Annotated in this window: 264 protein-coding genes, 1 tRNA gene, 2 pseudogenes and 1 riboswitch (1 of these 268 only partly in view); of the genes and pseudogenes, 208 read left to right on the top strand and 59 right to left on the bottom strand. The window is 36.2% G+C overall.

Annotated features, from left to right (window positions below; translation table 11 throughout):
• A protein-coding gene (gene accC, locus NYE67_RS12155) for an acetyl-CoA carboxylase biotin carboxylase subunit (protein WP_191700010.1) crosses the window boundary here: on the top strand, positions 1 to 1255 show its 3' portion. Its footprint begins 110 nt before the window's first position; 1255 of the gene's 1365 nt are visible here — the last part of the coding sequence; the start codon falls outside the window, past its left edge; it ends in the stop codon at positions 1253 to 1255.
• Between the two features lie 292 nt (positions 1256 to 1547).
• Here accC and NYE67_RS12150 read toward each other — a convergent pair whose 3' ends face one another.
• Positions 1548 to 1742: a hypothetical protein gene (locus NYE67_RS12150; protein ID WP_340730197.1), complete on the bottom strand. Its 195-nt coding sequence runs from the start codon at positions 1740 to 1742 to the stop codon at positions 1548 to 1550.
• 460 nt (positions 1743 to 2202) lie between these two features.
• Between NYE67_RS12150 and NYE67_RS12145 the strand changes: the two genes are divergently transcribed.
• The 4 genes from NYE67_RS12145 to NYE67_RS12130 all read left to right on the top strand — a co-directional run bounded on the left by NYE67_RS12145 (position 2203) and on the right by NYE67_RS12130 (position 6577).
• A complete protein-coding gene (locus NYE67_RS12145; protein ID WP_340730196.1) occupies positions 2203 to 3504 on the top strand; it encodes an NCS2 family permease in 1302 nt (433 codons plus the stop codon).
• Between the two features lie 164 nt (positions 3505 to 3668).
• Positions 3669 to 4448 carry a polysaccharide deacetylase family protein gene (locus NYE67_RS12140; protein ID WP_340730195.1) on the top strand — a complete coding sequence of 260 codons (780 nt, stop codon included), beginning with the start codon at positions 3669 to 3671 and terminating at the stop codon, positions 4446 to 4448.
• A 7-nt stretch (positions 4449 to 4455) separates the two neighbouring features.
• Positions 4456 to 5454, top strand: a complete 999-nt coding sequence (locus tag NYE67_RS12135) for a M23 family metallopeptidase (RefSeq protein ID WP_340730194.1) — start codon at positions 4456 to 4458, stop codon at positions 5452 to 5454.
• A 121-nt stretch (positions 5455 to 5575) separates the two neighbouring features.
• Positions 5576 to 6577: a VanW family protein gene (locus NYE67_RS12130; RefSeq protein WP_340730193.1), complete on the top strand. Its 1002-nt coding sequence runs from the start codon at positions 5576 to 5578 to the stop codon at positions 6575 to 6577.
• Positions 6578 to 6609: 32 nt separating this feature from the next.
• Here the strand turns inward: NYE67_RS12130 and NYE67_RS12125 are convergent, their stop codons facing one another.
• Positions 6610 to 6957: a nuclear transport factor 2 family protein gene (locus NYE67_RS12125; protein ID WP_340730192.1), complete on the bottom strand. Its 348-nt coding sequence runs from the start codon at positions 6955 to 6957 to the stop codon at positions 6610 to 6612.
• A 188-nt stretch (positions 6958 to 7145) separates the two neighbouring features.
• Here NYE67_RS12125 and NYE67_RS12120 point away from each other — a divergent pair, with 188 nt between their 5' ends.
• From NYE67_RS12120 to NYE67_RS12000, 25 genes are all read left to right on the top strand, one after another.
• Entirely contained in the window at positions 7146 to 8216 is a 1071-nt protein-coding gene (locus tag NYE67_RS12120; RefSeq protein WP_340730191.1) for a mechanosensitive ion channel family protein, read from the top strand.
• A gap of 133 nt (positions 8217 to 8349) precedes the next feature.
• Entirely contained in the window at positions 8350 to 8754 is a 405-nt protein-coding gene (locus tag NYE67_RS12115) for an Asp23/Gls24 family envelope stress response protein (RefSeq protein WP_191699997.1), read from the top strand.
• A 174-nt stretch (positions 8755 to 8928) separates the two neighbouring features.
• Positions 8929 to 10575, top strand: a complete 1647-nt coding sequence (locus tag NYE67_RS12110; protein WP_340728344.1) for a glycerol-3-phosphate dehydrogenase/oxidase — start codon at positions 8929 to 8931, stop codon at positions 10573 to 10575.
• 11 nt (positions 10576 to 10586) lie between these two features.
• Complete coding sequence (locus NYE67_RS12105) at positions 10587 to 11396, top strand: MIP/aquaporin family protein (protein WP_340728342.1); 810 nt, start codon at positions 10587 to 10589, stop codon at positions 11394 to 11396.
• Positions 11396 to 12886, top strand: coding sequence for a glycerol kinase GlpK (gene glpK, locus NYE67_RS12100; protein WP_340728340.1), 1491 nt, complete (start codon positions 11396 to 11398; stop codon positions 12884 to 12886). The genes NYE67_RS12105 and glpK overlap by 1 nt, the downstream gene beginning before the upstream one ends.
• Positions 12887 to 12958: 72 nt before the next feature.
• A complete protein-coding gene (locus tag NYE67_RS12095) occupies positions 12959 to 13225 on the top strand; it encodes an aminopeptidase (protein ID WP_340728339.1) in 267 nt (88 codons plus the stop codon).
• A 204-nt stretch (positions 13226 to 13429) separates the two neighbouring features.
• Entirely contained in the window at positions 13430 to 13816 is a 387-nt protein-coding gene (gene nusB, locus NYE67_RS12090) for a transcription antitermination factor NusB (protein WP_191699988.1), read from the top strand.
• A gap of 113 nt (positions 13817 to 13929) precedes the next feature.
• The gene (folD, locus tag NYE67_RS12085; protein WP_340728337.1) at positions 13930 to 14793 is read left to right on the top strand and encodes a bifunctional methylenetetrahydrofolate dehydrogenase/methenyltetrahydrofolate cyclohydrolase FolD; all 864 of its coding nucleotides are present in this window, start codon (positions 13930 to 13932) and stop codon (positions 14791 to 14793) included.
• A gap of 188 nt (positions 14794 to 14981) precedes the next feature.
• The gene (gene xseA / locus NYE67_RS12080; protein ID WP_340730190.1) at positions 14982 to 16340 is read left to right on the top strand and encodes an exodeoxyribonuclease VII large subunit; all 1359 of its coding nucleotides are present in this window, start codon (positions 14982 to 14984) and stop codon (positions 16338 to 16340) included.
• Complete coding sequence (gene xseB, locus NYE67_RS12075; RefSeq protein ID WP_008404237.1) at positions 16337 to 16564, top strand: exodeoxyribonuclease VII small subunit; 228 nt, start codon at positions 16337 to 16339, stop codon at positions 16562 to 16564. The genes xseA and xseB overlap by 4 nt, the downstream gene beginning before the upstream one ends.
• A gap of 3 nt (positions 16565 to 16567) precedes the next feature.
• A complete protein-coding gene (locus NYE67_RS12070) occupies positions 16568 to 17452 on the top strand; it encodes a polyprenyl synthetase family protein (RefSeq protein WP_340730189.1) in 885 nt (294 codons plus the stop codon).
• 88 nt (positions 17453 to 17540) lie between these two features.
• Positions 17541 to 19436 carry a 1-deoxy-D-xylulose-5-phosphate synthase gene (dxs, locus tag NYE67_RS12065; RefSeq protein WP_340730188.1) on the top strand — a complete coding sequence of 632 codons (1896 nt, stop codon included), beginning with the start codon at positions 17541 to 17543 and terminating at the stop codon, positions 19434 to 19436.
• A 6-nt stretch (positions 19437 to 19442) separates the two neighbouring features.
• A complete protein-coding gene (locus tag NYE67_RS12060; protein WP_340728333.1) occupies positions 19443 to 20261 on the top strand; it encodes a TlyA family RNA methyltransferase in 819 nt (272 codons plus the stop codon).
• Between the two features lie 248 nt (positions 20262 to 20509).
• Entirely contained in the window at positions 20510 to 21571 is a 1062-nt protein-coding gene (locus tag NYE67_RS12055) for a glycosyl hydrolase family 8 (protein WP_340728332.1), read from the top strand.
• Positions 21561 to 22412, top strand: coding sequence for a diguanylate cyclase domain-containing protein (locus NYE67_RS12050; RefSeq protein WP_340728331.1), 852 nt, complete (start codon positions 21561 to 21563; stop codon positions 22410 to 22412). The genes NYE67_RS12055 and NYE67_RS12050 overlap by 11 nt, the downstream gene beginning before the upstream one ends.
• A complete protein-coding gene (locus NYE67_RS12045) occupies positions 22402 to 23955 on the top strand; it encodes a DUF2334 domain-containing protein (protein WP_340730187.1) in 1554 nt (517 codons plus the stop codon). Before NYE67_RS12050 ends, NYE67_RS12045 begins: the two co-directional genes overlap by 11 nt.
• Positions 23955 to 25226 (top strand): glycosyltransferase family 2 protein, encoded by a 1272-nt coding sequence (locus NYE67_RS12040; protein WP_340728329.1) that lies wholly within the window; start codon positions 23955 to 23957, stop codon positions 25224 to 25226. The genes NYE67_RS12045 and NYE67_RS12040 overlap by 1 nt, the downstream gene beginning before the upstream one ends.
• Before the next feature lies 1 nt (position 25227).
• The gene (locus NYE67_RS12035; protein WP_340728328.1) at positions 25228 to 27249 is read left to right on the top strand and encodes a cellulose biosynthesis cyclic di-GMP-binding regulatory protein BcsB; all 2022 of its coding nucleotides are present in this window, start codon (positions 25228 to 25230) and stop codon (positions 27247 to 27249) included.
• A gap of 198 nt (positions 27250 to 27447) precedes the next feature.
• Positions 27448 to 27897, top strand: coding sequence for a transcriptional regulator AhrC/ArgR (gene ahrC, locus NYE67_RS12030; protein WP_191699975.1), 450 nt, complete (start codon positions 27448 to 27450; stop codon positions 27895 to 27897).
• A 16-nt stretch (positions 27898 to 27913) separates the two neighbouring features.
• Entirely contained in the window at positions 27914 to 29605 is a 1692-nt protein-coding gene (recN, locus tag NYE67_RS12025; RefSeq protein WP_340728327.1) for a DNA repair protein RecN, read from the top strand.
• 188 nt (positions 29606 to 29793) lie between these two features.
• Complete coding sequence (locus tag NYE67_RS12020; protein WP_340728326.1) at positions 29794 to 30717, top strand: SpoIVB peptidase S55 domain-containing protein; 924 nt, start codon at positions 29794 to 29796, stop codon at positions 30715 to 30717.
• A gap of 336 nt (positions 30718 to 31053) precedes the next feature.
• Positions 31054 to 31845 carry a sporulation transcription factor Spo0A gene (spo0A, locus tag NYE67_RS12015; RefSeq protein ID WP_191699969.1) on the top strand — a complete coding sequence of 264 codons (792 nt, stop codon included), beginning with the start codon at positions 31054 to 31056 and terminating at the stop codon, positions 31843 to 31845.
• A 309-nt stretch (positions 31846 to 32154) separates the two neighbouring features.
• A complete protein-coding gene (locus NYE67_RS12010) occupies positions 32155 to 32589 on the top strand; it encodes a hypothetical protein (RefSeq protein ID WP_340728324.1) in 435 nt (144 codons plus the stop codon).
• Positions 32590 to 32733: 144 nt separating this feature from the next.
• Positions 32734 to 34305: a DUF342 domain-containing protein gene (locus NYE67_RS12005; RefSeq protein WP_340728322.1), complete on the top strand. Its 1572-nt coding sequence runs from the start codon at positions 32734 to 32736 to the stop codon at positions 34303 to 34305.
• A complete protein-coding gene (locus NYE67_RS12000) occupies positions 34305 to 35033 on the top strand; it encodes a glycerophosphodiester phosphodiesterase (RefSeq protein ID WP_340730186.1) in 729 nt (242 codons plus the stop codon). The genes NYE67_RS12005 and NYE67_RS12000 overlap by 1 nt, the downstream gene beginning before the upstream one ends.
• Positions 35034 to 35066: 33 nt before the next feature.
• On the opposite strand, the gene NYE67_RS11995 is transcribed toward NYE67_RS12000, so the two are convergent.
• Positions 35067 to 35300, bottom strand: coding sequence for a DUF2627 domain-containing protein (locus tag NYE67_RS11995; RefSeq protein WP_340730185.1), 234 nt, complete (start codon positions 35298 to 35300; stop codon positions 35067 to 35069).
• Positions 35301 to 35711: 411 nt separating this feature from the next.
• Between NYE67_RS11995 and NYE67_RS11990 the strand changes: the two genes are divergently transcribed.
• From NYE67_RS11990 to NYE67_RS11945, 10 genes are all read left to right on the top strand, one after another.
• Positions 35712 to 36806 carry a Leu/Phe/Val dehydrogenase gene (locus tag NYE67_RS11990; protein ID WP_340728319.1) on the top strand — a complete coding sequence of 365 codons (1095 nt, stop codon included), beginning with the start codon at positions 35712 to 35714 and terminating at the stop codon, positions 36804 to 36806.
• 132 nt (positions 36807 to 36938) lie between these two features.
• Positions 36939 to 38348, top strand: coding sequence for a dihydrolipoyl dehydrogenase (lpdA, locus tag NYE67_RS11985; RefSeq protein ID WP_340728317.1), 1410 nt, complete (start codon positions 36939 to 36941; stop codon positions 38346 to 38348).
• A gap of 70 nt (positions 38349 to 38418) precedes the next feature.
• A complete protein-coding gene (locus NYE67_RS11980) occupies positions 38419 to 39429 on the top strand; it encodes a thiamine pyrophosphate-dependent dehydrogenase E1 component subunit alpha (RefSeq protein WP_340728316.1) in 1011 nt (336 codons plus the stop codon).
• Positions 39429 to 40412, top strand: a complete 984-nt coding sequence (locus NYE67_RS11975; protein WP_340728315.1) for an alpha-ketoacid dehydrogenase subunit beta — start codon at positions 39429 to 39431, stop codon at positions 40410 to 40412. The genes NYE67_RS11980 and NYE67_RS11975 overlap by 1 nt, the downstream gene beginning before the upstream one ends.
• 255 nt (positions 40413 to 40667) lie before the next feature.
• Entirely contained in the window at positions 40668 to 42011 is a 1344-nt protein-coding gene (locus NYE67_RS11970) for a dihydrolipoamide acetyltransferase family protein (protein ID WP_340728314.1), read from the top strand.
• Positions 42012 to 42143: 132 nt separating this feature from the next.
• Positions 42144 to 43820 (top strand): methylmalonyl-CoA mutase family protein, encoded by a 1677-nt coding sequence (locus NYE67_RS11965; protein WP_340730184.1) that lies wholly within the window; start codon positions 42144 to 42146, stop codon positions 43818 to 43820.
• Positions 43817 to 45967, top strand: coding sequence for a methylmalonyl-CoA mutase (gene scpA / locus NYE67_RS11960; RefSeq protein ID WP_340728311.1), 2151 nt, complete (start codon positions 43817 to 43819; stop codon positions 45965 to 45967). Before NYE67_RS11965 ends, scpA begins: the two co-directional genes overlap by 4 nt.
• Positions 45967 to 47058 carry a methylmalonyl Co-A mutase-associated GTPase MeaB gene (gene meaB, locus NYE67_RS11955; RefSeq protein WP_340728310.1) on the top strand — a complete coding sequence of 364 codons (1092 nt, stop codon included), beginning with the start codon at positions 45967 to 45969 and terminating at the stop codon, positions 47056 to 47058. The genes scpA and meaB overlap by 1 nt, the downstream gene beginning before the upstream one ends.
• A gap of 72 nt (positions 47059 to 47130) precedes the next feature.
• Complete coding sequence (locus NYE67_RS11950; RefSeq protein ID WP_191699952.1) at positions 47131 to 47571, top strand: BrxA/BrxB family bacilliredoxin; 441 nt, start codon at positions 47131 to 47133, stop codon at positions 47569 to 47571.
• 73 nt (positions 47572 to 47644) lie between these two features.
• On the top strand, positions 47645 to 48601 hold the full coding sequence (locus NYE67_RS11945) for an aromatic acid exporter family protein (protein ID WP_340728309.1): 957 nt from the start codon (positions 47645 to 47647) through the stop codon (positions 48599 to 48601).
• Positions 48602 to 48625: 24 nt separating this feature from the next.
• On the opposite strand, the gene prli42 is transcribed toward NYE67_RS11945, so the two are convergent.
• On the bottom strand, positions 48626 to 48721 hold the full coding sequence (gene prli42, locus NYE67_RS11940) for a stressosome-associated protein Prli42 (protein WP_008404197.1): 96 nt from the start codon (positions 48719 to 48721) through the stop codon (positions 48626 to 48628).
• A gap of 109 nt (positions 48722 to 48830) precedes the next feature.
• On the opposite strand from prli42, the gene mce reads away from it, so the two are divergent.
• The 5 genes from mce (at position 48831) to NYE67_RS11915 (ending at position 52972) form a co-directional block, all read left to right on the top strand.
• Complete coding sequence (mce, locus tag NYE67_RS11935) at positions 48831 to 49244, top strand: methylmalonyl-CoA epimerase (RefSeq protein WP_336046916.1); 414 nt, start codon at positions 48831 to 48833, stop codon at positions 49242 to 49244.
• 14 nt (positions 49245 to 49258) lie between these two features.
• On the top strand, positions 49259 to 50806 hold the full coding sequence (locus NYE67_RS11930; protein WP_340728780.1) for an acyl-CoA carboxylase subunit beta: 1548 nt from the start codon (positions 49259 to 49261) through the stop codon (positions 50804 to 50806).
• A gap of 873 nt (positions 50807 to 51679) precedes the next feature.
• The gene (locus NYE67_RS11925; protein ID WP_340730183.1) at positions 51680 to 52480 is read left to right on the top strand and encodes a GrpB family protein; all 801 of its coding nucleotides are present in this window, start codon (positions 51680 to 51682) and stop codon (positions 52478 to 52480) included.
• A complete protein-coding gene (locus NYE67_RS11920; RefSeq protein WP_340730182.1) occupies positions 52471 to 52617 on the top strand; it encodes a hypothetical protein in 147 nt (48 codons plus the stop codon). Before NYE67_RS11925 ends, NYE67_RS11920 begins: the two co-directional genes overlap by 10 nt.
• 4 nt (positions 52618 to 52621) lie before the next feature.
• Complete coding sequence (locus NYE67_RS11915) at positions 52622 to 52972, top strand: hypothetical protein (RefSeq protein ID WP_340728307.1); 351 nt, start codon at positions 52622 to 52624, stop codon at positions 52970 to 52972.
• A 2-nt stretch (positions 52973 to 52974) separates the two neighbouring features.
• On the opposite strand, the gene NYE67_RS11910 is transcribed toward NYE67_RS11915, so the two are convergent.
• Positions 52975 to 53364: a general stress protein gene (locus tag NYE67_RS11910; protein ID WP_340728306.1), complete on the bottom strand. Its 390-nt coding sequence runs from the start codon at positions 53362 to 53364 to the stop codon at positions 52975 to 52977.
• A 150-nt stretch (positions 53365 to 53514) separates the two neighbouring features.
• Here NYE67_RS11910 and NYE67_RS11905 point away from each other — a divergent pair, with 150 nt between their 5' ends.
• From NYE67_RS11905 to NYE67_RS11885, 5 genes are read left to right on the top strand one after another with little or no spacing between them, the layout of a single operon-like run.
• The gene (locus NYE67_RS11905) at positions 53515 to 54207 is read left to right on the top strand and encodes an AIM24 family protein (protein WP_340728305.1); all 693 of its coding nucleotides are present in this window, start codon (positions 53515 to 53517) and stop codon (positions 54205 to 54207) included.
• A gap of 39 nt (positions 54208 to 54246) precedes the next feature.
• Positions 54247 to 54981, top strand: a complete 735-nt coding sequence (locus NYE67_RS11900) for an AAA family ATPase (protein WP_340728304.1) — start codon at positions 54247 to 54249, stop codon at positions 54979 to 54981.
• A 32-nt stretch (positions 54982 to 55013) separates the two neighbouring features.
• A complete protein-coding gene (locus tag NYE67_RS11895; protein ID WP_340728303.1) occupies positions 55014 to 55994 on the top strand; it encodes a hypothetical protein in 981 nt (326 codons plus the stop codon).
• Positions 55995 to 56043: 49 nt separating this feature from the next.
• The gene (locus NYE67_RS11890; protein ID WP_340730181.1) at positions 56044 to 57153 is read left to right on the top strand and encodes a M20/M25/M40 family metallo-hydrolase; all 1110 of its coding nucleotides are present in this window, start codon (positions 56044 to 56046) and stop codon (positions 57151 to 57153) included.
• A 13-nt stretch (positions 57154 to 57166) separates the two neighbouring features.
• The gene (locus tag NYE67_RS11885) at positions 57167 to 57649 is read left to right on the top strand and encodes a chemotaxis protein CheW (RefSeq protein ID WP_340728301.1); all 483 of its coding nucleotides are present in this window, start codon (positions 57167 to 57169) and stop codon (positions 57647 to 57649) included.
• 64 nt (positions 57650 to 57713) lie between these two features.
• Here NYE67_RS11885 and NYE67_RS11880 read toward each other — a convergent pair whose 3' ends face one another.
• A complete protein-coding gene (locus tag NYE67_RS11880; RefSeq protein ID WP_340730180.1) occupies positions 57714 to 58367 on the bottom strand; it encodes a DedA family protein in 654 nt (217 codons plus the stop codon).
• 104 nt (positions 58368 to 58471) lie between these two features.
• On the opposite strand from NYE67_RS11880, the gene NYE67_RS11875 reads away from it, so the two are divergent.
• Complete coding sequence (locus tag NYE67_RS11875; RefSeq protein WP_340730179.1) at positions 58472 to 58972, top strand: DUF1648 domain-containing protein; 501 nt, start codon at positions 58472 to 58474, stop codon at positions 58970 to 58972.
• A 96-nt stretch (positions 58973 to 59068) separates the two neighbouring features.
• Here NYE67_RS11875 and NYE67_RS11870 read toward each other — a convergent pair whose 3' ends face one another.
• Positions 59069 to 59260 (bottom strand): hypothetical protein, encoded by a 192-nt coding sequence (locus tag NYE67_RS11870; protein WP_340730178.1) that lies wholly within the window; start codon positions 59258 to 59260, stop codon positions 59069 to 59071.
• Between the two features lie 148 nt (positions 59261 to 59408).
• Between NYE67_RS11870 and NYE67_RS11865 the strand changes: the two genes are divergently transcribed.
• From NYE67_RS11865 to NYE67_RS11830, 8 genes are all read left to right on the top strand, one after another.
• A complete protein-coding gene (locus NYE67_RS11865; protein WP_191699940.1) occupies positions 59409 to 59903 on the top strand; it encodes an RNA polymerase sigma factor in 495 nt (164 codons plus the stop codon).
• Positions 59893 to 60768: a dehydrogenase gene (locus tag NYE67_RS11860; RefSeq protein ID WP_340730177.1), complete on the top strand. Its 876-nt coding sequence runs from the start codon at positions 59893 to 59895 to the stop codon at positions 60766 to 60768. The genes NYE67_RS11865 and NYE67_RS11860 overlap by 11 nt, the downstream gene beginning before the upstream one ends.
• Before the next feature lie 283 nt (positions 60769 to 61051).
• Entirely contained in the window at positions 61052 to 61915 is an 864-nt protein-coding gene (locus tag NYE67_RS11855; RefSeq protein WP_340728779.1) for a M23 family metallopeptidase, read from the top strand.
• A 257-nt stretch (positions 61916 to 62172) separates the two neighbouring features.
• The gene (locus NYE67_RS11850; RefSeq protein ID WP_340730176.1) at positions 62173 to 62484 is read left to right on the top strand and encodes a hypothetical protein; all 312 of its coding nucleotides are present in this window, start codon (positions 62173 to 62175) and stop codon (positions 62482 to 62484) included.
• Positions 62485 to 63077: 593 nt separating this feature from the next.
• Positions 63078 to 63410: an aminotransferase yhxA gene (locus tag NYE67_RS11845; protein WP_339212760.1), complete on the top strand. Its 333-nt coding sequence runs from the start codon at positions 63078 to 63080 to the stop codon at positions 63408 to 63410.
• A 15-nt stretch (positions 63411 to 63425) separates the two neighbouring features.
• The gene (locus NYE67_RS11840) at positions 63426 to 63824 is read left to right on the top strand and encodes a DUF350 domain-containing protein (RefSeq protein ID WP_191699936.1); all 399 of its coding nucleotides are present in this window, start codon (positions 63426 to 63428) and stop codon (positions 63822 to 63824) included.
• Between the two features lie 17 nt (positions 63825 to 63841).
• Positions 63842 to 64297 (top strand): RNA helicase, encoded by a 456-nt coding sequence (locus NYE67_RS11835; protein ID WP_340730175.1) that lies wholly within the window; start codon positions 63842 to 63844, stop codon positions 64295 to 64297.
• Between the two features lie 8 nt (positions 64298 to 64305).
• Complete coding sequence (locus NYE67_RS11830) at positions 64306 to 65523, top strand: glutathionylspermidine synthase family protein (protein WP_340730174.1); 1218 nt, start codon at positions 64306 to 64308, stop codon at positions 65521 to 65523.
• A gap of 234 nt (positions 65524 to 65757) precedes the next feature.
• Here the strand turns inward: NYE67_RS11830 and NYE67_RS11825 are convergent, their stop codons facing one another.
• Positions 65758 to 66555, bottom strand: coding sequence for a hypothetical protein (locus NYE67_RS11825; protein ID WP_340728292.1), 798 nt, complete (start codon positions 66553 to 66555; stop codon positions 65758 to 65760).
• Positions 66539 to 67087 carry a sigma-70 family RNA polymerase sigma factor gene (locus NYE67_RS11820; RefSeq protein ID WP_340728291.1) on the bottom strand — a complete coding sequence of 183 codons (549 nt, stop codon included), beginning with the start codon at positions 67085 to 67087 and terminating at the stop codon, positions 66539 to 66541. The genes NYE67_RS11825 and NYE67_RS11820 overlap by 17 nt, the downstream gene beginning before the upstream one ends.
• Positions 67088 to 67501: 414 nt before the next feature.
• Here NYE67_RS11820 and NYE67_RS11815 point away from each other — a divergent pair, with 414 nt between their 5' ends.
• Positions 67502 to 68104: a hypothetical protein gene (locus NYE67_RS11815; protein ID WP_191699930.1), complete on the top strand. Its 603-nt coding sequence runs from the start codon at positions 67502 to 67504 to the stop codon at positions 68102 to 68104.
• 12 nt (positions 68105 to 68116) lie between these two features.
• Complete coding sequence (locus NYE67_RS11810; RefSeq protein WP_225231232.1) at positions 68117 to 68611, top strand: hypothetical protein; 495 nt, start codon at positions 68117 to 68119, stop codon at positions 68609 to 68611.
• Positions 68612 to 68691: 80 nt separating this feature from the next.
• Here NYE67_RS11810 and NYE67_RS11805 read toward each other — a convergent pair whose 3' ends face one another.
• Positions 68692 to 68988 carry a hypothetical protein gene (locus tag NYE67_RS11805; protein WP_191699929.1) on the bottom strand — a complete coding sequence of 99 codons (297 nt, stop codon included), beginning with the start codon at positions 68986 to 68988 and terminating at the stop codon, positions 68692 to 68694.
• Positions 68989 to 69223: 235 nt separating this feature from the next.
• Between NYE67_RS11805 and NYE67_RS11800 the strand changes: the two genes are divergently transcribed.
• From NYE67_RS11800 to NYE67_RS11780, 5 genes are all read left to right on the top strand, one after another.
• Positions 69224 to 69970: a methionine ABC transporter ATP-binding protein gene (locus NYE67_RS11800; protein ID WP_191699928.1), complete on the top strand. Its 747-nt coding sequence runs from the start codon at positions 69224 to 69226 to the stop codon at positions 69968 to 69970.
• Positions 69963 to 70625, top strand: coding sequence for a methionine ABC transporter permease (locus NYE67_RS11795; RefSeq protein WP_191699927.1), 663 nt, complete (start codon positions 69963 to 69965; stop codon positions 70623 to 70625). Before NYE67_RS11800 ends, NYE67_RS11795 begins: the two co-directional genes overlap by 8 nt.
• Positions 70626 to 70635: 10 nt before the next feature.
• On the top strand, positions 70636 to 71457 hold the full coding sequence (locus NYE67_RS11790; RefSeq protein ID WP_318245198.1) for a MetQ/NlpA family ABC transporter substrate-binding protein: 822 nt from the start codon (positions 70636 to 70638) through the stop codon (positions 71455 to 71457).
• A 114-nt stretch (positions 71458 to 71571) separates the two neighbouring features.
• Positions 71572 to 72096 (top strand): GNAT family N-acetyltransferase, encoded by a 525-nt coding sequence (locus NYE67_RS11785; protein WP_340728289.1) that lies wholly within the window; start codon positions 71572 to 71574, stop codon positions 72094 to 72096.
• A gap of 20 nt (positions 72097 to 72116) precedes the next feature.
• Complete coding sequence (locus tag NYE67_RS11780; RefSeq protein ID WP_340730173.1) at positions 72117 to 72551, top strand: NUDIX domain-containing protein; 435 nt, start codon at positions 72117 to 72119, stop codon at positions 72549 to 72551.
• A 92-nt stretch (positions 72552 to 72643) separates the two neighbouring features.
• On the opposite strand, the gene NYE67_RS11775 is transcribed toward NYE67_RS11780, so the two are convergent.
• The 7 genes from NYE67_RS11775 to NYE67_RS11745 form a co-directional block, all read right to left on the bottom strand.
• Positions 72644 to 73612, bottom strand: coding sequence for an HNH endonuclease (locus tag NYE67_RS11775; RefSeq protein WP_340728288.1), 969 nt, complete (start codon positions 73610 to 73612; stop codon positions 72644 to 72646).
• A gap of 110 nt (positions 73613 to 73722) precedes the next feature.
• Positions 73723 to 74292, bottom strand: a complete 570-nt coding sequence (locus tag NYE67_RS11770) for a manganese catalase family protein (RefSeq protein ID WP_191699923.1) — start codon at positions 74290 to 74292, stop codon at positions 73723 to 73725.
• Between the two features lie 27 nt (positions 74293 to 74319).
• Positions 74320 to 74583 (bottom strand): spore coat protein CotJB, encoded by a 264-nt coding sequence (locus NYE67_RS11765; RefSeq protein WP_318245196.1) that lies wholly within the window; start codon positions 74581 to 74583, stop codon positions 74320 to 74322.
• Positions 74580 to 74804 carry a spore coat associated protein CotJA gene (locus NYE67_RS11760; RefSeq protein WP_340728287.1) on the bottom strand — a complete coding sequence of 75 codons (225 nt, stop codon included), beginning with the start codon at positions 74802 to 74804 and terminating at the stop codon, positions 74580 to 74582. Before NYE67_RS11760 ends, NYE67_RS11765 begins: the two co-directional genes overlap by 4 nt.
• A gap of 254 nt (positions 74805 to 75058) precedes the next feature.
• Entirely contained in the window at positions 75059 to 75613 is a 555-nt protein-coding gene (locus tag NYE67_RS11755) for a nucleotidyltransferase family protein (protein ID WP_340730172.1), read from the bottom strand.
• A 5-nt stretch (positions 75614 to 75618) separates the two neighbouring features.
• Positions 75619 to 75885 (bottom strand): hypothetical protein, encoded by a 267-nt coding sequence (locus NYE67_RS11750; protein ID WP_340730171.1) that lies wholly within the window; start codon positions 75883 to 75885, stop codon positions 75619 to 75621.
• Positions 75886 to 75929: 44 nt separating this feature from the next.
• Positions 75930 to 76121 (bottom strand): hypothetical protein, encoded by a 192-nt coding sequence (locus tag NYE67_RS11745; RefSeq protein ID WP_340730170.1) that lies wholly within the window; start codon positions 76119 to 76121, stop codon positions 75930 to 75932.
• 216 nt (positions 76122 to 76337) lie between these two features.
• Between NYE67_RS11745 and NYE67_RS11740 the strand changes: the two genes are divergently transcribed.
• Both NYE67_RS11740 and NYE67_RS11735 read left to right on the top strand, forming a co-directional pair.
• Positions 76338 to 76628: a hypothetical protein gene (locus NYE67_RS11740; RefSeq protein ID WP_340730169.1), complete on the top strand. Its 291-nt coding sequence runs from the start codon at positions 76338 to 76340 to the stop codon at positions 76626 to 76628.
• On the top strand, positions 76616 to 77629 hold the full coding sequence (locus tag NYE67_RS11735) for a S41 family peptidase (protein WP_340730908.1): 1014 nt from the start codon (positions 76616 to 76618) through the stop codon (positions 77627 to 77629). Before NYE67_RS11740 ends, NYE67_RS11735 begins: the two co-directional genes overlap by 13 nt.
• Positions 77630 to 77684: 55 nt before the next feature.
• Here NYE67_RS11735 and NYE67_RS11730 read toward each other — a convergent pair whose 3' ends face one another.
• The gene (locus NYE67_RS11730) at positions 77685 to 78155 is read right to left on the bottom strand and encodes a DinB family protein (protein WP_340730168.1); all 471 of its coding nucleotides are present in this window, start codon (positions 78153 to 78155) and stop codon (positions 77685 to 77687) included.
• A gap of 189 nt (positions 78156 to 78344) precedes the next feature.
• Here NYE67_RS11730 and NYE67_RS11725 point away from each other — a divergent pair, with 189 nt between their 5' ends.
• From NYE67_RS11725 to NYE67_RS11670, 12 genes are all read left to right on the top strand, one after another.
• Complete coding sequence (locus NYE67_RS11725) at positions 78345 to 78605, top strand: metal-sensitive transcriptional regulator (protein ID WP_340728283.1); 261 nt, start codon at positions 78345 to 78347, stop codon at positions 78603 to 78605.
• A gap of 52 nt (positions 78606 to 78657) precedes the next feature.
• Positions 78658 to 79134 (top strand): DsrE/DsrF/DrsH-like family protein, encoded by a 477-nt coding sequence (locus NYE67_RS11720; protein WP_340728282.1) that lies wholly within the window; start codon positions 78658 to 78660, stop codon positions 79132 to 79134.
• A 10-nt stretch (positions 79135 to 79144) separates the two neighbouring features.
• Complete coding sequence (locus NYE67_RS11715) at positions 79145 to 79486, top strand: rhodanese-like domain-containing protein (RefSeq protein ID WP_191699916.1); 342 nt, start codon at positions 79145 to 79147, stop codon at positions 79484 to 79486.
• A gap of 11 nt (positions 79487 to 79497) precedes the next feature.
• Positions 79498 to 79794: a rhodanese-like domain-containing protein gene (locus tag NYE67_RS11710; RefSeq protein WP_340728281.1), complete on the top strand. Its 297-nt coding sequence runs from the start codon at positions 79498 to 79500 to the stop codon at positions 79792 to 79794.
• A gap of 49 nt (positions 79795 to 79843) precedes the next feature.
• The gene (locus NYE67_RS11705) at positions 79844 to 80404 is read left to right on the top strand and encodes a sulfurtransferase TusA family protein (protein WP_340728280.1); all 561 of its coding nucleotides are present in this window, start codon (positions 79844 to 79846) and stop codon (positions 80402 to 80404) included.
• Between the two features lies 1 nt (position 80405).
• Positions 80406 to 80801, top strand: coding sequence for a DsrE/DsrF/DrsH-like family protein (locus NYE67_RS11700; protein ID WP_339212716.1), 396 nt, complete (start codon positions 80406 to 80408; stop codon positions 80799 to 80801).
• A gap of 77 nt (positions 80802 to 80878) precedes the next feature.
• Positions 80879 to 82006 (top strand): MBL fold metallo-hydrolase, encoded by a 1128-nt coding sequence (locus tag NYE67_RS11695; protein ID WP_340728279.1) that lies wholly within the window; start codon positions 80879 to 80881, stop codon positions 82004 to 82006.
• Positions 82007 to 82129: 123 nt separating this feature from the next.
• Positions 82130 to 82357: a sulfurtransferase TusA family protein gene (locus tag NYE67_RS11690; protein WP_191699911.1), complete on the top strand. Its 228-nt coding sequence runs from the start codon at positions 82130 to 82132 to the stop codon at positions 82355 to 82357.
• A 60-nt stretch (positions 82358 to 82417) separates the two neighbouring features.
• The gene (locus NYE67_RS11685; protein WP_445683019.1) at positions 82418 to 83206 is read left to right on the top strand and encodes a sulfite exporter TauE/SafE family protein; all 789 of its coding nucleotides are present in this window, start codon (positions 82418 to 82420) and stop codon (positions 83204 to 83206) included.
• A 100-nt stretch (positions 83207 to 83306) separates the two neighbouring features.
• Positions 83307 to 83828, top strand: coding sequence for a GNAT family N-acetyltransferase (locus tag NYE67_RS11680; protein WP_340728278.1), 522 nt, complete (start codon positions 83307 to 83309; stop codon positions 83826 to 83828).
• A gap of 35 nt (positions 83829 to 83863) precedes the next feature.
• The gene (locus tag NYE67_RS11675) at positions 83864 to 84349 is read left to right on the top strand and encodes a DUF2691 family protein (RefSeq protein ID WP_340730167.1); all 486 of its coding nucleotides are present in this window, start codon (positions 83864 to 83866) and stop codon (positions 84347 to 84349) included.
• A 100-nt stretch (positions 84350 to 84449) separates the two neighbouring features.
• A complete protein-coding gene (locus tag NYE67_RS11670; protein ID WP_340730166.1) occupies positions 84450 to 84860 on the top strand; it encodes a hypothetical protein in 411 nt (136 codons plus the stop codon).
• Positions 84861 to 84948: 88 nt separating this feature from the next.
• Here the strand turns inward: NYE67_RS11670 and NYE67_RS11665 are convergent, their stop codons facing one another.
• Positions 84949 to 85584: a phosphatase PAP2 family protein gene (locus tag NYE67_RS11665; RefSeq protein WP_340730165.1), complete on the bottom strand. Its 636-nt coding sequence runs from the start codon at positions 85582 to 85584 to the stop codon at positions 84949 to 84951.
• Between the two features lie 153 nt (positions 85585 to 85737).
• Between NYE67_RS11665 and NYE67_RS11660 the strand changes: the two genes are divergently transcribed.
• The 14 genes from NYE67_RS11660 (at position 85738) to NYE67_RS11595 (ending at position 97817) form a co-directional block, all read left to right on the top strand.
• On the top strand, positions 85738 to 86172 hold the full coding sequence (locus NYE67_RS11660; RefSeq protein WP_340730164.1) for a DMT family transporter: 435 nt from the start codon (positions 85738 to 85740) through the stop codon (positions 86170 to 86172).
• A gap of 66 nt (positions 86173 to 86238) precedes the next feature.
• Entirely contained in the window at positions 86239 to 87018 is a 780-nt protein-coding gene (locus tag NYE67_RS11655) for a class I SAM-dependent methyltransferase (protein ID WP_340728273.1), read from the top strand.
• Positions 87019 to 87273: 255 nt separating this feature from the next.
• The gene (locus NYE67_RS11650; protein WP_340728272.1) at positions 87274 to 87612 is read left to right on the top strand and encodes a hypothetical protein; all 339 of its coding nucleotides are present in this window, start codon (positions 87274 to 87276) and stop codon (positions 87610 to 87612) included.
• 70 nt (positions 87613 to 87682) lie between these two features.
• A complete protein-coding gene (locus tag NYE67_RS11645) occupies positions 87683 to 88240 on the top strand; it encodes a hypothetical protein (RefSeq protein WP_191699904.1) in 558 nt (185 codons plus the stop codon).
• Positions 88241 to 88290: 50 nt separating this feature from the next.
• Positions 88291 to 88668 carry a cupin gene (locus tag NYE67_RS11640; RefSeq protein WP_340728270.1) on the top strand — a complete coding sequence of 126 codons (378 nt, stop codon included), beginning with the start codon at positions 88291 to 88293 and terminating at the stop codon, positions 88666 to 88668.
• Between the two features lie 18 nt (positions 88669 to 88686).
• Complete coding sequence (locus NYE67_RS11635; protein ID WP_340730163.1) at positions 88687 to 89511, top strand: inositol monophosphatase family protein; 825 nt, start codon at positions 88687 to 88689, stop codon at positions 89509 to 89511.
• Positions 89512 to 89960: 449 nt separating this feature from the next.
• Positions 89961 to 91577, top strand: a complete 1617-nt coding sequence (locus NYE67_RS11630) for a thiamine pyrophosphate-binding protein (protein ID WP_340730162.1) — start codon at positions 89961 to 89963, stop codon at positions 91575 to 91577.
• 198 nt (positions 91578 to 91775) lie between these two features.
• Entirely contained in the window at positions 91776 to 92666 is an 891-nt protein-coding gene (locus tag NYE67_RS11625; protein WP_340730161.1) for an SDR family oxidoreductase, read from the top strand.
• A 192-nt stretch (positions 92667 to 92858) separates the two neighbouring features.
• Complete coding sequence (locus NYE67_RS11620) at positions 92859 to 93521, top strand: aminoglycoside 6-adenylyltransferase (protein ID WP_340730160.1); 663 nt, start codon at positions 92859 to 92861, stop codon at positions 93519 to 93521.
• A gap of 192 nt (positions 93522 to 93713) precedes the next feature.
• On the top strand, positions 93714 to 94424 hold the full coding sequence (locus NYE67_RS11615; protein ID WP_340730159.1) for a GNAT family N-acetyltransferase: 711 nt from the start codon (positions 93714 to 93716) through the stop codon (positions 94422 to 94424).
• Between the two features lie 29 nt (positions 94425 to 94453).
• Positions 94454 to 94903 (top strand): NUDIX hydrolase, encoded by a 450-nt coding sequence (locus NYE67_RS11610; protein WP_340730158.1) that lies wholly within the window; start codon positions 94454 to 94456, stop codon positions 94901 to 94903.
• A 45-nt stretch (positions 94904 to 94948) separates the two neighbouring features.
• A complete protein-coding gene (locus NYE67_RS11605; protein WP_340730157.1) occupies positions 94949 to 95569 on the top strand; it encodes a histidine phosphatase family protein in 621 nt (206 codons plus the stop codon).
• 41 nt (positions 95570 to 95610) lie between these two features.
• A complete protein-coding gene (locus NYE67_RS11600; RefSeq protein ID WP_340728263.1) occupies positions 95611 to 96060 on the top strand; it encodes an NUDIX hydrolase in 450 nt (149 codons plus the stop codon).
• Between the two features lie 215 nt (positions 96061 to 96275).
• A riboswitch (purine riboswitch) is annotated at positions 96276 to 96375 on the top strand.
• A 146-nt stretch (positions 96376 to 96521) separates the two neighbouring features.
• On the top strand, positions 96522 to 97817 hold the full coding sequence (locus tag NYE67_RS11595; protein WP_340728262.1) for an NCS2 family permease: 1296 nt from the start codon (positions 96522 to 96524) through the stop codon (positions 97815 to 97817).
• Positions 97818 to 98049: 232 nt separating this feature from the next.
• On the opposite strand, the gene NYE67_RS11590 is transcribed toward NYE67_RS11595, so the two are convergent.
• Positions 98050 to 98202 (bottom strand): YrzI family small protein, encoded by a 153-nt coding sequence (locus tag NYE67_RS11590; protein WP_340728261.1) that lies wholly within the window; start codon positions 98200 to 98202, stop codon positions 98050 to 98052.
• Positions 98203 to 98652: 450 nt separating this feature from the next.
• On the opposite strand from NYE67_RS11590, the gene NYE67_RS11585 reads away from it, so the two are divergent.
• The 6 genes from NYE67_RS11585 (at position 98653) to NYE67_RS11560 (ending at position 102172) form a co-directional block, all read left to right on the top strand.
• Entirely contained in the window at positions 98653 to 99522 is an 870-nt protein-coding gene (locus tag NYE67_RS11585; protein WP_340728260.1) for a hypothetical protein, read from the top strand.
• 120 nt (positions 99523 to 99642) lie between these two features.
• Positions 99643 to 100122 (top strand): YjdJ family protein, encoded by a 480-nt coding sequence (locus NYE67_RS11580; RefSeq protein WP_340728259.1) that lies wholly within the window; start codon positions 99643 to 99645, stop codon positions 100120 to 100122.
• 48 nt (positions 100123 to 100170) lie between these two features.
• Positions 100171 to 100530 (top strand): nuclear transport factor 2 family protein, encoded by a 360-nt coding sequence (locus NYE67_RS11575; RefSeq protein WP_340730156.1) that lies wholly within the window; start codon positions 100171 to 100173, stop codon positions 100528 to 100530.
• 29 nt (positions 100531 to 100559) lie between these two features.
• On the top strand, positions 100560 to 101120 hold the full coding sequence (locus NYE67_RS11570) for an ATP-binding protein (RefSeq protein ID WP_340730155.1): 561 nt from the start codon (positions 100560 to 100562) through the stop codon (positions 101118 to 101120).
• 5 nt (positions 101121 to 101125) lie between these two features.
• Positions 101126 to 101692, top strand: coding sequence for a signal peptidase I (gene lepB / locus NYE67_RS11565; protein ID WP_340730154.1), 567 nt, complete (start codon positions 101126 to 101128; stop codon positions 101690 to 101692).
• Between the two features lie 171 nt (positions 101693 to 101863).
• A complete protein-coding gene (locus NYE67_RS11560) occupies positions 101864 to 102172 on the top strand; it encodes a hypothetical protein (protein WP_340730153.1) in 309 nt (102 codons plus the stop codon).
• Between the two features lie 87 nt (positions 102173 to 102259).
• Here the strand turns inward: NYE67_RS11560 and NYE67_RS11555 are convergent.
• Positions 102260 to 102630, bottom strand: a pseudogene (locus NYE67_RS11555) (VOC family protein).
• A gap of 140 nt (positions 102631 to 102770) precedes the next feature.
• On the opposite strand from NYE67_RS11555, the gene NYE67_RS11550 reads away from it, so the two are divergent.
• The 7 genes from NYE67_RS11550 (at position 102771) to NYE67_RS11520 (ending at position 107469) form a co-directional block, all read left to right on the top strand.
• The gene (locus NYE67_RS11550; RefSeq protein ID WP_340730152.1) at positions 102771 to 103250 is read left to right on the top strand and encodes a DinB family protein; all 480 of its coding nucleotides are present in this window, start codon (positions 102771 to 102773) and stop codon (positions 103248 to 103250) included.
• Positions 103251 to 103607: 357 nt separating this feature from the next.
• Positions 103608 to 104135 (top strand): sigma-70 family RNA polymerase sigma factor, encoded by a 528-nt coding sequence (locus NYE67_RS11545; RefSeq protein ID WP_340730151.1) that lies wholly within the window; start codon positions 103608 to 103610, stop codon positions 104133 to 104135.
• Entirely contained in the window at positions 104125 to 104811 is a 687-nt protein-coding gene (locus tag NYE67_RS11540; protein ID WP_340730150.1) for a DUF3600 domain-containing protein, read from the top strand. The genes NYE67_RS11545 and NYE67_RS11540 overlap by 11 nt, the downstream gene beginning before the upstream one ends.
• A 141-nt stretch (positions 104812 to 104952) precedes the next feature.
• Positions 104953 to 105363, top strand: coding sequence for a GNAT family N-acetyltransferase (locus NYE67_RS11535; protein ID WP_340730149.1), 411 nt, complete (start codon positions 104953 to 104955; stop codon positions 105361 to 105363).
• A 198-nt stretch (positions 105364 to 105561) separates the two neighbouring features.
• On the top strand, positions 105562 to 106038 hold the full coding sequence (gene tnpA / locus NYE67_RS11530) for an IS200/IS605 family transposase (RefSeq protein WP_191703405.1): 477 nt from the start codon (positions 105562 to 105564) through the stop codon (positions 106036 to 106038).
• A 191-nt stretch (positions 106039 to 106229) separates the two neighbouring features.
• Entirely contained in the window at positions 106230 to 106943 is a 714-nt protein-coding gene (locus NYE67_RS11525; protein WP_340730148.1) for a DUF5694 domain-containing protein, read from the top strand.
• Between the two features lie 85 nt (positions 106944 to 107028).
• Positions 107029 to 107469: a hypothetical protein gene (locus NYE67_RS11520; RefSeq protein WP_340730147.1), complete on the top strand. Its 441-nt coding sequence runs from the start codon at positions 107029 to 107031 to the stop codon at positions 107467 to 107469.
• Positions 107470 to 107574: 105 nt separating this feature from the next.
• Here the strand turns inward: NYE67_RS11520 and NYE67_RS11515 are convergent, their stop codons facing one another.
• Positions 107575 to 108024, bottom strand: a complete 450-nt coding sequence (locus NYE67_RS11515) for a DUF2269 family protein (RefSeq protein ID WP_340730146.1) — start codon at positions 108022 to 108024, stop codon at positions 107575 to 107577.
• 290 nt (positions 108025 to 108314) lie between these two features.
• Here NYE67_RS11515 and NYE67_RS11510 point away from each other — a divergent pair, with 290 nt between their 5' ends.
• The 3 genes from NYE67_RS11510 to NYE67_RS11500 all read left to right on the top strand — a co-directional run bounded on the left by NYE67_RS11510 (position 108315) and on the right by NYE67_RS11500 (position 109795).
• Positions 108315 to 109001, top strand: coding sequence for an HAD family hydrolase (locus NYE67_RS11510; RefSeq protein ID WP_340730145.1), 687 nt, complete (start codon positions 108315 to 108317; stop codon positions 108999 to 109001).
• A 65-nt stretch (positions 109002 to 109066) separates the two neighbouring features.
• A complete protein-coding gene (locus NYE67_RS11505) occupies positions 109067 to 109312 on the top strand; it encodes a hypothetical protein (RefSeq protein ID WP_340728248.1) in 246 nt (81 codons plus the stop codon).
• 252 nt (positions 109313 to 109564) lie between these two features.
• Positions 109565 to 109795: a hypothetical protein gene (locus NYE67_RS11500; protein WP_340730144.1), complete on the top strand. Its 231-nt coding sequence runs from the start codon at positions 109565 to 109567 to the stop codon at positions 109793 to 109795.
• Between the two features lie 68 nt (positions 109796 to 109863).
• Here NYE67_RS11500 and NYE67_RS11495 read toward each other — a convergent pair whose 3' ends face one another.
• The gene (locus NYE67_RS11495) at positions 109864 to 110241 is read right to left on the bottom strand and encodes a nuclear transport factor 2 family protein (RefSeq protein ID WP_340730143.1); all 378 of its coding nucleotides are present in this window, start codon (positions 110239 to 110241) and stop codon (positions 109864 to 109866) included.
• 185 nt (positions 110242 to 110426) lie between these two features.
• Between NYE67_RS11495 and NYE67_RS11490 the strand changes: the two genes are divergently transcribed.
• Both NYE67_RS11490 and NYE67_RS11485 read left to right on the top strand, forming a co-directional pair.
• A complete protein-coding gene (locus NYE67_RS11490) occupies positions 110427 to 111056 on the top strand; it encodes a hypothetical protein (protein ID WP_340730142.1) in 630 nt (209 codons plus the stop codon).
• A 123-nt stretch (positions 111057 to 111179) separates the two neighbouring features.
• The gene (locus NYE67_RS11485; RefSeq protein ID WP_340730141.1) at positions 111180 to 111581 is read left to right on the top strand and encodes an MFS transporter permease; all 402 of its coding nucleotides are present in this window, start codon (positions 111180 to 111182) and stop codon (positions 111579 to 111581) included.
• A 105-nt stretch (positions 111582 to 111686) separates the two neighbouring features.
• On the opposite strand, the gene NYE67_RS11480 is transcribed toward NYE67_RS11485, so the two are convergent.
• A complete protein-coding gene (locus tag NYE67_RS11480; RefSeq protein WP_340728244.1) occupies positions 111687 to 113057 on the bottom strand; it encodes an aminotransferase-like domain-containing protein in 1371 nt (456 codons plus the stop codon).
• Between the two features lie 150 nt (positions 113058 to 113207).
• Between NYE67_RS11480 and NYE67_RS11475 the strand changes: the two genes are divergently transcribed.
• The 6 genes from NYE67_RS11475 to NYE67_RS11450 all read left to right on the top strand — a co-directional run bounded on the left by NYE67_RS11475 (position 113208) and on the right by NYE67_RS11450 (position 117479).
• Positions 113208 to 114098 carry a DMT family transporter gene (locus tag NYE67_RS11475; RefSeq protein WP_340728243.1) on the top strand — a complete coding sequence of 297 codons (891 nt, stop codon included), beginning with the start codon at positions 113208 to 113210 and terminating at the stop codon, positions 114096 to 114098.
• Between the two features lie 208 nt (positions 114099 to 114306).
• Positions 114307 to 114702: a hypothetical protein gene (locus tag NYE67_RS11470; protein WP_340728242.1), complete on the top strand. Its 396-nt coding sequence runs from the start codon at positions 114307 to 114309 to the stop codon at positions 114700 to 114702.
• Positions 114703 to 114905: 203 nt separating this feature from the next.
• The gene (locus NYE67_RS11465; RefSeq protein WP_340728240.1) at positions 114906 to 115388 is read left to right on the top strand and encodes a GNAT family N-acetyltransferase; all 483 of its coding nucleotides are present in this window, start codon (positions 114906 to 114908) and stop codon (positions 115386 to 115388) included.
• A gap of 306 nt (positions 115389 to 115694) precedes the next feature.
• Entirely contained in the window at positions 115695 to 116264 is a 570-nt protein-coding gene (gene thpR / locus NYE67_RS11460) for an RNA 2',3'-cyclic phosphodiesterase (protein WP_340728239.1), read from the top strand.
• A gap of 65 nt (positions 116265 to 116329) precedes the next feature.
• Positions 116330 to 116590 carry an alpha/beta-type small acid-soluble spore protein gene (locus NYE67_RS11455; RefSeq protein WP_340728238.1) on the top strand — a complete coding sequence of 87 codons (261 nt, stop codon included), beginning with the start codon at positions 116330 to 116332 and terminating at the stop codon, positions 116588 to 116590.
• 196 nt (positions 116591 to 116786) lie between these two features.
• Complete coding sequence (locus NYE67_RS11450) at positions 116787 to 117479, top strand: UDP-N-acetylmuramyl pentapeptide phosphotransferase (RefSeq protein WP_340728237.1); 693 nt, start codon at positions 116787 to 116789, stop codon at positions 117477 to 117479.
• An 84-nt stretch (positions 117480 to 117563) separates the two neighbouring features.
• On the opposite strand, the gene NYE67_RS11445 is transcribed toward NYE67_RS11450, so the two are convergent.
• Positions 117564 to 117989 (bottom strand): hypothetical protein, encoded by a 426-nt coding sequence (locus tag NYE67_RS11445; RefSeq protein WP_340728236.1) that lies wholly within the window; start codon positions 117987 to 117989, stop codon positions 117564 to 117566.
• Between the two features lie 248 nt (positions 117990 to 118237).
• Here NYE67_RS11445 and NYE67_RS11440 point away from each other — a divergent pair, with 248 nt between their 5' ends.
• From NYE67_RS11440 to NYE67_RS11405, 8 genes are all read left to right on the top strand, one after another.
• A complete protein-coding gene (locus tag NYE67_RS11440) occupies positions 118238 to 118525 on the top strand; it encodes a hypothetical protein (RefSeq protein ID WP_340730140.1) in 288 nt (95 codons plus the stop codon).
• 115 nt (positions 118526 to 118640) lie between these two features.
• Positions 118641 to 119204, top strand: a complete 564-nt coding sequence (locus NYE67_RS11435; protein ID WP_340730139.1) for a hypothetical protein — start codon at positions 118641 to 118643, stop codon at positions 119202 to 119204.
• 10 nt (positions 119205 to 119214) lie between these two features.
• Positions 119215 to 119808, top strand: a complete 594-nt coding sequence (locus NYE67_RS11430; protein WP_340728232.1) for a DUF2441 domain-containing protein — start codon at positions 119215 to 119217, stop codon at positions 119806 to 119808.
• 132 nt (positions 119809 to 119940) lie between these two features.
• Positions 119941 to 120096 (top strand): hypothetical protein, encoded by a 156-nt coding sequence (locus NYE67_RS11425; RefSeq protein WP_340728231.1) that lies wholly within the window; start codon positions 119941 to 119943, stop codon positions 120094 to 120096.
• Positions 120097 to 120518: 422 nt separating this feature from the next.
• The gene (gene istA, locus NYE67_RS11420) at positions 120519 to 121949 is read left to right on the top strand and encodes an IS21 family transposase (protein WP_340729162.1); all 1431 of its coding nucleotides are present in this window, start codon (positions 120519 to 120521) and stop codon (positions 121947 to 121949) included.
• On the top strand, positions 121942 to 122664 hold the full coding sequence (gene istB / locus NYE67_RS11415) for an IS21-like element helper ATPase IstB (protein WP_340729163.1): 723 nt from the start codon (positions 121942 to 121944) through the stop codon (positions 122662 to 122664). The genes istA and istB overlap by 8 nt, the downstream gene beginning before the upstream one ends.
• A 58-nt stretch (positions 122665 to 122722) precedes the next feature.
• Complete coding sequence (locus NYE67_RS11410; RefSeq protein WP_340730138.1) at positions 122723 to 123901, top strand: S-layer homology domain-containing protein; 1179 nt, start codon at positions 122723 to 122725, stop codon at positions 123899 to 123901.
• A gap of 172 nt (positions 123902 to 124073) precedes the next feature.
• The gene (locus NYE67_RS11405; RefSeq protein WP_445683017.1) at positions 124074 to 124397 is read left to right on the top strand and encodes a hypothetical protein; all 324 of its coding nucleotides are present in this window, start codon (positions 124074 to 124076) and stop codon (positions 124395 to 124397) included.
• Between the two features lie 80 nt (positions 124398 to 124477).
• Here the strand turns inward: NYE67_RS11405 and yidC are convergent, their stop codons facing one another.
• The gene (gene yidC, locus NYE67_RS11400; protein ID WP_340730137.1) at positions 124478 to 125248 is read right to left on the bottom strand and encodes a membrane protein insertase YidC; all 771 of its coding nucleotides are present in this window, start codon (positions 125246 to 125248) and stop codon (positions 124478 to 124480) included.
• A gap of 632 nt (positions 125249 to 125880) precedes the next feature.
• On the opposite strand from yidC, the gene NYE67_RS11395 reads away from it, so the two are divergent.
• The 31 genes from NYE67_RS11395 (at position 125881) to NYE67_RS11245 (ending at position 151658) form a co-directional block, all read left to right on the top strand.
• Positions 125881 to 126207, top strand: coding sequence for a nucleoside triphosphate pyrophosphohydrolase (locus NYE67_RS11395; RefSeq protein WP_340730136.1), 327 nt, complete (start codon positions 125881 to 125883; stop codon positions 126205 to 126207).
• 155 nt (positions 126208 to 126362) lie between these two features.
• Positions 126363 to 126851, top strand: a complete 489-nt coding sequence (locus NYE67_RS11390) for a GNAT family N-acetyltransferase (protein ID WP_340730135.1) — start codon at positions 126363 to 126365, stop codon at positions 126849 to 126851.
• Positions 126852 to 127091: 240 nt separating this feature from the next.
• A complete protein-coding gene (locus NYE67_RS11385; protein WP_340730134.1) occupies positions 127092 to 127940 on the top strand; it encodes an MBL fold metallo-hydrolase in 849 nt (282 codons plus the stop codon).
• An 88-nt stretch (positions 127941 to 128028) separates the two neighbouring features.
• A complete protein-coding gene (locus NYE67_RS11380; protein WP_340730133.1) occupies positions 128029 to 128586 on the top strand; it encodes a cysteine hydrolase family protein in 558 nt (185 codons plus the stop codon).
• Positions 128587 to 128695: 109 nt separating this feature from the next.
• Positions 128696 to 129223 carry a DUF3841 domain-containing protein gene (locus NYE67_RS11375; protein ID WP_340730132.1) on the top strand — a complete coding sequence of 176 codons (528 nt, stop codon included), beginning with the start codon at positions 128696 to 128698 and terminating at the stop codon, positions 129221 to 129223.
• Positions 129224 to 129318: 95 nt separating this feature from the next.
• Entirely contained in the window at positions 129319 to 129600 is a 282-nt protein-coding gene (locus NYE67_RS11370) for a hypothetical protein (protein ID WP_340730131.1), read from the top strand.
• 217 nt (positions 129601 to 129817) lie between these two features.
• Positions 129818 to 130222, top strand: coding sequence for an NUDIX domain-containing protein (locus tag NYE67_RS11365; protein WP_340730130.1), 405 nt, complete (start codon positions 129818 to 129820; stop codon positions 130220 to 130222).
• A gap of 107 nt (positions 130223 to 130329) precedes the next feature.
• Positions 130330 to 131028, top strand: coding sequence for a Type 1 glutamine amidotransferase-like domain-containing protein (locus NYE67_RS11360; RefSeq protein ID WP_340730129.1), 699 nt, complete (start codon positions 130330 to 130332; stop codon positions 131026 to 131028).
• A gap of 74 nt (positions 131029 to 131102) precedes the next feature.
• Positions 131103 to 131651, top strand: coding sequence for an NUDIX hydrolase (locus NYE67_RS11355; RefSeq protein ID WP_340730128.1), 549 nt, complete (start codon positions 131103 to 131105; stop codon positions 131649 to 131651).
• A gap of 56 nt (positions 131652 to 131707) precedes the next feature.
• Positions 131708 to 132538, top strand: coding sequence for a DUF2268 domain-containing putative Zn-dependent protease (locus NYE67_RS11350; RefSeq protein WP_340730127.1), 831 nt, complete (start codon positions 131708 to 131710; stop codon positions 132536 to 132538).
• 93 nt (positions 132539 to 132631) lie between these two features.
• Positions 132632 to 133108: a GNAT family N-acetyltransferase gene (locus NYE67_RS11345; protein ID WP_340730126.1), complete on the top strand. Its 477-nt coding sequence runs from the start codon at positions 132632 to 132634 to the stop codon at positions 133106 to 133108.
• A 21-nt stretch (positions 133109 to 133129) separates the two neighbouring features.
• On the top strand, positions 133130 to 133654 hold the full coding sequence (locus tag NYE67_RS11340) for a GNAT family N-acetyltransferase (protein ID WP_340730125.1): 525 nt from the start codon (positions 133130 to 133132) through the stop codon (positions 133652 to 133654).
• A gap of 368 nt (positions 133655 to 134022) precedes the next feature.
• A complete protein-coding gene (locus NYE67_RS11335) occupies positions 134023 to 134901 on the top strand; it encodes a hypothetical protein (RefSeq protein WP_340730124.1) in 879 nt (292 codons plus the stop codon).
• A gap of 398 nt (positions 134902 to 135299) precedes the next feature.
• Positions 135300 to 136421 (top strand): ABC transporter permease, encoded by a 1122-nt coding sequence (locus tag NYE67_RS11330; protein ID WP_340730123.1) that lies wholly within the window; start codon positions 135300 to 135302, stop codon positions 136419 to 136421.
• Complete coding sequence (locus NYE67_RS11325) at positions 136422 to 137099, top strand: ABC transporter ATP-binding protein (RefSeq protein ID WP_340730122.1); 678 nt, start codon at positions 136422 to 136424, stop codon at positions 137097 to 137099.
• 284 nt (positions 137100 to 137383) lie between these two features.
• On the top strand, positions 137384 to 137950 hold the full coding sequence (locus tag NYE67_RS11320) for a TetR/AcrR family transcriptional regulator (RefSeq protein WP_340728215.1): 567 nt from the start codon (positions 137384 to 137386) through the stop codon (positions 137948 to 137950).
• A 50-nt stretch (positions 137951 to 138000) separates the two neighbouring features.
• A complete protein-coding gene (locus NYE67_RS11315; RefSeq protein WP_340728774.1) occupies positions 138001 to 138975 on the top strand; it encodes a quinone oxidoreductase family protein in 975 nt (324 codons plus the stop codon).
• A gap of 75 nt (positions 138976 to 139050) precedes the next feature.
• Positions 139051 to 139821: an SDR family oxidoreductase gene (locus tag NYE67_RS11310; RefSeq protein ID WP_340730121.1), complete on the top strand. Its 771-nt coding sequence runs from the start codon at positions 139051 to 139053 to the stop codon at positions 139819 to 139821.
• The gene (locus tag NYE67_RS11305; RefSeq protein WP_340730120.1) at positions 139818 to 141437 is read left to right on the top strand and encodes a long-chain-fatty-acid--CoA ligase; all 1620 of its coding nucleotides are present in this window, start codon (positions 139818 to 139820) and stop codon (positions 141435 to 141437) included. The genes NYE67_RS11310 and NYE67_RS11305 overlap by 4 nt, the downstream gene beginning before the upstream one ends.
• 32 nt (positions 141438 to 141469) lie before the next feature.
• Complete coding sequence (locus NYE67_RS11300; RefSeq protein WP_340730119.1) at positions 141470 to 142645, top strand: acyl-CoA dehydrogenase family protein; 1176 nt, start codon at positions 141470 to 141472, stop codon at positions 142643 to 142645.
• A gap of 55 nt (positions 142646 to 142700) precedes the next feature.
• Positions 142701 to 143465, top strand: a complete 765-nt coding sequence (locus NYE67_RS11295; RefSeq protein ID WP_191701518.1) for an SDR family NAD(P)-dependent oxidoreductase — start codon at positions 142701 to 142703, stop codon at positions 143463 to 143465.
• A 16-nt stretch (positions 143466 to 143481) separates the two neighbouring features.
• Complete coding sequence (locus tag NYE67_RS11290) at positions 143482 to 143931, top strand: MaoC family dehydratase N-terminal domain-containing protein (RefSeq protein ID WP_340730118.1); 450 nt, start codon at positions 143482 to 143484, stop codon at positions 143929 to 143931.
• Positions 143928 to 144374, top strand: a complete 447-nt coding sequence (locus NYE67_RS11285; protein ID WP_340728211.1) for a MaoC/PaaZ C-terminal domain-containing protein — start codon at positions 143928 to 143930, stop codon at positions 144372 to 144374. The genes NYE67_RS11290 and NYE67_RS11285 overlap by 4 nt, the downstream gene beginning before the upstream one ends.
• Complete coding sequence (locus NYE67_RS11280; protein ID WP_340730117.1) at positions 144371 to 145540, top strand: thiolase family protein; 1170 nt, start codon at positions 144371 to 144373, stop codon at positions 145538 to 145540. The genes NYE67_RS11285 and NYE67_RS11280 overlap by 4 nt, the downstream gene beginning before the upstream one ends.
• 48 nt (positions 145541 to 145588) lie before the next feature.
• Complete coding sequence (locus NYE67_RS11275) at positions 145589 to 146005, top strand: acyl-CoA thioesterase (protein ID WP_191701522.1); 417 nt, start codon at positions 145589 to 145591, stop codon at positions 146003 to 146005.
• A 41-nt stretch (positions 146006 to 146046) separates the two neighbouring features.
• Positions 146047 to 146910 carry a branched-chain amino acid ABC transporter permease gene (locus NYE67_RS11270; protein WP_340728210.1) on the top strand — a complete coding sequence of 288 codons (864 nt, stop codon included), beginning with the start codon at positions 146047 to 146049 and terminating at the stop codon, positions 146908 to 146910.
• The gene (locus NYE67_RS11265) at positions 146910 to 147929 is read left to right on the top strand and encodes a branched-chain amino acid ABC transporter permease (RefSeq protein ID WP_340728209.1); all 1020 of its coding nucleotides are present in this window, start codon (positions 146910 to 146912) and stop codon (positions 147927 to 147929) included. Before NYE67_RS11270 ends, NYE67_RS11265 begins: the two co-directional genes overlap by 1 nt.
• A 2-nt stretch (positions 147930 to 147931) precedes the next feature.
• The gene (locus NYE67_RS11260; protein ID WP_340728208.1) at positions 147932 to 148708 is read left to right on the top strand and encodes an ABC transporter ATP-binding protein; all 777 of its coding nucleotides are present in this window, start codon (positions 147932 to 147934) and stop codon (positions 148706 to 148708) included.
• Entirely contained in the window at positions 148692 to 149399 is a 708-nt protein-coding gene (locus tag NYE67_RS11255; protein ID WP_340728773.1) for an ABC transporter ATP-binding protein, read from the top strand. Before NYE67_RS11260 ends, NYE67_RS11255 begins: the two co-directional genes overlap by 17 nt.
• A gap of 82 nt (positions 149400 to 149481) precedes the next feature.
• Entirely contained in the window at positions 149482 to 150699 is a 1218-nt protein-coding gene (locus NYE67_RS11250) for an ABC transporter substrate-binding protein (protein ID WP_340730116.1), read from the top strand.
• Between the two features lie 197 nt (positions 150700 to 150896).
• Positions 150897 to 151658 carry a DUF2935 domain-containing protein gene (locus NYE67_RS11245; RefSeq protein WP_340728206.1) on the top strand — a complete coding sequence of 254 codons (762 nt, stop codon included), beginning with the start codon at positions 150897 to 150899 and terminating at the stop codon, positions 151656 to 151658.
• A 309-nt stretch (positions 151659 to 151967) separates the two neighbouring features.
• Here the strand turns inward: NYE67_RS11245 and NYE67_RS11240 are convergent.
• Positions 151968 to 152108: pseudogene (locus NYE67_RS11240) on the bottom strand (TerC family protein); the annotation flags it as partial.
• A gap of 182 nt (positions 152109 to 152290) precedes the next feature.
• Between NYE67_RS11240 and NYE67_RS11235 the strand changes: the two are divergent.
• Both NYE67_RS11235 and NYE67_RS11230 read left to right on the top strand, forming a co-directional pair.
• Positions 152291 to 152878: a YitT family protein gene (locus tag NYE67_RS11235; protein ID WP_340730115.1), complete on the top strand. Its 588-nt coding sequence runs from the start codon at positions 152291 to 152293 to the stop codon at positions 152876 to 152878.
• A gap of 185 nt (positions 152879 to 153063) precedes the next feature.
• Positions 153064 to 153660 (top strand): CAP domain-containing protein, encoded by a 597-nt coding sequence (locus tag NYE67_RS11230; protein ID WP_339212555.1) that lies wholly within the window; start codon positions 153064 to 153066, stop codon positions 153658 to 153660.
• A gap of 76 nt (positions 153661 to 153736) precedes the next feature.
• Here NYE67_RS11230 and NYE67_RS11225 read toward each other — a convergent pair whose 3' ends face one another.
• Entirely contained in the window at positions 153737 to 155581 is a 1845-nt protein-coding gene (locus NYE67_RS11225; RefSeq protein ID WP_340730114.1) for a serine hydrolase domain-containing protein, read from the bottom strand.
• A 754-nt stretch (positions 155582 to 156335) separates the two neighbouring features.
• Here NYE67_RS11225 and NYE67_RS11220 point away from each other — a divergent pair.
• Positions 156336 to 157520, top strand: a complete 1185-nt coding sequence (locus NYE67_RS11220; protein WP_340730113.1) for an MFS transporter — start codon at positions 156336 to 156338, stop codon at positions 157518 to 157520.
• A gap of 46 nt (positions 157521 to 157566) precedes the next feature.
• Here the strand turns inward: NYE67_RS11220 and NYE67_RS11215 are convergent, their stop codons facing one another.
• Positions 157567 to 158541 carry a phosphotransferase enzyme family protein gene (locus NYE67_RS11215; protein ID WP_340730112.1) on the bottom strand — a complete coding sequence of 325 codons (975 nt, stop codon included), beginning with the start codon at positions 158539 to 158541 and terminating at the stop codon, positions 157567 to 157569.
• A 300-nt stretch (positions 158542 to 158841) separates the two neighbouring features.
• On the opposite strand from NYE67_RS11215, the gene NYE67_RS11210 reads away from it, so the two are divergent.
• From NYE67_RS11210 to NYE67_RS11165, 10 genes are all read left to right on the top strand, one after another.
• Positions 158842 to 159087 (top strand): cold-shock protein, encoded by a 246-nt coding sequence (locus NYE67_RS11210; protein WP_340730111.1) that lies wholly within the window; start codon positions 158842 to 158844, stop codon positions 159085 to 159087.
• 225 nt (positions 159088 to 159312) lie between these two features.
• A complete protein-coding gene (locus tag NYE67_RS11205; protein WP_340730110.1) occupies positions 159313 to 159546 on the top strand; it encodes a hypothetical protein in 234 nt (77 codons plus the stop codon).
• Between the two features lie 286 nt (positions 159547 to 159832).
• Positions 159833 to 160606, top strand: a complete 774-nt coding sequence (locus NYE67_RS11200; protein WP_340730109.1) for a Cof-type HAD-IIB family hydrolase — start codon at positions 159833 to 159835, stop codon at positions 160604 to 160606.
• 57 nt (positions 160607 to 160663) lie between these two features.
• Positions 160664 to 161161, top strand: a complete 498-nt coding sequence (locus NYE67_RS11195; RefSeq protein ID WP_340730108.1) for a GNAT family N-acetyltransferase — start codon at positions 160664 to 160666, stop codon at positions 161159 to 161161.
• Between the two features lie 18 nt (positions 161162 to 161179).
• Positions 161180 to 161614 carry an NUDIX hydrolase gene (locus NYE67_RS11190; protein ID WP_340730107.1) on the top strand — a complete coding sequence of 145 codons (435 nt, stop codon included), beginning with the start codon at positions 161180 to 161182 and terminating at the stop codon, positions 161612 to 161614.
• 525 nt (positions 161615 to 162139) lie between these two features.
• A complete protein-coding gene (gene thrS / locus NYE67_RS11185; protein ID WP_340730106.1) occupies positions 162140 to 164059 on the top strand; it encodes a threonine--tRNA ligase in 1920 nt (639 codons plus the stop codon).
• Between the two features lie 354 nt (positions 164060 to 164413).
• Entirely contained in the window at positions 164414 to 165343 is a 930-nt protein-coding gene (locus NYE67_RS11180; RefSeq protein ID WP_340730105.1) for a DNA/RNA non-specific endonuclease, read from the top strand.
• A 760-nt stretch (positions 165344 to 166103) separates the two neighbouring features.
• Positions 166104 to 167363 (top strand): group II intron reverse transcriptase/maturase, encoded by a 1260-nt coding sequence (ltrA, locus tag NYE67_RS11175; RefSeq protein WP_340729179.1) that lies wholly within the window; start codon positions 166104 to 166106, stop codon positions 167361 to 167363.
• Between the two features lie 406 nt (positions 167364 to 167769).
• The gene (locus tag NYE67_RS11170) at positions 167770 to 169296 is read left to right on the top strand and encodes a class I adenylate-forming enzyme family protein (protein WP_340730104.1); all 1527 of its coding nucleotides are present in this window, start codon (positions 167770 to 167772) and stop codon (positions 169294 to 169296) included.
• Between the two features lie 66 nt (positions 169297 to 169362).
• Positions 169363 to 169713, top strand: a complete 351-nt coding sequence (locus tag NYE67_RS11165) for a DUF1428 family protein (RefSeq protein ID WP_340730103.1) — start codon at positions 169363 to 169365, stop codon at positions 169711 to 169713.
• A gap of 143 nt (positions 169714 to 169856) precedes the next feature.
• Here the strand turns inward: NYE67_RS11165 and NYE67_RS11160 are convergent, their stop codons facing one another.
• Complete coding sequence (locus tag NYE67_RS11160; RefSeq protein ID WP_340730102.1) at positions 169857 to 174365, bottom strand: S8 family serine peptidase; 4509 nt, start codon at positions 174363 to 174365, stop codon at positions 169857 to 169859.
• A gap of 1097 nt (positions 174366 to 175462) precedes the next feature.
• Here NYE67_RS11160 and NYE67_RS11155 point away from each other — a divergent pair.
• Positions 175463 to 176176 (top strand): hypothetical protein, encoded by a 714-nt coding sequence (locus NYE67_RS11155; RefSeq protein ID WP_340730101.1) that lies wholly within the window; start codon positions 175463 to 175465, stop codon positions 176174 to 176176.
• A 65-nt stretch (positions 176177 to 176241) separates the two neighbouring features.
• Here the strand turns inward: NYE67_RS11155 and NYE67_RS11150 are convergent, their stop codons facing one another.
• Positions 176242 to 176547 carry a DUF5658 family protein gene (locus NYE67_RS11150; protein ID WP_340728189.1) on the bottom strand — a complete coding sequence of 102 codons (306 nt, stop codon included), beginning with the start codon at positions 176545 to 176547 and terminating at the stop codon, positions 176242 to 176244.
• A 372-nt stretch (positions 176548 to 176919) separates the two neighbouring features.
• Here NYE67_RS11150 and NYE67_RS11145 point away from each other — a divergent pair, with 372 nt between their 5' ends.
• From NYE67_RS11145 to NYE67_RS11125, 5 genes are all read left to right on the top strand, one after another.
• Positions 176920 to 178476 (top strand): class I adenylate-forming enzyme family protein, encoded by a 1557-nt coding sequence (locus NYE67_RS11145; protein ID WP_340728188.1) that lies wholly within the window; start codon positions 176920 to 176922, stop codon positions 178474 to 178476.
• A 76-nt stretch (positions 178477 to 178552) separates the two neighbouring features.
• Positions 178553 to 179335, top strand: a complete 783-nt coding sequence (locus NYE67_RS11140; RefSeq protein WP_340730100.1) for an enoyl-CoA hydratase/isomerase family protein — start codon at positions 178553 to 178555, stop codon at positions 179333 to 179335.
• Between the two features lie 203 nt (positions 179336 to 179538).
• On the top strand, positions 179539 to 180507 hold the full coding sequence (locus tag NYE67_RS11135) for an NAD(P)H-dependent flavin oxidoreductase (RefSeq protein ID WP_340728186.1): 969 nt from the start codon (positions 179539 to 179541) through the stop codon (positions 180505 to 180507).
• Positions 180508 to 180756: 249 nt separating this feature from the next.
• The gene (locus NYE67_RS11130; RefSeq protein ID WP_340730099.1) at positions 180757 to 182694 is read left to right on the top strand and encodes a sigma-70 family RNA polymerase sigma factor; all 1938 of its coding nucleotides are present in this window, start codon (positions 180757 to 180759) and stop codon (positions 182692 to 182694) included.
• A gap of 978 nt (positions 182695 to 183672) precedes the next feature.
• Entirely contained in the window at positions 183673 to 184467 is a 795-nt protein-coding gene (locus tag NYE67_RS11125) for an alpha/beta fold hydrolase (protein WP_340730098.1), read from the top strand.
• A gap of 237 nt (positions 184468 to 184704) precedes the next feature.
• On the opposite strand, the gene NYE67_RS11120 is transcribed toward NYE67_RS11125, so the two are convergent.
• The 4 genes from NYE67_RS11120 to NYE67_RS11105 all read right to left on the bottom strand — a co-directional run bounded on the left by NYE67_RS11120 (position 184705) and on the right by NYE67_RS11105 (position 186887).
• On the bottom strand, positions 184705 to 185841 hold the full coding sequence (locus NYE67_RS11120) for a zinc-dependent alcohol dehydrogenase (protein ID WP_340728183.1): 1137 nt from the start codon (positions 185839 to 185841) through the stop codon (positions 184705 to 184707).
• Between the two features lie 21 nt (positions 185842 to 185862).
• Positions 185863 to 186225 (bottom strand): spore coat protein, encoded by a 363-nt coding sequence (locus NYE67_RS11115; RefSeq protein ID WP_191701548.1) that lies wholly within the window; start codon positions 186223 to 186225, stop codon positions 185863 to 185865.
• A 12-nt stretch (positions 186226 to 186237) separates the two neighbouring features.
• Positions 186238 to 186447: a spore coat protein gene (locus NYE67_RS11110; protein WP_340728182.1), complete on the bottom strand. Its 210-nt coding sequence runs from the start codon at positions 186445 to 186447 to the stop codon at positions 186238 to 186240.
• 257 nt (positions 186448 to 186704) lie between these two features.
• Complete coding sequence (locus NYE67_RS11105; RefSeq protein ID WP_340728181.1) at positions 186705 to 186887, bottom strand: histidinol-phosphatase; 183 nt, start codon at positions 186885 to 186887, stop codon at positions 186705 to 186707.
• 206 nt (positions 186888 to 187093) lie between these two features.
• Between NYE67_RS11105 and NYE67_RS11100 the strand changes: the two genes are divergently transcribed.
• From NYE67_RS11100 to NYE67_RS11045, 12 genes are all read left to right on the top strand, one after another.
• Positions 187094 to 187267, top strand: a complete 174-nt coding sequence (locus NYE67_RS11100; protein ID WP_340728180.1) for a hypothetical protein — start codon at positions 187094 to 187096, stop codon at positions 187265 to 187267.
• A 322-nt stretch (positions 187268 to 187589) separates the two neighbouring features.
• A complete protein-coding gene (locus NYE67_RS11095; protein WP_340728179.1) occupies positions 187590 to 188327 on the top strand; it encodes a YwqG family protein in 738 nt (245 codons plus the stop codon).
• A 63-nt stretch (positions 188328 to 188390) separates the two neighbouring features.
• The gene (locus NYE67_RS11090) at positions 188391 to 189065 is read left to right on the top strand and encodes a hypothetical protein (RefSeq protein WP_340730097.1); all 675 of its coding nucleotides are present in this window, start codon (positions 188391 to 188393) and stop codon (positions 189063 to 189065) included.
• Between the two features lie 18 nt (positions 189066 to 189083).
• A complete protein-coding gene (locus tag NYE67_RS11085) occupies positions 189084 to 190379 on the top strand; it encodes a DUF1963 domain-containing protein (RefSeq protein ID WP_340728177.1) in 1296 nt (431 codons plus the stop codon).
• A gap of 48 nt (positions 190380 to 190427) precedes the next feature.
• A complete protein-coding gene (locus NYE67_RS11080; protein ID WP_340728176.1) occupies positions 190428 to 191135 on the top strand; it encodes a DUF4274 domain-containing protein in 708 nt (235 codons plus the stop codon).
• Positions 191136 to 191462: 327 nt separating this feature from the next.
• Positions 191463 to 191876, top strand: coding sequence for a molecular chaperone (locus NYE67_RS11075; RefSeq protein WP_340728175.1), 414 nt, complete (start codon positions 191463 to 191465; stop codon positions 191874 to 191876).
• A gap of 186 nt (positions 191877 to 192062) precedes the next feature.
• Positions 192063 to 192539, top strand: a complete 477-nt coding sequence (locus NYE67_RS11070; RefSeq protein ID WP_340728174.1) for a GNAT family N-acetyltransferase — start codon at positions 192063 to 192065, stop codon at positions 192537 to 192539.
• A 74-nt stretch (positions 192540 to 192613) separates the two neighbouring features.
• Positions 192614 to 193087, top strand: a complete 474-nt coding sequence (locus NYE67_RS11065; protein WP_340728173.1) for an NUDIX hydrolase — start codon at positions 192614 to 192616, stop codon at positions 193085 to 193087.
• A gap of 464 nt (positions 193088 to 193551) precedes the next feature.
• The gene (locus NYE67_RS11060; protein ID WP_340730096.1) at positions 193552 to 193896 is read left to right on the top strand and encodes a hypothetical protein; all 345 of its coding nucleotides are present in this window, start codon (positions 193552 to 193554) and stop codon (positions 193894 to 193896) included.
• 44 nt (positions 193897 to 193940) lie between these two features.
• A complete protein-coding gene (locus NYE67_RS11055) occupies positions 193941 to 194918 on the top strand; it encodes a ketoacyl-ACP synthase III (RefSeq protein WP_340728171.1) in 978 nt (325 codons plus the stop codon).
• Between the two features lie 156 nt (positions 194919 to 195074).
• Positions 195075 to 195359 carry a DUF3219 family protein gene (locus NYE67_RS11050; RefSeq protein ID WP_340728170.1) on the top strand — a complete coding sequence of 95 codons (285 nt, stop codon included), beginning with the start codon at positions 195075 to 195077 and terminating at the stop codon, positions 195357 to 195359.
• Between the two features lie 6 nt (positions 195360 to 195365).
• Positions 195366 to 196376: an LLM class flavin-dependent oxidoreductase gene (locus tag NYE67_RS11045; RefSeq protein ID WP_340730095.1), complete on the top strand. Its 1011-nt coding sequence runs from the start codon at positions 195366 to 195368 to the stop codon at positions 196374 to 196376.
• A 99-nt stretch (positions 196377 to 196475) separates the two neighbouring features.
• On the opposite strand, the gene NYE67_RS11040 is transcribed toward NYE67_RS11045, so the two are convergent.
• Positions 196476 to 196652, bottom strand: coding sequence for a hypothetical protein (locus NYE67_RS11040; RefSeq protein ID WP_340728168.1), 177 nt, complete (start codon positions 196650 to 196652; stop codon positions 196476 to 196478).
• Positions 196653 to 196800: 148 nt separating this feature from the next.
• Between NYE67_RS11040 and NYE67_RS11035 the strand changes: the two genes are divergently transcribed.
• Positions 196801 to 197136 (top strand): hypothetical protein, encoded by a 336-nt coding sequence (locus tag NYE67_RS11035; protein WP_340730094.1) that lies wholly within the window; start codon positions 196801 to 196803, stop codon positions 197134 to 197136.
• A gap of 79 nt (positions 197137 to 197215) precedes the next feature.
• On the opposite strand, the gene NYE67_RS11030 is transcribed toward NYE67_RS11035, so the two are convergent.
• Complete coding sequence (locus tag NYE67_RS11030) at positions 197216 to 197482, bottom strand: hypothetical protein (protein ID WP_339212484.1); 267 nt, start codon at positions 197480 to 197482, stop codon at positions 197216 to 197218.
• Between the two features lie 448 nt (positions 197483 to 197930).
• On the opposite strand from NYE67_RS11030, the gene NYE67_RS11025 reads away from it, so the two are divergent.
• Entirely contained in the window at positions 197931 to 199580 is a 1650-nt protein-coding gene (locus NYE67_RS11025; RefSeq protein ID WP_340730093.1) for a catalase, read from the top strand.
• Positions 199581 to 199837: 257 nt separating this feature from the next.
• Here the strand turns inward: NYE67_RS11025 and NYE67_RS11020 are convergent, their stop codons facing one another.
• Together NYE67_RS11020 and NYE67_RS11015 are read right to left on the bottom strand one after the other, a co-directional pair.
• Positions 199838 to 200077, bottom strand: coding sequence for a hypothetical protein (locus tag NYE67_RS11020; protein ID WP_340730092.1), 240 nt, complete (start codon positions 200075 to 200077; stop codon positions 199838 to 199840).
• Positions 200078 to 200141: 64 nt separating this feature from the next.
• Positions 200142 to 200564: a hypothetical protein gene (locus tag NYE67_RS11015; RefSeq protein ID WP_340730091.1), complete on the bottom strand. Its 423-nt coding sequence runs from the start codon at positions 200562 to 200564 to the stop codon at positions 200142 to 200144.
• A 407-nt stretch (positions 200565 to 200971) separates the two neighbouring features.
• On the opposite strand from NYE67_RS11015, the gene NYE67_RS11010 reads away from it, so the two are divergent.
• Entirely contained in the window at positions 200972 to 201331 is a 360-nt protein-coding gene (locus NYE67_RS11010) for a hypothetical protein (RefSeq protein ID WP_340730090.1), read from the top strand.
• A gap of 192 nt (positions 201332 to 201523) precedes the next feature.
• On the opposite strand, the gene NYE67_RS11005 is transcribed toward NYE67_RS11010, so the two are convergent.
• Positions 201524 to 202066 (bottom strand): DUF6241 domain-containing protein, encoded by a 543-nt coding sequence (locus tag NYE67_RS11005; protein ID WP_340730089.1) that lies wholly within the window; start codon positions 202064 to 202066, stop codon positions 201524 to 201526.
• Complete coding sequence (locus NYE67_RS11000) at positions 202063 to 202185, bottom strand: hypothetical protein (protein WP_340730088.1); 123 nt, start codon at positions 202183 to 202185, stop codon at positions 202063 to 202065. The genes NYE67_RS11005 and NYE67_RS11000 overlap by 4 nt, the downstream gene beginning before the upstream one ends.
• Before the next feature lie 323 nt (positions 202186 to 202508).
• On the opposite strand from NYE67_RS11000, the gene NYE67_RS10995 reads away from it, so the two are divergent.
• From NYE67_RS10995 to NYE67_RS10970, 6 genes are all read left to right on the top strand, one after another.
• Entirely contained in the window at positions 202509 to 204092 is a 1584-nt protein-coding gene (locus NYE67_RS10995) for an ABC transporter substrate-binding protein (RefSeq protein WP_340730087.1), read from the top strand.
• Positions 204093 to 204172: 80 nt separating this feature from the next.
• Positions 204173 to 205123 carry an ABC transporter permease gene (locus NYE67_RS10990; protein WP_340728162.1) on the top strand — a complete coding sequence of 317 codons (951 nt, stop codon included), beginning with the start codon at positions 204173 to 204175 and terminating at the stop codon, positions 205121 to 205123.
• A 12-nt stretch (positions 205124 to 205135) separates the two neighbouring features.
• The gene (locus NYE67_RS10985; protein ID WP_340730086.1) at positions 205136 to 206074 is read left to right on the top strand and encodes an ABC transporter permease; all 939 of its coding nucleotides are present in this window, start codon (positions 205136 to 205138) and stop codon (positions 206072 to 206074) included.
• Entirely contained in the window at positions 206074 to 207060 is a 987-nt protein-coding gene (locus NYE67_RS10980; RefSeq protein WP_340730085.1) for an ABC transporter ATP-binding protein, read from the top strand. The genes NYE67_RS10985 and NYE67_RS10980 overlap by 1 nt, the downstream gene beginning before the upstream one ends.
• Complete coding sequence (locus NYE67_RS10975; protein ID WP_340730084.1) at positions 207060 to 208058, top strand: ABC transporter ATP-binding protein; 999 nt, start codon at positions 207060 to 207062, stop codon at positions 208056 to 208058. The genes NYE67_RS10980 and NYE67_RS10975 overlap by 1 nt, the downstream gene beginning before the upstream one ends.
• A complete protein-coding gene (locus NYE67_RS10970; RefSeq protein ID WP_340730083.1) occupies positions 208046 to 208435 on the top strand; it encodes an OsmC family protein in 390 nt (129 codons plus the stop codon). The genes NYE67_RS10975 and NYE67_RS10970 overlap by 13 nt, the downstream gene beginning before the upstream one ends.
• Positions 208436 to 208657: 222 nt before the next feature.
• Here NYE67_RS10970 and NYE67_RS10965 read toward each other — a convergent pair whose 3' ends face one another.
• Positions 208658 to 209686, bottom strand: a complete 1029-nt coding sequence (locus tag NYE67_RS10965) for a PTS transporter subunit IIC (RefSeq protein ID WP_340730082.1) — start codon at positions 209684 to 209686, stop codon at positions 208658 to 208660.
• 496 nt (positions 209687 to 210182) lie between these two features.
• On the opposite strand from NYE67_RS10965, the gene NYE67_RS10960 reads away from it, so the two are divergent.
• On the top strand, positions 210183 to 210521 hold the full coding sequence (locus NYE67_RS10960; protein WP_340730081.1) for a hypothetical protein: 339 nt from the start codon (positions 210183 to 210185) through the stop codon (positions 210519 to 210521).
• 132 nt (positions 210522 to 210653) lie between these two features.
• Positions 210654 to 210866 carry a bacteriocin immunity protein gene (locus NYE67_RS10955; protein WP_340730080.1) on the top strand — a complete coding sequence of 71 codons (213 nt, stop codon included), beginning with the start codon at positions 210654 to 210656 and terminating at the stop codon, positions 210864 to 210866.
• Between the two features lie 593 nt (positions 210867 to 211459).
• Here NYE67_RS10955 and NYE67_RS10950 read toward each other — a convergent pair.
• Positions 211460 to 211918 (bottom strand): hypothetical protein, encoded by a 459-nt coding sequence (locus tag NYE67_RS10950; protein WP_340730079.1) that lies wholly within the window; start codon positions 211916 to 211918, stop codon positions 211460 to 211462.
• A gap of 172 nt (positions 211919 to 212090) precedes the next feature.
• Entirely contained in the window at positions 212091 to 212684 is a 594-nt protein-coding gene (locus NYE67_RS10945) for a hypothetical protein (RefSeq protein ID WP_340730078.1), read from the bottom strand.
• 210 nt (positions 212685 to 212894) lie between these two features.
• Between NYE67_RS10945 and NYE67_RS10940 the strand changes: the two genes are divergently transcribed.
• Together NYE67_RS10940 and NYE67_RS10935 are read left to right on the top strand one after the other, a co-directional pair.
• Entirely contained in the window at positions 212895 to 213575 is a 681-nt protein-coding gene (locus NYE67_RS10940; protein ID WP_340730077.1) for a hypothetical protein, read from the top strand.
• 179 nt (positions 213576 to 213754) lie between these two features.
• Positions 213755 to 214345: a sigma-70 family RNA polymerase sigma factor gene (locus NYE67_RS10935; RefSeq protein ID WP_340730076.1), complete on the top strand. Its 591-nt coding sequence runs from the start codon at positions 213755 to 213757 to the stop codon at positions 214343 to 214345.
• Positions 214346 to 214401: 56 nt separating this feature from the next.
• Here the strand turns inward: NYE67_RS10935 and NYE67_RS10930 are convergent, their stop codons facing one another.
• From NYE67_RS10930 to NYE67_RS10880, 11 genes are all read right to left on the bottom strand, one after another.
• A complete protein-coding gene (locus NYE67_RS10930) occupies positions 214402 to 214959 on the bottom strand; it encodes a hypothetical protein (RefSeq protein ID WP_340730075.1) in 558 nt (185 codons plus the stop codon).
• A 121-nt stretch (positions 214960 to 215080) separates the two neighbouring features.
• Complete coding sequence (locus tag NYE67_RS10925) at positions 215081 to 215371, bottom strand: hypothetical protein (RefSeq protein WP_340730074.1); 291 nt, start codon at positions 215369 to 215371, stop codon at positions 215081 to 215083.
• Between the two features lie 20 nt (positions 215372 to 215391).
• Positions 215392 to 215853: a hypothetical protein gene (locus tag NYE67_RS10920; protein WP_340730073.1), complete on the bottom strand. Its 462-nt coding sequence runs from the start codon at positions 215851 to 215853 to the stop codon at positions 215392 to 215394.
• Positions 215854 to 215969: 116 nt separating this feature from the next.
• Positions 215970 to 216383, bottom strand: coding sequence for a hypothetical protein (locus tag NYE67_RS10915; protein ID WP_340730072.1), 414 nt, complete (start codon positions 216381 to 216383; stop codon positions 215970 to 215972).
• A gap of 52 nt (positions 216384 to 216435) precedes the next feature.
• A complete protein-coding gene (locus NYE67_RS10910) occupies positions 216436 to 216717 on the bottom strand; it encodes a hypothetical protein (RefSeq protein WP_340730071.1) in 282 nt (93 codons plus the stop codon).
• 61 nt (positions 216718 to 216778) lie between these two features.
• Positions 216779 to 217099, bottom strand: a complete 321-nt coding sequence (locus tag NYE67_RS10905; protein WP_340730070.1) for a hypothetical protein — start codon at positions 217097 to 217099, stop codon at positions 216779 to 216781.
• 2 nt (positions 217100 to 217101) lie between these two features.
• Complete coding sequence (locus NYE67_RS10900; RefSeq protein WP_340730069.1) at positions 217102 to 217617, bottom strand: hypothetical protein; 516 nt, start codon at positions 217615 to 217617, stop codon at positions 217102 to 217104.
• A gap of 217 nt (positions 217618 to 217834) precedes the next feature.
• Positions 217835 to 218029, bottom strand: a complete 195-nt coding sequence (locus NYE67_RS10895; RefSeq protein ID WP_340730068.1) for a hypothetical protein — start codon at positions 218027 to 218029, stop codon at positions 217835 to 217837.
• Positions 218010 to 218549, bottom strand: a complete 540-nt coding sequence (locus NYE67_RS10890; RefSeq protein WP_340730067.1) for a DUF6241 domain-containing protein — start codon at positions 218547 to 218549, stop codon at positions 218010 to 218012. The genes NYE67_RS10895 and NYE67_RS10890 overlap by 20 nt, the downstream gene beginning before the upstream one ends.
• Positions 218546 to 218812, bottom strand: coding sequence for a hypothetical protein (locus NYE67_RS10885; protein WP_340730066.1), 267 nt, complete (start codon positions 218810 to 218812; stop codon positions 218546 to 218548). Before NYE67_RS10885 ends, NYE67_RS10890 begins: the two co-directional genes overlap by 4 nt.
• Positions 218813 to 218849: 37 nt before the next feature.
• Positions 218850 to 220178: a hypothetical protein gene (locus NYE67_RS10880; protein WP_340730065.1), complete on the bottom strand. Its 1329-nt coding sequence runs from the start codon at positions 220176 to 220178 to the stop codon at positions 218850 to 218852.
• A 538-nt stretch (positions 220179 to 220716) separates the two neighbouring features.
• Between NYE67_RS10880 and NYE67_RS10875 the strand changes: the two genes are divergently transcribed.
• From NYE67_RS10875 to NYE67_RS10850, 6 genes are all read left to right on the top strand, one after another.
• Positions 220717 to 220884: a hypothetical protein gene (locus tag NYE67_RS10875; protein WP_340730064.1), complete on the top strand. Its 168-nt coding sequence runs from the start codon at positions 220717 to 220719 to the stop codon at positions 220882 to 220884.
• Positions 220884 to 221276, top strand: a complete 393-nt coding sequence (locus tag NYE67_RS10870) for a hypothetical protein (RefSeq protein ID WP_340730063.1) — start codon at positions 220884 to 220886, stop codon at positions 221274 to 221276. The genes NYE67_RS10875 and NYE67_RS10870 overlap by 1 nt, the downstream gene beginning before the upstream one ends.
• 35 nt (positions 221277 to 221311) lie before the next feature.
• Positions 221312 to 221722, top strand: coding sequence for an HNH endonuclease (locus NYE67_RS10865; protein ID WP_340730062.1), 411 nt, complete (start codon positions 221312 to 221314; stop codon positions 221720 to 221722).
• A 134-nt stretch (positions 221723 to 221856) separates the two neighbouring features.
• Entirely contained in the window at positions 221857 to 222363 is a 507-nt protein-coding gene (locus NYE67_RS10860) for a hypothetical protein (protein WP_340730061.1), read from the top strand.
• Positions 222364 to 222393: 30 nt separating this feature from the next.
• Positions 222394 to 223305, top strand: coding sequence for a phage major capsid protein (locus NYE67_RS10855; protein ID WP_340730060.1), 912 nt, complete (start codon positions 222394 to 222396; stop codon positions 223303 to 223305).
• Between the two features lie 35 nt (positions 223306 to 223340).
• Positions 223341 to 225449, top strand: a complete 2109-nt coding sequence (locus tag NYE67_RS10850; protein ID WP_340730059.1) for a S8 family serine peptidase — start codon at positions 223341 to 223343, stop codon at positions 225447 to 225449.
• Positions 225450 to 225606: 157 nt separating this feature from the next.
• On the opposite strand, the gene NYE67_RS10845 is transcribed toward NYE67_RS10850, so the two are convergent.
• The 3 genes from NYE67_RS10845 to NYE67_RS10835 form a co-directional block, all read right to left on the bottom strand.
• Positions 225607 to 226710 carry a hypothetical protein gene (locus NYE67_RS10845; protein ID WP_340730058.1) on the bottom strand — a complete coding sequence of 368 codons (1104 nt, stop codon included), beginning with the start codon at positions 226708 to 226710 and terminating at the stop codon, positions 225607 to 225609.
• 135 nt (positions 226711 to 226845) lie between these two features.
• On the bottom strand, positions 226846 to 227928 hold the full coding sequence (locus tag NYE67_RS10840; RefSeq protein ID WP_340730057.1) for a tyrosine-type recombinase/integrase: 1083 nt from the start codon (positions 227926 to 227928) through the stop codon (positions 226846 to 226848).
• 125 nt (positions 227929 to 228053) lie between these two features.
• A tRNA-Val gene (locus NYE67_RS10835) sits at positions 228054 to 228126 on the bottom strand.
• Between the two features lie 439 nt (positions 228127 to 228565).
• Here NYE67_RS10835 and NYE67_RS10830 point away from each other — a divergent pair.
• On the top strand, positions 228566 to 229696 hold the full coding sequence (locus tag NYE67_RS10830) for a serine hydrolase domain-containing protein (RefSeq protein ID WP_340730056.1): 1131 nt from the start codon (positions 228566 to 228568) through the stop codon (positions 229694 to 229696).
• Between the two features lie 630 nt (positions 229697 to 230326).
• Here NYE67_RS10830 and NYE67_RS10825 read toward each other — a convergent pair.
• A complete protein-coding gene (locus tag NYE67_RS10825; protein ID WP_191703611.1) occupies positions 230327 to 230548 on the bottom strand; it encodes a hypothetical protein in 222 nt (73 codons plus the stop codon).
• Positions 230549 to 230686 lie beyond the last annotated feature (138 nt).

The raw sequence follows: 230686 nt of genomic DNA, 5'->3' as shown, positions 1-230686 counted from the left end.
TGCGTTACACGTAAAGTTAGCGGATGAAGCATACTGCATCGGTCCTAAATTATCGAAAGATTCGTATTTAAGTTTCCCGGCTGTTTTAGGGGTAGCACAAAAAACAGGTGCTGACGGAATCCATCCTGGATATGGCTTCCTGGCGGAAAACGCAGCATTTGCAGAGGCTTGTGAAAACGCGGGTATTAAATTTATCGGTCCTTCTTCGGATGCGATTAAAATTATGGGGATTAAAGACGTTGCACGTGACACAATGGAAGCGGCAAACGTTCCTTTAGTTCCTGGTACTGGTATTGTACCGGATATCGAAACAGGTAAACAATGGGCGGCGAAAATCGGTTACCCAGTCATCATTAAAGCAACTGCTGGTGGTGGCGGTAAAGGAATCCGTGTAGCACGCACTGAAGAGGATCTTGTAAAAGGTATTGAGATTACTCAAAAAGAAGCTGCGGCTGCATTCGGCAACCCTGGTGTTTACTTGGAAAAGTTCATTGAGTATTTCCGTCACTGTGAAATTCAAGTGCTTGCAGATAGTTTTGGCAATGTTGTTCACCTTGGTGAGCGTGACTGTACGGTACAACGCCGTATGCAAAAGCTAGTTGAGGAAGCGCCATCACCGGCACTTTCTGAAGAGCGTCGTGCACAAATGGGTGAAGCAGCTGTGAAAGCAGCGCTTGCTTGTAACTATGAAGGTGCAGGTACAATTGAGTTCATTTATGATTATCAGGAAGATAAATTCTACTTCATGGAAATGAACACTCGTATCCAAGTAGAGCATCCTGTAACAGAAATGATCACAGGTGTTGACTTAGTTCAGCAACAATTAAAAATTGCTTCTGGTGAAAAACTGCCATTCAAGCAAGAAGATATTAAAATCAACGGTTGGGCAATTGAGTGTCGTATTAACGCTGAAAATGCATACAAAAACTTCATGCCTTCAGCAGGTACGGTAGAAACTTATGTTGTACCAGGCGGATATGGGGTTCGTATTGATTCTGCTGTATATGCAGGCTATACAATCCCACCATATTACGATTCAATGGTAGCAAAACTGATTGTACATGCTGACACGCGTGAGGAAGCAATCGCCAAAATGGATCGTGCTTTATCAGAGTTCGAAGTAGCTGGACCTGGAATTAACACTACAATTCCATTCCACCAAGCTTTAATGAACAACGACGTATTCAAATCAGCGAAATTCAACACGAAGTTCCTTGAAGAGAATGATATTTTAGGCGTGAATGTGAAGGCTTAATCGTGGATATGACGCTATTCTAATCGTTCATTGAGCGGGAAGGATATTAGGTTGTCTTACGGATTTAGAAATATCGGAATGCCATAAATTTGTACCCTCTAACAAGAAATTGTTAGGGGGTTTTTCTTGTCAAAAAAGAAATCCACGGTTTTTATATAGAAAATTCACCGACAAATGCTCGTTAAGTGAAAGTAGACGATCATGGACAGACAATTATTACCCAGGATACAGCATTACGGAAAACTGACGCATCCCCTATAAAATTTCGCTACAGTTTTTTAAAACTAGCCGATCAATGCTCCTCGATGTCGTCGATTAACATTTGCTTTAACTTTCGTTTGGACTTGATATGCCAAATCAATCCTTTAGTTAAGTGCTTTTTAACGTCAGCATCAACGGTATTAGCGATTAAAATCCGTAATTTTTTGGTGCGTACTTTATGGAGTCGTATATCGTCTAAACATTTCCTTCTTTCAATTTCATCCAAGTTAACACCTCATTTAGTTGGGTTAACATTATCATACCGCGGATACATTTACACTTATTCATGCACAGTGAAATTTGATTAGACAAGGAGACAAGTAGTTATCCGTCTCGAATCATCTTAATTTAACGCAAAAATAATAGTAGAAACTCAATGCGTTATTAAAACGTAGAGGTTTGACAGGAAAAAAGTTGATGATTTTACTTGTAGGTATTGGGGAATAAATTATAATGATGTAATTCATAATTCGCTTTAAAAAGATATGAATGGATAAATAGATAAGCGGAGACAATGCTTATATACAGTTTATTAAAATGGTATGCAAATAACGAGGTGTAATTCTGACAATGCAGAAAATTAAGACTTTATCTAAATTTATGTTAAAAGATTGCAATTAGTTCTATAAACGAATATTATATATGAGTTGTTTAAAAATGTTCGTGTTTGAAAGAAGGTTATGCAAATGTTTCAATTGAAAGAAAATGGGACTACCGTAAGGCGTGAATTGTTTGCTGGACTGACAACGTTCTTAACGATGGCATATGTCATTATCGTCAATCCAATTATTTTATCATTTGCTGGAGTTCCGGTTGATCAAGTATTTATGGCAACAATTATCGCAGCAGTTATCGGGACAGGCTGGATGGCGCTTTGTGCGAACTATCCGATTGCCGTTGCACCGGGTATGGGATTAAACGCATATTTTACTTATACTGTTGTATTAGCCTCAAATGGTGAGATTACGTATACTACTGCCTTTTCAGCAGTATTTATTGCTGGTATTTTATTTATTATTATTAGCTTAACTCCATTCCGTGAGAAGCTGATAAAAGCCATTCCGGAAAACCTTAAATTGGCGATTACAGCAGGGATTGGCTTATTTATTGCTTTCATCGGGCTTCGTATGTCTGAAATTGTCGTGGCGGATACATCCAATTTAGTCAAGTTTGGAGATATTACAGAACCGGCACCATTACTTACGTTTATCGGGCTATTCATAACAGTCTCATTAATGGCACGTAAAGTAAACGGGGCAATTTTTATCGGTATGGTTGTGACCGCAGTTATTGCGATGTTCACAGGACAACTTTCAATCGATAAAGTAGTGGCGCTTCCGCATTTACCGGAAGGCTTGATTGTATTCAATCCAATCACTGCGATATCGGAAGTGATTGAATACGGTTTATACGGCGTTATTTTTTCATTCATTTTAGTTACATTATTTGATACGACAGGTACATTAATCGGCGTATCAAAGCAGGCAGGATTATTGAAGGATGGAAAATTACCTCGTGCACGTAAAGCACTTATTTCCGATTCACTTGCAACCACTGCTGGTGCGATGTTCGGGACAAGTCCATCAACAGCGTACTTAGAATCAGGCTCTGGTGTAGCGGTAGGTGGTCGTACAGGTTTAACTGCTTTAACGGTCGCTGTACTGTTTATCTTCGCTTCATTTTTCGGTCCACTTGTCAGTTCCTTATCTGGTGTAGCAGCAATTACGTCACCGGCGCTGATTATTGTAGGAAGTCTAATGATTAGTGTTGTTAAGCATATAAATTGGGATGAAATAGAAGATGCATTTCCTGCGTTTTTAGTTATTTTATCGATGCCGTTAACTTCAAGTATTTCTACAGGGATTGCTTTAGGATTTATCAGTTATCCACTTATTATGCTAATTAAAGGTCGTGGACGTGCAGTACATCCACTTGTTTATATATTTGCGATTTTATTTGTATTACAGTTAGCTTATTTACCACACTAAATTTATGAAAAGTGTTGTTTCTTTATGAAACAGCGCTTTTTTTGTTTTTGAAATACAATTTTTTACCATTATTTAATTGGATTTAATTCACTTTAAATTGAGTACATTTTTTTTACGTTTCTCTAAATACTAACAAAGAGTAAATTAATAAAGGAAGTGATAATGTGTCAAGAAAAAGAATTAAAAGAATTGTGTTTATTACATTTTTAGTCCTTTTATTTTTATTTGCGGCATTCTATGTTTTCCATAGTCTCGGGGCAACGAATGCAAAATCTTTAGAAAAAGGACGCCAGTATTATGAGGAGACCGGACATATTATTTGGGATATAAAAACAGATGAAAAAGTTGTTGCACTTACATTTGATGATGGGCCGCACCCAAAGTATACAGAGCAGATCTTGGATTTGCTCGAACAATATGAAGCAAAGGGAACTTTTTTCATCGTGGGACAGCACGCTGAAAAAACTCCCGAAGTTGTGCTTCGTATGTCTGAAGAAGGACATGAAATTGCAAATCACACATATACCCATCCGAATTCAAAATCAGTTTCCCGCATTGTAGAAGAAATTAATCAAACATCGGATGTTATTTTTAGTATTACGGGGGAAAAGCCATATTTATTTAGACCAGTTGAAGGCTACTATACGGAGGATATCGTAAATGAAGTCGTAAAAAACGGCTATAAGATTGTGATGTGGTCCTGGCATCAGGATACAGAAGACTGGAAAGAGCCAGGTGTTAATAAAATCGTCAACACCGTGTTAAAAGGACTAAAGAATGGCGATGTCATATTGTTTCATGATGGTGGAGGGAATCGGGAGCAGACGGTAAAATCATTAGAGAAAATCTTGCCTGAACTAAAAAAAAACGGATATAAATTTATTACGATTTCCCAAATGCTTCATTTACAAAATGAAGCAAAGCACCATATTGTAGAGGAGTGAGGGAAATATGTACCGACTTGCAATGATTATCACGACCGCAATCTTATGGACTTTTACACCAATTGCACAAGCGTCTTCCGAGGCTGAAAATCCACCGACAAAAGAGGAATTGGTGCAAAAAAGAATGAGTTATTATATGAAGCACGAAAATGTATTGATGCCATGGTATTATTTAGCGGCAGTTGACCAATTTGAGCGCAATATCCAGGAAGTTCGAACGGATATACCGAAACGCGAATCGGTCATTGCTATTCAATTTTCGGATGAATTTTGGTCAGGAGCCTTAAATCCAGCCGAAAATGATATATCGCCACTATCCATTGCCTATTTTAAAGGGTTGGGAATTGACGGTGATGGTGATGGAATTGCGGATAAACAGAACGATGAGGATGTATTGCTATCGATGGCCAATTATTTAAGACAGTATGGCTACGGTGAGGATAATTTTAAATTAGCTTTATGGGATTACTATAAAAACGAAATATCGGTCAATCAAATCGTTGTGTTGGCGAAATTGTATGAGAAGTTTAGAACAATTGAACTTGATCAGCATACGTTTCCGATTATGCTTGGAGCACAATATAGTTATAGAGGTACATGGGGAGCCAATAGAGGATGGGGTGGAAGGCGAAATCATGAAGGAACGGATATATTCGCGCCTTACAATACACCTGTACTTTCTGCTTCCTATGGTGTAGTGGAAGTGATGGGATGGAATCAATTTGGAGGATGGCGTATTGGAATTCGAGATAATCATAATTCATATCACTACTATGCACACCTAGGCTCTTTTGAAAAAGGCTTACAGGAAGGTGATATTGTAAAAACTGGACAAGTTATAGGATATGTTGGAAGTACTGGGTACGGAAAAGAAGGTACAGCAGGGAAATTTCCTCCGCATCTCCATTATGGAATTTATAAATTCAATGGGCGGACAGAGTGGGCGTTTGATCCTTATCCTGCCCTTACTAAATGGGAAAAAGAAGCGAAGGAAGCGAAAAAATAAAGCGGTGGAAGTTCATAATACTTATTATTTATCCCCTTCCTTACCTATAAAAGTAACGGTACTAAAAGAAAATTTCTGAATAGACTAGACAATCTTTGCTTTTATAGATAGGGGAAATAAAATGAAAAAATGGATTATTTACTTTTTTATAAGTGTAAGCATTTTATCGGGTTGCCAACCGAATTTGCAGACAAAGGATAAGGGAGATAATGAAAAAAATGAACAAGTTTTGGACGTAGTAACTGATTTCCAGTTATCTACTTCTGAAACCGCCGTGGCAGAACAACAATTCATCTATCCCGTCGTGATTACCTTAATTGATCCAAGAACTTTACAAATTGTAAAATCCTTTTCGCCTCAATTGCTTGGTTTCGGGGTGGATGATAAATTGTACCAAACAAAAGTTGAAGAAATAGCAAGGAAGTTGGCTAGAGGTACAAAGGATATCCCTGGATATGATCAAAAAATGGAATTGGATAGAGTGGACGTTAACGGTGATATTGTCAAAGGGAATCCCGGAATCCTTTTAAAGGAAAGTGAATTAGTGGAAAAAATAATTGCTTCTTCATATAAAGGTGAAGATATTTTTTTGCCCTTATATTTGCTAGAGAGTAATTATAACGCTGAGGACATTCCCTCAATGAATGATGTTACTGTTGCTTCATTTACAACATATTTCTCCTCGTCTGAAACAGGGAGAAGCAGAAATATCGAGCTTTCCGCAAATGCGCTCAATAACATAATAGTAGGGGATGGGGACACCTTCTCATTCAATACAATGGTTGGTGAACGATCGGTGTCAAAAGGCTACCAACCGGCTCCGGAAATTATTAATAAGCAGCTTGTAATGGGTATAGGCGGAGGGATTTGCCAAACGTCATCTACTTTATTTAATGCGGTGGATCAACTTGGAGTTAAAATGAAAGAAAGACACCATCATTCTCTAAACATCGGCTATGTTCCAACCGGTAGAGACGCAACGGTTTCATATGACACATTGGATTTTAAATTCCAAAATAATAGCGGGGCGCCGTTTTTAATTAGAACCTTTTATTCGAAAAACACGCTTACTATTGAAATACGGACTACACATCAATATAAGGAAGTATTAAAAAAGTCTTAATAAATGGGCTGCTCTCGACTGGGAGTAGCTTTTTAATTTGCCGCCGGTGTACCTTGGTGAAAAAATATACGCCATGTTCCGTTTTCGTTGCGCCAAAGTGAGCTTCGATTTTGTTGTTTACCATTAGTTAAATTTGTTGTGATGAACCTTGTTTGTACAATATCGTCCGTAAGTAGTAGCGCTTCAAAGTCAGTGACGTCATAATAGATTTCGTTAATTCCTTGTTCGGTTACATTTTCAAGTAGAAATTTTTTATCCATAATGCCGCCAGAGGAACCAAATTCTTTGAAATCTTCGCTTAAAAAAGCTATAAAATCATGTTTACGGTAAAGCATGAGCTGTTGTTCTAACTGTAAAAACTGTTCCTTTATTGATTTCATTACGATACCTCCGTTTTAATGCTGAATAGTTGTGCATATTGTTTGTAAGGAAATAATACGAATTTATGAACCGATAATCAAGATATAAAACGAGAAAAGACTAAAAATTCCGGAAATCTTATTGTATTAGTCAAACCATTTCACTACATGGTATGATTTTGATTTAACGTTGTAAAGAAGGTGAAATTATGTGGGAATCGATTAAATGGTTAATACCATCTGTTACTGTACCTACATTACCAGATGCATTAGCTGCTGCTGCGATTTTAATCGTTGGTATACTTATCATCCGATTAATTATTCGCCCGCTTCTATTTAAAATAGCGGATTTGTTAAATAAAAAAGGTCATCCGGTAATGAGTGATATTGCAAAGAGCGTATATCCATCATTACGTAATGCGCTTATTTTCAGTTTAATTGTAATAGCAATATCGCTTTTAGTGGAAGTATGGCTATTTGACAATGAAAAGCTAAGTATTTATATTGATTCGGTTTATGTATTTTTTGCATTTAATGCACTTTATGATGTGTTGAGTTTTTATTTGAAAAATCCACATCGTTTTGAAACGGGGAAAGACCAGGATATTTTAACACCATTTTTCTTGCGGATTAGTAAAGTTGCTGTTATGACTATTGCAATGTTTACAATTGCTTCATTGTGGAATTTTAATTTAAATGGGTTTTTAACAGCACTTGGATTAACCGGGGTAGCGCTGGCTTTTGGTATTCGTGATACACTGGCTCATATTTTTGGCGGGATGAGTGTTGCACTTGATAAACCATTTCAAGTTGGCGATTGGATAATGTCCAGTGATGAAAAAATTGATGGGACTATTGAAGATATTAATTTACGAAGTACCCTTATCCAAACGTCCGATAAAGGTCTGGTCTATGTACCGAACTCGTATTTGGTGAATCGCCCTATATACAATTTATCAAAGCGTACACAGCGAAAAGTAGAGCATTACTTGTTCCTTTCAAATGACAATAGCGAGGAGACGATTGTTAAGTTTATTGAAAGATTACGTAAGCAGATTTCACTGCATCCGAAGACGTCAAAAAATGTCATCCATGTAGCAATGGATGAGCTTAGGCCAAATAGTTGTCGTATTCTTATCCGTTATTTTGTCGATACGAATGACTCGGAGATTATGTTGAGAGTGAGACAGGATATATTATTTGCTGCAAAGCATTATTGTGAGGAGTACGACGTTAAACTAGTAGATCCAAACCATGGGCAATTTGTTTGGAATGACTGAGAATAAACATTCCTGTTAGAAAAGTGGCGTATCCATTCTACATGAAGTGTATAATTGTAGTATACTGAACATAAGGATTTAAAGTAAAAGCGTTAGAAATCCATTAGTTTACATAAGAGAGGATGTATCGCAAATGGCTGAGAAACAACATGTAGCATTTGTTCAACCTACACCAGTTGGCAAAGAAGAGCTAGGAAAGATTGAAGTAGCGCCAGAAGTAATTGAAGTAATTGCAGGTATAGCTGCAACGGAAGTAGAAGGAATCGCAGCAACACGCGGAAATTTTGCATCAGGTGTTGCCGAGCGTTTCGGTAAAAAAGTACATTCTAAAGGGATTAAATCGGCTATGTCAGAAGAGGGTAATATTGTTATCGATGTCTTCTGCACGGTTAAATATGGCTTTGCGATTCCAAAAGTAGCAAAAGATGTACAAACAACGATTCGTCAAGCTATTCTAAATATGACAGCTATTGAAACGAGTGAAGTGAATATCCATATTACGGGTGTTCAGTTCGAAAATACAAAAGACGCAGAATAATAATATGAACCAAGTGACCGAGCTTATTTTCCAATGAAGCTCGGTTTTTTGTTGTGTAAGTCCAAATATGCATTGTTGAACTCATTTTTTCCTGCTTTTATGAATTTATGTGTAGGGACAGGGTAAAAATAGGGTATAGAATTACAGTTTTGTATAGTTAGGAGGAAACGTTAAATGGGAAACTTTTCAGCAACAGCTAGAGAACGAATGAAGAAAGTATTCCAAGAAGAAACGTTTGATCTTTTTGTGATAGGAGGCGGCATTACAGGAGCAGGTATTGCGCTTGATGCTGCAACACGAGGATTGAAGGTAGGATTGGCAGAAATGCAGGATTTTGCAGAAGGAACGAGTAGCCGTTCAACGAAGCTTGTACATGGGGGATTGCGCTATTTGAAGCAATTTGAAATTAAAGAAGTGGCACAACTAGGACGTGAAAGGGCAATTGTATATGAAAATGGTCCTCATGTGACGACACCTGTATGGATGCTGCTGCCGTTTCACAAAGGTGGGACGTTCGGTACATTCTCAACGGCGCTTGGTTTGAAAGTATACGATATTTTAGCGAGCGTTAAAAAAGATGAAAGAAGATTTATGCTTTCTGCAGATGAGACTATTGCCCGCGAACCACTTATTAAAAAAGATGGTTTACTTGGAGGTGGTGTCTATGTGGAATATCGAACAGACGATTCCCGGCTTACAATTGAAGTGATGAAGGCGGCAGCCGCTAATGGAGCAATGGCAATGAATTATTTGAAAGTGGTTGGATTTGAATCAACTAATTTAGCCTTCTCCACAGTAAAGGTAGAAGACCAATTAACGGGTGAACATTATGCTATTAAAGCAAAGAAGGTAGTAAATGCAGCCGGTCCTTGGGTGGATGACGTACGAAAATTAGATGGAGAGTTCAATAATAAACACCTTATTTTATCAAAAGGTGTCCATCTTGTTTTTGACGAGGAAGATTTCCCATTACAGCAGGCCATTTATTTTGATACGGAAAAAGACGGAAGAATGATTTTTGCGATTCCTCGTGATGGAAAAACTTATGTAGGGACAACGGATACTTTTTATGATGGTGATCCAAAAGATATGGATATTACAAAAGAAGACCGTCAATATATTTTGGATGCGATTCATTATATGTTCCCTCAATTGCAAATAACTGAAGAAAAAATAGAGTCCGCTTGGGCAGGTGTCCGACCACTTATTCATGAAGAAGGGAAAGCTCCTTCCGAAATTTCAAGGAAAGATGAAATATGGCAGTCTGAAAGCGGGCTTATTACAATTGCCGGTGGGAAACTGACAGGTTACCGGAAAATGGCTGAAAAAATTGTGGACTTAGTTGTTTCACAGTTAAATGATGAATATCAGCAGTCATACGGGAAGTCCATTACAAAGAACCTCCCTATTTCAGGCGGAGATATGAGTGGCTCTAAATATTTTGAACGGTTTGTCAGTAAGCGTACTATAACGGGACAGCAATATGGTTTAACGGAAGATCAAAGCCGCTATTTAGCGAAGTTTTACGGAACGAATGTTGACAAGGTATTTCATTATATCTCACAGGCTAAAGGAGATTTACCGCCCATTGTATATGGTCAGCTTTATTATGCAATGAATGAGGAATTTGCATGTACTCCTACAGACTTCTTCATTCGCAGAACAGGTGCGCTTCTATTTAATATCGATTTGGTAAGACGGTATAAAGAAACCGTAATAAATGAAATGGCCGAATATTTGAACTGGACAGAAAATCAAAAGCAATATCAAATACAACAACTCGAAAACGAACTAAAAAACGTAACAATATCCAACAAATAGAGGTGGAGTGAATGTCGACTTTTTTAGCTGAACTCGTAGGTACGATGATATTAATTGTATTAGGTGGTGGAGTTGTTGCCGGCTCTTTGTTAAAATTTTCTAAAGCCGAAAATGGCGGTTGGGTCCTCATTACGATTGCCTGGGGTTTTGCTGTGGCAATTGCAGCATACACTGTTGGAGGGATTAGCGGTGCTCATATAAATCCAGCATTAACTATTGCGTTCGCGACAATTGGCGAATTACCATGGATAGATGTTCCGATGTATATACTTGCCCAATTAATAGGAGCTATCATTGGGGCAGTAATTGTGTACCTTGCATATTTGCCGCATTGGTCAAAAACAGAGGATGCGGATGCCAAGCTATCCGTATTCGCAACAATACCCGCTATTCGTCACCCTTTATCAAATACTGTTACGGAAATGATTGGCGCGTTCATCTTATTGTTAGGGATTTTGGCGCTCGGGGGCAACTCACTAGCAGATGGGATTAATCCACTGCTTGTAGGGATAATAGTTATGGCTATTGGTATGAGTTTAGGTGGACCTACTGGATATGCAATAAATCCGGCACGCGATTTAGGTCCACGTATTGCCCATTTTTTACTGCCTATTCCAAATAAGAGAGACTCAGATTGGTCGTATGCTTTCGTACCAATTATCGGTCCGATTATAGGAGGGGCAACAGGCGCATTATTTTACAAACAATTCTTTTTAAATGAAAGTACAGTGACATTTTGGGTATTTGCTGCATTGTTTATTGTTATTTGTATTGCAGCGTTTCTTACACAACCGAAATCCACTACAAAGGAGATTACATGATGGAAAAATATATTATGTCATTGGATCAGGGTACGACAAGCTCGCGTGCTATTTTATTCAACAAAAAAGGAGATATTGTTCATGTAGCACAACAAGAATTCAGACAGTACTTTCCGAAATCAGGATGGGTTGAACATAATGCAAAAGAAATCTGGAGTTCAATCTTAGCTGTAATTGCGAAAGTGCTTTCCGAAAACAATATAAAATCTACCCAAATTGAAGGGGTCGGCATTACAAACCAACGTGAGACGACTGTTGTATGGGATAAACATACAGGGGAACCCGTCTATAATGCGATCGTGTGGCAATCACGCCAAACTGTTGGGATTTGCGATGAATTAAGAGAAGCCGGACACGATACTCTTTTCCGTGATAAGACCGGACTCCTTTTGGATGCTTATTTTTCCGGAACAAAAGTGAAATGGATTTTGGATAATGTAGAAGGTGCAAGGGAAAAAGCAGAAGCGGGTGACCTATTATTCGGAACGATCGATACATGGATTATATGGCAGCTTACAGAAGGTGCAGTTCATGTAACCGACTACTCGAATGCTTCCCGTACGTTAATGTACAATATTTATGAACTGAAGTGGGATGAACAGCTTCTTGAAATATTAGGTATACCACAATCGATGCTACCTGAAGTCAAACCGTCCTCTGAAGTATACGGAGTAATTTCCGGTAATCACTTCTTCGGTCATCAAGTGCCCATTGCGGGTATAGCGGGTGATCAGCAGGCGGCTTTATTCGGTCAGGCCTGTTACGAAAAGGGAATGGTGAAAAACACATACGGAACTGGATGCTTTATGCTTATGAATACCGGGGAAGAAGCGGTGAAATCTGAGCATGGGCTGCTCACTACGATTGCTTGGGGCTACGACGGGAAAGTAACATATGCACTGGAAGGAAGTATTTTTGTGGCAGGTTCAGCTATCCAGTGGTTACGCGATGGTCTACGTATGTTCAGGAAATCTGCTGAGAGCGAAGCATATGCCAAGCGTGTGGAAGATACGGAAGGTGTCTATGTCGTACCCGCTTTTGTAGGATTGGGAACCCCGTATTGGGATAGCGAAGTGCGCGGAGCTGTATTTGGTTTAACTCGTGGAACATCGAAGGAGCACTTTATTCGTGCAACATTGGAATCTCTAGCGTACCAAACGCGTGATGTACTATCGGCGATGGAATCCGATTCAATGATTAAACTTAAAATGCTACGAGTAGATGGCGGCGCAGTAATGAATGACTTTTTAATGCAATTTCAATCCGATATACTTAACGTGCCGGTTGAGCGACCTTCAATAAATGAGACTACCGCACTTGGTGCAGCCTACTTAGCCGGTTTAGCTGTTGGGTTCTGGGAAAATACTGACGAAGTCCAACAACATAGACAGCTAGATCGTCAATTCGAACCAAAAATGGATGAAGAAAAACGTGAAAAGTTATTTACCGGCTGGCATAAAGCAATAAAAGCTGCCCAAGCATTTAAATAGGAGGCTGTCAGTCTCATACCTTTTCCGAATTATGCTATAATATGTCATAGTCTAGTTGAGGAGTTAATAAACATGAGCAAAGATTATATTCGTACGGCAAATGAAGAGGATTTAACCTTAATTACAGCTTACTTTAAACAAGCATTAGCGCATTATGAAGAAGTAGGGGAGTTAATGGCGATGCAGGACATCCGATATTTCCTGGAAAATATGGCGCATTTTCAGTTCTTTGTACTAAAGGAATCGATGGAGCAAATTACGTACCTATTTGAATTCCCGGGTTCGGAAAACGACAAGCGCGAAACAGGCACACTGATGATTCCGCTTCAGAACAATTAGTAATTTAAAATCTTGTATATAAAGTATAGGAACGGCATGTTGTTTTACTTAAACATGTCGTTTTTTTAGCGCAAATTTCACCATTTTAAGATAGTTTACACAAATCTCTTTTTACCGCCAAAAAATTTCCGTCAAACTGTGCTATGCCTTGCAAAATATGCTATGATAACAAGTAATGCTACTTATGAAGGAGAGCTTTAATTTATGAAACGAACAGAGGCGCGCCAAAAAGCGTTGCAAGCTTTGTTTCAGTTAGACAGCACAGAACTTTCAATAGAAGAGGCGATTGGTCATGTTCTTGAAGAAGAACAAAAATCGAATGCCTTTTTGGAACAATTAGTTCGTGGGACAACTGAAAACTTGGAAGCAATTGACCAAGCGCTAGAAAAAAACCTGGAAAAATGGACGATAAGCCGTCTACCAAAAATTGAGAGAACTGTTTTACGTTTAGCCGTATACGAATTATTGTATGAGGCAGAAACACCAAATAAAGTTGTAATGAATGAAGCAATCGAACTTTGCAAAACATTCAGTGATGAAAAATCAAGCAAGTTCGTCAATGGTGTACTTTCGAAATTTACTGAGCAATAAATCAATAAATGTATTCAAATCTATAAAGATTAATATATGAGATTTAAATTGGTTGGTTATCAATAATTTTGGTGACCTTCCAAATTGTCGTGATCACTGGAAGGAGTAACAACATGTCAAGTATAATTATCAATGGTAAAGAAATCGGTCAGGAAATTCGCACAGGAGTTGCGGCACGTGTCCAAGTGCTTAAAGCAAAAGGGATAACACCTGGATTGGCAGTTATTTTAGTGGGGGATAACCCGGCTTCGAAAACATATGTTGCCAACAAGCAAAAGTCTTGTGAGCAAATTGGTATGTTTTCAGACCTAATCAAACTCCCAGAAGATATTTCCGAACAAGCTTTACTTCAACAAATTCGTGAATTAAACAATCGTAAAGATATTCACGGTATTCTTGTTCAACTCCCATTACCGAAGCATATCGATGAAGATAAAGTTATTCAAACAATTTCCCCGGAAAAAGATGTCGACGGCTTCTCGCCGATTAGCGTAGGGAAAATGATGTTAGGACAAGATACATACTTGCCATGTACACCTTACGGGGTGATGAAATTACTTGAACACTCCGGAATTGATGTTGCCGGAAAGCATGCGGTCATCGTAGGTCGTAGCCATATCGTTGGGAAGCCAATGGGACAACTACTACTACAAAAAGATGCAACCGTTACATATACTCATTCAAAAACACCTGACTTGCCATCTTTCACGAAACAAGCAGATATTTTAATCGCAGCAGTTGGCCGTGCGAACTTTATTACAAGTGAGCACATTAAAGAAGGCGCGGTTATTATTGATGTTGGGATTAACCGTGATGAAGAAAATCATCTATGCGGAGACGTGAACTTTGATGATGTTCAGGGAATCGCTTCTCATATTACACCAGTGCCAGGCGGTGTAGGTCCAATGACAATTACAATGCTATTGGAAAATACGGTGCAGGCAGCTGAAAAAGAGTTAGAACGTCAAGCGGAATAATCTAACTTCAAAAATCACGATTTTGACGTAGATCAAAATCGTGTTTTTTCGCTTAAATAGGCAATAATTATAGATAATAATGAGTTGAATGTTACTTTGTAGACTCATTTCTGCGAAAAACTTTGTCCAAAAAAGGCATAATAAAACAAAATTATTGAAATATCCTATCGTAAAGGAGCAGTACGTATATGACTTCGACTTCTTATTTATCCGTAAAAGCATTAACGAAATATATTAAACGAAAATTTGATGCCGATCCCCATTTACGTGATGTGTATGTAACGGGGGAGCTTTCGAATGTAAAAGTACATAGTTCAGGCCATATATATTTTACGTTAAAAGACGATAGTGCACGTATAACATCCACAATGTTCCGTACACAAGCTTCCAAACTTTCGTTTAAACCTGAAGAGGGTATGAAAGTATTCATACGTGGGGATGTCAACGTATATGAGGCAAGCGGTGTATATCAATTATATGCCCAAACGATGGAGCCAGATGGAATTGGAGGTCTTTTCGTTGCCTTTAACCAATTAAAGGAACGTCTTCAAAAGGAAGGGTTGTTCAATCAAAATTTTAAGCAACCGATCCCACAATACCCAAAAACTATCGGGGTTTTAACAGCTACTACTGGTGCAGCCATTCGGGACATTTGTACGACGATTAAACGACGCTATCCACAGGCGGAAATATTAATTTACCCAACGCTTGTTCAAGGGGCTGGGGCAGCGCCAAAAATTACAGAAAATATCTATTTGGCGAATCGGCATTCTCTTTGTGATGTTCTTATTGTCGGACGTGGTGGTGGATCAATAGAGGACTTGTGGGCATTTAATGAAGAAATTGTGGCGCGGGCCATCTTTGAAAGCCGCATCCCAATCATTAGTGCTGTAGGACATGAAACAGATACGACAATTGCGGATTTTGTAGCGGATTTACGTGCGCCTACACCAACAGCAGCAGCAGAATTGGCTGTTCCTAATCAGCAGCAGTTGTATCAGCAAATTTTGCATCATCAATCAATTCTCTATCAAATGATGACAAGCCGTCTTAATTTTGAACGTAATCGATTAACAAAAATGCAAAATTCCTATCCACTTGCAACACCTGAGCGATTATATCGTCCTTTTATTGAAAGGCTGGCGCAAACGGATGCTGCACTGCAAAATGCAACAAAGCTATATTTGATGAATGAAATATCAAAGCTACAAACGATCGACAGTAAAATGAAGCTACATTCGCCGAGTCATCAGTTATCGGCAGCGAAACAGCAATTGAGCCATCGAACAGAGCTATTGACGCAACGAATGCAGCAACAGTTAGCACAAAGCAAAGTGGCTTTTACTAACCAATTGCGCATGCTGGAGGCATTGAATCCACTTGCGCTTATGAGTAAGGGCTTTAGCGTAGCATATAAAGAGGAAAACGTAGTAAAATCAATTCATGAGTTGGAAAAGGGCGACACTCTTCATGTAACGTTTCAAGACGGATTTGCAGAAGCAAAGGTCGAAAAAAAGCATGTGAATAAGGAAGGGGAAGCAAAGTGACAAAACCAACATTTGCGACAGCAATGACAGAACTAGAAGAAGTAGTACGCAAGCTTGAGCAAGGAGACGTACCTTTAGAAGAAGCAATTGATCTTTATAAAAAAGGTATGGAACTTTCCAAGCTATGCCATGACACACTTCAAAATGCAGAACAGCAATTAATTTCAATCGTTGGAGAAGATGGTGAAAAGAAAGCTTTCCAACAGGGAAATGGAGAAGACTAACTAATGGAAAACGCGTTAAAGCAATTTATTGTTCAAAATATTCCACAAATTGAAGCGACGATGTATGAGCTTGTTGAAAAAATTCAGGCACCTGCCCATTTAAAAGAATCAATGCTTTACTCATTAAAAGCAGGCGGAAAACGAATTCGTCCATTATTTGTTGCAGCGGTTTGTGAAATGTATAATCAACCACTGGAAGCAAGCTATACAGTTGGCTCAGCGGTTGAAATGATTCATACGTACTCTTTAATTCATGATGACTTGCCTTGTATGGATGATGATGATCTACGTCGTGGTAAACCTACTAACCATGTTGTGTATGGAGAAGCATTAGCAACTTTGGCTGGCGATGCATTAAATACGATTGCATTTGGTGTCATTGCTCGACTGAACGATATTCCTGCAGAAAAACGAATTGAACTGATTAATTTATTAAGTGTTGCTGCAGGTGCAGAAGGAATGGTTGGCGGACAGATTTTGGATATGGATGGCGAAAAATGTCTATTAAATTTACAGGAGCTCGAAACAGTTCATGTAAATAAAACAGGGACATTATTACGCTTCAGCATTGAATCGGGTGCAGTTTTAGCAGATGCTAGTGAGTCAGACCGACAAGCTTTAGTCGAATATGCACACCATATTGGTTTAGCGTTCCAAATCCAGGATGACATTTTAGATATTGAGGGAACTTCAGAGCAGCTAGGTAAAACAGCAGGTAAAGATATTGTAAGTGAGAAAAGTACATACCCTGCATTACTAACGTTAGAAGGTGCAAAAAGCAAACTTAATGAACACTATGAACTGGCTATTGAAGCATTAAGAAAGATCGACATTGATACTTCCTTACTTCAACAATTTGCGCAATATATTGTGAGACGTAATAACTAAAATGTGTTAAACTTTTTTCTTGGGTTGTACATTGATATAATAGAAAAATCACAAAGGTAAATAAACTGATGAAAAGGTGCGTGTAGAGATGGATTTAACTAAAATTTCTAGTCCATCCTTTTTAAAAGACTTGAATAAAAAGCAACTAGAAGCGCTGGCAGGCGAAATTCGCGCTTTTCTAATCGAAAAATGTTCAATAACTGGTGGTCATATTGGCCCTAATTTAGGCGTAGTTGAGCTGACGATTGCATTGCATAAAGCTTTTAATAGTCCAAAGGATAAATTTTTATGGGATGTTGGACACCAAGCATATGTCCACAAAATTTTAACAGGTCGGGCGAGCCAATTTGACACTTTACGTCAATTTAAAGGGTTATGCGGTTTTCCGAAGCTTGTCGAAAGTGAACATGATATGTGGGAGACGGGTCATAGCTCCACATCTTTATCTGCAGCGATGGGTATGGCAGCAGCTAGGGATATTAAAGGAGATAAAAACTTTGTTGTTCCGATTATCGGTGATGGTGCTTTAACAGGTGGTATGGCGCTAGAAGCACTGAACCATATTGGGCATGAAAAAACAAATATGATTGTCATTTTAAACGATAATGAAATGTCGATTGCACCAAACGTCGGAGCACTCCATGACGTTTTGGGCAGACTTCGTACTGCAAAGGAATATTCTCGTGCTAAAGAGGATTTGGAATCATTAATCAATAAAATTCCTATGGTCGGAGGCAAATTGGCAGCGACTGCAGAACGTGTAAAAGATAGCTTGAAATATTTGGTTGTTTCAGGTGTTTTCTTTGAAGAATTAGGATTCAAATATTTAGGTCCTATCGATGGTCATGATTTTGAAGCATTAGAAAAAACTTTAGAATATGCAAAGAAAGTTCAAGGTCCTGTTCTTGTGCATGTCATTACGAAAAAAGGTAAAGGCTACAAACCTGCAGAAGATGATACAGTCGGTACTTGGCACGGAACTGGTCCATATAAAATGGAAACAGGTGCATTCGTAAAATCTGCCTCTAAAGGTCCTGCATGGAGTAGTTTAGTAGCGGAATCGGTTCGTAAATGCATGAAAGAGGATAACCGCATTGTGACTATTACACCAGCAATGCCGGTTGGATCAAAGCTTGAAGGGATTCAACGTGACTTCCCGAATCGCTTCTATGATGTCGGAATTGCCGAACAGCATGCAACGACAATGGCTGCGGGTCTTGCCACACAGCATATGAAACCGTTTTTATCGATTTATTCTACGTTCCTTCAGCGTGCGTATGACCAGGTCCTACATGATATAGCCCGTCCAAACCTGAACGTATTTATCGGAATTGACCGTGCAGGCTTAGTTGGAGCAGATGGTGAAACACATCAGGGTGTATTTGATGTTTCATTTTTACGTCATATCCCGAACATCGTATTAATGATGCCAAAGGATGAAAATGAAGGGCAACATATGGTGAAAACAGCACTAGAGTATAATGACGGGCCTATAGCTCTTCGTTATCCTCGCGGTAATGGTTATGGAGTAGAAATGGATGCGGAAATGAAAGCGTTGCCGATTGGATCATGGGAAGTATTGCGTGAAGGATCAGATGCCGCTATTTTAACTTTCGGTACAACAATTCCAATGGCGTTACATGCGGCAGAATTATTGGCTGAGCAAGGCATTTCTGTTCGAGTTGTCAATGCGCGTTTTATCAAGCCTATGGACGAAGCAATGCTGCATGAAATTATGCAGGCAAATCTACCAATTTTAACAATTGAAGAAACGATGTTGCAAGGTGGATTTGGTAGCGCAGTATTAGAATTTGCCTTCGATAAGCAATACCGAAATGTGCAGATTGAACGTATCGGTATTCCGGACGAATTTATCGAACATGGTGAAGTAGATCTATTATTAGAAGAAATTAACGTGACGGCTGAAGAAGCGGTAAAACGCATTACACAGCTCGTACCGAATAAACAGTCGGATAGGGTTTAATATAGAATGACAAAGCAAAAAAAAGAACGGGTAGATGTAATGCTTGTAGAGCGCGGGTTGTGCGAAACACGAGAAAAGGCAAAGCGCTCAATCATGGCTGGACTTGTGTTTTCCAATGAAGTACGTATCGACAAAGCAGGGGAGAAAATTGAGGTTGACGCCCCGCTGCAAGTAAAAGGGTCGCAATTAAAATATGTATCACGCGGTGGATTAAAACTTGAAAAGGCACTTGAAATTTTTGATTTATCCGTAGATGGCAAGCTTATGCTTGATATTGGTTCGTCAACAGGCGGCTTTACAGATTGCGCCTTACAAAACGGTGCCCGTCATTGTTATGCACTTGATGTAGGTTCGAATCAGCTAGCATGGAAAATTCGGTCAGATGAACGTGTAACGGTTATGGAAAAGACGAATTTCCGTTATACAAAACCGGAAGATTTAGTAGAAGGCTTACCGGATTTTGCAACAATTGATGTTTCCTTTATTTCCTTATCGCTTATTTTACCTGTTTTGAAAACGGTATTAATGCAAGGGGGCGATGTAATGGCCCTTGTAAAGCCGCAATTTGAAGCTGGTAGAGAAAACGTAGGAAAAAAAGGAATTGTCCGGGATCCTAAAGTTCACTTAGCTGTATTAGAGGAAACTGCTAAAATGGCGACTGAAAATGGCTTTGTGGTTAAGGATGCATCATTCTCACCGATAACTGGTGGGGAAGGCAATATCGAATTTTTATTCCATTTGTATAACCCTCATGATGGTGAAGAAGTAGAAGCATTTACAAGTTTTGATCAAGTCGTAAATGATGCACATACTAGTTTAAAATAATGAAAAGTACAAAATGGGTCGATTTGACTTATTTTGTGCTTTTTTTATTATTTTTTGAATATGGGTAATTGAATTGCTGTAAAAAATGTTTTTGAATAATTTAGCATTAAGAGAGTTTTTAGGCATAAAATACTAATTAAAATCAAAAGCACATTAATTTATCTTTAGAACGATTTCTATTGAACTATTTATTGGCATTATATAGTATAATCTATAGAAAATATAACAATCTAGAGGATGACTTAAGTGTGGTATCGAATTTTTTTAGATTAATTGCAGTGATCATATTCGTACTTCTTCTCGCATATTGCCAAAAGGAGAAGAAAGAAGAAATTCCCTTTCAGCCAATGGAGGAAAATGCGCAGTTTATTGACAAGTACTTTATTAAGGACGGGTGGCTCCAAACAGATTTAACTGATCAACAAGAAATTTACTTGTCTGAATCAATAGGTCTATGGATGCAATATCTGCTTTTGATAGGGGATGAGCAGCGATTTGACGAGCAGGTAGGAATATTATCGGAATATTTTATGACGAAGGATTCTCTCGTTTCCTGGCGATATGAGGATGGGATGCATTTCGGTACAAATGCATTAATAGATGATTTTCGCATAATGACGGGTTTAAATGAGGCCGGCAACTTGTGGGGGAATAAAAAGTACAAAGAAATGGCAGTTGCAATCGGAAATAGCATTGTGAAACTACAATTAAAAAACGGTACTTTAGTGGATTTCTATGACGGTGTATCTTCTAATGATTCTTTGACATTGTCCTATTTAAAGCCGTCAGCTCTACGTTTTTTACAACAAGAAAACTTACTGAGCAAAAAGCAGATGGACTGGAATATGAGTTTATTACAGCAAATACCTATTCAGAATGGGTGGTTTGCCAAAAGATATTTTCCGAAAGAAAAACGATATGAATTTGATGAAGAGGTAAATTTAATCGATCAATATTATATTGCCTACCATCGGACATTTATCGATGCACCAAATGATGAACTAATAAGCTTTACGAAGCAAATGCTATCTCAACATGGCAAGTTATACGGACGCATAAATGCTAAAACGAAAAAGTTTACGGTCAATTATGAATCACCGGCTGTGTATGCCTTAGCCTTTATGGCGATGGAACGGGCAGGTGAAGAGGAATTAGCTCGACAGTTGTTTGAAAAAATGCTGAAGTTAAGAGTAAAAGATAGTGTAAGCAATTATAAAGGTGGCTATATAGATATTTTTACTAGGCAAACACATTTTTTTGATAATATTCTACCATTATTAGCAGAGGCAGGTACTGGCCATGAAAAATAAAAAAAATTATGATTTATTAATTCAAGTGTTTTGTTTGGTCTGTATTCAATTGCTGTTTTTATATATTATCGACCCAAATGAACTTGAACAATTATTGCTTGTCGTTCTATTAGTAATAGTTATTGCCGTGACACTTTTTACAAGCACACTTGGCGGCCTTATGTTTAGTCTTTTTATAATTTTTGGAGCAGGGACAATATTACTTTTACAGTCAACGACAATGTTAATTGGAAACTGGCAAACAATTAAAGTTAATCAATTCCTTCAGTTCGGTGTCATTTTAATTATAAGTATTTTGCTTGCTGGGTCCATTCAGGAAAAAATTACAATGTTAATGAAGGTAAATGAGAAACTGAAAAAAGACCTTCAACAATTTGTATCCATCGATTTAGATACTTCATTTGATTCAGCTCAGCGAATGGAAGTGGAAGTAAAGAGAGAACTTAGCCGGATAAAACGTCACGGAGGCAGATTTACATTACTACTATTTCAAATTGATTATTTTGAAGAGTTTCAGCAAGTATATGGTGAAAAGGAAGTACAGCATCTATTAAAAACTATTGGTAGAAGAGTAAATGATATCGTACGAACGTCGGATAGTAAATTTAGGGTGTCAGACAATCGTTTCGCACTTTTGCTTATCGAAACGAAAAAGTCCTCAATTGAAATCATTTTAAATAACTTAGCGATTGGCTTGCAGGAACATGAGTTATTAAATGGTAAAAAAGTGACGTTAACTTTTCATATGAGCTTTGAAGAATGTAGTAGTAAGTCAGGGGATATTGAATATAAAACTTTAATGAACAATTTAGAAAGAGAGATTATCTTCTATGCGATGTAAAGTATTAGTCTATATGTCGTCGCTCGTATTGATTTTAAGTATAATGGCCGTTCCTGTCGATGCATTTAATTTTGAATATTCTTCCGTCACTTTTTTATATGAGGCGAATACTGAACAGGAATTCACAATGGTACGATATATAGAGGCAAATTTAACGGGACATTTTGATGAGGTTATCATGTATTCCTTTGACGAGATAGCAAATAAAAAAATACAATCCGATATATTAGTAGGATATAAGGGAAGTACAGATCTAGCCGGAAATAGTTCCATAATAAATAAGTTAGAGGCTTTTGCTGGCCCAGTAATTGCCCTCGGTCAGTTTTATAAAGTTGCCCCACAGTTTCCCAATTGGATAAATAAAGAGAATATCCCTATTCATACGCTCGCAACAATGCCAATGAAAAATTTGAGATTGCTCTCGAATGTACAGATTGATCCGCAATCACAAATACTAAAATATGCAAAAGGTTACAATGAGATAGTTCCTTTGCTTGTGAAGTATAAAGAGCACCAGTCGTTGTTTTTAGAACAGTATAATCATTTAGAAGCACAAATTTTATTGAATGAATTAATAGCTTCGGTTAGTAATCCAAATGCTTATAATGAGCATCCATCGTTTATCATTATTGAGCATATTAATCCGTTGACGAATGTAGATAAACTTGCTGAAGTTGCAAATGTACTGACTGAAAGAAGAGTACCTATCCTTCTAAATGTGTCACCCAATTATTATGATGAAAAAACAAGTACTAGTGCATCCCTAATTGATGCAAAACCGCTAGTTTCACTATTGCGGGAACTTCAACAGCAAGGAGCAGTAATTATCACTAGTAATTCAATTGATTACGAGGAAGATGGAACAGATAGTGAGCGAATATTTTATGATAATTTCGAAACAGCGGTCCAAGTATTAATTAATGAAGAGTTGATTCCCTCAGCAATTTATAATGATCAAAGCAATATCCCACTGGCACACTATATCGAGATGTCACAGAAAACCTCTACTTTTTTTGGTAAGCTTTCGCTATCTGATGATAACTCTATTGATACACAAGCACCTTTAGTAATCAGTAACCCTAGTCTATTAAATCGCCAAAAGTTGTTTCCTATTACTTTAAGTTCTCCGCAATATAATTATGAAGATCCTTTGTTAATTTTGAAAAATGAGGTAGATCATTTAGAACTCGTCAATAATACAGTTTTAAGTACAACTTTTTCTATGTATGATGGTATATCCGTACTATCTGACATAATTACTACATTGGAAAACGTACCGGAGATGTATTGGTATGATTTTAATCGAGAAGCATTCCACATAAAGACCAATAAATTCGAAGTCAATAATGTGGATGGGGATTATCGAGTAGAATCAGAATGGACTATAATAGACGAGCTGAAATGGAGATTTAAGGAACGGCCATTGGAGATGGTGTTGTGGGTACTTGTTTTTTTACCGGTTGCATTTGTTCTATTGTTTACAATTAATATATTCCTTTTAAGGTTACGCTATCGAAAAAATTTATTTGAGGAGAGAACATAGTGGCAAATTTCCTATTTTATATGTCGCTGTTTTTAATTTGGGTTATGTTGCTCTACCATATGTTTCTTGCGCAAGGTGGTTATTTGCACTATAAACGCTATCGACAGCAAATCCCTACTTGGGATAAAAAAATGCGTTCACTTCCAAAAGTTCCTAAAGTTTCGGTTTTTATTCCTGCTCATAACGAAGAAATGGTTATCGCACAAACATTAAAAGCGATGGTCCGTCTCAACTACCCGAAGGATCGTCTTCAAATTATTTTAATATGTGATAATTGCACTGATAAAACAAAAGAGATCGGAGAGTCTTTTGCACAGGATTTTCAATATTTAAAGGTTATTGAAACCGAAGATCCACTAAAAGGGCGCGGGAAAGCTACCGCATTAAACTATGCTTTGCAGAACTCTTCAGATGATATTATTGTAGTTTATGATGCAGACAATACACCTGAAAAGGATGCACTCTGGTATTTGGTAATGGGACTTGTGAATGACGAAAAAGCTGCTGCAATGGTTGGAAAGTTTCGTGTTATAAATGCAAATAATACTTGGTTAACCCATTTTATCAATATCGAAACTATCTGTTTTCAATGGATGGCACAGGCGGGGAGATGGTTTTGGTTTGGGGTAGCTACGATACCAGGTACTAATTTTGCTATCAGAAGAAATGTAATTGAGCAGCTTGGCGGATGGGATGCAAATGCGATGGCTGAAGATACGGAGTTGACTATTCGTGTATATGATCTAGGCTATCACATCAGATTTTTCCCTGCTGCCATTACATGGGAACAAGAGCCTGAAGTGTTGAGGGTTTGGTGGAAGCAGCGAATTCGCTGGGCTCGTGGTAACCAATATGTTGTATTGAAGTTTATTGGGAAAATATTCAGCTTAAAACAAAAGCGGATTATGTTTGATATTTTCTATTTCTTCTTTACGTATTTTTTATTTTTCTTTGGAGTCATCATGTCGAATATCATTTTTATCGTCAATCTTTTCGTTGATTTGAATTTATCTGTCGGTAATATAGCAATCTTCCTTTGGATTATCGCCTTTTTGTTGTTTTTAACAGAAGTCATGATAACATTAAGCATTGAACGGAATCAGCTTACATGGCGGAATATATTATATGTAGTATCAATGTATTTTTCGTATTCGCAAATGTGGATCATGTTAGTTGTTTATTCTATATTTTTGGAATTTAAACGCATTTTAAAAAAGGAAGACCACAAATGGTATAAAACAGAGCGGTTTTCGGTAAAGGGGGATAAGTAAAATGAAGCATCTGTCGATTATATTAATAAGCTTCATAGCTTTTCTTGTTTGGCAAACAGCAGTATTCGCAAACGAATTAAATATGCTGCCAGAAGAAGTTCGTGAAACTACAAGAAGCCCTTTATTCACTGAAGAAGTGACATTAGAAGGTGAATCAAGCGAAATTGAATTTGTTTACGAATTATTGGAAACACAACAAGAGCAGGGGCAAAAAATACAGTTATTTTTTAATCATTCTCGCCTACTGATTGCGCCTTCCTCATTAACAGTTGAGGTTGATGGCATACCAGTCCAAACGATTGGTCTAGACCAAATGCAATCGCAAATGACTATCCCGTTAGTGGGGAATGCACTGGAAAAAGGTGAACATAGAATTACTATTAAATATGTAGGTATTTTAAAAGAAGGAATCTGTCTTAATCAAAATACAAGTGGGAATTGGATAACATTACAAATTTCCTCGTTTATAGATATTCGCGCAAAGTTAGACGCTGAACTTCAAAATCTCAATCAATATCCAGCTTATTTTATCGGAACGGATACGCGAAACACACAAATTGTTGTATCTGATGAGCCTACGTTGAAAACACTTAATGCCGCTTTACAGCTGACAAATTACCTTTCAAATAGTTCAACTCCGAACAAAGTTAAACTTTTAAAGGAATCACAGGTAAAGGCAATTACAGATGCGACGGTTTTCATTGGATTGAAGGATGAGTTTAAAAACCCAACCTTCAATGAGCTAGTAACCAAAAGCTATGCTGAAGATGGTCTTAGTTTATCGGTACAGACATTGGCACTGCAACAATCTGCCGTGAAAAATGTACTTGTCATAACAGGTAAAGATGATGAGGAATTCAATAAAATAGAGGTATTAACCGAGGATTCATTCGTTAAACAGCTGCATGGAGAACAAATTAAGATTGTAAATCAGCCTATCCTACAGCAACCTGTTCAGGAAAATAAGATAGCATTTAAAAAAATGGGGATCCCAAATACGACGTTAGGTTTTGGCAATACAACTTCAAAAATGTATTTTTACTACATGCCTTATTATCCATTTAATGATATGAAGGCAAGTATTCAACTACATTTAAAAGTGTCAGAGTCTATTTTAACCAATAAATCCAACAATGAGCATGAATTAGTTTTGTTCATAAATGATGTTCCACACAGTATTAATTTAAATGAAGTGAAGTCAGATGAAAATGGCGATATTTTTGTAGAAGTACCGATGAGTAGTGCTGTTTTTACACATTCTACCTTGATGCGTATTCAACTGATGGCAAATGGGTTGCATGAAAGTAAAGAATGTATACAGTCAGATCAAGCCAAGTGGGTATATATTGCCGATGTAAGCTCGTTAAACTTTAATGTTAAGGAACAGGAAGTATCACAATATACATTCCGCTTCTTCCCATTCCCTAAAATTGATGAGCCAATCACGATTGTAGTACCCGATCAATTTCGCTGGTCAGATTTATTAGCTGTTTATGAGGCACTTACGATTAATAATAAGTTACCTGAAATTACGCTAATCCGAACAGAGGATATTAAAAAAGACATTTTAGAAAAAAGTCATGTTATTTTTATAGGCGGTAAAAAACAGCATAAACTGTTACAGGATGAAGTATTGACAGTTCATTACAATAATAATATTCCTGATTTAACGGAGCATGGTTTTTTCAATGTATCAGAATTTGCCTTTATTCAAAACAACCCTTGGAATAAGGATTTTGCATTAGTAGTGTTTGATGTCGTTAGTAGCACAGACCAATATGTGCCAAAGGATTTTGCAGCTAGTTTGAAAATGTTGGGTGATAATGCCAATATTGCAGTGAACGGAAGTGGTGGCAGAGTTCATACAAATGAAGCGCAAGTTACCGATAAAAACCTGACAGAAAAACTAACAACTAACATGATTGACAGCAATAGTTTCTATCTGTTTTTCCTGTTCCTGTTTGCAGTAATTGCGTTGATTGTTTATGTATGGCGGAAACGTAAAAGAAATAAAAACATATAAGATAACTCACACGCTTTTCGTTAATTTGTCTGCACAAATTATACGAAGAGCGTTTCCTATTTCAAGTTTATAAAATAGAATGAATGTTGATAAAAAAAGGGGAATTGAACATATGTACGATTTTTTCTTGTATTTCTTTTATGCAAATGTTAGTGTAAATATACATATATTCTTAACTATTTTAATGAGGTGACTTTTGTGAACAAAGGACAGCGCCATATTCGTATACGCGATATTATTACAAATAATGAAATTGAAACACAGGATGATTTAGTCGATCATTTAAAAAACGCGGGCTACAATGTTACACAAGCTACCGTATCCCGTGATATTAAAGAATTGCATCTAGTTAAAGTTCCCCTGCAGGACGGGCGTTATAAATATAGTTTACCAGCCGATCAGAGATTCAATCCGATTCAAAAATTGCATCGATCATTGTCAGATGCATTCGTATCGATTGATGGAGCTTCACATTTTTTAGTAATGAAGACATTGCCGGGAAATGCCAATGCAATCGGATCTTTATTGGATCACTTAGATTGGACGGAAATTTTAGGAACAATCTGTGGTGATGATACAATCTTAATTATGTGCCGCACAGAAAATGATCGTGAAGAAATAAAAAACCGATTATTAGACATGCTGTAAACCGAGGTGGAGTGGTTTGTTAAGAGAATTAAGTATTCGAAATTTTGCTATTATAGATGATTTAACGGTAAGTTTTTCTGGAGGTTTAACTGTATTAACAGGTGAAACTGGTGCCGGGAAATCAATTATTATTGATGCAGTTAATATATTAGCCGGTGGTCGAGGATCAACCGAATTTATTCGCCATGGTGAAAAAAAAGCAGAGTTGGGTGGACTATTCCAAGTGAATAATAGTCAACATCCGATATTTATGAAACTCGAGGAACATGGGGTAGAGGCAGAAGAAGGGACCATCATACTGCGTCGTGATTTACATGATTCGGGAAAAAGTATTTGCAGAGTTAATGGCAAACTTGTTCCATTATCTGTTTTACGTGATATTGGTGGTAGTTTAATCGATATTCATGGACAGCATGAAAATCAAGAGCTGATGGATGAGAAATTCCATATACATTTATTGGACCATTTTGCACATCATGAACTTCATTCTGTAAAAGCACAATACAGTGAAGCGTATGAAGCGTACCGTCAGTTAAAAAAAGAAGTTGCGGAGCTAAGTATGGACGAGCAGCGGATGGCACAGCGTATCGACTTATATCAATTTCAAATTCAGGAGCTGGAGCAGGCTGCATTAAAAGAGGATGAAGAGGATGAGCTGAACGAAGAACGACTTCGTTTAATGAATTTCCATAAAATCTTTGAACGGGCAAACATGGCATATGAAGCAATTTCCGGTGATGCGAATGGTCTTGATTTTATCGGTAATGCTATGAATGCACTTGAAGATATTGTAGATCTTGATTCGAACTTTAAGGAGCCTTCCGAAGCTGTTACAACAAGCTTTTATGCACTTCAGGATGCCGCGTACCAAATTAAAAATGTGCTCGATGATTTGGAATATGATGCCGAGCGTTTAAATGAAGTCGAACAGCGTCTTGCATTATATCAAAATATGAAACGTAAATATGGTACGACTGTAGAAGAAATTTTAAACTACTACGAAAAAATTGAAGAAGAGCTTAGCCAGCTTATGAACCGCGACGAAACATTGCAGCGAAACGAGCAATTATTAGCGAGCATGGAAGAAAACTTAAATAAAATGGCAAAAGAATTAACTGCAATTCGAAAAGAAAATGCCGTAAAGCTAAGTGAAGCAATAATGAATGAATTACGCATGCTGCATATGGAAAAAGCGCAGTTTATCGTTCAGTTTAATCAATTGGCACAATTCGATGCGAATGGTAGAGATTTCGTTGCATTCTATATTTCGACAAATGTCGGAGAACCTCCAAAATCGTTGCCTAAAGTGGCATCAGGTGGAGAGCTTTCACGAATGATGCTTGCTTTAAAGACAATTTTTTCAACATCCAATGGCATTACATCCATCATTTTTGATGAGGTGGATACTGGTGTAAGCGGTCGAGTCGCTCAAGCCATAGCCGAGAAGATTGCTGCGATTTCAGTGAATTCTCAAGTATTGTGTATTTCGCATTTACCACAAGTAGCAGCAATGGCTGATCATCATTATTATATAAAGAAGCAAGTTGAGTATGATCGTACTTTTACAACACTTTCTGAAATGGAAGAAAAAGAACGCATTGAAGAAATTAGCCGCATGATGAGTGGCTCTGAAATTACAGAGCTTACATTACAACATGCTTCAGAACTAATACAAATGGCAAATGAACGTAAAGAATCCATGAAATAATAAATTATAGAGCCGTCTAAAAATAAAAAAATTTTTTAGGCGGCTTTTGCTGTTTTGTTTATTAGAGGAATCGCTTCGTTAAGCTAAATGTAATTGAATACATTCTAATTTTTCCTCATATCAACAAAATTTTTCCGTTCATAACTCCTTCGTTTCTTCACATAGTAAGCGCATAGAGGAGGTGAATGATGATAAAAAAATGGTCGTTACTCGTTGCAATGCTTTTAATATTGTCGCCAATGCAGGTTTTTGGGAAATCTTTAATTCCGATGGGGCATTCAATCGGAGTACAATTGCAAATGCCATATGTTATAGTTGCTCAGGATGTTTTATTAGAAAGTAGTGAATGGCTGAAAAAGGGAGAGCGGGTTTTAAAATTAAATGGTGAAACAATTAGCCAGCTAGAAGATTTATCCGGTCAAGATGAATCGTTTACCCTAACATTGGAAAATGGAAAGCAACAGCGAGAAATAAGTGTATCTGCCCATGAACTGGTACATTTAAAGCCATTTTTAAGAAGCGAAACGGATGGTGTAGGAACACTCACGTATATCGATCCCGAAACGATGGAATACGGAGCACTTGGCCATCAAATTGTAGACTCCACGATGAAACTTCCTCCAAAATTCAGTGAAGGTGCTATTTATGAAGCATCCATTTCACAGGTGAAAAAGAGTACTCCGGGTCAACCAGGTTACAAAATTTCAATTGTAGATAAATCTCAAACGCCACTCGGAACTGTTAACAGTAATGATGTATACGGTATTTTTGGAAATTGGGAACAATCATTACATGACAGTTTGCATCCACCGCTTGAAATTATACATGCCGATCAATTAAAAAAAGGTAAAGCACAAATCTTAACAGCAATCGACGGTGAAGAGGTCAATTTATTTGATATAAAAATTGACAAACAAACGGATAATACTTTTACGTTCCATGTTGTCGATGAGCGTCTAATCGATAAAACAGGCGGTATTGTTCAAGGGATGAGTGGCAGTCCGATTATTCAAGACAATCAATTTGTAGGAGCTGTAACGCACATGTTTATTGAAGAACCTACAAAGGGTGCCGGAATTCTTGTCATAGAAATGTTAAAAAAGAGTCCATAATAAAAAAAAATGACTACACTTTTAATAAAGTGTAGTCATTTTTTCCTTTTTTCATTACAATAGTACTTAGAGATAATTCGACAAAAACAGAACCATATATTTCCTTGTCGATAAAGGTAGAAAACATAATACTTGTTACTCATTTTTGTGTGTGAAGAAGGATTTAAAGAATTTCTGTCGAAACTTCCCTACAGGACAATGCAAAAGGGATTGGTATCAACTGTCGATCATTTTTGTTATATTCTTATGACAAATAATTAGGGGCATTTGTTAATAAACTCGGCAAAGTTTGTTTTTGTAGAGGAGAAATTGGACAAAATAAAAGGGGGATTTTGATTGACAAAGGTAAAAATTGCGATTGCTGATGATAATCGCGAATTAATAAAAATGATGGAGATTTATTTCGCGAACCATCCGCAAATTGAAATTGTGGCAACTGCTTCAAATGGAAAATTGTGCATTAAAATGTTGGAAGAGCATAAAATCGACGTACTGCTGCTGGATATCATTATGCCACATTTAGATGGACTAGCTGTATTGGAAGAAATGTACAATGATGAACGTCATCTAAATACTCAGGTTATTATGCTTACTGCTTTTGGACAAGAGGATGTTATGAAACAGGCTGTGAATTTTGGCGCATCTTACTTTATGCTGAAACCATTCGAATTTGAACAGCTTGTGCACAAAATTCTACATTGCGCTGGCAAAAAGTTTGAACAGGAAAAACGTACACCAATTTTAGCAACAAACACACCTACAAAAATTGATACGCGTTTATTGGATACAACAATTACAGGGATAATTAAAGAAATTGGTGTACCTGCCCATATAAAAGGATATGCTTATTTACGTGAAGCAATTCAAATGGTGTACAATGATATCGAATTATTAAGTTCCGTAACGAAAATTCTGTATCCGGAAATCGCCAAGAAATTCAGCACAACGCCTTCTCGTGTGGAACGGGCTATCCGTCATGCAATTGAAGTAGCATGGAACAGAGGCAGCTATGAGAACATTTCAGAGCTATTTGGCTATACGGTACACCATATGAAGTCAAAACCGACAAATTCGGAGTTCATTGCTATGATCGCAGACAAGATTCGTATTGAAATGGTAGCTTCGTAATATAATAGATTTTAACACGTTCATTTTCAGCTTAAATGCTAATATGGAGGTGTTTTTTTTATCGATTAAGTTTAAGACAGGAAAAGTCGGGGAATATTTAAAGCAAGTAAGGCCTAGAAGTCTCCCTTACCTCCTTTCAAAGAATAATACCATGCTCGGTATTACTCACTTTTTGTGTCCAGAAATTGTACTGGACACTTTTTTTATTTCATCGTGTTTCAATCTGTTATGTGAATTTAACATTAATTTTACATTTCTCACATTAATCTTAGGTAAAATGATAGAAAATGATTATAGGAGAGATGATAGATGAAGCGATTGAAAATGCCCATATTTGTACTTATTATAATCATATTCATTCTTCTTTTAACATTTCCTTTTAATTTTAGGACAGCTTCCGCACCAGCGGATTTTACAACGGATGTTAAAAGAAATTATATAGAAGGATTACAGACTCAACGGGAAGAATGTTATAGTGATATATTATTACTAGGGACATTAAACAATTCAGAACTAAAATTGGCTAATGAGAAGATGCAGGAGTACTTAAATGAACTAAATAGTTTGAAAAATGTCATAATTTTGAAGGGGGTTAAAAATAAAGTCCTTAACGAGTCTATTGAACTAGACATTATGCTTATTAACAATACTATCAAGGCAATAGAGACTAATGATGAACGTTATTTAGATGGAGTATCAGAAATATATCATAGTTTGTTACAATACCATCATACTTTATATTAATAGTAGATAGGTAATAATACCTTTTGATTATAATGCTTTATAATTAACTTTTTAACTAGGCTAAAAAACCATTTTTTGTGAAAATTTTTAACTAAACAAATATCAAATCTTTGTATATACTGAATGTATCGGAGGTTGATATTCGTGGTTATTTTTGAAAATAGTTTTTTTGAGATTACAGTAAATAATGAAATAGTATATATAAAAACAATTCAACCAGGTTTTTTATTAAAAGACTTTGATATGATTGTACGTTTAAATCCTCGCATCAAATTAACCAATTTCGCAGTATTGAAAAAAGTATTAATGGAGATTACATCTACCCCCGTAGAAATAGGTACTTGGCTCCCAGCAATTACGATTGAAGTATCACGAGATAAAATGTCTGCTTCTCTTTTCGTCTATGAAACGGTAGAGTCCATTCGAGTAAATCCACAATTATTTCTGGATGATGTAAAAAATATATTATCTCAAAATAATATTAGGTATGGTGTTATCGATATTCAAATCGAATCAATCGTAAGTGGCAAGGCTATAATGATCGCCCAAGGAACACCTCCTATTAAAGGAGATGATGCAAAAATCACCTATTTACAGCTGCCTAATCGAAAACCCGTTATTCGAGAAGATGGTACAGCGGATTATTACGATATGAATTTTATATTTGAAATTGAACAAGGGACATGGTTAGGCGAAAAGATTCATGCCAAACCCGGTACTCCTGGAATAAATGTGTACGGAGAGTCAATTCCTGCACAATGGGGGCGCGATCTGCCACTAAAATATGATCGTAAATCAGCATATGAAAAGGAAGAAGACGGAAAAACAGTTCTTCTTTCAAAAATTAGCGGTGTGTTTGAAAACCATAAAGGAATGATAAGTGTTAATCATCATTTACCGATTAATGGTGATGTTAGCGTTGAGACTGGCAATATTGATTTTAATGGATCAATTTCTATACGAGGTACGGTTCAGCCAGGATACTCTGTCATTGCAAAAGGGGATATTTCGATTGAAGGTCCAGAAGGTGTATCTGGTGCGAAACTCATTAAATCGACAGATGGAGATGTTTTTATACGAGGTGGCATTTTTGGATTAGGTCAAACCCGTGTTGAAGCAGGAGGCAGTATATTCGTAAAACATGTAAATGAAGCCCATCTGGTAGCAGGGAAAGATGTTAATATTGGGTTTTATGCTTTAGGATCTATCATTACAGCACAGTCGATTTTTGTGGATGAACGAAAAGGTAAAATTATAGGTGGTACAGCTATTGCCAAAAATAAAATCGTTACAGCCATTACTGGAAACCGACTGGAACGAAGAACAGAACTAATTATAAATGGCGTAAATAAAGCAGAGGGGCTTGAGCTCATTCAATCGAAGGCCGCATTGCTGAAGACGATGCAGGAGGATATCTTGCAGTTGGAAAACCAAATAAATCGTCTAATGCCGGTCGTCCAGAAATTGACGAAGCCACAACTTGCAGTGTTTGAGCAAACAAAGCAGAAGCTTGAATATAATAAATCGACGGCAATGGAGCTGGATCGGGAAATTAAGCAGTTAATGAATGATTTGCGTAAAGTCGGAAAGGAAGAAATCGAAGTGAAAAAAGAAGCTTACCCCGGAACGTATATTCAAATTGGTAAAAAGTCTTCGTTTTTATCGACGATGACCAATGGAAGATTTTTAATTGAAAACGGAGAGCTGAATGTATAATGAATGATATACCTGTTTTTGCTCATCGTGGTGCATCGAGTTTTTATTTGGAAAATACTTTCTCTGCATTTAAAAAGGCAAAAGATCTGGGTGCAGATGGAATTGAACTTGATTTACAAATTTCAAAAGACGGCATTTTAGTTGTGTTCCATGATCTCGATTTGAAAAGGCTGGCAGGAAAGAATAGACTTGTTTCACAGTGTGATTACAAGGAGCTCGTAAAATACAATTTAGGTCCCCGCTTTAAACGGTTCTTTCTTCAAGAGAGGATGATGTCCTTTGAGGATGTGCTGAAGTGGGCAAATAAAGAAAATATATCACTCAACATAGAATTAAAAGAATCACTTATTTCCAAAGAGAATGTACTAAAATCATTCCTACATAATATACAATTGCCGGCAAACAGTCATTTTTCGTCATTTCATGATTCATTATTAAAATCAGTGAAAGAAGTCCTGCCGAAAGCTGAAACGGCCATCATTATAACGAAAAAGTTCGATTGGAATTCATTAGGGAAATGCGATTATATTGATGCTATTCATGCACATAGGAAATACTATAAAATGCAGTACTTGGAATTGTGTACAGCATCAAATATGGGTATACGATTTTACGGAATTAGGGGGAACGAACCATTTTTAAAAACTCCCCATCAAGCGGTGATTGGCTGGATAACCGATTTTCCACATAAAGTACTAGAAGCTCAACAACGTAAAAAAGGTGTCTAGAATATTTTCTAGGCACCTTTTTCGTATACTCAATTATTTTTGCCAGCGCTCCGATACTTTACCGCTCTTGCGATCCCGATGTAGTAAAAACCCTGCAAAAAACAAAAACGCTACAGCAAAAAAGATGGCGCCTACAATGAATTGTAACCAAATCCATGGAAATGGTGAAATTAATATACCAAAAAGAGTATCGCGCATAAATTTAATACCAGCAGCCATTAAAATTGCTGGAATAACTAAAACGATAAATGCAGCCATACGTGCCATTAAAAGACCTCCTACCGACTGATTGCACAGCCCACCGTATAATCAGGCTAATGTCATTATTATTGAAGTTTCACTTAATTTTACAATGACACAAAAGAATGTCAATAACATCAATCCAAATTAACGAATTCAATTAAAAGATATGTCGAATTTACATCAACATGTTATGTTAGCATAATAAAAGTCTCATAGAAAATATTGTTTTTTTAGCGCTCATAAATGCTCAAAATTGTCCGAATTTTCTAATTTAATTAAATTTGGAGATTTCTAGTTGCATCATTTTTAAATTATAAGTATTGTAAAAATAACGATAATAAAATTATACAAATTTAAGTATTTATTATCTTAATTAACAAAAAACAATAATATACGAGAAAGTAAGCGCTTTCTTAAATGGAGGAGTAGAGTATTATGGAGATTTTCAAGTACATGCAGAAGTATGATTTTGAGCAAGTTGTCTTTTGCCAAGATGAAGCATCGGGGTTAAAAGCGGTAATTGCAATTCATGATACAACATTAGGTCCAGCTCTAGGAGGTTCACGGATGTGGACTTATGCCTCAGAGGAAGCGGCAATTGAAGATGCACTTCGTCTAGCCCGTGGAATGACATATAAAAATGCCGCGGCAGGTTTAAATTTAGGCGGTGGTAAAACCGTAATTATCGGGGACCCATTCACAGATAAAAATGAAGAAATGTTCCGTGCTTTAGGGCGGTTTATCCAAGGGTTAAACGGCCGTTACATTACAGCAGAAGATGTAGGTACGACAGTGGCCGATATGGATTTAATTCACGAAGAGACAAATTATGTAACAGGTATTTCGCCAGCATTCGGTAGCTCAGGCAATCCGTCGCCAATTACAGCATATGGTGTATTTTTAGGGATGAAAGCAGCAGCGAAGGAAGCGTTTGGCGATGATTCACTGTCGGGTCGTACAGTAGCAGTACAAGGGCTTGGAAATGTTGCATATACTTTATGTGAATATTTACATAAAGAAGGCGCGAAATTGATCGTAACTGATATTAATCAGCAGGCGATTGACCGTGTCGTATCAAATTTTGATGCTGTCGCAGTTGCACCGGATGCAATTTACGAGCAGGAAGTCGATATTTTCTCACCATGTGCACTTGGCGCTATTGTAAATGATGTAACGATTCCACAATTAAAAGCAAAAGTGATTGCAGGATCGGCGAATAATCAGCTGGCAGAATCTAGACACGGTAAAGTATTGCATGAAATGGGTATTGTCTATGCACCGGACTATGTAATTAATGCCGGTGGTGTAATTAACGTAGCTGACGAATTATACGGCTATAACCGTGAGCGTGCGATGAAGCGGGTTGAAACGATTTACACAAGTTTAGAGAAAATTTTTGCGATCTCGAAAAAGGAAGATATTCCAACATACTTAGCAGCGAATCGTTTGGCTGAAGAGCGTATTGCCCGTGTAGCAAAATCTCGCAGTCAGTTCCTGCAAAATGAAAAAAACATATTAAATGGACGTTAATAGATTTCTTTTAGCTTCTCACTGAAAGAAAAAGCCTTTGTTAAATGTGACGGATGTGGTTTTGCAACAAAATGCCACATCCGGATGATGCAGAGGTATATTGGATTTTAAATGCAAAAAGGGGTGTTGGAAATGGCGAAAGATTATGATGTTGTGATTTTAGGCGGTGGCACAGGCGGTTATGTTGCTGCAATACGTGCTTCACAGCTTGGCTTGAAAACGGCAATCGTTGAAAAAAATAAGCTTGGAGGCACATGCCTACATGCGGGCTGTATTCCTACGAAAGCATTGCTCCGCAGTGCAGAAGTATATGTACAATCAAAAAAAGCGCTTGATTTTGGAGTGGAAGTTAATGATGTAAAGGTTAACTTCGAACAAGTTCAAAAGCGAAAGTCAAACGTCGTAGAGCAACTTTATAAAGGTGTCCAACACTTAATGAAAAAAGGAAAAATTGATGTATATGACGGTTTCGGACGTATTATGGGTCCTTCTATATTCTCACCGATGCCAGGAACCATTTCAGTAGAAATGAATGACGGTACAGAAAATGAAATGCTTGTCCCAAAAAACGTAATTGTCGCGACAGGCTCCCGTCCTAGACATCTGGATGGGTTAAAAGTCGATGGGGAAAAAGTTTTCACATCGGATGAATTTTTAACAATTGAAAAGCTGCCTAAGTCCGTTATTATCATCGGTGGTGGTGTGATCGGCGTTGAGTGGGCTTCGATGCTTGTTGATTTTGATGTCGATGTCACGATTTTGGAACTAGGTGACCGTTTATTACCGACAGAGGATGAGGCGATTTCTGCTGAGATGCTGAAATCATTGAAAAAGCGTGGTGTAAACGTCCATTTGAATGTGAAGCTTGATCCTTCGGCAATTAATGTACAGGATAATGTATCACTACAGCTCAATGATAAGGAAATTTCGGCAGAGGCACTTCTATTGTCAGTCGGAAGAATAGCGAATACAAAAAATATTGGACTTGAAAACACGGAAATAGAAGTCGAAAATGGCTTTATTTCAGTAAATGATAATTTCCAAACGAAAGAAAGTCATATATATGCTATTGGAGACGTTATTGGTGGAATGCAGTTGGCACACGTCGCATCACATGAAGGCATTTTGGCGGTGGAACATATTGCTAGCGGAAATTCGAATCCACTTCACTACGCCAACATTGCAAGAGGTGTTTACAGTAATCCGGAAGTAGCAAGCGTTGGTCTTACAGAACAACAAGCAAAAGATAACGGCTATAGTGTCGTATCGACTACTTTCCCGTTCAAGGCAATAGGTAAAGCAATTGTTTATGGGGAAACAGAAGGATTTGTAAAGGTCATTGCGGATGAAAAAACAAATGATTTAGTAGGTGTACACTTAATCGGTCCTCATGCGACAGATTTAATATCTGAAGCAGCACTGGGGCTATTTTTAAATGCTTCTCCTTGGGAACTTGGACAAATGGTGCACTTGCATCCTTCGTTGAGTGAAATTATCGGAGAAGCAGCACTTGCAATTGAAGGAAAAGCAATCCATTTTTAACTTCTAATAACTTTTAGCGTTATGATTCAATTATGCAAAGAAATAATTGATAAATGATAGGGGGTATTTTATGACTGAAACAAATATTACACACGAAGAGTTAGGATTAACGGATGCAGATGCAATTGAAATGTATGAAACGATGCTAATGGCACGGCGTATAGATGAGCGTATGTGGCTATTAAATCGTGCAGGCAAAATCCCATTTGTAATTTCATGTCAAGGGCAGGAGGCAGCTCAAGTAGGGGCTGCATTTGCACTGGACCATACTAAGGATTATATTGCTCCGTACTATCGTGATATGGGGGTTGTCCTTCACTTCGGTATGACAGCAAAGGATTTAATGCTATCTGCCTTTGCAAAAGCTGAAGATCCAAATTCAGGCGGTCGTCAAATGCCGGGACACTTCGGACAAAAGAAAAACCGCATTCTTACGGGCTCATCGCCTGTAACGACACAGTTACCACATGCAGTTGGTGTGGCACTTGCAGGAAAAATGCAGCAAAAGGACTTTATTACATTCGTGACATTAGGTGAAGGTTCGTCAAACCAAGGGGATTTCCATGAAGGAGCCAACTTTGCAGGCGTTCATAAATTACCGGTCATTATCATGGTTGAAAACAATCAATATGCAATCTCTGTTCCAGTAGAACGTCAGTTGGGCTGTGCACAAGTATCTGATCGTGCAATTGGCTATGGCATGCCTGGAGTAACAGTAGACGGCAAAAATCCTTTGGAAGTGTACAAAGTTATTAAAGAAGCAGCAGATCGTGCACGCAGCGGTGGGGGCCCTTCTTTAATTGAAACGGTTACTTTCCGTTTAACAGCACACTCTTCAGATGATGATGATCGTCAATACCGTACAGCCGAGGATATTGCAGAAGGAAAGGCAAAAGACCCGATTCTTCTTTTTGAAGCATACTTAAAAGACCGCGGAATTGCGGATGATAAGTTATTTGAACAAATAAATGATCGCGTAATGCTAACGGTTAACGAGGCGACAGACTATGCAGAAAATGCAGCTTACGCCTCACCGGAACATGCGATGCGTTTCGTGTATGCGGAAGGAGAGGATGCGTAATGCCGGTAATTTCTTATATTGATGCAATTAATTTAGCAATGAAAGAAGAAATGGAACGTGATGAGCGTGTCTTCGTATTAGGAGAAGACGTTGGTTTAAAAGGCGGGGTATTTAAAGCGACAACCGGTTTATATGACCAGTTTGGTGAAGCGCGTGTGCTTGATACACCTTTAGCTGAAAGTGCTATAGCAGGTGTTGCGATTGGAGCAGCGATGTATGGGATGCGTCCAATTGCTGAAATGCAGTTTGCAGACTTTATTATGCCAGCAGTGAATCAAATTGTTTCAGAAGCAGCAAAAATCCGCTACCGATCTAACAATGACTGGAGCTGTCCGTTAGTTGTCCGTGCTCCATTTGGCGGTGGGATTCACGGTGCACTATACCATTCACAATCGGTAGAAGCAATGTTTGCCGGGACACCAGGATTAAAAATCGTTATTCCTTCAACGCCATATGATGCAAAAGGATTATTAAAAGCGGCTATTCGCGATCCGGACCCAGTATTATTTTTTGAACATAAGCGTGCTTACCGACTGATTAAAGGGGAAGTACCTGCAGATGATTATACATTGCCGATTGGCAAAGCGGATGTAAAGCGTGAAGGTGATGATGTCACAGTGATTACGTACGGATTAGCTGTTCATTTTGCCTTACAAGCTGCAGAGCGTTTAGCCAAAGATGGTATTGAAACACATATTCTGGATTTGCGTACAGTGTATCCTCTTGATCAAGAAGCGATTATTGAAGCCGCAAAGAAAACAGGGAAGATCCTGCTTGTAACAGAGGATAATAAAGAAGGTAGCATTATGAGTGAAGTAGCAGCGATTATTGCAGAGCACTGTCTATTTGATTTAGATGCTCCAATCAAACGATTGGCAGGACCTGATGTTCCCGCGATGCCATATGCACCAACAATGGAAAAGTTTTTCATGATTAATCCTGACAAAGTGGAAAAAGCCATTCGCGAACTCGCTGAATTTTAGTTAATAGATTAAGAATTATATAGAATTTCGCAATAAGTAAGCCACAACTTTGTAAAGGAAAGAGTTGATTGGAATGGAGGGGAGGCGACTCCTAGGGGAATAGCACCAGGGAGAGACTACAAGCTTGATCCGTCCTCCTGGAAAGCGTCCGATCCGGAATGGAAATCAACTCTAACATTATGCGGAAGAATTATTTTATATGTGGAAATTTGTACTATTTCACCAAAGTGTTATTAGTTAAAGGGGGATTGTTAAATGACCATTCAAAATATTGTCATGCCACAACTTGGCGAAAGTGTAACAGAAGGTAAAATCGAACGTTGGCTTGTCCAGGTGGGCGATAAAGTAAATAAATATGATCCGTTGGCAGAAGTGACTACAGATAAAGTAAATGCAGAAATCCCTTCTTCTTTTGCAGGTGTTATTAAGGAACTCATCGCTTCTGAAGGGGAAACTCTGCCAGTAGGAGCAGTTGTATGTACGGTTGAAATAGAAGGGTCTGAACTGCCAGCTGCACCTGTAGAAAAAAGCTCAAATGTCAGCTCAGCGATTTTAAATGCAGGAGTACAGCGAAAAGAAGAAGAGCCTGTTGCAAAAAAAGAGGAGAAGCCAGCTCGTACAGAACGAAAACCGGGCAGATTTTCTCCAGCAGTTTTAGCATTGGCAAACGAACATGATGTAGACTTGTCCCAAATCGAAGGTACAGGAACGGGCAACCGTATTACGAGAAAAGATGTCGAAGCATACGTGGCAGCTGGAAAGCCTACTAATCAAGCAATCTCAAATGATGAACAACCAGTAGCATTTGTTGAGCCACAGGATGAAATGACACCTCAACCACAGCCTTCGTCACCTTCTCCAGCTGCACCACGTCCAAACGAACAAGTGACGGCTGCAGGAGATATTGAAATTCCGGTAACACAAGTACGTAAAGCGATTGCGAAAAACATGCTACGCAGTACACATGAAATTCCTCATGCATGGATGATGATGGAAGTGGATGTAACCGAGCTTGTTGAATACCGTGATAGCATTAAAGAGGAATTTAAGAAAAAAGAAGGCTTTAACCTGACTTATTTTGCATTCTTCCTAAAAGCTGTTTCACAGGCATTAAAAGAATATCCAATCATCAACTCTGTATGGGCTGAAGATAAAATTATTCAAAAGAAAGATATTAATTTATCAATCGCAGTTGCTACTGATGATGCATTGTTTGTGCCGGTTATTAAAAATGTCGATGAAAAATCGATTAAAGGCATTGCGAGAGAAATTCACGAATATGCACATCTTGTACGCAATGGGAAGCTGAAACTCGAGCATATGCAAGGTGGTACATTTACGGTCAACAATACGGGTTCATTTGGTTCTGTTCAGTCAATGGGCATTATCAACCATCCACAAGCAGCCATATTGCAGGTGGAAAGTATTGTAAAGAAGCCTGTAATAGTACAGGGTAATATGATTGCACCGAGGTCCATAGTAAATTTATGTTTATCATTAGATCATAGAATTTTGGATGGTATGATTTGTGGTAAATTCCTATCTCGTGTGAAGGAAATTCTCGAAAACGTAGATAAAAAGAAGATGTCAGTCTACTAAAAGTGCCGCGAAAGCCTGTAAAATAAGGCTTTCGCGTTTTTTTTTACTTTATTGTCAGAACATTCTCGTGTAAAATATAGTACAGAAATATAACAAGGGGGGAAGCTACTAAGCGTCCACATGTCAATGAATATGAAAGATATTGAATTTCAGTCTGCTAGCTACAATCAGTGGAAGGAAGAAGCGGTAAAAGCTTTAAAAGGAAAACCGTTTGAATCCCTATTCACAAAAACGATTGAAAACATTACGCTTGAGCCACTATATACACAAGAAACATTATTGGAGAAGCTGGGGTATCAATTAGAAAAGCAAGTATCAACGATTCGCTCGCTAACTGAGTCAGCAAGTTTTACTGTTGCACAGCAAATTAATGGGGCAGATGCTGCAAGCTTTTTTGCAAACCTAGAAGAAAGCTTATTACGCGGCAACGAAATGATTACTATCTACAGCCCTGTTGCTTTTGACTGGTCAGAAGAAAATTTAAGCAAACTCGCTACTTATTTTTCTGAAAATTCATTTAAAGTTACAGTGAAATCTTCTGAAGATGACGTGTTACGTGTATTTGATTATATAGATAAATCAAAACGTGCAGCTGTAAAAGGATTCATTGTTGCACCAGAAGCCATTTTGCTGGCTGACTATCCAAACGTCCGTACATATGCGGCCGACACAGTTCCGTTCCACAATAATGGCGCAAATGCAGTTCAAGAGGTTGCTATTGCATTAGTACAAGCTGCTGAACTGGCTAAAGATATGGATGATTTCAAAGAATTTGAAAATAAATTTTTCGTGCAATTTGCTGTCGATACACAATTCTTTGCAGAAGTCGCAAAAATCCGTGCATTCAAAGTGTTATGGAAAGCGTTTACTTCAGCATTTGGTCATGAAGCAAGTGCAGTACCGGTAGTAGCTGAAACATCTGTACGCAGCTTCTCAAAGTATGATGTATACGTAAACTTATTACGCGCAGGAAACGAAGCATTCTCAGCGGCAATCGGTGGTGCCGATGTAATTACAGTGCATCCACATGACGCATTAACAGCACTGACTGGCCAATCTGTCCGTATTGCACGCAACGTATCCCTTGTTACAAAAGAAGAGTCTCATGTAACAAACGTAATCGACCCAGCTGGTGGTTCATACTTTATCGAATCATTGACAGCTGATTATGTAAAAGAAGCATGGGCACTGTTTTTAGAAATCGAAAAAGCAGGCGGATTACACGCTTACGGAATCGATGCAAAAATTGAAGAAGTTTATAATACAAGAATCGCGCAAGTGGAAACACGTAAGCATTCTTTAATTGGTACAAATATTTATGCAAATCCTGTAGATGAAATCCCTACAGCTGTAAATGCTCAATTTGCTGATGTGAAGCGCATTGCACTTCCATTTGAAAATTTGCGTGCTAATTTTGCTCAAGCAGGATTAAAGCCAGCTATTTTAACATTTGGTGAGCTGAAAAACTATAAGCCGCGTGCTGATTTCGTACAAGGCTTCTTTGCAACAGCAGGAATTGTGGCACATCAAACTGCCGGGTTCCAAACAATTGAAGATGCTGTGCAGTGGTTAGAAAGCGCGGAATATGATTATGTGGTTGTTGCAGCTACTGATGATGATACAAAGGCCATTTTACCGACACTGCTACAAAGTAAAAAAGCAAATGTCGTAATAGATGTTGCTGGTAAATTCAAAGATGATGAAGCAGCATGGACTGCGAACGGCTTAAACGGCTTTATTTTTGCAGGTCAAAATATTGTTCAGAAACTAAATGATGTCGTGACGCGTGTGAAGGAGGTACAACAATGAGTAAAGCAAATTTCGAATCCGTTGTAATTGAAGATGTGCTACAGGCGGAACAACTTACTTCTACAGGCTCATATTTAACAAATGAAGGCATCGAAGTAAATTCGGTATACAATCAAGCGGATAATCAACAAGCTAAACATTTAAATGATGTGGCAGGTATCGCGCCTAATACGCGTGGACCATACCCTACAATGTATGTTGCTCGTCCATGGACAGTTCGTCAATATGCAGGCTTCTCGACAGCAGAGGAATCAAATGCGTTTTACCGTCGTAACCTTGCGATGGGACAAAAGGGATTATCTGTAGCATTCGACTTAGCAACACACCGCGGTTATGACTCAGATCATCCTCGTGTAACAGGGGATGTCGGAAAAGCCGGAGTGGCAATCGATTCTGTTGAAGATGCGAAAATTTTGTTTGACGGAATTCCGTTGGATCAAATGTCGGTATCTATGACTATGAATGGTGCTGTACTACCTGTATTGGCTTTCTATATTGTGGCTGCAGAAGAACAGGGCGTTTCACCAGACAAATTGGCAGGAACGATTCAAAACGACATTTTAAAAGAGTATATGGTGCGTAATACGTATATTTACCCACCGGCTATGTCGATGAAAATTATTGCCGATATTTTCGAATATACAGCGAAATACATGCCAAAATTCAACTCGATTTCTATTTCGGGCTACCATATTCAAGAAGCTGGTGCGACGAATGATATCGAGCTTGCTTATACATTGGCTGACGGTTTGGAATATGTACGTACGGGATTAAAAGCAGGTATTGATATCGATGCATTTGCACCACGATTATCATTCTTCTGGGCTATCGGTATGAACTACTACATGGAAATCGCGAAAATGCGTGCAGCACGTCGTATTTGGGCACAAATGATGTCTACATTTAACCCGAAAAATTCAAAGTCTCTTGCACTACGTACACACTCGCAAACATCAGGCTGGAGTTTAACGGAGCAAGATCCATTCAATAACGTAACGCGTACATTAATCGAAGCGAATGCAGCAGCGATGGGGCATACTCAATCACTTCATACGAACGCACTCGATGAAGCAATCGCCTTGCCAACAGACTTCTCGGCTCGTATTGCACGTAATACACAGTTATTCCTGCAAGAAGAAACGGGTATGACGAAAGTAATCGATCCATGGGGCGGTTCGTATTATGTTGAAAAACTAACAGAAGAACTGACAGAAAAAGCATGGGAATTAATCGAGGAAATTGAAGGGCTAGGCGGTATGGCAAAAGCGATCGAAACAGGTCTGCCAAAAATGAAAGTTGAAGAAGCTGCGGCAAAACGCCAGGCAAAAATCGACTCAAAAGCAGAAACGATTGTTGGGGTTAACAAATATCGTCTTGCTGAAGAAGACCCGATTGATATTTTAGATATCGACAATGCAATCGTTCGTGAAGCACAAATTGCACGACTTGAAAAAATGAAGGCAACACGTGATGAAGCGGAAGTGCAAAAACATTTAGCCCGTCTTACAAAAGCAGCTGAGGATGGCTCTGAAAACTTATTGGCGATTGCTGTAGATGCAGCTCGCGCACGTGCATCATTAGGTGAAATTTCTGATGCGATTGAAGCGGTATCAGGTCGTCATAAAGCGATTATCCGTTCAATTTCAGGGGTATATTCAGCAAACTTCTCAGATGATGAAATGATTGCTGAAGTAAAACAAATGACAGAAGACTTCCTAGAAGCAGAAGGCCGTCGCCCACGTATTTTAGTAGCGAAAATGGGACAAGACGGACATGACCGCGGTGCGAAAGTTGTTGCAACGGGATATGCCGACTTAGGCTTTGACGTAGATATTTCTCCATTGTTTATGACGCCTGAAGAAACAGCTCAAATGGCAAACGAAAACGATGTTCACTGTGTTGGTGTTTCTTCACTTGCAGCAGGACATAAAACATTAGTGCCTGAATTAATCGCGGAACTGAAAAAACTAGGTCGCGAAGATATTATCGTTATTTGCGGCGGGGTTATTCCAGCTCAAGACTACGATTTCCTATATGAAGCAGGTGCTGTAGCCATTTTCGGTCCAGGTTCAGTAATTCCGGTTTCAGCAATGCGTATCATTGAAGAAATTTACAAGAAGCTAGGCTATGAGGAAGTGGCGGAATAATGATGCCACATCAAGACAAAAGTGCTTTATTTGTCATGGATGGCGTGAAGGGTGGTCATGATGGTATGAGCTATTCAAACCCAAAGAAATTCAGGAAAAAAAAGCAGGAAGCGCTTGATATTCAACAGTTAGCAGGGGAAGTTCGAGCAGGTGACCGTACATCGCTTGCAAAAGCCATTACGCTTATCGAAAGCTCGAACAATACCCATAAAGAAGACGCGCAAAAGCTGTTACAAGAGCTTTTGCCGCATACAGGCAATGCGATTCGTATTGGCATTACGGGTGTTCCAGGTGCAGGCAAAAGCTCATTTATTGAAGCGTTTGGTACAATGCTTTGTAAAATGGGGAAGCGCGTAGCCGTGTTGGCGATAGATCCTAGCTCGTCACTTTCAGGTGGTAGTATTTTAGGGGATAAAACGCGGATGGAAGAACTAGTGCGTCAAGAAAACGCATTTGTTCGTCCATCACCTAGTGCCGGGACATTAGGCGGTGTCCATAAAAAATCTCGAGAGACAATGCTTTTATGTGAAGCAGCTGGCTATGACGTAATTTTAATAGAAACAGTCGGTGTCGGACAAAGTGAAACGTATGTACGCGGCATGGTCGATTTCTTCCTACTGCTCGTATTGACGGGTGCAGGCGATGAGCTGCAAGGTATGAAAAAGGGCATCATGGAGCTTGCGGACGGCATTATCGTCCATAAAGCGGATGGTGACAATGTTCGCCCGGCACGTCGGACAATGCAGGAATACAAACAAATACTTCACTTCTTGCAGCCATCCACACCAGGCTGGTTAAGTACAGCTTTAACTGTTTCTTCAATGGAGAAAAAAGGCCTGGATAACGTTTGGGCGATGTTAATGGAATTTGAGCAGACCGTGAAGGAGTCCAACTATTGGAATCTCCGACGACATAAACAAACACGTGATTGGTTCCATTCGATGATTACCGACCATTTAATCGATTCGTTTTATAAAAATTCGGATCGAAAAAAGCAAGTACGTTCACTTGAGGATGAAATTTTGCATGGACGTTTAACCGTTACACAAGGGGTCAATGCATTATTTGGTGAAGAAGACAATAATAAATGAATCAACAGTCTTTGCACATCTTTCGTAACCTTGCTATAGTAAAAAGGAATATTGAAAGGGGCTAAAAAGCTTATGAACATGGATTATGATTTATTTATGCAACAAATTACAACGACTGCACGTGCGGAAATGGAAGCAGCTGGCTATGAACAACTGCGCACTCCGGAAGAAGTAGAAGCAGCGTTTGCTCGTAAAGGGACTACACTTGTAATGGTGAATTCTGTATGTGGCTGTGCAGGCGGTATTGCACGTCCAGCAGCAACACATGCTGTACATTATGATAAACGTCCGGATTATTTAGTAACAGTATTTGCTGGTCAAGATAAAGAAGCGACAGCAGCTGCTCGTTATTATTTCGGTGAAGATCACATTCCATCATCACCATCATTTATCTTATTAAAAGATGGTCAAGTTGTTGGAGAAGTTGGTCGTTTTGAAATCGAAGGTCATGATCCAATGAGTGTTGTAACAAACCTACAAGGACACTTCGAAGAGAACTGCGAAGAAATCTAAGCGATTATTTTAAGTGGACGGGTGTCATAATGTGCACCCGTTACACTTACTATAAAAAGGGGGTACTACCGATATGAAAAAATTTTCAATCGGCTATCGTACACTGAAAACAGCGCTTGGAGCTTCTATCGCGATAGCAATTGCCCAGTATTTTGATTTACAGTTTTTTACGGCGGCCGGAATTTTAACGATTTTATGTATTCAACCAACTAAACGAAAATCTCTCCATGCAGTTTATACGAGAGTCGTTTCCACATTGGTTGGTATGACATATGCATTCATATTTTTCGAAATATTCGGTTATTCACCGATCGTTTTGGGGATTGTTTTACTTCTATTCATACCTACGATCGTATCATTGCGGGTTGTGGAAGGCTTTATCTCGAGTTCTGTCATTATGATGCATATTTTTTTAACTGCTGATTTTACAACCGATTTACTATTAAATGAATTGGGATTAATGGCAATTGGTTTTGGCGTCGGGGTAGTTATTAATATGTACATGCCTGATATACAGCATGGCCTGTTTTACAATCGTGAAAAGATTGAATCATTATTAAAGAAAATACTGGCGGAAATTGCCGTGTATTTACGAAATGGTGATACGTTATGGGATGGTAAAGAAATTATTGAAGCAGCAAAGGTGATTGAGGCGGGGAAAGCGCTAGCGTTCAAAGATGTCGAAAACCATTTAACACGTAAAGAAAATATATATTATGTGTATTTTGATATGCGTGAAAAGCAGCTCGAAATTATTGAACGTGTGTTGCCTAAAATAACAACACTACCGGTTATGACCGAGCAGGCGCCACTTGTTGCAGCATTTATAGAAGACCTTAGTGAGCATGTTCACTCGGGAAATACAGCAAGTCATTTTTTGGAGAAGTTGGATAAAGTGAAGGAAGAGTTTGCAAAAATGCCGCTGCCTAATGACCATGAGACGTTTATTGCGATGGCATCGTTGTATCAGTTTATTGAGGAAATGGATGCTTATCTTGTTATAAAGCAATCATTTAAAGGTATGAAATAAAAAAATGGATGTACGAAACATCCATTACATGATTGCTGCTACGCCCATTGCCACAGTTGAAATTAACATAATTACAACCATTGAATAAACGACGATCTTTTGGAATTTTTTGTTGCTCATTGTTTTCGCTCCTTCATAATGAACTAATTTTAGTTTAACAAATCTGAAGGAATTCTCAAGTACTATTGAATTACCTCATAGAAATTTTATTATAAGGGAGTCAAACATCGTGGAAAAAGTTGATCATATTGGTATTGCTGTACGCAATATTGAAGAACGTATTACATATTACACAGAAACGCTAGGTTTAAAGCTTTTAAAAATGGAAGAAGTAGAATCTCAGCAAGTGAAAGTAGCGTTCATTGATGCAGGAAATGTGAAAATTGAGCTTCTCGAACCGATGAGTGAAAAGAGTGCGATTCACGGCTTTTTGGAAAAGCGTGGAGAAGGCATTCACCATGTTGCTTTTGGTGTAACGGGGATCCGCGAGCGCATGGCAGAATTACGTGAAAAAGGTGTAAGACTGCTGTCGGACGAGCCAGGCCCAGGTGCTGGTGGCGCAGAAGTGGCGTTTTTACATCCTAAAGACTCATTTGGTGTACTTTATGAATTATGTGATAAAAGCGGAAAAGGGGATAAATAACGATGACAATTACGATGGATATGTTTGATAAAATTAATGAGCTATATGACCGCAAAGAAGCAATCCAGCTTGGTGGCGGCGATGCACGTATTGAAAAGCAACACGAAAAAGGTAAAATGACTGCCCGCGAGCGAATCGAAATGTTATTGGATGAAGGATCATTCGTTGAGATTAACCCATTCATTACACACCGTACTGTTGACTTTGGTATGGGGAAATTAGAGGGACCTGGTGATGGTGTTGTTACAGGTTTCGGTAAAATTAATGGTCGTAATGTTTATTTATTCGCGCAAGATTTTACTGTATTTGGTGGAGCACTAGGTGAAATGCATGCGAAAAAAATCGCTGCAGTTATGGATTTAGCTGCTAAAAACGGTACACCATTTATCGGTATTAATGATTCAGGCGGTGCGCGTATTCAAGAAGGTGTACTTTCTTTAGATGGATATGGCCACATTTTCTACCGTAACTCAATTTATTCAGGTGTTATTCCGCAAATCTCAGTAATTATGGGACCATGTGCTGGCGGTGCTGTTTATTCACCAGCAATTACGGACTTCATCTTAATGGTTGATAAAACGTCTCAAATGTTTATTACAGGTCCAAAAGTAATTGAAACAGTTACAGGTGAGAAAATTTCTGCTGAAGGTTTAGGTGGATCAAAAGTGCATAATGCGGTTTCAGGTAATGCCCACTTCCGCGCTGAAAATGAAGAAGCAGCCATTGCACAAATTCAGCAATTACTATCTTACTTACCGCAAAACAATAAGGAAAAAGCACCGAAGCAGCCAGCTCCAGAAGGCGACAACTTCCGTTCAGAGCTTGTTGATGTCGTTCCGATCGACCAAACGAAATCTTATGATGTTCGTAAAGTAGTAGAACAAGTGGTAGATGAAGGAACATTCATGGAAGTGCAAAAAGAATTTGCGAAAAACATCGTAGTTGGTTTTGCACGTATCGCGGGTGAATCAGTAGGATTAGTTTGTAACCAGCCGAAGTTCTTAGCAGGTGGACTTGATATCGATTCATCTGATAAATTAGCTCGTTTCGTTCGTACATGTGATGCATTTAATGTTCCAGTTATTACATTCGAAGACGTATCTGGTTTCTTCCCAGGTGTTAAGCAAGAGCACGGCGGAATTATCCGACACGGCGCGAAAATTCTTTATGCATACTCAGAAGCAACTGTACCGAAAATTACGGTTATTTTACGTAAAGCATACGGTGGCGCATATGTAGCATTAAACTCAAAAGCAATTGGCGCAGATTTAGTGTTTGCATGGCCGAATGCTGAAATCGCGGTAATGGGTGCTGCTGGTGCAGCGAATATCATTCACGCAGGTGAAATCGCGAAATCTGCAGATCCAGACGCTACACGTGCAGCGAAGATCGAGGAATATAAAGAAAAATTCGCTAACCCATATGTTGCCGCATCTCGCGGTATGGTTGACGATGTAATTGATCCTCGTGAAACGCGTATTAAGCTAATCCAGGCATTGGATATGCTTTCAACGAAGCAAGAAGACCGTCCGTATAAAAAACACGGCAACATTCCACTATAATTTTGACTGTTTAAAACAGTATGGCACCAGCTCTTTATTTTATAGAGGGCTGGTGTTTTTGTTTAAAGTGGGTGAGATGACCGAGCAAGGATTCCGACCAACAAATAAGCGGAGATTTTCCGGCTATTTTAAAGATGGCACTGATTTTGGCTTAAATAAGGGGAAGTTTTCCGTTTATTTAGTGAAAAATTCCCTATATTTATGTTTTTCAGAACAATAAGCGGAATTACTCCCTCTATTTGAGCGATAAAGTATATAATTTTCCAAATAAGCGGAAATTCTCCGTCTATTAGATTCATCACCATAAGTTGGGGATGACAAAATTGAAAAAATAAGATTTTCTAATGAATTGCGTTCTGCTGTTCTACGGGGAAAACGCGTCGAGCAAGTGTTTTTGAAGCTCGCGTCCGTTGTACTCCGTTCCGGGCGGCGTGGCTCCAAAGCTTTTGTCAAAAAGTTTTGCGACGAAAGCGGCAGCGACAGGAGCAACTATTTTCCGCGCACGCTTAATCGCTAAGGAGTCCAGTATTTTGGGCGGCTCACCCTTCGCTCCATGTCACTCTGCTTTGGCGTAACGTAAATTTCTGCAAAAATGAAGATAATAAAACTTAGCATTTCTGCTCTCTGCCGCCTCGCGATAGCGCAAGCGGCTTGATTAGGTGTTTTTTACTTCACTTTATAACGAGGGTATAATTTTGGGATTGGTGGGCCTCGCAAACGGCAATAAAGGCAGTGATAAAGACACGTGGCTTTAGCGCTGTCTTGCCGCAGCCCACCAATCAAGTGGAATTTTATTAGAAAAGCAACCCCATGTTATGGTCGTCTATTTTCCAAGCATCTCTGATTACCATTTTTGAAGAAGGGAGTTAATTTATGAGAAATACAATCATCCGTAAATGGACAAGTGATTGGAATAAATTATATGAGGAAGAAGCAAGGCGGCTAAAGGATATTTTCCAGGAAGAGTTAATTCAAATTTATCATATTGGAAGTACAGCTATTCCGACTATAGGCTATGCAAAACCGATTATCGATATTGTGATTGGACTTTCAAATATTGATAAGACTGTACTTTATGATGAAAAAATGTGTCAACTTGGCTATGAAGTACGAGGTGAAAACGGCATAACAGACCGTCGTTATTATACAAAAGGTGGTCATAATCGAAGCCATCATGTGCATATTTATCGTGCTGGTCATGAAAATATAAATAAGCATTTACAATTTAAATATTATTTAATGAATCATCCTGAGCAAGCACGAAAATACGGACAATTGAAAATAGAACTTGCAACTAAATTTCCAGATGATACGTCCAGTTACCAACAAGCTAAAGAAAGTTTCGTAACCGGGCTAATGGAAGAAGCACAGGAATGGTCGATTATTAAAAAATCCTATGGATACATAACAAGAATGACAGAGGCAGAGACTCAAATTCTAGTATTTCAGCATCCGGTAAAGAAAGCAGGTATTCAAATTCCTAAAGGAACCGTAAAGCATAGGGAGCTGCCTGTTGATGCAGTGAAGCGAGAAATGGAGGAGGAAACGGGGTTAAGCAATTTCCCCGACATTCATTATCTGATTGACGATTTCTGGGAAAATGATGATGGCGTAATTCATCACCGATACTTTTATCGGTTAAATATAGATGAGACTCAAGATGAATGGAACTAGAACCAACTGGTGGTGGAGCAGAAGATGGTAAGGTATTCCGTTTTTTCTGGGTTACACCGGATGATGGGAAACTGCTCATTCGAGGTCATGCGGATTATTTTCCGTTAATATCATTAAAAAAGCACAATTTGGGGTGATGGATTGAAATTAAAAGAGGTTATCAATTTTTTGTTGTATTCGGCGATGATCGGCTTTATCGGCTACTTTTGCCATCTTTTATCAGAACTGTTTATGGGCATGCTTTTATTCATTGCAGCAGATGCACCACCGGGAGATATATCGAATAGTGGACGTCTGTTTTATATTGCATTCTATACATTGGGTACTTTACTTGTGCAATTTGTTTATAGTGTTATTCACTGGTCCATTGCATCGTTACTAAAAATACCTTTCCCGAAACGACTAGTTATTCTGTTGAATATAGTTGTCGGTATTTTGATAGCTGGTTCATTAATATATAATTTTGTTATAAATAACGGCAGTTTTTTGTAAGGCTAGTCCACAACGTTCGGGATATTGACTGGAACTCTTTGTTTTACCGGTTCTTTTTCGTAAGGATGCTCGTGCTCAGCAAATAGAAAAATGGCCCCTTGCTCAATTCCGTGACCATAATGCGCGACTTCCTCTTGTGTAAGCTGCAAAATCCGCAAGCTCACTTCATATACATTTTGACCTGTAATTAAGCTAATCATCTGATCCATCCAATTGCCGGCAGCGTGTATGTTGATTTCGGTATACATTTTTAAAGAATGAAGAGGACGGATATCTTTAGCAAATAGATGGATTTCATGCTCAGAAAAGCCATGCGCACGAATAATATTAAGCTTTGCCAATGCTTCGTCAACTGAATATACTAACCCGATTTCACGTCGATACTCCATCATTGTCACCTCTTTTTTTTCATTGTAATGGATTTTTTAATGAAGTGGTAGTAATAACAAAATGAAATCATACTATTAAAAATATAAAATGCAGAAAATTCGAAACTTATACCACTTTCAATCCGTAGATCATAAAAAGGGAGGTTTTTTTTGATGGGGAACTATTCCATTCGTGATTTTGTGAATAAAACACAGCAAGACCAGCTGGAAAATGATTTTTTTGAACTGGAAACAGAGCGCGTGCTAGAGGTGAATTTGAACGGGGAAGTATGGTCAAAAATGGGCGCGATGATTGCGTATGTTGGTTCCATTAAGTTTGAGCGTGAGCGGATGCTTGAGCATGGTATGTCAAAAATGTTTAAAAAGGCGCTGACGGGTGAGGGTACACAGCTGATGAAGGCAAAAGGTAAGGGGCGCCTCTATTTAGCGGACCAAGGGAAAAAGGTGACAATCTTTGATTTACAAAATGAAAGTTTATGTGTCAATGGCAACGACTTGCTAGCTTTTGAACCTACTATTCAATGGGATATTCATTTAATGCGTAAAATAGCCGGAATGATGGCAGGCGGTTTGTTTAATGTGACGCTAAAAGGTAAAGGGAAAGTAGCGATTACTACCCATTTTGAACCATTAACATTGATTGTAAAGCCTGGTGAGACGGTTTATACCGATCCGAACGCCACAGTAGCTTGGTCTGGTAACTTAAAGCCGGAATTTGTAACAGATATTACATTTCGTACGCTAATTGGCAGAGGGAGCAGTGAATCAATTCAAATGGCGTTTTCAGGAGAAGGTTTTGTAATTATTCAGCCGTTTGAGGAAGTGTATTTGTCGTCAGAAAGTTAACGAAGTAAAATTTACAGCAATGTTCGAAGGAGTAGACCTATGTTTTTAAAAACGATCAAATTAAAAAAAGATCAAATCCCTAATTATAGTGAGTATCCTTTTTCCATTCCATTTATTCGTCATATGAATGAGCTGGATGTCGATGTACCAGTTACTTTTTTTGTTGGCGAAAATGGTGCAGGAAAATCAACATTACTCGAAGCGATTGCAGATCAAGTCGGCTTCAATCCAGCAGGGGGCAGTACACAAAATTATAAGGCATATGAGGTGCATGAAGCTGAATCTGCGCTTGGAGAGTTTGTGAAACTTTCATGGTGGCCAAAAGTGACAAACGGCTTTTTCCTGCGTGCCGAAACATTTTATCAGTTTGCTTCCCACTTAGATGAAACCGATATGAACGGCTATAAAGCATATGGGGGGAAATCGCTTCATCATCAATCTCACGGGGAATCGTTCTTTTCACTTTTTCAGCATCGTTTTACAGAACAGGCCATTTATTTACTAGATGAGCCGGAAGCCGCGTTGTCTCCAGCCAGACAGTTGGCTTTTTTGACATTATTAAATGACTTAGTTAAAGAGGGAAATGTACAGTTTATTATTGCGACACATTCTCCGATTTTACTAGGGTTTCCGAATGCAGTTATATACCAATTTGACGAACACGGCATCGAGCAGGTTGAATATGAACAAACGGAGCATTATCAAATTACATCCTACTTTTTGAAACACCGGGAGAAAATGCTGAAAGAGCTTTTTGAAGAGGAAGAGGACTAGAAGGTAAGTTTATATTATAGGAGGCGGTAAGTATGGAATGGCAGCAATTGCACCAACTTTCGGAAGAGTATCAATTACAGTTGCTTGAAGCAGATAAGCTACATAAAAAAATCGAAAATGTGGAAAAACTTCTCTCCCATGCGAAACGGGAAATAGATCGACATCAGCTGGATCTGCAAAACGCACGCCAACAATTAAATAAGCTAGAGAACTTTTCTTTTATCAACTTATTCCGTGGTTGGTCAGGGAAAAAGGATGAGTTGATGGAGCAAAATCTTGACCGTGTTGCAGTCATAGAATTAAAGCTTACAGAAGCTCAATTAACATATGAGGATTTGCAGGACGATCACGTCGAACTGATTGATAAATTAAATGGGATTAATGAACCTTATGTGGGGCAGCAGTTAAAGCAAATTAATGATCAAAAGCAGCAATGGCTACAGCAACATGCAGCACATGTCGCAGCTGAGCTTACGAGTATTACCGAACAGGAGCTGTTATGCAGACAGCTAATGAAAGAAATTAAGGAAGCGATTGACGCGGGGAACCATGCGTTAACAAAGCTAACAGACGCCGGATATGCGCTAAATGATGCGAAAAGCTATTCTACCTGGGATACGTTTTTAGGCGGAGGATTTATGGCTACGATGATGAAGCACGATAAATTGAAAGAATCTAATAATTATTTACATGGTGCGCAAATTGCTTTACAACGTTTCCAAAATGAACTCCTGGATGTGAAGGAAATACGCCAGGATGCCCTCATTATTGATACGGACGGTTTTGTCATGTTTACCGATTACTTCTTCGATAATATTTTCACCGATTGGTCGATCCATTCAAAAATTACGACATCTATGAATCAAATTTCACGCGTACAGGATGATGTCGCAAATACAATTAGTGAGTTGGAGCAAAAGCTGGATATCGCATCACGAAAAGAAGCAGCGCTCATAAAACAGAAAGAAGCAATACTGAATGCCGATGATCTTTCATTGTTTTTTCAAAAATAGAGGCGTAAAATAAAGCGTAAACTTGTTTAGTTAAAAGGAGTTATGGAATATGAATCGTTTAGTAGAAGAGTTTTTACAATTAGTGCAAATTGATTCGGAAACAAAGCACGAAGAAATCATTGCACCTGTATTAGTAGAAAAATTGGAGCAAATGGGCTTTGAAGTATACCAGGATGATGCGCATACACGCAATGGTCATGGGGCAGGCAATATTATCGCTACATTAAAAGGCGATGAATCAATCGAACCAATTTATTTCACAGTACATATGGACACAGTTGTACCAGGAAAAGGGATTAAGCCTGAAATTCGAGAAGATGGCTATATTTATTCTGATGGCACGACTATTTTGGGCGCGGACGATAAAGCAGGTATGGCAGCATTATTTGAAATGGCACGTCGTTTAAAAGAAAAGAATGTCGCACATGGTACGATTCAATTCATTATTACTGCCGGTGAAGAAAGTGGCTTGGTCGGTGCAAAGGAACTGGATCCATCGAAAATTATAGCGAAATACGGTTTTGCTGTAGACAGTGACGGAAAAGTAGGCGGCATCGTTGTAGCAGCTCCTTTCCAGGCAAAAGTTTTTGCAAAAGTAATCGGTAAAAAGGCACATGCGGGTGTTGCACCGGAAAAAGGTATTTCAGCAATTACGGTAGCTGCCAAAGCTGTTGCTCAAATGAACCTTGGTCGTCTGGATGAAGAAACAACTGCAAATATCGGCCGCTTTGAAGGTGGACAGGCGACGAATATCGTATGTGATGAAGTAAATATTTTAGCAGAAGCCCGTTCAATCGATGAATCAAAATTAAATGCACAAACAGCACATATGAAAGAAACATTCGAGCGTGTCGCAAAAGAAAACGGTGCACGTGCAGAAGTAGAAGTAAAATTAATGTATCCTGGTTTCAGTGTAACAGAAGATGATCAAGTGGTGAAAATTGCAAAGGCTGCAGTAGAGGCAGTTGATCGCACACCACTGTTAGGTATTTCAGGAGGCGGTAGTGATGCGAATGTCATTGCAGGCTTTGGAATTCCGACAGTAAACTTATCGGTAGGCTATGAGGAAATTCATACAACGAACGAAAGAATGCCGATAGAAGAACTGGAAAAGCTGGCCGATTTATTAGAAGCCATTATTATCGAAACGTCGAAATAAGAGGTGAGCATATATGGGATTTGAAAAAGCAGTCGTATTTTTATGCGGGACAGAAGAGTATGCCGTACCAGTTGAGCAAGTTGTCTCTATTGAAAAATTGGAGCGCGTAACACCTATACCGCACTTACCGAATTATTTATTAGGTTTTTCACGGATTCGTGGGGAGCTTACACCGATCATTGATTTTCAGACTATCTTATACAACCGTCCAACAGATACGAAAAACTCAAAAGTCATCGTATTAAAAACGGAAATGATAAACTACGGTCTTTTAGTAGTAGATGCGAAGGAAATTATTGATTTTGAAGAGGGCGTTTTAAAACAGCTAGGCCTTGTTAATTATAATAAAACGAAATATTTTACAGCTGTAGCGAATTTGGAGAACCGCATGATTTCCTGTGTTGACCCAAGCATTCTCGTTCATTCACTTGAGGGCATGCGTGAAATTATTGACTATTTACAAAAGATGCTCGCAGACGAACAAACGAACGTATAAATGAAAGTACATGTTTTACCGAAAAAAAGGAGCGTATCATCAAATATAATGATAGCTCCTTTTTTCACTTTAAAGGAATTGTCTTTTTCTTTTTAAATTGTTTTAAGTAGGCGAATCCCGCAAAGCCGAAAACAATAATCGAAATAATGGCCAACGTTAACACGATATTTTCTTCTACCCAAGGAATATTTCCGAGTAAAAAACCTCCACCGAGCCAGACGACGGTCCAAAGTATGGCACCAATAAAGTTGTAACGTAAAAAAGTTGAGTAGGATAACCCGGAATAACCGCATATAAAAGGAGTCATCGTTCGCATTAATGGAACAAACCGGGAAAAAGTAATGGCAACACGGTCATATTCCTCTAAAAATTTTAACGCTTTTTCGTTCGTTTCTTCAGAAATGAATCGCATAAAAAGGTTACGCCTTTCCGGGATTGTCCGAACGATTTTACCGATTAAGTAATTGTTGCTATCTGCAAGTGTTGTTGCGACAATAAATATAATCAGTAATGTAATTAAATCAAGCTTTCCAATCGCAGCTAATGTACCGCTCGTAAAAACCGTACTGTCTCCCGGCAGGAACGTTAATATGACAAAGGCAGTTTTTGAGAAAACGACCGCAAATAATAGTACGTAAATATATAAGCCGAGTTCTTTTATGTAATAAAAAATGACCTGATCGATTTCCCGTAAAAATTGAATGATATCAAGTAGCATGTATTGTTCTCCTATCAATAGGATTAGTAAATTCAAGTATAACGGATACAGGCATTTTTATGTTATAAAAAGCATCGGAGAATAAATGAGTGAGGTGAGAGAAGATGAACAATCCAAAGCAACCTAAAATAGACATACCAAAAACGAGATCGGAATGGGTAATGGATATTATTGGCTATGTGGCATTGGCCGTTATGATTGCCATTTTAGTGATGAACTGGCGTGACATGCCAAATGAAGTTCCGGCTCATTTTGACGGCAGCGGGACTGTTGATCGTTGGGGCTCTAAAATGGAACTTATAATATTACCAGGCATTGCTATTGCATTGCATTCCTTTTTAATAGTATTTGAAAAATTTCCTCAGTCACATAATTACCCTGAAAGATTGAACGAATCCAATCGTGAAGCCTTCTATCAAAACAGTCGCCAAACATTAAATTATATGCGAAATATAATTAATATATTATTTGCCTACATCGTATACCGGAGCGTTGCTATTGCGTTAGGTGATGACGCTGTAATTGGCTGGCCGTTCTTTGTAATTCTGATTGTGCTGTTCATCGTACTAATTTGGAAGATGATTAGAACTAGTAAGATAAAATGATAGTTTCTAATGTCATGCTCCTAGAAGGGTTAAACATAATATAAAAAAGCGCATTCGATTTAGTCATCGAATACGCTTTTTTGCTAGTTTGCAGTTTTATTGACACTTTTCACAAATTATAGGATTTGCCGTTCTGGCAATGGCTTGATCCATTCTTGACACAAGCATTTTCTTTTCTGCAGGCATTGTAATATGAGCGATAAAACGGTCACCCTCTTCAATTTTACCTGCACAGTTTGTACAGATGAGTAGTCTCGGTGTAAATAGATTCTTGATTTTATTTACCATGTAGATCAACTCCAGTCTTTCATTTTGGGCTATTCTTTATTTATTCTACAATGATTACTATAAGTCTTTTTTCTGTTTATAAATATTTTATAATTACTTACAAATTTCTTCGTTTCGTTCGTCTATATAAATAAGAGAGGTGAAAGACATGGACTTTGATGAGTTGTATGAGCTTCATTTTCATAAAACATATCAATACATACGGTATATGGTATCCAATGCACAACTGGCTGAGGATTTGACGCAGGATACTTTTTTACGGATTTATAAATCTAATACAGAAAACGTCGCTAATTTTCAAACCTATATAAGGCAAGTTGCCAGAAATCTTGTTTATGACTATTACCGGAAAAAGGCATTAATTCAATGGCTGCCATTTAAAAGCGCTCCGGAACAGCAGGAATTCGTTTATGTGCCACATGAATGGCTAGTGCAGGAGGAAGCGCGGAAGCAATTATACGAAGCACTTCAACAATTAAAGCCCGTGCAGCGTGAAGTGATTATTTACCGCAAAATTGAAGAGCTCTCAATTCAGGAAACATGTGACATTATGGGTTTAACTGCTATGAAAATAGCCAATACACAGCGAAGTGCAATGAAGGCATTGCAGCAGCTTTTAGGGGGTGAAATTGATGAAGCTTGATGAACGATTACAAGAGTTAAATAAAATTCCCGAAAATGAACGATTAAAACAAACGATATTAAACAAAATAAAAGATCAACCAGTAAAAAAATCTAGTTCATTGAAACCTCTACGAGAATTGGGTGTCATCACAGCTATTTGTTTTATCGCCCTATTTTTATTTTATACATCCAATAATCAAATAAATCAGGCAGCTTCAGGTGAAATTGCTAAAATCACCTCGTATAAAAACCTTGGCGAAAAGGAATTTAGGGGGAAGTCATCAACAAATTATATGGGGGTAGAAAATATAACAACTCCCAGTATTGTGACCTTATTTGAGAATTTATCTGAACTCCCAACAATTTCGGCTCCTGAAAAGTTTGATTTTAAACATTATGATATTGTCGTTTTATATAAAAATGGGGAGCAGCATCAATATGAATTGGCAGTGAATTATTTATATGATATTAAGCAAGACCTATATTATCCCGGATATGAAGAGTATCCAGCGATTTTTTCAGATTTGGTTGATGCCCATAATAAAATACAGCTTTCGATTATATGGATTGCTGTAGCCGTGCTTCTGATGCAGGCCTGTACTGCAATTTATTACAATCGCAGAAAACTTTATAGACCAAATAAAATACAGGGGTTAGGGATTTCTTTAATAGTTAATTTAACTATTTTAGCTCTGCTCTTTTGGTATCACAATACAATTGGACCGTTGTATAAACCGCTTTTAATAATATTAGCAGTTGGTTATGGATTCAGTGTGTGGCTGCCGATGAAGCGTCATATTACAAATTTGAATATTTTAAAGGTGGAAAAGTATAAAATTTTGGTGATTGTTTTACTTTTTATTAGCTGGATAGTTACGTACTAACAGAAAATATCTTAAATGTACTCAATCGGAGGGACAGTAGAAAGTCTTTCCGTTGGGTACTTTTTTTATAAACTACTTAATTATAGAGGAAATGGTTAATATCAAATATATGACAAAAATTGTAAATTTATAAAATTGCTAAAGTGAAACGGTTTTGTTACGAATGCCGCTATTTTTTAAGCTTTTTTATTACTCTTAAACCTTAAAATACGATGACAAAAACAATATTATTTGTTAAAATATTCTTATAATTCAGAATAAATTTGGGGGTGTTGTTTTGTATATGGACTATCAACTAAAGGAAAGGTTTGGTGAGTTTTTTTTACAAAGGAACTATAAAATAATCTATGAAAATACTTCCATTACATTTCAGAAACTTGTATCTTTTGAAGAATTTTTAAAACTATCTATTAAGTTTAATAATGGTGTGAGTCAATATAATTGTATCGCATCCAATATTATTCATGGCTTGTACCGATATATATGGGTTGATGACGCACAAACGAAGGCGGTAATAATAGCTTTTGATGAATACGATATCATTCAGGGACTATATTTTAGACTGTTTGAGACAACATATACAATGAGTGAACAAATAAGGACAAAGAATACATACAGGATGCCGATTACGGATGAATGGTTTGTTTTTTGGAATGGCACGCAAGAATATTTGAACTACCATTATTCATTTGAACAAATAAGATATGCATATGGTTTTGCGAAATTAGTTAATAATCAGACATACAGAGGTTGCCCACTAAAAAACGAAAATTATTTTGCCTTCGGAGCTGAAGTTGTAGCTCCTGCTGATGGAACTGTTGTCCAAGTAATGGATTCGATAAAAGACAATATACCAGGCGAAAGAGATGAAGAGAATATTCTAGGTAACTATTGTATTATTGCACATGAAAAGAATGAATTTAGTATGATTGCTCACTTAAAAAAGGATTCGATTTGTGTAAACATAGGGGACCATGTAAAGACTGGGGACCTATTGGGTTTATGCGGGAACTCAGGCTACTCCTCTGAAGCTCATATCCATTTTCAAGTGATGAATCATGCTAATTTCATGCAAGCAAAATTATTGCGCATTCAATTTTCGGATGAATCTGACCTTATTCAAGGGGAAATATTGAAGCCGAGTTAAACTATCTTTCTATAATTACTGTTATAAATAAGTCTCCATTACAAATAAAATCCCACCATATAGATAGTGTCGACTTTTATTTAGAAACCTGTTCTAAATTTTAAGGTACAGTACCGAAATGGTGGTTTTTCTTTGTATTAATATTTATAAAGTAAATACTTTCGTATGTATACGTAAATTTCTCTTTCAAATAGCAATCTTAAATATATTAAAATATCCTATAGAGAATTTAAAAAAATTTGGAGGATGTAATAAAAATGATACAGTTATTGGGATGGATTTTATTATGGGGGATCCCGATCCTATTGATTTGGAGCATTGTTTTAAGTATTATCCGATTTGTTAAAGAGCCTAAATTAGATCATTTTTTGGAACGGATATTATTGTTTATTGGCTTAATTTATTCTTATATTGTGAATTCTCTTGCTGCGTGGTTTGGTCTCATATCTTTTATTATGGGAATCTTAGGTTATCTAGATGGAACAATTATTGGTCCGACCATGCTTACTATTTGGAGTATTTTTAATGTATTATTTTTTCCCTCGATACAATATGCCGGAATGAATTAGCAGAACACAGGTTTAAGGTTGCTATTATAGTTATCCAAAGATAGAAAATTTCTATATTACTTAAAGAAAAATCCTGCAGAATGTCGACAAAAGGTCCGAGAAACCTTTTGTCTTTTTATTATAAATTTTAAATAGGTGCTTAGCAGGAACAAGTTGTTCACGTTCATTAATTACTAGTCATCGTAGATATCGTATCTTACTTTATTTAAAGCGGTGAATAAGTTGATTGGAATGCAGGGACCGTGACTCCACTGGGAACAGCAAAATTTATTTTGCGACGAGTAACCGCAGGAGCACCGCGCGGAAGATCCACTAAATTGTGCCTGCCGTTGTAGGCACAATTTAGTTAGCTGGATCCGTGCCCGGGGAAAGCATCGGTCCCGGAATGGAAATTTACGGTTTAATATTAATATCATTATAAAAAACATTTTTAAGAGTTTGTCTCAGTCTCCCCTGTTTTCTTAAACAGGGTTTTTGTTCTGCAAATATACTCCTTATTAGAATTACATCATTATAAAAATATATTAATTTTTGGAATCTTTTTTAACGATTTTTTCGTACATTAAAAGTGGAAAGGAAATGGAGGCAGCAAAATGGAGAAAACAAAGAAATTGATGGTCGGTATTTCCGCAACAGCACTTTCATTAACCTTGGCTGGGTGCGGGACTTCGACAAACAGTTTACCGCCAAAGCCTACTGATAAAAGCTGTAATGATTGGGACTGGTCAGAGGAAGATGGTGTTTGGCGATGTGATGAAAGTCGCTCAGGCTATTATGGGGCGTACTATTATGGCGGCAGGTACTATAACAATAAATCGGCACTACATAGTAACAGTAATTATAACAGTTATAAAAACAGTTCAAGTTTTAAAGCCACTCAGTCCAGCTCTGGGTTTGGTAGTGGTACAAAAAGTTTCGGTGGATAGGAGAGACAAAAAAGCATGAATGGATATTTGAATTTTTTATCATATCTCGGTGTATCATTGGGTTTACTTATAATCGGTATGGTACTGTTTGCGTTAAGTACGCCAAAGATAAAAGAGTTTCAGTTGATTTCACAAAAGAATGTAGCAGCCGCTATGCTGTTAGGCGGGAAAGTAGTAGGACTTGCGATTGTATTAGGTGCAGCTGCCGAATATTCGATTTCGTTATTGGATATGGCAATTTGGGGTGCAATCGGAATAGTGGCGCAAGTAATTGTATTCTTTGTTGCAGAACTAATAACAATTCGCTTCAGTATTCAAAAGGCGATTGAAGAAGACAATCGTGCAGTTGGGACGATGTTATTATCTCTATCCATAGCGGTTGGCTGGATTGTAGCAAAATGTATATCTTATTAGTCTGAGGAGAGAAAATATTGAAGCGGTTAATTTACTATATAGATAGAGGGAATGGACATTTCGAGCCGTTTTATGAATATACGGAAACTAATGTTGGGGCGGATGAATTTTATGCGCGCCAGCTTTGCTCTTATTTTATTATGCGCGGTACACAGTATGAACTTATATCGAATGAAATGGAAGATGAAATGGAAGTGCTCGTTTTAAAAGAGATCGGGCGCAATTTATCAGGCGAGGATGAGCATAGTTTCCGCGAACGGGGCATTCATATTGAATTCAGAAGCCCGAACGAACGTGAAAATTACCGTTTGTTCACACGTATTCCTTGTGATACGCACTTTGAAGTGATCCGCTATTTACTAAAGGATATTGTGGATATTCCCGAAATCGGGCAAATGCTTGTTACTTCTACCGAAATTGATGAAGACCGCGGTGTGTATGTAATTTACGCAACAGAGTTGAAAGTGGGCTGAAAAATTTCATGACTAACAGCGAGCGACAACAGTTTTATTCGAATATAGAACATTTTTGGGCAGATTTATATAATGAAGAATACGCACTTTACGATCTATATGAAGTGAAAGAGGTAGAAGTTAAAAAAATTCGGTTGGCGACGGAATGTGTTGGGAAAATCTTTTTTAAGGTGGCTCACTTGTTGCGAAATATTCCGGATGAGGCATTGCTTGAAATGGGCTACCCAAAAGAAACATTGCATTTTCTCCGTTTGAAAACCCTGGATGCTGAAAGTGTCATTGCGCGCTTTGATTTTATTCCGCATGAAGGCAGCTATAAGTGCATCGAAATGAATGCTGATACGCCAACATTTATTAAGGAATTGTTTGTTGTTAATGAGCAAGTATGCAATGCGTTTGGCATGGATAATCCGAATGCGGAAATGGAACCATTATTAAAAAGCACAATCCGGAAAAGTGTAGCTCAAAGCATATTTTCCCCTAATGCCCATATCGTTTTCACCGCACATGATCAAAATATTGAAGACTATTATACAACGCTTTACTTAATGCAATTTGTACCTCACGCGAAATTTACGCCACTGTCACAACTACAAATTCAAAGAGGTGTTGGGTTGTTTGACGAGAACGGAAAGCGGGTTGACCTGCTTTATCGTCCTACTTTCCCGATTGAAAATCTCCTAATGGACGAAGATGATGCACAGAACAAAATCGGATTGTGGCTATTAGAGCTTGTTGAGCAAAACCAGTTGACTATACTTAATCCGCCGTCCGCTTTTTTACTGCAAAATAAGGCGGTGCAGGCTGTCATTTGGGGATTACATGAGGAACGAAATGCCTTTTTTACAGAGGATGAGCATAAGTGGATTGCTGAATACTTTCTGCCGACCTATTTGGAAGAACAACCTTTTATTGAAAAAGAGATACGCTATGTAAAGAAACCGGTTTTTGGACGTGAGGGGGATACGGTAGAAATATACGACGCAGGTGGGCAGCTCCTAAAAGAGGATAAACAAAAATCGTATCTTCAATATCCGAAAGTTTATCAGCAATATATTGAGCAGCCAAAAACAACGTTCCAAAGTGAAAAGGGTACACAAACAGGAGAACTATTAGTCGGCAGCTTTCTAATAAGTGGAAAGCCTGCAGCGAACGGTTTACGGGTTGGCGGGATGATTACAAATAATCTATCTTATTATTTGCCAATTGGAATGAAAAAAAGGTAATTTTCTAACAGAGTTAGTTAATAGAACTGTTCAAGGGGCGGTATTTGCCAAGAGATGCGATTAGGAATGGGGCCATTAGACAATATACACGTTAAAAGCTTAGCGGAATTTTGCTAAGCTTTTTCTTTTTTAAAGAGAGGAGGGAGAATGCTTCTGATTTATCGAAGAGGTGAAAGCATGTCCTTTTTTATGTGAAAAATCTTTATATAGCAGAAGATATCATACATATTTAAATTACATGGAATCCTCGGTATTTATCTCTAACAAATTCTTTACTGCAACTTTTAGTTGTAAAGATTCTAAAAAATTTACAATATCCGTTTTAGAATAAGGGTTTTCGTAAAAATCATCATGGATGTCGTATGTTTGAACAATTATTGTATACTTTTCTTGATTCACTACGATTTCTGAAACAGCGATGATGTATTTATTATCACCACTAGAAGTTTCAGATTCGGGAATGAGTTTCCAGTTACCCGATTTTTCTATTACCTTATGGTTGTCTTCAAGTTTAACTTGCCCTTTAAAAATTTGTGTGAAGTAAGAATTTTGTTGGCTATTAAAACTTAAGGCTAAGGTAATATCGATTGATTCCCCGCTATTTGACCAGTAATTATAACTTGCTTTTGTAAGTCTATACTTTTCCGGAGCATTAATTACGGCTAATTGTAATTTGTCTGTGATTTCATTTGGTAACATTTGCCTACTTCTTTTAAATGCATTTCCATTAACACGTTGATCTAAAGAAGCTTTTATTTCCTTATTGTCATTTGTTTCCTTTTCTTCTACTGCAATATAATCGGCTGGGGTATTACTATTAAAGTTTGTAGTTTTAAATAGCGGTACACTTAGAATAGAAATTAAAATAATGGCTGCAGCCAAAACGGTATAATAAACTCCATGAAAGCTTTTAGTTGAGCTTTTATTTACTGTCTTACTGCGAATTTGCTGACTTTCTTCGCGAGAAAAGTGTACGTGTTTATCTAAGTATCCCTGAATCTCTTCTTTCACCTGTTTATCGAAGTTGTCCACTAGTATGACTCCTTTCCAATTTGTTTTGTAGCATTTTCTTTCCGCGAAGTAATCTTGATTTAATCGTATTAATATTTATGTTGAGGATTTCACTTATTTCAGTCATCGTCAATTCCTGATAATAATAAAGGATGAGCACCTCTTTATATTTAGCTGGTAGCTTGGCTATTTGTTCTATCATAGTTTTAGAATTCTGTTCATACATAAATTGTTCTTCTGCAGAGGGTACAGTATAAACCGTTGAAATAATGGGTTTATAAATAAGCTTTTTAATACTCCACCGTTTCTTGTAATCCTTACATTTATTAATCGTAATACGGATTAACCAAGTCTTATAACTGCATTCATGGCGGAAGCTGGGTAACTTTTGATAACAAGAAATAAAGACTTCCTGAATAATATCCTCACACTCAGACAGATCATTTACATATAAGAAAGCGATTCTTTTTAAATCAGTTGCATAGTCCTCCATCAGTTGATTTAGGATTTCATCTGATGAAGCTTCTGAATAATCTGCTTCAAGATCTATCACGCATTGCACCTCCCTTTATTAATTAGACGACTCTCAATTTGGTAATGACTCATAAAATTTTGGGATAAAACTATAAATAATAAAGTTCATCTCTATTAGAATACGTTAGAGTTACTATATAATGGTAGTAAATTACAAATTCACTACGGATAGAGGTGCTAGTAAATGGTGAGAAGAAGAGGTATATATGAGGTGAACGTAATAGGTAAGCCGCTAGTTTGTTTATTTTGCGAAGAAACTAGATTTAGGCACCGGGAAGTCTTTGTGAAATTGACTAATCATGAGCCGGGTGTGCAAAGAAAGAAATTAACACTGCAATCTTTCTCCTGTATTACATGCGCTCATGAAATGAAATTTGAAGAACGAGAACTTAATGGGGTAAGTACGATTGAATATGTTCAGGTGGGTGATTAAATGGTAGATCACTTAGTATCAGAAGAGAGCCGTTTATATATTTTTAAAAAGCCCATCCTTTGTCATATCTGCTCCCACGATATTTTTATCCCTATTGAAACGTTTACAGATGTTGAAAAACCAGGAATTCAAGTTACATTTGTACATAATACAGCCATTTGTCAGCAATGCGGCTTTGTTATACAATTTGGCGATCCGAGTTATTATGATAATGAAAATGACATATACCGCTGGGCACTCGATCAGCAGTTTATCAATGAACAACCAACCCCAGAAGCTCACGAGCCTTTTATAGATGCGGATACAATTGCCAAATATGAACGGTGCATTCATTTATCACTACAAATTTTGATTCAACATGACGAGTCCCCACAGACAATGCTTAATTTATATGACAATGCTGAATATTTAGCCATTGCCAACTATTTCGATGCGTCCTATGAGCAAACAAATAGTCAGCTCATAACAAGAGATTGTTTAGGCCTTTTACTGAGGAAGCTGATGGATAAAAATATAGCGGATTCGGATGAATTAATAAAGGTGCTGCAACATGACGATAACATGCATCTTGAATCGTTTTTAAAAGCGTTGATCATGAAGTAAAAAGGAGACACTATGAAGAAAATTATCATTTCTTTATTTATTGGGCTTGTCATTTTGTTCATCTATATTGCCTCCTACCGGGTTTCTGTAACACCTGAAGAAATGGTGGTGCAATATAAGGAACGCTGGGATGTGGAGCTACCAGTTCCAAATGAAATAATCGGCGTTTGGTCTACTAAATATCCCGCACGTGGGGATGGGGAGTGGGTGAATGAATTGCGATATGATCTTGTTGTTAATCCAGAACAACTACGTGATTTTGAAGAAGTAACTGATGAAAATTTAATTGCGGCTAATCGGCTTGTTAATAATTTTATAAATAGAGTTCAAAATATGTATAAAATTCAGCAAGATGAAGCATTCAAAAATGTGATTGCAGCATATACTACCAATTTAAAACCGGGTGATTATTACTTCCATCGATCAGAAAATGGTGATTTCGATACATTTACGGCAATTTATCAGAAAGAGGAAAATCGCATTTTACTCTTTGAATGGCATCAGTAATGGGAGACAAATTGATCAGAAAAATAGCCATCCACTTCATTATTTGTGGATGGCTTTAGTTATGTATATTCATGATGCAGTTATTGCTCCTTGCTTTTGAAATTTTTTACAATGTTATTGATACTCATGGGGTTTCTTACATGGGTGTAGTAATTGCTGGCAGCACCTAAACTTTCAAAAACTACTTTTATTATTTCTACGTTATCCTCCAATCTTATCTCCGAGAATTCATTTTCAGGCTCGTTTAATGAAATAGTCACAGAATATTTTTCCTTATCCAAAATAATAGAAACAAACGATGGATTCTGTTCAATACCGAAGAAAACGTCGATTTCATAATATGGGTTTGTTTCTTGCAGGATGCCAGGATGGAACATTTAATCACCCCCTTTATCAAAATATATAGTAAATAGGAGTGAAAATCTATCAAAAAATTAAAAATTTAGAATATTTTTTCGGAATAGTATAATTTGCATTATTGACCCATCTTTCCCTGATATCATGCTATTTTTGTAGATATACAGATTGTTTAAAATATCTTTCCCTTGGTCATTGATGAAATATCTACTATAATTAGAAATCGATTGGGTAAGGAGTAGGGGTGTTTTTCTAGTGATACAATTACAGCAAATTTCAAAAAAATTTGGTACGTTTGAGGCTGTTCAAAATGTGACGTTAACAATTGAAAATGGGGAAATTCATGGTCTTATTGGTGCGAGTGGAGCTGGGAAATCGACGTTGCTACGTTTGATGAACTTGTTGGAAGTTCCTGATTGTGGTGCTGTTATTATCAATGGCCAGCAGCTGACCGAGTTAAATAGTACACAGCTTCGGGAAGCGAGAAAATCGATTGGGATGATTTTTCAGCATTTTCACTTAGTAGCGAATAAGACCGTCTTCGCTAATGTAGAAATTGCCCTCTCATTAGCGAATTATCCAAAACAATTACGTCAGGCGCGTGTTTTGGAATGTCTGAAATTTGTCGGGCTTGAACAGTTTGCTCAGCAATATCCTGCACAGCTAAGCGGCGGGCAAAAGCAGCGTGTCGCAATAGCGAGGGCGCTTGCAAATGAACCGGCAGTATTGCTTTGCGATGAGCCGACCTCTGCACTCGATACGAATACATCAGCGGAAATCCTGCGTGTACTACAAAAGGTAAATGAAACGCTAGGTGTAACGATTGTGCTCGTTAGTCATGAGCTTGATGTAGTCAAAAGCATCTGCCATCGCGCAACGGTTATGGATGCCGGTCAAATTTATGAAACAGTGGATTTAGTACCGACAGGCATAAAGGAAACGGACCATCACCCCCAAAGCTTTGTTAATCAGCTTGTGAAAGGTGGAGATGGACATGCCTAATGTACTCATCCAATATGAAGCCGAGATATGGCGGGCGGTAAGCGAAACGTTCTTCATGGTAGGCGTATCCATTATCGCGGCTGTACTTATCGGACTGCCAATTGGTACATATTTATTTCTTTGCGGCAAAGGGAAGTTACTAGAAAATCGCATCGTCTACAATATACTGAACTTAGCTGTAAATACAATCCGCTCGTTTCCATTTTTATTGCTCGTCGTATTTTTGATACCTTTTACAAGGCTAATTGTAGGGACTGCAATTGGTACGGTTGCAGCTACAATCCCACTATCGATTATTGCCATCGCCCATTATGCAAGGCTTGTCGAGCAATCATTGCTGGATGTACCAAAAGGTGTGATCGAGGCTGCGGTATCAATGGGAGCATCAGTTAAACGAATTATTTTTAGCTTTCTTTATGTGGAGGCGCGCTCGGGGCTTGTACTTGGTTTAACAACGTCGATTGTCAGCTTTATTTCGTATTCCACAATAATGGGGGTTGTTGGTGGTGGTGGGATTGGTGATTTTGCCATTCGTTACGGCTATCAGCAATTCAAAACAGATTTAATGCTTTACATGATTTTGATTATGATTATTTTGGTACAGCTCATTCAATTGCTTGGAACGACTGTAGCAAGATGGTTGGATAAAAGATAGGAGAATGATTGTGAAAAAAAGATGGTTATTAAGCTTAGCAGCAGCATTTGCATTAGTTGGCTGCACAGGGCAAGAGGAAGCAAAGGACAATAAAGATTCAGGAAATGAAGAAACAACATTAAAGGTCGCATCTTTAATTGCACCAATGACTGAAATTCTAGAGTTGGTTGAGCCGCAATTAGCGAAAGACGGCATCGACTTGGAAGTTGTCGTTTTAGGTGATAATGTACAACCTAACAGTGCACTCGCTGCGAAGGAAGTGGACGCAAACTTCTTCCAGCACGTCCCATACATGGAAGAATTCAATCGGAATAATGGCTCGAATTTAGTGCCAATTCAACCGATTTACTTTGCGAATTACGGTGTCTATGCAAAAAATCATGATTCGATCGATGACTTACCGGATGGTGCGACCGTAGCGATTGCCAATGATATTTCAAATGTTGACCGTTCTTTAATGCTGCTTGCCCAGCATAATGTCATTACATTAAAGGAAAAAACAGATGTGTATTATACGTTAGCGAGTATAGAGGACAATCCGAAAAATCTTCAGTTTAAAGAAGTTGATCTATTAATGCTGGCGCGGATGTATGATGATGCCGATGCAGTTGTCATGACACCAGCCTATGCGGCACCACTTGGTTTAACGCCAAAAAGTGATGCACTGCTGACAGAAGGTGTGGAAAACGACTTCGCGATTACATTAGTAGCTCGTGAGGACAATCAGGACGACAAAGCGATCAAAAAACTTGCTGAAGCAATGACAAGTGATGTAGTACGCGATTTCCTAAAGGAAAACTACAATGAAACGGCTACACCTGCTTTTGAATAGATAAATATATTGAAATGCCGAATCGCAGTCTTAGATGTGCGTTTCGGTTTTTTTCTATGAGAAGAATTAAAGATATTATATAATAAGTGAAATTGTAAAAAAGTGGGTGAAAGAATGTTTCCGACGTTATCAACAGACCGGTTAGTTTTAAGGGAAATTTTCCAGGAGGATGCAGAAGCTATTTATTCTAATTTTTCTGATGACCGCGTAACAAAACTTTATGGAATGAATACTTTTACAAAATTAGAGGAAGCTGAGAATTTAATTAATACTTTTTCTTCAAATTTCACACAAAAAAGAGGCATTCGCTGGGGGATTGAAAGAAAAGATAAAAAAGGTTTAATAGGTACGATCGGTTTCAACTTATGGTCACCAGCTCATAAACGAGCTGAAATTGGGTATGAAATGCATCCGGAATTCTGGAGACTTGGCTATACTTCAGAGGCTTTAAAGGAAATAGTTAATTACGGCTTTAATGAATTAGGTTTAACAAGAATGGGCGCCGTTGTCTTTATCGAAAATGATGCATCGATTCAATTATTGCTGAAAAATGGTTTTGAAAAAGAAGGTATTTTAAAAAAATATATATATCAAAATAATATAGCTTACGATGTAAATATGTTTTCAATAGTTAAATAGATGCAGAGAGTAGGGGTACAATGAAAACTTTTGGTAAACGAAATGATGATTTAAATTATTGTAAAAGAACGGGAGCTTATGCTGTTATTCAAAATGAAAAAGGGCAATTTTTATGTGCGGAAGAAGTGAATGGGTATTTGTTTCTGGCAGGTGGAGGTATTGAGGCTGGTGAAACTTCAGAGCAGGCACTGTTAAGAGAGTGTATAGAGGAAACAGGCTATAAAGTCGAAATTGTAAAATATATAGGGGAGGCCGAAAGACATTGGGTTTCAACAAAATATCCAAAGGACTCTCAGCATAATATCGGCATATTGTATGCTTGTGAACTATTGGAAAAGGTTGCGGAACCTGTTGAAATTGAACCGGTGCGCTGGGTATTTTTTAACGAACTGGAGGAGCGCCTTTTCCATGAACATCATTTATACTTAGTGAAACAGTATTTAAATAGTTTGTAATGGATAAGTGCTTGGAAACCGTCTTCTCTTTTACTTACATAGCACATAATGAAGTGCCAAAGCCGGTAATATTAGCGCTTCGGCATTTTCAATTAAGGCATCCACCCGCCTCCAATCCCATTATTCTCGGCGAACGTATACAGCTGTTCAAGCTTAGCTGCATTGTAATGATTCAAGTTGTCTTTTAAAATTTCTTGATTAAGTAATGCCTCGTTTCTTTCGATTAAGCTATTAAGATATTGAGGAGCGGCCAATTTATCGCTTTTTCGTGTATTACATGTGGGGCAAGCGAGAACAAAGTTCCAGAGCAAATCATTTTGGAAATAGCTCCAAGGAATAAAGTGATCGACATGTGTTTTCGAGTGCAGTGTTTTATTACAATAAAAGCAAGCCGTCACACCTGCTTGTTGCAATAAACGTTCAAAAGCCTTTAATGACTGGCGTTCTGTAATGAATTCAACTTTCGTCAATAAACTTTGTACTTTTTCGAGTTCGTTAAATTTTTCAAGGAATAGAGCCAATTGATAATTTGTCACATTCGTTAAAATGCGTTTATACGTTTGTAGAAATAATAAATATTTAGGGTGAAGCTGTAAATATTCCCGCTTTAAATCAAACGTATAGATCTCTCCGTTAAAGTCTCCGTAGAGTGCACCAATGACATATTTTTTCCCTACTTGCTTCACTTTTTGAATGAGCTCAATTTTCTGTGTATCTGTCAGCTTTTCAAAATTCCAATGGGGTGGTATAGCATTTTGTTGGGCAAATTTATCGATTTCTTTTTGAACACTAGATGGCTGGGTACGAGTATTGGATTGCCAAAGACCATGATCAATGACAAGATTCCAATAAATTTTCGTAAACGAATAAAAAATTGAGTCATAGGAAATTTCATTATGTTCATTGGCAGTTATACACGCCTCTAATAAAGCTTTAAAAAATCCATACTTATAGGTTGTTGTCGTTTTCCCATGATAAAAGAAATGGTGAAGTGTATTCCAGGCTTCCTGGTCGGTTACATAAGTTTTCTTCATTTCTGCGACTTGTAGTTTCCAGGACATGACTTCACCTCACTAATTTAATATATGGGGTTATTATACAATAAAGGTGATAATTTTATATAAAAAAACCCATCTTAGAGTTTAAGGCTCAGATGGGTTACTGTTAGCAGTTAGAAAATCTTCTTTGTATCACGATCATCTTTTAGAATTTCTACAGCCTCTCTAAATCGCAGCGAATGGACAATTTCGCGTTCTCTTAAAAAAATTAAACTATCATTTAAGTCACGGTCATCCGACATATCAATGATCCACTGGTACGTAGCGCGGGCTTTTTCTTCTGCAGCGATATCTTCATACAAATCGGCAATCGGATCTCCCTTTGCCTGGATATAGGAAGCGGTAAAAGGTACTCCGGCAGCATTTTGATAGAATAGGGCTTTGTCATGATTGACGTAATGGTCAGCTAGACCTGCTTCTTTCATTTGTTCAGGAGTAGCATCTTTTGTGAGCTTGTAAATCATCGTTGCGATCATCTCAAGGTGAGAAAATTCTTCTGTGGCAATATCTGTCAAAAGACCGACTACTTTATCTGGAAGTGTATAGCGTTGATTCATATACCGGAGTGCGGCAGCTAACTCCCCATCAGCTCCCCCATACTGTTCGATTAAATACTTTGCAAGCGTTGGATTACACGTACTAACCTTTACCGGGTATTGCAATTTCTTTTCATAATACCACACACATCTTCCTCCTAATAAAAGTAGCTTTTAAACTTGCCAAGGCCATGGGGTATCCACCCAGTTAAATGGATAATTGGAATAACTTCTGCCAAAATTCATTAAAGGACCAAATTTTTGCTCAAATTGGATTTTTAATTTCATACTTTGTTCCGTGAAGTCATTAAACTGCTGAATTATTTCAAAATCATCAGGGTGGGTGTCTAAATAAAGGTTTAACTCAACAATGACAAAATCAATTGCCTGAATTTCCTCCAGAAGGGTATAAAATTCAGGGGGCATTTGTTTGCTCACGATGATTCATTCCTTTTTTCAGGATTAGGATATGGACTAAATAGCTGAGGCCATAGGGTACCATGCATTAAAGCTTCTTTAGCTGTTTGAAATTGGGGTAATCCACTAGGTTGAAATCCGATGTAAAGTTGTGGGGGAGTAGAATAGCTTTTCACTTCAATAGGTTTGCACGGGTCGTTCGGGCTAATATACGGTTTCCAGTATTTATATTGTGTAAACACAAAACGCTCCTCTCAGGGTAGTGTGTATCATTTAAGTGTATGTTAAGAAATAAAAATAATGAATCCCGTGCTTGTTTAATCATGTATTTTCAGGGAGAATGGTGTAATTTTATGGTTATTCATGGAATTTTATAAGATGAAGCAAGTTAGAAGTGCGCACAAATCACCTATAAAGCAATTTGTGCTTTGTGTAGCCTAGGTGTGAGCTGAATTTTATATAACGCGTGTCAGGGAAAACATTGACTGTGGTAACGCTATTCTGATTTTATAATTAAATTATGCCAAATCGAACACCAATTTTTGTTTTGTATTCGATTTAAATAAATAGTATGTAGATTGGAGTTTCGGTTAAATGGAGGGGTAGGTCTAACTATGCCTTCAAATAAATCGCCCAATCCATAAGGAGCCATAATCTCTATCTTCTCATTATTTAGACGGACAGCAATTGCTGTAGGTGTTTCAGGAAAATGGGCTACACCATCAAATGAAGATAAATAAGGAGAGACTTTATTTTTAATATGCATTCTTGCTTGGTTTTTTACCGACCAAGGTTGAGTGGGCATTATATGTTGCAACTTGGATTCCAAGAACTTTTCCGTCTCTGTTGAACGATCGGATTTATCAAAATAAATGACGTCAATATCGTTTATTTCTGTTTGTAAGTTATGTAAATAATCCCAAACCTTATTTCGAATAACGCCAGCTGCAACCCAGCAATCGTTTAATTGTAAGGCCTGTACGTTTTTTAAAATTGACATAAATACATCGTCCGATTTTATGATTTTAGTCAGCTCTAATTCATAATTCAAAAAGGTTATCTCCTTTGGTTAGTATCAATCGTATTTCCATTTTCAACTTTACCTAGACGTTCATTCAATTCATCTATTTGTTTTTGTAAATTAAGTATTTCTTGTTTTTCACCGCTGAATCGTTCCTCTGCTCGATTCGCGTTTTTCTTAAACGATTTATATAAGAAAGTAACAAAAATAAAAGAAAGCGCCATAGCCCCCAACATAAGGAGTGTTGCCAATATATCTCCTATATTTAGAACAGTTGCTCCGCTGGATGTGCTGTTAGTCATAAGTTTATTCCTCCGTATTATTTATTTGAGGATTTTAACATACTTTAATCTTTATCTGATTGCTTCTGCAATTCGCGTTCGATTTCCTCATCACTTACTACTTCTGTATTTTTAGCTTCTATTTCATCGGGAAACTTATTTTTAGCTAATTGACCAATATACGAATAATTGATTCCATGTTTTACTGCAAGAAATATAACGATATAAAGCAAAAACAAGAAAAAGATTGTTCCCATTAAATTATTCCCCCCATCCTTCATGTATCTAATTACTGATCTCAAATTTTACCATTAAATCATCTGAATTAATATCGGTATTCCAAAAATACGAGAAGATAGAGTTACTTCATGTTAAAAACACATAGGGATTTAATTGTATAAAAATTACATTTTTGTTATGTTTTATAATGGATCGTTCGTTGAACAGAAACACCTAATTCTAGGAGGAATTCTATGTATACAGAAATTTTTAAGGAACTACTTACAATTACTCACCATGATTATGCGGGATATTTGGATAAAAAAGGGTGGGATAGACCGGATCATTATTTGCGAACTATTGAATTATTAGAAAGAGATGATAAGTTAGAAGATGAATCATTTAGCCAATTAGTAAACGAATATTTATTAGATTTTAATGATAAACATATGTATTTCACTGTTGATCAAAATATACTTTTAATAAAAAAACATGTGGATTTAGCGTTAAATGGTACGATGAAGCATTATTCATCATTACATTAAATCAAGAAAAGCGCTTAAGCATTGGTGATAAAATTCTTTCAATTGATCATGTTCCCGTAAAAGAAATTAGTCTTTCTAACCAAAAGAGACTCCAAGAATCCATTCCTGAAAGACAGCGTTGGAATACGATTTTAAATAATGCTTCCTCTATTCAATATATTAACAAAAAGAATGAAACGATTAACTTTGAATTAGCCAAATATGATTTTAGTTATACTGAAGAAATATTTGAACAAAAATTATTAAATGAAAATACTTATTATATTAAACTTCCTAATTTAGTTGATCGTGATAAAATAATCGCTTTGTTAAAAACAGCTATAGATAATTTTAAATCTTTGCCAAATCTAATTATTGATTTACGAAATAATGGGGGTGGTGATGCGACAACGATTTCCGCGTTAGAGCCATTAATGTTTGCCCCTGGCGAAACGCCAAATAATAATATACCAGTTCGTCTATTCAATTGTACGGAAAGAAATGTTGATTTATTTATCGAGCTTTGTAATTTATACCGCGATTTAGAATTAGACGATAATACACGAAATATGCTTAAATTTGCTGAAACTATGTTTGAAGACAACCGTGGAAATGGATTTGTGGAATTTGATTTTTCTCAGATTGTAGGAGTTATGCAAAGGGAGTTTGAGGGAACTGCTAATCCGAAAAACGTTATTATTTTAATGGATGAAAATACAGCAAGTGCGGCAGAATCATTTGTTGAGGGAAGTGCTGAATCATCAAAAGTCGTAACCATAGGTCGGGCAACAATGGGAATCAACGATTATAGCGATTTAGTTATTAAAAATTGGGGAAATAAATATGCACTACATTATCCAGTTTCAAAATTATCAACTTTGACAGAGCACCATCCTATTTTTGGAACAGGTATAAAACCAGATGTTCATGTAGTTTGGACTCCAGAGTTTATAAAAGCTGATAAGGATTTAGAACGAGCATTAGAAATATTGGAAAGTAAGTTTGTCTTGAAGAATATTTAAATAAATTATCGGATATATTTGAGAAGTTTTCTGTAGGGTTACAATATTTGTAGCCCTACTCATAATTCCTCATAATCAAATCTGAAGAAACAGGCTTTAGCTGCATTTCTCTTGCCCAGATGGATAATTGACCGATGTGGTGGACTTCATGTGTGATGATATGGGCCAATATCTTTTTTTGAGTAAAATGCAGAATAGTTTTGTCGCGCCGTGTTACATTAACAATTACATTCTCATAGTCAGAAGGTAAATGTTTAATGAATCTTTCCGTATGTGCTTTCACAAAAGTAGAGTAAGCTTTAACTGCATTTAAATCGTCAATTTCTTTACGTGCTTCAAAAACAATTTTTGATTCAAGCATTGAATTTAACCATAATAGTTCACAATCTACTATATGTATTAATGTTTCCCGAATACTTTTCATTCCGCCTGTACGCTCTTTATGAAACTCTTCTACAGGTAGTGTCTCACACCACTGCAGCCAGTCTTCACGTACTTGCCAGTTATATTGGAATAAAGATAACATCTTCCACCTCGTCTTATCAAAATAGAAAATCTAAAAGAATTATAACTTACTGGTTGATATATTGGAACAATATGTATAGTGTAATAAAAAACCATTACAAAATTAAAATATATAAACAGTTGACACATACCCTGTGGGGTAGTAAGATGAGGTCAAGCTAATAAAAACATTTAAAAAAGAGGTGAGCATATGCAATACGATCCAAAGGTGCTGGCACGCATGAAAAAGATGGAAGGTCAGCTTCGAGGCATTTTACGGATGATGGAAGAAGAGAAGGATTGCAAAGATGTCATCACTCAGCTAAGTGCTGTGCGTTCTGCTGTTGACCGAACTATTGGTGTTATTGTAACAGATAATCTAGTGGAGTGTCTTTCAAAGGAAGATGCAGAAACAGTAGATAAAAATGCAATCGTTAAACAGGCAGTAGATTTATTAGTAAAAAGTCGATAAGACTTTTTATTTTTAACATAAAATATACCTATAGGGGTAAGGGGACAATAAATTGGAAAAGAAAAGAACAACCATCGTTTTATTCAGCGGTGATTATGATAAGGCAATGGCAGCTTATATTATTGCGAATGGTGCAGCAGCATATGATCATGAGGTAACAATATTCCATACGTTCTGGGGTATCAATGCTTTACGAAAACAAGAGCCAGTAGCCGTACAAAAAGGATTTTTAGAAAAAATGTTTGCAAAAATGATGCCTCGTGGCGCTGAAAAGCTTGGCTTATCAAAAATGCAAATGCTAGGTATGGGACCGAAAATGATTAAGCATGTTATGAAAAAGCATAATGCGTTAACGTTGACACAATTGGTTGAAATGGCACAAGAACAGGATATTAAGCTTGTTACATGTACGATGACAATGGATTTATTAGGTCTTCAAAAAGAGGAATTATTAGATGGCATAGAGTACGCGGGTGTTGCAGCATACTTAGCAGATGCGGAAGAAGGAAACGTAAATCTATTCATTTAAGAGGTGACTTATGGAAATAGTAATTCTAATTGCAGTAATTGTTGCATTTTTTGTTTGGCGTATGAAGCCGACAAAAGGAGTAAATACTATATCGACAGCTCAACTTAAAACAATGATTAATGATCGTAATAAAGTATTTATTGATGTTCGTACACCAGGTGAGTACAAAGCACGTAATATCAAGCAATTTAAAAACATCCCACTAGGCTCTGACTTTTCTAAATTGCCAAAGGATAAGGAAATTGTTGTGATTTGTCAAAGTGGTATGCGATCTAGTCAGGCTTGTAAACAATTAAAAAAACAAGGATTTGAAAATGTGACGAATGTCCGTGGCGGTATGAGCGCATATTAGGAGGAATTAACATGAAAACCATTTTACCAGAAGAAGTAAAGAAAAAGTTAGAAGCAGGCGAGTCGGTACATTTAATCGATGTTCGCGAAGTAGATGAAGTAGAGTCAGGTCACATTCCAGGGATTAAACATATACCTTTAGGGTTACTTGAATTCCGCATGAATGAATTGGATAAAAAAACACCATATATTATGGTATGCCGTTCTGGCGGTCGCAGTGGTCAAGCTACAGCATATTTAGAGTCTCAAGGTTTTAATGTAACGAATATGGCTGGCGGTATGCTTGAGTGGACTGGCGAAGTAAAATAAAAAATTTTAAACGAAAATATACCCTGTTAGGTATGGATGGAGGATTCATATGATTAAATCAGATGTACAGCTCGATGCAAAGGGCTTAGCTTGCCCGATGCCTATTGTCAAAACAAAGAAAGCAATGGGTAATTTAGAAGAAGGTCAAGTATTGGAAATTCAGGCAACAGATAAAGGTTCTGTAGCGGATTTAGCAGCTTGGTCAAAAACAGTTGGTCATCAATACATTGGGACTAATGAAGAAAATGGCGTATTTTATCACTATATCCGAAAATGCAATCCAGATGTAAGCAAAGCAGCGGAGAAGTCGTATGAAAAAACGATTTCAAATGAAGCAGCTATAAAAGAAGATGGCATTATTTTAGATGTGCGTGAAGCAGCGGAATATGCTTTCGGTCATATTCCAGGCGCAAAATCAATCCCAATGGGTGAGTTATCAGAGCGTATGAATGAACTGGACAAGGCACAAACTATTTATGTTATTTGCCGTACAGGGACACGCTCAGATTTAGCAGCTCAGCAATTATCTGAAGCAGGCTTTACAAAAGTTTATAACGTCTTACCTGGTATGACAGGGTATGAAGGCGAACTACAGAGAGAGGTTGAATAATATGTCAAACAAAGTAGCGATTATCGCAGCAAACGGTGGACTTTTCGATGCATATAAAGTATTTAATATTGCCACTGCAGCAGCAGCGTCAGAAAAAGAAGTTCAAATTTTCTTTACATTTGAAGGCTTGAATCTAATTCATAAACAAGGTATGCATGCACTTGAAATGCCAGCTGGCAAAGAGCACTTTGCACAAGGGTTTGCCAATGCAAATGTCCCAGCAATTCCACAATTAGTGGAGATGGCACAAGATTTAGGCGTACAATTCATCGCATGCCAAATGACAATGGACGTAATGGGTTTAACAAAAGAAGATTTCGTAGATGGAATTAGTGTAGGTGGCGCTGTAACATTCTTGGAATATGCGAAGGATGCAGCACCAACTTTAACATTTTAATCTTAAGGTTTTAGTAGCAACTTGCTACTAGAGCCTAAAAAATTTTAAATAAAATAATACCTATGGGGGTACTTGATATGACAGTAACAGCTTGGACAGCGGCACAAGTTGCACGCAAAGTAATCGAGAACAAAGAATTATTTATTTTAGACGTACGTAATACAGATGCATTTGAAGATTGGAAAATTGAAGGACATCAATTCGAATACTTAAATATTCCTTACTTCGATCTTTTGGATGGAGTAGAAGAGATTTTACCGAAGATTTCTAAAGATAAAGAAGTTTTAGTCGTATGTGCGAAGGAAGGTTCTTCTATTATGATCGCGGAAATGCTGTCGGATGCAGGCCTTACAGTGGCTTATCTTCAAGGTGGGATGAAATCATGGTCAATGTACCTTGAGCCAATCAAAGTGGGCGACCTAAAAAATGGTGGCGAGCTATACCAATTTGTCCGTTTAGGTAAAGGCTGTCTTTCTTACATGGCGATTAATGGCGGAGAAGCTGCAATAATCGATGCGGTACGCTTTACAGATGTATTTACAGACTTTGCAAAAGAAAAAGGTGTAGAGATTAAACATGTATTCGATACACATCTGCACGCTGATCACATTTCCGGTGGACGTCATATCGCAGCTGAAACTGGTGCAACATACTACTTGCCGCCAAAAGATGCGGAAGAAGTAGTGTTTGACTATACACCTTTAACAGATGGATTAACAGTACATTTAGGTGCATCACAAATTGAAGTAGGCGCGATGTATTCGCCAGGTCATACAATCGGTTCAACATCTTTCGTAATTGATGGTAAATATTTATTAACAGGTGACATTTTATTCATCGATTCAATCGGTCGTCCGGACTTAGCTGGTTTAGCTGAGGACTGGGTTGGTGATTTACGCGAAACATTATATAAACGCTATCGCACATTAGCAGAGGACTTAATCGTATTACCTGCTCACTTTATGATTATTGAAGAGCTGAATGAAGATGGTACAGTGGCAAAACGCCTTGGTGACTTATTCGCTGAAAACCATGGTTTAAATGTGGAGGACGAAGCAGTATTCCGTTCAATGGTAACAGATAACTTACCGCCACAGCCAAATGCTTATCAGGAAATCCGTATTGTAAACATGGGGAAAGTGACACCTAGTGATGAAGAGCAAACGGAAATGGAAATTGGACCAAATCGTTGCGCAGTACGTTAATTCATTCATAAATAAAATGTTATACCTATCGCTTGCCTCGTGCTCAAGAGGCAAGCAACCGTTTTGTACGGTAAATAAGAAAATCGCTTACAAAAATCATTTTTAAGAATAGAGGAAACCAATATGAATATCGCAAAAACTTTAGATGCAAAAGGCTTAGCTTGCCCAATGCCAATCGTACGTACGAAAAAAACTATCGACACAATTAATTCAGGTGAAATTTTAGAAGTATTAGTAACAGACAAAGGTGCACTGAATGACTTTACTGCATGGGCTGGTGCTGGTGGTCACACAATCGTAGAACAAAAAGAAGAAGCAGGCGTACTGTACTTCTACATCCAAAAAGCATAAAAAAATAGCGAGTAGAGAGAAGTTCTACTCGCTATATTTTTTTCGAAAGAAGGCATTTATATGGAAATCGATTTATCGTTCGCATTTATAGCGGTCATTTTTGCACTCGGGTTTGTCGGCTCATTTATTTCCGGCATGCTCGGTGTTGGCGGTTCGATTATTAAATACCCATTGTTACTTTATATCCCACCAATGTTTGGTCTAGTCGCATTTACTGCTCATGAAGTTTCAGGGATAAGTGCTGTACAAGTATTATTTGCTTCGATTGCAGGAGTTTGGGCTTATCGTAAAAGCGGATTGTTAAACAAGGACTTAATCATATACATGGGTGCCGCGATTTTAATTGGTAGTTTTATCGGTAGTTACGGATCTGGTTTTTTATCAGAAGATGCCGTCAATATCGTTTATGGTATATTAGCCGGAATCGCAGCTATAATGATGTTCATTCCACGGAAAACGGTTGAAGATAGTAAAGAGATTACATTTAATAAGGTATTAGCCAGCTCGCTTGCACTTGTTGTCGGAGTAGGCTCAGGAATTGTCGGAGCAGCAGGTGGATTTTTACTTGTGCCGATTATGCTGACGATCCTTAAAATCCCAACACGCGTGACAATTGCGACTAGTTTAGCGATTACTTTTATTTCGTCAATCGGCGGCAGTATCGGGAAAGTGATGACTGGTCAAGTCGAATATTGGCCGGCTTTTATAATGATTATTGCAAGTATTATCGCTGCTCCATTAGGTGCAAAAGTTGGGCAGAAAATGAACGTGAAAATGCTACAATGGCTACTTGCAGTGATGATTGGTGCAACTGCAATTAAAATATGGGTTGATATTTTTCAACAATAGGAGGTGGAGCGTATACTTGCGCTTCACTTTTTTATTAAGAGGTAATCATTATTTACATGTCGAAATAATTAAAAGAGTAGAGGGTAAGGAGGTTAAAAAAATGTGGATTGAAACGGAACGATTGTATATACGAGAATTTGAGCGGGAGGATGAACAGGCAGTATTTGAATATACATCCGATAACCTTGTCATGAAATATATACCTGAAGGCGTTTTTACAAAAGAAGCTGCAAAAGAATTTATTACGCAAAATATAGGGGAGAAAGCTGAAAAATACGCTGTCGTATTAAAAGAAGAAAACATTTTGATTGGACATATCTTTTTTGGCAAATATTTTGGTGATCATACATATGAGATTGGTTGGGTGTTCAATCCGAAATTTTATAATCAGGGCTATGCGTCAGAAGCTGCAAAAGCAATGTTAGCATATGGCTTTGAAAAAATGAAATTACATCGAATTATCGCAACCTGTCAGCCTGAAAATACGCCTTCATACCGTGTGATGGAGAAAATCGGCATGAGAAGAGAAGGGCATTACAAAAAGTGTATTCCGAACGGAGCCGAGTGGTGGGATGAGTATTATTACGCGATTTTGGATGAAGAGTGGACAACGATTAAATAGTATACACAGGAAAGATAACCAGGGGGAAGGTTATAATGAAGCAAATAGGTGTAAGTTTTTTTGTGAATGATGCCATTCATTCAGATTACTTGTTATCAGATTTATTATTAGATGTAATTGATCCAACTTGGTATTGGCATAGTGATGGCGGCGAAAATTATCAAGTAGAGGGGGAAGGGTATAACAGAATTTTAACCCCTTTATTTAGTGTAGATGAGTTGGTACTTACCGGGGAAGAGTTCAGAGAACGTATAACTACTACGAGGCATTATGTAATCACTGCAGCTCTTAAAGCTTTCCTTGTAAAAGAAGATATAGTAGATATTCTAGATTTTCATGATTTTGAGATTAGTTCTTGCCAACTCGCCATAATCATAATGGACACAGGTTTTGTTTCAATTTATTTAAAAGATGAGTTAATGATTCAGCAATTTGTTGAAAACGCATACAATAAAGGGTGTACAAGTATTAAAATTATAAATGAAGATCATGCATTTCCACCGCCACATTTAACAATCTAACATTTTTACAGGTCTAGCGAATTTTGCTCCATAACTAAAATAAAGGGCGCGGTTCTTAAACAAGAATTAGCGTCTATTTACATAAAAGGAGATTAATATATTGATAAAACAAATGGGAATTGTTTTGTTTTCCTTGTTATTACTAATGGGATGCAACGATAGCAGCTTAAAACGAAATACAGAACTTGAAGAAAAACTTCATTCGTCCATTATTATGGTATCTGATAATAGCACTAGCGCACACTATATCGATTCTTTTGTAGATTTTAAATGGGATAAGGCTTATTTAATTCAACCTTATACAACGCAAGCAAATATTGAAAAGCAGCTGGGCGTTGATTTCAAGGAGCCAAGTAACATTGGTTTAAGAGATGATATTTACTTATTGGTCTTCTTAAATCAAGGTAAAGCAGTTCAATATGCAGAAATTGAACGTTTAAAAACTACTTTCTCGTTAGGTGATAAAGAGTATCTTGAACCTTCAAATGATATTATTTATATAGAGCGATGATGATGAGGCAGTTAATTGTGAGTAAATGAAAAACGGCTTTGAACAAGGTTATAACAAAAAAAAGAATCCATTAGGACCCTTTGTATAATTAATTTTCAATTTTATTATTTCCCCAATAAGGATTTTCACTTTTAAGCCACCATAAGGAAAGAATAAACCAGCTATAGCCAAGCAACCAGCCTGCAATCACATCAGAAGCAAAATGACGAGCCTCTGCTATACGAGAAAGCCCAATTAATATAGCCAATAGGATGGCTATGATCCAAATGATAAGCGACGTGCTCTTAGAAGTGATGACTCGGTTCAATACATAGGCGATAGTAAGTAAATATAGCAAACCATGCACTGCATGACCTGAGGGAAAGCTATAAGTTGAGAATTGATCCACAATATCCGGACGAGGCCGTTCAATTATGCGTTTTAATAAATGATATAATGCATATCCGCCACCTACAGAGAAAATAACAAAGACTATTAATTTAAGGTCTTTTTTACGAAGCAACATAAAAATCCATAAAACGATTGTAACAGCAAAAATAAACTTAGTTTCACCTATATAATGAAACATTGTAATAAATTTATTGCCCAATAATAAATCCGATGCTTTACTGTCAAAAGCTTGAATGAATGATGTTTGATACGTACCCCATAAAATACAGAATACAACGAAAGAACAAACTGCTAACACATATGGCATTTTGTTTATTTTTTTATTCCTTTGCACTTGTGTCCTCCATTTTTGGAAATAGATCTTATTATGGCTTAGTTTGAATGAAATATACTATTATTTAACACGAATGGGTATTCCAAATTACAAAGGAATATTAAAATGTTTAATTGAAATCAACATGATATAGACAATGGAGGAATGTTGAGGATGAAATTAATAATCGCGTTTTTAGCACTGATCGGTGGTGCGGCAGTTGCTATACAAAGTCAGATAAATGCACAGTTAAGTAAAAAAGTTGGCATATTGGAAGGTGCGACTACTTCATTCTTGGTGGGGGCGCTTGCGCTATTCTTTTTAGCTTTCTTTTTTGGGAAAGGTAATTTTTTAAATGTATTTAATGTACCAAAATGGCAATTAATCGGTGGATTACTAGGTGCATTATTCATTGTCGTTAACATTTTTTCTGTCAACCTTATTGGTGTTGCCGCTACCCTTATGGCAGTTGTTATTGGTCAGATTGTGGTCGGTGCAATTATTGATCATTTTGGACTGTTTGGTGGGGAAGTATTTCCGCTAAATACGACTAAATTCATTGCCCTTGCGTTGATGTTTGTTGGAATATATTTGTTTAATAAAGCGTAATGACGAATTTTTAGGATTTAGGGCCATTGATAAATACATCAACATTTATAAAGGGAGGAATTAAATATGTCATTAACTGATCCCACAACAATTTCAAGTTGGCTACGGCCTCATTCCATTGAATGGTACCAACAATTAAGTGATATTCAAGGGAAGTACACATACTCCTGGGAATCAACACTTTCAGAGCCTAACGGAGATTCAATTTTTGATGAGGAAGTAACGAAAATAATTACCAATAAAAAAGTTTTAGACGTAGGATGCGGGCATGGTGATTTCACTAAAAAAAATGGTTTAGTCGCAAAAGAAATAATAGGGTTTGATGTAACAAATAATTTCATTAAAGCTGGTCTAGAAAATAAACCAACAAATGTTTCTTTTGTTTTAGGCAGTACAAAAGAAAGTCTGCCATTTGAAATGAATGAATTTGATTGTGCCTATATTAGAAAAGGTCCAACCTCAGCATATCCACTTCTGTCTAACATCGTAAAAAAAGGCGGCAAAATAATAGGTTTACACCCTGGAGATGATACAAATCAAGAACTCCCAAATTTATTCCCTAATCTATTTGAAAATTCAATAGGAACGCCTATTTTAGATAATATTCAGCAAAGGCTTGAGCTGAGTAATTTTTCATATTTCAGTATTGAAGTTATAAACAGTACAGAGTTTATTCATACTCCAATAGATATATTAAAGTTACGGTGTTTTGGGCAGCATCCCTCCATTTATGAAACATTAAGAAAAAAAGACTTACAGAAAACTGCAAGAATTTTTGAACAACATGCTACAGAAAGAGGCTTGCCTATAACATTCTCCCGTTATGTAATTCGAGTAACTGTTTAAATCACTCCCATATTATACTTACATATTTTGAAAATAGAATAACTAGAAAGGTCCTGTATCCGATGTACAGGACTTTTTTTGTCATGTACTAAATAACTACCTTCACCTACAAAAAAGGGGACGAAAATCCGCTGAATGAATCACCTTATAAATTTCATTTTTGTAAAAATTTATGAAACTTTATTTATTTCTTTCCGTAGATATAGTGAAGGGAGACATTGGACTAATAAAGAGTTAACGTAAGGTGGTATTCTTTTGAAAAAAATATTATTAATTTTAGCTGTTTCCGTCGCTGTTTGTTTTATATATTTTTATAAATCACCCGTACTAAGTTCAGACGCAGCTCTATTTCATGCAGAAAAATATTTATTAAATCCTAATGAAGAAGTATGGGGAACGGTAATATTCAATGGGCTGGAAGGAATTCCGGAAGAAAATATAGGTGTAAATCTTTCACAAAAATCTGGATTTTGGAATGAATTATTAAATAGAATGCAGTGGGAAGTGTCGATAAAATCACCTGAAATGAATTCAACTATTGTGTTAGATGCACATACTGGGAAATTCATAAGTTATTTCGGGGCATTTAGCTAATTTCAAGTTAAATTTTAGTGATTATATGAAACAATGCTAGATCTATATTTAAATTAAAGGGGGAATTAAAATGAAGACCAATTACTCGCCTCGTCTAGTTTTATCAATAATAGCCATATTAATTCTTATCAGTACACCTGTTTTCGGACTAATCTTTCCTATTTTCTATGTTCAGACATTTATTTATGATCCATCGACAATTGTACTCTATCCTGGTAGTACAAATTATAGAATAGTAATGGCTGCTTGTTTAATATTAATTATTGGATTGATGATTCCTATCATTAAACAGAATAAATTTACTTATAGCCTCATGACTGCTTTTATAGCTGGTGGCCTCTTTGTTTTTTATTTATCGATTTTAACTTATACCTATATAGGAAAAGAACAGGTCGTTTCAAATAAATTATTCGATGATAAAACATTTCAATGGTCTGAAATTGAAGAGGTAGTGTTCGAATATTACGTTGACGACATCGGTTCACATGAAGAATATATCTTTACTTCAGTTGATGGAAGTTCACTTCGCATTCCTGTAACTAAACAGTATCTTCAGGAAGATAAAAGTGAAATTTATAGGGTAGCTAAAGCAAATAATATCCGGTTTATTGAGCAGGAGAAGAAGTAAGGGCTTTTCAGTTTATCATATTTAGCTTTATAAATTTCTAGGAGGTCATCATGGAATTTTATACATTTAATAAAGAGAGTGGCAAAAGGATTTCACAATTTAATTCGGATTTTATTATTTCCCGTATTATTGAAACAACTAAAGAAACGAACATTGGGTGTATGCACTTAAATCAAAATGGAATTATAGGCTATCATCAAGCAGTAGTTCCTCAACTCCTTTTAATTTTGAACGGAGAGGGCTATGTTCGGAATGAAAAAGAGGAATATTTTAAAGTTTCGACTGGGGATGCTGTTTTTTGGGAGAAAGACGAATGGCACGAAACGAAAACGGATGAGGGGTTAACGGCTATAGTCATTCAAAGTAAGGAACTGACGCCTAATTTATTTATGCCCCTAAAGTATGATAGTAAAAGTTTGAATTCTTAATGCCAAAAGGAGATTCATATGGAAGAATTATTAAATAAAGCGCGGTTAGTAGCAACTAAGGCTGTAATGGATGCGGGGAATATAGCAAAAGAGCGTTTTGGTAAAGTTACGAGTATGGAAGAAAAAGATGATTTTGGGGATATAATAACTGAAGTAGATCATTTAGCTGAAGCTGTAATATTAAACGCATTAACGAGTGCTTTTCCTGACCATAAAATACATAGTGAAGAAGCAGGGGATAATGGCTTACAGAGTGAGTGGTTATGGCAAGTGGATCCATTGGACGGAACGAATAATTTTGCCATTGGGCTTCCTGTATTTACTGCTTCTATAACACTATTACATAAACATGAACCGGTTCTTGGTGTTATCTATGAACCGATGGTAGATCGGTTATTTATATCTAGTGTTAACGGTGGTTCATTTTGTAATGATACAGCATTAAAAGTTATGAAGAGAGATCATCCGAAAAAGTTTACGATTGCTTGGATACAGGGTCACAAAGTGCAGAATGATGAAAAGGCTGTAATATTACGACAATATATCGATGTGAATTGTAAAAGGATGATGAGACTTTGGGCTCCTACTCTGCAGTGGTGTATGCTTGCAAAAGGCGATATAGACGGAATTATCCTTTATAACTCTGAAGGGGATGACTTGTATTCCGGCATACTTATGGTAAAAGAAGCGGGGGGAATTGTCATTGACTTTGAAGGAAATGACTTCACAGGCATGAGCAATGAACCTTACTTAATTGCTTGCCATCCAGACAATAAGGATTACTTCTTAGATATGGTTCGAAAAGGATTAAATAGCTCTACAGAATCTTTACATATTATTTAATAAATATGGACAGTTCATTTTTTGGAATGGTTTTGCCGGTTTAATCTTTTGGTGGATTTATTGGAGGTACAATCTAGAGCTAGCTATGCTTGCACATATTCCCATGAATTTACTCATGTTGATGTACTGCTTTTTTATATAAAAACTCAATAAAGGACATAACTTTTTCTCCAAATAAGTTATGTCCTTTAATATATACTGAAATATCTCTAAACGTTTAATCATATGTCTGAACTAAAAATCCATTTTCCTCATCCCATACATCCAGGCTCTAAATGAGCTTTTTTACCTCTCTATCAAACAGGGTTAACTTAACTCTCATTTTGCAAAGTAATTAAAAAACGAAGGTTAACTATCGCTATTTTGGGAAAGTAATAAAATATGCCGAAAAATATAAATAGGCTCTCTAACTGGCAAGTTAGAAAATCTATCAAGGAGGTTCATATTTTATGGATAATAAAGAGAGAACAGTTGGTGAATTGATGCTGGACCAACTATCTATGTTTGGCGTTAAACGGATATACGGGGTAGTGGGAGATACTACTTTCGGACTCATAGATGCACTGGCTAAGCAGGATAAAATACAATACATTGCAGTTAAGCATGAGTCGACAGCTGCTTTTATGGCGTCTGCAGAAGCAAAACTGACAGGCGGGCTTGGGGTATGCACCGCAACGATGGGACCTGGTGCAGCTAACCTTTTAAATGGACTTGGTGATGCGCATGCTGATAGAGCACCGGTACTAGCCATTACAGGACAGGCCCAAAGCGATAAAATTGGGACGGAATATCCACAATATGTGGACCAGCAGGAGCTAATGAAGCCCTTTGCTGCTTATTCTGCTAATCTGGCTAATCCAGATGCGACGATTGAGGTTCTGCAAAAAGCGGCAAGAACATCACTCGGACAGCGGGTAGTCACACATCTATCTATACCGAAGGACATTTTCATGATGCCGGCTAAAGGTGAGCCGCGTCCATTGCCTAATGTAATAGAAGGGGCTTCCAATTTTACGAAAGAAAGCTTAGAACATGCAATCGGAATTATGAAAACAGCCAAGCGGCCAATGATTCTGGCAGGCTTAGGTGCCACATCCGTATCAGAGGAGTTGGAAACACTAGCAAATCTGTGGGGAGCTGGAATACTGACAAGCTTAGGTGGCAAAGGCTTATTTAATGAATCTTCAGAGCTCGTTCTTCAAGGAATAGGCGAAGGCGGTAATCCTTATGCTGCTGATTTATTTAAAGAGGCAGATGTGGTACTTCTTGCGGGCACGACTTGGTGGCCTGAAGGGTATGTGCCAACTAATGCAAGGATTATACAGATTGACCGCCAATTCGATAAGTTTGTAAAAGAAATTCCAACTGAGCTTGGCATCATGGGAAAAACAGAAGAAGTTGTACCATTCTTATTGGAGAGCATGCAAGGATTCTCCCGCTCTGAAGATTGGGTGACTCGTTGTCAGAAAGTTAAAGAAAAATGGGCGGAGCAAAATAAGAAGGAAGGCAGTACTACAGGTTATCCGGTCCATCCTTCACGAATTATGCATGCCTTGGACAGAACAGTGGAACCGGATGCCATTCTTGCACTGGATACAGGAGATAATACAGTGTGGACGAATCGGAACTTCCGACAAAAGGGGCAATCTGTTTTATTCTCTGGCTACTGGCGGACATTAGGCTTTGGACTTCCAGCAGCGATGGCGGCCAAGCTTATCCAACCAGATAAACAAGTAGTGGCAATTGTCGGGGACGGCGGACTCCAAATGGTACTTGCAGATTTATTGACAGCTACTCGATATGGACTCAATATTACGGTCGTTGTGTTAAATAATGAGAGTCTGCAAATGGAAAGAGACAAATTAAAAGTAGCTGAGAAGGAAGAAGTAGGAGTTGATTTAACCAACCCAGATTTTGTGAAGTTGGCAGAAGCTTGTGGTTGGAAAGGACTACGCCCCGCTTCAGATTCTGAGCTGGAATCGGTAATGGAAGAGGCACTTAATACAACTGCGCCTACGTTGGTAGATGTTCGTACAGCCCAAGTATTCTTCCCGGAAACGAACTAACAAGAGGTGGTGATCGAATGAACGGTCACCACTTCACTTATAAAGGATATTATAATTTCAATACAATGCGTAGAATAGCTTTTAACTGTTTAAAGTGAATAATCACAGGGTATTCAAAGGAATGTAACACAAATTAGTAAAGGAATAGATTCTTAGATTTTTCCTTACTATCAAAACTAGATTAGGAGATGATTTTTGATGGGAAACAAACATCTAACAGATCCACGTAAAAAATATCATACAGGAAACTTCCCGGATCAAGAACAGAACACTCCAGCGCTCCAAAAAGATATGAGCCCAGAACCTGATTGCGGAGAACAATCTTACAAAGGTCATAATCGCCTAGAAGGGCGCAATGCCTTGATTACAGGTGGTGATTCCGGAATTGGCCGTGCCGCTGCTATTGCCTATGCACGTGAAGGGGCAAATGTAGCGATCCAGTTCTTCCCTGGTGAAGAGAAGGATGCTAATGAAGTGAAAGAATTAATTGAAAAAGAAGGCAAAAAAGCATTACTGCTACCGTATGATCTGCGTGAAGACGGCGCAGCGACTGAGATTGTAACAAAAACAGTGGAAACTTTTGGCGGTTTGGACACGCTCGTATTAAATGCGGCGCAGCAAATTGCACAACCTTCCCTAAGTGAAATAACAATCAAACAAGTGGAGGACACTTTCAAAGTAAACATTATTAGTATGTTTGAAACTGTAAAAGCTGCCGAAGATCATCTGGAGCCAGGAAGTGCCATTGTTACTACTTCTTCTATTCAATCGTTCAATCCATCCACACAATTACTAGATTACGCAGCTACAAAAAGTGCGATAACCAACTTTACGTTAAACCTTTCTGCATACTTTGCATCTAAGGGTGTACGTGTTAATGGGGTAGCGCCAGGACCGATTTGGACACCGTTGCAGTTGGATAACGGACAATTGGAAGGTAGTATCCCTGAGTTTGGCCAAGACTCGCCACTTGGTCGTGCTGGACAGCCGGTAGAGCTTGCACCGGTATATGTTCTACTAGCCTCCGATGAAGGAAGTTATATTACTGGACAAATTTACGGGGTTACTGGTGGCGAAGCGATAAACTAGAAAATAGTTACTTACTATAAAAAAGTATAAGTTTCCCGTTTCAAAAAAAGGTGTTAATCCAACAAGGATTAATGCCTTTTTTGTTGAAATTATTATACTAAGGAAGTTTCATAAGGCTTCCGATGGGGAGAATACCACTAATGGAAATTTATTAAGAATCTTCTTAAGAAGTAGAGGGGTTGGTTTATGTGCATGGAACTTGAAAACAGACATATAGAAAGAGATACATTATTACCAAAATATCGTGAAAGACTATTGGAAAATATCTTAAAAGACTTAACATCTGATTCGGATGTTTTAGCAATTTACCTAGCGGGTTCATTAGCAAGAGGTACCTTTGACAATTATTCTGATATTGACATACATACGATTGTTGCGCCTGAAAAGAAAGCTGAATACATAAAAAACAAACAGAATAGAGCAAAGAATTGGGGAGAAGTATTATTTATCGAAGACCTTAATCCTTTTTCTCCATTCGTAGTTACCCACTATGAATCTTTTATAAAAGTGGATAGCTGGTATCATACACCTGACGAAGTTGTACCTTCGATTTGGCTTAAGGAGTATAAAGTTCTTTACGATCCTAATAATATAATCACTAAGGTCATAGAGGACTCTTCATTCGAAGTATATAAACCGTCATCGGATGAAGTTGTTTTTTGGAGAGGAAAGCTGTTTGCTTTTATCCATGAAACGTACAGAGCAGTTATGCGGGAAGAATTATATTATGCTATCTCTAATTTAGATAGAGTGCGATGGCTTGTTGTTTTTGGCTGGTATATGGAAATGGAACAACATTTAGATAGTCCATACGGTGTCTGGTCAAAAATTGAGGGAAAAAGAGAAGTAAATTAAGTCCTTGGCAGCTAGCTCGTTTGGAAGAATGGGATTGTGGTCGGAATGCTAATCAAATTATGAAGACGTTGATTTCTATGTTTCCAGAAATTCTTAGACTGAATAAATATTTGAGTAGGCAAGTTAGTATAGAGGAAAATGAAGAGCATTTCAAAAAAAATCTTGAATTGGTGTATTAGGGGGAGCAACAACTTGAACTTATTCAATATCATTAAAAACAACCCGGAATATTGGCTTGTTGATCAAATCAATAAAGAAGATGTTTCAAAAGAAGAATACAGATTGCAATTCACAAAAATTCTCGAGGAATGGGACCATCTGGGAATTGGCTATTTATCTTTACTTATGGATGAACATTTTGAAAGCTGGCTGCTTCAAAAAAATTTCAGCAAGATTTCCAGTATTGTCGAGTACACAAGGAAACTTGAGAATTTACCACGAATAGATGATCAAATTGTTTGGCATTCTCTTTCTGAAGGAATGCTCGATGAACGAGAATATGCGGAATTGTATGATCGATGTCGAATGGGTTCTGCCAATAAAAATATAAAGCAGCCCATTGATCAAGTTATGCAATCTATAAAAAATGAGTTGGGATCTGACTGGCGTAAGTATTGCTATTATTTCACGAAGAATGAAACTTTAATAGGGATAAGTATTCCTCATATTGAAATGGGAACAAAAGACGAAGGAAGATTATTTTATTTTGGTGTAGTCCCGAATTTTAGAGGGCAAGGCCTAGGGAGAACTATTCATAAAATTACTCTCGCATTACTCAAGAATTTCCATGCCAGCTATTACGTCGGCAGCACCGACGTACATAATTCTAATATGATTAAAATCTTTGAGGGAAATGGATGTGAACTCCGTGATCGGAAAGGGATTTATAAAATAGTTAAATAAAAATCGTAAATTTTCGGGGGAAGATACGTATGGGATATGTAGACGATTTACGCCAGATTGTGGGTAATCAACCACTTAATTTAGTTGGTGTTGCGGTAGCTGTGATTAACGAAAATGGAGATATATTACTGCAAAGAAGATTAGATGGAAAATGGGGTGTACCCGGAGGATTTATGGAATTAGGAGAATCTACTGAAGAAGCAGGAAGACGGGAAGTCTTAGAAGAAACAGGACTGGAAATAGGGAAACTTGATTTAGTGGGTGTCATTTCTGGGAAAGAGCATTTTGTTAAACTGCCAAACGGTGATGAATTTTATCCTGTAACAATTGCGTATAGTTCAAAAGAAATTAAAGGAGGGATTCTAAAAGCTGATGGGAAAGAATCTAACGAAGCCATGTTTTTTAAAGCAAGTGAATTACCAGATGGTCTTAATCCTTTGATTAAAGGCCTTATTAAACAATATTTCACTTCTTTATAACTTAATGTAAGGAGATTTTAGAGAAATAGATTGGGGGAACGCACATTGGTTAGATTATATTTAGTGAGACATGGTCAAACAGAGTGGAATATTCAAAAAAGAATGCAAGGCTGGAAAGATTCAGCGTTAACTGAACAAGGGGTTAATAACGCAATTGCATTAGGAAAAACGCTAGAAGGGGTAGAATTTGTTGCTGCTTATTCAAGTACGAGTGAAAGAACAATTGAAACAGCTAAATTAATTATTGGGAAAAGAAATTTACCAATTAGTACGAATGAAAACTTGAGAGAAATGTATTTGGGTGAATGGGAGGGTAAAACGCATGAAGAAATAAAGGTTTCATACCCTGAGCAATATAAAAATTTTGGGGAGAACCCAGCCCTTTATGAACCAGCTGGTGGTGAGACCTTTGAGCAGCTTACAAACAGGGCTATTAATGTATTAAATTTCATTATTTCAGAACATGAAGCTGGAAATATATTGGTTATTACTCATTCTGTTATTCTAAAATCCTTATTAATGCATGCAAAAGGAATGGACATTACAGATTTATGGGCCCCACCATTTATACACGACACAAGTCTTTCAATAATGGAAATAAAAAATGGGGAATATTGTATTTTATCTGAAGGAGACTTAGCGCATTTAGATAAAGTTACTATTTAATACATTTGAGTGAGATTGGTTAAAAAGATGGGGGAAAATAATTGGAATGTGCAAAGGATAATGGCTTTCAATTTCTTGAATTCCTTATCGTAAAAGAGACTGAAATATATAATTATCACCGATTGGCTGGATCATATGCGGTAATTAAATGTGATGACAAATATCTTTTATGTTATAACACTTTAAGAAAACAATGGGAATTACCGGCAGGGAAAAGGGAGATGGATGAAACACCAAAAGATTGTGCAATAAGAGAACTTTACGAAGAAACTGGGCAAAGAGTTTTGGATATAGAATTTAAGGGTTTGTTAAAAGTAAAAAACGCAATAAATAATGAAATTAAGTATAATCCTGTTTACTTTACTACTCTTGAAAAACTCCAACCATTTCAGAAAAATAATGAGACATCCGAAATTTTATTATGGGACTTAGAACAAAAGCTTGGTCCTATAGATGAAATAGATTTGAAAATATTCGATTTTATAAATTAAGATAGTTCTTACAGGCTTTCGTGCTCACAGAGCTGCTTATATCCATTTTATCCTACATAAGTCTTGAGTGATTTCATTATATTTTTTTATAGGTTTTATATTAGTTGATTTTTCGCTCTTTTTAGAATATTTTTACATATTTTATAGGGAGAACTTATTCCAATTTATACTATTGACCTTTCAAATTATACTTGATATTATTCTCCTAATGTTTTTAAAAAAGAATAGATTTACCTTGTATAAATTCAAGAAGACGGCTTGAAAGTTTCTACCAGCTACCGATATTAGCTGACTACAAGGAATGGGAAATTATTGATTTTTTATTCCGCTTTAATGTAGAAAAAACTTTGGCCGATTGTGGTCAAAGTTTTTTTTTTATTAATAGAAAAATGCAATAGCTGAATACTAATATCAGAATGATTTCCGTTCATTCTTAACTTTGGCAAATAGGAGATTACAACATGAAAAACTTTTTTAAATTTGCAGAACGGAACACTTCCTATAAGCAGGAATCACTCGCAGGAATAACAACTTTCCTATCGATAGCTTATATATTAGTGGTAAATCCAATTATTCTAAGTCAGTCCGGGATGGATAGTGGTGCTGTATTTACTGCAACAGCGCTTACTGCAATAATCGGAACATTACTTATAGGCTTACTTGCGAACTTCCCAATTGCTATTGCACCAAGTATGGGATTGAACTCATTCTTTACGTTTACAGTTTGTATTGGAATGGGCATTGATTGGCAAGTTACATTAACAGGTGTTTTTGTTGCCGGAATCATCTTTATGATTTTAAGTTTATTTAAAATTCGCGAAAAAATTATTAACATTATTCCAAGTGATTTAAAGTTCGCAATCGCTGCTGGTATTGGATTTTTTATCACATTTGTTGGATTAAAAAATGGTGGCATTGTACAAGCAGATCCAGATACATTTGTTAAGATTGGTGATTTAACTTCACCGATGACGTTATTAGCCATTCTAGGTATTTTCCTTACGATCATTATGTTAGTAAAAGGCATTAACGGCGGTATTTTCTACGCTATGGTCATTACTACAATTGTAGGTATGCTGTTCGGTAAAATCGAAGTACCATCTTCAATTGTTGGTAGTATCCCAAGTCTTGAACCGACATTTGGTGTTGTGTTTGGTCATTTAGATGAGATTTTCACACCAGAAATCCTTACAGTTATTTTCACGTTTTTAATTGTTGCCTTCTTTGATACAGCGGGTGCATTAATTGGATTAACGAGTCAAGCAGGCATGATGAAGGACAATAAAATTCCGAATATCGGTAAAGGTTTACTTGCCGATTCTGCAGCGGGGGTTATTGGTGCAATTTTAGGTACATCAACACCAGCAACAAGCGTTGAATCTTCTGCAGGTATTGCTGTTGGAGGGAAGACCGGCTTTACATCTGTAGTCATTGCTGCTTGTTTTGTTGTTGCGTTATTCTTCTCGCCACTTGTTAGTGTTATTTCAGCGGAAGTAACTTCAGCTGCATTAATTATTGTAGGTGCACTAATGGCTATGGAGATCCGTAGAATTAACTGGACGAAGTTAGAAATCGTGATTCCTTCATTTTTAACAATTATTATGATGCCATTAACTTCTAGTGTCGTTATCGGAATCGGATTAGGTTTTGTTCTATATCCAATTTGTTTAATCGCACAAAAGCGTTCTAAAGAAGTCCATCCAATAATGTACGTGCTTTGTTTATTATTCATTTCATACTTTGCGTTTATCGTTTAGGAAAGCGAATAAAAAAGGCTAAATAATTTAAGGTCTTGTTACAAATATAGAAGAAAAAGAAAGGGTAGATGAACAGGAATAAATTCCTGCTTACATCTATCCTTTTTTTACTTACGGATACTACTAGATCAGTTAGCTATGTGGAGTCTTTCTCCACCCATAAAACTGCATAACTTCTTTTAAACATATAAATCATTTCAATTCCCACCTTTCATATTTTTAATTAACAAAATTAATATTGACGATGACGTGCGTAATTTTCTAATTTTCTTCGATTCTCTTCAAAGACTTTTTTCGCATGTTTATCATGTTGTGCTTTCTCAAATGAGATCGTAGGCTCACGTTTTGTAATAGCTATCGTTACAGAAAAAATGTTTAATATCATGGATTATCACCTCCTTAAAATTATCCCCAAACAGAAAAAAACCGTAGAGAGAATTCCCCTACGGTAAAAAAAGACACAAAAATACCGTAGGGGCACACTTCTCCCTAAGGTATGGGTATACTTAATTATAAAAATACTTTAAGCAATCCATTCCAATTTGGTCGAATGTGTGGTTTTTGTTTTTGCTGAAATTGAAACAACTAATGACATTAATTTATTAATAACGATCATTTTATCCGACCTCCTTAAGAAATTTTGATTACTGCATAAGTATACCCATTTCGATTTTATTTGTAAACATTATTTTGAAAATTTTCTAATTAGTGTAAAATAATGAAGGGGTTATTTGCTAATTCCTCTGGAGAGACCTGATTAAATAAAAGGGTTTCAACATTTAGGAAAGAATATAACTATCAGGCATGATATTAATTAGCAAAAGAGGGCTCAAATGTGGAAAAAATAAATGAAATTATAAATTTATTGAAAAGTAATTTTTTAATTAGTACAGATTTAAAGGCAGAAAAGCTTAATAGCGGCACTACAAATGGCGTTTTATATTTACTACTTGTCGATAAAAAACCAACATATGTAGTGAAAATGGATACAGCAAATATTATTAAGCCTACGGAGCAATTTCTTACTGCTTATAGTGATACGAGCTTACTTCCTAATATTATTTACACAGATCCAGAAGAACTATTTATTGTGTATGACTATATTGCTGGAGAAACACATGTTAATCGTGGCACTAAAATAGACTGGATGACAATTTTAATAAAGGAACTATTTGATAAATATAGGAGGGTAGATGAAGATACCCCTTGGGGAAGAATTAATGGTACTTCTAAAAGCGGTTGGTCTGATTTTAATCAAAGTAGTCTGGAATATGCGCAGCAAAATATAGGAAATGTTCTTTCAGTAGAGGATCATAAAAGGGTAGAACTTTTAGTAAATAAGTTAAAGGGATATAGCCATTTGGAAGAAAAATATTATTTACATGGAGATACTGGTGTACATAATTTTGTTTATTTAAATAACCAATTAAAGGGCGTGATTGATCCTTCACCAATAATTGGGCCGAAAAATTATGATTTTACATATGCATTTTGTTCATCACCAGACAATCTAGATTTTAAGACGTTACTTACATTGTTTGAGATGTGGAACAGTGATCTTAGCTATACTGAAGAAAGACTTTTAGATGAGGTGATTTTTCAATTATATACACGTATAGGGATATGTATTAAAGCGCATCCACAGGATTTGCCGGAGTATTTGGAAGCATGGGATCAATATAAAAACTATTTACCAAATTATTGAGTGTAACAATTAACTATTTACTTTCTCAATTTTGAAGCGACAAAATCTCTGGAACCTTTGTTATTTATTTCCGTCAAAATTACCAGTGATTTGTTAAATAATCATAGAGGGGGAGTGTAGTTGTTTAAGTATGCGTTGCAAATTATAATAGGAATCTTAACTTTTATGGTAGCAACTTTTATTGCATGGTATGAAGGAAGTGCACTTATAAATAATTCAATCGAATGGAAGTATTCCACACCGTTTACCAAATTGTTTAATATAGAGATAACAACTGGACAGGATATTAGCCAACTTGATTATTTTGTTTATGCAGTAAAATTTCAACCTTTATTTCCCACTTTAATGATAGTGAGTATACTTTATATTCTAAGTGTAACTGGCTATTATCTCATCAAAAGTAAATCTAAATGGGCAATTGGTTTTTGGGGATTTATAGGTTTTATAATGATATTATTTAGTAGTTTGACTTTTAATTCATCAACTACTGGGGGTAGTATTTTCTTCTGGATTACTTCAATAAGCGGACTATTATTTATAGCAGGTGCAGTTTTACTATCGTTAAGAAAGAACAAACATAAACGTCCGATCTTCAATTAGTTAGTTTCACTAATATCAATTCTATGAACGGAAAAAGGTGAGTATAGAATGGAATGTAAATCTTCGTTAAAAGAACAGTTATTTGCACTAGAGAAAAAATTGTTAGAACCAGAAATTAGGACATCAAAAGAAGAGCTATCGAATCTACTTGCAGAAACTTTCTTTGAATTTGGAAGTTCTGGGCAGGTATTGTACAAAGATGCGAATATTGGTGAAATAACACTAAGTTTAGTACGAATGAAAATAAGCGATTTTGAAATCCATTCATTATCTGAAGAAATAATTTTAACGACCTACCGAATACATAATGAGATAAATAACCAGCATTCATTACGTAGCTCGATTTGGAAATTAATCGACGGACGTTGGAAAATGCATTTTCATCAAGGGACAAAGGTTATTTCTTAACTTTAGCTTTGCTAGAAGGAGACGGGGTTATGAAAAAGTTAGCGATTATTACAGTAGGTAAAACCCATTCTGGAAAAACGACATTTGCTCATGCTTTGGAAAAACAGTTAAGTAACTCTTTTGTGATGGATCAAGATAACCATGCCGAATTTATTAATACATACTATAAGAATTTACTACCGACACAAGGCCCTAATATACTTAAGCACGCCATCTCAAAGCTGATCGTCGATTATGCAAAAGAACACACGGATTTTCACTTTATTATTTGCAATTCAAATCGAAGTCGAAAAGGACGCGTGTATTTGCTTGAAGAATTATTTAAAGCCGAAGATTTTGTCCGTATCTTAGTTTACTTTGATATTCCAGATGATGTTCTTAAAGCTCGAGTTATTCAAAGTCACAGAAGTACGAATATATTTAGGGGAGCATATTCAAATTTTGAAGAAGTACTTGCTAGACAACAGGCCGAAAAGGAAGATATAGTTAATCCATCAGAAGATGAAGCAGATTATTTATTTGTCATTAAAGACAATGATGAAGTTAATGTAGTTATTCAAAAGATTATCCAAATTGCTGAAAGGATGTGATGACTTTGAAAGCAGTCAAAGAAAAAAATGAGTTTTTGGAATGGGTAAAAGTGATTGGGATCGCACTTTTATTTGCCGTAGGAATTCGGATGTTCATATTAACACCTATTGTGGTGGATGGTGCTTCTATGATGCCAACAGTTGAAGACGGGGACAAAGTAATTGTAAATAAGATTGGGCCAAAATTAACAGAGTATAACCGATTTGATGTAATTGTATTTGAAGCAAAGGAAGATACAAATTATATCAAGCGTATTATTGGTATTCCTGGTGACCACATCGCCTATAAAAACGATGAACTTTTTATTAACGGTAAGAAATATGAAGAACCTTATTTAAAGGAATATAAAAAGGCACTGAACGACAATGGTACACTCACTGAGGATTTTACGTTAGAAGAGTACTTAGGTGAGTCAGTTGTACCAGATGGATACTATTTTGTGCTAGGAGATAATCGCCGGAAAAGTATAGATAGTAGAGACCCCAACGTTGGATTTGTTTCAAAGGATAAAATAATAGGTACAACAAATATTGTTTTCTTTCCATTAGATAAATTAAAGTTAATTAAATAAAACAGAAAAACTGTGTTAAATCTGGCTTGTCAGATTTTTTGACACAGTTTTTTTGTGTTTTTAAATTGGAGTGAATGCGCTTCTTAACTTCTCCCTATTCAACACGTGATCCATAGTTAGAACTGGATATTTATGTTAAAATGTTGAAAAGTAGTTTTTGGAGGTACGGAAATGGAGAGACTACGTGAAAAGATAAAGGAAATAGAATCAGATGAAGTAGGGAATACAAATGTGGAATTATGTATGGATGAAAAACGGAAGGAAGAACTGAGTATTAAGGAAAATAGATTAATGGTGAGACAAGCGGGATTTATATCATTAATGGTAATCATTTTTATCCCATACTTTAAATTTTGTGCATACTTGTCAAATTTATTTTGGTTCAGTTATTTTACGTTCAATATTACAATGTTACTAGGTATTCCTTTTTCATACTTTGCTGCAAAATATATAGTACGAGTAATAAAAAAAATTATATAAATAAGTATCTAGCAATAATATTTTCAATTGTGGGGTGGAACTTGAGGGTTTCTAATTTTGTCATCCCCATTAAACTTTATAGCCATTTTACCAGTGTACTTGAAGTTTATTACCATTTGGGTCATAAAAGTGGAAAAAGAAATGACCATTATCTTCTTTTATATCCTCGACCTTGACTTGATGATCAATTAAGTGTTGATGAAACTTATATAATTCCCGACTTGTAAAGCCAATACTAAATTCTTGTTTATTATTAATAGTAAAATGCGCAAAGGTTTCATCGTCGGTAGGGACTAGAATAAGTAAGAATGGTCCTCACCGACTTTTAAAATGGCAAGTTCCCCAGTATTATTTAGCAACTGGAGTCCCAAAACATCTCGATACCATTGTGCAGAAAGCTCCAAATCTTTAACAGGAATTCGAACATAATGTACTTGTTCAATAAATGATTCGCTCAAAGTCTTCTCTCCTTTATTTAATCCGATATTTAAATAGTTCGCCTTTTATATCCTATATTCCTACTAAAATACATCACACAGTAGTAAAGATATGTTAAAATTTGGGTAAATATAATTCCTGATAGGGTGTCAAAATCGAGGTGGAAAAATTGCTCAGAGAAAAATTTGAAATAATAGAGCATCATCAAAACTTTCTTCTCTTTTTGAAAAGCATGAAAACGTTTGATGAACGTCTACTAAGAAAACCAATTGGAGAAAGAAAATGGTCCATCATCGAAATAGTTGGTCATTTTTACCCTTGGGATGAATTTGTTTTACAACACAGAATTCCATATATATTAGCTGGTAAAAGCTTACCGAAAGCTCCAAGTGCCGAGGATGTAAACATTCTTTCTTCCTTCATTGCTAGAACTGAGACGATTGAAAAAACATTTGAAAAATGCATACGTATTCGGGAAGACCTATTAAATCAGTTAGACCAAATACCTGAAGAGCAATGGTTGATTAAATTGCAGATTGAAGACTCTACTTTAACACTTTATGAATATTTAAAAGGATTAATGGAACACGATATCCATCACATAAACGAAATAAAATTTACTTTAAAACAAGGCGGGTGATGATCGAAAGAGTAATATACATAAAAAGAGGATTATTTTATTTTTGACTACGAAACGGTTCAAGAAACCATGTGGCAGGATGCACTATTCTTTTCATTTTGGACAACAATTGGACTAGTAACCCTATATATTATTGAAATTACTGTAAAAAAGTATAGTAGTAAATAGAAAAATTTGTATTTATAAGGCTAAAAATTATAGATGTAATGGACGCTTTTCTGTAACAAGAAAAGCGTCTTTCTTCATGCAATGATAGAGGGAAATTTGAACTTGAAAAAATAATCGGAAAATTTTTAAGCCAAATGCTCTTCTTGTTTGTCTAATAAGTGTAAGACAAAAATGAAAGGAGGAATTGCGATGAATATTGGACGCTTAGTAAAAAAAGCTCAAAAAGGAAATGACAAAGCGTATTTAGAGCTTTTCCAACAATATGAAGCAGATATTTATCGAATGGCCTATGTCTATGTGAAAAATAAAAATGACGCTTTAGACGTCGTTCAAGAAGTAGCTTATCAGTCATTCAAAAATATTAGCACTTTAAATAAACCTGAATATTTCAAGACATGGCTTATGAAAATTACAATTAATTGTGCACTAAACGTAATTGATAAAAACAAAAAAGTGGTTCAACTAATTCCTCAGTTTGAAGTACATACAGGGGCGGGAGTTGAAGATATTGAAACTTCTTTATCTTTAAGAGAACTTATGGATACTTTGCATGAAGATGAGAAAAGCGTGATTTTACTAAAGTATTATAATGACCGGACGTTAAAGGAAATTTCGGAGATTTTAGAAATACCTCTTGGAACCGCAAAGTCCATATTATACCGCGCCTTAAATAAACTTCGTCAAAATTTAAAGGAGGTAGAGAACTTTGGAAAATAATTTTAAACAAGATATAGAAAAAATAGAAATTCCATTTCAACTTCATGAAAGAAGTAAGAAAGGTATCCAGGAAGCTAAATCGGAAATGGGTGGAACAGTGAAACGTTTTGTGAAAAAGCGTATAGCTATTACCGTCATGGCAGCTTGTTTAATGGTGCCTACAGGAGCATTTGCGTATCAGTCGTTACTTGCGGATGATTTATATGGTTCGTTCGATAACGTGAAAAAGCATATCGCAAATATTACATTGAAAAGTTATTTATTATTTGATGCCAAATTATCTCAAGCAAAAGGTGATTTAGGAAAAGAGCAATACGAACAATTTAAAGAAGTATTATATGTAATTACAAATGCAAAACTTGAATTTGGCGATAAAAATGGAAATATCGATTATTCTCAAGTCCCTAGTGAAAATCTGGAGGAAATTAAAGCAGCCCTCTATGACATCCAACCTTACTTTGATAAATTAAACGATGAACTATCTAGTAAAGAGGTTTTGACAGCTGAAGAATTTGAACAATACATTCAGGCTTTAATAACATATGAAACGGTTATGGCTAAAACCGGCGTCTCCTCACCACCAGAAATTGAGATGGTCCCAATAGATTTACGAGAAGCGTTTATGAATGCTCGAAATGTTCTAGAATATGTGAATGAAAAACAAAGAAAAAATTAACAGAGTACATCACCCTTAATGTTTAAAATATTGATAATTATTTATTTTCAGATTATAATATTAGGAATTTAAGAAAAGGTGGTCATACCTATGGATAAATTACGAAAAAATTCTTCTAAATAATATTTTAGGAGGATAAAAATGGAATTTGAAATAAAAGACGAAAAAAACATTCCCATCAGTCAGTTAAAGGCCTTATATGAAGATGTCGAATGGTATGCGTATACCAACGATTTAGATTTATTACAGCAAGCTTGTTTACAATCACTAGATGTCATCTCAGTTTGGCGGAAAGAAAAGCTACTTGGCTTAGTTCGTGTTGTCGGTGATGGGCTAACGATTATCTATATTCAAGATATACTCGTTTTAAATGCATATCAAAACCAGGGTATCGCAACATTACTAATGCAACATGTTCTTAATAAATATAAAAATGTCAGACAAAAAGTTTTGTTAACAGAAGAAGCACCAGACGTTCGACACTTTTATGAGAAGAATGGATTTATTTCTTGCGATCAAGGCACTTTAGTCTCTTTTGCTAAATTGAGTTGATTTGAACCTAATATAAAAATAATTTGATTAATAAGGCGCGATTCTATATTAGAATCAGCGCCTATTTTTTATGGAAATGAAAACCCCCTGCTATGCGGGGGGTTCTAAAAAGCTTTTAGCTATGGACAAAAAAAATACTCCAATCGTACAATAAAATCAGGTCTGGTCAACCGATTACGTACGAAAGGAGTTCCAATAATGGATAATAAAAGTTTAGCACATACAACATGGAATTGTAAGTATCACATAGTTTTTGCGCCAAAATACAGAAGAAGAATTATATATGGAAAAATAAAAGCGGATATCGGAAAAATATTACGTCAACTGTGTGAAAGAAAAGGCGTAGAAATTATTGAAGCGACAGCATGTCCGGATCATATACATATGTTAGTGAGTATTCCACCAAAGCTAAGTGTGTCTGCTTTTGTTGGATACCTCAAAGGAAAAAGTAGTTTGATGATATTCGATCGACATGCCAATCTGAAATATAAATATGGAAACCGGAAATTCTGGTGTCGTGGATATTATGTAGATACAGTAGGTCGAAATAGAAAAGTCATTCAAGAGTATATAAAAAATCAACTGCAAGAAGATTACGTAGAGGATCAAATGTCGATGAAAGAATTCATTGACCCATTCACAGGAGAAGAAATAAATCGAAGAAAAAATAAATAAACCGCTTTAGCGGTAGTCGGAAACGTAGTGCGGTTGGCAGACCTTTCAGAGCGTCTTTAGACGTGGGCCAGTAACCCAGCGTTTCACGCGCAGAGAAAACCACCAGTTCGACTGGTGGTTTTTATTTGTTATATAATTAAATAATTTATGTTAGGATTTAGTTAAAGATACGATTGAAAAGGAGCTTTAATATGGAAATTCTATTAGTTGGAACGATTCATCTAGGTGAAACACCTGACATTCACACTTTAGCTGAAGACGATAAAAAGAAATATAGTGATGTCCATTTCAAACAGTTGGCTGCTGATATCGCAAAATTTCAAGCAGATCAAGTTTTTGTTGAATATCCTTTTGAATTACATAAACAGTTAAATGCAATTTATCACTCGGCTGAAGTAAACGAGGATTTTAAAGAAAATGAAGTTTATCAAATTGGTTTTCGTCTAGCCAAAATGCTTAGGCATGATGCGATTTACGCAGTAGATTGGCATGAAGAACCAGAGGAATCAATCAATTTAGGTCTAGTGGCAGCAGGTAAATCAAAGGCGGAGTACGAGGAAATTATGGAACCAATAAAGGCAGGAATGAAGACTCTTTCTTCGATCATTCAGCAATATGATATCATCAAATTGTACAAATATATTAATTCACGGGAATACATATTAAATGATCATAAAGTCTATCTAGATTTAATGCAGCTTGGCGATGAAACTGCTTTTGAGTGGGTGTCGAAATATTGGTATTACCGTAACTTACGAATCGTTCGAAATATTAAACGATCGATCAGACCTGAAACAAAACGTGCTGTTATTTTATATGGCGGCGGACATAACTATTTGTTGAAACAACTGCTGGAAGATGATCAGTCACTTAAAGTCATTCACTACGGAGATTGGTCAGAATAAAATACAAGGAGTTTGTTGTGTTGTTAAATATAAGGGGGAATTGAAACTTTTCCAATCTCTAATATGTCTAATTTATTAAGGAGAGATGTCCTTGAAAAAGTTTAAATACTTACTTGCTTTTATTGTAGTAATTTCAATCTTTTTAGTAGGTTGTTCAAACGTAATAGAAAATGAAGAAGAGTATATAAAAGTTCAAAAGCGTATTGGTGATGAAAATAAATATGAAGACTTCAAAGAAATCACTGATAATGGGCAAGTTCAAAAAGCGAAAGATATTTTAAACAATATAGATTGGGAAAAATCAAAAGTTAATATGACTCACCCTGCTGATTACAGGTTCATATTTCAATATAAAAATCCTAAAATTGAAGCAAAAGCGGTGTCATATGAACTTTGGATAAGTCCGAACAAAGATAAAGTGGAACTCGTTATAGACGCTGACATGAAATATATTCAATTAGACACGGGTAAGTCAGCAGAACTATTTGAAATAATTACGGGTGAAAAATTATCAGAACTAAAATAATAATGTGAGCTCGAGTTCTAATTGGATTTTTGACAGCCTAAAATCAGTATTTGTTCTACACGTTTATGAAATGCTAAATCCTTAGCGCACCCAGTTAGTAAAATTTTAAAAAGGTTTGGCAACCATTAAATATAGAATAATGATGGGAATTATTGTTGATATTGTCCCAATAATATCCCAAGTTCTCGAGGCTTTTTTATAATCACTTTTACTGAATTTTTCTTCACTATATTTAATCATTTTTCTTTGTAGGGGTATCAAAAGTATAATCCAAATAAATCCTGTTATTGCAAATAAAGCTAGAGAAATTGTTAACCAATTTATTTCATCTAGGGGATAGTTACTTTTTATTGCTAATATAAATCCGGAAATTAGTAATGTGATAATGCTAGGTATAGTAAACACATAATCAGCAATCATTATATTCTTTGCTGTTTTGTTGATGTGGGTTTCATCTCCTGAAAATTCTGCCTTTAGTTTCCAAAAAGCAGCCGTAATAATATTACCAATAAAAAGAATTGCTGAAATAATGTGTATTAACACTAAATAAACCATTTTATCTTCTTCCTTTCATAACGGCATTCAGTACTTCAAATAGTTTTTTCTTTTTATCCACTTTTTTACATTCGACAGGTAAAATAAATAGTCCTTTAATACTTCTAATTAAATTGAATTGCATATAGGTTATAGCTTCTAATATCTACTATCACTTGTAATTGTTAATATTTAAAATAAACAAGAAATAGAGATTTATTCTTCCGCATACTGGCGCGTTTTTAGAGAATGAATTTGCGCTCTTTTTACTTTAAATTTCTGTCCAAGGAAAAACAGAGGGGGATAATTAATTGGTAAGTTATAAGGCAATAGTATTTGATCTAGATGATACTCTGCTTGATAGGGATAACGCAGTGGATCGAATGTTTTTAATGATATTAGAAAAATGTTATGAAGGTGTTAACGATTCTACCAAAAATATAATGCTACAAAAATTCAAAGAATATGATAAGAGAGTGTATGGTTATAGTGATAAAACCACAGTATTGGATACATTTTTTGATGAATTCCCTCCGAAACATAGATTGCCTAGCAATGATATTCAAGATTTTTGGAATCGTAATTTTCCTAACTGCTTTTCTATAGACCTGCAAACTTTAAACATTATAAATACTTTAAAAACTCACGTAAAAGTTGCAATTATAACAAATGGCACGACTCACAGACAGAAAGCAAAAATAATTAAAACTAATTTAAATAGTTGTTTTGATATCATACTTATTTCGGAGGAAGTAGGTTTTAGTAAACCCGACAGACGTATATTTGAATTAGTATTAAATAAGCTTAATGTGCAACCTGAGGAAACATTATTCGTTGGAGATGACCTTACAAAGGATATTAACGGTTGTCAAAATGTAAACATAAAAGGTATATGGTTCAATCCACATATGACAAAAAATGATACAACAATTCTTCCGTTTGCTGAGATTCATTCTTTTGATGGATTATTAGATTTTTTACATAATCGGATTAATTAGTAATACACAAAATTAGATTAAAAAAACGCTCTACAAGGATATTTCGAAATTGAAAGGGGGATAAGATGAACAAGCTAGGAGTTCTTTCTTTAGTAATGGTTATTGCGAGTATCATTTCATTTTTAATTATACGAGGGCCTAACGCGAATTTGCTGATGGCTATTATCGTACTTGGGACGCTTTCGCTATTCGGTATTATATTTGCAGTCTTATCAAAGAAGTGGTTGTCAGGAATATTGGGTGTTTTATTAAACGGAGGAGTCTTGATTTTTGTATATTTAATTGTGCTAGCTAGAGGAATCGCTGGTTAGATTTATCTATAGATATATAAAATAATATGAGTGGGGGCATGAAATGTATATGGTGCCAATGGGTTTTTTTATACTTTTTCTTATTTCAACGACCACAGGACTGCTTTTTATGTTTAAGCTAGGAAAGGAAAATAAATATAATGTTATCAGCGGAACGATTGCGTTGGGAACAGGAACCTTTTCTTTCATTGCCTGCATCTTCTTCTTATTTGAATCGTAATCAAGATATTTTCAAATAGACTTGAATATATTATGTTAAATCAGTTTTTAGGAGGAAGTTTTATAATTAAGTCTTTGAAATGGCAGTTTATCATATCTCTACTTGTTGCTATTGGCTTTGTGTATATAAATTTTTCTAGTATTGAGTTTATAGAAGATAAGAGGGATCCAGCTATTCGGGTAATCTTTTTCTTAATCATGATTTTTTCGGTGTTTAAAGCGGGATTATTGTCGGAAAAATACATTCAATCAAAAAAGAAATAACTTCATACCAAAAAACAGGCGCTTTCCTAGAAAAAAGGAAAGGCCTTTTCAAATTTCACCTAGTTACTTTAAGATTCTTTAATAAAACTATTTAATTGAAGTGGTGTGGTTGTACCTTGGTGGAAATAAAGTTGCCATTTCCCATCAATAAATTTCCATATGGAACTACGAAGTGTATTTCTTTCCCTTGTAGTATCTACAAGAAAATATGTTGCTAAGACGACGTCGTGAGCAAGCGGATAGATTTCATAATTATGTAGCTTCATTTCTGCCAATACAACACCTGTTTCAAGACATTCTTTCTTATCATGCATAAACCCGGAGCTGCCAATTTCAAAAAAATCTTCAGTTAATATTTCATTGAGCCTTTCTCTACTCATTCTTACTTCCAAACCGGTATGACTTTCCTCTAATTGTTGTAAATGTTCTTTTAAATTCTCTACCATAATTATAACCACCTAATTTTATTTACTTACATCTTAACTAATTTCTATATTACTTAAATATAATCCTCTAAATCAGAGGGGAAATAATATACCACTTGGAGGAATCACTTTTATATGAACTATTATACTGTATAATAAATAAAGGGAATTTTGGTATTTAAAACCGTTGAAAGTAGGTGGACTATATGAGTAGTAAAAAGAATATGAGTAAAACCAAGATAGCTAGTCTTGTTTTTTCTTCATTAGCGCTAATTTTATTAATACTAAATTATTTTTTATTTGTTTCAAATAAGAATACAATTTCTGTCGCTGCATTAACAGACAGAGAAAATGCAATTCTGTCAAGTATTACAGATCAATCGTTTGTATACGATTTCAATACAGAAAAAGAATACAAAGAAGTAACTGTATGGATAGAAAGATACGAATCAGGAAATCTAGCTGAGGATAAAATAGCGGAATTAACCACGGAGGTAGAGGGGGAGGGTTCAATTATATTCTCAACTTCCAAAACAAATTCTAGCTCAAAGGAAATGCCATTCAGTATTACAATTAGCAATAATGAAAGTGTTAGTTCAATTTATGCCTCTGATACAAACTCAAAAAATTTAGATAACATGTCAAGTGTGTGGGGGAATTTCCGTGGGGATAATATATCTATAGCAGACGAAGTGGTATTAGGCAGTATTTGTTACTCAAATGATGGAAGAATGAATTCCCTTACCGCGGAATTTTATCAGGATGTTAATGGTCATATTAATGAAATAGAAAAATATGAGGTTGTTTATTTACTTAAAGCCAATTTTAATAAATGACATTTAATAATTTTATTCAAAACTCAACAATGTGTTCAATTTTGTTCGTTGCTATCATTATTGATTCGACTTAAACTATAAATAGAAATCAACAATATGTTGAATTTTGAGGAGGAGACAATGATGAGTAAAACAGCAAAAATGATGATGTCTATTGCTACTGCAATTATTATAGTAATGATGAGTAAAGCGTTTATTTTAGATGAAGCGGTGAAAGGTTATTTAGTGATTTTCTTTTTCGTTGGGGCTGGATTAGCAGCATTACGTTTATTTATTAATGGCATGATTCGTAAAATGAAAGGAAAGCATATTGGTGTCAAAGTGGTATTCTTTGCCGCTCTTTTAAGTGTCGGTATACCATTCCAAAGCTGGTTCCGTACAGATGTATTATTTGCGATGAGGAAAGCATTTATTTTTCCGAGTATTACAGTGATGGCGGCAAGTGTGGTGTTAATGACGATTGTATACGGTGTCATTTATCAACGTGTGCATGTTTCAAATTTACAAGAAGAACATGCAGCATAATATCGTGATCCCTGAAAATTAGTATGGATGGATACTAGTTTTCAGGGGTTTTTTGATGCAACTTCGTACTTAGAGTTTATTCCAGTAATGAAGTTGTCATCTAAATTAATGAGATTTAAATGAAAAGGAATTAAATTTCCTTTTTTCATACAGTTCAATAATCGCTGCTGTTAAATGTTGAATGCCGAGATGGATTTTATTTTCGTTTACTTGAGAAATGCTTAGTCGAATTGCTTTCTGGCTGTTTTTGGTTAAGTACATTCTCGAAGCATTATCTATATAGATCTGTTTTTCATGGAGTAGGTCAATTAATTTATCGACATTCATATCGGAAGGCAAGAAGAGGGTTAAATAAAAACCACTTTTAGGCCTTGTGTATTGAACATAGTCAGGTAAATTCTTTGAACAAGCTTCTAATAATATGTTCATTTTCTTTTTATACAATTTTTTTACGCTTTCTAAATGATATTGAAACATCCCATTTTTTAAATAGATTTCTAATGCACCTTGTGAAAGGGGCGATGTATTGAAATCAACGCTAAATTTTTTGTGGACAAACCCAGTAATCATCTTTTCAGGGAGAACAACTGTAGCAATTCTTAGTCCAGGTAAAAATACTTTCGAAAAGCTTTTTACATAAATGACTCTGCCGTTTGGTTCATATGCAAACAACGGATCAGCTTTTGAATCTGTATCTAATTCAGCTAAGTAATCATCCTCTACTATGTACACATCGTATTTTTCTGCGAGAGCTACAATTTTTTTCTTTTCCTCATTGGAATAGTGATGTCCTAATGGGTTGTGACATCTTGGAATGATGTAAAAGAATTTAATATCATTCGATTGAAACAAATTCTCAAGTTTTTGAAAATCAATCCCTTTCATTGTTAATTCAATACCCAACGTTGGAATCTGATTTAACTGTAACGCATCGATCATACCAAAGTAGGTAGGCTGCTCAATTAATATATTCTTTTTTCCGTTTGGAAACGGCAAGGTGGAAAGTATATGAAGCGCTTGTTGAGAACCGGAAGTAACGACAAGGCGTTCGGGTATTGTGAATACTTGTAGCTGCTGTAAATATTTCGTGAGCTCTTTTCGTAAAGATAAAAGGCCCTGTTGGTCGCTATAGGTAAATAATTGTTCCTTATAATGATCAATTGCCTGATTGATGCAATGCTGAAAATCTTCATACGGCATGATTCTTTTATCTGGACCAGCGGATAAAAAATCAATAGCAATGGCATCGAGATTAGATGTTTGATAATCATCCACAACGTAATAGCCGCTTTTAGGTTTCGCATAGACGATATGCTGTTTTTCCAATTCAAGCAATGCCTTAACCACCGTATTTTTACTGCAATGAAATTGTTCAGCGAGCAGCCGAATCGAAGGTAATTTATCGCCTGTCTTCAATTTCCCCTCTTCAATTTGCCGTTTCACCCATTCTAAAATGGCCATATACTTAGTCTTCACTCAATCCTCTCCTTCGCTATCTGTCCCATGACAGATGGGGATTTCTCCTGTTTTATAAAGAGCTGATATTCATTACAATCATTTTAATTAGCTTAGTTCTTTTAACTATGATTATGGGGTATTTCTTTATGACTGAGAAGGGGGATTTACATGACGAATAGTATAAAAAGAGGAATGATATTAGGTTTTATCGGAATCGTATGTTTCAGTCTTACATTACCTGCAACAAGTATTGCTGTTCCTTATTTTGGCGAGGTGATTGTTGGATTAGGGAGAACGGTTATTGCAGCTATTATCGTAGTGGCTATATTTATGATGAAAAGGCAATCTTTACCAAATAAATCACAATTTAAAAGTTTGTTGATAGTCACGATAGGAGCAGTTCTTGCCTTCCCATTACTAACGACATTTGCTATGAAATCACTGCCTGTTTCACATGGTGCAATTGAATTAGCTTTATTGCCGCTTGCGACAGCGGGTTTCGCTATGTGGCGCGGTGGTGAGCGACCTTCGAAACGATATTGGATTGCAAGTATTATTGGTGCGATAACTGTTATTATATATGCCATCTATGTAGGATTTGGGCAATTGCAAAAAGGAGATCTAGCATTAATCGCAGCTGTTATTGTACTTGGATTAAGTTATGCAGAGGGTGGGAAATTATCAAAAGAGCTTGGTAGTTGGCAAGTAATTGCTTGGGCAATATTAATTGGCGCTCCATTTTTTATTATTCCTGTGGGACTCAGCATATCGGGCAGTATGCTACAGGCACCTGTAGAAGCTTGGATAAGTCTCTTATATTTAGGGATTGTCAGTCAGTTTTTAGCTTATGTAGCCTGGTACGGCGGAATGGCTGTTGGAGGTATTGCGAGAGTGGGGCAGATCCAATACTTACAGCCTTTTTTAATGATTGGATTTTCTGTATTATTTTTAGGAGAATCGATTAGTTGGTTAACAATTAGTTTAGCAATAATCGTTGTGGGCAGTGTAATAGTAGGGAAAAATGCACCCGTGATGAAGAAGGAGATTCATTTAGAATAGACATCCACTCAATCTAAAGTTATAAAATGCTTCGATATTGAATTATCGAGGCATTATTTATTTTGAATATAATTACGGGCTAAATATCTAAAAAAGTGGAGAAGGTTTAGTACTACATATCAGCTACAGATGAGTAAATGCTATACTTATAGAAATGGAGTAAATTGGTCCAAAAATTGGGTGTATAAGTATTTTTTTGGAGGTTTTGATGAATAACAAAGAAAAAAAGATTTACAGATTATACAAAGCACAAAAGTTGGCTTTATATTGGCTGTTAGGAATTATTGTTTCGGGATTTATAGGATTACAGCTTGGAGAAATTCAGGCTATTGCAGATTATAATTATAATCTGCATGAAATAATGTACTTCCCGGCTATTATTTCTCTATTTGTTGCACCTGTTGTGTTGGTTATCTACATTTTTTTAGTGGTTAAATATTTAGTAAAAAGAGGAAAACAAAAGCTAAATATTAAAGAAGGAATTAAATCAATAGTTGTAATATGTTCTATAGTCATTTTAATTTCTATAACAGTTCATCAATCTTTTGAGGTATCAACTACTGGAATATTTGAAATAGATGAGAAACTTCTTGAGGATAGATAGTATTATTTAGTAGTGAATGATCAAAAAATTAGAGTAACTAGTAATGAATTTAAATTAGTTGAAAAGAATCGACAGTATTTAATTAGTTTTGTATGGAATAAACGAACTCCAAACAAAGGGCAGCTTGAAACAATAGTGCCAATACAGCAATGAATGGATGACTAGTTCAACTAACAAAGTTTCGTCGAATGGAGGTTCATACAGTGAATGTTAAAATAAGAACTCTTGTAGAACGCGATATACCCTTCTTATGGGATATGTTGTATGAATCTGCGTTTGTACCAGAAGGAGAGAAGCCTTTTCCTCGAACAATACTAAACGAACCGTCTGTATCTAAATATGTAGAAGATTGGGGGAAACAGGGCGGTGATATTGGCTTGATTGCGGAAAATGAACAACAGGCGATTGGGGCCATTTGGTTGCGACTGTTTGATGAAACACAAAAAGGCTGTGGTGATGCTGAAACACCCGAAATCGGAATTGCCATCCTGAAAGAACATCGAGGTAAAGGAATTGGACATGCATTAATGTGTGCGCTCGAAGCGGAAGCATTAAAATTTGGATATCAGAAATTATGTTTAAATGTAGATCCAAGAAATCCGGCTTGCCGCTTATATAAACAATTAGGTTATGAGCATGTTGGCTGGCATGATACTTACTGGATCATGGAGAAGAAGTTAGTTTAATAGAACATTGATTGGTAGGAGAGCCACGGGAATTGAATAAAATAAAGGTACAAATTCCGCTTATTATAAAAATTACGTGAAAAATAACGAAAATAAAAGGAGATATTACCCTTATTGATAAATAAAACATAAAATTTTATGATTTTATCGTAAATAAGCGGAAATACTACCCTTATATTCACTGAAATGAGCACAATTTTAAAATTAAGCGGAAATCCTCCGCTTATTTTTCTTTATCCATTAAAATGCATTAATTCCTTTATGAATGTCAATTCTAAATCAACAAAGTAAAAGAGGTGAAAGCATATGGAAAGAGAGGCTCATTATTTTTGGGCAGTGCGTATTCCGGATGATGTGAAACAAACAATTTATGATGAACTAACACGAATTAAACCGATCTTCCAATTTAAACGATGGGTGGATTTACGTGATTATCATATAACTCTTGCTTTTCTTGGTTCCGTAAATTCACAGCAACTTCAAGCCGTAATTCACTCGGTTGGGGAAGCTCTTAAAAATCAAAGAGCATTTCTGTTAGATATTAAAGGACTGAATGTGTTTGGACCTCAAAAAGCTCCTCGCATATTTTGGGGAGCGGTGAACGAAATGGAGCCATTATTTCAAATTCAGGCAATGGTTTATAAAACATGTCTTGCTGAGGGCTTTACTCTTGAAACACGTCCTTATCATCCCCACATCACTTTGGCGCGGAAGTGGGGAAAAAATGAAGATTTTAAAATGGAGGACTTAGTCACACATAATCCTTTTAAAGAAAAGGCGTTATCTTTTCAGGTAAATGAAATTGTATTATATAAATCCAATTTAGAAAATACACCTAAATATGAATCAATCGCGTCGTTTACATTGATGAAATGATTAACATAATCTGCATCGTATACTTTACTTTTATGTGCTTAAGCTAGTATAAAAGGAGTGATTCGATGGCAAAGAAGAACCGAAATAAAATACTAGTACCCGAATCTAGACAACAGCTTGATCAATTAAAAGCGAAGGTATCCGGGACTAGCAAACCAGAAGATGCAGCATTAGAGGTAGCTAAAGAATTAGGTATTCCCCTTAAGGAAGGATACAACGGCAAACTTACTTCTGAAGAAGCTGGTAAAGTAGGCGGAAGAATTGGCGGGAATATGGTTAAGGAGCTAGTAAGGATGGCTCAGGAAAGCATAAAGAAAGATCAATAAATGAATGGACTGGCCCCTGGTAGCGGACACGTTAAATAGTGTACCTATTGGGGGTTTTTATATTTTTTAAGGACTGTTCTTTGAATGTAATTTGTGAAAAAAACGAATAAATTGGATATTTATGTTAAAGTATAAAGAGGATTAAGATTACATAAACAAAATGACAGCTATAAAGAAATTATCAGGAGGGATAAATTTGCTATATTTATCTTTATTATTAGGTTTGATTATAATTGTATTTACAACGAAGCTTACTGAAAAGCTGAAATTATCAAGTGTTTGGTTGTTAGTAGGTCAAATTAGTGCTTCATTGGTCATTATATTGCTCGGCAATCTTAAAGTTAGTTATATTACCCAAATAGAATTAGGCTATTTAACAATTCCATTTGCCTTATTATTCCTTGTAGGTTTTACAAATGTACTAAATACAGAAAAACAGCAAAAACCAATTATCTTGCTGATACCATGTATTTCTTTAGTTTGTTTTTCTATATCAGCTCTAATTATGGGGTATTCATTTGTTTCAATCATAGGAATGTGTGCGGCTTTAACAATTATGCTGTTACTGCTTTCAGGTAAAGGGAATACGGGAAGAACATTTACTACAGCTATCGGTTTTGTAATAGCAGTTCTATCATTAGCCTTGCTTAACCAAACCTTTGTTATGATTTATATTCCGATTTTCACACTAATATTGCCACTAGCATTGTATCTCATCTTACAAAATAAATTAACGAGTGTACAATCAATTATTATTAGCTCTTTAGTAGCGCTTCTATTTGGCTTAATCATGTTTGTGATCTCTATTAATATAGTGTGGTATTTGGTTGTTGGATTCACTGTTATTTTGGCTATTTCACAATTATCAAGTAAATATCGCTTTATTTAATGAGTAGTAAAAAAAGGGCTCGATTCCTAATTCGTGGAATCGAGCCTTTATATATTGCTTCTATTTTCGCATTTTGTATTATGACTAGTTTGATTTATTAAGCTCTTGAAATATAACATACTTTAAAGCAGAAAGTTCATCTTCTGACAGTTTACCTTCGATTTCAGCTAATAGTGCGTCCTTATTAATTGCACCATTTTGCGCTTGTTGCTGAATATCCAGTAAACGAGTGACGCCCACTTTTTTAATTAACAAACGTGTCGCTTCTTCCTTCGTTTGGAAGGGAAGAGAATCTGGATTTGTAGTTGCTGCCTCGCTAACCATTTCCTGAAGCTTCGGATCGTTTTCGATATAGGTATTTACTTCTTTAAGACTTTCATCATCTAAATTAGTTTCCACTTTTTCGATAATTTTCTCGGATGCGATATTTGTTCCAAAATGCCACACAGCATAACCAGCTGCTCCAAGTAAAACAAGAATTATTGCTGTAAATGTTAAAAACTTTTTCATCAACTCACTCCTGACATAATGAATATAGCACAACTTTTCATAAACCACGAAGGAAAGTTATTTACTCGAATGGATGTAATTACAAATATTTGTGTACCTAAGGGAGTGAATGGATATTTATCCCATTTTTTGATACAATATTCTTACAATTACTTACCTTTAGGGTTGAGGTAATTGAAAAAAGTTATATATAATGGTATATAAGCAGGGAGTGTAAAAGAATCAATATTAAAACGGAGGGGATGTTTTTGAGATTAAAATTCAACTTTATCTGTATAGTCACTGCTATTGTTTTTATATCAGGTTGCTCCAATTCCACTCCATTTGACAATTCCTCTGCAGATTGGGCCTATAACTTTGTTGTTTGGGATGGGTATATTTATCAATTAACCGACGAATATGTAGAAAGCGTAGCTGAAGAAATCGGCGAAGTAACAAAGTACTCTGACATGGAAGGGACTTATTCTGGAAACTTTTCGAATGAGTATGAAAAAGGAACAAAGTATTACGCTATACAAGGGATAAGCACGGATTAAGCCATTGCTATAGAAGATGAAGGTAAATATAAAAAAGCAATTAGGGGTGGTAAGTACGGGGAGAAGTATTGATAGTATCGACCTGTACTATAAAATAATTTTGGGAGTGATGGAGATGATTTTTTTTAGGAAAGCAATGATACTTCTTACTTTCATTTTTATTATAGGTTCATTTCCCTCAATAACAAGTGCTTGTTCCTGTGCAGAATTATCAAGTGTAGAAGAAGCATTTGAACGTTCAGCAGCAGTATTTAGCGGGAAAGTGTTAGATATAAAAAAGAAAAAGAGTCTAAAAGGATATACATATAAATCCGTTCTTTTTGAGGTAACGAATACTTGGAAGGGTGTTGAACAAACCCAAATTATTATTATCACTGGTGAAGGTGGTGGAGATTGTGGATTTAATTTTATTGAGGAAAATGAATATTTGGTATACGCCAACGAATCTACGATGTACGGGGCAAAATCACTTGTATCAAGTATGTGTGGTCGTACGAATGTGCTGATTTCTTCTCAAAATGATTTGGCGGTACTAGGAGAAGGCGAGGTACCGATTGAAGAGGTTAATTTAAGTGGTGAACAAACTAGAAATCAAATTATAATTTGGACGTCACTGGGATTAGCCTTTTTCACTGTCATTTTAACCATTTTATATAGAAGAAAAAAACGTAAAAATTAGGAGATTAACTATGGGAGAAAATCAATTCTTTGTTTATCATATTGTTACGAGGAATAAAATGAGTCTTGAACAGATCATTTATTTTGATGAAAATGAATATAACACCTTATATCGTTTCTTCTTTGAAGCGGAACAATTAAATGCTAAAGGCGAAGATTTTATTCAAATTATGCAGAGTCATTATAAAAAGGAAGGTTTGAATTTAGACAAAGATAATGCCGATGTAGCGATGAAATATATAGGGCAAACAACTAGAGCTGTCAGAGAAGTGATAGTAGAAATGGTTCGTTTAAAAGAATATCCACAATATCCTTCAAGGTTATCCTGCCTATATGCTGCCAAAACATATGAAGATGCACTGAAGTGGAAGCAATTATTTGATTCTTTCAATCGTAATGTATTGCAGATTGTTAAATTAAAGGTTAATGGCAACTATTTTGAAGGAGATGGCGACCTTTTACCAAAAGAAGACGGAATTTCTTTTTCTAAAAAAATGGAACAAGCAAGAAATTACTGGAACGGTAATATAAATAACGAACTTCCCGAACTTTTAATTAATGGGAAGATAGAAGTCATAGAAATTATTGATGATTTTTCTGAGTAAATAATTCAGAGCTTTTATAATACATACATGTTGAAAAGTAGTTTAACATAAGAATTCATTCCTTATTTTGTAACTTTTCAGTGACTTATCCGTAAAAACAATAACAACATTTTATTTAAAGGAGATAGTAAAATGAAACCTATTAATTATAATAATCCCGTCATTGCAGGTTATTTATTCGCTGGTGTTATTTTCACGATTATCGGATTATCCAAAGGGTTCGTATTTTTATTATTAGGAGTGCTTTTTATTCTGTATGGTATAAAAGAAAATCATAAACTTTCATAAAGTGAATCAAACCATCATTTGTCCAAAGGGATGAATGGTGGTTTCTTTTTGTTTAAAAATAGAGGATAAATTAGGAAATACACCCATGAATTAATAGTAATAAAATGTGATTATAAACGCTAAGTCTAATAAAAAACTGCTATGATGAAAGAGTTTAAGTCTGTAAATTTTGTAAAAGGAGTTGTAGAATTGGTAAACTCAGCAAGAACGTTGATAGCGTTAATTTTGATACTTTTTAATATTAATCCGTTGGTATCAAGTGCAAATAGCGCTAATGTTTATTGCAAAATAAAAGTGCAGACTAGTGCAAAGAATTTGTACAGAGTCCTGCACTATTTTTGTGCATAAAAAAAGACTTGCCAGCCACCCCAAGTCCCTCTACTCTTTTAGGTGTCGAATCCAAAAAGTGGAGGTAAGAAAGGATGCTAGCAATGTCTGAAGTTAATTGTATCAAAACATTACGAAATGAAAAAGGACTATCTATTACCGAAATTGCCAATACAATGCAAGTGAATTGGCGCACTGCCAAAAAATATGGCGATGGAGATCAATTGCCTCAAGAGAAAACTCATTTGAAAACGGGCATGATGTACGACGAAGAATGGGGAGAAATCGTAATTGATTGGTTAGAAGAGGATTTAAAACTTAAGAAAAAGTTACGCCGTACAAATAAGAAAATGTTTGAAGATTTAGTAAAGAAGGGCTTCAAAGGTTCCTATAGAACACTTTGTAATTTCATTCAAGAATGGAAAGCAGCACAAGAAGACGAAATAGACAAAGGTCATGAACGTTTAGAACATCCAGAAGGAGAAGCTCAAGTAGATTTCGGGATTATGGAAGCTGTTCAAGATGGCAAAATACTTGATGTTCACGCATTGGTCATGTCATTTCCAGCAAGTAATACAGCATTTGCGGTACCGATGCCCGGTGAAAATTTAGAGTGCTTTTTAGGCGGACTTCAAGTGTTATTTAAACAGGCTGGTGGTGTTCCATTGAGCATTCGAATTGATAACTTAACACCTGCGGTGAAAAAGGTAAGAAAAGGCGATTCAGAGGCACAACTAACAGAAGCCTTTCGACATTTCCAACAATATTACGGGTTTAAAGTGCAAGTATGTAACCCACGAAAAGGAAACGAAAAAGGTCATGTGGAAGGTAAAGTAGGTTATGTTCGTTATAACTTCTTTAGCCTATCTCCGGTAATAAAGGATCTTGAAGATTTAACGAATCAATTAGAACAACAATTATTCAAGGATCGTCAACGAGTTCATTATAAAAAAGAAGTAATGATTGATGAGCTGTGGCAGCGTGAGCAAAAGCAATTAATCAAATTACCTGAAAAACCGTATCCGGTATTTAAGCAGTTTTTAATCAAGTTTAATAAATATAATGAATTCAAACTTGATGGGCATTTGATTCATGTGCCAAGAGCAAGGAACTACGTCCAGCTTTCTTGTGTGACCTACTGGGATTCGTATAAAGTCATCACAAATGACGGAGAAATTTTATTATCTGATGCCCGACCTTATATGAGGAAACGTCGTTTTATTCCATGGAAGGAAATCTTAAAAGATTGGTTGAAAAAACCACGTGTTGTAGGGCATTCCCGTTACTCAATCTATCTGCCAACGCGCATTAAAGAGTATTTAACAGTTCCTTCACTTGCGTTAAGAAAACAACGGATTAATGAATTACTGACACTTTTACTTACACATGATATGAATGATATTGATCAAAATTTTTATAATTATATTGGCCGTGAGGCTGAAGAAACTGAACATCCTTACGGTGTTAATTGGACAGAATATGATGCCTTATCCCCAAAAGGGACGGAGGTGTTAAATCATGAATGAAGATATTTTAACACTCTGTAAGCAATTGAGATTAGCATATGTATCAGAAGCAATTAAAGAAGTGCCTTTTACTGAGCCGGAAGAATATCTGTATCAAGTTTTATTAAAAGAGCAGCTTGGCAGAGAACAAGCAAAAATAGCACGTAACTTGAAACAAGCTCGTTTCATTGATACAAAAACGCTAGAAAGCTACCAGTGGCATAAAGATATTTGTTTGCCTAGCCATTTAACGAAAGATGAGTTAGAACAGCTAGATTTTATTCGAAGAAAAGAGAATGTCATTTTAGTTGGCGCACCTGGAACAGGTAAAACACATTTAGCTTCTGCCCTTGGCCGAAAGGCTTGTGAGCATGGATTTGAAGTACGTTTTTATCGTGTATCGCATTTAGTTGAGGAGCTAGAGCAAGCCCTACATACGGGGAAATTGAAGCAGTTTAGAAGTAAATTAGAGAAAATTGATTTAATGATTTTAGATGAAATGGGTTATTTGCCCTTCGGCAAAGAAGGAGCAGAATTACTGTTTCAAATTATTTCAGAGTTCTATGAACAAAAGAGCTTAATTATCACTTCAAATTTAGAATTTAGTCAGTGGAACCGCATTTTCTCGGATTCACGTTTAACGGCAGCTCTGGTGGATCGTTTGATTCATCACGCCCACATTATTTCCTACACGGGCCAGAGCTTCCGTTTAACAAATGCATTGTCGAGAAAATAGGGGAATTATCGGGTGGCAACACTCTGTATTTTTCGTTGCAATTCTCTGCACTTTTCTCTTGCAAAATACAGCTAATCTTTTACCGTTTGAAGATGAAACGTTAGGGAGAAATAGTAGTGCTTATTTATCGACATACGAAGTTCCATCGATACAGATGAAAGAGGACTTTATTAAAGAAATTTCTACATATGCAATGAAAGCAAATGAAAGGTGGGGGATCCCTGTAAGCGCTATTATTGGAATGGCTATTATTGAAAGTGGCTATGGAACAACAAGAATAGCGATTAATGCCAATAATCTTTTCGGAATAAAAGTATGGGGATATAATCCGGAGAATGCCTGGCAGCTACAAGGGCAGCCTGATGAAGATTATGAACGGATACCTGTCCTAGCTGATTACGGAGAAGACCGCAAAATATACGATGAAAGCAAAAGAAGAGATAACTGGTATCGTGCATTTAGTACCTATAAAGAGGCGGTAAACTATTTAGCAGGAAACTTACTAGTAAATAAGAGATATCTTTTCGCGAAAACAAATTATGATGAAAGAATTAAAAAGGGATGGAGTTTTGAGCGAGCATCCAAAGAATATCTCTACGATATTGCGAATGCCGGATATAACCATTTGGGCGGTGAATATTATCGGAAGCAAGTAGGTGGGGTAATGGATGAATGGGATTTATATCAGTATGACAATAAGGAATTCAAAGACATAAGCGAACATTGGGCAGAGGAACAGATTATGTTCTTAGCTGAAAAGGGCTGGATCTCTGGCTATTCTGATGGTACATATAAACCGAATACTACGATAACAAGAGCACAAGCTGCTGCTATTCTAAGTGAGTTTTTAGCGTTGACTCCACTAAATAAAACTATTTCATTTATTGATGTTGAGAAGAGTTTTTGGGCATTAGAATCGATTCAGTTAGTAGCACAACATAAAATAATCAATGGCATTGGCGAAGGTCGTTTTTCCCCTCATACTATTTTAACAAGAGCGCAAATGGCTCAGGTATTTTATAATGCAGGGTTCTATAGCCAATCTGCGAATAATGGTGAGAATTCATTTGATGATGTAAAAAAATACTATTGGGCATATATTGCGATTGAAACGATGAAACAAGAAGGAATTATGGCTGGCTATACTATTAGCCGTTTTGGCCCGAACAACCCAGTAACAAGAGCACATATGGCAGCTATGATTTATCGTATACATGAAAAAGGCTTAAACAAATAAACCAACTAACAGCGCTATTCTGTATTAAGGATAAGCGCTCTTTTTCAATTAGCGCGTCACAATATTGTGCTATAAATTGAAACCTTTTCCAAAATATACCGTCTAAATTTCAAATAGAGGGTTATTGTGGAATTTGCTCTTTACTTTTGAACTTAAGAGGGAGGGTTATATAATGGGTTGGCTTACTATTGGTAGTCTTGTGCTAGGGCTTATTGCTTGGATACTTCCTGTTGTTAATATTTTTCGAAGCCATAACAATAATAATTGGGCAGTTCTTTCTATGCTAAGTATTGGTGCCTGTGTTATTTCGTTATACTTTCAACTACTATATAATAACTATTTAGTGAAAATTGAAGATTGGTCTGCTCTTATGGATACAAGTAGGGGAGTGGTAGTTGCAGGATCAGTACTCCTTGTTATTACGCTCTTGTTAAACATCATGACATTCGTTGTATATCGTAATAGAACGCCAAGAGTAGGTAGTAAAAAAATTTAGATTAATGCAACTAACTAAAAAGTAGATGCTTCAACATATGACATGTGAAGCATCTACTTTATTTGTTTAGCTAATGGTTTTTATCCTTTAGTTTCCGGTTGCATGATTTGTGGTGGATATAGCCTTTGTCCAAGGAGCACTTGTAAGATAAGACATAGTCCGCCGACTGACCAATACAACGGTAGCGCTGCAGGGGCATTAATAGAAAAAATCACAATCATTATCGGTGACAGCAATCCTATAAATCTTGTTTGTTTTTGTTGTTCGATTGGCATTGCAGATTGTGAAACTTTAAATTGAACAAAATATAATATTCCCGCTATTGCCGTGACGAATAAATCTGGCTGCCCAAGACTAAACCATAAAAATGAATGGGTAGCAATTTCTTCTGAACTCGTAATGGCGTAGTATAAGCCCATTAAGAAAGGCATTTGAATAAGAAGTGGCAAACATCCGATATTTAAAGGATTGATTTCATGCTTTTGATACACTTTCATCATATCGGCCTGCATCTTCTGTTTTTCTTCAAGATTTGTTGCTTCTTTAAGTTTTCGTTGAATTTCATCTATTTCCGGCTTTGCCAACGCCATCTTCGCTTTCATTTCCTGCTGCTTCTTCTGTTGTTTTAACATAAAAGGCATAATGATCAGTCGAATAATAATCGTCACAATAATGATAGCGAAGCCGTAGTTATCGCCTAGCATTCCAGCAAGTCCATCTAAACTGCTTATAAACGGATTGACAAAGACTTTTTGAAAAGTGCCATCTCCATTACTTTGCTGGCAACCAGACAAGAATAATGCGCTTAATAAAATTCCCATATATAAAAATAAATTTTTTGATTTGTACACTCTATTTCCTCCTAGTAATGATCTTTAAATTGTAGGAAAAATAGAGATGTCGCCCTCCTCATCGGAGTACTCATATCTTTTCGTTGACCTTTGTAGCCATACGATAACGGGGGAGGTAATAAACAAATTTTCATTAATTACGATTTGAGTTAATGTATTGAGCTGATCATAGATCGGGTAACTTATTTCGAAATATGTAAAATATCCATTTGAAAATAGAATATAAACTAGAGCAAAATTTAGTAAAATACTCGAGTATACCGTAAGCGTGACGGGTAGATTCATAAATTCGAGCAATATATCTAACAATGAAAACACCTCAATATAAATTCATATAATCTTATTACGTTTAACACTAACAAAAGTTTCAATATTTAATACAGTTTATGGAAATATTGCCGATAAAATTAAATAATATATAAAGGCTTGAGGAGCATTCAAAAACCTCCAATTAAATTAACTGGAGGCGTACTGCATTTAGAACTTATATTTAATTATCAATTGGACTTTGGAATTGATCGATAAATTATACATATAAGGTGATAGAGTATGGATATAATAGAGTTAATAAAAGCTTATATTAAATCCTTCATGAGTACAATAGAACAAATAATTTAAAGGAGCTAAAGGTAATGCCAGTCTATAATAAATTAGTAAGAGATAAGATTTTAGAGTTTATCGAATCAGAGGGGTTAGCTTATGATGCTCGAATACTAGAGTCAAATGAGCTTTTAAGTGAAGTTAAGGAGAAAATGATTGAAGAAGCTAAAGAGTTTCGTGCAGCAAAAACTGTTAATGAAAGTGTTGAAGAATTAGCAGATGTTTTAGAGTTATTACATACAGCACTTAATGTATTTGGTGTGACTTATGAAGAGCTAGAAGAAGTACGGCAGCAAAAAAAGGAAAATCGTGGAGGGTTTGAAAAAGCCATTTACTTGCTTAATGTAGAAGACAATTAATCTGCGTTAAAGTGGTGGGCGCTATAGAGGAATAGTGCTGGTAGTAGATGGGCTTTTAATAAAGGTTTACTAAAATCAGATGTTTTTCTTTCTTGTATTTTATGAAATTTGGAGATGTAATTTAAATTATTTTATAGGGATATGGGGGAATTATCTTGAACATTAGAGAAATAAATGAAGAGAATAGAGAAAAGGTTGTTTCATTTTTTAGAGAGCATTGGGGAAGTTCTGAAATGGTCATTTCATCAGGTATTTATCAGTGCGAAAAATTAAATGGTTTTATTTTTGAAGAAAATAACGAGATTATTGGTTTGGTTACATACGTTATTAAAGATTATGAAAATGAAATAGAAATTATTTCACTGGATAGCCTTTCAGAAGGAAAAGGTATTGGCTCTGCCTTAATCGAGAAAGTAGAAAACATAGCAAAACAAAAACAAATACAGATTGTAAGTTTAATCACTACAAATGATAATTTGAACGCTTTAAAATTTTATCAAAAAAGAGGTTACAGAATTATTTCTGTTAACTCTGATGCTGTAAACAAGGCAAGAAAATTAAAACCTTCGATCCCTTTAATCGGTAATGACGGAATTCCATTAAAGGACGAATTAATACTTAAGAAAATAATAGTAGATAATTAAGAAGAAATAATTGAACCAAAGAAATTTATGAGCGCGATTCTCTAACAAGAATCAGTGCTCATTTTATTTAAGGCTACCTAACAATGATTATAAATGTTATACTTTTCCATATTTGAGAGGGGGAACTAGTCCGATGGTAAACAATTAATCTGAGAAAATCTTAATTTATTTTAGTTTATATAAGATAAACATGAAGAGTTTCTCTTTTATCTTACTAATATCTAGAAAAGAGGAAATTACATGTTAAATAAATTCAGCGAAACTATTTTTTATATGCCCAATCAAGATGAAAATGACCGACCGACATTAGGACTGGTTTGTGGTGACCAGTATAGTCTAATAATAGACTGTGGTAACTCAACTCAGCATGCGAAGGAATTTATACTAGAAATTGAGAAGCTAAATGTTCCTCCAGTGAAATATGCGGTAATTACCCATGCGCATTGGGATCATTTCCTAGGCATGAATGAATTTGATGCAACTATTATTGTTAATAGTCAAACAAATGAATTACTAAAAACATGGCAAAGTTACACATTTGACGACAATTCACTACAAACGTATGCGCGGACAAAAATGATGAGCGCTAAGTGTATTGAGATTATTCAAGAAGAGATTCCAAATAGAGATAGCTTTAAATTAAATTCTCCACAAATAATTTTTGAAAAAACGTTAACGCTTGATCTAGGCAATAAAATTTGTGTGCTTGAAAAAATTAATAGTACTCATTCAGACGATGCGACCATCATTTATATCCCAGATGAAAAAGTCCTTTTTTTAGGGGATTGTGTATATGGTACAACGACCAATTCTCTGTTTCAATACAAGCAATCTTTATTATTACCAATGATTGAAGACATTCAAAAATATAATGCTGAAGCATTTCTGCTAGGTCATGAATCAATTTGCGATTTGGAGGAAATGACGACGTTTTGGAGAGAGTTAAAAACAGCAAGTGAAGCGGTTGGATCACCTTCAATAGAAGATGCAATAGAGTCCTTCAAGCTCGAAAATAACAGAACTCCAAATGATGATGAGTTGTTCTTTATAAAAGCATTTGTAAATAACCAGATTATCCGATCCCAATAAATTTAGTACATTATCTACCTGTTGGGTGGCGACGATTGGCCATGAGGGGGAACTTAAATTTCGTCACATATTTGAAAGGGGTAATTATTTGAATCAAATATTATTAATTATTGATGCACAACAAGAATTAATTGATGGTAATCAAAAAGTTAAGCCGGTTTTCAATAAAGAGCTACTTGTTAGGAATATTAATAAAGTTATTGAAAAAGCAAGAGATACAGATGTTCCAGTTGTTTTTATAAGGGATCTTGATGTTGCTGAGGGAAAAGGTGATGAATTTCTAATTCACAATGAAATTAATGTTCCCACTGAAGCAAAGTTTTTCGATAAAGCTGCAACAAACTCCTTTTATGGAACGGGTCTTTTAGAGTATTTAAAATCACAACATGTTAAACACCTTGTGATTATGGGCTGTGAAACACAGCATTGTATTGATAGCGCGGTGAGGACAGCAACTATAAGTGGGTTTGATGTAACATTAGTTGGTGATGGGCATTCAACAGTCGGTAATGATGTATTAAGTGCAGAACAAATTATAAAACATCATAATGCTACACTTCACGGTCATTATAATGTTGATCATTTTTCAATTGTCAGAAATTCAGAAGAAGACTTGTTTAGTCCAACTCACGATTCATCTAGGTAATTATTTTAAATTTAAAGACGTGCGCGATTCTGCAACAAGGATCAGCGCTCGTTTTCATTAATAGACATAGTACTAATAGAACATTAAGCTACATACAAAGGAGAAAGTTATGATTGTTTATACCGTACAAAAACTATCAGCCTATAAATTAATGCGAGAACAGGGTTACTTAACTGGAGATATTAAATACTCAATATTTCCAGAGGAATATCAGTGGATGATGGAGCAAATGGAAAAGCGGCTTCCTAATTATAAAAGCGAGGTACCGCCAATATGGGTATGGGAACGTCGAGTTAATCGCAATGAAAAGGCACTTTTTAAAAAGGGAACAAAAGGCGTCATTTTAAAGTTAGATATCCCCCAAGAAAGCATTCTTTGGTCGCCATTTGAAGAATGGCATACTATCTTAAACGAAAGTCCAATCACATTTGATGAAATGGAATGGGAAGAATTTGAAAAAAGTGATTTTGCTATACAAGATGTAAAAGATACATGGGAGAGGTTATTTGATATGGATTGGCTTGCAAGTCGCCCTAAAGAATGGGCTGGTGATTTCAATGATGAATGGATGCAAGGTGTTACTCCAAAAATTACAATGGATCAAATTGTCAAAGTAGAACGATTTATTGCGAAATAGGATTTTTTTATAATTTGGATAGATATGTGAATCGGAACTAAATATTCTGTTTGTGATAAGATAATGGGAATAAGTCTATGTTTTAGGAGGACCATATGAGCTTGATAGCGCAACATCCTTATATAAAAGTAGAAAGAAAAGTAACAGGTATTGAACAGGTTGAAATTGAACATGAACGAATTATTTTCTTATACATTGATAAGGTAATTACACAGCATAGGGAGTTTCCGATTAAGGTGGTAACGGATTTTTCTTTTCGGGAAATTGGAAATCAAGGTGGTATTCTCTATTTACACACGTTACTAGGTGTATATACGTATAATGTGAAATCTTCACCAGAAGCTTTTATCACAGCATATAGAGAATATTTTAAGTAAATAATTTTTCTACTACAAGCGGACTTTATAGAAGTTCGTTTTTTTTTGTATGCAGGTTGTTTTGCAATAATTAAGACCCACACGTACAGCTAGTTATTATCATTGAATAAAATAGAGAAAAAAGTTACAATTTATGGTAATAAACTTAGTGAGGAGTGGGTTCTTTTAATATGTAAAGGCGATGGAAGATAATGTGAGGTAATGGAGGTTATCCTTAATGCAATATAAGATTTGGAATGGGGCATCCGCTATTGTCATTAAAGATAATAGTGTACTAATGGTAAGGGCAAAGAATTCAAATAGTTGGAGTGTTCCTTCAGGTGAAGTAGAGGTTGACGAAACAGCAAAGGAAACGTGTATACGTGAAATTTCAGAAGAAACGGGTTATGAAGCTAAGGTAGTGAAAGCATTACATACGAAGAACACCATTATCAAAGATTATAAAGTCACAACACAATATTTCTTATGTGAAATTACAGGTAGGGCAATTCAATATCAAGATCCTGATGATGAAATTGAAGAAATATCATGGATAAATAGCTGTGAAATTTCAAATATAATACATGCTTATCCTGAGGATCAAGAAATTATTGAGAAATTATTATTAAGTTTAAATTCTTGAAACAAGAAACTTTTTAGCTTCTAAAGTGGAGTAATATAGAATAATGATTTTCAATATTTGAAGTAATCGAGTTAATGAACATTTTATTGTAGAAAGGATTTTCGTAAATGAGACAAATTATTGCTCTTGGTGGTGGGGGATTTTCAATGGAACCAGATAATCCATTGTTAGATCTTTATATATTAAAACAAGCAAAGAAAGCTAACCCACAAATTTGCTTTGTCCCTACTGCAAGTGGAGATTCTGACAATTATATATCAAGGTATTATAACTTTTTTAATCAACTAGATTGTGAGCCATCCCATTTATCTTTATTTGCACCCCCAACAAGGGACCTTGAGAGTTTTATATTAGAAAAAGACATTATTTATGTTGGTGGGGGAAATACTAAAAACCTTTTAGCTTTATGGAAAGAATGGGGTTTAGATAATATTTTAAGAAAAGCGTGGGATCAAGGTGTTATTTTAGCAGGGGTAAGTGCAGGTTCCATTTGTTGGTTTGAAGAAGGAGTTACAGACTCGTTTGGGGATGGACTTGAACCAATTAATTGTTTGGGCTTGATCCAGGGGAGTAACTGCCCGCATTACGATGGCGAGGTAGAAAGAAGATCTGCTTTTCACAAACTTGTTGAATCTAAAAAAATACAATCAGGTATTGCTGCAGATGATGGGGTTGCTATTCATTACACGGAGCAAGGGATTAGTAAAATAGTGAGCTCAAGGCCTAGTGCCAAGGCTTATAGCGTTTCTTTTGACACTAAGGTTATAGAAACAGAACTTCCTACAGAATTTTTAGGTGTTTATTGAACTAACGCAATTTTTTTAGAAATAAAGTCTTCCACAATCGAAGTAATAATTTAAAACGTACAAAGGGGAAAATTATGGATCAATGGAAAACATTAAAATCAGATTATATACATAAAAGTCCATTCGGAAACATTAGAAAAGATCAATGTGAGCTTCCGAATGGGATTGTGATCGATGATTATTATGTAAATGAATATTCTGATTGGGTAAATGCAGTGGTTATCACAAAAGAGAATCAGATTGTACTTGTTGAACAGTATCGTTACGCAGGAGAAGACTTTTTCCTAGAAGTCCCTGCTGGAAAAATTGAAGAAAATGAAACATACGAGGAAGGGATCATTCGGGAAGTAATAGAAGAAACAGGTTATATTTCGGTGAAAAAACCTATCTATTTGGGAGAATACATGGTTAATCCAGCCACACAAAATAACAAAGTAATTTCTTATCTAATTCTCGATGCCTTTAAAGAATTTGAACAGGAGTTAGATGATACTGAAGAGGTAACTGTTAAATTAATAGATTTTAATGATATGGGAAAGTTAATTCAAGAGAAAAAGATGAAAACACAACTGTTTACAGCACATGCTTATTTGATGGCGAAAATGTACCTTATGGAAAGGTAATTGGAAATTCAAAGATTCTTATTAAGCGGATGGCCTAATTAGAGGGGAAGGTAAAAATGAAAATTTTACAATTAACGCCTGAACTGTTACTTAAGAATAAAAATAATCCTGAATTATATTTAAGTAATATTATTGAAGCAACAATCACCCCAAATAGCTGGATGACAGAATGGAAAGACATTGCACTTCGCTTTCAGCTCTTTAAATTTTTAGATTTATCCACAGAGGAAATACTTTCTTATAGCTGGGATAAGGAAAAAACTCAAGAGGTAGTTAGAGAGACCGTACAAATAGTAAAAGAATATATTGAATTAGATGAACAACTGCAAATTTCAATTGTTCCTGCTCTTCCTTTTCCTTGGTTTAAAAATTTGGAACAATCTGTTTGGATAAATGGCTTTACAAATAGCAAAAAAAGTATTTGGATTGCTATACCACCGAATCCGGATATTTCATTTTTACGTTATCTACTAGCACACGAATTACATCATGCATCTCCTGAAAATCCAATTTACCAGTTAACAGTTGACCATTTCCCTTTAAAGGATTGGTATAAAATGGAGGGTACTGCTGAATATTTTAGTTTACAACTTTTTGAAGATAAACGATGGTGGAAAGATAGTTTTACGCTAGAGGTTGAGGAACGTTATATTTCAGAAGCAAAAAGCCTTTTACATTCTACCGATGACAAAGTAAAAGGACCTCTTTGTTTTGGTGATTTAAAAAAACATATTCCTTATCTGGCGGGTTACTCATTTGCTTATAATGCTGTAAAAGATTATTTAATACGTAATCCAATTGAACACTTAAATCAATTATTTGAAATAGATGCTGAAGAACTTCTACTTTCTTATAATTTAAAACCTTTGCAAAATAGGATGTCTTAATCTTTAAAGGAATCTTTACTTTAAGAAACCTACTTTTCCTAAGATAACAAGGCAGTACACTGAAAGTAATTAAAATGGAGGGGGTAATGAAATATGGTTGAGCTTAGAAAAATCACATTGGAAAATCGTCGGGCTATATTTAATTTAGAAGTTTCAGAAGATCAGCGCCGCTTTGTTGCTTCTAATTTATCAAGCATGGCTTCTTGTTATGTCCTTGCAACTAACGGGGGACATCCCTTGCCATTTGCTATATACGCAGATGAGCAGCCAGTCGGTTTTGTTATGCTGACTTATGGAATTACTGGATACGAACTTCCATCAATTGTAGATGACAGCTATTGTATATTGCGACTGATGATTGATAAGCGATATCAGAATCGGGGCTATGGTCGGGAAGCTATGAAAGCGATCTTGGAATATATACGTACCTTTCCATCTGGACCTGCACGTTACTGCTGGATTCCATACGGGAGGGATAACTTCGCGGCTAAAAAGCTGTATGAGAGTTTTGGTTTTCGAGAGAACGGAGAAATTTGCGACAACGAGCCAATAACCGTATTAACACTCTAATTTCGAAGAGGAGATAAAAAAATGATCGAATTACGAAAAATAGACGGGGATAACATAGATGAAGTAATAGCGCTTGATGTTGGAGAAAACCAAAAGGAATTTATATTAGAAACTACTAACCTTAGATGTTTCGCAGACGCTCATATGTTAAACACAGATGGTATACCAGCGACTCCATTAGCTATTTATGCTGATGATAGTATGGTGGGATTTTTGATGTATATTTACGACACGACAGATCATGAATCATTTCAAAATGAAGATTTTTATGGGGAGAAGACCTATTTCATTTGGCATTTTATGATTGATAAGCGGTATCAGGGGAAAGGATATGGCAAACATGCCTTTGAAAAAATGTTGGCGGATATTGAGAAGATCCCAAATGGGGAAGCACAGCAGGTAGACCTTTTTTATCATAAAGATAATATTGTAGCTAAAGAATTATACGCTTCATTAGGTTTTGTAGAAACAGGCATTATTCAGGATAATTCGGTGCATGCGATAAGAAAACTGGATAAGAAATTAACAGAAACCATAGTGGAATAGGATTTCTCGGAAAGAACTCTCGCTTGGGATGAGTTATATAAAGCTGAGGAGATCAGGTTAAGCGACAAAAATAGACGGAGAAAATCCGCTTATTTGAAAAATATAGAAAAAAACAACCAAAATAGAGGGAGAAATTCCGTCTATTTATTAAAAAAGCATAAAATTTTACGATTTTGTTGTAGATAAGCGGAAATTCTCCCCTTATTTTCCCTGAAATACTTAGAATCTACCAAATAACAGGAAATCCTCCGCTTATTTTTTGCTCAGCTAATTGCTTGAAAGAAAATTAGATAACAAGTAACCAATTAACGAGTGGATTCTATTAATAGGTCAAAAAGGCAGAAAAGTTTAACTTGGAGGATCACATAATGAGAATAAAGCCGACAAAAAAAGTCTTGCTTTCATGGATAGATAAATATGTACCAGAAAAAGATTTATTTTTTCTATCGAAAGAAATACTAAATAAAATTGATGTTAAAGACGTGCTATTAATGCCAATAGATGAGTTTTTTAATCACAATTCATATGGCCAATTAAATTATGTAAACAGTTATGAATATTGGAATATAAAAAATGCCCAATACGTAATTATAGCTGAGAGCGAATGGATTGAAAGGTTACCTGAAGAGCAAAGACAATTAATTCTAAATTCCCAAGTACTTTGTGAAAGAGGACTTGTACTTCCTGTCTCCTTTATACATGAGATAGAAAAAATACCTTCAAGTTTTGTGATAAAGGGAAACGTTGTCATTCAGCGCTCCATGTGGGAAAAGCTAGATGAAGCTACAAAAGAACAGATATTAACAACAATGGTTTTTGAATGGTGGGATAAAGGTGAATGTGAGGAGCTACCAAAGACATTACCTAATTTTCTATTACCATTTGCCAATACCTTTGGTCATCACCAAGGCGCCAATTGTTTAGCAGCAGTTTTGTTTGCTATTTCAAAAGGGAAACAAGAGTGGTTTATATATGAATGGATTCATCAGAATACGTTTCTTGAAATGCTAACCCAATATCATTTTGAGGAGTTCTTAGATGAAGAATTGCAACAAGGGGACGTTATCATTTGGAAGGATGATCATGACATCATCCAACATGCTGCTTATTATATTGGGGAAGGGTTATATTTTAATAAACATGGCCAAACGATGTTCAATCCATGGAAGATACTTACGGAATCAAGCTTGTATAAAGAGTGGGAACATTTAAGAAGAATGAACTATCGTCAAGTATTAGAGAAGTAACTTTTTACATTAAAATAAATAACACAAACGCTCTCTTGATTAACAGGGGAGCGTTATTTTTATGATTTATCACTCGCTAAATTCTTCCATGAAAGAAGGTTTTAGAGTAAATATACAACGTATTAAAAGTATACCAATATAATGTATATACTGGAAATCATTCTATAGTTGTTATTTTAGAATTATCTTATTTAATGTCGAAAAGTTTATATAAAGTTTATATTGGCGAGCTATACTTCTGTAAGAGAAGTAGATAAAGTGAATGTTTTTATCCAAACTCGATAAAGCTATTTTTAGTTTTTTAGAGAATTTTATTATATAAAGATAGTTTTTAAAGTATGGATAACTTATTTTCGTATAATCTATTTCTAATCGACATATTATAGGGGGAACTAAGAATGTTTTTAGCAATAAAAGAAATGAAACATTCAAAAACTCGTTTTGCAATGATTGGCGCTATTATCATGCTAATCGCATGGCTTGTTTTTATTTTGTCGGGCCTAGGTAATGGATTATCTACATTAGCAGCGGCAACGATGAAAAATATTGATGGGGATCTTTTCATTTATGAAGAGGGTTCTGAAGGAACGATGATGAAAACGAAAGTGTCTGGAGCAATTGCAGATGATATCGAAGGTAAATACGGTGTCAAAGAAGCAGCGAAATTTGGACAATCTACAATTATCGTACACAACCCTAAGATTACAGACTCAAAAGTAAATGAAGACGTAGCCTTTTTAGGGATTGAACCAGGGAAATTCATCGAGCCAAAAGTAATTGAAGGTAAACAGCTTTCAAATGACAATTTATTCGGTGTCGTTATCGACGAATCTTTAGCAGATAAAGGCTATTCAATTGGTGATAAATTCGAAGTAACATCTTCTGACATTACGTTAGAGGTTGTTGGTATTACAAAAGGTGAAACTTTTAACCATTTACCAACAGTATTTGCAAACGTTGAAACTTGGCAAAGTTATGCATTCGCAGCACCTGGCTCAGACAACGGGTTAGAAAGCCCAGTAGCTATGATTGCGCTACAAGGTGAAAATGTAGATGCAGATGCGATTGCAAGTAACTATGATGCAATTGAAACGGTAACAAAATCAGACGCTATTATGGGGATGCCTGGCTATAAAGAAGAAAGTGCAACAATTTATATGATGTTGGCATTCTTGTTTGCCATCTCAGCAGTAATTATCGCTGTATTCTTCTATGTATTCATCTTACAAAAAACACAACAATTCGGTGTTATGAAAGCAATTGGTGCTTCAGACCGTTTTATTAAAAATTCAATTATCTCACAAGTATTTGTCTTATCATTAGGAAGCATTATCGCTGGTATCGGATTGACATATTTAACGGCTTTAGTTTTCCCAGAAGGAATGCCATTTAACTTAGACTTTAAAATGGTACTGATTTATGCCGTTGTCTTACTAATTGTTTCTGTTTTAGGTTCCGTAATTTCAGCTCGTCAAGTAACGAAAATCGATCCATTAACAGCGATTGGGAGAGTGGAATAAATGACTGGTTTAGTATTAAAAAATGTTACAAAATCATTTAAAGAAGGCGACTCAACAGTTGATGCATTAAAAAATGTTTCACTATCTGTAAATCCTGGTGAATTCATCGCTATTATTGGTCCATCCGGTTCAGGGAAAAGTACATTGTTATCGATCGCTGGTGCGCTTCTGCAACCTTCTAAAGGTGAAGTATTAGTAAATAATACAAATATTGGGCAAATGAAAGAAAAAGAACTTTCTTCATTCCGTTTAACAGACATCGGCTTCATCTTACAAACGTCAAACTTAATTCCGTATTTAAATGTATTGGATCAATTGCTGCTTGTATGTAAGATGAAAGGCAAAGTAACTACTAAAGAAGAGAAATTCGCGAAAGCGTTACTAAAAGACTTAGGTTTAGGGCAAAAATTAGCGAAGTTCCCGAATGAATTATCAGGGGGAGAACGTCAACGTGTTGCGATCGCTCGTGCATTTGTTAACAACTCAAACGTTATTTTGGCAGACGAACCGACAGCAAGTTTAGACTCTAACCGTGCATTTGAAGTAGTGAAACAAATTCGATATGAAGTAAAAGAACGTAATAAAGCAGCCGTTATGGTAACCCATGATGAGCGTATGCTGGAGTTTTGTGATAAAGTGTACCGCATGGAAGACGGCGTATTAACGCTACAAAATTAATAAGAAAAATAGCTTATGAAATCATTTTTGATTTTCATAAGCTATTTTTTTTCACTTAAAATTAATATTTTTTATTAAGTATCACGCATATATAGGGCTTTTCATAGATTCTTTCAAAAATAACTTTAGAAATAGATAAAAAAATATTAATATTTTCAACTTTTCAATCATATAACTAATTATCCGGAAGATACTGAGCGGTCAGTATTAGAAGAATTTGGTGAAAGAAGAGAGTACCTAGGAGCTTAAGTAACGTAAATAGAGAGAAAGGGTTTGTTGTTAAGTTGAAAGAAAAAATAACAAAACAAAGCATTAAGCTTTTTCAGGAAAAAGGATTTAGCGAAACATCCATACAAGACATTGTAGATGCACTAGGCGTTACGAAAGGTACTTTTTATTATTATTTTACGAGCAAAGAAATTCTGCTGATGGAGATTCACCTTAGATATATTGATGATTTATTAACCCGACAAAAAGTAATTATTGAGAGCACGAAAAATTGTCGCGAAAAGATTATTGGCATTGTATCACTTGTTATTTTAGATATTAAAAATCAAAGGGCGAATGGTCGCGTTTATTTCCGAGAAATGCGGAATTTAACACCAGAGAATGCCAAAAAAGTTAAGAAAAAAAGAGAAGAGTTTCGCCTGAATATTGAAGCTGTATTAAGTGAAGGGATTAAATCGGGTGAGTTTCGAGAAAGTATCGATCCTAAAATGATTGCCTTGGCTATTTTAGGAGTTACGAATTGGAGTTATAACTGGTTTAATCCCGAGGGAGAAGTATCGGTTGAAGAGTTAGCTGAGAAATATGTGGACTTTGTGTTGTATGGAATAAGTTTACAAAGGTAAGAAAGTATTTAAATCGGAGGTATTATATGTCGACAGTTCATGCCAAAACAATGAAAGCAATTCAATTCACTGAATATGGGGGGCCTGATGTTTTAAATTTCATAGATATTGAAAGGCCTGAAATTGGTGATCAAGAGGTTTTAGTAGAAGTAAAAGCTATTGGAGTAAATTATGCAGATACTGCTAGAAGAGAAGGGAAGTATGTTGTTCCAACAAAACTGCCATTTATACCAGGTGCAGAGGTAGCAGGTGAAGTAGTTGCGGTTGGGAAAGATGTAAAAAGATTAAAGCCTGGTATGCGTGTTGTGTCACTTATAGAGTCAGGGGCTTACGCACAATTTGTTAGCGTTCATGAAAGGGTCCTTACTGAAATACCAAATGGTGTTGAATATTCGGATGCTGTAGCCCTACCTTTACAAGGTCAAACAGCGTACCACATTTTAAAGACAATGGGACGTCTGGAAAAAGGTGAAACTGTTCTTGTCCATGCAGCTGCGGGCGGTGTAGGCGCACTTGCGGTACAGTTAGCAAAATTATTTGGCGCGGGCAAAGTTATTGCAACAGCTAGTACTGAGGAAAAACTTTTACATGCAAAGAATCTAGGTGCAGATTACCTTGTCAATTATACGGAACCGGGATGGGAAGAAAAGGTACGTGAATTTACTGGAGGAAAAGGTGTCGATATCGCTCTTGAAATGGTGGGCGGAGATATTTTTGAAAAGACATTTAAATGCCTGGCACCATTCGGACGTTTAGTGATATTTGGAAGAGCGAGTGGTGAAATGTCAACACTTGATGCAGCCCAGCTTATGCGTCGTAACCATTCTGTTATTGGTTTCTTCCTCCCACAAATCATGAGTCAACCAGAGTTATACCAACGTAGCTTTACAGAATTATTGAATTTCGTTGATAGCGGAAAGCTTAAATTAACAATCGGCGGTATTTATCGATTAGAAGAGGCTTCATTAGTTCACCAATTACTTCAAGGAAGAAAAACAGTTGGAAAGTTAATTCTTACACCCTAAAAAAATTGTTTTTATTTACGCACGACATACTAACCGATTAGTATTTACTCATTTTTATGAGATGGGAGCGAATATATGGATCAATCTTTGTTTGACTTAAGTGGACGTACAGCTCTTATTACAGGTGGAGGAAGAGGATTAGGGAGGGATATCGCAGAAGCATTTGCAGAGCATGGTGCCAATATTGCGATTTGTTCCCGTAAATTAAGCAATTGCCAAGAAACCGTAGACTATATCCAAAATAAGTATTCGGTGCAAGCAAGAGCTTATGTATGTGATGTAGGTAACGAAGAAAACGTCATTAGTACTGTAAATGAAGTTGTATCGGATTTTGGTCAAATTGATATTTTAGTAAATAATAGCGGGGCTACTTGGGGAGAAAAGGCTGAGAAGATGCCACTTGAAGCATGGCAAAAGGTGTTAAACGTCAATGTTACCGGCACCTTCCTTATGTCGAAAGCAGTAGGCAATCACATGATTGAAAAAGGATACGGGAAAATCATTAATATTGGCTCTGTCGCAGGTTTAAAAGCGGAGCCTGCTGAAGTGTTAAACGCCATTGGTTACAGCACAAGTAAAGCTGCAATACATCACTTTACAAAGGATTTAGCACGTAAATGGGCGGAGTATGGTGTGACTGTCAATGCCATTGCGCCTGGATTTTTCGAAACGACGATGACCAAACATATTCTTGAACGAAGCGGCGATCGTATTAAGGAAAAAAATCCAATGAATAAACTGGGAGATACGAATTCGTTAAAGGCTACAGCAATATTGTTCGCGGGAAGAGCAAGTGATTATATTACAGGGCAAGTAATAGCTATTGATGGGGGTGGATCATTATGACGCAAAGCAAAACAAATGTGGAGAGACCTTGGTTAGAGCATGTTGTACCCGGAAATCCGAAAGAAATTGAAATACCGATTATTTCGCTTCCGCAGCTGTTAGATGAATCGGTAGCAACCTATTCAAACCATACGGCTATAACGTTTTATGGAAAAACTTTCTCGTATCAGGAACTGAGCGATAACATTAAAAAGGCTGCGAAAGGTCTATCAAAAAGTGGTGTTGGCAAAGGGGATCGGGTTGCAATTATGCTTCCGAATTGTCCTCAATACCCTGTAAGTTTTTACAGCATACTAGCATGTGGTGGAATTGTAGTTCAAGTAAATCCAATGTATCAAGCTTCAGAATTAATCCATATTTTAAATGATTCTGGGGCAAAGGCAATCATTGTAATGGATCAATTACTACCTTTAATAGAGGCAATTAGAGCGCAAACACCGATTCAAGAAGTTTACCCGGTTTCTGTAGAAAGCGCTTACTTGCCGGATGAATTATTAATAGAAGATGATGGCGAATTACAAACTGTAGAAATTAATCCAGTTGAAGATGTTGCAGTTTTGCAATATACGGGAGGAACTACCGGAACACCAAAAGGGGCAATGCTAACCCACTTTAATATCGTTGCTAACACACTTCAAAGTGAAGCGACTTCTACTGTTAAGGTGAAAAAAGGGGAAGAGCGTGTTTTAACTATATCGCCATTGTTTCATGTATATGGAATGACGAGTGCTATGTCTGTCACGTTCTATCTCGGCAGCAATTTGATTTTGGTGCCTAAATTTGATGTGGAGCAAGTCATTGACATCATTGAAAAAACGAAGCCAACATCATTTCCGGGCGTTCCAACGATGTACATTGCACTCGTAAATTATTACAATGTCAGAAAATTTGATCTGAGCTGTTTTAATATATGTTCGAGTGGATCGGCACCTTTACCAATAGAGATTATTAATCAATTCAACGAGATAAGCGGTACTTCAGTTGCTGAAGGTTATGGGCTATCTGAAGCTTCACCTGTTACGCACCGGAATCCTGTTGATGGATTGCAGAAAAAGGGGAGTATTGGCATTCCGATACCAAATACAGATGCGAGAATAGTAGATATTGCAACTGGAGAACAAACCCTTGCCGTTGGAGAGGTGGGAGAATTAGTAATTAAGGGTCCTCAGGTGATGAAAGGTTACTGGAACAGACCTGAAGAAACAAATATCGCGATACGAGATGGTTGGCTATATACAGGGGATTTAGCAAAAATGGATGAGGACGGCTTCTTCTTTATTGTTGGACGTAAAAAAGAAATGATTATCGCGAGCGGATATAACGTTTATCCGATTGAGGTTGAAAATATTCTTTATAAGCATCCTGCCGTACTTGAAGTCGCGGTTATAGGTATTCCACATGAATATCGCGGCGAGACAATTAAAGCAATTGTAGTACTGAAGGAAGGCCAGGATGTAACGTCTGACCAACTCATTGATTTCTGTCGTACTCAATTGTCTGCATATAAGGTTCCTAGAGAAATTCAATTCGTTAAAGAGTTACCGAAAACGGCTGTTGGCAAAATACTGAAAAGAAATTTAATAACGCAATTCAATGCTCAAAGTGATCAAGTTTAATATAAATCTAATGGAAACGGAAGTGTGATTATATGTATTTACGATTAACTGATGAACAAAAAATGGTGCAGGAAACTATCCGCAAATTTGTGAAAGAGGAATTAATCCCTCTTGAAAATGAAGTGCTGAAAAACGAGCGTGAAGGGAAACCGGGTCTTTCAAATGAAAAATTAAAAGAGCTACGCTTAAAGGCGAAAGAATTTGGATTTTGGGGTATTAACACGCCAGAAGAATATGGTGGTGCTGACCTTGGCCAAATGATGATGGCGCTCGTTTTAATGGAAATCTCGAAAACATTTGTACCTTTTAGTTTTGGCGGTTCAGCAGACAATATTCTATATTATGGTAACGACTACCAAAAGGAAAAGTACTTAATTCCGACGATAAATGGGGACAAAAAATCGTGCTTTGCTATCACAGAGCCAGATGCAGGGTCCGATACAAGAAATATTAAAATGACTGCAGTGAAAGATGGCAATGAGTGGGTCTTAAATGGTGAAAAAACGTTTATTACAGGTGGTAATGAAGCAGATTTCGTAATGGTTATTGCGATAACTGATAGAGAGCTCCATAAACAAACTGGTAGAGATGGTGTAACTTGCTTCATCGTAGACCGTGATATGGGCTGGAAATCAGAGTATATCGACACAATGGGGGAATGGGGACCTGCTGGTTTAGTGTTTGATAATGTTCGTGTTCCAGAAGAAAATATTTTAGGTGAAATCAATGGTGGTTATAAATTGGGGCTAGAATGGATTGGTTTTGCACGATGGGTAGTAGGTGCTCGAGCAGTTGGAATGGCAGAACGTCTACTGCAAATGGCCATCGATTACTCGAAGGAACGTAAAACATTTGGAAAACCAATTGCAGACAATCAAGCGATTCAATGGCCGATTGCCGACTCAGCGGTTGAAATTGAAGCAGCGAGATGGCTTGTGCTTAATGCAGCCTTTACTCTCGATCAAGGAGAGGATAATCGCCACTTGGCATCAATGGCAAAATTATATGGTGCCAATATGGGCAATAGAGTAGTAGACCGAGTACTGCAAATTCATGGTGGAATGGGCTATACGAGAGAGTTACCGATTGAACGCTGGTACCGTGAAGCAAGACTTTGGAGAATTTATGATGGTACAGACGAAATACAACGTATGATCATTTCAAGAAATCTCTTAAAAGGAAACGTTAAGGTTGGCCAATATGTTTAACTCTATTAATGAGCTGTGAAATCAAAAAACTTTTATAGAGAAAGAAGGAATAGTCGTGGGACAAAGATTTGAAGGAAAAACAGCATTTGTAACAGGTGGCAGCAGAGGAATCGGTAGAGCGATTGTAGAGCAATTCGCACAAGAAGGGGCTAATGTCGCAATTATTGATGTGAATGAAGAAGCGTTAGAAGGTGCAGCTAGTGAATTAAGAGAAGCGGGCTATTCAGTTTATACAAAAGTCGGAAGTGTCGCCAATCGTGAAGATGTTGAGTTGGCGATGAAAGAAGTCTATGAAATGTTCGGCTCGATTGATATTTTAGTAAACAATGCGGGAGTTATTCGAGATAACTTAGTATTTAAAATGACGGATGAAGATTGGTTAACTGTTATGAATGTTCATTTAACAGGTGCATTCTACGCCTCTCGAGCTGCGCAAGCTTATATGACGAAGCAAAATTACGGCCGAATTATTAACTTGTCATCCACTTCTGCTTTAGGTAATCGCGGACAGGCGAATTATTCGACGGCGAAAGCAGGATTACAAGGATTAACTAAGACGCTAGCAATAGAGCTAGGTCGATATGGTGTAACCGTAAATGCTGTTGCACCAGGCTTTATTGAAACAGATATGACAAAAGCAACTGCTGAAAGAATGGGCGTTCCTTTTGATCAGTTTGTTGAATTTACTACTAAGGCAATTCCGGTTGGACGAAGCGGAAAACCAGAAGATATTGCAAATGCAGTCTTATTTTTTGCAGATGAAAAATCATCTTTTGTAAGTGGGCAAATTATTTATGTTGCTGGAGGACCTAGAACTTAAAGAAAAGAGGGATTAAGTGTTTAAAGAAGCAATCGGAACTCGCTCAGCTGTAATTAAAAATACAGTTGAGCGAGGTGCTGTTAAAAAATTTGCAGAGGCCATTAATGATCTTGCTCCGATTTATTATGACGAGGAAGCAGGGAAAAATTCAAAATATCAACGAAATATTGCGCCACCTACCTTTCCAGTTACACTTGATTTTGGTACGATTCCAAATTTAAAACTACCGGCAAAGGGACTCATTCATGGAGAGCAAATCTTTCATTATGAACGGCCTATTTTTGTTGGAGAAGAACTATATTGCTCTACAGAAGTGAAAGATTACTATGAGAAAACTGGGAGTAATGGAAGAATGGGCTTTTTAGTCATTCGTCGTGAAGGCTTAGATATAGATCAAAACCTAATTTTCAGCGAAGATCGTATTCTCATCATTAATGAAGCAGTGAGAAAGGGGATGGGTGCTTGATATATATTACGAACTTAAAGCCAGGCGATTCATTACCTTCTATTGAAATACAGCCGGTGAATAGACTTGACTTGATTAAATATGCAGGCGCATCTGGTGACTTCAATCCTATTCATACAATTGATGATGAGGCGAAGAAAGCAGGTTTACCAGGCATTATAGCGCATGGAATGTGGACGATGGGTAATTTAGCAAAGTTATTTACACCTTACGTTGAGGAAGGTTTTATTCAAGATTTCGCCATCCGTTTTAAAGGCATGGTATTTATAGATGACCGCATTACATTAAAGGCAACTTTACAAGACCATCATTCAAGTGAAATGGTGTTTGAAGTTGCAGCAATCAATCAACACCAAAAGGAAGTTATGAATGGATCTGTAAAATTTTTATGTCATAATGTTTCTGAATTTTCAGATGAATTAAAAGGGAGGATGAATGTGTGAGAGAGGCTGTAATTGTTTCCGCAGTAAGAACAGCAATCGGCAGGCAAGGTGGCGCACTTGCATCTATTCCTGCTCATGTTTTTGGAGCAGAAGTGATGAAAGAGGCGCTAAAGCGTGCAAATGTTACGGCTGATATGGTTGATGACGTTATTTTAGGCAATGTACTAAGTGGTGGTGGAAATATTGCTAGATTAACAGCTTTGCAAACAGGTCTATTTACTGAAATGCCCGGGTTAACTGTAGACCGTCAATGTGGGTCTGGCATTAATGCGATTAATCTAGCTGCACAGGCAATTTGGGCAGGCGATGGAGATATTTTTGTAGCAGGTGGAGTGGAGAGTATGAGCCGTGCTCCTTATTTAATGGACCGTCCAGAAAAAGCTTATAGCCCTACACTCCCTCGCTTCCGAAAGTCTCAATTAGCTCCAAAAGAAATTGGTGATCCACCTATGGGGATTACAGCGGAAAACTTAGTTGAGAAATATAACATTAGTAGGGAAGAACAAGATGCATTTTCTCTACAAAGCCAACAAAAGATGGCTAGAGCGATGGAAGAAGGCCGATTTGAAGAGCAAATTGTACCGATTTATATACCTACTCGAAAAGGTGAACCAATTGAGTTTAAAGTGGATGAACATCCTCGTCCAGAAACGACCAAAGAAGGATTAGAAAAATTACCGGCAGTATTTTTGAATGGTGGTACTGTTACTGCAGGTAGTAGTTCAGGTTTAAATGATGCTGCCTCAGTCGTTGTTATAATGTCTCGAGAAAAAGCAAATCAGTTAGGAATAACTCCTTTAGCAGTCGTTCGAGCACAGGCAGTTGCCGGGGTTGATCCAAATATTATGGGAATCGGACCAGTACCTGCAACAAAAAAAGTATTAGAGAAGGCTGGCTTAACATTAGAGGATATGGATTTAATAGAAATAAACGAAGCGTTTGCTTCACAAGTTCTTGCTTGTGATAAGGAACTAAACATGGACGCGCAAAAAGTAAATGTTAACGGTGGGGCAATTGCACATGGACATCCTCTAGGTGCCACGGGAGCTATTTTAATGACAAAAGCAATTTACGAATTAAAGCGGTCAGGCGGAAGATATGCACTCATTACTGCATGTATCGGTGGCGGGCAAGGAATTGCGACGATCATTGAACGAGAGGGGTAGTCAATTCTTTCACATAATAAAAATCGTAAATGAAGGAGAAGAAAATATATGAAAACTATCCCGGATGTTGATATTTATGTACGGTATTGTGAGACGGATGCTGGAGGTCATGTGAGTAATACGAGTTATTTTCTTTATTATGAAGAAGCACGTACCAAATTTTTTGAAGCGATTAAATTTAGCGGGAAAGATCGAAAGAATTTTAATTTTATCGTAGCGCGTCTTGAAAGTAACTTCATTAAACAATCATATGCAAGCCAAATACTGAGAGTATCAACAGGCGTATCAAATATCGGAACAAAAAGCTATACACTTGAACATGAAATTAAAGATGCACATACTGGTGCTCTTATAGCTAATGGAAGTTCAGTTATTGTTTGTTATAACTTTCAAGATCAGCATTCAATTGAAATACCAATGGAATTAAGGAAGGCCCTTGAAGAATATTTAATTACCACACGTTAGAGTAAGCCAAAATTCATCTTACAATACGAAGGGGGATAAATATGGAATTATTACTGCAGCAATTGTTTAATGGACTCACCCTTGGAAGCGTTTACATTCTAGTTGCGATTGGACTTACTCTCGTATTTGGTATTTTACATGTTCCAAATTTTGCCCATGGAGCGCTGTACTTAATTGGTGGGTATCTCACGTTAATGGCAATGAAAGGACTAGGCGTCCATTATTTTGTAGCTATCATCATCTCTATGATTAGCGTTGCATTAATAGCGATTTTAATGGAACGATTGGTTTTTAATCCGTTAAGGAATGCTCCTGCTATTCATGACAAAATAGCAGCCATTGGTATGGTATTGTTTTTCGATGCACTTGTTAGCCTTATATGGGGCAACGACTATCAACGAATGATTACTCCATATGGTGACTCTGTTACAATTTTTGGCATAGCCACATCGTATCAAAGAATTTTGGTTATTGTAGTGGCGGTCGTTGTGGTGATTTTATTGCAGCTTTTTTTAAAGAAAACAATGATTGGAGCGTCGATTATTGCAATGGCGCAAAATCGTGAAGGAGCCTTTTTAGTAGGGATCAATGCGAATGCAGTAGCGATGATGACATTTGCTATCTCAGGAGCATTAGCTGCAATTGCGGCATCTATTTCTTCTCCGATTAATCTTGTATTCCCGGCCATGGGACATATTGTTATTTTGAAAGCATTTGTCGTCGTTATTATAGGAGGGATGGGTAGCGTTCCAGGCGCTATCATTGGTGGATTAATCCTTGGTATTACAGAGAGCTTGGGAGCTACGTATATTTCGAATGATTATAAGGATATGATCGCCTTTTTACTACTAATTATTATTATGACGATGCGTCCAAAAGGTCTGTTTGCGAAGGGGGTTTATTAATGAGTAAAGTACTGAATAAACGAAATGGAATTATCGCAGTACTCATTTTATCCCTTCTTTTCCCTCTGGCCTTTTCAGATAATAAATATGTTTTATATATTATGACACTCGCCTTTATTTATATTATCGCCATCTATGGAATGAACATTTTAGCTGGTTATACGGGGCAGCTCTCCTTGGCACACGCAGGTTTTTTTGCCATTGGAGCCTATTCTGTAGGGGTTTTAACTACTAAAGCGGGGCTTAATTTTTGGTTGGCATTATTGTTAGCTGTTCTTATTACAATGGGAATTGGTTTTGCTCTAGGGATAATTGCACTCCGAACGAAAGAGCACTTCTTTGCCATCTATACGTTAATAGCAGGTTATTTAATCTATTTATTAATTTATAAATGGGAAGATTTAACGGGTGGTGTAAGGGGATTAATTGGCATACCAATACCAAATGCAATTGGCCCCATTAAATTCGAATCACCGATCGCCATGTATTATTTAGTGTTATTGTTTCTTCTCCTTTCTATCTTTGTCACTGTAAGAATTGTTTATTCTTTAACTGGGAGAACATATAATGCGATTCGTAATAGTGAGGAGCTAGCACAAACTCTAGGAATTAATACAAAAATAAATAAACTAGTATCTTTTGTCATTTCGGTATCTTTTGCAGGCCTGGCAGGTGGATTATACGCTTCACTTGTTCGATTTATTGGACCTGAAATTGCAGGGACTACAATGGTATTTACATTTTTGATGTATTTAATCGTTGGTGGAATAGGAACACTTGCGGGACCGATTATAGGGACGCTGCTGTTTATATGGCTTGAGCAATATTTACAAAGTTTCCAAGAACATAAGATGTTAATTTTTGGACCTATATTAACATTAATCGTTATTTTCTACCCTAGAGGGATCGTAGGTGCTATTCAGTCCTTAAGGGGATATTTACGGACTAGGAAAAAAGAGAGTAACAGGTCATATTCAAAGAATAGTGAATCAACGGATATGAAAAGTAGGGAGGTTTAATGATGACATTTATTAAACTAGAGGGCCTCACGAAAAGATTTGGTGGTTTAACTGCAGTGGATGAAGTTGATTTTGAGATTGAAAAAGGAAAAATTACCGCAATTATCGGACCAAATGGAGCCGGTAAATCGACCTTTTTTAATTTGATTAGTGGCTTCCATCGACCAACATCCGGGTCAATTACTTTTGAAGGGAAGGATATTACTAAAACACCGCCACATATTGTAGCGAGATTAGGTATTGCCCGTACTTTCCAAACTACTCATTTATTTGATACGTCGTCTGTCATTGACAATATTATAGTAGGCTATCGCTTACGTACTAAATCAAAGCTGTTTGATGCTATTCTTCGGACGAAAAGAGAAAAGCGTGAGGAAAAGGAAGCATTTGAAAGAGCAATTGAAGTACTGGATTTCGTAGGCTTAACAAATTTAGCTAACAGTCCTGTATCGACAATTTCACAGGAGTCAAAAAAACGAGTGGCCATTGCACTTGCACTTGCAACAGGTCCAAAAGTTATTTTCCTTGATGAGCCGGCAGCAGGAATCAATCCTGGTGAAACAGAAGGCTTGGCAGAATTAATGAAGAAAATCGTTGATAGCGGCATTACTGTATGTACGATTGAACATAAGATGCAGATGATTATGGGACTCGCAGATAATATTATGGTGTTAAACCATGGTGCGAAAATAGCACAAGGTACACCAGAGGAAATTAAAAATAACCCAACTGTAATTGAAGCGTATTTAGGGGGTGAATCATCTGCTGAAGTTATCTAATGTAACGATAAAGTTTGGTGGTTTTGAAGCATTAAAAAACATTAATTTAGAAGTGCATGAGGGCGAGTTAGTTGTATTACTGGGAGCGAATGGGGCAGGGAAAAGCACGCTATTTAAAACAATTAGCGGCTTGAACAAAATGACTTCAGGCGACATTCAATTTAATGGAAACAGTATAAGCGGTGCTGCCCCGGATCGGATCGTAAAGACCGGTATTGTTCAATGTGCCGAAGGAAAAAAGCTATTTTCTGAGATGTCTGTTCAGGAAAATTTAATGATGGGTGGCTTTGTCCATCGACGGAAAAAAGCACAATTAAAACAGTCTTTGGAAGAAACTTATGATTTATTCCCAATTTTAAAAGAGAAAAAAGATGATGCAGCTGGTTCCTTAAGTGGAGGACAGCAGCAAATGTTGGCGATTGGTAGAGCTTTAATGGCAAAGCCAAAACTAATTATGCTCGATGAACCTTCCATAGGGCTTGCTCCGTTAATAGTCGAGCAAATGTTTTCTGTTATACAGTCGATTAATAGAAATGGAACGACCGTGTTACTTGCTGAACAAAATGCCAATGCTGCACTGAAAATTGCTAGCCGTGGCTACGTAATAGAGAACGGCATATTAGTTCTTCAAGGGAATAGTAAAGAACTATTTAATAATGATGATATTCGCAAAGCATATATTGGGGCATAGACATGGGCATGTAGGAACGGCGAGGAAATGGAACAAATAATGTATTGTCGCACTAAAAATATAAAAAACAAAGGAGATAAACATGAACACATTTAAGAGGGGATTATTTCTTAGTTTGCTTTTTATTTTGGCTATAGTACTAGTTGCTTGTTCTGAAGATGGGGAAGAAACAAAAAAAGATGAAGGAAAAGCACCGGTTAGTACAGAGGGCAGTAAAGTAGAAGAGCTTACAATCGGCTATACCGGTCCTTTAAGTGGTCCAGCAGCATTTTATGGCGAAGAAACATTAAAAGGATTAAAAATGGCTGCGGAAGAAATTAATGATAGTGGTGGATTTGAAGTGGATGGTCAGAAGTATACGATTAACTTATCGACTTTAGATGACAAATATTTACCGAATGAAGCCGCAGCGAATGCGAAAAGATTAGTACAGGAACAAGATACTAAGTTCATTTATACACCACATAGTGGCGGTGTATATGCAATGCAAGTGTTTAATGAAATGGAAGATTTTATTGTTATGGCCTATACGAGTGAGCCAGGTGTTACCGAAACAGGAAATAAAATGACTGTTCGTATTCCACCTCGCTATGACAGATATATTGAGCCATTTACAAAATACGAAATGGAACGTTTCGGAAAGAAAATAGCATTCTTACCAACAGCAACTCAGTACGGTAAGGATTGGGCAGATTCATTACGCCCTGTATGGGAAGCAAATGGTGGGGAAGTTGTCTTTGATGAGTCAATCGACTTTAGTAAGGATACGGACTTCCAAACAATTATGACCAATGCATTAGCAAAAAACCCGGATGTCTTATTCATCGGTGGACCTTCACAACCGACTGCCCTTGTATTAAAGCAAGCACGTGATTTAGGTTTCGAAGGTGGATTCATTATTATGGACCAAGCAAAGCTGGATGAGATCGCATCAGTATTAGGCGGAAGTTATGATTTACTTGAAGGCGTAATTTCGACACCACCACTAGTTACATCCCGATATGGTGGTACAGAAGCTTTCATTGAAAAATACCGTAGCCAAAACGATAAAGATCCAGGCTCTGAATCAGGATTCCATTATATTTCATTATATATTCTAGTTGAGGCAATGAAAGCAGCTGGAACTGTGGATGATACTGAGAAAATTATGGCAGCAATGGATCAAGGAGCAAAAAACCTGCCAGAAGACAAAGAAGTTTATTACATTAAAGGTGTAGACGATGATGGTGGATTCCTTCCATTATTACGCATGGCTTATATTGAAAATGGAGAAATTGTTCAGATGGGTGAAGAAAAGTAAATAATACAGATAGAAAAAAGCACCTTTTACGAATTATATCCCGTACTTAGTACCGGGAAAACATTTCAAAAGAGTATACAGTTGATCTGTATTACTCTTTTTTTTCAGTTCAAACTGAGCTCCGGTGAATTTTCTCATAAAAAGATTTTAAGTCGAATAAATTGGATACTAGTGTGAAAAAAGGAGATGTAAATTGCGTGGGAAATTATTTGGAAAGTGCTGTTTTTGAACATCAATTTTGGCTTCAAGTACTTGGGGATCATTCAAGATTTATTAACGATTCGCTATACCCTTCTCAAATAGAGGATATTACTAAAGCTGCTTCCTTTATCCATCACTTCGATCAACTTCTTTCTCAAGTAAGTTCACTTAACGAATCCAATATAATTCTTTTCACTAATAATGTTGAAGAATCAGTAAAACAATTAAGGGCCTTCAAACTATCCATTATTGAACGCCACTTAACAGGTGAAATGAAAATCCATTTAACACCTACTTTTATAAATCATATGGTAAATGAATTAGAAGAATATTTACGTATATTAAACTATCTCAAACAGGGTGAAGTGCCACCAATATTTCACGAATTACATCACCATCTAATCTGGTTGGTAGATGCATCGGGTCATGCGGGGGCCATTAATGACCAATTGGATGGCGTAGAAAAAAGATTGAAGGAAAAAAGCAGTACTTTTGCAAAACACTTTGATCAGTTTTATTTGAAAGCGGTAGAATTAACGGGCTATTTACGTACGAATGTTCATAAATTCCCGGCATTAAACAGATTTAACAATGAGGTTGAAGTGGAAATGGGCTTATTTAAGACGTTTTTAAATGAACTGGAAGAAATGGAGCTAAGTGCGGAAGTATTAGGAACATTTACTGCGTCTATGGCAGACCACATGGCGAGGGAGGAACAGTACTATTTAATGAAATTAGCAGAGTCTTCTAACATTTAAACGAAAACCGCAGGGGCCATACCCACTTCATTTATTTTAGTGGTTATAGTCATCTGCGGTTTTTTATTTTGGAGTGAAGTATATTAACCGATCAATAATAAACGGAGAAACTCCGCTTATTAAAGAAATTAAGTGAAAAGTAATCAAAATAAACGGAGAAATTCCCTCTATTTAATAAATAAATATAAAATTTAAAGGTTTTCATGTGAATAGACGGAATAACTACTTCTATTTCCCATTAAATGCAGCTAATTTTGCAAATAAGGGGAAATCCTCCGCTTATTTTACTCAATTATTCTTTAGAAGTATTAGAGCCCTCCGTCTTTCTTTTTCAGGTAAATGTTTAACCATGATAGCTAAAACGAGGGCATTATCTGCTGCTAGCAATCCCTCTAAGCCAATTAATAATAATAGTACCCAACCATACTCTAACAATAATGATATATCCAAATTATATTCCTCCTAGCTACATTTAAGATTAATGGTAAGTAAGAATAATATTCCCACTTCCGTTAACTATAATCATATAGCGAGGCATCACTAAAAATGCTTTTAAAAAAATACATTTAATTTTCTTCGAGAACATATATTTATCAGTATTTAATAAAAGATGATATTAAGAGGTGGCCCCCGTGTATTTTCTTAAAAAAAGTTTGGCGCTAATTTTAGGCAGCATTATTCTTTCTTTAGGTATAAATCTGTTTTTAGTTCCGCATAAAATTTTAGATGGAGGAACAGTTGGCATTGGATTAATAGCAAATTACTTATGGGGGTTTAATACCGGACTTATAATAATCCTATTAAGTATTCCCATCTTTATATACGCATGGTTTCATTATAGAAACTATTTCTATAATAGTTTACATGGCATGATTCTATCTGCTTTTTTTATTGATTACCTTTCACCTCTTAGTAAGCTAATAAAAGTTGAAGCGGTATACAGCTCTATTATAGGAGGCATCTTAGTAGGCATAGGAATCGGGATGATGTTATGCTTTCAAACAAGTACAGGAGGCTCGGATTTTATTGCGCAGTTTTTGTGTGATAAGACGGGTATTAATGTAGGGATTTATATTTTGGTGATTGATTCAGTTGTTATAATTATTGGGGGGCTATTATTATCTCCGGAAACATTTTATCTCTCCATTTTAACGATAATATTTATTGGTATCACAACTAGTCTTATAACAAGTATGCGTGGGAAAATAGTGACTTATTAAGGGGTTGCGTATAATCATTCATTTGTACGGTGTCTTTTTATAAACACGAACACGCTTTCAACATTATTGTCACAATTGTAATATTTGTTATACTATTGCAAAAGAGGCGCCATTGATTCCCTAATGATTTTGGGGTTACTTTCTAGTAAGCTTGTAACAGACAACTAGAAAGGAATGATTCAATAATGTTGAAAAAAAGTATCGTGTTGTTGTTTAGTATGTTGATTTTTGCTTTGCCGGCATCTGCATCTGCAGCTACATATACAGTAAAAAGTGGGGATACGCTTTGGAAGATTGCTTCTAAAAATCAAATCGGACTAAGCGAATTAATTGCTTTAAACCCTACATTAAAAAATCCGGACATGATTTATGTTGGAGATAAAATTATTATTTCTGAGAATGAACAACAGGCAGTAGAAGAGCAAGTAGTTAGCTTAGTGAACAAAGAACGTGCGAAAGCAGGGTTAGCCCCACTTACAATCGATTGGGAGCTAGCGCGTGTTGCAAAATACAAATCACAAGATATGCACGACAAAAAATACTTCAGCCATACAAGCCCAACTTACGGCTCACCATTTGATATGATGAAAAAATTTGGTATTAGCTATAAATCAGCAGGTGAAAACATTGCTAAAGGCCAAAGAACAGCTACGCAAGTAATGGACGCATGGATGAATAGTTCAGGTCACCGAGCAAATATTATGGATGCGAAATTTACGCACATTGGTGTAGGTTTCGTTGAAGATGGTTACTACTGGACGCAAATGTTTATTAAAAAATAAAATCTCAAAATTATAAGCAGTTCAAATTTACGCAATTAAGTAAATTTTGAACTGCTTTATTTTATGTGTACGATTTTTAGATATAAAGCTCCCAGCCGAAAATTAAGATGACCATTAGTAAACCAGAGACACAAGAAAGTGTATAGCGAATTTTTTGACCACGTGTTAGTGTTATTTGCCGCCACCCTAATAATAGGGCAACGATGCAAACCGCTACGATAATTATGTACGCATAATTTATCCAAAGATGCAGTTTTAGTGCGGCATAAGGTGTGTAGTTAAGTGCTCTATAAAATAAAGTCGTTACATTTACAACAGTAATGAGATTCGCTAAAAGCAGTAGTGTTTCCCATTTTTTTAAAATGATTGGTGGAACTTTGTTTTTTCTGTTATTTATGGATTGAATAAAGCTGATTAGTAGAGTAATAACTGTGTAGAGAATACTGAAAGTTATGGCTAAAATACTGAGCAGCTTAAAGATTGTCGAACTTTCGGAGACCGGCAACAAATCACTTGTTAGCGTTGAGATCTTTTCCACTTGACCATTGTTCAAAGTTACATGGAGAAAATCATTCGAATCATCTGTAGATTTATATAGTAATGGAGCAATTTGTTCATACATCACTCCAAAAGCATTCAGGCTATTTGACTCTGTCACTTTAATATTTAAAGTACTTAGTGCACCATATAGCTTGGCGAAACCATTATAGGGCTGCCTTGCCCAATAATATTTCCCTTCATGATTTTGTACATGGGGCATAGCTTGGTGTTGGTTGGATGGTGAATATTCTCCGAACAGGAGTGTTGGTAAGCCGTAACTCAGCGCTACTTCATTTTGCTGATTCGTCATAATAATTAAACCTAATTTGTTTTCTTTAGAAAAGATGAAATTGCTTGAAAAACTATCCGTATTCCCTGCATGGCCCAATACACCTACTGCATAAAGACCTTCCCAAAAACCGTGGGCATTTCGCGGATAGCCATTGTCATAGAAATCACTCGTCGTCAGCATTTCATCTAATGTACGATTGTTTTGAAATAGGGGGCTACTCTCACCATCCGCTGGCATAAGTGCCATCATAAATTTAGCTAAATCCCCTATAGTACCCATTGCACTTCCAGCTGGATATAGACCGATAAAAATATGCCCATTTTTAGAAACACTTAATTCACCTTCATTACCACGATACCCAAAGACTGCCTCTCTTTTTGTTGCAATACTTAGGTTATCTTGCTGTGAAGGGTGAATCGATGTGTCGTTCATATTCAAAATAGAAAAGATATGTTCATTTACATATTCATAAAACGGTTGTTCGGAGAGCTGTTCTACAATGAAAGCGGCCAGTGATACACCATAGTTAGAATAGGCAACGATACTACCCGGCTTATGTACTTGATAAGGCATAGTAATATGAAGCATTTCTTCTAAAGGCTTGATTTCATGCGCTGACTTATAAAATAAATCTATATATTTATCCTCCCAGCCAGCATTGTGGTGCATAAGATTTAACATCGTGATAGGGGTAGTATATTGCAGATTGGTTAAAAATCCGTCTGGTAAATATGTTCGGATATCTTCATTTAGTTCTAGCTTTCCCTGCTCTACAAGTTGCATTACGCTGGTCCACACAAGAAGCTTCGTAACAGAACCCCACTCTAAAACAGTATCAGGTGTGACTTTAATCTGATTTTCAATATTTGCATAGCCATAAGACGAACTCATGAAAATTTCGCCGTCCTTCATAATTAATACATTTCCTCCAGCTGTAGATGTCCCAATATATTGAGCAACATATTCATCCACACGATCCTTTAGTTCTGTATAAGGAATGCCTGAAGGTGTCAGCTTATCCTCATTAGCAGATACAGTGGATACAGAACAAAGCATTAGTGCGAATACAATTAACATTATTTTTTGCATTAACGCGCTCCTTTTACATTTATTTATTTCATACTTAGCTCAGATCCGGTGAACTAGATCCCGGGGCAGGCTTTTCGGTAATGAGATAAATAGCGGAAGGAATTACCGCTATTTTTTAAATAATGTGAAAAATAGGGGAAATAAGGGAAGAAATTTCCGTTATTGACCTATAAAACATGAAATTTCACGATTTAATTTAAAATAAAGGTAAAAAGTTCCCTTATTTTTCATGGAAATGGCCTACATCATTCAAATAACGGTAAAAGCTTCCCTTATTTTATAATGGTGGACCTCACAAACGACAGTACTCGTTACAAATGTTTAAATATTCCATTTTATTATATTGTAATTAAAAATTGGTGAAATAACTAGGAATATATTAATTCATTTTACCGGGAGGAGAGGGGTGCCGAGAATAAGCGGCCGAAATAGAGGGACAAATTCCGCTTATTTTAAAAATAAAGTGAAAAATAACGAAAATAAGCGGAGCGATTCCGGCTATTGATTAAAAAAACATAAAATTTAATGATTTTAATGTAAATAAGCGGAAATTCTCCTCTTATTTTTGCTGAAATGGACAAAACTCTACAGATAAAAGGAAATCCTCCGCTTATTTTAATCTCGGCTAATTTGTAATGCTGGTGGTTAGAAAGTTAAAACCTTCGAAAACAGGTTTAGGGGGAACTGTCTTCAAAAAGTTGTCGTGGAAATGATTGGAAAGTGTGCTCAAACAAAATGTCCCTTCTTTACATCTTTGAATAATATACATTTAATATTAAATGTAAATGAGGTAGTAACTTTGAAGGTGCATGGGAGAGTCAGTTTATTTGTTGGATGGATTACATTGTTCTTAATCGGCATTGACTTATTTGTTGTATCTCCTTTAATGCCATTTATTTCGGAAGCGTATGTTACAAGTCCAGCGATGACTGGCTGGATGATCACTGTTTTTGCAATTACCTATGCTATTTTCGCTCCTTTTTTCGGGTGGTTGTCGGATAAACATGGGCGGGGAGCGTATATTACATTTGGGTTAGTGTTGTTCGTCGTTTCTAACGTACTAACCGCTTTCGCACCTACATTTTTTTGGCTAATTGTTAGTCGTATTTTAGTTGGTTTATCAGTTGCTTCAATTGCTCCGTTGCTTTATGCAATTATTGGCGATGTTGCACCTGCTAATCGGACAGGGACATGGCTTTCAATTCTTGCCTCAGGTCACTTAACCGCTCTTTGGGCAGGAGCTCCAATTGGTATTATGCTAGAGCATTTTCTTGGTTGGCGTTCAGTATTTGTGGCACTGGCTCTTATGGGCGCTATATTGGCAGTAATAAATCATAAAACATGGAAAAATAATTCGAAAAGCCATTCAACGAGGAATCTACTTGGGGAAAATTTATTACGAATATTTGGTTCAGTAAGTGTGACAACTACTTGGGCAATTTCTATGTATGCTTTATATGTTTACTTAGGCGCGGCCCTTTATTCAGAGAATAGTTTTTCGTCATTAGAAGTCGCTACAGCTATCACATTTTATGGTATTGGTGCTGTTATAGGGAGCCTAACGGGTGGACAGTTAACAGATCGATTTGGGCAAAAGAAAATTTCAAAACTAACACTCATTTCCTTGGCGCTAATACTCGTTTGTTTAGGTATATTCTTTACATCAAGTATTTGGATTTATTTCTACTTATTCTTATGGGCTTTAATTGGATATGCAGGATTTACATCTTACACTGCTAGGTTAGCGGGGGAGTATCCGGATGAACGAGGAACTGTCATGGCTTGGAATACGACAGCTTTATATGTCGGTATTACGTTAGGATCAATGCTTGGGGGTTACGTCATTTCTAATTGGGGCTACACTTTACTTCCGTATGTTTGTAGCATTGCCGCAATTTTAAGCTTTGTGCTTAGTTGCCAACAAGTTAGACGCGGTTAACGGTGAATTAGAGACACAATTCTCAGCGGATTTGTGTCTCCATTTTTTATTGTTGAAAGTTATTTCTTAATCTATCAGCAACACGAACTAACTTTACTTTTAGCTCCTCGAACCAGGGAGGAGTATCATTTATTTCTCCGTAATCCAATGAATTTAATATTCTGGCAAACTTATATAAGTTTGCATACCTTTTAAACTGTGGAAATTGAGCCAGAACATCATCTTCTAAATCCATTTTGGTACGATAGCCATTCAAAAATGAATCAACCAACCATTTTGATTGAGGATTATCAATAAAATCATCCAATGCTGTTACAAGATCCAGAGCATACCAATGATAGACGGCATCATCAAAGTCAATGACATTAAAATGCGGGTCTTTATCCCGTTCAAAGAATAAATTATCTAATTGAAAATCATAATGAATTAATCCAAAGACATCTTGGTCAGTTGATAATGATTGAAGCCAATTCGTTATCTTACGTAATTCTTGAAGAGCTAATTCTTCTCCTGGATGTTTTTTAAACAAGCTTTCCATGAATTGTACGGAGTCTAGCCAACTTTTTCTTTTTTCACCTAATGGATTAAACGTTTTAGATAAACAATGAAGTGAGGCAAGCGATTTTCCCCATTCTTCCATCTGCTCTTCAGTAATTGTATCCTCATCCAAAGTGACTCCGTTGGCAGCACTAAAGACAACAGCAATATACGTTCCATCAGGTGTTTTTAGCGTTTCGATTAATTTTTGATTTTTTGTTGGAATTGGTGTTACAGTTGGAAATCCATTTGAATGTAAATAGTGCATAAACTCTAACTCTGCTTTTATTTGTTCAATCGAGTTATCCTGATCAAAACTAAGTCTTAAAAAGTATTGAACTTGATTACGCATAAAAGCATATACGAAGTTTGAACTTGCACGCCGTAATTCCAAAGTACCCTCATCATGTTCCCAAAATTGAAGTAGACTTTGAGCGACTCCATTAGATGCAACGCCTCTTACCATGTTTCCTAAATCCATCATTTTCTTTTTCCTCCCATTGCTTCTGAGAGGATTAAGCCTTATTTAAGAAGTAATCCCTTTCATTAGCATACTATTTTGAAGTTCTTTCATTTTCAATAAGTCACCCCTTCCTTAAGAATCGGCAATTAACATTATTAGCCAACCAGAGTTAAATTCGACATGAAATTACCAATTCCTCTTTTTCCCATGCTATATTAGTTAAGATGCTTAGCAATAAATTCAGACCGCACAATTAAGTCGGAAAATGTAACGATACCTATTTTAGATAAAATATCTGAATGCATGAAAGGATGAAAAGATATGAAAAGAGAGGGAATAGTTAAGTGGTATAAAGTTGAAAAGGGATACGGTCGTATAATGCTTGATGGTGAAGATACTAATCATGTTTTCGTTCACTTTAGTTCGATCTTACCTGATAACACAAGATTTCCGGATGGATATAGTTTTCTTAAAGAAGGTCAAAAAGTATCGTTCGATTTAATTAAAAGTCCAAATTCTACTGATCAGAAACAAGTAGCTGAAAATGTAATTGTTATTTCTGATTAAAGATGACTTATTTAGTAATCAGGTGCCTTTCTTTTATAAGAAATGTGCCTTTTTTAAATTGAGTTAGTTTGGAAATATCCTCTCCGGAATAAATGGGTATTTATGTTAGAATAGTTTTTATATGGTTCATCACCATAAGTTGGGGATGACAAAATTGAAAAATAATAGTTTCTAATTAAATCCGTTCTGCTACGCTAAGGGGAAAACGCGTTGAAGCAAGTGTTTTTGAAGCTCGCGTCCGTTGTACTACGTTCCGGGGCAGGCTTTCCGGGCGGCGTGGCTCCAAAGCTTTTGTCAAAAAGCTTTGCGACGAAAGCGGCAGCGACAGGAGCAACTATTTTCCGCGCACGCTTAATCGCCAAGGAGTCCGCCCCTACACTTCGCACAACTTTTTTCGTTGAAGCAAGTATTTTGGCGGCTCACTCTCCGCTCCGCGTCACTCTACTTGGCATAAAGTGAATTCCTGCAAAAATGAAGAGATAATACATAGCATTCCCGCTCTCCGCCGCCTCGCGATAGCGCAAGCGGCTTGATTGGGTGTTTTTTACTTCACTTTATAACAAGGGCAAAATTTTGGGATTGGTGGGCCTCGCAAACGGCAATAAAGGCAGTGTTAAAGACACGTATCACGTGGCTTTAGCGCTGTCTTGCCGTAGCCCACCAATCAATCAAGTGAAATTTTATTAGAAAAGCAACCCCATGTTATGGTGATGAGCCTTTTATATTACATTTAAAGGAGGGGAATGTGAAACATAAAATAATATTTTTTGATGTAGATGGTACTATCACAAGTTATAAAGACGGTACAATTTCACAAAGTACGAAAACAGCGATTAAACAGCTGTTAGATCAAGGTTTTAAAGTGGTAGCAGCAACAGGCAGACCTTTATCAATGTGCAATGAACTTGCTGAAATAGGGATAGAAACATTTATTACAGCTAATGGCGCCTACGTTACGCATCAAGGAAACTGTATTCATAAAATTGTATTACCTAATGAAACAGCAGACCAATTTAGTAAGTATGCATTGGCACAACATAATGCCCTTACTTATTATTCGGATACTTTACATATGAACGAGGTACAAAATCCAAAAATTCAGCAGGCTCTCTATGAAACATTAAGACTGCAGGAATTTCCCCCTATCAATGAGGAAGTACACTTGAAAGAAATTTATTTGCTTTGTTTATTTGCTGATGATGTAGAAATTGAAAAGTATAAAAATCAATTTCCTACAATTCATTTTAAACGCTGGCACCCATATATTGTGAACGTACTTGAAAAAGATGTTTCAAAATCTTTGGCTATTCAAAAAGTGCTAGATTATTTTGGACTAACAAAGGAAGAAGCTATTGCTTTTGGAGATGGAGAAAATGATATTGATATGTTGGAACTTGTAGACTTAGGCATCGCTATGGGAAATGCAGGCGAAATATTAAAATCCACCGCTAACTTTGTAACGAAAGATTCTAGTGAGGATGGTATTGCATGGGCGTTAAAGAAGTATGAATTAATTTGAGGAAGTATCGATTATAAAAAAATCGCTGATAATGCATAACTTACTCGAATTGAAAGGGTGATAAAAATAGAAATCGATTTTTTAAAAAAACATCCTGATAAAATAAATGAAGTTTCGAAAATGATTTTCAAGGAATTTGTTGAAAAAACTGGTAGCAGTAAGAAGTTTGAAGATGTAGTGAATTATATTTCAAATGAAAAGGATACTACTTTTCCAATAACTCTCGTTGCTTTTGAGAACGGAGAATGTATAGGTACAGTTTCAATTTTTGAAAACGATCTAAAGATAAGGGAAAGGTACAAACCTTGGCTTGCATCTTTATATACGAAACCTGAATATCGGGGTAGAAGTGTTGGGAAAGCGTTAATAGACAAAACAATCGAGGTAGTAAAGGAATTAGGATTCAATGAACTATATTTAAGAACAGAGGATGCATCTGACTATTATAGAAAACGAGGGTGGGTCTATGTTGAAACTGTTTCTGATGAAAAATACGAAAAGATTGATGTATTTAAGAAAGTGATTGAAACGGCAAGATATATAGATAAAGTCTAAATTTCAGGGGGTTATTTTATGTTTGTAGTGAATGTAGAAGGAGCAATTCGTCGCAATGAGAAATGGCTTTTAATTCGTAGAAGTGAAAAGGAAGAGCATGCTGGTGGAGGGCTCTCCTTAGTAGGTGGAAAGTGTGAGATTGAAGGTAATTCATCTGATATTTTGGAAAGAACGTTAAAACGAGAAGTGTTTGAAGAAGTAGGTTGTGAAATTACAGATATTAAATATGTAAATAGCTCCTCCTTCGTGACCAAATCCGGGATAAATGTGATCGATATCGTTTTTCTATGTCAGCATAAATCTGGGGAACCTTACGCTAAAAGTACGGATGAAGTGGATGATGTTGTTTGGATGACTACATCAGAGATTATTACTCATACAGAATTACCTATATTTTTAAAAGAAAACATTAAACTTGCAGAGAAAGTACTACAGGATAATTTACATGTGTAATATTAGTTTTTAAGGCGCGATTCTATAATAAGAATTAGCGCTTCTTTTTTTCTGAATTTAAATCCCAATGAATGTGAGCTCGAAGATTTTATTGTTTGTTTACATAAAAAAATAGAAAGTCAAAAAATTTTCCCGAAGAGAACAAAACCAATAACAGCAACGGGTATTGGAGTATCACCTGTTATTTATTGTAAATAATATGTTGACAATAATTAGGTGGTGCGTTAGATTAGTTACTAATTTCAATTTAAAATGCAATGAAGAGGATATGAATCGTTTTAGTGAAGGTCAAAAGAGAGGGAAATCACCGGCTGAAAGTTTCCTGATTGGACAAATCGATTTACTCCCTTGGAGCTGTGCTAGGAAACTAGTGACGTTTACAGGCGTTATCTGTATCAATGAGCTACTGGAGTTACATACAGTAGGAATTTGGGTGGAACCACGGGTATTCAAGCATATATTCGTCCCTTTGCGGATGAGTATATGCTTTTTTTATTTACCAAAAAAAGAAAAAGGAGAGGTAGTATGTCAAATCAACAAGTAACAATTCAATTTCCAAATGGCGAACAAAAACGTTTTGCCAAAGGTGTTATGCTAACCGAAATCGCTAAATCGCTTAGTCCGAGCTTAGCTAAAAAATCAATTGCGGGAAGTGTAAATACGACGACAACCGATTTGACACGACCAATTCTAGTGGATGCTGAAATTTCACTGTATGATGCTTCATCAAAGGAAGGCTTAAAGGTACTTCGTCATTCAACAGCACATTTATTAGCACAGGCAGTAAAGCGATTGTTTCCTGATGCAAAATTTGGGGTTGGGCCTGTCATAGAAAACGGCTTTTATTATGATATCGAAATGAGCCATGTCCTCGTTCCAGAGGATTTGCAAAAAATTGAACGTGAAATGAAAAAGATCGTGAATGAAAATTATACTGTTATTCGTAAGGAAGTGTCACGAGAAGAAGCTGCTAACATTTTTGCACATGATCACTTGAAGTTAGAGCTACTTGAAGTAATACCGACAGAAGAACTTGTAACAGTGTATGAGCAAGGTGGGTTTGTTGATTTATGTAGAGGGCCACATGTACCATCAACTAATAAATTGCAACATTTCAAGCTGATGAATATTTCAGGTGCGTATTGGCGCGGCGATAAGAATAATCAGATGTTGCAACGAATTTATGGGGTAGCCTTTGCAACGAAAGAAGATATGCAAGATTATTTTGTATTCCTTGAAGAAGCAGAAAAGCGTAATCATCGAAAGCTAGGGAAGGAACTACAACTATTTATGTTCTCTGAAGAGGCGCCAGGTATGCCGTTTTATTTAGCAAATGGGCAAATCATTCGTAATGAACTTGAAAACTTTTTACGCAATCTGCAAGCCATTTACGATTACAAAGAAGTGCGTACACCACTGATGATGAATCAACGTCTTTGGGAGCAATCAGGACACTGGCAGCATTACAAAGAAAATATGTACTTCACACAAGTTGATGAACAAAAATTTGCCTTAAAACCGATGAACTGTCCGGGACATATGCTCATTTATAAAAATGATTTACATTCGTATCGAGATTTACCGATTCGTATGGCAGAGTTTGGCCAAGTTCACCGACATGAATTTAGTGGTGCGTTAAATGGGCTACTTCGCGTTCGGACATTCTGTCAGGATGATGCACATATTTTCGTGACTCCTTCACAAATTGAAGACGAAATTGCACTAGCATTAAAAATTATTGATCACGTATATAAAGTATTTGGATTTGAGTATGAAGTTGAGTTATCGACACGCCCAGAAGATTATATGGGGGAACTTGACTTATGGAATCAAGCGGAAGAAGCACTTGAAAATGTATTAAACCGACTAGGTATTACTTATAAAATTAATGAAGGGGACGGGGCATTTTACGGTCCGAAGATTGATATTCATATTCGTGATGCGATTAAACGTAGTTATCAATGTGCAACGATCCAGCTAGATTTTCAACTACCAGAGAAGTTTGATTTAACATATGTTAATGAAGATAATGAGAAAGTACGCCCAGTTGTAATCCATCGTGCCGTATTTGGATCAATTGATCGCTTCCTAGGTATTTTAATCGAACATTTTGGCGGCGCATTCCCATTATGGTTAGCGCCAAGGCAAGTACAGGTTATTGGCGTTTCCGAGGCACATACAGCTTATCTTGAAAAAGTTAAAGACCGGTTACGTCAAGCCAATATTAGAGTAGATATAGATAAACGTAACGAAAAACTTGGGCGTAAAATTCGAGATGCGCAAATGCAAAAAACACCGTATATACTTGTATTAGGTGATCAAGAGCAGCAAAATGAAACTGTAACTGTACGAGCGTTTAAACAAGATGGGTTAAATACATTATCTATTGAGGCGTTTATTAAACAGATTCAATTAGAAATTCTAAATAAGCAATTGCCTTCCTAAATTGATAACAATTAAAAATATCGTAATGGATGAATAGATTTCAAGAAATTTCACTATACGCTAAACTGCATCCCATTTGTTTGATTCAAACAAATAGGTGCAGTTTTTCTATGGGTAAAATTAGCTGGGAAGGTAAATTAGTAGCATTATTAGTTATTTGTCTCCAGTGAGGGGAGTAGGGTGGAATCTTGTTTAATTCCATTTCACTTTACGAATAAGCTGATTCCAATAAAAAATATCTCTGAATATTATCGCAATATATTTATACTATTATCGAAAGGTTAACAATGTTAAACTATGTTAGCATTCTTTTTGAGTGAACAATATGTAACGATTATAGGAGAGTCCTAAAAAATGAAGAATAAAATGAACGTGTTAATCTTACTTTTAACAGCCATCTTTATGGTTGGTTGTACGGATGTAGAAGAAGTTTCTATTCCGGATGAAAAAATAGAGACAGAAGATGTAACAATTGTTGATACAACTGAAAATAGTGAAACTGCTACTACGGTTGTTGATGAATCAATAGTAGAAGAAACTCCAGCTCAATCAAATAAAGACCAGTTTTCAGGATATAAACTTATTGAGGTAGATGGCGGTAATTTATCTGGTCATCGTGAACCTAATGTGGTAGTTAACATTGGTTTCGGGGACCGTGATTATTGGGCATTTACGAATGAATACGGGCAATTAGTACGTGTCATTGCGGACAAAATTATTTTACAAGATGATGATAACGAACCGGTATTATCGTCTGGTAGATACTACTCTGATGAAGCAAAGGTTCCAGGTGTAGAGAGTTCCGTTTTAGATGAAGGACATGTCATTGCTGATTCACTCGGAGGGGTATCGAACGCTTACAATATTACCCCACAAAATAGTACGCTCAACCGTCATGGTGATCAAGCTTATATGGAAGACGCAATCCGTAAAGCTAATGGAGCAACTATGTTTGAAGCGATTATCACCTATCCAAATACTAAAACGCAGATTCCTTCAAGTTATCAGTATACCTATACTTTAAAGGGGAAAAAGATCGTTGATTCATTTGACAACGTGAACCCTGATGAAGTTAACGAATCACTCGGTTTAACTGGTGAGCCTTCCAAGCCAGCTCAATCCAACACTAGTGGTGGCGATATTTCGAATGTTGATACAAACGGGAATGGACAGGTAACAATTAAAGAAGCAAAAGCAGCAGGTTTCAGTATGCCAATAACAAGTGATCATTGGTTATACCCCTACATGCATGATGCTGATAAGGACGGTTTAGTAGGCGAGTAAGTGTACTAGCTCTTATTCCAAATTATATTGGGAGAGCCAAGGAGAGCGACCAAAATAGAGGGAGAAATTCCGCTTAATATAAAAATTTCATGAAAAGTAACCAAAATAAGCGGAGAAATTCCTTCTATTGATTAAAAAAACATAAAATTCATCGGTTTTCATAGAGATAAGCGGATATTCTCCTCTTATTTTCCTCATTATAACTCAAATTCTTTAAATAAGCGGAAATCCTCCGCTTATTTTTTCTGGTGTGCCGGGCATGTTTGTCAACTAGGTGATGAAAGTTCACTGTGGGCGTCAGGATATGCGAACCACTAGCTGAAGACAAGGGTGTCCGTGGCGACGCGGAATCTGAAGGAAGTCGTAGGCAAAATCTTGGTCTGAGGAATACGAATCGCATGAGGTTGATTTTTCTGGATAAGGTTGCCAAACAAACTGAAGTCCCAAATATCCTCGGAAGATGAATCAATAGATGCGGCAGATAGATGAGAGGAAAGTGGGCAGACTTACCCCGGGAGATCTGATGAATACCCGAAGAGGAACCTGTGCAGTGATGTACAACTGAATCGTCAGAAGTCAGCAGAAGCCATAGTACCAGTAATGGGAAGGGCTGAACGAAAGGAGTGAACGTGTATAAGGGTATTACATGCGAATGAAGACACAGAACTGAAAAGTCTATCCTAAGAAAAGGTACGGAATACCCTAAGAATAGGAATAGCGTGGAATTTTGCATGTGCATTCCTTACCCACACGCGAACATATGGAAGGATTAATCAACGTTATAGTAAATAGAGATAATTTAAACAAAGCTTTTGAGAAGGTGCGTAAAAATAAAGGTGCAGCCGGTGTCGATGCGAAAGATATAGAGGCAACCCGCCAATACTTAAAAGAGAACAATACTCAGATTATCGAAATGATTAAAATAGGTAAGTATAAACCGCAACCGGTTAGAAGAGTCGAAATTCCCAAACCAGATGGAGGGAAAAGACTTTTAGGAATTCCTACGGTCACAGACCGTGTCATTCAACAAGCGGTTGTACAAGTGTTAACCCCAATACTAGACCCAATGTTTAGTAATTATAGTTATGGGTTTCGCCCAAATAAAAGTGCTCATCAAGCTATTGAACAAGCAAGAAGTTACATTGAGGACGGTTATAAGTTTGTCGTAGACATAGACTTAGAGAAATTCTTCGATAGAGTTCAGCATGATAAGCTGATGTCACTCATGGCGAAATATATTTTATGTAAACCCACATTAAAGCTAATAAGAAGTTTCTTAAACGCTGGTACCATGATAGATGGAACTTTTATTTACTCTAAAGAAGGTACACCGCAAGGTGGACCCTTAAGTCCATTATTGAGTAACGTTATTCTTCATGAACTTGATAAAGAACTGGAGAAACGTAATCATAAATTCGTTCGTTACGCAGATGACTGCAACATCTATGTCAAAAGCGAAAAAGCAGGAGAACGAGTTAAAGAAGGCGTTACAGCATTTATCGAAAAGAAACTAAAATTAAAAGTGAATGAAGAGAAATCAGCAGTGGGAAAGCCGATAGCACGTGTATTTTTAGGTGTGAGCTTCTATAACGCCAGAGGTGTAATCAGGGTATACGTGCCAAAGAAATCCAAGAAGCGATTCGAAGAAAAGCTTAAGTATATTACAAATCGTAATTATTCAATTGATATGGAATCGCGCATTCAGAAAATCAACTACTTAATTCAAGGATGGGGAAACTATTTCAAAGTTGCCGACATACAGTCCTACGCAAAGGAAATAGATGGCCATATTCGAAGAAGATTAAGGGCATGTCGATGGAAAGAATGGAAAAGAACCATCTCAAAATATAGAAACCTCAAAAGATTAGGAATCAGCCATAATGATGCCTATAAAATGGCCAATACCCGCAAAGGGTACTGGCGCTCCTCGAACAATCCAATCGTCAATCGAGCATTAAACAATAAATATTGGTTAAAACTCAAGTTGAAGAACCTCGCTACAATCATAAATCCAACATAAAACTTTTGAACCGCCGTATACGGAACCGTACGTACGGTGGTGTGAGAGGTCGACTAGCCAATTAATGGCTAGTCTCCTACTCGATCCCTAATTGTTAAACCACATTTTAATATTCCTTTATTGAGCGCGATCCTGTAAAAAGGATTAGCGCTCATTTTTCTAAGTTTTATCCCAGACTGGTTAAAAACTTGCAAGACAAACTATCAACTCACAATTGATATACGTTACGTGTAAATGAAGTTATAAATCAGTTTTAGAAGAATATATTATTTTATAGAAGTTTATTTTCTATGAATATAATAACTTCTCGTCTCAATCTAGCTATTCCTTGTTCTTTGTTGTTTTTGCAATGAGATTTTAGACTTGCCAGTTTGTCCATTAATTTCAATTTAGGAGGATAAGCAATATGGATTTATTAAAACCGATTTTATCTCACGCAAGTAGAATGCCGAATCAGAAAGCACTAGTTTTTGGGGATTATACGTATACGTACAAAGAGTTGAACGATGAAATTAATCGATATAGTAATGGTTTAATTAAACAAGGTTTAAAAAAGGGCGATAAAGTTAGTTTGTTTTTAAAAAATTCGCATTGGTTTGTTATTTGCGCTTATGCCGTGATGAAGGCAGGGGGTGTCATCGTTCCTATTAATTTCCGTCTGACGGCGAAGGAAATCCATTATATTATAAATCAATCTGATTCAATTGCTGTCATTACAGATGCGGATCAAACTGAATTAGTAAAGAGCGCCATTGCTAATATTTCTTCAAATCCATTAATTTACAGTACAGGAGATACAACTGAAGGGGTTATATCTTTAAAAGAGCTTGATACTACACAAACGGATGACCCGAATGTACCAATTTCTGCAGATGATGATGCGCAAATTTTGTATACATCAGGTACAACGGGTAATCCAAAAGGGGCACTGCTTACACATGGGAATGTAATTAGTCTCAATAGTGCTCAAACTGTAATGATGAAATTAAATCGTGAGGACGTCTATTTACTGGTAGCGCCGGCATTTCACTCGGCAGGTTTAAATATGGTTCTTACATCTTGCTTTTTTGCTGGTGCCACAGTTGTCATGATGCGTGATTTCCATCCTTTAGAAACTTTAAAAGCGATAGAGCAGCATAAAGTCACGCTATTCTTTGGGGTGCCTGCTATGTATAATGCATTTTTCATGATTCCGAAAGGGTCCTTTGATTTATCATCTGTTCGTGGCTATATTTATGGTGCAGCACCAATGTCACCAAGTATGATTGAAAGTGCTGTAGAATATTTGGGTTCAGACCAGTTCTATAATGCGTGTGGTTTAACTGAAGGTGGACCAGGAGGCGTTTATTTAACACCAGAAGAACATAAGACAAAGCTAGGTGCGAGTGGAAAAGCGATGACGTTTTTAGATGTTCGGGTAGTAAATCATTATATGGAAGATATATTGCCTGGTGAAGTTGGTGAGCTAATCATGCGCGGTGAATCTGTTATGAGAGAATACTATAAAAAACCAGAAGAAACAGCGAAAACGTTTCGTGACGGTTGGCTTTTAACAGGTGATCTAGCAACAATTGATGACGAGGGCTTTATTACACTTGTTGACCGAAAAAAGGACATGATTATCTCAGGTGGCGAAAATGTTTATTCGGTTGAAGTCGAGCAAATTTTAAATGGTTATCCAGGCATTGTTGAATCGGCAATTATTGGGTTGCCAGATCCGAAATGGGGAGAGGTTGTAACAGCTGTTATCGTTAAAAAAGATGATATAGAAATCGATGAAGAAGATATCAAAGCATATTGTCGCGGGCATTTAGCTGGTTATAAACTGCCGCGTCACTTTATTTATGTAGAAGCCTTACCGCGTAATGTTTCCGGGAAAATATTAAAATATCAATTACGTGAAAACTGGAAAGAAAATAAAATTAGCCAATAGCGGGATTCAATAGCGGATTGTAGATTAAAGAAAATCAGGCGGTTTGTATTACTAGGGGGAGTAATCATGTATTTGGAAATTTATCTTTATCCTGTACCTGAAGAAAATAAGGAACAATTTTTAAAAATTAATCGAGAAGCTGAACGTATCTACAAAGAATATGGTGCACTTGAGAGCGAAACATATACTGCTACATCAATTCAGCCGGGGTATGGTTGTTTAGGGATGATATCGGCCGTTGAACTACGTAAAAACGAGATACTTATGTTAGAAATTAACCGTTATGATCATAAGGAGCACCATATTCAAGTTTTGGATAAAGTTGATAATGATGAACAGATTGAAATGTTATACAATCAAATGATCAAGGTGATCGATGTCAGCCGTACTGTCCGTGGTGAATTCGAGTTTCTTTGAGAGGCTTAAATTGAAATTGCTTTAATTTGGTGCATGCACACCTTCAAAAGTGCGTGCATTTTTTCATGAATAATCCCTAATATTTTGTCACACAAAACACCCTGAAAGTTAGTTTTTACACTAACTTTCAGGGTGCAGCTCTTTTACGGTGTCACTGTTAAGTTTTCCTCTGTAGAATTCGGTGTTTCTGTTAATTCTTCTTCTTTAGAAGGTTGCTCCTCAGCGGCATTGCCAGGTCCTTCTGTAATTACTGGTAAATTAATATATAATTTACCGGCAGCTTTTTGACGAGTTTCGTTATTAAAGTCATCGATTGCAATTACTTCAATAACGGCTCCGTTTGCAACAGTATCAGCAGGAACTGTCCAGTAGCCTACATAATGACCATTTCCTTGTTCCATCATTGGTAATTCAGTTGCATTTTGAACTAAGTTTGTTAATGGCATATGGATTACAAACGTAGGTTTTAATCCTGGCTCACTATCAAACTCAATTTTAACTGTTCTACCCGTTGTAATTGTAATGTCTGTATCTGGTTTTAAATTTGAAATGATTGGTGCATCGAAATCTGCAGTTACAGTAACTATCTTAGAAACACTGTTGCCAGCTTTGTCTGTAGCTACTACTGTGATTTCATTCGCTCCATTATCAAGAATAACGCGTTTAGAATACTTTCCATCGCTGATAGTAGCGTTTGAGCCATTAACAGTCACTGTGTCAATATTTTCATCTGTAATTAAACCTTCTACAGTAACTGTTTCACGATTTACTTTTTCACCATTAGATGGTTTGTCGATCGTAAGTTCTGGAGCTATCGTATCTAAAGTTACTAGAACCGGAGTCGATTCACCTGTTACTCGACCATCTAATTTTGAAAGAACTGAAAATTCATTAACGCCTTCAACTAGGTTTGCTTTAATTTCAAATTTGCCATCGTCTCCAACTACTGTTGATGTAACTACTTCGCCATTTTGTTTTAACTCAATAGTTGTTGTTGGAGATGCTGTTCCAGTAATTGTTGTTTCAGGCTCATTTGTAATTGAGTTTGTTACTGGAGAAGTGATTTCAGGACCGACTACTTCATAGCTAACGCGTGCACGAATCATATAGTTTCCTTCGCTTGCAGGAGCTGAAGACCATGCACCTGATACATGCTGATAGCTTCTTGCTGCATTTTTACCATCTTCATCTGTTGCTAGACCTGGCGTATTCGGGTTTGCAACTGTTTGACGGTAAACCATATAGAAGTCACCATTTACAACAATATTGTGCTCTGTTAAATCTACGACTGTCCATTCACCATTTCGAAGAGCCGTTGCATCAATCGGACCAGCTAATTGTTTACCTGGCGTACCGTCTGCTCCGGTAGCATCCCAAACTTCCACTGCAAATGCAGTACCGCCTGGAGTAGGCCATTCAGTTGTCCAGAAGCGGAATACACCATCTGTTACAATTCCGTTTTCTTTTCCTTCAGGAAGAGACATTTTTACTGCCCATGCATTTCCGGCAGCGTTGAATGCACGAGCATTTTCAGCAGTGCCATCATCATAGCCGATCTCTCCACCTGGATATGTGTAGAAAGGTTCAAGAGAAATGCTTATAGGTGATACTTCACCTGTAAGAGATACAGGAATTTCCTTTCCATGGTATCCACGAGCAATTACTTTAAGTGTGTACGTTCCTACATATGCTGTAAGGGCAAAATTACCGTTAGCATCTGTTTGGACAGGTGTGATATTTGCGTCTTCAACTAGAATAACTGTTGCACCTTCAATCGCTTCTCCTGTTGATTCATCAGTAATTGTACCGCTTATTGTATTTTGTTCAATTTCATCTAATGTGAAATTCGCAGTAGAAGTGCTATCCGCTTCAATTGTGACTGTTTGTACTTCAGATTCGAAACCGTAAGCCTCTGCTTTTACATTAAATGTGCCCGTACCATGCGTCAGTTTGTATGAACCGTCTGCTGGGCTTGAATAAACCGAACGTCCTGACTCTATTACACTGACTTGAGCGCCTAATGGAAGAAGTGTTGGATTGTTGATTACTTCAATCTCAGGTGCCTTATCTTTTGAAAGTACATCAGGTTTAATTGTCTTTGGATCTACAGCTTCTTTTAATGCATCTTTTTCTTTTCCGTTCCCTTTATTGCCATTATTACCGTTGTTGCCATTGGTATTTCCTTTATTGCCGTTGTCATTTCCTTTACCATTTCCGTTGCCATTATTATTGTTTTTACCTTTAGAAACTTTACCAGTTTGAGATACGCTAGCTAATGCTACATCATCAATATACCAGCCATCTCGTTGTACACTAGAATCTGAGAATGCATTGAAACCAATATAGATACGTTGTCCAGCATAGTCTGATAAATCAACCTCTGCGTCTAACCAACTATTGGATATACCTTGAACCATTAATAATTGTGTCCAGTTTTCTTGGTCTGTTGACACAAATACATGTCCATAATCATACGCTCTACCAGAACTAGCTTGTTCGAAGTTATGCCAATGTTTAAATTGTAGGTAAGAGTTTCCTTCGGGCAGATCAATTGGAGGTGCAACAAGTGTCGCGTTCATGCTGTTTGCATATGTGCCAGATAAGTTTGTTGCATACACCTTTTCACCTGAGGCAGCATTTCCTGGACCAGATGTTGGTACACCCCAATCCCAGCTGTCATTAGTACCAAATGAGTACCAGCCAATTGGTTGTGTTTCAAAATTTTCAAAATATCCAACAGTGATGCCTGGTTTTACTTCCACAACGTACTCGTCACTGATTACTTCATTATTACCGAAGTCATTAATTGTCCATTTGTACGTAAATGAATTGCCAGAGATTAAATCACCCGGAATAACTACAGCAAATTCACCAGCTTTATGATCACCAGATTTACGCCCAGCAGGAATTTGTTGCCAAGCATTATTTTCATCTTTGTAGTTAAGTACAACTGATGAAACACTAATGTTATCACTAACTGAAACGGTTAAATTTAGATCCATTCCGGCATATGTTTCACTTGGTGCGGTATGCTCGAAATTAGGGGCTTCATTATCCGTTCCTGCTTGTGTAACTTGACCTTCTAGCGTACCTAGTCCAGTAATAATAGAAGAAACTGCTTCATAAGCATCTACTAATCCATAACCATAACCTTGGTTAGGTGTAGTAGTGTATTGACTATCTGTTAAAGGATTTGCAGTGTCTAGAAGAATCTGTTCCATTTCATCTACTGTTAAATTAGCATTTACTTGACGTAGAAGGGCAGCTACACCTGATACAGCAGGACCTGCCATCGATGTACCATTCCAACCACCTTCATAACCACCGCCAGGAACTGATGAACGAATGTTTACACCTGGAGCAGAAATATCTGGTTTAATTTCAGCATAAGGTGAAGGGCCACGGAGAGAGAAATTCCCAACTAAGTTATTGATGTCTGTTGCTCCTGTAGCAAATGACTCTGGATAGTTTGCTGGTGCAGCAACAGATCCAGCACCCCCTGGGTTAGTGAAAGTTGTATTACCTGCAGAGAATTCAGGGAAGATTTCTGCTGCACGCCAGTTAATAACAACATCACGGTACCACTCATCTAAACCAGGACCACCGCCCCAAGAGTTATTCACGACATCTGGTGCCATATCAACACGCGCATTTCCGTTAGCATCTGTTGGTGCTAAAATCCACTGAGCTGCCTCTAAAAGGTCAACATCTGAACCACCGTTAGCAGTGAATGCTTTTACGGCAATATACTTGGCTCCAGGTGCAACACCTATTTGATTTGAGCCATTTGGTTCACTACCAACCATAGTACCTGTAACGTGTGTACCATGGTCTTGATCATCATATGGAGTTGCACGTCCAGCAGAAGTTGAATCATACCAGCTATAATCATGAGAAACTTCACCGGTTGCTGCGTTATAGCCACGGTATTTTTCTTTTAAAGCTGGGTGATCCCATTGAACGCCGGTATCGATACTTGCAACTACCGTACCTGATCCATCAATACCCATATCCCAAACTTCTGGAGCATTAACGCGTTCAATATTCCACTCAACGTTTGCAACTTCCGCGCTTGGTGCTACGGCATCCTCAGTTTTGGTCGTAAAGAGTTGACGTGTTTCATTCGGTAATACTTTCTCTACTTCCTCAAATGTGGCGATTTTTTCCGCAACTTCTTGGGTTGCTGTGACGGCAATGGCATTTACGATATAAAAGGATGTAATATCTGATGCATTGCCAACTTCCGCTTCTTTATTAAGGAATTGCATGACTGATTGTTGAGATTCAATAGATGTTGCCTTTAATTCGGAGACAACAGCAGAACGCTGAATCAACTTGGCATTTAGAGCGGATAAGTTGGAATCTACCGCTTTTTGACGAGCAGCCGTAGCAACTTGAGCAGAATTCGCTTTATCTTTAAATTTCACTAAAAAGGTTACTTTGTTATCTTCTTTGAAATTTTCAAGTAAGCGCGCATTTAATTTTTCACGTGCGGAACTAAAAGTACTAATAGAATTGGAATCTCTAAAAGATTCATAGAGTTGAGTGGAAGTAGTTTGTGCGCTCGCAACACTTGGTGTCAATAAAGAAAATGTCATCGCTGCAGTAGCGAGGATACTAAATGCTTTCCTAGAATTCTTTTTCCTCTTCATTTTCATTCCCCCTTAGATTTTCAATCGAACTTTACTTTTACTAAATTTGAAACTTGTAGGTTGGACTTTAAGGATTTTAAGAACAACCTTTCCTCCTCTCTATACTTTTTTTAGGTAGAAATGACTGGTTTGTGAAATTAAATTCTCTAGATGTAAGTACTATGTTAGATTATGGAAAATATTTTATTTGTCGTATTATGTCGAATAATTTAGAAGTAAAACGCATTTGAATTTAAATGCCTATTTTTTTTACCTGAAGGAGAGCCAAGGGACACAGTTGGATATCAGAGGGAGATAGTGTTATTAAGGTTTTGCAGTTATTTTAGATTTTGCAAAAGGATTGAATTTATCTCTCATTTTTAAAAAAAGAATAGTTTAACCTAAAAAAGAGCAATAGGTCTAAAGGTCATTTATTTTTTAGAGGTTGTAAGAAGGACTTTTTATCCGTATACCGATTTTGAAATTATTATTCTTAATGAAGAAAAGCGGTACGTATCTTTCAATCGAAATTAGATTGAAAATTCAGAAATTAAAGTAACTGATAGTATTAATAGTTTTTAAAAATAAACAATGCAGTAAACAGAATGTTATTTTCAACAAACTTATCGATAAATTTAAGAGGGAAAAAAGGCTTGTAAGATTCCTATGTATATTTAACTAGTGTACAAGATTTTATTTCACTGGCGTTCTTTTAGAGTAAATCTATGTTTTGTAAATGGCGAAATTTGTCGAAATTCTAGGTCCTGTATAATTTACAATTAAATTGGTTCATCACTATAAGTTGGGATGACAAAATTGCCGCCTCGCGATAGCGCAAGCGGCTTGATTATGTGTTTTTTTACTTCACTTTATAACGAGGGCAAAATTTTGGGATTGGTGGGCCTCGCAAACGGCAATAAAGGCAGTGATAAAGACATGTATCACGTGGCTTTAGCGCTGTCTTGCCGTAGCCCACCAATCAAAGTAGAATTTTATTAGAAAAGCAACCCCATGTTATGGTGATGAGCCATTCAATTGAAAAGTAATTGGAGTAAATAGGGAAAGTATATATTTTCTAAAATTATTGTGCCATAATGAATAGGATAGGAGGACTCAGTATGAAGAACGAATTAATATTGATACTTACATATGTAGTTACAATTACTTTAGTGACGTTGACAACATTTAATCCAGAAGAATACATAATAAAGGATGCCTATATGGCGGCTTTAACGGGTCTTATTTATATTGTCTTTACAATTGGATGGGGAAGGCTAGTGCAGCAAACAAAATTTAACGCATTTCATAAATGGATTTTTGTTTTGATTGCTTGGTATACCTTATTAACGATTGGAGATATTTTATTATTTCAGAAAATGCCAAGTGTGTTGATTATGCTTGGGATGTTACTTTTTATACTCGTATGTCTTTATGTTTATCGAGCAAATGGCATAGTAGTCGATGCTTTAACAGCTGCTCTATTATTGTTGATACTCTACATTGCGATGCGAATTGAACATACTATTATTCCAGGAGCGATAATTGGTGGCATCTTCATTTCAATACCGTTTTTAATAATCGCGGCAAAGAAATCCCTTCGTGCAACACAAGTTCTAGCGCGCCTTGTATTTTTCTTAATGGCTTTTACCATTTTATTTTTATCTCCAGGAATGCCTATTTTCGCAGAGGGCGGCTATTTGTTGTATATAGTAATCAGTATCATTGTTGTGGCTTTTGTCCTTAGACGTAAAATTGAGCTGCTCTTGCCACAGGAAGCTATGCCTGTATTATTAATAGTTACATTGGTTATGTATGGTGTGAAATTTATTTAATATGTTATAAAAGAGGGCTGAGGAGAAAATAATACTTTCTCGTCAGCCTATATTTATGTGCTTTTTTACAACATTGAAATCCATGTTATGTGTAGAACGAATATCCCAGTATAGAGGAACATGACGAAAGAAAGAACTATTCGCCAAACGTTTGTTAACCTTGTAGGGAAATCTGATTTCCATAAAAACCAAACTAGACCAGATAAAACAACTTTTGTTCCGAGAATCATTAAAGGGGAAAGTGAACTTAACAGTGGATTCGCTTCTTCAATCCATTCGTTACTAAGCCCCCAAGCTGTAAAAATGCCATCGATAAGATTTAACACTAATATGACCAGCAACATCCGTTTAATATCAAACAAACGTCTCATTATATATCACTCTTCGCTTGAATCGTAATCTCTCCTTTTTTATTTTTCCATAGATATATTTTTTCTGCTTTTTTTCAATCTCTTCATATTTAGATAAATGTTTACCAAAGTGAACTCATTTTATACTGCCTATTTCACCGGAATTAAATTAGACACCTAATTTAGTTCCGGATTATTTAGCACATTCGTTAACTGGAGATAGTTCCAAGGCAGAGGATATATTAGAGACAATGGCAAATATATTACATTCAAAACATAAAAGACGTTTTATCTGCATATTAAGAGATGCTAGATGAATATAATTTAAAGGAGACGCTTAAACGATAGGAATATTTAAGATTACTATTCTTTATTAATAGAGAGGTGATGGGTATGGTACAGAAAGTATTATCTACGTCCCAACAGCTGCTGATTGGGGAAGCACTTAAATATGCTGCACATAATGTTGCTGATCGGGAAGCATTTATAGATGGAGATCATCGATTAACGTATGGGGAACTTTTGACGCGTTCGCTCCATTTAGCGGGATGGCTACAAGCTCAAGGGATTGGTGTAGATGACAAGGTAGGCTGCTTGTTGAAGAATGGCCTGCCTTTTGTCGAGCTATATTTCGGCGTTTCATTAAGTGGTGGTGTTTTTGTTCCTGTCAATTTCCGTTTAGCTTCAAAGGAAATTGAATATATTCTAAACCAATCTGATGTAAAGATATTATTTGTTGAAGAAGAATTTATAGATAGCGTTCGTTCTATTATGCAAAACTTATCTCAAGTTAAAATTATCGTGCCAATTAAAGCCGAGAATTTAGAATTTGAGATAAACACAATCCCATATGATGTAATTTTTAATACAACTAATGAATACAAGCCTGTGAATCTCACTGACGATGACGCGCATGCCATTATTTATACATCGGGTACAACAGGGAAACCAAAAGGGGCAGTATTAACCCATAAAAATTTTTATATGAATGCAATGAATAAACTTTATCACTCTCAACCTAGGAAGGGCTCTAGGCAACTGATTATTCCTCCACTTTTCCATGTTGCTGCTCTGTCCTCACTTTTACAAAATTGTCTAATAGAAGGGACAATTATTATCCACCGTGAATTCCAACCAGATGTTGTACTGAAAACTGTCCAAGAAGAGAAAATTGAAACAATGTTTATGGTTCCGGCCATGTGGAATTTTCTATTCCAAGTGCCGAATCTATCTGATTATGATTTAAGTTCAATGACGAATTGTTCTTTAGGGGGAGCAATCTGTCCTATTGAAATTAAAAAAAGAATTTTACAAGTGTTTAAAAATGCAACAATATTAGAAGCTTTTGGACAAACAGAAATGAGTCCCTCTACAACTTATTTAGCCGGTGAAGATGCTCTTAGGAAGACTGAATCAGTTGGAAAACCTTCTATTAATGTAAGGGTACGAATTGTGGATAATGAAATGAATGATGTGCCTGTTGGAGAAGTGGGGGAAATTGTCTATCAGGGACCAACTACAATGAAGGAATATTATAAAAATGAGGAGGCAACAGAAGAAGCATTCAAAGGGGGCTGGTTTCATAGTGGCGATCTAGTACGAATGGATGAAGAGGGCTATATTTATGTGGTAGACCGGAAAAAGGACATGATTATAAGTGGCGGTGAGAATATTTACCCGAAAGAATTGGAAGATGTTTTATACTCTCATCCGGATATTTTAGAAGCTGCTGTAGTGGGAATTCCGCATCCTACTTGGGGTGAGACTGTGAAAGCATATATTGTCTTAAAGTCAGGCAAACAGATGACGGAAGAACAAGTAATACAATTTTGTCAAAGTAGCATTGCTTCTTACAAGAAACCGCGGGCTATTGAATTTATGGAGTCGTTGCCTAGAAATGCTTCGGGAAAGGTACTTAAAACGGTTTTACGTACGGGAGCTTACCAATAAGTCTAATAAAATATCTGAATATTTAAAATAATAAATAGTATGAAATGGTAAACTAAAAAGAAGGGAAGAACATACGTTGACCTACCAAAGTATTCAAGTGACATTAGCAGAAAATGGTGTTTGTACCGTTAAATTAAATCGCCCTCAGGTGAGAAATGCAGTTGGCCTTCAAATGCGAGAGGAATTAAAAGATTTTTTTACTGAAGTTCAAAACAATGATGACGTAAAAGTGATTGTTTTGACAGGTGAAGGAACTGCGTTTTCTGCAGGCGGTGATTTAAGTGCTTTAAAAGATGTAGATGCGGCTTCGGGTCGCAAGAGATTGCAAACGGGACATGAAATGATTTCTTCCATTGTACAGCTTGAGAAACCGGTTATTGCGGCTGTTAATGGAGCTGCAGCAGGAGCAGGCTTTAGCCTAGCATTAGCTTGCGACATAATTATTGCGAATCAATCTGCCGTTTTCATTCAAAGTTTTTCAAAGGTGGGGTTAATTCCTGATTTAGGCTCTATCTATTTTTTACCAAGACTTATAGGAAAGCATCGTGCACTAGAATTGATGTTCTTTGGAGATAAGATTTCTGGCGAGCAGGCGCATGAACTTGGAATTGTTAATCGGGTATTTGAAGATGATTTGTTTACAGATGAAGTATATAAACTAGCAAATCAGCTTACAGAAGGTCCGCAAATGGCTTTAGGGTTAATGAAGAAACTAGTAAATAGAAGCATTCTTGATGATTTGGCTCAGTCTTTGGAGTTAGAAGGGTTTGCACAAGCAATGTGCTTTGAATCAGCAAACTTTAAAGAGGGTGTCGAAGCCTTTTTTGAAAAACGAAAACCTGTTTTTAACCAATCATAGTCGACAAATAAAATCGGAGGCATTTTGCGAGCAGATGAAATTGATCTTGGATATGCGAATGGGCAAGCAGATATAATGAAGGGTTTTTCAGTTAAGAGACCATCAAGAAACAACCTTATATGATAGTTCAATTGGTGGTCTAGATGATAGTTCTTGTGAATACATGTATGTTGAAATTTTGTATAAATAGAGAGGTGGATTTTATGGAGCGTTTACCAAAAAGTTTAGAAAATTTAAGACTACCAGTTATCGGTTCCCCATTGTTTATTATTAGTAATCCAAAACTCGTGATTGAGCAATGTAAAGCAGGCATTGTTGGATCTATTCCAGCGTTGAATGCACGACAAACGAGTGTACTTGACGAATGGTTAGCAGAAATAACGGAGGAATTAAACACGTATAACAAAAATAACCCTGAAAAACCTGCTGCCCCGTTCGCGATTAATCAAATTGTGCATAAAACGAATACGAGATTAGAGCAAGACATGGAGCTTTGTATAAAATATAAAGTGCCGATTATTATATCCTCGCTAGGAGCCCGTGAAGAAGTATTTGAAATGGCTCATAGCTATGGTGGTATCGTTTTTCATGATGTCATAACAAATAATTTTGCTAAGAAGGCGATTAGTAAAGGGGCAGATGGATTGGTTGCCGTTGCTGCCGGTGCAGGTGGACATGCTGGAAGACAAAGTCCATTTGCTCTAATACAGGAAATTCGGGAATGGTTTGATGGACCATTAGCCTTGTCAGGTTCGATTGCAAATGGTAGAGCTATTTTAGCGGCACAGGCGATGGGAGCTGATTTCGCCTATATTGGATCGCCATTTATTGCAACAACGGAAGCAAATGCGAGTGAAGAATACAAGCAAATGATTGTAGACAGTACAGCAGACGATATTATTTATAGTAATTTATTTACAGGTGTGCATGGCAATTATTTGAAAGGTTCTATTAAAAATGTAGGGCTTGATCCAGATAACCTAGAGCAAGGCGATCTTTCAGCTATGAATTTTAAAGAGGGAGATAAAAAAGCTTGGAAGGATGTCTGGGGAAGTGGACAAGGTATTGGTGCAATTAAGGAAGTAGTGCCAACGAGAGATCTGATTAATCGGTTTGAGGAAGAGTATAAAGAAGCACATATGAAAATGGCAATGCAAAAGCTCCCTGTATAGGATGGGTAAGATGAATTTAAGGATTAAAGCCAATCTATGCTTGAATTCAATTATGTTTTTAACAGACTTCTCTCTATAGGGAAGTCTTTTTTTGAGCAGAAAAAGCAGGAATACGATATTGTGAATTTCAGCTGTTAATATTATAAACTTTAATAAATGGTCTATTTTTTAGTGATTAGTTTTAAAAATTTTTCACAAAATGAAACCTTTAAACTAAATTCGTGCTCTAAGTTAGTAGGAGGGAATAAGATGGATCAGTACATACAACAAGCACTTGCTGGTGATGAAAATGCAATCCGGCACATAACTACGATGCATAAGCCTAGATTACTCGCTAAAGCATATACATATATGAAAAATAAACAGGATGCGGAAGATATTGTGCAGGAGACGTTTATAAAAGCGTTCGGTGCATTGGCACAGCTAAAGGAACCGAAATATTTCGCAACATGGTTATACAAAATATTGATTCGTGAATGCTTTCTCGCACTGAAAAAGAAGAAGCGAACAGAGCTGTTAGAGATAGAAATTATGGAACAGCTTCAGTTACTGGACCAGGAAAACAGCGAGGATTACAGCGAGTTACATAACGCCATCGAAATCCTAAAAAAAGACTACCAACTGGCGATTGTATTGCATTATTTTTATGATTTTAAAGTGTTTGAAATCGCGGAAATGCTAGGGAAGCCAAACAACACGATTAAAATGCATCTGCACCGCGGCAGAAAAGCGCTACGCCTAAAGTTAGAGGAAGCAATGCAACAGCCATTACAACAAAAGGAGGTTAAACGCATGTTAAAAGAGCAGTTATTCGATTTCGCAAAGCAATTTGTAAATGTGCCTGCACACTATGAGCTTGAAGTTGAAGATTACCGAGAGGATAGGAATTCTTTGTTCATGTGGAAAGGGCAAGGCAATGATGAAGTGGCTTTTATTCGATTAGATAATAAAGGGCGGCTTGATGATTTTTCAAAAACCCCTACAAAAGAAGGTCCACCAATTACAGAACAGATGAAGCTTGAAATAGCCGAGAAGCTGCTGCGTGAACATTATCCGGAAGCACTTTCGTATTATACATTAGTAGAACAAAAGAAAAAGGAATCGAGTACGAGCTTTAAATATGCGCAAGTGGTTGGGGAATTTCCATTAGACGGGTTTTATTGTCGAATTGAAGTCACCGATTCAGGTGAGGTCATTCATTTCACCTATACGGGTTATATGGAAAATCCTCCAGAAATGCCAAAGGAGCTTTATCCTATGGAACGTATTTTAAATGCATTGTACGAAGGGGACTGGTCACTTTGTGCAGAAAGCTTTAATGAAAAATATGATTCCGTTTCAAAGTCAGGTATATATGCGATCTATGAGTCAGAGCGATTAAGGCAAACTTATGATGCGGTGATAGGCAAACCATTATTTGATCTCGACGATGAGTCTAAGCGAAGCTATAAGCCGTTTCCAAAAGTAGAAGGGATGCCAAAAAAGGCCACAATTGAAGAGATCATTGGCATCACTGAGGAATGGGAGCCATATGAAGAAGCAAGTATTGGAGTGGATGAATCGTATGAAGAGTTCAATTGGCGTCCTAAAGGCTGGCAAGATTCTGAGGAGAAATCAGTTGAGCATTTCATTAAACGTACATTTGAAAATAGGGTAAAGGCAAGAGTGGACAAACGTACGAAGCGCTTGAATCGTTTTATGTGGCTCGCTGAAATTGAAGGGGAGGCGAAGCTTTCTGAAGAGGAATGCTTACATATTGCGGCACAGTTTATTCAAACGTACTATTCGGAGTATGTACCATATTTACATGTTGAAATGAAAGGTGAAGAGGATATAGAAGAAAACCGAACCTTCTTCCGGTTTGTAGTGCACAATAATGGATTTTATGTTGAAAATGAATTTTTCCATATGAATATTTGTAAAAAAACTGGTGCTATTTTGATGTTTTCAGCACCGAATATAGTGGTTGAAGATATCGAAAAGTTTGAGCCAAAAGAGATTAAGCCGATTAAAGAATTGCTGCCACTAAAAGACTTAAAAGTGCAACTGGAGTGGGATAGGATGTACGGGAAAACAGAGCAGGATGAAGACGAGGTGCGCTTGATTTACCGTATTCGGATGACTGACGGTGCTTATGTAAGAGGGGTTAATGCGGAAAGTGGAGAGGTTATTTATAGTTTAATTTAACGGAAAGGCTGTGCGAAACAACTAGCGAGGTTTACCAATATTTTTATTTAAAAACTAATTCGCCATCAGTGCCCACCAAAAATAAGGGAAGATTTTACTGTTATTTGAATGATGTAGTTCATTTTTGGTATAAATAAGGGAACGTTTTACCGTTATTTTAAATAAAATTATGAAATTTCATGTTTTTGAGGTCAATAACGGAAATTTCTTCCCTTATTTTCATCTTTTTTTAAGTTATTTTGAAAATAACGGAAATTCGTTCCGCTATTTAGCTCATTACGAAATTCAATCCACAAACATTCTTGATAAACCAAAAATTACATTAAAACATAGAAATTGGCTCATCACCATAACATGGGGTTGCCTTTCTAATAAAATTTCACTTGTTTGATTGGTGGGCTACGGCAAGACAGCGCTAAAACCACGTGATACGTGTTTTTATCACTGCCTTTATTGCCTTTTGCAAGGCCCACCAATCCCAAAATTTTGCCCTCGTTATAAAGTGTAGTAAAAAACACCCTATCAAGCCGCTTGCGCTATCGCGAGGCGGCGGAGAGCGGAAAGGCTAGTTTTTATAATCTACATTTTTGCTAAAATTCACCTTATGCCAAAGCAGAGTAACGTGGAGCGAAGGGGGAGCCACCAAAATACTTGCTTCAACGGAAAGAGTTGTGCGAAGTGTAGGGGCGGACTCCTTGACAGACACTTGCTTTAATGCGTTTTCCCCATGCGCAGCAGAACGGACTTAATTAGAAAATCTTATTATTTAAATTTTGTCATCCCTAACTTATGGTGATGAACCTAGAAATTGTTAAATAAATATGAGCATTTTGTGAACTAGTATAGCAATATTTGACGTGCTTAAACCGTCACGTTATAGTCAGACTACAACTATATTATTTTCTAACATTAATCATTTCTCAATTAGAAAATACGTCGCTTTCTGACAATGTAGAAATATACTAATAGGAGCCATAAATGCTACATTACACTAAACTTTTTTCTTGTCATCAAAAGGAATGGCTCGTGCTACTTCATGGTCTAGGAGGCAAGAGCACCCTTTTTTATAAACAGGCTGATTATTTATCGCAGCATTATAATTTATTATTAATTGATTTACCGGGTCATGGCGATTCTACTGGGTTAGATGTAAATTACTATGTCGCAGCAGATGTAGTGCCGAAAATTACAGAGGTGCTCGAGAAGTTAAAGATTAAACACGCACACTTTTTAACATTTTCACTGGGGACAATTATCGGCAATGAGCTTATGTACCGTGCGAAGCAGTACATTAAAACGATGACGCTAGCTGGTCCGGTGCTCAAGTTTAATAGATGGTCGTCACTGTTAATTCAGAGCGCATGGATATTCCGCCATTTCGCACCATATATGCTCTTTTACAAAACATTTGCATACTTAATTATGCCGAAAAAATCGCATGCTAAATCACGTTTTTATTTTGTGCAGGAGGCAACGAAGTTAGGGCGAAAAGAGTTTGTAAAGTGGACGTATTTATTGAAAAATGCGAGGAAGCCCTATGAGCAGCTTAAGCAAAGTGACTGTACAATTCCGAAGTTTTATCTAATCGGTAGGGAAGATCATTTATTTTTAGATGAAGCTAAGCGAGCAGTAGAGAATAATCCATACGCATCATTACAAATCCTTGATGACTGCGGGCATGTATGCGTTATTGAAAAAAGCGCGGAGTCAAATGAAGCGATCCATCATTTTATCGAGTCCAATCAGGTGTTTGCAAAAGTTAGTTCACTGTGAGACTTTTCAACACTTTCATAATAACAACTTTAAAGCCACCTACACTTTTATAGTAGGTGGCTTTAAACACTTGTAATGAACATTTAGAGGAATTCATAAGGTATTACTTTTTTAAAATATAAAATGAAATTAGATAAGTACTCGTTTACTCTAAAATGATTGTTTTTTGTTCAATAGTAGTTTAAATGGTGCTCTTTTTATACTTATAAATATTTTTTTGGCTTTCTTCTATATCGATTACGGTTTCAAAACCACTTTAATGCAACCATCTTGTTTTGTGTCGAATATTTCATAACCATGTTTTGCTTTTTCAAGAGGGAGGACGTGTGTAATGATATCGCCAGCATTCACTTTACCATCAGCTATTAAGTTATAGACATGAGGCATAATATGAACAACTGGTGCTTGTCCAGTACGAATAGCTACATTGCGTTGGAAGATATCTCCGAGTGGGAAAGCGTTGTATCGACCACCATAAACACCAGTAATTTGAATCGTTCCTCCTTTACGTACAGCTTGACTGGCTATAACAATAGCTCCCATAGCACCACTTTGCAGTTTTACGCCACTTGCAAGAAACTCTAAAGGCGTCATTTTTCCACTCATCCCGACACAATCAATGACAACATCTGCGCCGCCCTTTGTCATCTCTTTCAAATATTCCCCACAATTTTCATGGTCTTCAAAATTAACGATTTCTACCTTGTTTGTCTTCTTTGCGTGTTTAAGACGATAGCCGATGTAGTCAACTGCGATTACTCTTTCTGCACCTTTCAACCAAGCAAATTTTTGCGCCAATAGCCCAACAGGTCCGCAGCCAAGAATAACAACCGTATCTCCTTTTTTTACACCGGCATTTTCGACACTCCAAAAAGCAGTAGAGGCAGCATCGGCAAGGAGAACTAAACTTTCATCGGGAACTTCAGATCTCTCTGGAATTTTGAAGGGGAGAAAATTGCCATAGGGAACACGCATATACTCTGCCTGACCTCCAGGAAATCCGCCTGCTGTGTCTGAATATCCGAAGTAGGCGCCCATTTCACCATTGTCATTGGCATTATCGCATTGACTTTCCAACTCATGATTACAATACCAGCAGTTCCCGCATGCAACATTAAAAGGAATGACGACCCGGTCACCTTTTTTCACCTTCGTTACATCCTTGCCAACTTCTTCTACAATTCCCATTGGTTCATGGCCAATAACATAATCTTGCCCTATATTTGGGATCATACCATGCATCAGGTGCAAATCAGATCCGCAAATAGCTGTTGTTGTTAGGCGAATTATAATATCATCGGCTTTTTTTATTTTAGGATCTTTTACTTCTTTAACCTCAACATTTTTTATACCTTGGAAAGTAACAGCTTTCATTAAAAAATCCCTCTTTTCCGTTTACTTTTTTGGTGGGGTAGGGAACATGCCTTTGCGATTCATGCTCTTAGGGAATAGATCCAACTGTGCAATACTAATCGCATTCTCTGCAGATTTAATATCCAATTCCTTTTGACCTTCAAGATCATAGGGTTTAAGCCATTCTTTCTTCAACATTAGCTCAGAAATCTCAAAGTATATATCAATCATGACTTCTAGCTGCGTTCTCATGATTTTTTGGAGAGTTGGGGAAGCTGTTTCTGTTAAAGCGATTGAAAGATTTCGAATTCCCGTTTTTGTTGTAAGTAAAAATTCAAGGGCAATTCCCGAATCAGTTAGTTCGGGCATTCCGATTGAATTTAAAGGATCTAAATAGTCTTCCATAACATAGTCCTCCTAATATTCTAATTCCGATTTAGCGTAGAGCTTAACCATAGCGGTAAGTGCGGGGGTAGATAATTTTACGTTTTTGTCTAATAAAGTTCTTAAATCATCATCAAAGACTACACCTTGACTCAGCTTCGATTTAAGTAAACTAGTTGTCATAAAGTTAATGAGTTCATGAAATTCCATTGTTTCATGAAGTGCTAATTTTTTCTCAAACATGGTCATCCCACCTCCAGAGTTTATTTGAAAAAGTTTGCCCTGGAGCAAGTCTATTTATACAAATTCTCCTTTTAGATTGGATTAATTGAATAACTAAAAAGACGAACTGAAGCACATCCTTCTTTTGTGCTCCAAATTCGTCTCTTTATTTACGTTTGATAAAAACAATGATTAAGACTTATGCATTAAACCATATCTGTATTAGTCATCGTTAAGGTTGTCCGGAGTGGAAAGCAACTTTTAGCCTCATAATAATATTACTTATTATTGTTTTTCTTGATAAATTTAACGTTGTTGTTATTGTTGTTATTACGTTTAATTTGATTATGATCATTTAAATTATCAAAGTTGAAATCTTCGCCGAATTCAAATGCATTATTATTGTTCTTATTGTTATTATTATTACGTTGACGTTCACGTTTGAAGTTATTATTTTCCAATGCTGCTCACCTCCTTACGCATAATTAGAATGGCTTAAACAGCTATGGGAAATACTAATATTCAGTTGGAAATTCTCCCTTAAAAGTACAATTGATTCATAAAGAGTTGAATAAAAGTTGAGCAGTTGTATTAAATTCTAGTTTTAATTTCTTTACATTCAGAGCATACTAGTTAATAAAAAAATTTGCTTAGAGAGGTAAGTTGAGTGAGTGATTTAGAAAAGTATGAAAAGTTAAGAGCTTATATTGAACAACAGATAGCTGATATACAAGGAAATCTTGATTCGATAGGAATGGCAGAAAAATTAGCTAAACAAATGCAACTTCATTTTTTATTTCAGATAAAGGATAAAATGAATCAGCTAGATGAAGAAGATTGATTAATTTGGAAGGAAAATGACTCTTGAAAAGTTCTGCTCAACAAGCCACTCTATTTTCGGACAGAGTGGCTATTTTTATAAATTTTACTTGTAATAACCCGCCTATTTATCCATAACTTAATCGAGATAGTGATGGTACCATTATTGCTGAATGATATCTTTTAATATCCTATTGATCAATCAAAAGGTTGTAATATTCTTTGTAAGAATATTACAATCTATTACAAAGAGAATTGGCAACAATGGTAATAAGTAATACTAATCTTATTACTTTGAATCAATCCGACTATAAAAATAAATTAGAATTGGAGGACATTCATTGATGAAATACGAAATTCCTAAACTTTTGAAAGAACATGAAAACTTGATTAAAGGTACTTTTAGGTATAGTAATGAGATAAGTTTTAAGCGTGAAGAAACAAAACCTTATGAAAGTAAATTAGGGGGATGTCCCTATTTGGAAAATAATATAGATTATCCGATAGGTGAAAATGGAAAACCGATGTTGTTTTTAGCACAAATTAATCTGGGAGATCTTGAAAATATAGTTGAATTACCAGAAAAGGGATTACTACAATTTTTTGTTACAAACGATGACTTGTACGGTTTGGAAGACCCCATTTTCGTAAGATATATTGAAAGTTATATAGAAAATGAAGAACTTTTAGTGAAGGAACATCCTTATGGAAATGAAGAATATATCATGAATCTCCCTTTTTCACATAGTGGTAAAATGTATTTTAAATCAAGGGAAATGCCTATGTCTTCCTCATTAGATTTATTTCAAGAGACTTTTATGGATAAGTTATCAGAAGAAGAATATGAGAAATTGAGCGAAGATTGCTATAGTAGCGATAGCAGAATTGGCGGTTATCCATATTTTGTCCAAAATGACTATATTGGTTTTGGTGATGACGATTTTCTTTTATTGCAACTGGATATCGATGACGAATGCGGTATTATGTTTGGGGATTCTGGCAACTGTGTTTTCTCTATTCCAAAAGACGCTTTGAAAAATAGGGATTTTTCAAAAGTCGTGTATGATTGGCAAAGTTGCTAGTGAGATACCAAATCCGTCTAAAAAAGCCGCCACTAATAAGCGAAAGAGAGGTTTAAAGTTTATATGGATAAACAATCCTATGCAAGATATTTACTTCAATTGATGGATGATGATATGAATTACGGGGAAGCAGATATCGATGAAGCACGATTCTATGGTTACTTTCAAATGTTTATGCCAGATGGAAAAGGTGTAGAGGCTACTTTTGAACCTCTTGAAGATGGGCATATTTATTTGGAGAGGATATTACAAATCTATGAAATGCTAAATCCTGTGGATTATAGTGGGCCTACAGTGTCAGGATATTTTGTTAGTAAAGATAGTAATGTACCCAATGATATACTCGTAGATTATGGCAGGCAGTTTATTCAAGGCTTAAAGGATTTATTGCTGGGATCTTCCGGAAAGTTTGATACGAAAGATTCTACCGAGTACCTAGATGAAATCGAAGAAATTAAAATTGTACCTCCCGGATCGATAGATGGAATTCGTCAGCAATATGATCCTGAAATATATGAGGCGATTTTTGATATAATCAGCGAACAGATTGAATACGATGAACCGATTGAAGTTTTGGACGAGGCATATTACTCGATTGCTTGTGATTACTGGATTTCATATTATCTTCAGTGGCCCCGTTATAGATTAAATGGTGACCCGTTCGCAGCTTATTTTGAACTGTACAGACATGGATACGCAGCGGTCTTCTCAGAAAATAAACTGTATATTGGTTTATAATTTTGGAGGTGAATGGAAATGACAGAACGAATACCATGCAGGATGGAAGGATGCAGCGCAACTATTCTACCGAGTACAGCAGCCAAAACAAACGGTATCTGCATGCCTTGCCACCAGGAGCAGGAACGAAAAAAACGGGTAGCTTATATTGAGAAAAACCGAAAAACGGTGAATCTCTATGAGGGATTAGCAGATCAAGTGGACATTCTCAAGGTCATGCATGCACCGAGAAAGTATGTTCCGCTAATTCAATACGTTCCCTTTCCAATAAGAAAGGAGAAGCTTTACGTTTCTTTATCAAACCAAGATGCGCAACGTATGCTGAATTATGCAATAGAATTACTCGCTGTTAACAAGGAAAGTGAAGCACAGGATATTCTATTAGCTTTGGTGTGCTACCGAAATGATAATATATCAATTGCTTTACCAGAGCTTATACAGCGCGGCTTGTTTCAGGATCCGATTCTTTTTAAAGATGCACCACAAGACATTCGGGATCAGCTTATAGAGCGGGTGTTATGGGATGAGGACAACCGAAATCATCTTCTCCTTGCGCTCGGCTGGATTGGTGATGCTAAGGTAATAAACCAGTACCAGGAATGGCATATGCATCAACCAAAATGGGCGGAACAGTTATATGTAACGCCTGAAACTTATGCTGTTGATGGAGGATGGGAGCTTACTTCGAATGGGGAAAGGCGTAATTTGGTAAATCCATTATGTTACGCTATCAGGCAAACTGACCAACAGGATGATGTTGTAATTGAAGAAAATCATGCCCGTTTTCTTGAGACGAGCGATTCAACATGCCCATGGTGCAATAGGAAGTTAACGAAGTTGATGGTCGCTGCTACTTCTCATCCGGCTTTGCAATATCTCGACCTGCAAATGGAGAACCTACAGGTGATAACCTGTGAATTATGTGGGAGCTTTAGCGTGATATATATGGAATTGGAATTGGACAAAGATGGCTTACCTGTCTGGAGCCGTTTTAATCAGGAACCCGTTTATCTCCCGGATTTAGATGACGTAAACAGCAGTACTGAACCCTCACCTAAACTAGTTCTATCAAAAGAGCCACAATCACCGTATTATGCTGCTGTTTGGACTATGTCACAATTGGATTCTCAGATTGGCGGGCACCCAAGCTGGGTCCAGGATCCTGAGTACCCGGTTTGTCCTTATTGTGAACGAAGAATGCGGTTTATAGGGCAGATTGATTATGCCGATTTTGACGAGTATGCTGAAGGCATCTATTATATGTTTATTTGTTCTAAAGACCTGATTACAGCAACGATATATCAGCAAAGCTGAATGGCATTCATGTTTAATATAGTACCGTTTCAAAGGAGTGGGTTACGCTTGAATTGGAAAGAAGTTAGCAAGACAGATGATCTTTCACTTGTGCAGAAGGCTGTAACGGAACTGGATGTGAATGAACGAGACGAGCGGGGAAGAACGCCGCTGATGCTTTTTTTGACCAATCGAATACCCGTTGAGGCGATAGAAATATTGATCGAACAGGGAGCAGATCTTGAGGCACAGGATAAACTTGGTGATACTGCACTAAAAAAAGCTGTAAAGTTCAAGCAAATTGAAGCCCTGTTAAAGCTCATCGAAGCTGGGGCCAAACTGGACTCCCCTTTCGGCATATTGGCTACAGCTTGGAATGCAGCTCGTATAGATAAAAAGATTGCGGACCTTCTGCTCGAAACCAAAGGAGCCGTTCGCCTTTCTCTGACACTAGAAGAGCAAAGGGTTGTTGATGGGGTTTTATATGAGGAGTCTCAGAAAAAGATGTGTGAAAAGATTGAAAGAATAAATTCGGCGGAAATCCTACATGCCATTGTGAACGAATATAACTGGGATGATGGCCCGGAACCGATGTTGTCGGTTTTTCATAATCCGGTCACTCAAAAAATTACACTTCTTGACATGTATGAATTGTTAGATGGAGATTATTGGCTGGATAAGGGGAATTCGAGTGATCCGCTTAGCACGGAAGAGGAAAGACGCTTTAATCAACTTGCGGTTGCCCTAAATGAAAGATTGGAGCGGACCAGCAGCTAAAAAAGCCCGCTTTGAAAACGGGAGGCTATTTCATGCTTTCCACTATGCCCCCATTTTCCTTGAGTCAAAAAATAATTCTACGGACAAAAGATTAAACAATTGATTTGTGCTACTCTTTTTTGTTTTATATATCCTGTCTGTTTAGATAAGAGGGTCTTTATTAGCTATTGCTTAGCAATTGGGAAAAGCCAATCGTATGAACTAAAGATTTGGCTGAAATGGTAGGACTTAAATCACAAAAACAAACAGGTTGAAAAACTTTACTCCCGCGTATTAGTAATTGAGAAAACAGGGTATATGTTAGATGTAATACTAGGAGGAGTAAAGATGAAACTTGAGTTTTTAAAAATTGAAAATATCGTAGAAACAGAGAAAAATAAAATCATTTATATTCCAGCTGGGGGCATCCAGTTTGGATTTAAAAATAAGATTATATCTTTAAAAGATCCGTTACGAATTGCTATGACACATGGGGGCAGCTTCCTCAATGTTGTTCGCTATATTGATTTCGTAGTTTACGATGACCTATCAATCTATACGACAGGTGAGATTAAGCGAGAGAGCTTATTTGGGATTGTATCAAATGACGAAGTAATATTAGCCATACATAAAGCGCTGGAAAAAAGCAGTAAGGATGTTCCGTTTTACAGGTCATTGGATTTTAAAGAAATGTATAACCGTGATTTTGAAGAAGGTTACGATCAGAGTGCTAAATTTGAGGTAATGGATATAGAGATTTAAAACTTTAATAAACCGTAGCGAGTACAGTCGCTACGGTTTTCTTCGTGATATAGGGGTTATTATATCTATTTAGCATAAGGCAACCGATGGGCAATCGATGTTAATTAAATGTTTCTTATCTAAATATGGATAAATATGTTAATATTAATTAACTTATTCACATTTATGGAGGGAGGGTTTATTTTTATGGGAGTCTCATTATGTAAAGCGAACTTAGATGATGCCGCTATTCTTCATGAAATGCAAGTCAAATCATTTATGCCTTTACTGGAAAAATATCAAGATTATGATACAAACCCTGCCAATGAATCTTTAGAAAGAGTGATTACTCGGTTTAATCAATCCTATACAGATTATTATTTAATCAAATATTTTGAAGACATAATTGGTGGTATTAGAATAGTTAAGTTGGATAAAAACGCTTATCGTATTAGTCCAATATTTATATTACCTGAACATCAAGGAAAAGGAATCGCTCAAAAAGTTTTTTCGGAAATAGAAAGTATATACCTTGATGCAAAATCATGGGAGTTGGACACTATTATGCAAGAAGACGGGCTTTGTTATCTGTATGAAAAGTTAGGTTATAGGAGAACAGGAGAAATAAAGAAAATCAGTGATAAAATCACTATTATTTTTTATAAAAAATCCTGTGATATTTAAAATTAAAAAAATGAATTCAAGTGGTAGTGTCCAACTTAATGTAGCCCATACATATTTAAGAAAGAAGGAGCACAATGAACTATATTAAATCATTACGACAACACATTGGTACAAGACCAATAATTGCACCGGGGTCTGCCATTATAGTTTTAAATGAAAAGAATGAAGTATTATTACAATTACGCTCGGATACAAATGATTGGGGGCTTCCTGGTGGCGGTATGGAAATAGGAGACAGTTTTGAAGAAACCGCTCTAAAAGAATTATTTGAAGAAACAGGATTAATCGCTCAAGAATTACAATTAGTTGGATTAGCTTCTGGAAAGGAATTGTATTTTAAGTTCCCACATGGAGATGAAATTTATAATGCAACTGCGATTTATAAAACTACAAATGTAACTGGTTCTATTAAGAAAAATGAAGAAAGTAAAGCATTAAAATATTTTTCTTTAGACAAACTCCCTAATCTCAACTATACAACTTTAAAGTTACTTGAAAAGGTAGGCTATATATCAAATAACTATGAGACAAATATTTCTAAAATATAATGGTCTACAAATTAATTATTCTTAATTAAAGAACTGTGTTAAATATTCGAAATAAGCGAAAACCGTAGGGAATATAACCACTTATTTATTTGGATGGTTATGTTAGTCTACGGTTTTTCTTTGACGAAAAAAACAACACTTGTAACTTACTTTTTGATATTAAATTGACTATGGTGATTAAGCTATTTGCAAGCAATTTTACAGTGGGAATGTATAGGTTAATAATTACTATATTTTTAACTAATTAGTTATCATCGAACTTCTAAAAGTGGGTCTAAATTTCTAAAAATTAAAATATCTTTTAGTTATAAATGATTATTTTGTATTTTCTATTAAGGAAATTTGACATTCCTATTGTCGTTTTTAAAGTTATCTTGATATAATTCATATGCCCTAGAGCTTACATAACTTTTTACTTAAAGTATTAATTTTAAAATCCAACAATTAGATTAGGAGAATCGAATATGAAAAAAACAGGCATTCAAGTAAACACAGGAAAAAAAGTAGTGAACATTTCTGTAAATGGCAAAATGACAATGGAAGATGCCAATGCATTCGTTGCAGACTACAATGCTAAAATGAAAGCAATCACACCATCTACTTTTGATCTAGAAGTTGATTGCACACAAATGCAATTATTGAATCCAGATATGACTGCAAATTTAACGGAAGTCATGAAAATGTATAAAACAACAGGATTCAAACAAGTGAAATTTACAGTAGATAATAATATAACGTTAAAAATGCAATTAAATCGTCTTGCAAACAGCGCTGGACTTACAAACGCAACAGTTGAATTAATCAAATAAATAATCGTAATAACAATAAGTTCAGCGAGGAGTTAATTCATAGTATGACGAGTATTAAAATAAAAAATGTTGCTTTTTATCATCCGGAAAATTTAGTAACGAATGAGTTTTACTTAGAGCATTTTAAAGAGCAAGGAGAAGATGTTACTAACTTCTTAACTTCGATGGGAAGAAATGAACGATATATCATCGACAATAATGAAAACTCCTTAACAATGGGTATTGAAGCGGCTAAACGTGTATTAGAAAAGGCTCAATTAACTGGGAAAGATATTGATATGATTGTATTTTCTACGCAAGTGCCTGAGCATACATTACCTACAAATGCGATGTTTGTGCACCACGAAATTGGTGCATCGAATCATACAATGCTGCTTGATAGTAACGCCAATTGCGCAGGCATGACAGTTGCAGTGGATAATGCTTCGCGGTATATGATGGCAAACCGACGTATTAACCGTGCGTTAGTTATTGGCTCTGATGCTAACAGCTTAATTTCCAATCCTGAACAGGCCTTTACATATGCTAATTTTTCAGATGCAGCAGCAGCCATCATACTTGAAAAGACAGAAGAGGCCGAAACAGGTTTTATTGATGCGGTATACGAAGTAGATTCAGCGAATAGAAACAATATAATTTATCCAAAAGAAGGATTCTCTCAAACAATCGGCAAGAAAGAGCATATCGTTTTCACTCCGTTTGATGGTGCGATGGCGATTCCAGCTGCATGTGAGATGATTGAAAACCTTTTGAAAGATAACGGTTTAACGATAGAGGATGTTAATTCGTTTTGCTTATCGCAATTTGCATTATCGAATATTTTGAAAATCCAAGATCACTTTGATATTCCAGAAGAAAAGATTGTATATGTAGGTGATCGATACGGCTATACGTCTACTAGCAGTCCTTTCGTTTGCCTAAATGAAGGTATTGAAACAGGCCGTATAAAACGAGGCGACATTGTATTGTTCTGGACTATTGGAGCTGGTCACGAAATGGTAGCAATGTTATTTAAATATTAAAAATACAAATTTTAAGGCGGTAACCATATATGGTTGTCGCCCTTTTTTGTCTTTTTATATTTTCTAGGTCGGGAAATTGGAGAGGGGATAATGCGTCATTTTCCTACTCTTGTTTTATAATGGAATTTATAGTTTTTAGATAAGGAAGTGATTTTTTTGGTCAGTAAAATAATTTTAGATCACAGAGTAATTCAATTGAATAGCTATGAAGAAGAAAAAGTAAATGGGCGCTATAAAGTCTCGGTCATTTTTGATGTGACAAGTGAAGATTATCATGACGTTGCGACTTTACTTTACAACGGAACATTTGACGTTAAAATTCCTGAGAAAGAATTAATGTTTAGAGGAACGATTTATAACTACTCGACTTCTATTACAAATTTGTATGAAAAAGATCAGGTAGGGCAGTATACATTGACTTTAGTGGAAGAAAGGGACTGAATTTGAATGAGATTAAGCATATTAGATCAATCTCCTATCTCTTCCAACCAAACGCCTCGGGATGCATTAAACTGGTCAATGAAATTAGCACAGGCTGGGGAGGCATTTGGATATACAAGATACTGGATTGCCGAACACCATGATTTATCTGGTCTAGCATGTCCTGCACCTGAAGTGATGCTAAGCTACATTGGCGCTCACACGGATCGAATTCGGTTAGGATCTGGCGCGGTTTTATTGCCGCATTATCGACCATATAAAGTGGCTGAGACATTTAATATGCTAGCGACGTTATTTCCAAACCGTATTGATTTAGGGATTGGGAGAGCACCAGGTGGATCTTCTGAAGCGATGACTGCTTTATCGGGTAACTTTATCAAAAATGTTGGGAACTTTCCTACGTTAGTGAGAGACTTACTTCATTTTATAAACGATGATTTTCCAACGGATAACGAATATTCAAAGTTATCGGCGTCTCCTATACCTGAAAATCCGCCAGAAATTTGGCTACTAGGAACGGGTGAGAAAAGTGCCTTACTAGCAGCAGAACATGGTTTGCCATATACTTTCGGGCATTTTATGAGCGATCATGATGGAGCTGCTATCGTTAAGGAATATATTGATACCTTTAGACCAAGAAAAGAAGGGGAAACGCCACAAGTCATCGTGACTGTGAATGTTATTTGTGGAGAAACAACAGAAAAAGCAGAAGAAGTTGCCGCAAGCTATCTAATTTGGTCTTTGCAAATGGACAAAGTGAAGGCGTATCAAGGGGTTCCTTCTATAAATGAAGCTAAGCAATATAAGTTAAATGAAAAGGAAAAAGAAACGTTGAAAAAAATGAGGCAAAACATGATAATTGGCAATCCTCATGAAGTGAAACAGAAATTATTTGAGTTAAAGGCCAAATACGAAGCAGATGAAATGATGATTAATACAATCACATACTTACCGGAAGATCGAATTCGCTCCTATGAACTTATTGCGAAGGAAGTGTTTCAGAAGGACATTACTTAGGGGCTTTAATCTCAACCATCGGGCGCATTCTTGAAGGAGAGTTGCGCCTTTATTAGCTAAAGGGCAATCTAATGTTGATTTAGAAAATTAAACAAACAACTACCGCTTCCCCCATTTTGCAAAGTTTCTTAAATAGAGAATACCTAAAGTCATAAATAATGTACCATTTACTTTATACATAAGCGTTTTAGAAGTTTCATCATGGACTGTTATACTAAGAAGTAAAGAGCCCCATATAATGATCAGTAGTCCTATGATTGAGTTTATTATTTTCATAATTACACATCCTAAACCAATTTTTTTACATTAATTATTACTTCGATATGTTAGTTACTATATCCTTTAATCATTTGTAAAGCGTCACATCACGCTATAGAGAGGTTTGTACTCATCCAATATATAAAGCATATGGAGGTGTTTATGTATGAAGAAATTAATTTTCATATTTAGTATCATTTTTATAACTGCTTGTTCAAATGAATCACATTCTATTTATGGAGAAATCTCTTCAATTGAAGAAGGCAGCATCAATGTTGGCTGTTCAGATTTAGTTAGTAGTAAAGATGACATAGGTTATTCTTGTACTATAAAAATAACCAATGAAACGCTTATTAAGACTCAGGCTGGTGAGGTATTAACATTTGATGAATTAAATATTAATAATATCGTTTCAGTATATTTTGAAGAGCCAATATCATTAAGTACCGGTACTGAAAGGCCAACATTTGAGGCTAAAGAGATAACGGTGATCGAAAATTAGAAATATAAGGTGTGAGGTTTTTGCTATTAAAAAAGAGTTATTGGGGGATTTAAATGCCTCAATAACTCTCAATTCATATTCAGTAAGAAGTTTTATTTGTAATAATTGGGAATAGAAGTAACAGGCAAAGTAGATTGGCTACACCGAATTGGAAATAAGCAAACCCTTCAAAGCCATAGAAATAAATATACCCCACAGAAATCATAATAATTCCGCCAGCTAATAAAACAAATGTAGGGATAACTGTAACTAATTTAGGAAAGCTTTTCTTTCTTAGATAAATGGAAAGTATTATAAATATAACACCTGCTAATATACCCAACAAAAAGGGACTCCAAAAAAGCATACATATACACCTCCTACATATCATTTTACCATAATTTTACTCATAAAAACAAAATAATCCATTTTGTAACGGGAATTCATACATCAGTTAGCTTTTTAAGTTTCTAATTTCAAAAATACTCTAACAGTTTTTAGCCATAGAAGCATAAAAGTGTTTTTCATTTTATAAAAAAATGAAAGTTACTAATAAAATTTTGACTCCAAACGTAAGGGAGTCCTCCAAAAAGGAAATGCCCGAAAACTATACCCACGTGATTGAGGACTTAAAATAATGGTCACAAAAAGTCTCAAACTTGTGCCCCCCATCTTATCGAATTTTTCCAGCTAAATACTCCGACATAAATTAAAAATCAAGAGGGAAATTGAATATAAACAAATAAATTCGGGTATAAAGCATAAAGATAGGTTTAATATTTTTATAAGTAATGTATTTTAGAGGAGGTTTTATTGTGGCAGAGAACAAAGACAAACATGTTGCAAAAAAAGAAGATGGGGAACGTGAGATTCTAACTACTCGTCAAGGACACCCTGTAAGGGACAACCAGAATATCCGCACAGTGGGTAACCGTGGACCAGCGACTTTAGAAAATTATCATTTCATTGAAAAAATTTCACATTTCGACCGTGAAGAGGTTCCTGAACGTGTAGTACATGCACGTGGTTCAGGTGCTTTCGGTTATTTTGAAACTTACGGCAAGGTTGGAGATGAGCCGGTAGAAAAATATACCCGCGCAAAAGTCTTTTCTGGTGCCGGTAAACAAACGCCACTTATGGTGCGTTTTTCTACAGTAGCAGGTGCAAAGGATTCACCGGAGACTGCACGAGATCCACGCGGCTTTGCAGTGAAAATGTATACGGAAGATGGTAACTGGGATCTTGTAGGTAACAATTTAAAGATTTTCTTTATTCGTGATGCGATGAAGTTCCCTGATATGATTCATGCTTTTAAAGCAGATCCGGCTTCCAATGTACCGAATCCACAGCGTATGTTTGACTTTGTTTCACGTACACCGGAAGCGACGCATATGATTACATTCCTATTTTCACCTTGGGGTATTCCAGCGACATACCGCCATATGCAGGGGTCAGGTGTTAACACATATAAATGGGTAAATGAAGAAGGTAAAGCTGTACTTGTGAAATATCACTGGGAGCCAAAACAGGGTATCCGCAATTTGACACAAGAAGAGGCAAACTCGATTCAGGCTAAAAACGTAGGACATGCTACACAGGACTTATATGAATCAATTGAACGTGGAGAGTATCCAGAGTGGGAACTGTTCGTCCAAATTATGGAGGACGACTATCATCCGGAACTGGATTTCGATCCACTTGATGACACGAAACTATGGCCGGAAGATAAGTTCCCTTGGTTGCCTGTAGGTCGTATGGTGCTTAACCGTAACCCTGAAGATTTCCATGCAGAAATCGAGCAGGCTGCATTCGGTACTGGTGTTCTAGTAGACGGTATGGATTTCTCAGACGATAAAATGCTGCAAGGGCGTACGTTCTCTTACTCAGATACACAGCGTTACCGTGTAGGCTCAAACTACTTAAAATTGCCAGTCAACTCACCAAAGGCACCGGTTCGTACAAATCAACAGCGTGGTCAGATGGATACGCGTGATCCTAAAGAATCCGGTGAAAACCCACATATTAATTATGAGCCTTCAATGATTGGTGGCTACCGTGATGCAGGGGATAAAGCATATCCACCACATCAGCCGACTTATAATGCGGCATTAATGAGTGAGCCTATTGATCGCCCGAATAACTATGGTCAAGCAGGTGAAACATACCGCAGCTTTGAAGACTGGGAACGTGATGAGCTCATTAATAACTTATCGGATGCTTTGGCAATCTGTGACAAGCGCATTCAGGAAGCGATGTTCGATCACTTTACACAGGCGGATGAAGATTATGGCCGCCGTGTTAAGGAAGAGACTCAAAAGAAAATGAAAGAAATCGAAAAAATGGCTCAGGAAGGTAAATTACCAGGCCGAGAGTCAGGATTTTCTAAATATGGACAAGGTACGACTGCTGCGAATGAAGCAACAAAAGATGCAGTGAAGAAAAGTCATGAAGCAGACCCGTATTAATGATTAAATCCAATTAGTTAAAACTAAAAGACTTAAGTTTGGTATTCAACCAAGCTTAAGTCTTTTAACTTAACTGCGATTTGTAGTGGCGGTGTAGTTACACTTATTGGTGGAAACATGACTGTATTTATAAAGGAGAGATAGTTATCTACCACCTTCAGGATGAGTGAATTTTTGAGGAGACTATCAACGGAATATGTTCATGATAAAGCGTAACCCCTAAAAATAGAGAACCCCCTGTTGGTAACAGCCTCCTATTAAAGTATCTTTAAATTAACGTACATTGCTAAAAGGAAACCTACAAGTGCGCCAATAACCCCTAAAATAATCATTGCTAATCCTTCTTGTTTCTGCTCTTGATAATCACGTCGTAATACTATCCCTATACAAATAGGGAAAAACATAAATAATGGCGGCAAGAAAGTAATAAATAAGAACGCCACAGACATCCAACCAATTGAGCTTAATATAGAACCACCGTTTTTTTTCGCATCCATAGCAATAGCTCCCCCTTAATCATCAAATTAATAAGAGAAGATTAAACTTCATAATAAACAGTAATTACTCTTCTAAATGTTTTAGGTCATGTAAATAAGATGTATTCCACCCACGTTGGGTAATATCACTTTTATTACGGACGAAATATTTATATTCTACTAATGGCTCATTTTCAAATATTATGCCTATATAATATGGATTCAGGTGTTTATAGCCGTCCTCACGATGGGGCACCGTCCTATATTCCCAAGTTTCTTCAGGATACTGTTCTTCCAAATATATCTGTAGATAACCTACTTTTTTTTCAATTTGCATATCAATCCAATAGGGACGTACAAAATAAAAAATACCAAAAGACACTAAAAATAAAATAGCCAATCCCTGAATAACTTTTCTCCATTTTCCTTTCAATATAATTGAAACTAATAGAATAACAAGTAAAATTCCACCGACTATAATCAATTCAATTAGTTCAGTTGGATGCAATGAATACCCCCCTTTATTGAATCATTAGTTTGTACTTCAACTAAACTGCCCCGTTAGTTGCATTGTAATCTTCCTAAACCGATGTTAGGTAACAATAATTATACTTCAATTCCATTCTTGAAATTGTATTAGTGAATGAATTTGTAATAAAATGGTAAATAGTTAAATCTAATCTCCCCAAAATGCAATAATCCTCCGCTTTTCAAAAAGAGGAATTTCCCCTCCTTTAGATAAAGGGCCATTTTATTGAATAACATCTTGATAAAAGAAGGCGATTTTTGTTGATATTTGGATCGATACCACATAATCAATTTGGAGCAAAAGAAGGAAAAAAACAAATAAACCCATTTAATATAATATACTTAAATAAATAAGGGGGACTACAGCTGAAAATCATAAAAATTTTGTTGAACGTAGTAGTTTTATTTTTAATTAGTGGATGCAGTGAAAAAGCTGAAATCGATATTTCAGAAACAATGATAAAAACAGAAGAATCTTTAAAACAACTATCTGAAGTGGATAAAGTAGCTACTTCATTTGATGGGAAAAAAGATATTAAATTTAGAATTATGGTTGAAAGAACGTTAACAGAAAAACAAGCTCAATTTTTATTCGAAGAAATAGTAAATAGTTTTAAAAAATATTCTAATCAAACAGAAATCTGGAATGACTATAATGGTTATTTTGATATTAAAAGCTATGATGAAGGAGTGATTTACGAAGCTTCTAAAATTATTGGTGTAGACTTAAAAATAGTAACAAAGTAAAGTTTAGGAATTTTCTTTTAAAGTAACAATGCATTGTAAAGAGGTTTTGAAGTTGGAGTTAGTGTAATAAATGAAAATAGCTGCATTGAAAAATCTAATTAAGCTGGGATTTATCAACGCAGCTTTGCCAAATCAAGCTATTTCAGCTCATAATTACTCCAAATCCAATTGTCACCGTTTGCAAAATCATTCTTAATTATCTTCATCATTGTTTTTAAAATAATAATCAAGGTAAGCTTTTTCTTCAACCGGAGAAAGCAGATCATAGGCTATCCCAACGTTTCCGCCTTGAAGCTCCCAAATGGCGTTATGGTCCTCAACTGCTTTAGAAAAATCACCCTCTACCCATCTGCTCAATATGTCTACATAAATTTGACCCCACTCATATTTTTCTTTATTCATTTCCGCTATTTCAAGCAAACGTTCAATGCGCTCTTTCGTAATCATATGAACACCCCATTTCTGGTCTGCTTTTACTTTTTGATGAGACATAGCATGAATAACTTCTTGCAATTGAAATTCTAACATTCCATCTGGGAAAAACTCGATTAAATCAAGCTTTTGGCCCTCTGGCATATCCTTCTCAGGGGTTTGAAAGCCTTTTTCAATTTGTTCCCGAGCATCCTCAATTTCTTGTTCCGTTGGCTGATTTAAATAATCATTTATATAATAAATTCCAACTGCTAATGCTAGAACCCCTACAATAATCCCTAGAATGATTAGTGTTTTCTTCATTTAATATACTCCATTAACCCACGTGCTACAGCTAGCTCTACGTCCTCAATTTCACTCGCTAAATCTATAATAAATTCATTAATCACTGCATGTTTTTCGTCTTCAGTAATTTCAAACACTCCTTACTTTGGTAATTTACTTCCAATGTAATTGTAAGATGATTTGAAACAGCTTACAAGACTAAAAGGAAAACTGCTCCCAATTGACAGGTCTTAAACTAGCCATTCGTCGAACGTACCATAAAAGTTAGCCCTTTTTTATATTTCGGGTTTAAGATAGAATACTTTAAATAAATGTAATAAATGTTTTTTCTAAATAAAAATTGTGGATTTGGAGTTAATAGTAATTTTGTATGTATCCCTATTGACATTGTCGGAATTGGAAAGTAAGATTATTGATGTATAAAATAGAAAGCATAACTAGGTATTTAGGAGGCAATTCAATGAAATTTCGTAAATGGCAAGTTCCTTTAGCTGCAACTGCACTAGCACTTACTTTAGCAGCTTGTGGTGGAGATGATTCTTCAAAAGATAAGACGGCTACAGAGCAACAACAGCAAGTAGAATACCGTGATGAATTAAATATCGCGATTACAGCTCAGCCACCAACACTTGATACGGCACAAACTGTATCGGCAGTAGCTTTAGATATCGCAGGAAATATTTATCAACAATTATTCCAATTAGATGCAAACTATGAGCCACAACCAGTATTGGCTTCTTCTTATGAAGTAAGTGAAGATGGTAAAACATATACAATTAAATTACGTGAAGGTGTAAAATTCCATAACGGTGATGTCATGGAAGCTTCTGACGTTGTTGCTTCGATGAATCGTTGGTTAGTAACATCTTCTCGTGCAAAATCATTATTACAAGGTGCTGAATTTACAGAAGTAGATCAAAATACAGTTCAATTAACAGTACCAACAGCAACTTCTGATATTTTAGTCTTAATGGCTTCTCAAGCACAGTTCCCTTCAATTATGCCGAAGGAAATTATCGATTCTGCAACAGCAGAAGGTTTCTCTGAATATGTAGGTACAGGTCCATACCAATTTAAAGAGTGGAAGCAAGATCAAAATATCCAATTAACTCGTTTTGATGATTATGTAGCCGTTGAGGGTGCGGAAGATGCGAGTGGCTTCACTGGTGAAATAACTGCTCCAACAGAAACGTTAACGTATCATTTTGTAACAGACCATGCGACGCGTATTGCTGGGGTTCAAACGGGTCAATATGATATAGCAGATAGTATTCCAATCGAAAACTATGATCAATTAGCAGCAGACAAAAAATTAGAGCTGCTAACATTCCCAGGTGGAACCTTAACGGCATTCTTTAATACGACAGAACGCTCATTGAAGGATGAAAAAATTCGCCAAGCAGTTTTAGCGGCATTAAATAACGAAGAAATTATGTTAGCGGCATTCGCTAAACCAGAACTTTATTCTTTATCACCAAGCTATTTAAATGAAGCACAAGTGCAATGGACAAATGATGCAGGTGCTGAGTTTTATAACCAAGCAGATGCTGAAAAAGCGAAAAATCTTTTAGAAGAAGCAGGTTATAATGGTGAAGAAATCGTATTATTAACAACAAAAGATTACAATGAAATGTACTCAGGTACTCTAGTAATTCAAGAACAATTACGTCAGTTAGGTATGAATGTACGCGTAGATACATTTGATTTCCCAACGTTCTTAGAAACAAAGGGTGATACAAGTAAATGGGATATTTTCTTAGCAAGTACAGGTTACCAAATTACACCACCACAACTATTAGCTGTAACACCTGACTGGGCTGGCTTACACGATGAGACAGTAGCGGCAGGCTTACAAGCTATTCGCTCTGCAGCGACGCCAGAGGAAGCGAAAGCTGAGTGGGAAAAAGTTCAAGGTTTTATGTACGAACATGCAACATCAACTGTTTTAGGTCACTATAATGGTGTAGTCGCAGTAAATAAAGAAATCGAAGGATTTGAGTTATTTGAAGCACCAGTAGTTTGGAACGCTAAAATCCCAAAATAATGTATAAATAAAAAAAGGAGGGTGTTAATTACTCTCCTTTTTCTTAATGTAAAAGGATAAACCGATTGTGAGGGAAAAACATGCTAGCTTATATTTTTAAACGCTTGCTTTCAACAATCCCAGTACTGTTTGTTGTATCTGTCGTAATTTTTATTATTATTCATATTACGCCGGGGGATCCGGGTGCAACAATTTTAGGGATGGAAGCGACACCAGAGCAAATTGAAGAGCTTAACGAGCAGCTTGGCTATAACCGACCGATTCATGAACAGTATATATCTTGGGTTAGCGGTGTATTTAAAGGAGACTTAGGTAACTCCATTTTTATGAGACAGCCTGTAACTGAGGCAATTAAAGAACATATCGGCCCAACATTATCACTCGCCATTTTAGCGCAACTTATTGCGATTGTATTAGCAATTCCATTTGGTGTACTTGCTGCTTATAAGCGAGGCTCATTAACAGATACGTCATTGATGAGTATTTCATTGTTAGGGATGGCCATCCCGAGCTTTTTATTAGCGCTTATTTTAATGCTTGTCGTCGGTGTGAAGCTACAGTGGCTACCAATAGCTGGCTATGCACCGCTATCAGATGGCTTAATGGAGCATATAAAATTCTTGATTTTACCAGCGATTTCACTTGGGACGATTCAGGCAGCATTAATTACTCGTATGACGCGTTCTTCGATGCTAGATGTATTAAATTTAAACTATATTAAAACAGCGCGCGCTAAAGGTGTGCTGGAGTTGGGCGTATTGTTAAAACATGCGTTCCGTAATGCGTTTTTACCGATTTTAACGGTTATTGGCCAAACGTTTGGCACATTGGTAACGGGTGCAGTTGTGGTAGAGACGATTTTTAATATTCCTGGGCTTGGTCAATTAATTATTAATTCTGTAACGCGACGCGATTATACGGTTATTCAAGGTGTCGTGCTAATGGTAACAATTATGTATGTATTTATTAACTTAGTTATCGATTTACTGTACGGCGTTGTGGATCCACGTGTCCGTTTGGATCGTAAATAGAGAGGTGAAAAAATGACTACCTATTCGAAGGATGAGCTTGAACAGCTGTCTAAGGAATTCAAAAAGGAACAGCGTGCACTCAATTGGCGAAAAATAAAAGGTAATAAAGGCTTGCTTGCGGGCAGTTTTATATTTGTTGTATTAGCTTTACTAGCATTACTAGGTCCTTTATTTATGAATAATGATCCGTATGCAATGAAAGTAACAAGTCGTTTGTTAGAGCCGAGTGCTGCGCATTGGTTTGGAACAGATGAGTTTGGTCGAGATTTATTTACCCGCATAGTATATGGGGCAAGAGTATCACTATTAATCGGTGTAACCGTTGCATTTTTATCGTCAATGTTTGGTTTAGTTATGGGATTATATGCGAGCTATTATAAATGGTTAGACCATGTTTTAATGCGTATTTGTGATGGATTAATTGCAATTCCAGGTATATTACTAGCGATAACGTTAATGGCAGCATTAGGTGCATCTGCGACAAATGTAATTATCGCATTAGTCGTAGTATTTACGCCTAATATTGCACGCGTTGTTCGGGCGGCGGCATTAGTGGTAAAGGAACAAACATATATAGAAGCGATGCATGCGCAAGGTGCAAGTAATACACGTATTATTTGGTTACATATTATGCCGAATACATTGTCACCATTGTTAGTGCAAGCGACATTTGTTTTTGCAGAGGCGATTATTTCTGAGGCAGCACTTAGTTTCTTAGGCGCAGGTATTCCAGCTCCAGAACCAAGTTGGGGCAATATATTACAGGCCGGCAAGCTTGTTATTTTTAAAGCTTGGTGGATGGTATTAGTGCCTGGAGCATTTATTGTGTTAGCAGTACTTTCGCTAAATTTATTGGGCGATGGCTTACGTGATTTTTTGGACCCTCGTCTAAAAGGATTACCTTCAAGAAAACGTAAGGCAAATAAACCAATAAAGGGAGGAAATGCGTAATGGCATTATTAAAAGTAGAAAATTTACAGACGCATTTCCAAACGGAGCGCGGTCAAGTATCTGCTGTACGCGGAGTTAATTTTACAGTAGAAAAAGGAGAAATTATCGGTATTGTTGGTGAGTCTGGCTGTGGTAAAAGTGTGATGTCACAGTCGATTATTCGCTTACAAGAGCATACGGAGCCGGTTGATTATGAGGGTGCGGTTTATTTTGAAGAGCAAAATTTACTTGATTTACCCTTGAAACAAATGAGTAAAATTCGTGGTAATGATATTTCGATTATTTTCCAAGATCCGTTGTCTTCATTAAATCCTATACAAACAGTAGGCGCACAAATCGTAGAGGTTTTACGTCTTCATCAAAAGCTATCAAAAAAGGAAGCGCGTACCCGAGCTATCGATTTGCTTCGGATAATAGGCATTCCTTCACCTGAAAAGCGCGTTGATGAATACCCACATGAGCTATCAGGAGGAATGCAACAGCGTGTAATGATTGCGATGGCACTTGCGTGTAAGCCGAAGCTTTTAATTGCGGATGAGCCGACGACAGCTCTTGATGTAACGATTCAGGCGCAAATTTTAGATTTAATTGTTAAATTAAATAAAGAGCTAGGAATGGCTGTGCTCTTTATTACGCATGATTTAGGAGTAGTTGCAGAAATTTGTCAAAAGGTAAAAGTAATGTATTTAGGTCAAATTATTGAGGAAGCAACAACCGATCATTTATTTAAAAATCCGCTTCATCCGTATACGCAAGGCTTATTACATTCAAAGCCCGAGCTCGACGGAGATCGCCATGCACCACTTCAGGTAATAAAAGGGACCGTACCACCTTTGTCTAATATTCCTGCTGGTTGCGGCTTTGCGACACGTTGCCCGCTTGCAACTGATTTATGTCGTGTAGAAATGCCGCCAGTAATCGAAATGGAAGCAGATCAGCGAGTACAATGCTGGTTGTATGATGAGCAAAAGGGAGGCTGGGTATAATGACAAAGCAGCCGATTTTACAAGTAAAACAATTGCAAAAGCAATTTCCTCTTTACGGACCTTTTGGAAAGTTAGGTGGAGTCAAGCAAACAGTACATGCTGTAAAAGATGTTTCGATTTCGATGTACGAAGGTGAAACTTATGGCTTAGTAGGGGAGTCTGGCTCTGGTAAAAGTACGACGGGCCGTACGATTTTAGGGTTAACGGAGGCAACAGCTGGAGAGGTTATATATAACGAGCAAGATTTAACGAAGCTATCGAAAGCAGAGTTGCGTAAATTCCGTAGAGATTTACAGGTTGTTTTCCAAGATCCATTTTCTTCATTAAATCCACGTCAGCGCATTGGTCGGATTTTAGAAGAGCCACTAATTATTCATGGTATTGGTTCGAAAGAAGAACGAATTGAAAAAGTGTTTTCAATGTTAGAAATGGTAGGCTTACAAAATGAGCACTTTTATCGTTTTCCGCACGAATTTTCTGGTGGACAACGACAACGCCTTAGTATTGCGCGCGCATTAATTGTTAATCCAAAAGTAATGATTTGTGATGAGCCGGTTTCTGCGCTAGATGTTTCGATTCAATCACAAATTTTAAATATTTTAAAGCAATTACAGCAAGATATGGATTTATCGATGCTCTTTATTACACATGATATTAGCGTTGTTCGTTACATTTCGGATCGTATTGGTATTATGTATTTGGGAACAATTGTTGAAGAGGCGCCAACAGAGAAACTGTTTACTAATACCCTTCATCCGTATACGCAAGCATTATTTTCAGCTGTCCCTGGCAAGCAAAAGCGTGAACGTGTTATTTTAAAAGGTGAGATTCCATCACCAATAAATCCACCACCGGGCTGTGTTTTCCATACACGCTGTCCATTTGCTACAGAGCGTTGTAAAAATGAAGTACCGGCTTTACGAGAGATAGGAATAGAAGGATCGCAGCATAAAGTTGCGTGCCATTATGCAGAGGAGACAAAACAATGGTCAAATTAAACTGGGCACAAAATAAAAATGAAATTTCAAATGAAGCAGGGGTCCAACTAAGTGGAAACATGGGACCAAATCTAGCTGGAGGTCTTTCACCGAAGGAATTATTAGAAGGTGCAGTGGCTCTATGCTTGTCGATTACATTACAAAAAGTTCTAGAGCGTGATTCGGTTGAAGCGGATTTAAACGAAGTAGAAATAGACGTAGTTGCTTCAAAAGCAGAAGGCGTAGAAAATCACTTTGCGAAATTTGAAGTACAGGTTACATTCCCCTCTACTTTTGAAACGGCATATAAAGCTAAGCTCTTAAAAATAATAGAGCGAGGCTGTACGATTAGTAACACGCTTGTTAGCGATGTAGCGGTAGAAATTGTAGAGAGATAGTTAAAAATATTATATGGTAATGATGTTGGGACAATAAGTAAAAATTTCGTCCTCCAACAGAGATGGCGTTGTCTTTAGACAACGCCATCTCTGCTTTTCACGAGGATTACACCTCTCGTATTGTGTATTTACTTAAGTTTGTGACGAATAACGTGTGGTCAATTTTGTTTGAAAGTATTCCGCGTGAAGAAGATGATAAAGACCTGGTCAAAAATCTAAAAACTATTGAATTTCCATACGTAAATCACCCGTCTTAGCTAGTCCTCTTGCTTTTAGTAAATGATAAACAGTAACAGAAATAACCGCTGGTAAAATGACACCTAATACAATATACATCAATAGAACCATCACACCTTGGTTAGCAAGAATATTTAAAGGTGCAATAAATGAGTTTAGACCAAGTCCAGCTAATGTATAAGGAACTTCAAAGTTAAACATAAATATCGCGATTGGCGCACAAATAACAGAAGATAGAAATGGCCCTATAGCAAGAAAGGGGTTTTTAACGAGATTTGGCACTTGTACTTTTGGTGTTAAAAATGATTGAGCAATATTGGCTCCTAAATCGTTCTGTTTATAAGACATCGCCGTAAATCCGGCAAACTGAGCTGTACATCCAATCAGCGCAGCAGCACTTGAAACTGGATCAAGTTGTAAGGCAATGGCAATTGCTGCAGAAGAGGCTGGAGACATCAGGAAAATACTCCAGACTAATGCGATAACTATGGACCCCATCACAGGAGATCCTGAAACAGAGTTTGCGATAAATCTACTTAACTGCTCCAAAAGTGGGGTAGTAACTGCTGCTAAACCTACACCTGCGACACCTCCGATAAGTATAGATGAAAATGGAATAGCAAGCATATCTAACTTAGTTTTACCGGCAATACGTTTTCCAACCCAAACTGCAATAATGGTAGCTAACACGGCACTTATCGGTTGCCCTGTAGTAAGTATCCAAGCTCCATCCGCATTCATATGAAGGGCATTTGCACCGATCGTACTAGATGCCATCGCGCTGAAAATAACTAATGTATTTCCACCTAGTTGATAAGCGATACCAGCACCAATTGCAGGTGCAAGCATAAGTTGTGCTGCCTTGCCGATAGTTGTAAAGCCTTCCCAACCAGTAAATGTTCCGAACGTTTCAATCAAAAGGCCAATACCTAATGTGACAAGAACGGCGTTAGCAAGCCCTTGAGATCCCTTATACATCCGATCAATAATGTATTGTTTTGTTGTTTGTTTCAATATCAAATACCTCCTAAAATATAACATTAATTATTTTGTAAATTTTCCGAAAATAATAAACCTATCAATGGATAGGTAACTTACGAGTAGCAATAAGCTTTGTTTTCTTGATTAACTACTTTGTTTAAATCCTTCCATCTAGTAAATTGTTATAATATTAATATAATTTAAAAAAGTAGTCAATATTATTTTTGTATAATAATGAGCGAAGTAAAACCAAAGATCTTGTGACATCTTGGGATTTAGTTTTTTGGTTAGCAAGCGTAAATTTATAATGTTAAGGATAAATCGGTACTCTTATACTATATATATAAATCAAGGCCTAATCACAAATAGGGACATCAGTTGAAAATGAGTTAGCTAAAGTATTTGGTGAATCATTACAATTTTTGGAAATTATTGGTCGCGGGAAGAAGTGATTTATGGTAGCTTAAGAACAAGGCTAACCAATGAATGTGCTTATAGGTTTATACAAAGAATAGGAGGAGACGAATTAATGCTTGAAGAGAAGCAAAAACAACATACTAAATGGTTCTTAGATGGAGATTTAAAATTACGACAACAAGATCTTGAAGATGGAAGAATAGGTATTTGGGTTTCAGTTCATAAATTTAACGTTTGTTTTACCATGATTATGTATGATTTTATTGATTGGTGTAGGGAGTTGGATATAAATTTAGAGGTTGATATGAGTTGGAATAACCATAGGGGCTTTGTAATTGAGAGTGAGGATTTAGTGTTGTTAAGGTCAGAAATAAAAAGGTTCATAGACATATACAATATAAAGCCTACTGAAGATGGCGAGAAATTTTCTGACGATGAGTGGTATTCATAATATAATGTGAATATTTTTAAGAGATAATAAATAGTTACTAAGGATATAGGTAAAGACTTAAGAAATGCACCAAAATATTTTAGGCCCTGCTTATCATTTTGGGGAAAAATGGAAGTAGAGAAGGTGGAAAAAATGAGAAAAAAGTTATCTAAAGATGAATTAGTTGGACTAGTAAATAAAATATGTAATCCTAAGCTGTCTGATGAAGAAGTAAGCGGATATATAGAAATTTTAGAAGACAATGTTCCTCATCCAGCCCCTAGTGACTTAATTTTTTGGAATGAAGAGGATTTATCACCAGAAGAAGTAGTGGAGATTGCCTTAGCGTATGAAGAAAAAAAATAATTATATTTAGAACATGTATCAGGAGAACCTTGAATGGCTATATGCCTTCAAGGGTTCTTTTTTGTAGGTTTGAAACCCCTCTACTGTAGAGGGGATTCCGGAAAGCTTTTAGCTATGGACAATAAAAAAACTCCAATCGTACAATATAGTTAGGTCTGGACAACCGACTACATACTGATTTGTAGGCACAATAATTATCAGAAGCAGAAATGGATGCATTAGACGTTCTTCTTATGTACAAGAAAATCGCTTTTGCTGATATTACGGACTTCATTGATTTCTCACAAGTAGAGTGCAAAGTCACGCTGAAGAAACGGTCAAGGAGTTTGCTGAAAATGGTTCTCTTACGTCACATATCCGTCACGCAACAATAAAAATGCTTTATTTTCGGGAGTTATTTATGGCATAAAAAAAGCTGAAACCCTTATAAATAAGGGATTTCAGCATGATGGTCCCGACTGGTCTCGAACCAGCGACCCCCACCTTGTCGAGGTTTACCTATGTAACAATCTAGGTCAAACATTGATATATCAACACTTTCATTACTTCTATGTTGATATTATCGCATTTAGACGTACACCCAACAAGAGTTTTTAACTACAATATTTAAAACGATAGCCGCATGAATGTTGTTTACCTTTTTTTAAATAATCGGTAAGTGTGGTGCGCTTAATATTTAAAATTTCGCTCGCTTCAGTTACCGATTTAAATTCAATTTGTTTTGTCTCAGAAAAGGCTAATACTTTTCGTTGTTGTTTTTCATAGGCTATTTTTTTATTTTCTTCAGCAGAAATCACTACACAATTTTCGAGTGAATATTCATTGCCACCATTTTTGTCTTTGTCTAATTGCCAATCAGGACTTTCATAAAGCAAATAACCATTTTCTAAATGATTATCCACATCTTCAATAAACGACCAAAAATCGTGCCATCTATCACAAACCGTAATTCCTTTAGCACCGTAATATCTGTAGCGTGAATGTTTTTTGCTGTAGCACCTGTCCATAATACCTTTCCAACGTCTATGTAATGGATGTTCCTTTTTATTCATCTTCAATTCCTCCAATAATATATATCACTATTGTAGGTAATTAAAAATGGTTGTAAGGAGTAGGGGAGCAAACATTAGAAACGTGGCTGGTGCACTCAGTCACATTTTAATTGTTTACTTAATATACTAATCAATCTCCTAAGGAACACACGCTAAAACGTAAGCTTTGACGCTAGAATTGCGGTGATGATTCATAAATTGCGTCTAACGCTGCTTGAAAGTCTGCAACTACCAGCTCCATTTTTTGCACATCTCCAAGACCTGTTTGTTTAAATAATTTACCTTTGCCTAGATGTTGCTCACAAATTTCATGTGCTAGTTTCAATTCATTAACCTTAGCTAATTTTGTGGCAAGAGTAGTGCCTTTTTCATATAGTTGTTGGTACTTTTCTAAACGTAGCTCAGTTTCCTTTGAAAGTTCCTGCTTTGGTGACGATTCAACTTTTTCAACCACTTCGCCTTTCTTTACAACTTTGGCCTTGGTTTTTTTACGTTCGGTTTTTTTAACAACTGGTTTAACAGCCTTTGTGCTTTTCACTGGATTCGCTGTAAATTTAGTTTCAAGAGTTTTAATTTCGTTGTTGAGCTCGATTTTACATACGTTTTCTTCCAACACAAATAACACACGACCGAAACCTTTTAAACGGGTTTGTATGTCCTGTGTTTTAGTAGCTTTTTTCATTTTATAAACTGACACACCAAATAACTCTGCTAGGTCAGCTAATTTGTAAAATACTTGTCCTTCAAAAATAATACGATTAATCATAATAAATTCCACCTTTTAAAGTTTTATTTATTATGCAATTGGTGGAACTTCATGGTTCCTATTAGTAATTGATAATCACTATAGCAGAGTATAAAACTACTGTCTACTAAAATATGCAACTATTGTGAGTATTTTTTGTTGCTCATTTAATCCAAGTTCCCCTTTATTTGGAATAATGTTAGTAGTTATATCAGCTGAGAGGAGAAAATTATGATTGATAATCCATGGTTTATTGGCATAGTTGGGAGTTTAGTTGCGAGCATCATTTTTGGTTTATTGCTAAAATTATTGGGTAATAAAGATTATAGTTTGAATATTGCTAAGGCAAATTCTGAAATAATAAATTTATTAATTATGTCTACAGCTGAAGGGAAGTTGCCTAATAAAGGAGTCATTGAGTCATTGATTAAATCAATTGCTAAAAAGTATTCTGTTTCGGTTTATGATGTTTATACTGTTACAGATACTTATGATGATTTAATGCGTAATATCTATGAATCTAACTTCATACCCCATGATAAAAAACAACAAATTTCTAATCAGCTTAATGAATTGAAAATAGAAATTGAAAATGGAAAACAAAAAGATAAAGTGGAAAGACCTTTTGAATTATTTGCATTACGAAGGACGCTATTTTCGTATTATACAACTGTTGGTTTGACGATGCTGGTTTTCCTTGGTGTTTTTAAAGAGAAAATGGGCGAGATTACAGTAGAAAATATAATGAACCTAAATAAAAATGATACGTATTTATTCATTGCAGTTATTAATATTTTAGTTTTCTTTATAACGACAAGAGTAATGGAACGTAGGCTTAGTAATAGAATGAAAAAAATTGTTGAAAGAAAAAATGGAACAAAAACAAATATAAAACAACCAAATATTAATTAAATCGTAACCCATCATTGAGTTGCGATTTTTCTTTTTAAATCAACATCTTAAAAAACGAACAATTAACTTATGTTAATAGATAATTGTTCGGATTCTGTCTTTAGAAAAAATAGAACCTGTGATATGTTAGTAAAGTGACATGAAAATACAAATATAAACAGATTACGGGGAAATTAGACATGAAAAAAATAATATTATCGAATGATGTAAAAGTAATGACTTTCGAAGAGGTGTTAAAACAATTCACACCAATGATTAACAGGGTAGCAAGCATCTTCATTAACAAGTTCGTATATGATGATAAAGAAGAAATTGAACAGGAATTGCAAATAGCAACATGGAAAGCGTATCAATCATACAATGGAAAATACGCTTTCTCTACACATTTAACTTATCAATTGAAAAGCGTAACAGGGAACAGGGCTCAAATATTAACCGCTGAAAAACGTACAACTCGAAAGGTACTGAGCATGAACGCTACGCTATTCGATGAAGAAAGTTCAACTGTAGAAAACATAATTGCTCAGGAAGATTACATAAATGAAAAAATGGTTGCCACAGAGATGATGAAAGTTATAATGAACAATTTAAACGAGCGTGAACAACTAGAATTAAACTGTCTTTTATACCCTAAAGAGTTTAGTTCAACAAAGCTTTCTGAAAAGCTTGGAATCAGTCGCCAAGCTGCAAATCAACGTGTAGGAAAATTAAAAACGAAACTGCAACGACTGTTAATCGAAAACAACTTTGCTTATGATTTATCCGCATAAACAAAAAGGAACCCACTAGCGTGAATCTAGTGGGTTTAGTAATAGTATTTGCATTATTATTTTTTTGAGCTATTATCTATGAAAGCTTGACCAACCAGTCCTTCTTTTAAATCGAAATAATATCCTTCGTAATGTTCATAATAAGTACGTTTAATTTCAACTTCAACAGATTCCATATATAATTTGCCATAAACATTTGCATAACTTAGCGAAAGACTTCCAGTTATATCGCTTTCGATATTACAAGCTGAATAATCAATAATAACTGTTAGTTTATTATCTTTTGTTCTTTCGTCAATTACTTCTATTACTGATATTTTAACCCCAGCGTTGCCTTCCCAAGTACCTTCAATGTTATTCATTACTCTATTAAAACCCAGGTTTATAACTCCTAAATCTACTTGTTTGGCATCTCCTTTTTCAAATGTGGAATTTATTCTAAAAGACGGCTTAACCATTAAATGTCGCTCGTCATTTAATAATTTATTAGCTTTTCTGTTTTGTAATGTAGTAATCAAAGCAAAAATAGCAGCTAATACAGTTCCAATCGCACTAGCAATTTGAGCCCAATCAACTATCGAAAGGCTGTCTTTGTTTTCTAAAACAAATATCATCAATAACACTCCCCAAACATTCAGTTTTTACCAATAATTTCATTTTACATTGAAACAGTAGGAATAATCGAGGACAAAATAAAAATCGCACTACGATTAAGCAGTGCGACCAAGTGACGTATTAAGAGAAAATTAATGCTGCTACAAGTAGATTCAACCCATTGTTTTCTACTGCAAATTTACGACGATAGTCACTACCGCTGTATGTATTAAACCAATTTTGCAGATATTTTTCAGCTTCGGCTTGTCTTGGGAAATTGTTTAGGTTAACTACATTGTACTTTTCGCTCAAGTAAGGGAATAAAGTACCGTCAGCCACTTTTTCTTCAATCACTGAAATTTCTTCTTTATGCCCAGCATCTACTAAATGATTAATCAATGACATTGTAACTTCTAATCCTAATATACTCATAAATTTTACCTCCGATAATTTTATATTTCTATGTCAGGAAAGACTAATTTAAATAACATCTTTCCATAACCTATTAATGTTTGTATTGTTTCAAAATCTTCATTTGCTTGATTAGCTGTATCTAATACTTCACGAATAATAGTTTCGCCTTCTTCTGGAGTTTCGGCAGTCATTATCGTTTGTAATTTTTGTATTAATTCAAAAGTTTGTTTGTTTATCTCATTACCATCACGAACTAGAGAAACCAATTCTTTTATGCCTTTGGTATTTTCAGCGATTTGAATTAGCGCTTCATGACTTTCTACTTCTCTTTGATGTTTGGCACGATTCGTTTCTATTAGTTGAGTGTAAATTTCATTAATTTGTGTATTAGTATTTTTAAGAGCTGTATTTAAGTTATTTCTACTTTCTACAAATTTGGGTATGTCTAAATTAGCAAAAGCTTCCTCAGTTATATTTAGTTTTGGGTATTTGTCGCTCATAATTCACCTCCTACAAATACATAATTCGACATTAGCAATGAATTATCCTACCAGTAATAGACAAATTTATATATATAAAGAGACCACAAGCTCGAATAAAGCTTGTGGTAAAAGGATTATAATAATTCTTCTGTTAGCAGCTGTGCCATTGTTTCAACTATGAACTCTGGTGGAGTATTGTATTCATATGGCTGAGGCTCATTATCTTCTACATAAATGTTTTGAATAACAAGTTTCTGAAAAACTGTAGCTCGGTAATATTCGATATAAATAGCTATGTTTTCTTCTTCAATTTCGCCACAATACATCAAATTATAATTATATCTCGGACAATCTTCATGACCATTGCCACACAAACTAATTTCAATTCCATCAATTTCGATTTTCTCTGGCAGAAATTCTAAATTGTAGGGTGTGTACCCATAGTTGTTTAAAAATAAGTCTTTTAATATTTCACCCAGTTGATTGATACGTTCTTGTTTAGTTTTTGCTTCTTGAATTACTTTTAATTGAATCAAGTTATTTTTCACTATAAATTCCTCCATTTTTTGATATTGCTTTTTGTTCGTTGCAGTAAATTTCTTAAATCAAAATAAACTCTACTAATTTCTTTTTGTAATTGTAAAAAGTCTGCACTGAATTAATTAGCTCTAAGTCAAACGTATTTAAAATTTTATTGATGCTGATAATAAATTCTTCAACATTCAACTCTTTTCCGATTAGAGCACAATGAATATTTTCTTCGTACATATGTTTCAAAATGATGTATGTTTTTCTGTTAGCTTTAGAAGTAATTATCGGATTGTTTAAGATTCTTTCTTCCAATGGCGACAGGGTGAAAGGTGTTTGCTCGATTATTTTCATAAATATTAGCTCCTTTTTATAGGTGATAGAGCTACTGATTAAGTAGCTCTAAGGGTTTGTTTTAAAACATTTCTTCTAAATAACCGCTTGCTTCATGTAAATAGCATGAAAGACCAAAAGCAATGTGTTCAAGTTTTTCTTCTTTTAACACTTCAACTAATAATTCGTAATCGTGGAATAGTTGGTCGTCATTTGAGTATGTTCGATAAGCCCCAGCATATGCACATACCATATGCGTATGGAAATCAGCTTCATCTCGTTGCTCATCAGTGTATTCAAAATGATAATACGGATTTAATGGAGCCATGTGGTCATTTCCGTTTAATAAATGTTTTTCCATTGAGTGTAGCGCTTCTGTAAGCCATTGTTTTTGTGTTTTCATTGTTAAAATTCCTCCGTTTTGTTTTGTTCAGCGAGATATTGCTTAATAATGCGCTGCTTTTCACGTTCATAAGATTCTTTACGTTCTTTATCGCATTCCTCATAGTATTCAATTCGTTGGTCGTATAAGTAGTTCCACTCTTCAACAATACCTTTCATTCGAGTTACGATTGTGTCGGCTCGTTTACGATAATGTTTTGGTAAACGAACACCGTTATCTTCAATGTATAATTCAGTGTCCAAAATGTATTGCTCGGAATAGGGGTTGGCTTTTATAGTGAATACCGCTCCAGCTTCATACATGATACGCTCTTCATTTTCATCAACAAATTTAATACCAGACACAGCGACCGTTAATTCGTTGTCTTTGTTGATATAAAAATCAACCATTGTATATGAATTAAATGCAGATTGAGCTTCCACGATAATTCGGTTAAACATCGTGTTTGTTTTTTCAAAATTTAATTTAAGATTTTTTGTAATGCTTTCAATTGATTTAGCTGTGTTTGCTTCTTTCATAAATAATTCCTCCAAATAGTTGTGTTTTTTGATTACACAGACATTATATTGAGAGCCTGAAATATGTAAGGGAAAGTATTAATTTTTATTAACTTATTTTTAATATTTATTATTTTGTTTTGGACTATTTAATGAAGGAACGCAAAATTGGACAAATAAAAAAGCATACCAGTTAAGTACGCTTGATGTGGCGCCAATCCCCAGCGAAGCAGGGGAGTCAGCGCTCATTATTCAACGATTTAACACGAATTTCTTTAAGTACCTTAACAACTTCTGCTATTCGCTCTTCTTCCTCGTCATATGTTGCCTTATCCCAAGCAACTAAAAATCCTACAGCCATAAATATGACGATAATTAATACCCCAAATCCAAGTGCCACCGTCTGTACACGCTCATTGAGTATCTTCATCATTTTTCTTAAAATGCAGTTCAATGTATTCCATTTCTTCTACTGAGCTCATTAAATCATAAGCTTTACCAACATTGCCCGATTGCATCGTCCAGATTTCGTTATGTTCCTCTACAGCCTGTGAAAAATCGCCTTCAGACCATGAGCTTAAAATATCCATATAAACAATTGCATGAGTATATATATCTTTATTGTTTGTTGCAATCTCAAGCAAACGGTCAACACGTTCCTGAGTGATTTGTAATGCTCCCCACTTGTGGGAAGATTTTATTTTTTGATGCGATAAATTGTGTATCAATTGTTGCATGGCTGGTTCTGTCATTTCTTCAGACCATGCTTGCATAACTCTTTCATCTTCAGGCAAATCATTCTCAGGGGTAGTGAACTCTTTCTCAATTTGCTTTCGTGCATCTTCAATTTCTTGCTCCGTTGGCTGATTCAAATAATCATTTAAATATGAGAATCCAACTGCTAATGCAATGATACCAACAATGATTGCTAATGTGATTAATGTTTTTTTCATTTAATGTACTCCATTATTAACCGTGCCATTGCAGGCTCTACGTTAACCAGTTCGTCAGCAATACGTTTTAAATGTTTGCCTTCATTAATATCATTACTCCGTTTTAACTCGTGAGCTAACGTATCCAATGCGTTTGCTATTCGTGGCACATCTTTTGTGTAAAACTGTTGTCCCATTCTGCTTTGAAAAAACTCCATTGTAATCACTCCAATTTTAGTAATAACTTCCAATTCTAATTGTAAGACGAATTGAAACAGCTGCACAAGATGCCAAAATAAAAACCCCTTACAAAGTAAGGAGTTAAATTTTATATTCAGACCAATCTTTTAGCAGCTGTCGCATACGTTCAGAAGGGATATAGCAATTCATTGGTTCATCATTACGAATACAACCTCTAAAGATGAATTGAATTAAATCGGATAATGCCAATAAATCTTCATTAACAGTAATGCCATATTCTTTAAAAAAATTACTTTCAATGGGATTGATAAAACGATTATATACATATGCCATCGAGGTTCTATCAGCGTAGTAATTCGTTGCTCGAGTATTTAATGAAACAAAATTGTCCTTAGTGCGGTCACCTTTTTTATGAAACTTACATTTTGCATTTTTTAAATCTGGTGCTGCAATTAATAATGTTGACCAAAATAATTTGTCATTGTCGGTAGGGTGAATCTTTCTGAAGTAATTATTCAAATTATTGCTAATTTGTTTCAATTCATCATCTGACGCATTTTTAAACCAAGTTGACGAAAGCAACGACTTTCTTTGCTGTGGCGTTAACTTTTCTCGGCTATCATAATTTGAATTTAATGTACTTGACCTTCCGTTGCCATTTGACTTATCTTCATGAACATTCAACTTATTATAAGTTTCTTTTCGTGGTTCAATATTTGAATCATAATCAATCAATTCAAAACGGCCATTTACATTAGTTACGCTGTATTTATCAAAATTAATATCGTTCATTTGATAATAGTAGAATTGTGTTTGACCATCAAACAAATAAGTAAGGATATAAACTTCTTCAAAGGCTTCAAACGCTCGAGTGTTCATTGTCCAAAATACTGCCGTACCATTTTGTAATATTAAGTTGTCGCTCTGAGCCAAAACTTTCATATCAGAAAATTCTCCATCGTAGCTATCGTCTAACCACTGAATTTTACCTTTTTCACCAATGGCAATTGTTCCTTTGGTAATTAATAAGTCAATGTCGCTTTTAGTGATGTGATACTGTTCAAGGACATTTGCAACTTCATCCATAATCAATGTGTAACCAGATTCTTCAATCAAGTTCAATGTTTCCAAATCTAATTTTTTGAATAAAGCATGAGTTGTTACAATTGATTTTTCTAATGTTATCAATGCTTTAAGATGATTTAATTTTGAACCTTTACCTTTCATTGCTTCAGGTTCTAAGAACTCTGCTCCTGTGGCACTTCGTACTCGTTCCACTTCGTTTAAATATGGAGTAACATATATGTATTTTTTACCGAGTTTTTCTTCAGTTCCAAATCCTATTTTTTCATCATTTATTTTCTGTATTGCCCATGAGGTTTTTCCAGCGCCACACATGGCATCTACTACATTGATAGTTGAATCTAAGCAAAATGATTTTGTTTTCATGATTTACCTCCCAGATGCTTTTATATAAGTAATTATATTGTGAATAAGCAAGATGTAAGGAAAAGACCATGAGATTGGTAAAATGATAGTTCTGGCACAAAAAGTGTGGAAGAACTAGACGAGAAACTGCATAGGAACAATGTTAGAACGAGGTTGCTCTTAATAAGAATATATAAAAATGTGGAAGTACTAAATCAATCGCCGAAAGGCAAAAAACCTGCGTAGCACTCTAGCGAACGTATGTGAGTCTAGTGCATTTCTCTGAGCCTGCGAGGAGAAATAGGTCTGCACAGCTACGGCTGTGCTAGTGCATTAATAAAGTAATTTATAAAAGTAATTTATATTGAGCTCGTTACAATTTTCAGTTCTCCGCTTCGCTCCGCTTGAAAATTCAAAAGCAGACTGCGCTTGCTTTTGTAATGAATTTCCTTTGGGAAGTTATTTTATTTATTTTGATAAGATAAGCTGGCTTTTCTGTAAGCAACGTATATATCTTTTATACAAATCTTATCAATACTTACTTAAAGGAGAATGAACTATGAAAGACAAACAAAAACAGTATAACTTTCGTGGAGATGCAGCTGAGCAAGACCAATTGCGACACATTGCTAAAGTCAAATATGGTTTAGAGCTATATCCATATTTAAAGATGAAAATAAAGAAAATCATTGCTGAAGAATTATCTGGCAATAAATCGAACTACTAATGAGCAGATTTAGTTTAAAGTACAAATATATTCGAGGTAAAGCATGTGGTCTGGATTACGAACTACAAATACCACATAAAAACACCAATTGGTATTTTCATATACGAGCTTATATGAAAGACGATAATGGCATTGTATTTTATGCAAAATATAACCGCAGTCTTACTGACGATGAAGCTCTTGAACAATTAATTGCTGATTATCAACAGCATATCAAACCGCCAGAAGGTGTATATAAAGACGGAATTAAATTAGCTGTAATTACGCTACCAGATGGCTGTATCGTATCTGTTTGTCATGATGAACTGCTATCTGGAACAATTATATATGAACATGCGGAACGGAAACGTAATCAGCTCCTGAAGAAATTGAATATTAATAATCAAAATTAAAAGAAGAAAGGATTTCGAATAATATCATGCCAATAATGAAAATTTGTGATTGTGGAAAGCTTATCCCAAAAGCAGAAAGATGCGAATGTAAGAAGCAAGGGGATAGAATGAGAAATAAAAATAGAAGAATACAAAACCCTGAAGAAAAGAGGTTCTTTAATTCAAAGGCCTGGAAAGACACAAGGAAGTCAGTTATTAGACGTGATGAAGGTATATGTCAGCGCTGTTTGATTAAATCCAATGGTCTCATCATTACTACAGATAACTTAGAAGTTCACCACATTAAACCACGAGTAAAATATAACGGTAAAAATGGCTATCCAGATTTAAGATATGATGAAAGTAACCTGATTACACTTTGTAAACCATGTAACACACATTTATATATTAGAGAAGAATTAGACTTTGAGTGGGAAGTGCCAGACGAATGGGAACCAGTACTTTAACAGTGCTGGTCTTAACTTTAGACTAACACCCCCCTCTAGGTCGTTTTTTATTTGGGTAAGGAGGAAGAGACTAGGTCTAGGGAAGAAACTAAAAAAACTTTTCCCTAACTTTACTTTTTGAAAGGAGAATTAATATGGCTAGAGGAGTGAGAACTAGCACTTCACAACTGAAAATGAAAGTTTCTAAAGCTGAAAAAGCTGCAAGAGAAGAAGCGGAACAGCTAGTGGTGACAAATGCCACGATACCTAAAATGAATGAAGTTGTTAAAGCGAATCCAACAATGAGAAAATTGTTTAACCAACTTAAAAAATTAAATGAATATTACACCGAAGCCGATAGTATTTCGCTAAATACATTGGCTTTTTATATTTGGTTGAAATCTAACAATGAGGCTGAGTTATTAAAGTTAACCATACTTGATGATAACTACGAGCGTTTTTTGTTTCGTCTTGAAAAGATTAACAAACAAATTAATGAGTCTATGAAACAGCTATGTATTCCGCTTACAGCACGTTTCAGACTAGCTAATGACATGGCTAAGGTCATGATTGAAGAAAAGAAATTAGAACAAATGCAAGCTGAAAAATTACAGCCAGTAAATCCATTGTGGGCTGTTTTAGAAGCCACAGAGGATTTTTAAATAATTAAACAATATTAGGAGGAATCAATAATGGGAAATATTATTGAAACTAGAACAGCAGAATTGGAACAAATTCTGAAACAGGTAACAATCGACCCAATTGTAATCACGCAAAATGAAGAAATGGGCATCTTAAATCATGTTACTTTATTTCACAATAACGGAGAAAGTCATACTGAGCATGTAAGCGATGATACAGAGCTATCTGAAATTGATGGTGTGCCAGAAGTTAAGGATATAACAGCCGTTAATAAAATAGATTTTGAGCCTAAACGAATTGTCACAGCTTTTAAATTGTCAAAGCAAGAAATCTTAGCTTCAAATTTACCTGTCTTAGAATTTATCATTAAAATGGGTAAGCAAAGGTTGTTCCGAAAGGCTGAAAGAGAAACTTTTAGTACTGGTTATGGAGCTACAAAATTACTAGGACATTATCAAAAAATGACTGGTGCTGATGGTGTCAAGGTAATTAAAACAGCATTTACTGGCACTGATGGAGCAGAAGGTCGTATTGGTGTACTTGACCAAGAAGAACTCAAATTAGCTCAATTAATGATTAATTCAAGCTCTGATAGTGAATCCACTATTGTATTGGATAAATCGGTACTCGATGTATATAGCGGTGATTCCAACAGCATTGTTTCTTACGATAATTTACGTCCCAAAATGGTAGGCCGCTTGTTTGGTAGACCATCTTATCGTAGTGGTTTAGGTGCGAATCATACATTTGCTTTTACACCAGCTGTAATTTTCACAAAAGATGCTTATGGTGTTTCAATGAGTGAAATTAAAATTAAAGTAATAGAAAATGATACAAGCAATGCCTTAGCTGGTAGTGTAACGGTTATTGTTGAAAATAAAATGGATGCTAAAGTATTAAACCCTAAAGGAATTGTAGCTCTAGGCTACGATGAAATGAATCTAACAACAGGAGGAGCTTAATAGCTCCTCTTTACTAAATTATGGAGGAATATCATATGACAGAAATTTTAAAAGATGAAGAAGTAAAATTGTATCCATCTCCACATGAGTTAGGGCCAATTGAAATCAATATGTTTTCTGCAAGTCAATCAGAGTATACTTGGGGAATTACAAGAATGAATATTCCTAAAGCTTGGGAAGTAACTCAAGGTGAAGGTGTTGTGGTAGCTGTTTTAGACAGTTCATTAAATATTCATCACCCAGATTTAAAAGAACAAATAATTGATTGTAGAAATTTTACTACAGAAGGTGCGATTGATGATGTTTCGGGATTGAGCGACCATGGCACTCCTGTTGTTGGGATTATAGCAGCCAATAGAAATGAATCTGGCTATGTTGGGATTGCCCCAAAATCTAAAGTTATTTTCGGGAAAATTGGCACAGGAGAAAAAGGAGATTCTTCGCTGTCAGTAATGACTGAAGCTTTCAAATGGGCAACAGCTTGGGTAGGGCCAAATGGAGAAAGAGTAAAAGTTATTAATATGTCATATTCAACTTTTGATAATGAGGCTTTATTAAAAGCTTTTCATGAAGCAATTGAAGCTGGAATTTCAGTCGTTGTTTCTGGAGGAAATGCTGGAGACGGTAATGAAATAACTCCTGAGTTTTCTTTTTTACCAGTGCAACCTGAGTGCATTAGCGTTGCTTGGTTAAAAGAAGATGAAACAATAGAAACTAATTCAAACTCTAATACTGGTATAGATGTTGCAGCCCCTGGAGATGGGATTTACACAACTGCTGCCGATGGTGGTTACAGATTGTTTTCTGGAACTTCTTGTTCAGCTCCGCACATTGCTGGAATAATGGCATTAATTCATAGTGCATATGAAAAAGCGGGACAGCCACTCACTTCTACCAAAGCTCAACAAGTATTATATGAATTTACGAGAAACATAAGAGGCTTAACATGGAATGACCCATATCAATTTGTGCAACAAGGACATGGGATGGTCGATTTCAATGTAAAACAATTGCCAAAGCCAAATACTTTAAAGCCTTTGCCGTCAATGAGAGAATTTAAACACATTCCTCCATACAGAGCTGATGAACCCATGTTTTATATAGGTGCATATGAAGCTTGGAAAAAAAATAGAGGAGATGGCGTTGTTGTAGCAGTTTTAAGTACGGGAGCGGAAACAACTCACAACTCTTTACAAGGACAAATTTTAGACGGTAAAAATTTCACAGCAGACCATGGCGGAGACTCAAACAATTACACAGATAATAATGGATTGGGAACAGCAGTAGCCGGCTTAATTGCATCTAAAGATGGATATGTAGGTGTAGCTCCTCATTCTAAAATAATTGCTGGTAAAGTAATGTCTTCAGATGGCACTTTTACTATAGAAAATATAGTCCAAGGTATAGACTGGGCAACCAATTGGGTAGGTCCTAATGGAGAGAAAGTTGATGTAATATTAACAACATGTTTTGTTTTAAGTACAGACGAACGAAACGCTGGTTGGGTTATAATGGATGCTCTGTGGCGAGCTAAATCTGCTGGAATAGTTGTGGTGGCTGGTGCTGGAGATGATGCTTCTTCAACTACAACAAATGTTTACACGCCAGCAAATCATATGAACGGGGAAGTAATCAGTGTAAAAGCAGCTCAATTTATCCCTTCATTTTCTGGAACAGGGGAAGGTACGGTTTTTCAAGCATATGCATACACAAGAACAGACTTGGCAGCTCCTGGTTATTTTATAGCGGGTTTAAAATTGAATAACAGCTATGGTTCATTTTCTCCTTCTTCAAGCTCTCATTATTCAGCTGCGTATGTTGCTGGAGCACTTGCAATTATTATCAGCGCTCACAGACAAGCAGGATATTCAATGGCAACAGTAGGAGAAAAAAGGTCTCAATTACAAAAATATATTCGACCTAGAAAATCCACAAGCGCTGTAACAAAAGTAACTGATATGGGAATGGGCTATTTGGATTTAAGCTATTCTGAATTGCCGACTCCTGATTTAATAATTCCAATAGCATCTGAAGAAACAGGAACAGGAATTTCCTTAACAAAATACATTGAAAATGGAGTACCAAAGGTTTCAACTAGTCGTACTTCATATAAAAATAAAGTTGCCAACAAATTTAATAATTGAGCTTAGGGAAGTACGAAATCTTTCGTACTTCCTTTAACTTATTGAACGATTAGAAGGAAGTAATAATTTTCAAATGTAAAATGAGAATTATTAACATGAAAAAGAACCCTTGATTTTCTATGATTGAAAATTCAAGAGTTCTTTAATAAAACAGCTATTATTTATTTACTTTGTTTTTTCTAGTGTATCGAGTTGATATCCGACCAGATACGTAATTATTAAAATTTTCAGTTAGTACAATTAACTGAGTGATAAAATTGGCTAATTCTGTTTCTGTAAGCTTTATAGTTTTCCATTTTTCTATCCTTATGGTTGATTTGGAATTACTCAATATTTCAATAAAATCAGTACCCATATTACTTTTTACAGAAGAAGCATCCAACCGCCAATTATGATGCTGAATACAATTTCTTATAGTTACATGTTTTAGTATTTCTCTTTTCGTTTCTTGATTAATAGTATATTCTAAAGGTTTCATTAGTTTTTCCAATTTTTCTTTAAAACTTTCAAATCGGTATGAATGCCAAATGTCGTTAATAATCATATGAATAGTTAACCAAGAATCACCTCTTACGCTTTCATCATCATTAGAAAGCCTACTTAAATCTATCTTAACAGAACTTCTTTTTAGCTTAAGATTGCTATTATTACCATCATTTAATACTTCTCTTAGTACGTTCAAATAACAATCATCCAGAAATTCGTTTAAATGTTGAACAATCATATTTTGATTATATCCCAAAACTTTTTCTTTGAGCTCTTCTTTTAATTTTGTATCAGAAATGGTTTCGATTGCTTGTAACTCATTCTCAATACTTGTTTTATATAAAAGAAGGGCTTCCTTTAGGAATTCTGTACTATCCTGAACAATATTTATTTCTTCTTCTATATAATTATTTTGACCATCTATTTCTCGATTCATAAATGATTTTGTAAAATCGAAATCATTTTGAGATAACAATCTAGCGAAAGGAAGAGGCTGGCTTGAAGCTAGAAAAGAAGTGCCATTATTCGATTGTTTTACATGAAAAACATAATGACCGTATGTATCTTCAATCCCTACACCTACAAACGGAGGAAACCAAATTACTCCAAGGTCTCCATCGCCCTCCCAACCGTGCTCAGAAAATAATTGCTTTAATTCTGATATGTATACTTCTTTGGTATCCAAATCGAAATATTTCTCGATTGGTTTAATGAATGACAAATCGTCCAAGAAAGTATATTCATAAACGTACATATCTTTTATTGGTTCAAGCATAAAAATTCACCTTCTTTTTAAATAGAGATGATATTCATTTTACATTAAAGCTTAATGAATTTCATCTTATAAAACAGGAATTTTATTATAGGAATTTCTAACTAAAAGGAGAGCCCCAAATAGCTCCCCGATTAATCATTTCCGCTTATTGTCACGCTTTCTTGAAATTAAATTATCTGAGCCAAAGAATCCCGCTTTACTATGTTTCTCAATGACAGTAGAATCTGCCATATGAGCATAAATTAATACTGTTCGTAAATCAGCATGACCCAATATTAACCGCAAACTTTCAATATCGCCTTCTTTAGAAGATAGATAATGAGTAGCGGCCGAATGGCGAAGCAAATGTAAATAATATCGCTTAGTGATTCCTGCTTCAATTGCATACGCTCTAGTATCTCGGAGGAAATTATTTTTACTTAACATACGACCAGACAACGAAAGAAACAGCAAATCGTCTACATCATCTTCAAATGCTTCATTTTCCTTCATCAATTCAACCAAAAGGCGATACGTTTGATTAGCCAATGGTACGATGCGAGCTTTACGTGATTTAGCGTTGCCTGATTGAATAATAATCGTTCTATTCACATGGTCAATATCGTGCGGGCTAATCATCAAAGCTTCGGTTATACGATACATACCATCAATTAGTAGATGAAGGAGGCAGTAATCTCTAAAATGTTTGAATGATTTTTTTGAATGTTTTTTTGCTACTGCCAATAAATTATCCAGTTCTTCACGAGTTAAAATGTCAATCGTATGAGCATCTTTTCGGAAACCTTCCCACGTATCAAAAGGATTCTTCTGTATCAATCCTTGCTTAACAGTCCAATTGACAAATGTTTTTAAATTTCTAATTCGAGTTTCAATTGTAGCGTCTGCTAACCCAACAGTCTGAGCAGATTCTGGTTTATAATGATGTCCTTCAAAACGTACCATTTCATTTTTCATGTAATATACCCAATCACTTATGAAATCGGTTGTAATGTCAGCTAAATAAAATGGATGTTGAGCACGTTCTTGGTGAAATGCCTCTAGGGTCTTGAATGTTAAAACAAACTTGTTCAATGTGCCAGGTCTTAAATTTTGTTTCATTTTAAACTCAAGGAATTGGTCATACAGCAGCTTGCACGTTTCAGATTGAACGACTATCTCTGGTTTTCTTTTGTGTGGTTTTCGTTTTGCAATTGTTGGCTTCTCATTAAAGTAATTCATAAAAAAAACACTCCCGTTATTCTGTTATTTACAGAAGTAACGTAGTGTTTCACTCAATGTTTGATGTACACACTTCACAAGTTTTAGTGAAAACCTTGTGGTATCAACATTGGTGTGGTGCATGATGGTCTCGACAGGTCTCGAACTTGCGACCCCCACCTTGTCGAGGTGGTGCTCTCCCAACTGAGCTACAAGACCTTAATAAAATACAGAAAACAATTATATCAATGTTCATGTAAATTATACCATAAAATTCTATTGGAGGTATTAAAAGGGGGTTTATTTTGTGATTTTTTTTACTATATGAAGAGTTAGGTGATAAAAGTACATACCAACTGTTACATAATCGCATCCCTTCATGCTCAGTGATCGCTAAATTCCAAACGTCTCAACCGCCATTAAAATCAGTTTATTCTGAATACATAGCGCCATTTTTTCCGAAACGAACGAATGTTAAATCAATGGCAATGGAACAATTTAGTAAAGTGGATCCAGGACTGAAATTTATTTCTGAGCATAATATGAAGGCTTGTCTACTTTTTGATAATAAATCATATATTGAATAGTCGACATTATAATTTTCAGTTTTGTAGCTAATGGAAAGAGATTAGAAAATGAGATGAAGGGTGATTGAAATATGGATACATTTCAGAAATTAAAAGATTTTATGGATACTGTACCGCAACTAGGGCTTTCTGGTATTGATTGCATCATTTATCGTGAACATGAGGAGATTTTTCGATATGATGCTGGATATTCGGATATTGAGAATCAAGTTCCTATGCAACCCAATGCATTGTATAACATCTATTCGGCAACCAAAATAGTCACATGTATTGCGACATTACAATTAGTTGAAGACGGGAAAATATTATTGACTGATCCCTTGTATATGTATCTACCTGAATTTAAAGAGATGTATGTTAAAAGTGGAACATTTATTATTACACCTGCAACAAAGCATATAAGAATAGCTGATTTATTAACGATGACAGCGGGCTTAAGTTATGAAAGGGATACGCCGCAACTTCGAAAACTTTTTGAAGAGAAAGGGTTGGATTTTAATACAAGAGAGTTTGTAGAGACACTTGCAAAAGACCCTCTGTTATTTGAACCAGGCGAAGGTTGGAATTATAGTTTTTGTCATGATGTTTTAGCTGCGGTAATTGAAGTTGTAACAGGTAAAAGCTTCGGAGCGTATTTAGAAGAAAAGATTTTTAAGCCATTAGGGATGAAGACAACTGGTTTTTCTGTTGTAGAAGAAAAGAAAATTAATATTGCTCCACAATATGAGTATAATCCAATAACAGAAAAGTTAAGAAGAATTAGCAGCGATTGTGTAGGAGTAATTGGTTTGAGGCATGAGAGTGGAGGCGGTGGGCTAATTACTACTCTTGAAGATTACATTTTATTTGCTGATGCATTGGCCTGTGGGGGAATTGGCAAATATGGGGAACGCATTATTAGTGTAAATTCCATTAATTTAATGAAAACAAATCAATTAGAAGGCAAAAGTTATTTAGACTACAAAAAAATGATACCAGCTGAAGGAGTTGGTTATGGTCTAGGTGTATCAGTAGTAATGGATGCGGCCAAGGCATTTCGTTTAGTACCTGACAATTCTTTTTCTTGGGGTGGGTTAGGAGGAGTTCATGCTTTTATAGATCCTACAAACAAAATTTCTTATTTTGTTGCCCAACATTGTCTTCGTAGCCCTAAACATTTAATAGAACCAAAAATGCTAAATATTTTATATGGAGCGCTTTGAGATATTCTGATTGGATATACGGGGGAGTATGTTGAATTGCATAAAGAAGATATAATGCATATTCATGAAATAGTAAAAGCTACAATTTGTTGACTACGATGTATGGGCCCACAATCATTTAAAATAATATTTAGTATTGGGAGTAATGACTCAGGATGTATAAACTACATGAACCGACGGAGACATTAGTAAAACAAGCACAGTAAATGACAAAAAACGCTCAGAATAAACTATTGAGCGTTTATGCTTGCCTTCTATATTGCCTATTTACTATTAAAAAGTATGTTAATTGTTTTGTTATTTACATTTTTTTTTGGGGTTTTCTCCTCATCGACCGAACCCGTTATCTTTTTTCTGCTATTTTTTTGAATTAGCTAAAGAATGACCTAAAGATGATTGTATAGAGTGAAATAAAATAGAAAAGAATTAAAGTATACATAATAAATGCGCTCAGACGATTTTTTTAACGAGATGGCGGTTAATCTCATCTCGATTCGTCTGAGCGTATTAAAAATTATAGAGTTTCTTCTATTTTATATAATGCTTCTATTACTGTTGCTTACCTTTCGCAAGCCCAGCCATCTTTATCGTAATAGCATGCAGGTATTTATCCGCGCTATTTCCTACATATTAACGTTTTTTCTTCTTATCGTCTTTTAGCATTAGCGGTGTTTTATCTATCTTTTCCAAGGCTACATGGACTTGATATTTATTGTCTTCGAGTTGAACAACGTTGACTACTTTTCCTTTACGGCCTTTGATCTTGAGATTTTCATCAACCTCGGGTATACGCTCTAAACATTGACTTAGTACAGGTGTGTTGTTTTCTAAATAGTGAATAGCAAATTGCATATTTATGGGCTCCTTGTAAACTCAACTATAAGTTTGAGTGAATTTTTTTCAATTTATGATGATTTCGGAGCTTATAGAACTGACTAAATAGGAGATAGACAAACTATTTAGAAATGATTTCTCCACTTCAATAATAAG

This window comes from Solibacillus sp. FSL W8-0474 (assembly GCF_038004065.1).
Taxonomy (GTDB): Bacteria; Bacillota; Bacilli; order Bacillales_A; family Planococcaceae; genus Solibacillus; species Solibacillus faecavium.
Note: the sequence above shows the minus strand (reverse complement) of the source record. Positions and strands in the feature narration are given on the sequence as shown.

Bases quoted from the DNA above. Each gene is read 5' to 3' on its own strand.
- NYE67_RS12145 (WP_340730196.1), top strand. From the start codon at position 2,203: ATGTTTCAATTGAAAGAAAATGGGACTACCGTAAGGCGTGAATTGTTT.
- NYE67_RS12135 (WP_340730194.1), top strand. From the start codon at position 4,456: ATGTACCGACTTGCAATGATTATCACGACCGCAATCTTATGGACTTTT.
- NYE67_RS12130 (WP_340730193.1), top strand. From the start codon at position 5,576: ATGAAAAAATGGATTATTTACTTTTTTATAAGTGTAAGCATTTTATCG.
- NYE67_RS12125 (WP_340730192.1), bottom strand. From the start codon at position 6,957: ATGAAATCAATAAAGGAACAGTTTTTACAGTTAGAACAACAGCTCATG.
- NYE67_RS12120 (WP_340730191.1), top strand. From the start codon at position 7,146: ATGTGGGAATCGATTAAATGGTTAATACCATCTGTTACTGTACCTACA.
- NYE67_RS12115 (WP_191699997.1), top strand. From the start codon at position 8,350: ATGGCTGAGAAACAACATGTAGCATTTGTTCAACCTACACCAGTTGGC.
- NYE67_RS12110 (WP_340728344.1), top strand. From the start codon at position 8,929: ATGGGAAACTTTTCAGCAACAGCTAGAGAACGAATGAAGAAAGTATTC.
- NYE67_RS12105 (WP_340728342.1), top strand. From the start codon at position 10,587: ATGTCGACTTTTTTAGCTGAACTCGTAGGTACGATGATATTAATTGTA.
- glpK (WP_340728340.1), top strand. From the start codon at position 11,396: ATGGAAAAATATATTATGTCATTGGATCAGGGTACGACAAGCTCGCGT.
- NYE67_RS12095 (WP_340728339.1), top strand. From the start codon at position 12,959: ATGAGCAAAGATTATATTCGTACGGCAAATGAAGAGGATTTAACCTTA.
- nusB (WP_191699988.1), top strand. From the start codon at position 13,430: ATGAAACGAACAGAGGCGCGCCAAAAAGCGTTGCAAGCTTTGTTTCAG.
- folD (WP_340728337.1), top strand. From the start codon at position 13,930: ATGTCAAGTATAATTATCAATGGTAAAGAAATCGGTCAGGAAATTCGC.
- xseA (WP_340730190.1), top strand. From the start codon at position 14,982: ATGACTTCGACTTCTTATTTATCCGTAAAAGCATTAACGAAATATATT.
- NYE67_RS12070 (WP_340730189.1), top strand. From the start codon at position 16,568: ATGGAAAACGCGTTAAAGCAATTTATTGTTCAAAATATTCCACAAATT.
- dxs (WP_340730188.1), top strand. From the start codon at position 17,541: ATGGATTTAACTAAAATTTCTAGTCCATCCTTTTTAAAAGACTTGAAT.
- NYE67_RS12060 (WP_340728333.1), top strand. From the start codon at position 19,443: ATGACAAAGCAAAAAAAAGAACGGGTAGATGTAATGCTTGTAGAGCGC.
- NYE67_RS12050 (WP_340728331.1), top strand. From the start codon at position 21,561: ATGAAAAATAAAAAAAATTATGATTTATTAATTCAAGTGTTTTGTTTG.
- NYE67_RS12045 (WP_340730187.1), top strand. From the start codon at position 22,402: ATGCGATGTAAAGTATTAGTCTATATGTCGTCGCTCGTATTGATTTTA.
- NYE67_RS12035 (WP_340728328.1), top strand. From the start codon at position 25,228: ATGAAGCATCTGTCGATTATATTAATAAGCTTCATAGCTTTTCTTGTT.
- NYE67_RS12020 (WP_340728326.1), top strand. From the start codon at position 29,794: ATGATAAAAAAATGGTCGTTACTCGTTGCAATGCTTTTAATATTGTCG.
- NYE67_RS12010 (WP_340728324.1), top strand. From the start codon at position 32,155: ATGAAGCGATTGAAAATGCCCATATTTGTACTTATTATAATCATATTC.
- NYE67_RS12000 (WP_340730186.1), top strand. From the start codon at position 34,305: ATGAATGATATACCTGTTTTTGCTCATCGTGGTGCATCGAGTTTTTAT.
- NYE67_RS11995 (WP_340730185.1), bottom strand. From the start codon at position 35,300: ATGGCACGTATGGCTGCATTTATCGTTTTAGTTATTCCAGCAATTTTA.
- NYE67_RS11990 (WP_340728319.1), top strand. From the start codon at position 35,712: ATGGAGATTTTCAAGTACATGCAGAAGTATGATTTTGAGCAAGTTGTC.
- lpdA (WP_340728317.1), top strand. From the start codon at position 36,939: ATGGCGAAAGATTATGATGTTGTGATTTTAGGCGGTGGCACAGGCGGT.
- NYE67_RS11980 (WP_340728316.1), top strand. From the start codon at position 38,419: ATGACTGAAACAAATATTACACACGAAGAGTTAGGATTAACGGATGCA.
- NYE67_RS11975 (WP_340728315.1), top strand. From the start codon at position 39,429: ATGCCGGTAATTTCTTATATTGATGCAATTAATTTAGCAATGAAAGAA.
- NYE67_RS11970 (WP_340728314.1), top strand. From the start codon at position 40,668: ATGACCATTCAAAATATTGTCATGCCACAACTTGGCGAAAGTGTAACA.
- NYE67_RS11965 (WP_340730184.1), top strand. From the start codon at position 42,144: ATGAAAGATATTGAATTTCAGTCTGCTAGCTACAATCAGTGGAAGGAA.
- scpA (WP_340728311.1), top strand. From the start codon at position 43,817: ATGAGTAAAGCAAATTTCGAATCCGTTGTAATTGAAGATGTGCTACAG.
- meaB (WP_340728310.1), top strand. From the start codon at position 45,967: ATGATGCCACATCAAGACAAAAGTGCTTTATTTGTCATGGATGGCGTG.
- NYE67_RS11950 (WP_191699952.1), top strand. From the start codon at position 47,131: ATGAACATGGATTATGATTTATTTATGCAACAAATTACAACGACTGCA.
- NYE67_RS11945 (WP_340728309.1), top strand. From the start codon at position 47,645: ATGAAAAAATTTTCAATCGGCTATCGTACACTGAAAACAGCGCTTGGA.
- prli42 (WP_008404197.1), bottom strand. From the start codon at position 48,721: ATGAGCAACAAAAAATTCCAAAAGATCGTCGTTTATTCAATGGTTGTA.
- NYE67_RS11930 (WP_340728780.1), top strand. From the start codon at position 49,259: ATGGATATGTTTGATAAAATTAATGAGCTATATGACCGCAAAGAAGCA.
- NYE67_RS11925 (WP_340730183.1), top strand. From the start codon at position 51,680: ATGAGAAATACAATCATCCGTAAATGGACAAGTGATTGGAATAAATTA.
- NYE67_RS11920 (WP_340730182.1), top strand. From the start codon at position 52,471: ATGGAACTAGAACCAACTGGTGGTGGAGCAGAAGATGGTAAGGTATTC.
- NYE67_RS11910 (WP_340728306.1), bottom strand. From the start codon at position 53,364: ATGATGGAGTATCGACGTGAAATCGGGTTAGTATATTCAGTTGACGAA.
- NYE67_RS11905 (WP_340728305.1), top strand. From the start codon at position 53,515: ATGGGGAACTATTCCATTCGTGATTTTGTGAATAAAACACAGCAAGAC.
- NYE67_RS11900 (WP_340728304.1), top strand. From the start codon at position 54,247: ATGTTTTTAAAAACGATCAAATTAAAAAAAGATCAAATCCCTAATTAT.
- NYE67_RS11895 (WP_340728303.1), top strand. From the start codon at position 55,014: ATGGAATGGCAGCAATTGCACCAACTTTCGGAAGAGTATCAATTACAG.
- NYE67_RS11890 (WP_340730181.1), top strand. From the start codon at position 56,044: ATGAATCGTTTAGTAGAAGAGTTTTTACAATTAGTGCAAATTGATTCG.
- NYE67_RS11885 (WP_340728301.1), top strand. From the start codon at position 57,167: ATGGGATTTGAAAAAGCAGTCGTATTTTTATGCGGGACAGAAGAGTAT.
- NYE67_RS11880 (WP_340730180.1), bottom strand. From the start codon at position 58,367: ATGCTACTTGATATCATTCAATTTTTACGGGAAATCGATCAGGTCATT.
- NYE67_RS11875 (WP_340730179.1), top strand. From the start codon at position 58,472: ATGAACAATCCAAAGCAACCTAAAATAGACATACCAAAAACGAGATCG.
- NYE67_RS11870 (WP_340730178.1), bottom strand. From the start codon at position 59,260: ATGGTAAATAAAATCAAGAATCTATTTACACCGAGACTACTCATCTGT.
- NYE67_RS11865 (WP_191699940.1), top strand. From the start codon at position 59,409: ATGGACTTTGATGAGTTGTATGAGCTTCATTTTCATAAAACATATCAA.
- NYE67_RS11860 (WP_340730177.1), top strand. From the start codon at position 59,893: ATGAAGCTTGATGAACGATTACAAGAGTTAAATAAAATTCCCGAAAAT.
- NYE67_RS11855 (WP_340728779.1), top strand. From the start codon at position 61,052: ATGGACTATCAACTAAAGGAAAGGTTTGGTGAGTTTTTTTTACAAAGG.
- NYE67_RS11850 (WP_340730176.1), top strand. From the start codon at position 62,173: ATGATACAGTTATTGGGATGGATTTTATTATGGGGGATCCCGATCCTA.
- NYE67_RS11845 (WP_339212760.1), top strand. From the start codon at position 63,078: ATGGAGAAAACAAAGAAATTGATGGTCGGTATTTCCGCAACAGCACTT.
- NYE67_RS11840 (WP_191699936.1), top strand. From the start codon at position 63,426: ATGAATGGATATTTGAATTTTTTATCATATCTCGGTGTATCATTGGGT.
- NYE67_RS11830 (WP_340730174.1), top strand. From the start codon at position 64,306: ATGACTAACAGCGAGCGACAACAGTTTTATTCGAATATAGAACATTTT.
- NYE67_RS11815 (WP_191699930.1), top strand. From the start codon at position 67,502: ATGGTAGATCACTTAGTATCAGAAGAGAGCCGTTTATATATTTTTAAA.
- NYE67_RS11810 (WP_225231232.1), top strand. From the start codon at position 68,117: ATGAAGAAAATTATCATTTCTTTATTTATTGGGCTTGTCATTTTGTTC.
- NYE67_RS11805 (WP_191699929.1), bottom strand. From the start codon at position 68,988: ATGTTCCATCCTGGCATCCTGCAAGAAACAAACCCATATTATGAAATC.
- NYE67_RS11795 (WP_191699927.1), top strand. From the start codon at position 69,963: ATGCCTAATGTACTCATCCAATATGAAGCCGAGATATGGCGGGCGGTA.
- NYE67_RS11785 (WP_340728289.1), top strand. From the start codon at position 71,572: ATGTTTCCGACGTTATCAACAGACCGGTTAGTTTTAAGGGAAATTTTC.
- NYE67_RS11780 (WP_340730173.1), top strand. From the start codon at position 72,117: ATGAAAACTTTTGGTAAACGAAATGATGATTTAAATTATTGTAAAAGA.
- NYE67_RS11775 (WP_340728288.1), bottom strand. From the start codon at position 73,612: ATGTCCTGGAAACTACAAGTCGCAGAAATGAAGAAAACTTATGTAACC.
- NYE67_RS11750 (WP_340730171.1), bottom strand. From the start codon at position 75,885: ATGACTAACAGCACATCCAGCGGAGCAACTGTTCTAAATATAGGAGAT.
- NYE67_RS11745 (WP_340730170.1), bottom strand. From the start codon at position 76,121: ATGGGAACAATCTTTTTCTTGTTTTTGCTTTATATCGTTATATTTCTT.
- NYE67_RS11740 (WP_340730169.1), top strand. From the start codon at position 76,338: ATGTATACAGAAATTTTTAAGGAACTACTTACAATTACTCACCATGAT.
- NYE67_RS11730 (WP_340730168.1), bottom strand. From the start codon at position 78,155: ATGTTATCTTTATTCCAATATAACTGGCAAGTACGTGAAGACTGGCTG.
- NYE67_RS11725 (WP_340728283.1), top strand. From the start codon at position 78,345: ATGCAATACGATCCAAAGGTGCTGGCACGCATGAAAAAGATGGAAGGT.
- NYE67_RS11715 (WP_191699916.1), top strand. From the start codon at position 79,145: ATGGAAATAGTAATTCTAATTGCAGTAATTGTTGCATTTTTTGTTTGG.
- NYE67_RS11710 (WP_340728281.1), top strand. From the start codon at position 79,498: ATGAAAACCATTTTACCAGAAGAAGTAAAGAAAAAGTTAGAAGCAGGC.
- NYE67_RS11705 (WP_340728280.1), top strand. From the start codon at position 79,844: ATGATTAAATCAGATGTACAGCTCGATGCAAAGGGCTTAGCTTGCCCG.
- NYE67_RS11700 (WP_339212716.1), top strand. From the start codon at position 80,406: ATGTCAAACAAAGTAGCGATTATCGCAGCAAACGGTGGACTTTTCGAT.
- NYE67_RS11695 (WP_340728279.1), top strand. From the start codon at position 80,879: ATGACAGTAACAGCTTGGACAGCGGCACAAGTTGCACGCAAAGTAATC.
- NYE67_RS11690 (WP_191699911.1), top strand. From the start codon at position 82,130: ATGAATATCGCAAAAACTTTAGATGCAAAAGGCTTAGCTTGCCCAATG.
- NYE67_RS11685 (WP_445683019.1), top strand. From the start codon at position 82,418: ATGGAAATCGATTTATCGTTCGCATTTATAGCGGTCATTTTTGCACTC.
- NYE67_RS11680 (WP_340728278.1), top strand. From the start codon at position 83,307: ATGTGGATTGAAACGGAACGATTGTATATACGAGAATTTGAGCGGGAG.
- NYE67_RS11675 (WP_340730167.1), top strand. From the start codon at position 83,864: ATGAAGCAAATAGGTGTAAGTTTTTTTGTGAATGATGCCATTCATTCA.
- NYE67_RS11660 (WP_340730164.1), top strand. From the start codon at position 85,738: ATGAAATTAATAATCGCGTTTTTAGCACTGATCGGTGGTGCGGCAGTT.
- NYE67_RS11655 (WP_340728273.1), top strand. From the start codon at position 86,239: ATGTCATTAACTGATCCCACAACAATTTCAAGTTGGCTACGGCCTCAT.
- NYE67_RS11645 (WP_191699904.1), top strand. From the start codon at position 87,683: ATGAAGACCAATTACTCGCCTCGTCTAGTTTTATCAATAATAGCCATA.
- NYE67_RS11640 (WP_340728270.1), top strand. From the start codon at position 88,291: ATGGAATTTTATACATTTAATAAAGAGAGTGGCAAAAGGATTTCACAA.
- NYE67_RS11635 (WP_340730163.1), top strand. From the start codon at position 88,687: ATGGAAGAATTATTAAATAAAGCGCGGTTAGTAGCAACTAAGGCTGTA.
- NYE67_RS11630 (WP_340730162.1), top strand. From the start codon at position 89,961: ATGGATAATAAAGAGAGAACAGTTGGTGAATTGATGCTGGACCAACTA.
- NYE67_RS11625 (WP_340730161.1), top strand. From the start codon at position 91,776: ATGGGAAACAAACATCTAACAGATCCACGTAAAAAATATCATACAGGA.
- NYE67_RS11620 (WP_340730160.1), top strand. From the start codon at position 92,859: ATGGAACTTGAAAACAGACATATAGAAAGAGATACATTATTACCAAAA.
- NYE67_RS11610 (WP_340730158.1), top strand. From the start codon at position 94,454: ATGGGATATGTAGACGATTTACGCCAGATTGTGGGTAATCAACCACTT.
- NYE67_RS11595 (WP_340728262.1), top strand. From the start codon at position 96,522: ATGAAAAACTTTTTTAAATTTGCAGAACGGAACACTTCCTATAAGCAG.
- NYE67_RS11590 (WP_340728261.1), bottom strand. From the start codon at position 98,202: ATGATATTAAACATTTTTTCTGTAACGATAGCTATTACAAAACGTGAG.
- NYE67_RS11575 (WP_340730156.1), top strand. From the start codon at position 100,171: ATGGAATGTAAATCTTCGTTAAAAGAACAGTTATTTGCACTAGAGAAA.
- NYE67_RS11570 (WP_340730155.1), top strand. From the start codon at position 100,560: ATGAAAAAGTTAGCGATTATTACAGTAGGTAAAACCCATTCTGGAAAA.
- NYE67_RS11560 (WP_340730153.1), top strand. From the start codon at position 101,864: ATGGAGAGACTACGTGAAAAGATAAAGGAAATAGAATCAGATGAAGTA.
- NYE67_RS11545 (WP_340730151.1), top strand. From the start codon at position 103,608: ATGAATATTGGACGCTTAGTAAAAAAAGCTCAAAAAGGAAATGACAAA.
- NYE67_RS11535 (WP_340730149.1), top strand. From the start codon at position 104,953: ATGGAATTTGAAATAAAAGACGAAAAAAACATTCCCATCAGTCAGTTA.
- tnpA (WP_191703405.1), top strand. From the start codon at position 105,562: ATGGATAATAAAAGTTTAGCACATACAACATGGAATTGTAAGTATCAC.
- NYE67_RS11525 (WP_340730148.1), top strand. From the start codon at position 106,230: ATGGAAATTCTATTAGTTGGAACGATTCATCTAGGTGAAACACCTGAC.
- NYE67_RS11520 (WP_340730147.1), top strand. From the start codon at position 107,029: ATGTCCTTGAAAAAGTTTAAATACTTACTTGCTTTTATTGTAGTAATT.
- NYE67_RS11515 (WP_340730146.1), bottom strand. From the start codon at position 108,024: ATGGTTTATTTAGTGTTAATACACATTATTTCAGCAATTCTTTTTATT.
- NYE67_RS11505 (WP_340728248.1), top strand. From the start codon at position 109,067: ATGAACAAGCTAGGAGTTCTTTCTTTAGTAATGGTTATTGCGAGTATC.
- NYE67_RS11500 (WP_340730144.1), top strand. From the start codon at position 109,565: ATGTTAAATCAGTTTTTAGGAGGAAGTTTTATAATTAAGTCTTTGAAA.
- NYE67_RS11495 (WP_340730143.1), bottom strand. From the start codon at position 110,241: ATGGTAGAGAATTTAAAAGAACATTTACAACAATTAGAGGAAAGTCAT.
- NYE67_RS11490 (WP_340730142.1), top strand. From the start codon at position 110,427: ATGAGTAGTAAAAAGAATATGAGTAAAACCAAGATAGCTAGTCTTGTT.
- NYE67_RS11485 (WP_340730141.1), top strand. From the start codon at position 111,180: ATGAGTAAAACAGCAAAAATGATGATGTCTATTGCTACTGCAATTATT.
- NYE67_RS11475 (WP_340728243.1), top strand. From the start codon at position 113,208: ATGACGAATAGTATAAAAAGAGGAATGATATTAGGTTTTATCGGAATC.
- NYE67_RS11470 (WP_340728242.1), top strand. From the start codon at position 114,307: ATGAATAACAAAGAAAAAAAGATTTACAGATTATACAAAGCACAAAAG.
- thpR (WP_340728239.1), top strand. From the start codon at position 115,695: ATGGAAAGAGAGGCTCATTATTTTTGGGCAGTGCGTATTCCGGATGAT.
- NYE67_RS11455 (WP_340728238.1), top strand. From the start codon at position 116,330: ATGGCAAAGAAGAACCGAAATAAAATACTAGTACCCGAATCTAGACAA.
- NYE67_RS11445 (WP_340728236.1), bottom strand. From the start codon at position 117,989: ATGAAAAAGTTTTTAACATTTACAGCAATAATTCTTGTTTTACTTGGA.
- NYE67_RS11435 (WP_340730139.1), top strand. From the start codon at position 118,641: ATGATTTTTTTTAGGAAAGCAATGATACTTCTTACTTTCATTTTTATT.
- NYE67_RS11430 (WP_340728232.1), top strand. From the start codon at position 119,215: ATGGGAGAAAATCAATTCTTTGTTTATCATATTGTTACGAGGAATAAA.
- NYE67_RS11425 (WP_340728231.1), top strand. From the start codon at position 119,941: ATGAAACCTATTAATTATAATAATCCCGTCATTGCAGGTTATTTATTC.
- istA (WP_340729162.1), top strand. From the start codon at position 120,519: ATGCTAGCAATGTCTGAAGTTAATTGTATCAAAACATTACGAAATGAA.
- istB (WP_340729163.1), top strand. From the start codon at position 121,942: ATGAATGAAGATATTTTAACACTCTGTAAGCAATTGAGATTAGCATAT.
- NYE67_RS11405 (WP_445683017.1), top strand. From the start codon at position 124,074: ATGGGTTGGCTTACTATTGGTAGTCTTGTGCTAGGGCTTATTGCTTGG.
- NYE67_RS11395 (WP_340730136.1), top strand. From the start codon at position 125,881: ATGCCAGTCTATAATAAATTAGTAAGAGATAAGATTTTAGAGTTTATC.
- NYE67_RS11385 (WP_340730134.1), top strand. From the start codon at position 127,092: ATGTTAAATAAATTCAGCGAAACTATTTTTTATATGCCCAATCAAGAT.
- NYE67_RS11375 (WP_340730132.1), top strand. From the start codon at position 128,696: ATGATTGTTTATACCGTACAAAAACTATCAGCCTATAAATTAATGCGA.
- NYE67_RS11370 (WP_340730131.1), top strand. From the start codon at position 129,319: ATGAGCTTGATAGCGCAACATCCTTATATAAAAGTAGAAAGAAAAGTA.
- NYE67_RS11365 (WP_340730130.1), top strand. From the start codon at position 129,818: ATGCAATATAAGATTTGGAATGGGGCATCCGCTATTGTCATTAAAGAT.
- NYE67_RS11360 (WP_340730129.1), top strand. From the start codon at position 130,330: ATGAGACAAATTATTGCTCTTGGTGGTGGGGGATTTTCAATGGAACCA.
- NYE67_RS11355 (WP_340730128.1), top strand. From the start codon at position 131,103: ATGGATCAATGGAAAACATTAAAATCAGATTATATACATAAAAGTCCA.
- NYE67_RS11350 (WP_340730127.1), top strand. From the start codon at position 131,708: ATGAAAATTTTACAATTAACGCCTGAACTGTTACTTAAGAATAAAAAT.
- NYE67_RS11345 (WP_340730126.1), top strand. From the start codon at position 132,632: ATGGTTGAGCTTAGAAAAATCACATTGGAAAATCGTCGGGCTATATTT.
- NYE67_RS11340 (WP_340730125.1), top strand. From the start codon at position 133,130: ATGATCGAATTACGAAAAATAGACGGGGATAACATAGATGAAGTAATA.
- NYE67_RS11335 (WP_340730124.1), top strand. From the start codon at position 134,023: ATGAGAATAAAGCCGACAAAAAAAGTCTTGCTTTCATGGATAGATAAA.
- NYE67_RS11330 (WP_340730123.1), top strand. From the start codon at position 135,300: ATGTTTTTAGCAATAAAAGAAATGAAACATTCAAAAACTCGTTTTGCA.
- NYE67_RS11325 (WP_340730122.1), top strand. From the start codon at position 136,422: ATGACTGGTTTAGTATTAAAAAATGTTACAAAATCATTTAAAGAAGGC.
- NYE67_RS11315 (WP_340728774.1), top strand. From the start codon at position 138,001: ATGAAAGCAATTCAATTCACTGAATATGGGGGGCCTGATGTTTTAAAT.
- NYE67_RS11310 (WP_340730121.1), top strand. From the start codon at position 139,051: ATGGATCAATCTTTGTTTGACTTAAGTGGACGTACAGCTCTTATTACA.
- NYE67_RS11305 (WP_340730120.1), top strand. From the start codon at position 139,818: ATGACGCAAAGCAAAACAAATGTGGAGAGACCTTGGTTAGAGCATGTT.
- NYE67_RS11300 (WP_340730119.1), top strand. From the start codon at position 141,470: ATGTATTTACGATTAACTGATGAACAAAAAATGGTGCAGGAAACTATC.
- NYE67_RS11275 (WP_191701522.1), top strand. From the start codon at position 145,589: ATGAAAACTATCCCGGATGTTGATATTTATGTACGGTATTGTGAGACG.
- NYE67_RS11270 (WP_340728210.1), top strand. From the start codon at position 146,047: ATGGAATTATTACTGCAGCAATTGTTTAATGGACTCACCCTTGGAAGC.
- NYE67_RS11265 (WP_340728209.1), top strand. From the start codon at position 146,910: ATGAGTAAAGTACTGAATAAACGAAATGGAATTATCGCAGTACTCATT.
- NYE67_RS11260 (WP_340728208.1), top strand. From the start codon at position 147,932: ATGACATTTATTAAACTAGAGGGCCTCACGAAAAGATTTGGTGGTTTA.
- NYE67_RS11250 (WP_340730116.1), top strand. From the start codon at position 149,482: ATGAACACATTTAAGAGGGGATTATTTCTTAGTTTGCTTTTTATTTTG.
- NYE67_RS11230 (WP_339212555.1), top strand. From the start codon at position 153,064: ATGTTGAAAAAAAGTATCGTGTTGTTGTTTAGTATGTTGATTTTTGCT.
- NYE67_RS11225 (WP_340730114.1), bottom strand. From the start codon at position 155,581: ATGCAAAAAATAATGTTAATTGTATTCGCACTAATGCTTTGTTCTGTA.
- NYE67_RS11215 (WP_340730112.1), bottom strand. From the start codon at position 158,541: ATGATGGATTTAGGAAACATGGTAAGAGGCGTTGCATCTAATGGAGTC.
- NYE67_RS11210 (WP_340730111.1), top strand. From the start codon at position 158,842: ATGAAAAGAGAGGGAATAGTTAAGTGGTATAAAGTTGAAAAGGGATAC.
- NYE67_RS11190 (WP_340730107.1), top strand. From the start codon at position 161,180: ATGTTTGTAGTGAATGTAGAAGGAGCAATTCGTCGCAATGAGAAATGG.
- thrS (WP_340730106.1), top strand. From the start codon at position 162,140: ATGTCAAATCAACAAGTAACAATTCAATTTCCAAATGGCGAACAAAAA.
- NYE67_RS11180 (WP_340730105.1), top strand. From the start codon at position 164,414: ATGAAGAATAAAATGAACGTGTTAATCTTACTTTTAACAGCCATCTTT.
- ltrA (WP_340729179.1), top strand. From the start codon at position 166,104: ATGGAAGGATTAATCAACGTTATAGTAAATAGAGATAATTTAAACAAA.
- NYE67_RS11170 (WP_340730104.1), top strand. From the start codon at position 167,770: ATGGATTTATTAAAACCGATTTTATCTCACGCAAGTAGAATGCCGAAT.
- NYE67_RS11165 (WP_340730103.1), top strand. From the start codon at position 169,363: ATGTATTTGGAAATTTATCTTTATCCTGTACCTGAAGAAAATAAGGAA.
- NYE67_RS11160 (WP_340730102.1), bottom strand. From the start codon at position 174,365: ATGAAGAGGAAAAAGAATTCTAGGAAAGCATTTAGTATCCTCGCTACT.
- NYE67_RS11155 (WP_340730101.1), top strand. From the start codon at position 175,463: ATGAAGAACGAATTAATATTGATACTTACATATGTAGTTACAATTACT.
- NYE67_RS11150 (WP_340728189.1), bottom strand. From the start codon at position 176,547: ATGAGACGTTTGTTTGATATTAAACGGATGTTGCTGGTCATATTAGTG.
- NYE67_RS11145 (WP_340728188.1), top strand. From the start codon at position 176,920: ATGGTACAGAAAGTATTATCTACGTCCCAACAGCTGCTGATTGGGGAA.
- NYE67_RS11135 (WP_340728186.1), top strand. From the start codon at position 179,539: ATGGAGCGTTTACCAAAAAGTTTAGAAAATTTAAGACTACCAGTTATC.
- NYE67_RS11130 (WP_340730099.1), top strand. From the start codon at position 180,757: ATGGATCAGTACATACAACAAGCACTTGCTGGTGATGAAAATGCAATC.
- NYE67_RS11125 (WP_340730098.1), top strand. From the start codon at position 183,673: ATGCTACATTACACTAAACTTTTTTCTTGTCATCAAAAGGAATGGCTC.
- NYE67_RS11120 (WP_340728183.1), bottom strand. From the start codon at position 185,841: ATGAAAGCTGTTACTTTCCAAGGTATAAAAAATGTTGAGGTTAAAGAA.
- NYE67_RS11115 (WP_191701548.1), bottom strand. From the start codon at position 186,225: ATGGAAGACTATTTAGATCCTTTAAATTCAATCGGAATGCCCGAACTA.
- NYE67_RS11110 (WP_340728182.1), bottom strand. From the start codon at position 186,447: ATGTTTGAGAAAAAATTAGCACTTCATGAAACAATGGAATTTCATGAA.
- NYE67_RS11095 (WP_340728179.1), top strand. From the start codon at position 187,590: ATGAAATACGAAATTCCTAAACTTTTGAAAGAACATGAAAACTTGATT.
- NYE67_RS11090 (WP_340730097.1), top strand. From the start codon at position 188,391: ATGGATAAACAATCCTATGCAAGATATTTACTTCAATTGATGGATGAT.
- NYE67_RS11085 (WP_340728177.1), top strand. From the start codon at position 189,084: ATGACAGAACGAATACCATGCAGGATGGAAGGATGCAGCGCAACTATT.
- NYE67_RS11075 (WP_340728175.1), top strand. From the start codon at position 191,463: ATGAAACTTGAGTTTTTAAAAATTGAAAATATCGTAGAAACAGAGAAA.
- NYE67_RS11070 (WP_340728174.1), top strand. From the start codon at position 192,063: ATGGGAGTCTCATTATGTAAAGCGAACTTAGATGATGCCGCTATTCTT.
- NYE67_RS11065 (WP_340728173.1), top strand. From the start codon at position 192,614: ATGAACTATATTAAATCATTACGACAACACATTGGTACAAGACCAATA.
- NYE67_RS11060 (WP_340730096.1), top strand. From the start codon at position 193,552: ATGAAAAAAACAGGCATTCAAGTAAACACAGGAAAAAAAGTAGTGAAC.
- NYE67_RS11055 (WP_340728171.1), top strand. From the start codon at position 193,941: ATGACGAGTATTAAAATAAAAAATGTTGCTTTTTATCATCCGGAAAAT.
- NYE67_RS11045 (WP_340730095.1), top strand. From the start codon at position 195,366: ATGAGATTAAGCATATTAGATCAATCTCCTATCTCTTCCAACCAAACG.
- NYE67_RS11040 (WP_340728168.1), bottom strand. From the start codon at position 196,652: ATGAAAATAATAAACTCAATCATAGGACTACTGATCATTATATGGGGC.
- NYE67_RS11035 (WP_340730094.1), top strand. From the start codon at position 196,801: ATGAAGAAATTAATTTTCATATTTAGTATCATTTTTATAACTGCTTGT.
- NYE67_RS11030 (WP_339212484.1), bottom strand. From the start codon at position 197,482: ATGCTTTTTTGGAGTCCCTTTTTGTTGGGTATATTAGCAGGTGTTATA.
- NYE67_RS11020 (WP_340730092.1), bottom strand. From the start codon at position 200,077: ATGGATGCGAAAAAAAACGGTGGTTCTATATTAAGCTCAATTGGTTGG.
- NYE67_RS11005 (WP_340730089.1), bottom strand. From the start codon at position 202,066: ATGAAGAAAACACTAATCATTCTAGGGATTATTGTAGGGGTTCTAGCA.
- NYE67_RS10995 (WP_340730087.1), top strand. From the start codon at position 202,509: ATGAAATTTCGTAAATGGCAAGTTCCTTTAGCTGCAACTGCACTAGCA.
- NYE67_RS10990 (WP_340728162.1), top strand. From the start codon at position 204,173: ATGCTAGCTTATATTTTTAAACGCTTGCTTTCAACAATCCCAGTACTG.
- NYE67_RS10985 (WP_340730086.1), top strand. From the start codon at position 205,136: ATGACTACCTATTCGAAGGATGAGCTTGAACAGCTGTCTAAGGAATTC.
- NYE67_RS10980 (WP_340730085.1), top strand. From the start codon at position 206,074: ATGGCATTATTAAAAGTAGAAAATTTACAGACGCATTTCCAAACGGAG.
- NYE67_RS10975 (WP_340730084.1), top strand. From the start codon at position 207,060: ATGACAAAGCAGCCGATTTTACAAGTAAAACAATTGCAAAAGCAATTT.
- NYE67_RS10970 (WP_340730083.1), top strand. From the start codon at position 208,046: ATGGTCAAATTAAACTGGGCACAAAATAAAAATGAAATTTCAAATGAA.
- NYE67_RS10960 (WP_340730081.1), top strand. From the start codon at position 210,183: ATGCTTGAAGAGAAGCAAAAACAACATACTAAATGGTTCTTAGATGGA.
- NYE67_RS10955 (WP_340730080.1), top strand. From the start codon at position 210,654: ATGAGAAAAAAGTTATCTAAAGATGAATTAGTTGGACTAGTAAATAAA.
- NYE67_RS10950 (WP_340730079.1), bottom strand. From the start codon at position 211,918: ATGAATAAAAAGGAACATCCATTACATAGACGTTGGAAAGGTATTATG.
- NYE67_RS10945 (WP_340730078.1), bottom strand. From the start codon at position 212,684: ATGATTAATCGTATTATTTTTGAAGGACAAGTATTTTACAAATTAGCT.
- NYE67_RS10940 (WP_340730077.1), top strand. From the start codon at position 212,895: ATGATTGATAATCCATGGTTTATTGGCATAGTTGGGAGTTTAGTTGCG.
- NYE67_RS10935 (WP_340730076.1), top strand. From the start codon at position 213,755: ATGAAAAAAATAATATTATCGAATGATGTAAAAGTAATGACTTTCGAA.
- NYE67_RS10930 (WP_340730075.1), bottom strand. From the start codon at position 214,959: ATGATATTTGTTTTAGAAAACAAAGACAGCCTTTCGATAGTTGATTGG.
- NYE67_RS10925 (WP_340730074.1), bottom strand. From the start codon at position 215,371: ATGAGTATATTAGGATTAGAAGTTACAATGTCATTGATTAATCATTTA.
- NYE67_RS10920 (WP_340730073.1), bottom strand. From the start codon at position 215,853: ATGAGCGACAAATACCCAAAACTAAATATAACTGAGGAAGCTTTTGCT.
- NYE67_RS10910 (WP_340730071.1), bottom strand. From the start codon at position 216,717: ATGAAAATAATCGAGCAAACACCTTTCACCCTGTCGCCATTGGAAGAA.
- NYE67_RS10905 (WP_340730070.1), bottom strand. From the start codon at position 217,099: ATGAAAACACAAAAACAATGGCTTACAGAAGCGCTACACTCAATGGAA.
- NYE67_RS10900 (WP_340730069.1), bottom strand. From the start codon at position 217,617: ATGAAAGAAGCAAACACAGCTAAATCAATTGAAAGCATTACAAAAAAT.
- NYE67_RS10895 (WP_340730068.1), bottom strand. From the start codon at position 218,029: ATGATGAAGATACTCAATGAGCGTGTACAGACGGTGGCACTTGGATTT.
- NYE67_RS10890 (WP_340730067.1), bottom strand. From the start codon at position 218,549: ATGAAAAAAACATTAATCACATTAGCAATCATTGTTGGTATCATTGCA.
- NYE67_RS10880 (WP_340730065.1), bottom strand. From the start codon at position 220,178: ATGAAAACAAAATCATTTTGCTTAGATTCAACTATCAATGTAGTAGAT.
- NYE67_RS10875 (WP_340730064.1), top strand. From the start codon at position 220,717: ATGAAAGACAAACAAAAACAGTATAACTTTCGTGGAGATGCAGCTGAG.
- NYE67_RS10870 (WP_340730063.1), top strand. From the start codon at position 220,884: ATGAGCAGATTTAGTTTAAAGTACAAATATATTCGAGGTAAAGCATGT.
- NYE67_RS10865 (WP_340730062.1), top strand. From the start codon at position 221,312: ATGAAAATTTGTGATTGTGGAAAGCTTATCCCAAAAGCAGAAAGATGC.
- NYE67_RS10860 (WP_340730061.1), top strand. From the start codon at position 221,857: ATGGCTAGAGGAGTGAGAACTAGCACTTCACAACTGAAAATGAAAGTT.
- NYE67_RS10855 (WP_340730060.1), top strand. From the start codon at position 222,394: ATGGGAAATATTATTGAAACTAGAACAGCAGAATTGGAACAAATTCTG.
- NYE67_RS10850 (WP_340730059.1), top strand. From the start codon at position 223,341: ATGACAGAAATTTTAAAAGATGAAGAAGTAAAATTGTATCCATCTCCA.
- NYE67_RS10845 (WP_340730058.1), bottom strand. From the start codon at position 226,710: ATGCTTGAACCAATAAAAGATATGTACGTTTATGAATATACTTTCTTG.
- NYE67_RS10840 (WP_340730057.1), bottom strand. From the start codon at position 227,928: ATGAATTACTTTAATGAGAAGCCAACAATTGCAAAACGAAAACCACAC.
- NYE67_RS10830 (WP_340730056.1), top strand. From the start codon at position 228,566: ATGGATACATTTCAGAAATTAAAAGATTTTATGGATACTGTACCGCAA.
- NYE67_RS10825 (WP_191703611.1), bottom strand. From the start codon at position 230,548: ATGCAATTTGCTATTCACTATTTAGAAAACAACACACCTGTACTAAGT.